The following is a 221,247-nucleotide window of genomic DNA, read 5'->3' as shown; positions in this document are numbered from 1 at the left end:
GTCTTGTCGGAATGCGCCTCGGGCTGGCCCTTGCACCACTGGAAGCAGAGCCGCCCGGCCACGGTGATCGAGTCGACGAAGATCGTGTCGTACTTCTCGAGCGCCGCCGGATCGCCGAACTTCCTGCAGACGGCATCGTAATGCGCCTGGCTGTAGGGCTGATCCTCGCGCAGGGCCGGGTTGGGCCCACCGATGAACACCGCGAAGTCCCGGCATTCGGTCCAGGTGCGCGGCCGGATCGTGTCGATGGCCAGCCCCTCGACGGCGAGATCACCCGCTTCGAGGTCGAGAAACAGCGTCGTGCTTGCCTTGAGGGTGCGCAACAGCGTGGTCTTGCCCGCGCCGCTGGCTCCGAAGATCGCGGCCTTGACGCCGCGCATCTCGGCCAGCCGCTGATCGGCGGTGATGATGGGGAGGGTCATTGATCCGCCCCTTCCGGCTTGATCTCGAGCTTCAGCGCACCCGGCCGCACGGTGCGGGCGGGCTCGAAGCCGGCGCGGATGGCCTCGGGCCAGGCAGCGTATTTGCGCTCGGACACCTTGTAGGTGACATCGACATATTGGGCGGGATCGTCGCCGGCAGCGCGGATGCGCTCCACCATGGCGGCGAGCTGCTCCTGGTCCCAATCCACCCGCTTGGGCAGGTCAGCCACCACGGTGAAGTCGCCATCGGCGATGCGCACGGTGCCGGTGTCCTTGCCGCAGGCGCGGCGGGCCTCGGCGGCACGCGAGCCGTAGCGGACATCCAGCGCGGCGTTGAACCGGGCGCTGACGGCGCGCATCTGGCGCGCGGCCTCGGCGATCTCGCGCTGCAGGACGGCGAGCAGCTCGACCGGCAACTCGGCGATCTCTCCGGTGGGCAGGTTGAGCAACTCGTCGATGCTCGGGCTGTTCTCGGGGTATGGCATGTTGATCTCCTGTTGGGGGAATGGGTGTCAGGCGGCTTCAAGCAGCCGCATGGAGAGCGACGCGCCGGGCGGGCCCGGCCTGGGGCGGGCGATGGCGATGTAGGCAAATTCGTCGGGGCCGAGCCGGGTCTGCACGAGATGGACGAGCCCCTGGTCTGCGGCGCGCATGGCCGCGGCCGCCACCCGTTGCAGGCTGCGCTGCTGCTCGGACGAGAGCCGCGAGACGACCGAGGTCGCATCTACCGCGAGGAAGCCTCGGTGATAGACCAGCGTCTCTCCGGGCTCGGCCTGCGCGATCCAGGCGCAAAGCCCGACCTCGTCGAGCCCGGGGCCATTCAGCCCGTGAATCGGCACCACCTCGGCCTCGGTGATGGGCGACAGGCGGCCCATCATGCCGCTCCCGGCGCGGTTTCGGCGGTCTGTTGCAACTGGCCCTGCTCGAAGGCGATGATGTCCTCGAGCCGGTAGACCACCCGGCCGCCGATCTTCATGTAGGCCGGGCCTTCACCCGCCCACCGCCAGCGTTCCAGCGTGCGGTGGGAAATGGTCCAGCGCCGGGCGAGTTCCTTCTGGTTGAGACAATGTGGTTTCCGCATCGTGCTTCCCCTCGTTGGTGGCTTCGAGGAAGTGATGCCAAATCCCGCTGGGGGATGTCGTCAGGATCAGCGGGGGATGCGGAGGGGGATCACTTGCGCCTTGCAGGCGTGGGGTTTCCGGTCAGGTGGGGGATGGGTGATCCCCCACCATCCCCCAGCCGATCCCCCTTTGGCGCGATCCGCGAGTCGGACCGTGAGGGGAAGCGGCGACTCAGTCGACGTTCAGCCGATAGCCGCCCTTGCGGTCCGAGCGGATCAGCTGACGCCAATTCTTCTTCGACTTGAACACGTCCGCCATGCGTAGGCTCTTCGAGCCGGCCATGCTGAGGATCGCCTTGCCGTTCTGCCAGGGCTCGCCGGCCTGCGCGGCCGCATGCAGTGCGCGCACCACCTCGGCCTGGATCGGGCCGAGCTTGAAGCGGTAACCGTTGCAGCGTACGTCCTGGTAGTCGGCGGAGGCGATGAAGGTGTTCTCCTCGCCTGCTCCCGAACGACCGGAGAATCCGGATTGAATCTCAAAGCGATCTCGCTCATCCCGCCGCAGCAGAAGATCCCCGATCAGCACCAGAACCGGCTCAGCGCCGTCCTGCACGACCGCGTAACCGGCTCGGTCGGTGCGGAACGCTCTCACATGGATCTGGCCACAGCGGAACAGCTGAAAGACGTCCTGCGCGTGCAGATCCAGCAGGCCGTTGTAGCGGGTTTGCTCCCACGGCACAGGGAAATACTCCCCCTCCGGCGTCTCCTCGAAATCGCCGAACTCGATCGGCACGCCGAACACCCGCACCGACAGCCGCAGCCTGTCGTTCTCGGCAAGATAGATAAGGTCATCCTCGCTGATCGACCAGCGCTCCAGGATCTCGGGCAGCGTGAAATACAGCTTCTCGATATGCATCCGCGCCCTCCGAATCCCGCCCCAATTGTTTACCCTTTGTTCCTATTCTCTTGACGCCTCGCGATCAGTCCTGTTTTATCCTATTTGATCCACAACCCGCTGGGGACAACATGACCTTGCATCACACACTGGCCGACCGCCTGAGGGCCCGCGCGCACCAGCTCGGGCTCAGCCCCGCGCATGTGGCCGAGATGGCCGGGGTAAACCGCTCCTTCGTCTACGACATCCTGCGGGGCCGTTCGACCCGTCCGAACGTCGAACGCCTCGGCGCGGTTGCAAAGGTGCTGAAGGTGGAGCGCGACTGGCTGATCCATGGCATCGGCGATGTCGAGGGCACGCCCCCCTTCATCGAGAACCCGGACGAGGCTTTCGTTTCCATCGCCCACGCGAGCCCGCGCCCGTCCATGGGCGGCGGCGCGGTGGTGCAGGATCACGAGGACAGCGCCGGACGCGCCTATCACTTCCGCCGCTCCTGGATAAAGGGCAGCCTCGGCGCCAGCCCCTCGCAGCTGCGCATCATGCATGTGGAGGGCGACAGCATGGCGCCGACGCTTCTCAGCGGCGACACGGTGCTGGTCGACATGGCCCGCCGCACCCCCAACCCGCCCGGCATCTTCGTGCTGGACGACGGCATGGGGCTCGTCGCCAAGCGGCTCGAGCACATCCCCAACAGCGACCCGCCCGCGGTGCGCGTGATCTCGGACAATCCCGTCTACAGCCCCTATGAACGAACGGCCGGCGAAATCCACATCGTCGGCCGCATTCGTTGGTTCGCGCGGGAGATTTGAGGTGATCGCGTTTCGGGAGATCGACGATGCCGACCCGGCGCTTACGTTCTCGCCGCTGGTGCGCGGGATCGAGAAGACCTTTGTCTGGATCGGAGAGCATGGCGGGATCCCCCTGACGTCGTCCAAGGCATTCGAGCGGGTGTTGGTGCACTGGGCGGCGGCCGAGTTCGACTGGCCCGGCCATACCGAGGCGGATCTCTTCGCCGTCAACAAGGTGCTGAACGAATGGGATTTCCCGCCGCTTGAAATCCTGCACGGCCTGATGATCGCGATGAAGCTCGGACGGCACTACAAGGGCGCGTTCCGGCTGACCAAGGCCGGTCAGGCGCTGGTCGGACATCCCGGGCGGATCTTCGGCACCGTCGTCCCGTTCTTCCTGTACCGCATCAACCACGCTAGCCTGTCGCGCTTCGACGAAACGCCGATCCTCGGCAACTGGGATGTGTTTCTGAACGTGCTGAATGTCGAGACCGAGGACGGCGCCACTGGCGGCCACCTCCGCCGCGTACTCTTCGGCGAGCCGGAGGCAGGGCCGCTTCCGCGCTATGACGACGTGATGGGCCAGCTCTACATCCAGGTTCTGCGGCCGCTCTGCTGGGCGGGACTACTGCAGCAGGAGCACGGCGCGGCCGGCTATCGGTTCGAGGAGGCGGTGTTCATGAAGACGCCTTTGTGGCGGGCGGCGCTGCGGCTGGAGACGGATGGCGTAGCACGTGGGGCGGCGCGGTTTTGAGCCCGCCCACGGCCAGTTGATACCAGCAAAATGAATTGTCCAACGGCGTGAATTGACCGCAGCAGGTCACCAATCAAAATCCTCAATGTCTATGGCTTCAGGAACTCGCCTAGCGAGAAAGACGCCACGAAATTCCACATCCGGAACATGCCTCGAAATTGCAGTAACCATTGCCCTAAAATGACAACCTGTAGTCAAGACGTCATCGCATATGACAATCCTGCTTCGACATCCATCCTGCAGCATTTCTTCGTTCACAGTATAGAGCTCTGCCAAATCATCAGGTGTAGGTCGCACGTCTGTGTCGTGTGCAGCCACCGTGTTCGTTGACTGCTCTACGAGAGGCCGGATATCAGGTCGGTAGTCGTGTTGATTGAGCACGAGACCAGCGAAAACGTCGAGCATTTGCTGCATCCGGTCGTCATACATTGGATCGTCCTTCCGTTTGGATGGAGGGACCGGGACAAAGGTGAAATCGCGAAGGTTCGATGAGCCGATGGCCTTGAACAGGGCTGTTGCGGCTGCGCGGATCATTTTTCCCTTGTACTTCCATTGGGGAGTTCCGCGTCTATCCATCGGTTTTTTGAAGTTTATGATTAAATTATTGGTGGCACTGTAGGAAAATCCCTTTCGTGCGGTATATTCACCAAGGAAAAAGCAAGCATCTTCTTCTTGCAAGTAGTAGTGATCGCCTCGCGTAAGCGCATCAATTTTAGTGAGTCGGTCCGGGAATGAGCTGTTGTCTGATGTCATCGTAATCCCGGACGCGGATAGCCCCGCGTTTCTCATAAGTGTGCGGCCAGGTCAGTTTTGGATTTCGAAAGCAGCTATCTAAGATGAATAGCTTACGACCCTGCTTGAGTGCAGCCCGAGCCTGAACAAGAGTTCCAGAAGTTTCGCCGGCCTCAACGATAACCGTGGCATCGGTCAATGCTGACATGGTCACATTCCGCGCTGGAAAAAAGTGACGATTAGCAGTTGGGTTCGGAGCTCGCTCGTAACGGGCCACCGGAACCTGACTTATCAAAAGATGGTCCCGCGCGATCTCCTCCTGAAGCTTCGCATTTTCCTTTGGGTAGGTTCGCGAAAGAGGTGTTCCCAATACTCCAATTGTACGCCCACCTTCACGAATTGCCGTTGTGTGGGCAATCGCATCAATACCAGCAGCGAGCCCAGATACTATGGTGAAGTTATCACTTAAGAGAGATCGTACGAGTCGCCGTGTGCGCTTCGCACCGTCTTCAGACGGATTACGGGTCCCCACAATTGCTATTGAACGGGGTGAGTTAACTAGTTCCCACCAGCCCTGATAATACAATAATTCTATCGGATACTCTGCATCCCTAAGCCGTTCAGGGTACTCACCAGCGCCATGGATGCGCACACCGTAATGTCGAATCCCCGCTGAGAGCAAACGGTTATGGACGGAATTTGCATATTCCGTTGCACGCGAGCGAGCGATGAAATCGGACGGCACTGACCCTGGCGATTTGGCAAAACGAGCGGCAAGGGTCTTGAAGCTTGCCCTGTCCTGGTCCCAGAGCGCCTCGTATGCACCTAACTCGACAAACGGCGATACTGCTCGTGAAGCAAAATCGAGTTCTCCGAATTCGAGTTGTGTCATGACTCCCGCCCTTGCTGGCGAACCCAGCATTATGGAACATTTTGGGAACTTTACCTATTCTCCCATCGACTGTCCATAGGAGGTTTCGACGTCTTGGGCAATCCAATGCGCGGAATGCACCGCTGCTCGAACACGCCAAAACTCCATCAGTCTGTACCGACAGTTTCGCACCGGATGCCTCGATGATAGAGGCCTGTCAAATCTGGCCGTCGGCATGTGGCCTACGCAGCACTCCGAGCCCGATCTGGTTCGCGTCGCCTCGCATCCCTACGACAACCCTCTGATTTCTCTTGAAATTCTTCCCCTCGCGCGGCGAACACGGAGCAAACTGCCTCAGGAGGTTCGCTCCCCATGCCCGACGACTTGCCCTTCGCGCCGCCCGCCGAGGCGCTCACGACCAGCCAGCGGCTCGCTGAGCTCGCCGATATCCTCGCCGGTGCCATTTCGCGCACCAACCCACTGACCACGCACGAGAATCCTTCGACCAATCCAGACAGTTCGCTGGACATTCTCGCCCTCAGACGCCGTCGTCGGAGGCAGTTGCGAAACCGAGTTGGAGGCGAGGAATGACGAACTCTCGATCGAATGGAAGCCCCAAAGGACGGCCCGACGTCCTGGCCGAGCTGACGGCCCTGCGGGCGATGAGCGTGGCGCAGTTGCGCGAGAAATGGGAGGCGCTGTTCGACGCGCCTGCGCCCAATGGCAGCCGCGGCAATCTCGAGCTTCGACTGGGCTACCGCATCCAGGAACTGGCCCTCGGCGGGCTGGGGCGCGAGACCCGGCGCACGCTCGATGTGCTGGCCGAGGAGGTCGCCGCCGGCAAGCTGGGCGGCATGGTCTCGGATCCGCGCAAACCCGCCCCCGGCACCAAGCTGGTGCGCGAATGGGAGGGTGAAGAGCATGTCGTCACCGTGCTGGCGGACGGGTTCGAATGGCAGGGGCGGCGCTTCAAGTCGCTCTCGGCCGCCGTGCGCGCCATCACCGGCGTGAACTGGAACGGCTGGCGCTTCTTCGGCCTCGACCGGACGGGAGGGGTGAAATGACCGCGCGACAAACGCCCGCGCGCCGCCTGCGCTGCGCCGTCTACACCCGCAAGTCCACCGAGGAAGGGCTCGACATGGAGTTCAACAGCCTCGATGCGCAGCGCGAGGCCTGCGAGGCCTACATCGCCAGCCAGCGCGCCGAGGGCTGGGCCTGCCTGCGGGACCGCTACGACGACGGCGGGTTTTCCGGCGGTACGCTCGACCGCCCGGCGCTGAAGCAGCTGATCGCCGACATCGAGGACGGGCTGGTGGACGTGGTGGTGGTCTACAAGATTGACCGCCTCAGCCGCGCGCTGATGGATTTCTCGAAGCTGGTGGAGATCTTCGACCGCCACGGCGTGACCTTCGTCTCGGTCACCCAGTCCTTCAACACCACCACCTCCATGGGGCGGTTGACGCTCAACATCCTGCTCAGCTTCGCCCAGTTCGAACGTGAGGTGATCGGCGAGCGCATCCGCGACAAGGTGGCCGCCTCGAAGAAGAAGGGCATGTGGATGGGCGGCTTCGTCCCGCTCGGCTATGACGCCGTTGACCGCAAGCTGGTCATCAACCCGGCCGAGGCCGAGAACGTTCGCACCATCTTCGAGCTTTTCGCGCGGTCCGAGACCACGGCCTCGGTCGTGCGCGAACTGGACGCGCGCGGCATCCGCTCCAAGCGCGGCCGGCCCATCGACCGCGGCGCGCTCTACAAGCTTTTGCACAACCGCATCTATCGTGGCGAGATCACCCACAAGGGCGCGACCTATCCCGGCGCGCATGAGGCGATCATCAGCCCCGAGTTGTGGGACGCCGCCCATGCCGTTCTCAAGGGCAACACGCATGCCCGCGCCGGGCGCACCCGGGCGGCCGCGCCAGCCCTTTTGCGCGGGCTGATCTTCACCCAGACCGGCGCCGCGATGACGCCGCATCACACCAAGCGCAAGGGCAAGCGCTATTGCTATTACACTTCGATGGACGTGATCCGGGGCCGGCCAAGGGCCGAGCTGCGCGGGCCGCAACGGCTGCCGGCGGCGATGGTCGAGGAAGCGGTGATCGCCGAAGTGCGGCGGATGCTGCGCACGCCCGAGGTGGTGGCGCGCACGGCACGGGCACTGAAGAAGGAACGCGCGGATCTCGACGAGAACACCGTCGTCGCCACGCTCGCGCAATTCGATGACATGTGGGCCGCGCTGATCCCAGCCGAACAGGCGCGCGTGGTGCAGCTCCTGGTCGCGCGCGTAACGGTCGGCGAGGACGGCATGGACATCGACCTGCGCCATGACGGGCTCGGCGCCTTGGCGAGCCTGCTGACGCCCGAAGCAGAGGACGCAGCCTGATGCCCACGCAAGACACGATCCGCGTCCACGTGCCGCTCACCTTGCGCAAGCGCGGCGGCCGCCCGCGCATCCTGCCGCCCAAGGACACGGAGGCCGCAACGCCCACCGGTCAGGATCCCCGCCTCCTGCGCGCCATCGGACGGGCTTGGCGCTGGCGGAAGATGCTTGAGGCCGGCGAGGTCGCCACGCTCACCGATCTCGCCGCCGACGAAGGTCTCTCCGACCGCTACCTCAGCCGCCTCACACGCCTCGCCTGGCTGGCGCCCGAGGTACTCGAACGCCTCGTCGTCCACCGCGAACCCTGCGCGATCACCATCTACGAGCTTTGCCTGATCGCCTCGCTACCATGGGAGGAGCAGGTGGAGCGGGTGTTTGCGTGACCGTCAATGAAAGCTCGCCTGAAATGTCGTCGGCGTCAGCGAGACATGGGCGTCGAGCGGCGGGCGTAATGCGAACGCTTTGGGCTCGCGGGAAAACCGGTAGAGCCGGAACAGGCACCATTCCTTGCGCCGTTCCTCGGCCACGGCCAGTTCGTTGCGGCTGATGTAGAACGGTGTGCGTTCCCAGCCATTCGTCGTCTTCACCTCGATCAGACGGGGGCGGCCGTCTCGTTCAAAGCTGGCGATGTCGTAGCCCGCGCCATCGCCATCCTCCTCCGAAACCCAGCGCACCTTACGCGCCAGATCATCCCGCCCGGCGGCCTTGAGCGTTGCCCGCTCATGCGCCAGCACGCGCTCCTCGCCGGCACGGCCCAAGGCGCGGTTTCGCTCGTCTCGGCCGGCGACATCGAACTTGGCGGCCACATGCAGCATCTGCTCCAGCTCTTGCGGCGGCGGCTGGTTTGAGAGCGTCGGCGCCGGGCCGACCCAGAGCGGCGCGGCCTCACGCAATCCGGCGGCGGTTTTCGGCATCCGTCCCAGCCAGGCAGGGTTGAGCGCCAGCCACCGCGCCACGGCATCGATCAGGGATGTCTGGAAATTGAAGGCGGGCTTGTAGCCCGGGATCCAGTCCTCGCCGAGGCCCTTCAGAACCGCGCTGATGTTCTGGTGCTTGAACTCGACCGATCCCTCGGACCGGCCATTCAGGAGCGGCAGGAGCGCGCGGCGATGCTCGGCCTTGTTGTAGGGCCGCCCGGCCAGGTCATCGGCCAGCATCGCGAAGTAATCCGCGACGATCAGGTAGTTTTCTTCATCGGTCCAGGGCGCTTTCGACATCGCGGCCAGGCTAGAGACGGATTACGCTTTTGTCATCAAGGCTTTCGCGGTCGGACGGGTGACATATGCCGTCACCCCTACGCACCAGCCTGCCACCGGCCCCAGCCACTACGCCTCCTGTTTGTTCGGGCCACGTTCCGCTTGTAGGCATTGGAAACAGGGGGCGAAGTTTTGGCGGGGGTGAAACTCAGGCCATTGAAAACGCTTGTGAAAATCACACCGAACCGAATTGCGCGAGGTTCGCTCGACCAGAGACCGCGGACGGTTCAGAGACTGAAACCGGGGGTGCAGCCCGTCTCAGAGGTTCGCACCCATCCCGCAAACCCCTTTGAAAACAGGGAAAATTCCGGCGCTGTCCGGGGGTGTTGCAAGTTTCGCAATGGTGATGATGGCGGAGAGAGCGGGATTCGAACCCGCGATACGGTTGCCCGTATACACGCTTTCCAGGCGTGCGCCTTCGACCACTCGGCCACCTCTCCGTAGCCGGCGGGATACAACGAGCGCAGGCCCGCTTGCAAGCTTCAATCGCCGCTCAGGTCACCTTCGCGCGCACGCGGTGGCGCGGATCGTCCCACAGCCGCGCCTCGAGCGTGCGGGCCAGGATCGCGGCGGCGGCGTCCACCTCCTCGGCCGACAGGTATAGCGGCGCGAAGCCGAAGCGGATCAGGTCGGGCGCGCGGAAATCCCCGATCACGCCCTGCGCGATCAGCGCCTGCATCACCGCGTAGCCCTCGGGGTGGCGGAACGAGACCTGCGCGCCGCGGGCGTTCGGATCGCGCGGGCTGGCCAGCTCCAGTTCGCCGGCGCAAGCCGCCTCGACGCGCGCGACGAAGCGCTCGCTCAGCTCAAGCGATCGTGCGCGCACGGCCGCCAGGTCGACGCCCTCCCATACGTCCAGCGCGGCGTCGAGCGCGACCATCGACAGGATCGGCGGCGTGCCCACCCGCAGCCTGTCGGCGCCGGGCGCGGGGCGGTAGGCGGGCTCGAAGGCGAAAGGCGCCGCATGCCCCATCCACCCCGCCACCGCCGGCGCGATGCGGTCGGCAAGGCGCGGAGCGGCGTAGATGAAGGCCGGCGCGCCGGGCCCCCCGTTCAGATACTTGTAGCCGCAGCCGACGGCGAAATCGACGTCCGCACCGGCAAGATCCACCGGCATCGCCCCGGCCGAATGCGCCAGATCCCAGATCGCCAGCGCGCCGGCCTGGTGCGCGCGGGCGGTCAGCGCGGCCATGTCGTGCCGGCGGCCGGTGCGGTAATCGACCTCGGTCAACATCAGCGCGGCGACGCCTTCGTCGATGGCGTCGGCGACCTCCTCGGGCGCGACGACCTTCAGGCGCAGCCCGCGGCCCAGCGCGCGGCACAGCTCCTGCGCGGCGTAAAGGTCGGTGGGGAAGTTGCCCGAATCCGACAGAACGGTGAGCTTGCCCGGCGCGTCGGCGCGTTGCAGCTCGAGCGCGGCCGACAGCGCCTTGACCACGTTCACCGTGGTGCTGTCGCCCGCCACCACCGCGGCTTCGGGCGCGCCGATCAGGCGGCCGATGCGCGCGCCAAGGCGGGCGGGCAGGTCGACCCAGCCCTGGCCGTCGCAGCCGAGGTTCCAGCCCCGGATCAGCAGCTTGCCCCACTCGTCGCAGACGACGCGGCGCAGGCGCTCGGGGACATGGCGCGGCAGCGGCCCCAGCGAGTTGCCGTTCAGGTAGATCAGCCCCTCGGGCAGATCGAACAGCTCCTTGCGCAGGACGGGATCGGCGGATGGCATGGCGGGCTCCGTTTCATCGCGGCCAGCGCAGATGACCCGCGCCGCGCGCCCGCGTCAAGCGGCGCGCCGCCGCTCAACCCGCGCGGGCGACCAGCTCGGGATCGGGCGAGAAGCGCCGCTGCAGCGGCAGCGACGCCGCGCCCAGAACCCGCGCCGTATGGCCCAGCGCGCCGACCGCGAAAACCGCCGGCGACAGCCCCGCGCGGTTGAGCGCGCCCATCTCGCGCGCCGTCGCCGCCGCCAGCCTGGCGCGCCATGGCGCGGGCAGCGCGCCGTCGACCACGATGGTCGGAAAGTCGATGACCGAAAGCGCCGCCGCCGCGGCCAGGGCCAGCTCGGGCGCGACCTGGCGAACCCAGCGGCGGAAGACCTGTTCGGCCTCGAGCGGCGCGCCCTGCATCGCCGCGCCCGCGTCGAGCCCCGCCTCCCGCAGCGCGCGCTCGAGCGAGATCAGTCCCGCCCGATGAGCCAGCTGCTGCGGGCGCCCGCGCGCGTCGGGCGCGCCGACGGGCATGGACCCGATCGCGCCGGCGTTGCCCTGCTCGCCCATGACGAGGCGTCCGTCGATCACCACGCCGCCGCCGGCGAACATGCCCAGATAGATGTAAAGCGCGCTGCGCGAGGCGATGCCGCTTCCAAGCAGCATCTCGGCCGCGCAGGCCGCGGTGGCGTCGTTGCACACGATGGGCGCCATCCCCAGCGCCTCCTGCAGCGCCGCGCCCGCATCGAAGCCGCGCCAGCCGTCCAGCGCGCCGGGCGGCAGGCCCATCTCGCGCGGCCAGGCGTGCATGTCGCCCGGCATGGCCAGCCCCATGCCGACGACGCGCGCGCGCCCCTCTTCGTCCAGCGCGTCGAGACAGGCGCGCCCCAGCGCGGCGGCGGCGGCGACGCAGGTTTCGGGCAAGGGCGCCGCGTGCGGGGCGTGGCGGTGCGCGACGACGGCGCCGGTCAGGTCGATCAGCGCCGCCTCGACGCTGCGGCGGCCGATCTTCACGCCCAGCGCATAGGCGCCCGACGGGTTCGGCGCGACGGGCGTCGAGGGCTGCCCGACCTGCCCGCGCACCTTCTCGAGCTTGCGCAGCAGCCCCTCGGCCAGCAGCGCGTTGACGATCACCGAGGCCGCCTGGCCGCTGAGCCCGGTCTCGCGCGCGATCTCGGCCTTGGACATGGGGCCGCGGCGCAGCAGCGCGTTGATGATGACGCGCTCGTTGTAGGCTCGAAGCCCGGCTGGGTCGCTTGCGCGCATGGTCTCTCCGCATTCCAGGTTCGGGCAGCCTATCTGGGAGCCGCAAATAAATCAACATGAGTTATTTATTGACGAATCGCGCCCCGCCATGACAGATCGACCCGACCCCGACGTTACGGAAGGACGCCCCATGCCCGACCGCCCCGCCCATGCCGCCCCGCCCCCCGCGGACCGGCCCATGTTCCTGTCCTGCGGCGAGGCGCTGTGGGATCTGTTCGCCGCCGAGCGCGACGGCGGCCTGAGCTTCGACGCCCGCATCGGCGGATCGCCCTTCAACGTCGCGGTGGGCCTTGTGCGGCTTGGCGTCGCGTCGGGCATGCTGGCGGGCGTCTCGACCGACCGGCTGGGCGCGCGGCTGATGCGCGCCCTGCGCGAAGAGGGCGTGGACGCGCGCTTCGTGCGCCGCAAGGACGCGCCCACGACCCTCAGCCTGGTGGATGTCGGCTCGGACGGCGCCCCCGCCTACGCCTTCTACGGCGCCGGCGGCGCCGACCGCGCCATCGAGCCGGACGATCTGCCGCCCGCCGACGCACCTATCTGGGGCGTGCATGCGGGATCGTATTCGCTGACGGCCGAGCCCATCGGCTCGAGCCTGCTGCGCCTGTTCGAGCGCGAGCGCGGACGGCGCCTGCTGTGCCTCGATCCCAATGTGCGCCTGGGCGTCATTCCCGACCCGGCGCTGTGGCGCGCGCGCATCGAGGCCTTCGCCGCCCTGGCGGATCTGGTCAAGATCAGCGCCGAGGACATCGGCCTGCTGTGGCCGGGCGTCGAGCCGGCCGAGCTGGCCGCGCGCTGGCGCGCGGCGGGCGCGGCGCTGGTGGTGGTCACCCATGGCGCCGAGGGGGCCGAGGCCTTCGGCCCCGCCGGCCGCACGCGCGCGCCCGCGCGCCGCGTTCGGGCGGTCGACGCGGTCGGCGCCGGCGACACCTTCCAGGCGGCGCTGATCGCCGGGCTCGACGCGGCGGGGGCGCGCAGCCGCGCCGCGCTTTCGGCGTTGGGCGGCGAAGACATCGCCCGCATCATGAACTTCGCCGCCGCGGCCGCGGCGCTGACCTGCGCGCGGCGCGGGGCCGACCTGCCCCGCCGCGCCGAAGTGGAAGCTTTCGCAAGGGAGGCCGTCTGATGGTCGCGCGCGTCGTTCCCGTCGCCCCGTTCGATCTTGTCGTCTTCGGCGCAACCGGCGACCTGGCCCGGCGCAAGCTGCTGCCGGCCCTGTATCACCGCCTGCATGACGGCCAGATGCCCATTGAGGCGCGCGTCATCGGCGCGGCCCGCGCGCAGATGGACGCCGAGGGCTTCCGCCGCCTGGCCGCCGAGGCGCTGGACGAATTCGTGGCTCCCGCCGATCTCGACCCCGACTCGCGCCGGCGCTTTCTGGCCACGCTCGACTACGTTCCCCTCGACGTCACGAAGGACGACGACTGGCAAGCCCTGGCCGACACGCTCGGCGCGCCCGACCCCGAGCGGCCGCGCGCCTTCTACCTGTCGGTGGCGCCGCGCTTCTTCGGCGTCATCGCCGAGCGCATCGCCGCCGCCGGCCTTGCCGGCGCGCATGGCCGCATCGTGGTCGAAAAGCCCTTCGGCCACGACCTGCCCTCGGCCCGGGCGCTGAACCAGAGCCTTGCGCGCCATTTCGACGAGGGGCGCATCTACCGCATCGACCATTACCTGGGCAAGGAAACCGTCCAGAACCTGATGGCGCTGCGCTTCGCCAACGCGCTGTTCGAGCCGCTCTGGAACGCCCACCACGTCGATCACGTGCAGATCACCGTGGCCGAAACCGTGGGCGTGGGCGGGCGCGGGCCCTATTACGACGGCGTCGGCGCCATGCGCGACATGGTCCAGAACCACCTGCTTCAGCTGCTGTGCCTGACGGCGATGGAGCCTCCTGCCCGCCTGCGCCCCGACGACGTGCGCGACGAGAAGCTCAAGGTCCTGCGCGCCCTCGCCCCCGTCGACGCCGCGCGCGACGTGGTGCGCGGGCAATACGGCGCGGGGCCGGGCGTCGCCTCCTACGCCGACGATGTGGGCGATGCGGACACGCGCACCGAAAGCTTCGTCGCCCTGCGCGCCCATGTCGAGAACTGGCGCTGGTCGGGCGTGCCCTTCTACCTGCGCACCGGCAAGCGGCTGCGCGCGCGCATGTCCGAGATCGCCGTCGCCTTCAAGGATCCGCCCCACTCGATCTTCGCCGGCGCGGGCGGGCGCGCGGGCGCCAACGTGCTGGCCATCCGCCTGCAGCCGGACGAGGGCATCACCCTGTCCATGACCGTCAAGGACCCCGGCCCCGGCGGCATGCGCCTGACCCCGGCCGAGCTGGACATGACCTTCGCCGAGCAGCTGGGCGGCGGCGGGCTGCGCATGCCCGACGCCTACGAGCGCCTGGTGATGGACGTGATCCGCGGCGACCAGACCCTGTTCATGCGCGGCGACGAGGTCGAGGCCGCCTGGCGCTGGGTCGATCCCATCATCGCCGCCTGGGAAGAGCGCGGCGAGCGCCCCGCCCTTTACGACCCCGGCTCGTCCGGCCCCGAGGACGCGCTGATGCTGATGCATCGCGACGGCCGCCGCTGGCGCGAGATTTCGGCATGAAGGCCCCGCGCGTCATCGCCCACCCCTCGCGCCCGCAGATGGCCCGCGCGCTGGCCGACGCGCTGGCCGAGGCGCTGCGCCGGGCCATCGCCGCGCGGGGCGTCGCGCGCATCGCCGTGCCCGGCGGCGAGACCCCGCGCGAGATGCTGACCCGGCTGGGCGAGGCCGAGCTGGACTGGCCGCGCGTCGTCGTCACCCTGACGGACGAGCGCCTGACCCCGCCCGGCCACCCCCGCGCGAACGAGACCATGCTCGCCGGCTCGCTCCTGGCCGGGCGCGCGCGCGCCGCGCGCTTCGTGCCGCTGCGCGGCGCGGGCGACGGGCCGGACGCGCTCGAGGCCGCGCGGCGGGCGCTGCGCGAGCGCGCGCTGCCGCTCGACGTGGCGGTTCTGGGCATGGGGGCCGACATGCACGCCGCCTCGCTCTTTCCCGGGGCGCGGGGGCTCGAGGCGGCGCTGGCGCCCGACGCGCCGCCGCTTTGCCGGATCGACCCCGAAGGCGCGCTCGAGCCGCGCGTCACGCTCAGCGCCCCGACGCTGGCCGCCGCGCCCGAGCGCCATCTGGTCATCGCCGGCGCGGACAAGCGCGCCGCGCTCGAACGCGCCCTGGCGCTGGACGATCCGCGCGCCGCGCCGGTGCTGGCCGTTCTGGGCGGCGCCGTCGTTCACTACGCCGATTAACCCACGGAGGTCGCCATGAACCCCACCATCGAAGCGGTCACGGCGCGCATCCGCGCCCGCTCGGCCCAAAGCCGCGCGGCCTATCTCGAGCGCTGCCGCCGCGCCGCCGAACAGGGCCCCGGACGCGCGCATCTGTCCTGCGGCAACCTGGCCCATGCGGCCGCCGCGGCGGGCGAGGACAAGCCCCGCGTCATCAAGCCCGACATCCCGGTGATCGGGATCGTGACGGCCTACAACGACATGCTTTCGGCCCATCAGCCCTTCGAGCGTTTCCCCGCCGTCATCAAGCGCGCCGCGCACGAGGCCGGCGCCGCCGCCCTGGTGGCCGGAGGCGTTCCGGCCATGTGCGACGGCGTCACCCAGGGCCGGCCCGGCATGGAGCTGAGCCTGTTCTCGCGCGACGTCATCGCCATGGCCTCGGCCGTGGCGCTGAGCCATGACTGCTTCGACGCCGCCATGTTCCTCGGCGTGTGCGACAAGATCGTGCCGGGCATGGTCATCGCCGCCGCCGCCTTCGGGCATCTGCCGGCCGTCTTCGCCCCGGCCGGCCCCATGCCCTCGGGCCTGCCGAACGAGGAAAAGGCCCGCATCCGCCGCCTCTTCGCCGCCGGCGAGATCGACCGCGACGCGCTGCTGCGCGCCGAGATGGCCTCGTATCACGGGCCGGGCACCTGCACCTTCTACGGCACCGCCAACACCAACCAGATGCTCATGGAGTTCATGGGCCTGCACCTGCCCGGCGCCAGCTTCGTCAACCCCGGCGATCCGCTGCGCGACGCCCTGACCGCCGAGGCCGCGCGCCGCGCCCTGGCCATCACGGCCCGCGGCGAAGAGTTCACCCCCGCCTGCGAGATCCTCGACGAGCGCGCCTTCGTCAACGCCATGGTCGGGCTGAACGCGACCGGCGGCTCGACCAATCTGGCGATCCACCTCGTCGCCATGGCGCGGGCGGCCGGCGTGCAGATCGACTGGGCCGACATGGCCGAGATCTCGGCCGTCACGCCGCTGCTGGCGCGGGTCTATCCCAACGGGCTGGCGGATGTGAACCATTTCCACGCCGCGGGCGGGCTGGCCTTCGTGATCGGCGAGCTGCTCGAGGCGGGCCTTCTGCACGAGGACGTCAAGACCATCGCCGGCCCCGGGCTGCGCCGCTACACCTTCGAGCCCAAGCTGCGCGACGGCGCGGTCGTGTGGCAGGAGGGGCCGGCGCAAAGCGGCGCCGAGGGCATCCTGCGCCCGGCATCCGCGCCGTTCCAGCCCAGCGGGGGGTTGCAGCTGCTCGAGGGGAACCTGGGGCGCTCGGTGATCAAGATCTCGGCCGTCAAGCCCGAGCACCGCGTCATCGAGGCGCCCGTGCGCGTCTTCCACGACCAGGAATCGGTCAAGGCCGCCTTCAAGGCCGGCGAGCTGAACCGCGACGTGGTGGTGGTCGTGCGCTTCCAGGGGCCGCGGGCCAACGGCATGCCCGAGCTGCACGCGCTGACGCCGGCGCTGTCGATCCTGCTCGAGCGCGGCCATCGCGTGGCGCTGGTGACCGACGGGCGCATGTCGGGCGCCTCGGGCAAGGTTCCGGCCGCGATCCATCTGAGCCCCGAGGCCGCCGCGGGCGGTCCCATCGCCCGCCTGCGCGACGGCGACGTGGTGCGCCTTGACGCCGAGGCCGGGGTGCTGAAGGTTCTGGGCGACGAGGCCCGGTTCCTGGCCCGCCCGCCCGCCGAGGCCGATCTGTCCGCAAACGCGGCCGGAACCGGACGCGAGCTGTTCGCGGCCTTCCGCGCGGCGGTCGGTCCGGCCGAAGCCGGCGCCGCGGTCGTGATCTGACGCAAGCCGAAGGAGACAAGCCTTGACCGCGCCCGACATCGCCAAGGCCTGGGACGAGGTCCGCGCCCACGCCCGACGCCTGCGCGCCACGACCCTGCGCCGCCTGTTCGAGACCGATCCCGACCGCTTCTCGCGCCTGTCCGCGCGGCTCGACGACCTGACGATCGACTTCTCGCGCGAGAAGCTGGACGCCCCCGCGCTCGAGGCGCTGATCGCCCTGGCGCGCGCCGCCGGGGTGGCGGCGCGCCGCGACGCCATGGCGGCCGGCGCGCCGGTCAACGTCACCGAGGGGCGCGCGGCGCTGCACATGGCGCTGCGCGGCTCGGTCCCCGCGCCCCGCGGCGACGACCCCGCGGCGACGCTGGCGCGGTTTCTGGACTTCGCCGAAGCGGTGCGCCAGGGCCGCGTCGTGGGCGCGGGCGGCCCGTTCACGCATGTCGTCAACATCGGCATCGGCGGCTCGGATCTGGGCCCGGCCATGGCGGCGCGCGCGCTGGCGCCCGACATCGACGGCCCGCGGCTGCGCTTCGTGTCGAACGTGGACGGGGCCGACTTCGCCGAGGCGGTCGCCGACCTCGACCCCGCGCGCACGCTGGTCATCGTCTCGTCCAAGACCTTCGGCACGCTCGAGACGCTGGCCAATGCGCGCCTTGCGCGCGACTGGCTGGGCCCCTCCGCGGCGGGACAGATGGCGGCGGCCTCGGCCAATGTGGAAGCCTGCGCGCGATTCGGCATCCCGGCCGAGCGGGTGTTCGGCTTCTGGGACTGGGTCGGCGGGCGCTATTCGGTATGGTCCGCCATCGGCCTGCCGCTGGCCATCGGCATCGGCGCGCAACGCTTTCGCGCCTTTCTCGACGGCGCGGCGGCCATGGACAGGCACTTCCTGACCGCGCCGGCCGAGCGCAACCTGCCCCTGTTGCTGGGGCTGATCGGGGTGTGGCGGCGCAACGCCATGGGCTGGCCGACGGTCGCGCTCATTCCCTACGATCACCGGCTGGCGCGCTTTCCGGCCTATGTCCAGCAGCTGGACATGGAATCGAACGGCAAGCGCGTGACGCTGCAAGGCGACCCCTGCCCCATGGCGACCTCGCCGGTGATCTGGGGCGAGCCGGGGACCAACGCCCAGCACTCGTTCTTCCAGCTGCTGCACCAGGGAACCGACGTGGTTCCGGTGGACTTCATCGCCGCCGCCCTGCCCCGCGCGGCCGATCCGGGCCATCACGACATGCTGCTGGCCAACTGCCTTGCGCAGGCGCGCGCGCTGGCCTTCGGCCGCACCGAGGCCGAGGCCGCCGCGCACATGGCCGCCGCCGGCGAGACGCCCGAGCGCATCGCGCGCCTTGCCCCGCACCGCACCTTTCCGGGCGACCGGCCCTCGACCACCATCCTGCACCGGCAGCTCGACCCCTTCGCGCTGGGCCGCCTGATCGCGCTGTTCGAGCACCGCGCCTTCGTGCAGGGGGTCATCTGGAACGTGAACTCGTTCGACCAGTGGGGGGTCGAGCTGGGCAAGGAGACCGCCGGCGGCCTGATCGAGGCCATCCGCACCGGCCAGGCGCCCGGCGCCGATCAGGCGACGCGCGAACTTCTCAACATCGTCAAGGAGCTGCGCCGATGAACGCAGAAGATGTCTGCCGCCTTGCGCCGGTCATTCCGGTGCTGACCGTCGCCGATGCGCGCACCGCCGGGCCGCTGGCGCGGGCGTTGACCGCGGGCGGCCTTTACGCGCTCGAGGTCACGCTGCGCACGCCCGCCGCGCTCGATGCCATCCGCGCCATGGCGCAAGAGGCCCCCGACGCGGTGGTCGGCGCGGGCACGCTGACCGAGCCGGCGCATGTCGAGGCGGCGCTGGCGGCCGGCGCGCGCTTCGGCGTCTCGCCCGGCGCGACGCCGGCGCTGCTCGAGGCGGCGCGCGCCGCCGGGCTGCCGCTGCTGCCGGGCGTGGCGACGCCCTCCGAGGCCATGGCGGCGATGGAGCGCGGCTACCGCACGCTCAAGTTCTTCCCCGCCGAGGTCAATGGCGGCGTCGCGGCGCTGCGCGCCTGGTCCGGGCCGCTGGCCGAGCTGCGCTTCTGTCCCACGGGCGGCATTTCGCGCGCGAACGCGCCGGATTACCTGGCGCTGGGGAACGTTCTGTGCGTGGGCGGCTCGTGGATCGCGCCGCCCGAGCTGATCGCGGCCGAGGACTGGGAACAGATCACGCGCCTCGCTGCCGAAGCCGCCGCGCTGCGCCCGCGCGCCCGCTGAGGGCGCCGCGGCGCAAGCCCCTTCAGGCCCTCGCAACGCCGACCTTGCGGCCCTTGCAAGGCCCGCCGCCGCGCGCCAGGACGGCGCGCGCCCGGCATCGCTGACGCTTGCCCGGCGCCGGCGGACGCTTGCCCGCGCCGGCGCGCCGGGCCGCGCCTCAGGCGGCGGGCGCGGCGCCTTGCTGGGCGTGGATGCGCAGCGCCTCGGCCGTTCCGCGCGCCCAGATCAGGTCGAGCCAGCGCGCGAAGGCCTCGGCGAAGCGCGGCGCCTCGGCCAGATCGCCATAGATGCGCCGCTGCTCGAGCCAGGCCGCCGGCCGCTCGCGCGCGGCCTGCGCGGCGGTCTGGAGCCGGTCCCAGATGGGATCGTTCGGCGCGATCGCCGAGCCGTCTTCGCGCACGCCCGCGCACATGCGCGCCCACAGCGCCTCGACCAGGCTCAGCCCCTCGACGGGAGCGCCCGCGGCCAACGCCTCGCGCAGGATCGGCAGCACGAAGGCGGGGTGGCGCGAGGCGCCGTCATGGGCCACCCGCCGCGTCGAGTCGCGGATCGCCGGGTTGGCGAAGCGCCGCTCGATCAGCCGCGCGTAATCCTGCGCCGAGGTTCCGGGCACGTCCGGGGCGTGGGGGCAGATCTCTTCCATCTCGACCCGGCGGAACATGGCCCCGATCAGCGGATGAGCCATGCAGTCGGCGATGGTGGCCAGCCCCAGCAGCTCGCCGGCATTGGCCAGAACCTGGTGGCCGGCGTTCAGAACGCGGATCTTGAGCAGCTCGTAATCATGCACCGCGTCGGAAAAGATGACGCCGACGCGCTCGAGCTCGGGGCGGCCGGCGCAGAAACGGTCCTCGATCACCCACTGGCGGTAGTTCTCGTGGGTGACGGGGGCCGCGTCCTCGACGCCCAGCCGCCGCGCCAGCGCCAGCTCGTCGGGGCCGGTGGCGGGCACGATGCAGTCGACCATCGAGTTCGGGAACGCCCCCTCGCCCTCGATCCAGTCGGCCAGCGCCGGGTCGCTCATCCGCGCCAGCCCCGTCACCGCCCGGCGCGCGGCGGCGCCGTTGCCCTGAAGGTTGTCGCAGCTCATCACCGTGAACGGCGCGACGCCCTGCGCGCGCCGGCGCGCCATGGCGGCGACGATGGCGCCGAAGACCGTGCGCGGACGCGCCGGGTCGGCCGCGTCGCGGCGGATGTCGGGATGGGCGGCGTCGAAGCCGCCCGCGGGATCGACGAAATACCCGCCCTCGGTGACCGTCAGCGAGACGATGCGGATGGCCGGGTCGGACATGGCCGCGATCAGCGGCGCCGAATCCTCGGCCGGGGGCGCGAAGCCGATCATCGGCCCGATGACCTCGGCCGCCGGCCCCTCGGGGCGCAGCTCGATCAGCGTGGTCAGCCAGTCCTGCGCCGACAGGCGCGCGCGCATGGCCTCGTCCTGCGGGCGCACGCCGGCGCCGATCACCGCCCAGTCCTGCGCAAGCCCCTGCTGCATGAGGCGGTGCAGATGCCAGCCCTGATGCGCGCGATGGAAATTGCCCACCCCCACATGCACGATCCCCGCGCGCAGCGCCGCGCGATCGTAGCGCGGACGCCCGACATGGGACGGCAGATGCGGCAGGGCGGCCTGCGACAGCTTGACGGGCGCGTTCATGCTCAGGGTCCTTTCGTCGGCGGGCCTTTCTTCGGCGGGCGCAAGCGGGGCGGTCATGCGATGCGCAGCCCTTGCGCGTCGAAGCGATGGATGGCGTCCTCGCGCGGGGTCAGCCAGACGCGGTCGCCATGGGCGCAGGGGGTCTCGCCGCTGACGCGCACGGTGATCGTCTCGGCCAGGCCCGTCTCGTGCACATGCACGAAGGTGTCCGAACCCAGATGCTCGGCCACGCCGACCACGCCCTCCCAGGCGCCCGGCGCCGGCTCGCGCGACAGGGCGATGTCCTCGGGACGCACGCCGATGGCGAAGGCGCCGCGGCGCCCGGCCTCTTCGCCCTCGATGAAGTTCATGCGCGGCGAGCCGATGAACCCCGCCACGAAGCGGTTGCGCGGGGCGCGGTACAGCTCGAGCGGGCTGCCCGCCTGCTCGATCCGGCCGGCCTGGAGCACGACGATCTTGTCGGCCATGGTCATGGCCTCGACCTGGTCATGGGTGACGTAGATCATCGTCGTGCGCAGGCGCTTGTGCAGCTCGGAGATCTCGAGCCGCATCCCCACGCGCAGCGCGGCGTCGAGGTTCGACAGCGGCTCGTCGAACAGGAAGGCGGCCGGCTCGCGCACGATGGCGCGGCCGATGGCCACGCGCTGGCGCTGGCCGCCCGACAGCTGGCCCGGGCGCCGGTCCAGATAGTCGGTCAGGTTCAGCGCCGCCGCCGCCGACTGCACGCGGCGCTCGATCTCGGCCTTGTCCAGCCCGGCCATGCGCAGCGGAAAGGCGATGTTCTTGCGCACCGTCATGTGCGGATAAAGGGCGTAGGACTGGAACACCATCGCCAGCCCGCGACGCGCGGGCGCCATCTGGGTGGCGTCGGCGCCGTCGATCAGGATGCGCCCGCCGCTGACGTCCTCGAGCCCGGCGATCAGCCGCAGCAGCGTGGACTTGCCGCAGCCCGAGGGCCCGACGAAGACCGCGAATTCGCCATCCTCGATCTCGAGATCGAGCGCAGGGATGACCTCGGCGTCGCCGAAGCGCTTGGCGACCTGTTCAAGAACGATGCGTCCCATGGGTTCCTCCCTTACTTGACGGCGCCGAAGGTCAGGCCGCGCACCAGCTGCTTCTGGCTGAACCAGCCAAGGATCAGGATCGGCGCGATGGCCATGGTCGAGGCGGCCGAGAGCTTGGCGTAGAACAGCCCTTCGGGGCTGGAATAGCTTGCGATGAAGGCGGTGAGCGGCGCGGCGTTCGCCGCGGTCAGGTTCAGCGTCCAGAACGCCTCGTTCCAGGCGAGGATGACGTTCAGCAGCACCGTCGAGGCGATGCCCGGCAGGGCCATGGGCGCGAGGACGTAGAGGATCTCGGCGCGCAGATCGGCGCCGTCCATGCGCGCGGCCTCGAGGATGTCGACCGGGATCTCGCGGAAATAGGTGTAGAGCATCCAGACGATGATCGGCAGGTTGATGAGCATGATCACCACCGTCAGCCCCGCCCGCGTGTCCAGAAGGCCAAGCTCGATGAAGATCAGGTAGATCGGGTAGAGCACCCCCACCGCCGGCAGCATCTTGGTCGAGAGCATCCACAGCAGGATGTCCTTGGTCCGCTTCGAGGGCACGAAGGCCATGGACCAGGCCGCCGGAACCGCGATCAGCACCCCCAGAAGGGTCGAGGCGCCCGAGATGACGATCGAGTTCCAAAGAAAGCGCATGTAGTCGGACCGCTCCTGCACCGCCGCGTAGTTCTCGAGCGTCCAGTCGAAGTTCAGGAACAAGGGCGGATCGGCGATGGCCTGCGCCTCGGTCTTGAAGCTGGTCAGGATGGTCCACAGGATGGGAAAGAAGATCAGCAGCCCGGCCGTCCAGGCGGCCACGGTGAGCAGAGCCTTGCGCCGGGGCGAATGTTCGCGCGCCATGTCCGTGTCCTCCCTCAGGCGTCCAGGTTCTTGCCGACGATCCGCATCAGGAAGATCGCGACGATGTTGGCCAGGATGATCGCATAGACGCCGCCCGCCGAGCCGAGCCCGACATTCTGGCTCTCCAGCACGCGCTGATAGATCAGGTAGGTCAGCGTCCGCGTGCCGAACGAGCCCTGGGTCGTGACGAAGATCTCGGCGAAGACCGACAGCAGGAAGATCGTCTGGATCAGGATCACCACCGTCACCGCCCGCGACAGATGCGGCAGGATGATGTGAACGAAGCGCGACAGAGGGCCGGCGCCGTCCATCTCGGCGGCCTCGAGCTGCTCGCGGTCCAGCGACTGGATGGCGGTCAGCAGGATCAGCGTCGCGAAGGGCAGCCACTGCCAGCTGACGATCAGCACGATCGAGGGCAGCGAGGCTTCGCTCATCCACGCCAGCGGCTCGGCCCCGAACAGGCGCCACAGATGGGCGAACAGGCCGTTCACCGGGTCCATGAACATGTTCTTCCACACCAGCGCCGAAACCGTGGGCATGACGAAGAAGGGCGCGATCACCAGCACCCGCACCACGCCCTGCCCCCAGATCGGCTGGTCCAGCAGCAGCGCCAGCAGCACGCCCAGCGCCACCGTCGCCGCCAGCACGCCGCCGACGATCACGAGCGTGGCCTGGATGCTGGGCCAGAAGGCGCTGGAACTGACGAAACGCACGTAGTTGTCGAAGCCGGCCCAGCCCAGGTCGCCCCCCCGCATCGGCAGGTAGCGCCGGAACGAGAACCAGAGCGTCATGGTCAGCGGAACCAGCATCCAGCCAAGCAGCAGCACAACGGCCGGAGCCATCATCATGCGGGCCGCAGCCCGCGAGCGTCGCGTCGCCATCGGGGTGTCCTCCTCGGGGCCCTGGGGGGCCGCCCGCGGATCCGTCGCATGCGGATCTCGCGCCTTGCGCGGACGGGGGCGGACGCGCCGCCCCCGCGCATGTCATGCGGTCAGCGGTAGCCCGCCGCCTCCATCGCGTCCTCGGTCAGGGCCTGCGCCTTGGCCAGCGCCTCTTCGGCGGTCTGCTGCCCGGCGAGGGCGGCCGAGAACTCCTGCCCGACCTCGGTCGCGATGCCCGCGAATTCCGGGATCGCCACGAACTGCACGCCGACATACGGAACCGGCTTGACGGTCGGGTGCAGCGGATCGGCCGAATTGATGCTCTTGAGCGTCATCTCGGCGAAGGGCGCCTTGGCGTATTCGGGATTGGCGTAGAGCGAGGCGCGGGTGCCCGGCGGCACGTTCGGCCAGCCCTCCTTCTGCGCGACCAGCTCGAGATACGCCTTCGAGGTGGCCCACTCGATGAACTGACGCGCCGCGGCCTCCTTCTTGGTGCCGGTCGGGATCGCCAGCGCCCAGGCCCAGAGCCAGTTGCTGCGCTTGCCCAGCCCCGCATCGGGCGCCAGCGCGAAGCCGACCTTGTCGGCCACGGTCGACTCCTTGGGGTTGGTCACGAACGAGGCCGCCACCGTGGCGTCGATCCACATGCCGCACTTGCCCTGCTGGAACAGCGACAGGTTCTCGTTGAAGCCGTTGGCCGAGGCGCCCGGAGGGCCGGCTTCGTTCATCAGGTCGAGATAGAAGGTCAGCGTCTGCTTCCACTCGGGCGTGTCGAACTGGGGGCGCCACTCCATGTCGAACCAGCGCGCGCCGAACGAGTTGGACATGGCGGTCAGGAAGGCCATGTTCTCGCCCCAGCCGGCCTTGCCGCGCAGGCAGATGCCGTAGATGCCGTTCTCGCGATCGGTCATCTTGCGCGCGGCCTCGGCGACGAAGTCCCAGCTCGGGGCCTCGGGCATGGTCAGGCCGGCGGCCTCCATCAGGTCCTTGCGATACATGATCATCGAGGACTCGCCGTAGAACGGCGCGGCATACAGCGTGCCGTCCACCGACAGGCCGTTGCGGATGGCGGGCAGGATGTCGTCCACGTCGTATTCGGCCGACAGGTTGTCCAGCGGCGCCAGCCAGCCGTTGCGGGCCCAGATCGGCGTCTCGTACATGCCGATGGTCATGATGTCGAACTGGCCGCCCTTGGTCGAGATGTCCGTGGTCACGCGCTGACGCAGCACGTTCTCCTCGAGCGTGACCCACTCGACCTTGTGGCCCGTCTTGGCCGTGAAGTCGTCGGTCAGACCCTGCATGCGGATCATGTCGCCGTTGTTGACGGTGGCGATGGTCAGCGTTTCGGCCATCGCGCCGCCGGCCGCGAACAGCGACAGGGCCGCCGCCGCGCAAGCTGCTTTCTGAAGGTGCATCCGTTCCTCCCTGGCTTGGATGTGCAGATCAGGGTTAGCGCAAACGGAGCCTCGCGCATAGCAAATTTTTACGCGCGTAAATTTTCAACGCGCATCAAGCCTCAAGCCGACGCGCGCTCGACCAGCCGGCCGCCGAACAGCGCGACCTCGCGCGAAGCGGCGCGCGAATCGTCGCGAATCAGGCTCAGAAGCGTCTCGGCGCTCTTGCGCGCGATGGCCTCGTAATCCTGCGCCACCGTGGTCAGCCGCGGGCAGGTGTAGCGGGCGAAGGGATGGTCGTCATGCCCGGCGACGCGCAGCGCGCAGCCCGGCCCGCGCCCCACGCGCAGCCCCTTTTCGTAAGCCGCCGCAAGAAAGCCGATGGCGAGGCGGTCGTTGCTGCACAGCACCGTGTCCGTCGGCAGGCGCCGCCGCGCGATCGCCTCGAGCCCGCCGCGAAAGCCGACTTCCTCGAAATCCCAGCCGGTTCCCTCGGCGCGCACATACATCGGCTCAAGCCCGCGCCGGGTCATGGCGCGGGCGTAAGCCTCGCGCCGCTTGAGCGCGTTGGGGTTCGAGGGATCGCGCATCTCGAAAAAGGCGGGCGGCTCGCCCGTGTCGCACAGCCGATCCACGATCAGCCCCACGCTCTGGTCGTTGTCCGACCCCACGAAGGCCTCGCCCGCCCCCTCGACCGAGCAGTCGAAAAGAACCGTGGTCACCTCTTCGCAAAAGGCGCGCACGCGCTCGGCGTCCGAGCGCCGCCCCAGCGGCGCCAGCAGCACGCCGGCGGGGCGGATGTCGCGCAGGCTGTCCAGGTTCTCGAGCTCCTGCGCCGGGTCGCCATGCGAGCTGAGCAGGATCGGCCGGTAGCCCGCGGCGATGACCACCGCCTCGACATGGCGCGCCATCTCGGCGAAGAACGGGTCGGCCAGGTAAGGCACGAGAATGCCTATGTTCCTGGTCTGCTTGCGGTTCTGGTTCAGCGCATAGATGTTCGGCCGATAGCCGAAGCGCTCGATCGCCGCCTCGATCCGCGCGCGGGTCGATTTGCGCACGCTGGCGGGGTCGTTGAAGTACTTCGACAGAGTCGGGCGCGAGATGCCGCTGACCGCGGCGAACTCCTCCATGGTGCGGATCTTCGCATCGCTCATCTGTCGTCGCCCATCGCGCGCATTCCTCGTCCCGCCGCCGCAGCGGCGAGCATCGCGGCGGCGCGCCAAATGCGCAAGACCGCCCGCCCGAAGCTTACTTGTCGCGCGTAAAGTTTTCCACCCGCCCGCGCGTCACGCCGCCGCGGCGTCGGGGCGCGGGCGCGTCAGGATGGGCCAGAAGATGATCGCGAACCCCGCGAAGGCCGCGATCCAGGCCCCCGCCGCAAGATGCAGCAGCCACGCCTGCTCGGGCGCCAGACCGCCCGCCAGCCGCGCCGCGACCGCGACGATGACGGCCCAGTAGAGGGCGGCGACGGGCCGCCCGGCATGCAGCGGGCGCCCGCCATGGCCAAGGCTGGCGCGCGTCATGACCGCCAGCGTCATCAGCCCCACCGCGCCGGCCATCCACAAATGCTGCGCGGCGGCCATGGCCTGCGGTGCCGCGATCCCGGCGGCCATCGCCGCGAAGCCCAGGGGCACGAAGGCATAGGCCGCGTGCAGCACCCACACCAGCGCCTCGGCCCGGCAGCGCGCCCCGCGCCAGCGCGACATGCGCCACAGATGCGCCGCGCCCGCCGCCGCCAACGCCGCCGCCGTCGCCCGCGCATCGGGCGCCGCCGTCCACGCGCCCAGCGCCAGCGCCGCCAGCGACAGCGCGACGGCGTCTCCCCGCCCCATGGGCGCGGGCAGCCGCGACTCGCCCCGGCGCACGAGCCAGTTGCGCGTGAAGCTGGGCACGATGCGCCCGCCGATCAGCGCAATCAGCATCACCGCCGCCACAAGCCCCAGGCGCAGGCCCGGCCCCTGCGCGGGAAAGCCTCCGCGCGCCGCCTCGAGGTGAAACAGCGCGTTGCCCGCCGCCCACAGCCCCAGCAGCGCCAGCACCGGCAGGTTGCGCCAGTTGCGCCCGGCCAGGATCTCGCGCGCCAGAAAGACCAGCAGCGCCGCGCCCAGCGACAGATCCGCCGCCGCCGCGAGCGCCGCGGGCGCGCCCAGCGCCATCGCCGCCCGCCCCGCCAGCCACAGCCCGGCCAGCGCCGCCAACGGCCAGCCCGTCACCGGCAGCCGCCCCGTCCAGTTCGGAACGGCCGTCAGCAGAAAGCCCGCCATCACCGCGCCCAGATAGCCGAACATCATCTCATGCGCGTGCCACGAGACCGGATCGAGGCCGATGGGCAGCGGCTCGCGCCCCGTCAGCATCGCCGCCCACAGCGCCATCGCCAGCGCCGCCCAGATCCCCGCGGACAGGAAAAAGGGCCGAAACCCGTAGCTGAGGACCGCGGGCCCCTTCCAGGCGCGCATGCGCGCCGCCGAACCGCTCATTCTCTCGCCTCCATCCAGACGCGCCCGGCCGCGGGCGCGCGCATCGCTCACAGCCGCGGCGCCGCGCCGGCCGGGCGCCCGGCGTCCTCGATCGCCATGTGCAGCGAGCGGGCGATCCGCTCGGCCCGCTCGACGACGAAGGCCGCGCCCTCGGGCGGGCAGGTCTCGGCCGCCGTCTCGCGGAACAGCTCGAGCCAGCGCGCGAAATGCGCCCAGCGCGCGCCCAGCCCCATGTGGCGCGGAACCGGCGCGCCATGATAGCGGCCGGTCATCAGCGCGACCGAGGACCAGAAATCCACCATCCGCGCCAGGTGCGGCTCCCAATCCGAGATGCGCGCCGCGAAGATCGGCCCCAGCTCGGGATCCGCGCGGACCTTGTCGTAGAAGCGGCGCACCAACGCCTCGATGCGGGCCTCGTCCAGCCCGGTGCGCGCCATCAGCGCGCGCGTCTGCGCCGGGCGGGCCGAGCGGATCGGCGGAAGGGGGGCGTCCTGCGCCATGGCGTGCTCCTTCGATTCCAAGGCTTGCGCCATGTCGTATTCCGGTGAATAAGCATCTTCAATACCTATTTTGCCGCAAGGAGCGTCATGCGCCTGACCGCCTTCACCGATTACGGATTGCGCATGCTCATGCGCATGGCCGCCGCGCCCGAACGCGCCTTCTCGACCGCCGAGCTGGCCGAGGAGCTGGGCCTTTCGCGCCATCACCTGACCAAGATCATGCAGCGCCTGGCGCGCGGCGGGGTGGTCGTCACACGGCGCGGCGCGGGGGGCGGGGCGACGCTGGCCCGCCCCGCGGCCGAGATATCCCTGGGCGCGGCGGTGCGGCTTCTGGAAGAGGGGCAGCCCCTGGTCGCGTGCCTCGCCCGAGGGGGCGAGGGCTGCGCGCTGGACGGGCGCTGCCGGCTCAAGAGCCGCCTGCGCGCCGCCGAGGCGGCCTTCCTGGCCGAGCTGGACCGCGCCACCCTGGCCGACGTGGCCTTGCCCTCGGCCCCCGCGCGTCCCGCGCTCAGCGCGCGCGATCGGGCCGGAACATCCGCGCCGCAACGCCCGAACGCAGCCACAGGCCGTGATGCAGCGCGCCCGCCACATGCAGAGCGACGGCGATGAGCAGAATGGGCTTGAGCGCCTCGCCATGGATCTCGCCCGCAAGGCGCAGCCCGCCGAACCAGGCCGCCGCGCCCGTGACCGGCAGCGCGATCATCAGCGCATGGAGCGCGACATGCGTCGCGCGCGCCAGCGCCCGCGCAAGCGACGGCTCGTCGGCGGGCGGCGGCGGCGCGCCGCGGCGCGCGCGCAGCGACAGGCGCCAGAGGGCGAGCGCCAGAACCGCCAGCCCCGCGATCACATGCGTCAGCACGCCCGCGTCGGGCCCTGAATAGGCGCCCTCGCGCAACGCGCGCAGGGCGGCGAGCATGGAGTCGTGACTGACGAAGGCGGCGACCAGCGCCGCGGCGCCGATCCAGTGCAGGGCGATCTGGGCGGGGCTGTAACCCTTGGGGGCTCGGGTCATGGATGCGCTCCTTCTTTACGGCTGCCGGCGCAGGCGCGCCGCTTGCCCGCCTTCAACGCGCATCGCCCCCGTCTCCGTCGCCGCGCCTGGCGAGAGGCCCATCGGCAAGCGGCTTCGGCGCGCGCAACGGGCGCCCGCCAGACCGCACCCGGCGCAATGCATGACCCGGCCCCGCCTGCGCCCGCGACCGCAGGGCGCAGGCCGGGGCCGAACAGACCGCACGGCGCCCGCCTGGCGCTCGGCCTCGCCGACGGCGCGCGGACATGGCGGACCGCGGGACGGCGGCGCCGGCGATCCCCTCTCAGCGCCCGGCGGCCGCGCCGCGCCGCCGGCGGGCGGCCGCGCCCAGCCCGCCCAGCGCCGTCAGGCCGGCCAGCAGCGCCGGCAGCGCCGACGGCAGCGGGACGGCGCTGGGCGGGTCGGGCAGCGTGATCGCATGGGAATGGGGCGCCAGGTTGGCCGCCGTCAGGGTCAGGCTCTCCTGCCCGGAAACCCGACCCAGAGGATTCTCCCCGCCCGGCCAGGGATCCGCGCCGATCGGCGTTCTTCCGCGCAGGTCGGGCAGCGCGAAAGTGGTGCGGCCATCGCCGCCGTAAATGGGCCCGATGATCGAAAACAGGTGCGGATACAAGCCGATCGACAGCAGCCGTCCATCCGCCGGCGCCCAGACGCCCGCGTCCGAGAACGACGGCGACGGCCCGCCGAAAAGGGCGATCTCGCCCAGATAGTGCTCGTAGCCCGAGGACGCGAAGTCCCCGGTGGGGAATGCCCCCCACAGCGCGATGCCGTAGAGCAGGTCGAGCGTCGGCTGCCCGAGCGACGCCTCGGCCCCCGCACCGGCCTCGCCGACGGCGCCCGCGCTCGAATCGTGCGCGTGGGCGGGCAGGATGTCGGCCGTGGCGGGGATGACCTCGTCGCCCGCCTTCGCGCCCACCTGGGACGGAGCCGCCGCGCCCCTGGCCGCGCGCCCGCGCAGATCGGGCAAGGCGAAGGTGGTGCGCCCGTCGCCCCCATGCGCCACGCCGTAGAGCGAGAACAGCGCCGGATTGTCCGACACCCTCAACTCGGCGCCGTCGGCATCGGCGAAGCCGGGCTGATCGCCCAAGGCGGCCGAGATGTTGACCATCCCGATGCTGGGGTTGGAATAGTCGGTCGGCCCTTGCCCATAGACCCCCTGAAGCGCGACATCCATGTTCAGCGCCAGGCTTGGCATCATGTTCGAGATGGCGCCCCCGCCGCCCGAGGCCGCGACCTCGCCGCCGTCGAAGGGATGCGCATGTCGCGGCATGGTCGCTTCGGTCATGGTCGCGGTCTCGGCCCCGACCGTCTCGCCCAGAAAGCGCGGCGTCAGACCGGGCCCCGCCCCGGCGCCGATGATCGTGCGCCCCCGCAGATCGGGCAGCGCGAAGGAGGCCTCTCCATCGCCGCCATAGGTCGTGCCAAGCCGTGAGAACAGCGCAGGGTTCTGCGCGATGGGCAGCAGCTGCCCGTTCGCGCGCGCGTAGCCCTGCGGCACGACCGAGCCTGCGAACCACTTGATCTGCCCGAGGTCCTCGAAAGCGCCTTCGGTGCGGATCAACGGCGTCAGCGCCAGCCGCGGCTGGGCGATGGCGAAGGGGGCGCCGGCGCCGGCGGTTTCCGTCTCGATGGCGAAAGCCTGCGCGCCCGGCGCCCAGAGAAAGGCGGCCGCCGCCAGACCCGTCGCCGCAATCTTCTTCCGCATCGTGTCATCTCCCCCAGCCTGGCCGCGCCGCAATATCGGGCCATTCCACCATCCGGGGAGATGAACGGTCAAAGGAATAATCCGGCAAGGCGGCGCGCGGGGCCCGAACGCGCCGCCGCGCCGCGGCGCTTTCGCCCCGGCCCCGCCAGGCGGGACGCGCCCGGACGACGCCCCCGCCGGGCGCACCCGTCGGGCATGATCGGCGCATTTGTGATCCGGCGCGCGCCCCGCCGCGTAACCAGGATACAATCACCCAACGGAGGTTCCCGATGACCCGCATTCCCCGCATGGCCGCCACCGCCTTCTCGATGACCCTTGCCGCCGCGGCCCTGACCGCGACGGGGGGCCTCGGCCTTGGTCCGCAACCCGCCCTCGCCGGCGCGCACATGAAGAAGGACATCGTCGACACCGCCGTAGCGGCCGGCAGCTTCAAGACCCTGGTCGCCGCCGTGCAGGCCGCGGGCCTGGTCGAGACGCTCAAGGGCGAGGGCCCCTTCACCGTCTTCGCGCCCACCGACGACGCCTTCGCCAAACTGCCCGCCGGCACGCTGGACGAGCTGCTCAAGCCCGAGAACAAGGACAAGCTGACCGCGATCCTCACGTACCATGTGGTGCCGGGCAAGGTGATGTCCTCGGATCTCAGGAACGGGATGAAGGCCAGGACCGTGCAGGGCCAGGAGGCGACCATCACCCTGTCCGAGCCGCCGATGGTCGACGGCGCGCGCATCGTCAAGCCCGACATCGAGACCTCGAACGGCGTCATCCACGTGATCGACGCGATCATCCTGCCGGCCGAGTGACGTTCGGCAAGGGAGCCGGTCGCATGGCTGGGCGAACCTCGCTTCAGGTCGTGTGGTTCAAGCGCGACCTGCGCGCAAGCGACAACACGGCGCTTGTGCGCGCCGCCCGACATGGATCGGTCCTGCCGCTCCATATCGTGGAGCCGGCGCTCTGGCGGCGCGAGGATGCCTCGGGCCGCCAGTTTGCATTCCTTGCCGAGTGCCTCGAAGACCTGTCGCGCGCGCTCGCGCTGCTCGGCCAGCGCCTCGTCATCCGTGTGGGCGAGCCGGTCGCCGTTCTCGAGGCCATCCGTTCGAGCCACGGCATCGCCGCGCTCTGGTCGCATCAGGAAACGGGCCATCTGGCAAGCTTCGCGCGCGACCGCGCCGTCGCATCCTGGGCGCGCGCGCATGCCATCCCCTGGCACGAATTCCCGCAGGACGGCGTCGTGCTTCGGCTGGCCTCGCGCGACGGCTGGGCAGAGCGCCGGGAGGCGGCGATGTCGGCCCCGATCGTGGCGACGCCGCGAGCCCTCGCGCCGCTCGGCCCCGTGCGCTCCGACCCGCTGCCCGCCGCCGCCGATCTGGGATTGTCCCCCGACGCGTGCCCCGCCCGCCAGCGCGGCGGGCGCGCATGGCCTTGCCGCGCTCGACGCCTTTCTCTCGGCCGCCTGCCGCCGCGCAAGACGGGAGATTGAAAAATGACTGAACGCGCTCTCGTCATCGGGGCTTCGGGCGGCATCGGCGCCGCCCTCGCCGAAGAGTTCGCCCGCCGGGGCTACGCCGTCGCCGCGCTGTCGCGACGCGCCGACGGGCTTGACCTTGCCGACCCGGCGTCGGTCGAGCGCGTGCTGGGCGCGACGCAAGGCCCCTTTGCGCGCGTCGTCGTGGCGACGGGCATTCTCGCCCCCGAAGGCGGGCGGCCCGAAAAGAGCCTGGCGCAGATCGACGCGGCCGCCATGGCACGGGTGTTCGCCGTCAACGCCATCGGCCCGGCGCTGATCCTGCGGCGCCTGCCGCGCCTTCTGCCCCGCGATGCGCCAGCCGTTGCGGCGGTGCTGACGGCGCGGGTGGGCTCGATCGGCGACAACCGGCTGGGCGGCTGGTATTCCTACCGCGCCTCGAAGGCGGCCGCCAACCAGATCGTGCATACCGCCGCCATCGAACTGGCGCGCAGCCACCGGCAAGCGGCGCTGGTGGCGCTGCATCCGGGCACCGTGGACACGCCCTTCACCGCCGCCTATCGCGGGCGCGACAAGCTGCCTCCCGCCGAAGCCGCGCGCCGCCTCGCCGAAGTCATGGACGGCCTCGCTCCGGCGCAGTCGGGCGGCTTTTTCGATTACGCAGGCCGGCCCATTCCATGGTAGCGCCGCGGCTCGTCCTCGTTCTCGGCGATCAGCTGACCGAGTCCGTCGCCGCGCTGCGCGCCGCCGACCGGGGCCGTGACCTCGTGGTGATGGCCGAAGCCATGGACGAAGCCACCTACGCGCCCCATCACCCCCAGAAGATCGCGCTGTTCTTCGCCGCCATGCGCAAATTCGCCGCGCGCCTTGCGGCCGCGGGCTGGCGCGTGGCCTACAGCCGTCTGGACGATCCCGACAACGCCGGCTCGATCCCCGGCGAGCTGCTGCGCGGCGCCGCCCAGGTCGGCGCGTCCGAGGTCATCGCCACCGCGCCCGGCGACTGGCGGCTGCGCGCGGCGCTCGAGGCGGCGCCGCTGAGGCTGCGCATGCTGGAGGACGACCGCTTCATCTGTTCGGCGCGCGACTTCGCGGCCTGGGCCAAGGGGCGCAAGACGCTGCGGATGGAGTGGTTCTACCGCGAGATGCGCCGCAGGACGGGGCTGTTGATGGAGGGCGACGCCCCCGCCGGCGGGCGGTGGAATTTCGACGCCGAGAACCGCAAGCCGCCGAAGGCGGGCCTCGGCTTTCCCGACCCGCCCGCCTTCGCCCCCGATCGGACCGTGCGCGAGGCGCTCGATCTGGTCGCGGACCGCTTCGGCGCGCATTTCGGCGATCCCGAACCCTTCGCCTGGCCCACCGACCGCGACGAGGCGCTGACGCTGCTGGCCCATTTCCTGCGCCACGCCCTGCCCCGCTTCGGCGACTTTCAGGATGCCATGGCGACCGGCGCGCCGGCGATGTTCCACTCGCTGCTCTCGGCCGCGCTGAACCTTGGCCTTCTCTTGCCGCTCGAGGTCTGCCGCGCGGCCGAGGCCGAATGGCGCGCGGGCCGGGCGCCGCTGAACGCGGTCGAGGGCTTCATCCGGCAGATCCTCGGCTGGCGCGAGTTCATCCGCGGGGTCTGGTCCCTGGAAGGCCCGGACTACATGCGCCGCAACGCGCTGGGCCATCGCCGCAAGCTGCCCGCCCTTTATTGGGGCGCGCCGACGCGGATGCGCTGCATGGCCGAGGTCGTCGGCCAGACCCGTCGGCTTGCCTACGCCCATCACATCCAGCGGCTGATGGTCGCCGGCAACTTCGCGCTGCTCTCCGGGGTCGATCCGGCCGAGGTGCATCGCTGGTATCTGTCGGTCTATGCCGATGCCGTGGAATGGGTCGAGGCGCCGAACACGCTGGGCATGAGCCAGTTCGCCGATGGCGGGGCGGTGGCGTCCAAGCCCTATGTCTCGTCGGGCGCCTACATCAACCGGATGTCGGACTATTGCCGCCGCTGCGCTTATGACGTCAAGGCCAGGACCGGCCCGAGTGCCTGCCCCTTCAACCTGCTCTACTGGCATTTTCTCGACCGCCACCGCGACCGCTTTGCCGCGAACCCGCGCATGAGGCCGATCTATCGCGGCTGGGAGGGGCGCGACAGTGCCGCCCGCGCGCGGGTGCTGGCCGAGGCCGAGGCGTTCCTCGCCCGGCTCGATGCGGGCGAGACGGTCTGAGCGCCGAGGCACCCCGAAGGGCGGCCGCGGGCGGAGCGAACGCCGCGCCGCCCGCCTCGCCCCCTTCGCTTTCCGCCGGACCGGGGACGGACCGCGCCCGGGACCGGGCGCCTGTCCGTGGCCGCAGCGCCCCCGGCCCCGCGCGGGGCGGCCGCCCTGCGCCGGCGCCTTCGCCGCCGCGCGCGGGGCGGGCCCGGCGCGCAGGCGTCAGGCCGCCGCCGCGACGGGCGCTTCGGCCCGCCAGCCGCCGCCGGGACGGTAGCGCGCGGCGACGCGCCCATCCTCGAGCTGCATCAGGTGCAGCCATCCGTTGTCGAACAGCGCCGCAACCTGCGGATGGCGCGCGAGGACGTCCGAAATCGCCTCGGGCGGCGCCTCGACCAGGACCGTCAGGCGCAGCGGCTCATGCGCCAGGCGCTCGCCGTCATGCACCGCCTGCCAGGGCAGCCCGGCGCGCAACCTGCCGCCATTGCCCTCGACCACGCCGATGCCGCCGACCACGTTGTGGATCAGCTTGTTCCCGGCGCCGAAGACCTCGGGCGCCACGGCCGAGGCGTAGTATTGCAGGCTGATCCAGCCGGCCACCACCACCGGCGCGGTCAGGATCAGCTCGAGCGTGGCGAAGCCCTTGTCGCCGCGCCAGTCATAGCTGTGCAGAAACGCCCGTCCGCCAAGATCCTTTCCGGCGGTCGCCGCGCGCGGGGCGGCGATGAAGGCGGCGCAGCCGGCAAGGCCCCATTCGGGCCGCACCTCGGCCCAGTCGCGGGCGCGCGCGGCGAGCGTGTCGGGCGTCGCGCCCGGCAGACGCAGCGCGCGCTCGGCGCGCACCTGCCGGCCGGCGGCGGCGAGCCAGCCGCGCGCGCGCCCGATCTCGGCGGCGTGCGCGGCGGCCCTTGCGGCGGGAAGATCGGCCTCGAACAGGATCGCCTCGTCGGTCGTCGTCTCGTGCAGGGCCGCCAGGAACAGCGTGTCGTCGGGCAGCTCGACCCCGTGGGCGGGCAGATGCGCGCGCGTCTCGGGATCGTTCAGCAGCCCCGCCAGCAGCCGCGCCGAGACCGCGCCGTCATGCCCCCCGCAGGCGCCGCAGCGATAGGCGCTTTCATGCGGGTTGTTGGTCATCCGGGCCCCATGGCCCACCAGCAGCACCAGCCGCGCGAAGCCCTTCGTCAACCCCATGGCCGCCAGCGCGGACGCCGCCGCCTTCGCCCGCGCCGCCGGATCGGGCGCGGGATCGAGGCGGGGGGCGGGTTCCAAACCGCCGTCCTTCGCCGCCCGGCCGAAGGCGCCCGCCAGCAGCTTGCCGCCATAGGCCGGCCCCGCCGCCTCGACGAAGGCGAAGGACGAGACCGCCGCCTGCCGGAACCGCCCCCAGGCGCGGATGGCGCGGGCCTTGATGCGGGCCGCGCGCTCGCGCGGCTCGGGCGCGCGGGCGACGCTTGAAAGCGTGGGCCGCAGCAGCGCGGGAAGGCGCGCCTCGTCCACGTCCGAGGCATGGGGCAGATGTGCTACGGGCAGGCCGAAGAACCCCGCGCAGCCGATCGTCTCGATGCCGGGCGCCTGCGCCTCGAGCGCGCGGCGGAACGGCTCGGAGCGCACGTCGATGCAAAACGCCGCCTGCAGCGTCGGCCGCGCCGGGCTGGCGGGCGCGGCGCCGCCGAGCCGCGCCGCCAGGCGGCGCTGGAAGGCGCGCTCGGCCGCGTCCTGAAGGATCCAGTCGATCACGTCCTCGATCGACGGCGCCGTCGGCGCGGCATGGGCGGCCGCCGCCGCGCGCCAGCGCTCGGCCAGGTCCGGATGACGCGCCAGCAGCGCCTCTTCCCAGATCAGCCGGATGGCCAGCAGCCCCGCCAGGGTGCGGTCGGTTCCGCCTTCCTGCTCGGCCCGCCACAACAGCCAACGCGCATGCTGCGCCCAGCCGCCAAGATCCATCAGCAGGCGATGGAACGCGGTCTCGGCCGCCGCCTCGTCAAGCTCGAGCGCGTCGGCGGCGCGGCAGATGGCGCGCTCGGGCGTGTCCGGCGCGGCCGAGACATGGGCGCAAAAGCCCGCAAGCCCGGCGATCTCGGGGGTCAGGTCGCGCGCCGCCCAGGCGCGCCACGAGGCCCAGGCGTCGGCGCCGGGCGCCGGCAGCCACAGCGCCTGCCCGCGGTCGAAATGCCCCGCCGCCCACAGGCCGACGCAACGCTCGATCACGGCGGGCCAGTCCACGCCGGTCCGTTGCGCGGCCAGATCGGCCACGGTGGGGGGCGCCTCCGGCTCGGGCCGCGGCGCGCCCAGCCGCGACTTGAGCAGCCCCAGATCCGCCGGCTTGAGCGAGGACGGGCACGCGATGAGCGCCTCGACAAGATCCTCGTCGGCGATGCGCCCGGCCGCGATCTCGGCCGCGATCCGGGCGCGGGGGCCGAACAGCCGGACCCCCGCCGTCCGCGCCAGCCGCGCCGAGGCGGCGGCCGGCGTCTCGCCCGCCTGGCCCATAAAGGGATTCACCGCCACCGTAGCGTCAAGGGGGAAGGCGGGCGGAATGGCCCGCGCGGCGGCCTCGGCCGCGCCCAGGAGCGCCGACATCCGCGCCGGCGCAAAATCGGTCTGCTTCATGAACATGGCCGTTTCCTCACTTCGCCTTCACGGTCCGAAAGCCGCCGATCGCCTTGTCGAGCAGCGCGTTCAGGTAAAAGCCGTTGGCGACATGCACCCGCAGGCCCGCGGCGGCCGGATGATGCGCCCAGAGCGGGAACAGCGCCTGCGCCAGCGCCACCAGCCCGAACGAGCCGACCGCCAGCACGATCAGCGCCCATTCCAGCGGCCCCGGATCGGGCGGCGCGGGCAGATGCGCCCCCCACAGCGCCTGCGCGCCCAGCTGGAAGCCGAAATACGCCGCCGCCGCGCCGGCCGAGGCCAGAGCCGTGCGCCAGGTCAGCGCCCGCGGCGCCGCATCGGCTAGACCCTGCGCCACCAGATAGGCCACGCCGAAGACCAGCATCGCGCCAAGCGCCAGCGCCTGCGGCGATTTGGGCCCGGCGATGGCCATGAACAGCCCCGCCATGGCCGCGTAAAGCGCCAGCGACAACGCAAAGGCGCGCGCCACCGCCCCCCAGCCCGGAGCCGCGACGGGACCGGGCTTGCGCGCGGCGCGCACTTCGGCCACGGCCATGCCGGCGGTCAGGAAGGCATGGCTCTTGTAAAGCCCGTGGGCGATGATGTGCAGCAGCGCCAGGGGCCACAGCCCCAGCCCGCATTGCAGCAGCATGAAGCCCATCTGCCCCACCGTCGACCAGGCCAGCGCCGTCTTGACCGCGCTTTGCGCAAGCATGACCACGGCGCCGAACAACGCCGTCAAGCCGCCCATGAAAGCCAGCGCCGCCATCGCCGCGGGGCTGGCCTGCACCAGATCGGCCAGCCGGATCAGCAGAACTCCGCCGGCGTTGACGACGCCCGCATGCAGCAGGGCCGAAACCGGCGTCGGCGCCTCCATCACCTCGGTCAGCCAGCCATGCGCGGGAAAGGCCGCCGTCTTGAGCAGCGCCGCCAGCACCACCAGCGCCGCCGCGACATGATCGGCCGCCCCCGGCCCGGCTTCGCCGATCAGCGCGCGCAACGCCGCCATGTCGCCCAGCCCATGCGCGGCCCACAGGATCGCGGCGGCCAGGATCAGCGCCGCGTCGCCCGCATGCCAGACCAGCGCGAACTTGGCCGCCGCGCGGCGCGCCGCCGGCCGCTCGGGATAGAAAAGCAGAAGCTGGCGCAGCAAGAGGCCCGTCGCCGCGAAGGCCGCCGCCAGCAGCGCAAGATGCGCCGCCTGCGCCAGAACCAGCACGGCCGCCAGGGTGGCCAGCATGAGCGCGTGAAACCGCCCCTCGCGCGGCTCGCCATCCATGTAGCGCGCCGCGTAGCGCGTCACGATCCATCCGATGAAGGCGACCAGCGTCGCCATGGTCGCGCCGATCGCGTCGGCGCGCATCGGCCCGCCCCCTTCATCCGCCCCCGCAAGCGCCGCCCCGCCAAGGGCCAGCGCCAACGCCGCAAGACTGGCCGCCTGAGGCAGCAAGCGCGCCGCCGGCGGCCTGCGGCCGGGGCGCATCATCATCGCCGCGGCGGCGATCGCAAGAACCAACGGGGCCAGCTGCGCGGGAGCGAGCGGGAAAGCCGTCATGACCGAACTCCGTATGCTGCCAAGAGAAGCGGAGTGGTGATAGCCGCTGGCTCTGTTCGACAAAATTACATATTTTTGCAGAAATCATTCTATCTGATGGAACGTTCGACATGCTGAACCTGCATCACCTGCGCCTGTTCCGCGCGGTCGCGCGCGAGGGCACGCTGACCGGCGCGGCGCGACGGCTGAACCTGTCGCAATCGGCGCTGTCGACGCAGATCCGCACGCTCGAGGCGGCGCTGGGCCAGGAGCTGTTCGAGCGGCGCGGCCGCGGCCTGGTCCTGACCGAGGCCGGGCGCATCGCCCTCGATCACGCCGAGGCGATCTTCCGCACAGCCGAGGACCTGGTGGCCACCTTGCGCGAACGCGGCGCCCCGCGGCAGGCGCTGCGCGTCGGCGCGCTCTCGACGCTGTCGCGCAACTTCCAGATCGCGTTCATCGCGCCCTTCCTGTCGCGCCCCGACGTCGAGGTGGTGCTGCGCTCGGGACCGCAGGCGCAGCTTCTGGCCGCGCTCGAGGCGCTGGCGCTTGACGTGGTGCTGACCAACCGCCCGCCCGCGCAAGACGCCGCCAGCCGCCATATCGTGCACCGCATCGCCGAGCAGCCCGTCAGCCTGATCGGACCGCCCGCCCTGGCGGGGCGCGAGCTGCGCGACCTTCTCGAGAATGAGCCGCTGATCCTGCCCACGGCCGAAGACGCCCTTCGCGCGGGCTTCGACGCGCTGCTCGACGCGCTGTCCATCGCGCCGCGCATCGCCGCCGAAGCCGACGACATGGCGATGCTGCGCCTTCTGGCGCGCTCGGGCGCGGGCCTGGCGGTGATTCCGCCGATCGTGGTGCGGGACGAGCTGGCCTCGGGCCGGCTGGCCGAACTTGCGCGCCTGGACGGGCTGAGCGAGACGTTCCACGCCGTCACCCTGCGGCGGCGCTTCCCAAATCCATTGGTGCGCCAGGCCATTGACGCGGCATTGGCGCGAACGCCCGAGGCAGGCTGATCCGCCCGCCTCACATCCTGGCGCGGTGGCGGATTTCGACGCCGCGCGCTTCGGCCGCCGCCGGACCGGGCGATCCGGGCCGTGGCGCGTGGCAGACGAAATCGCGCCACGGCCCATGGCGAGATGACGCCCTTCGCGCCCTGCAGGCATCCCCGCATCGCGGCCGCCTGCGGCCGGGGCGACGGCAAACCGCTCGAAACCGGCGCGGCGAAGGGGCATTGACGGTTGGCATGAAAGGATCCCGCGCCGACCCCGTCCGGCGAACCCGTCCGGGAATACGCTCGCCGTCGCCGGCGGCTCGAGCGCTTTCGGCCCGCGCCGACGACGCCCCCGGTCCCGACTGCACTGGCCCCCATCCTGGCGCGATGCACGCGCCCGCGGTCACGACGAAGGCTCTGCGGCGCCCGACGGAACGACAAGCGCCGACGGCGCACTCACGCGGCTTGCATGATACGGCTTGAGGAAAGTTGATGGTCGGAGTGAGTGGATTCGAACCACCGGCCCCTGCCTCCCGAAGACAGTGCTCTACCAGGCTGAGCTACACTCCGACCCGCTCGGGGCGGACCCCGACGATGGGCACGGCTATATATCGAGCAAGGGACGTTCGCAAGACCCCTGTTCGCGCGGAATTCACGAGGGCGCGCGCACGGCGGCGACCTCGGCCTCGCTCACGCTTCGACCGTTTTCAAGCACCAGAAGCGCCTCGCCGCCCGAAAGCCTCACCTCCTGCACCAGCGCGAACACGCGGCCAGGCTTGGTGCGCTCCAGACCATCCTCTCCGCTGCGCAGCTGTTCGAAACGATACAGGCCCTCGGGCGCCGGCTGACCGTCGATCGTTCCATCCCATATCACCGTCGAAGACGCGGGATCGACGGCCATGCGCGCCACCTCGCGGTCCGATTCGTCATAGACGACCATCTGCGCCGATTGGGCCGGCGCCCCCGCGTCGAAGGCGACCTCGATCGGGGCGCCGTCGAAGCGGGCGAAAGTCGGGGCCTGCACCTCCTTCCCGATCCATTGCACCGCGCCCGAGGCGCTTGCCGCAAGCATGCTCCTGATCGACTCGAGCTGCTCGTTGGTCTTCACCTGCTGCTCGACGCCCGAAAAATTGGCCAGCTGCGCGACGAACTCGGTCGAATCGGTCGGGTTGAGCGGATCCTGGTTGCGCATCTGCGTCGTCAGCAGCTGAAGAAAGGTGTCGAAGTCGGACGCGATCTGTCGTGCGGAGTCGCTGTTGCGGGCGCCCGCCGACGCCGCCGCCGCAGTCGTGGCTGAATTGACTTCCATGTCGCGCGATTCCTTTCGTTACACTCGCATGTCGAGGCCGGTCACGAAGACGCGGCGCAGGGCGGGCAGCTCGGCCGGCTCGGACGCGGCCTCGCTGAAAAACGCGTCATGCCCGCGCGGACGGCCAGGCTGCCCTCCGCCCGACGAGAAGGACAGATCCACCCGCGCATGCCCCAGGCGCGCAAGCTCGGCCGAGAGCTGCTCTGCATGCCTGCGCATAAGGTCAAGGGCCTCGGGCCTGTCTGCCGAAACATGCGCGTTCATGGTCCCGTCGACGGCGCTCATGGTGATCCGAACCCGGCCGAGCTCGGGCGGATCGAGCCGCACCTCGACCGCCCCATCGTCGGATCGCGACACCGCTTCGGTCAGCTGCCGGATGACGTGCCCGGCCGATGCCCGATCCGGACCATGTGCAGGCGGCGCGGCGGCGTGAAACCGCTCGACGCGCTCGGCCCGCGCGGCGGACTGGATGAGATCGGGACCGTCGGCCTCCGCCTTGCTCTCGGCTTCGGCCGCATCGCGGTCTGCGATCTCGTCGCCTTGGCGCAACGCCTCGGCGGAGCCGAGAGCCAAGGGCGGCTCCGCCCCCTGCCCGACGGTCGGACGCGCCGGAGGGGCGGCCTGATCGGTCTGTTCCACGGAGATGACCTCCGGCGGCGCGGCAGGCTCTGCCGGTCCGCCGGGCGGCGCGCCAAGGGTCTGCGCCGCATCGGTCGATGTCGGGAATGCATTCGCGAGCGGAGGCGTCGCAGCCTCACCCCCCTGCCCGGCGCCATTCGAAACCAACTTCTTCGCCTCACCCTTCTCGGGCGCTTCGGCGCCGATCTCGTCGACGCTGCCGGGACGCTCGGAAGCGGCGTCCACGGCCTCGCCAGGGTTCGCGACGCGAGGGAACGCCAAGTCGGCGGCCGCGAGCGCGGCGGTCTCGGCGCCGTTCTGGTCCAAGCCCGGGCGGTGGGGGGCCGACTGGGGGCTCTCGACAATCGACGTCCGAGGCCCGGACGTCACGACTTCAGGCGCGTGAGCGGGCGCGGGCGGCGCAGCGTCTCGCTCCGCCGTCCGTTCGCGAGAATCGCGCGACGCGCTCGCCGCGTCGTCCCGAACCGGCGCCGAAGATTGCGGAAGTTCCGCCACCCTCCCAAGCGCATCAGCGGGCAGGAACATGGCGAAATCGGGTCGGGGCGCGCCTTCCGGCTCCGCCTCGTCCCCCTCTTCGCCGCCGTCCGGCGGCATCGACGCGCCAGCGGCCATCGGCGGCGCCTTGACGGTCGCCGTCGCGATGCTCCTTTCGCCCAGACCGGCCCGGAACGCGGCGGCGAAGTCCGCTTCGGGCGCGGGCGATTCTCCCCGACGCGGCGAAGGCGCGGCCGCAGGCGAAAGCGACTCGGTCTGCGTGGCGGGGGCGACGATCATCCTGGGCCTCATGGCTGCGATGGGAACTGGCACGATCATCGGCGCGAAGCCTTACCAATCATTTACCGAGTCGCGCGAAGATCGGCGGCGAAAGGAGACGCCCATGCAGATCCAGCCCGGCCGCCTCGCGCCGCCCCCGATGCCGGCGACCGATTCGCGCGACGCCCGCCTGCGCGAGGTCGCCCAGGAGCTTGAAGCGACCTTTCTGGCGCAGATGCTGACCTATGCCGGCCTCGGAAAACCGCTCGAAACCATGGGGGGCGGCGCCGGCGAAGAGGCCTTCTCAAGCCTCCTGACGCAGGAACAAGCCCGCCTTCTGGCCAGACGGGGCGGCATAGGTCTGGCCGAGAGCCTGTTCGAATCGCTCAAGAGAAAGGAAGCCGCGCGATGAGCATGACCCCTTCCGGCGCCGCCCGCAGGCTGACCGAGCTGTTCCGCCAGGAGCGCGAGGCCCTGTTGGCGGGCGATCTGGCCGCTTTCGCCGCGTTGCAGGCGCAAAAGACGCCGCTCGCTCAGGCGCTCGACAACGGCGCGCCGCCCGATGCGGCAAGCCTTGGCGCGTTGCGCGACGCGGCCGCGCGCAGTCTCGCCACGTTGGAGGCGTATCGCGAAGGGATCCGCCAGGCGCGCGCCTGGCTGGACAAGGCGCGCGCCGCGCGCCGCGAGCTTGGCGCATACACCGCGGCGGGCGACAAGGTGGCGCTGAACGAACAAGGCAGCATCAGGGACTCGCGCGCGTAAGGTCGCGCCTCAGCCCCCGATCATCTCGAGCCATTCGTCCTCGGACAGTATCCGCACGCCCAGCTCCTGAGCCTTGCGCAGCTTCGAGCCGGCGTCCTCGCCGGCGACCACGAAATCGGTCCGCGACGAGACCGAGCCCGAGACCTTCGCGCCGAGCGCCTCGGCGCGCGCCTTCGCCTCTGCGCGGGTCATGCGGGCAAGCGTGCCGGTGAACACCACGGTCTTGCCCGCCACCGGACTCGCCGCCGCGGGCGCCTCGACATCCAGGATCTCGACCTCGGCCAAGAGGCGCTGCAAGGCCGCAAGGTTGTGCTCTTCGGCGAAGAATTCGGCCACGGATCGCGCGACGACGGGTCCGATGCCGTCGATGGCCAGCAGCTGCTCCCATGCCGGGCCCTCCATGGCGGCGGCGGCGCGCATCGCCTGCTCGAATGCGCGCCAGGACCCGTAAAAGCGCGCCAGGGTCCGCGCCGTCACCTCTCCGACATGCCGGATGCCCAGCGCGTAAATGAATCGGTCCAGCGGAATGCGGCGGCGCTCGTCGATCGCGTCGAAAAGCTTCCGGGCCGATCTTTCGCCCCAGCCGGGCCTGTTGGCGAGCTGCTGCGGCTGACCGGGCCCGTAGCGCCGCCGCAGCGCAAAGATGTCGGCGGGCTCGCGGATCCACCCCGCCTCGTGCAGCGCCTCGATCTGCTTGGCGCCGAGCCCCTCGATGTCGAACGCCTCGCGCGAGACGAAATGCTTCAGCCTTTCGACCCGCTGCGCCGGACAGACCAGCCCGCCCGTGCACCGGCGCACGGCCTCGCCCGGCTCGCGCACGGCGGCCGAGCCGCATTCGGGGCACACGGTCGGAAAGACGAAGGGGCGCGCATCGGGCGGCCTTTTGGACAAGTCCACATCGAGGATCTGGGGAATCACGTCGCCCGCCCGGTAGACGACCACCGTGTCGCCCACGCGCAGATCCTTGCCGCCGCGGATCGGGCGCCCGTCGGCCCCCACGCCGCGGATGTAATCCTCGTTGTGAAGCGTCGCGCTCGACACCACGACGCCGCCCACCGTCACCGGCCGAAGCCGCGCGACGGGCGCCAGGGCGCCGGTCCGTCCGACCTGGATCTCGATCGCCTCGAGGATCGTCGTCGCGGTCTGCGCGGGAAACTTGTGCGCAATGGCCCAGCGGGGGGCGTTGGCCCGCGCGCCGAGGCGGGCCTGCAGATCGAGACGGTCGACCTTGTGAACGACGCCGTCGATGTCATAGCCCAGCAATGCGCGCTGCGACTCGATCAGCCGGTAATGGGCGAGCATTTCCTCGACATCGTTCAGGCGGCGCATCAACGGATTGACGGGAAAACCCATGGCCGCCAGACGCTGCATCGAATCGAACTGGGTCTGCGCAAGCGGCTCGGACAGCTCGCCCCACCCGTAGGCGAAGAACCTGAGGGGACGCTGCGCGGTCACCCTCGCGTCGAGCTGGCGCAATGATCCGGCCGCCGCATTGCGCGGATTGGCGAAAGGCTTGAGCCCGGCCTGCTGCTGGCGGCGGTTGAGTTCGGCGAAGTCTTCGTGGCGCATGTAGACCTCGCCGCGCACTTCAAGCCTGGCGGGCGCGTCGGAAAGCCTTTTCGGAAGGTCGCCGATCGTGCGCGCGTTGGCGGTGACGTCCTCGCCGGTTTCGCCGTCGCCGCGCGTTGCGGCCCGGGTCATCACGCCATTCTCGTAGAGAATGGACAGCGAAAGGCCGTCGATCTTGGGTTCGGAGGTGAAATCGAGCGGCTCTTCCTCGGTCATGCCGAGAAAGCGGCGCACGCCGGCGACGAAGCGCCGCAGATCCTCGTCGTCGAACGCGTTCGCGAGCGAGAGCATGGGGATCGCATGCCGGACCTTGGCGAAGCCCTCGGCCGGCGGCGCGCCGACGCGCAGCGACGGGCTGTCGGGGCGCACGAGATCGGGAAAGCGCTCCTCGATCGCGCGGTTGCGCGCCTTGAGCGCGTCATATTCGGCGTCGGTGATCTCTGGCTCGGCGCGCTGGTAATAGGCGATGTCGTGGCGCGCGATCAGCTTCGCGAGCCTCTCGAGCTCGCGCGCGGCGGATTCGCGGTCGAGCGCCTCGACCGGCACGCCGGACAGGTCGTCGCCGGCGTTGGGCGCCGCGCGCGGATCGTCTTCGTGCATGAGCGTGCTCCCGTTCGAACGGGAGCTGTTTGCGCGCTTGCCGCAAGGCCGTCAAGCGCCGACCCGAGGAGCCGGAGCGGCCGGCGTTCTGCCAGGCCCTGCGCCGGTCCGGGTCAGGCGCGCATCGCCATCTTCGGCTCTTCGGCCGGAGCGGGATCGCGCAGCACGTAGCCCCTACCCCACACGGTGTCGATGTAGTTCTCGCCCCCGGTGGCGGCCGACAGCTTCTTGCGCAGCTTGCAGATGAACACGTCGATGATCTTGAGCTCGGGCTCGTCCATGCCGCCGTAAAGATGGTTGAGGAACATCTCCTTGGTCAGGGTGGTGCCCTTGCGCAGGCTCAGCAGCTCGAGCATCTGATACTCCTTGCCCGTCAGATGCACGGGCTGGCCGTCCACCTCGACCGTCTTGGCGTCCAGATTCACCCGCAGCTTGCCCGTCTCGATCACCGACTGCGCGTGCCCCTTCGAGCGGCGCACGATGGCGTGGATGCGCGCGATCAGCTCCTCGCGGTTGAAGGGCTTGGTCAGATAGTCGTCCGCGCCGAATCCAAAGCCCTTGATCTTGTTCTCGGTCTCATCAAGGCCCGAGAGGATCAGGATCGGCGTGTCCACCTTGGCCAGCCGCAGCTTGCGCAGGACCTCATATCCGCTCATGTCCGGCAGGTTGAGGTCCAGCAGGATCAGGTCGTAGTCGTAGAGTTTGGCGAGGTCGATCCCCTCCTCGCCCAGATCGGTCGAGTAGACGTTGAGGTTGGCGTTCCTCAGCATCAACTCGATGCTCTGGGCCATGGAGTGATCGTCCTCGATAAGCAGAACTCGCATGTCAGGCTCCTCGGCAAATTCTCGAATCTCCGGCGATCCCAGAATCTGCAAGAATGGTGAACGAACCGTTACCACCTTAACGCGAGTTAAGCCTTCAACTCAACCTCTAGGCGACCTGTATCTTTGCAACGCCGTCGTGCGCAGCGCATTGATGCCGTGACGGGCGACGGCGGTGCGCCAGCTGTCCAGCTCCTCCTCCGACAGATCATACATGCGGCAGGCATCCTCCTCGGACAGCAGCCCGCCATTGACCGCGGCCACCACCGCCGCCTTGCGCCGCGCCACCCAGCGCCGCGTGTCGGGGGGCGGCAGGTCGTCTTTGGTCAAAGGACGGCCGTCCGGCCCGATCACGCTGATCGGGCGTTCATTGCGTTCGGAATGCATGACGCTCCCTCACTCTGTTTCACTCACCCGAGAACGACGCTAGAAGCGGCTGCTTAAGAGGCGGTGAAACGCGCAAATGCGGGATTTTCGAATTTTAGCCGACTTGCCGCGCAGGGCGGCCCGGCTCTATATGCCCCCCAACCAGCGACAGGAGCGGCCATGACCGACGCGCGCATCAACAGCCTGGGAATCGCCAAGCCGCCCGCGCAGACGCGCGTGGTGGTCGCCATGTCCGGCGGGGTCGACAGCTCGGTCGTCGCCGCCATGCTGGCGCGCGAGGGCTATGACGTGGTCGGCGTGACGCTGCAGCTCTACGACCATGGCGCCGCGCTGGCGCGCAAGGGCGCCTGCTGCGCCGGGCGCGACATTCACGACGCGCGCCGCGTGGCCGAGACCATGGGCTTTCCGCACTACGTCCTGGACTATGAGAATCGCTTTCGCGAGGCGGTGATGGACGAGTTCGCCGACAGCTATCTCGCCGGCGCAACGCCCATCCCCTGCGTGCGCTGCAACGAGCGCGTCAAGTTCCGCGACCTGCTGGACACCGCCAGGGAGCTGGGCGCCGACTGCATGGCCACCGGCCACTACATCCGCCGCCAGGACGGCCCCAGCGGCCCCGAGCTGCACCGCGCGGCCGACCCGCGCCGCGATCAGAGCTATTTCCTGTTCGCCACCACGCGCGAGCAGCTGGCCTGGCTGCGCTTTCCCCTCGGCGGGCTCACCTCGAAGGCGCAGACGCGCGCGCTGGCGGCCGAGTTCGGGCTGACCGTGGCCGACAAGCCCGACAGCCAGGACATCTGCTTCGTTCCCAACGGCCGCTACGCCGAGGTGATCGAGAAGCTGCGCCCGGGCGCCGCCGAGCCGGGCGAGATCGTGCATCTGGACGGGCGCGTGCTGGGCCGGCACGAGGGGCTGATCCGCTACACCGTCGGCCAGCGCCGCGGCCTTGGCGTGGCGACGGGCGAGCCGCTGCATGTCATCCGTCTCGAGCCCGAGACGCGCCGCGTCGTCGTCGGCCCGCGCGAGGCGCTGGCCACGCGCATCGTGCCGGTGGCCGAGATCAACTGGCTGGGCGATGCGCCGCTCGAGGCCGCGCCCGAGGAAGGGTGGGAGATCCTGGCGCGCGTGCGCTCGACGCGCGAGCCCGCCCCCGCCCGCCTGCGCCCCCTCGGCCCGGACCGGGCCGAGGTCGAGCTGCTGTCGCCCGAAGAGGGCGTCGCGCCGGGGCAGGCCTGCGTCTTCTACGCGCCCGAAGGCTCTCGCGTGCTGGGCGGAGGCTGGATCCGGCGCGGCTGAGGGGCGTCAGTGCGTCCAGGGCATGCGGCGGTCATGGGCGAAGTTCGACCCGTAGCCGCGCGGGCGGATGTTGGGGCGGCGGGGCTTCGGGGTCTCGACCTGATACTCGAGCCCGTGCCGCTCGGCGTATTCCACCGCGGCCTCGCGGGTGTCGAAGGTCAGGCGCACCTGCCCCAGCGTGTCGCCCGATCCGGTCCAGCCCATCAGCGGGTCGGGCCGCTTGGGTTCGGACGGCGCGAACTCCAGCACCCACTTGCGGGTGTTGGCCACGCCGGACTGCATGGCGTTGCGTGCGGGACGGTAGATTCGCGCGATCATGGCGTTGCTCCGATCAGCTTGCGGACGCGCGCCTTATGCCACCGGGGGCCATGGCTGGGCAAGGCGCGAGGCCTGCCCCGAGGACGGGAGCCGGATGACGGGAAAAGGTTGATCGCCGACCGAACGCTTGGGAGCGAGGGGTGGGGTGGGTGATGCCGCGTCCGGCCGGCGATCCTTCCTGCGATCTAAGCCTAGGCTGAAACCCACTTTGTGGAGTTCGACCGCAGGAAATTCATGTACGGGTTCTTCATCCCCAGTTACGCCCCATTCGAGGGCTGCCAGCGCCGCCGAGGTTGATTAACCCTGCGACAAGGCCAACATCGGGGAAAATGGTTGATGGAGCGTAAACGCATGCCGGAAATTTCGCCCTTGAAGGCCAGTTCCGCTAAAAATCGCGAAAAGCTCGAGGGCGGCGTCCGGCTGGTCATGGAGACCGAGTTCTCGCCCGCCGGAGACCAGCCCGCGGCCATCGCCGAACTGGTCGAGGGCATCGAGCGCGGCGAGCGCGACCAGGTTCTTCTGGGCGCGACGGGCACGGGCAAGACCTTCACCATGGCCAAGGTCATCGAGGCCACGCAGCGCCCGGCCATCATCCTGGCGCCCAACAAGACCCTGGCCGCGCAACTTTACGGCGAATTCAGGAAGTTCTTTCCGAACAATGCCGTAGAGTATTTCGTATCCTATTACGACTACTATCAGCCCGAGGCCTACGTGCCCCGCACGGACACCTTCATCGAGAAGGAATCGCAGATCAACGAGCAGATCGACCGCATGCGCCACTCGGCCACGCGCGCCCTGCTCGAGCGCGACGACGTCATCATCGTCGCCTCGGTCAGCTGCATCTACGGCATCGGCGCGGTCGAGACCTACGGCGCCATGACCCAGGATCTCGAGGTCGGCGGCGCCTATGACATGCGCGCCGTCATGCGCGAGCTGACCGCCCAGCAATACAAGCGCAACGACGCCGCCTTCCAGCGCGGCGCCTTTCGCGTGCGCGGCGATTCGCTCGAGCTGTGGCCCGCGCATCTCGAGGACCGCGCGTGGCGCTTCTCGTTCTTCGGCGAAGAGCTCGAATCGATCCAGGAGTTCGACCCCCTGACGGGGCAGCGCACGGGCCAGCTGCAAAAGGTGCGAATCTACGCCAACTCGCACTACGTCACGCCGCGCCCGACCATGCAGCAGGCGATCAAGGGCATTCGCGAAGAGCTGCGCCGGCGCCTCGACCAGTTCGTCGCCGAGGGCAAGCTGCTCGAGGCGCAGCGGCTCGAGCAGCGCACGAATTTCGACCTCGAGATGCTCGAGGCCACGGGCGTGTGCCCCGGCATCGAGAACTACTCGCGCTACCTGACCGGCCGCGCCCCCGGCGAGCCGCCGCCGACCCTGTTCGAATACATCCCCGACAACGCCATCGTCTTCGCCGACGAAAGCCATGTCACGATCCCGCAGCTGGGCGCGATGTACAAGGGCGACTACCGGCGCAAGGCGACGCTGGCCGAGCACGGCTTCCGCCTGCCCTCGTGCATGGACAACCGCCCGCTCAAGTTCGAGGAGTGGGACGCCATGCGCCCGCAATCGGTGTTCGTGTCGGCCACGCCCGGCCCGTGGGAGCTGGCGCGCACGGGCGGCGTCTTCGTCGAGCAGGTCATCCGCCCTACGGGCCTGGTCGATCCGCGCATCGAGGTGCGCCCCGCCGAGACCCAGGTCGACGATCTGCTGGACGAAGCGCGCGCCGTGATCGCCAGGGGCGGGCGCGTGCTGTGCACCACGCTGACCAAGCGCATGGCCGAGGACCTGACCGAATACCTGCACGAGCAGGGCGTGCGCGTGCGCTACATGCACTCGGACATCGACACCATCGAGCGCATCGAGATCATCCGCGACCTGCGCCTGGGGGCGTTCGACGTGCTGGTCGGCATCAACCTTCTGCGCGAGGGGCTGGACATTCCCGAGGTGGCGCTGGTCGCCATTCTCGACGCCGACAAGGAGGGCTTCCTGCGCTCGGAGACCTCGCTGATCCAGACCATCGGCCGCGCCGCGCGCAACGTCGAGGGCCGGGTCATCATGTATGCCGACCGCGTCACCGGCTCGATGGAGCGCGCCATCGCCGAGACCGACCGCCGCCGCGCCAAGCAGATCGCCTACAACGAGGCGCATGGCATCACCCCGGCCACCATCCGCAAGAACGTCGACGACGTGCTCGAAGGCCTGTGGGAGGGCGATGCCGACATGGCCCGCGTGACCGCGACGGTGGACGCGCCGCGCCCGGGCGCGAATCTGGCCGCGCACATCGCCGAGCTGCGCAAGCAGATGATGCAGGCGGCCGAGAATCTGGAGTTCGAAGAGGCCGCCCGCCTGCGCGACGAGATCAAGCGCCTGGAGGCGGTCGAGCTGGCGGTCGGCGCCGACCCGATGATTCGCCCCGCAGAGCTGGCCGCCGCCGCGCCGGCGCGCGGACGCTCGACCGCGGGCCGCCCCGGAGAGCGGCCGCGCAAGGGGCGCAAGCCGCGCCGCTGAGCTCGCGGCCGCCCTTGCGCCGCGGCGGGGCTGGCGCGGCGCGCGTCCCTCTGGCATCATCGCGCCATGTCGCGCATCCTGATCGCCATCGGTGTTCTGCTGATCGTGCTGGGGCTGCTCTGGCCCCTGTTCGCGCGCATGGGGCTTGGCCGCCTGCCGGGCGACATCGTGATCGAGCGCGAGAATCTGCGCATCCATTTCCCCATCGTCACGGCGCTGGTGATCTCGGTCGCGGCGACGGTGGCGCTGAACCTGATTCTCTGGTTCCTGAACCGCTGACGCGCCCTGGCGCGCCGCCAGGACAGGAAACCCCCGTTCGGCGGGAGGAACCGAACGGGGGCTCTGCGAGGCCCGGCCCGCGAGGGAGGGCGGCCGGGCGTCTGGCCGGCATCCGGACCGGCGCCTGCGCGGGCCAGGGAGGAAACCCGCGCAATGGCCGGGGCTGCGCTTGCGGGGCCGGGAGGAGGAAGCCCCGCGCGCGGCCGTCAGGCGGTCCGGCGGCCGGCTTTGGCGTGCGTCAGGGCGGCGACGCCCCAGACGACGGCGTTGGCGACGCCGCGCCAGGCGGCGGCGAACATCTTGCGGATCGCGGCGGCGCGCTCGGCTTCGGCGCGGCGCAGGATCTCGTTCATCTCATCGTTGCTCATGCGCAAGGCGTTCATCTTTCGGCTCCTTTGCCCGAACGCGGGTGCAGCCCCGTTCGCTTGAGCCGGGATATAGGCGCGCCCCGCGCGTTGTGCACCGCACAAAAGGGAAAGGCCGGCTTGCGCGCCGCGCATGGCGCGCAAGCCGGCCCCAGCCCGCCATCGTCCCCGCCGCGCCCGGCCGCCGCGGCCGCTTTGCCCGCGAGCCGACGCGGCGCAGCCCCTGGCGCGGCGCTCAGAGCGCCCGCGGCAGCGAGTCCTCGCGCGCGGCGACGCACAGCGCATCGAAGGCGTATTGCGCCACCGAGCGGAAGCAGATCAGCCCGAAGGTTTCGGGCTCGCCGTCCTCCTGCCAGAAGGCCACCGCCAGCTGGCCCATGCGCGTGCGCCGCAGATCGCCCGGCCCGAAGGCCTGCCGCGACAGATCGACCGGCGCGCCCTTGGCCAGCGCCTCGCGCGCGCCGGCCCCGATGATGCGGAACATCGCCCGCGCGTCCGACACGTTGACCGCCAGGTGATGAACGCCGTCGAGCGCGCGCGCCGCCTCGGCCGCGGCGGCGTCGGCCTCGGCCCAGGGCAGCAGGACCAGAAGCTCGTCCGGCGACATCCACAGCAGCGCCCGCTCGCCCTTGCGCGAGATGCGCCGCCGCTCGGGGAAGGGCGCGCCGCCGGCCGCGGCCTCGGCGGCGGCGCGAAAGCGCGCGTCCTCGAAATCGCCGCGCAGGGTCAGCATGCCCTGCAGGCCGGCTTCCTCGATCCGCACGGCCCCGTCGCGCGCGGCCCCGTTCAGGGCGCTGCGCGCCTTCGTCATCGCATCAGACATCCTGCCGCGTCCCTTCCTTGTCGTAGAACACCGGATCGACGACGCGCGCCTTGATGACCGCGTCGCCCTCGGCGGCGAATTCCAGCACCTGGCCCATGCGCCCGGCCCCGCCCTCGATCAGCGCCATGGCGATCGAGCGCCCCAGCGTCGGCGAGAAATAGCTGGAGGTCACATGGCCGATCGTCTTGCGCACGCCGGGGCGGCGCATGCCCTCGACCGCGTGGGCGCCGTCGGGCAGCACCGTCTGGGGGTCCAGCGTCTCGAGCCCGACCAGCTGCTTGCGGTCGGGGCGGGTCAGGTCGGGGCGCTCCTGGGCGCGCTTGCCGATGAAGTCGGCCTTCTTCTTCGACACCGCCCAGCTCATGCCCAGATCCTGCGGCGTGACGGTGCCGTCGGTCTCGTCGCCGACCATGATGAAGCCCTTCTCGGCCCGCATCACATGCAGCGCCTCGGTGCCGTAGGGCGTGACGTCGAACTCGGCGCCCGCCTCGCGCAGCATGTCCCACATGGCCTGCCCCTGCGAGGCGGGGATCGCGATCTCGTAGCTCAGCTCGCCCGAGAAGCTGATGCGGAAGATCCGCGCCGGGATGCCGCCCAGCCTGCCCTCGGCCATGCCCATGAAGGGCAGCGCCTGCTTCGAGACGTCGACCCCGCCCAGCTTCTCGAGCGTCTTGCGCGCGTTGGGGCCGACGACGGCGATCTGGGCGAACTGCTCGGTCAGGTTGGCGACGTAGACCTTCAGATCCCACCACTCGGTCTGGAGCCACTCTTCCATCCAGGCATGCACCCGGTCCGAGCCGCCCGAGGTGGTGTGGCACAGGAACGCGTCCTCGGACAGGCGCACGACCACGCCGTCGTCGAAGATGAAGCCGTTCTCGTTGCACATCAGCCCGTAGCGGCAGCGCCCGACCTTCAGCGTGCTCATCATGTTGGTGTAGAGCAGATCCAGAAAGCGCCCGGCGTCGGGGCCCTTGACCAGGATCTTGCCCAGCGTCGAGGCGTCGAGCATGCCCAGCGAGCCGCGCGTGGCCAGGATTTCGCGGCGCACGGCGTCCTGCGTGGACTCGCCCGCGCGGCGATAGGCGTAGGGCCGGCGCCAGTCGCCCACGGGCTCCCACACCGCGCCGTTGGCGTCGTGCCAGGCGTCCATGGGGGTCTTGCGCGTGGGCTTGAACAGCGGACCGCGCGCCTCGCCGACGATGGCGCCGAACGAGATCGGCGTGTAGGGCGGGCGGAAGGTGGTGGTGCCAACCTGCGGAATCGGGCGGCCCAGCGCGTCGGCCAGGATGCCGATGCCGTTGATGTTGCTCAGCTTGCCCTGGTCGGTGGCCATGCCCAGCGTGGTGTAGCGCTTGGCATGTTCGACGCTTTCGTAGCCCTCGCGCGCCGCCAGGCGCAGGTCCGAGGCCTTGACGTCGTTCTGGTAGTCGAGGAACGCCTTGGACGCCAGCTTCGGCCCGGCCGCCGCGGGCATGATCCACATCGGCATGATGGGCGCCTCTTCGAGGCGCGCGGCGGCGGGGGCGTGGGCGCGCGCATCGGCGAAGCCGGCCTCGCGCGCGGCGCGCGCGCCGGCCTCGGCGGCGTCGGCCAGCGCCTCGTCGGGCGACAGGAAGCCCGAGGCCGAGCCCGCGCACAGCACGAAGCCCTGCCCGTCGGCGCCCAGCGGCGGGCGCTCGGGGTCGGGGCGGAACATGGCGCGCGCGTCGTCCCAGATCAGCTTGCCGCCGCAATGGGACCACAGATGCACCACCGGCGACCAGCCGCCCGACATGGCCACCGCGTCGCAGGGAATGCGGTCGATGGGCGCGCCCTCGCCGCCCGCGGCGCAGATCTCGACCCCGCGCACGCGCTTGCCGCCCAGCGCGCGGCGCACGGCGCGGCCGGTCTCGACGCGCAGGCCCATCCTGCGCGCCTCTTCGGCCAGGGGGCCGCGCGCGTCGGTGCGCGGGTCGATGATGGCGGGCACGTCCAGCCCCGCGCGGCGCAGCGCGATGGCGGTGCGATAGCCGTCGTCGTTGTTGGTCACGACCACCGTGCGATCGCCGGGGCTGACGGCGTAAAGCTCGAGATAATCGCGCACGGCCGAGGCCAGCATCACCCCCGGCAGATCGTTCTCGGCGAAGGCGAGCGGGCGCTCGAGCGCGCCGGTGGCGGCCACGATGCGCCGCGCGCGGATCTTCCACAGCCGGTGGCGCGGGCGCCCGTCGCCGGGGGTGTGATCGGCCACGCGCTCGTAGCCCAGCGCATAGCCGTGATCGTAGACCCCCGCGCACATGGTCCGCAGGCGCATGACCACGTTGGGCATGGCCGCAAGCGCGGCGACCTGCGCGGCGATCCACTCATGCGCCGGCATGCCGTCGATCTCGCCGCCGTCGGCCAGCGCGCGCCCGCCCCACAGATGCGACTGCTCGAGCAGCAGCACCCGGGCCCCCGCCTCGGCGGCGCGGCGCGCGGCGGTCAGGCCCGCCGCGCCGCCGCCGGCGACCAGCACGTCGGCGTGGAAATGAAAGTGCTCGTAGCGGTCGGGGTCGGGCAGCTTGGGGGCCTCGCCCAGGCCGGCGGCGCGGCGGATGAAGGGCTCGAACACATGCTTCCACGCCGCGCGCGGCCACATGAAGGTCTTGTAGTAGAACCCGGCCGGGAAGAACCGCCACAGCGCGGCGTTGATCGCGCCGATGTCGAATTCGAGGCTGGGCCAGTGGTTCTGCGAGCGCGCCGACAGCCCCTCGAACAGCTCGGTTCCGGTGGCGCGCTGGTTGGGCTCGAAGCGCGGCCCCTCGCCCAGCCCGACAAGGGCGTTGGGCTCTTCGGCGCCCGAGGCGACGATGCCGCGCGGGCGGTGATACTTGAACGAACGCCCCGTCAGCACCTGCCCGTTGGCCAGCAGCGCCGAGGCCAGCGTGTCGCCGTGAAAGCCCTGAAGGCGCTTGCCGTTCCAGGAAAAGAACACCGGGCGGCTGCGGTCGATGGCCCGCCCGCCATGGGAAATGCGCGTGCTCATGCGCCCTGCCCCCCGTCAACGTCTTCGCCGGGCGCCGATTCGCCCGTCCAGTCCTCGAGCCGCCAGCCGGGGCGGCGCTGCGCGATGCGGGCCAGGATCTCGGGCGGCGGCGCGGTCACGTCGGCGCGGTAGGACCCGAACACCTCGAGCGTCGCGGTGCAGCGCGCGACGTGGAACCACTTGCCGCAGCCATAGACGTGCCGCCAGCGCTCGAAATGCACGCCCTTGGGATTCTTGCGGGTGAACATGTAGCCGGCGAACGCCTCGTCGCTCGCCCCCGGGCCGACGCGGCGCAGATGCGCCTCGCCGCCGGGGTGGAACTCGGTTTCCTCGCCGGTCGCGCCGCAGCACGGGCAGGTCAGTTGCAGCATGGAGCGCCTCTTTGCTTGGCGATTGCGCGCGCCGGCCCGGATGCGATACCCTGTCGGCGCGTCGATGTCGTCTTGCGTAGCGTATGTGAGGTCTGAAGATGGAGCGTATTCCCCAGCCCGACCCCGAGCTGACCCTGTTCGGCCTGAGCCACGCGGCCAGCGTCCTTCTCATCACCGTCGCGGTCCTGGCGATCTACGTCGCCGTCGACCTGCTGCGCCCGCGCCCGCGCCCACGCGGCGGCGAGGGCGAGCGCGGCGACTGAGCCGCGCGCCCTCAATGGGCCACGGCCGCGGCGACGCTCTCGTCGATCATGCGGCCCTCCGTGAAACGCTCGAGCCCGAACGGCCCCGCCACCGGATCCTCGCCGCGCGCCAGAAGGCCCGCCGTCGCCCAGCCCGAGCCGGGAATGGCCTTGAAGCCGCCCGTGCCCCAGCCGCAGTTCAGGTAGATCCCCTCGACCGGGGCGCGCCCGATGATGGGCGAGCGGTCGCCGGTGACGTCCACGATCCCGCCCCACTGGCGCAGCATCTTGAGCCGCGAGATGACCGGGAACATCTCGACCAGCGCGCGGATCGTCTCCTCGATGTGATGGAAGCTGCCGCGCTGGGTGTAGTTGTTGAACCCGTCCGTGCCGCCGCCGATCACCAGCTCGCCCTTGTCGGACTGGCTCATGTAGCCGTGCACGGTGTTGGCCATGACGACGCAGTCGAGGCAGGGCTTGATCGGCTCGGAGACGAGCGCCTGAAGGGCGACCGATTCGAGCGGCAGGCGAAAGCCCGCCATCTGCGCCAGCACGCCCGCATGCCCCGCCACCACCAGGCACAGCTTGCGCGTGCGGATCTGCCCGCGCGTGGTGCGCACGCCGCTCACGCGCCCGCCGGTCACGTCGATGCCCGTGACCTCGCAGTTCTGGATGATGTCCACGCCCAGATCCGACGCCGCGCGCGCATAGCCCCAGGCCACCGCGTCATGGCGCGCGGTGCCGCCGCGCGGCTGCCACAGCCCGCCCAGCACCGGGTAGCGCGGGCTGTCGACGTTCAGGATCGGGGCGATCTGGCGGATGCGGTCGGGGCCGACCATCTCGCTCTCGATTCCGTTGATGCGGTTGGCGTGGAAGGTGCGCTTCCACGCGCGCAGCTCGTGCTCGGTCTGCGCCAGCATCAGCACGCCGCGGGGGCTGAACATGATGTTGAAGTTCAGCTTCTGGCTCAGATCCTCGTAAAGCGAGCGCGACAGCTCGTAGATGTCGGCCGAGGGGTCCTGCAGGTAGTTCGAGCGGATGATGGTCGTGTTGCGGCCCGTGTTGCCGCCGCCCAGCCAGCCCTTTTCCAGCACCGCGACGTTGCGGATGCCGTGATTGGCCGCAAGGTAGTAGGCCGTGGCCAGGCCATGCCCGCCGCCGCCCACGATCACGACCTCGTATTCGGCGCGCGGCTCGGGCGAGCGCCAGGCGCGCTCCCAGCCCTGATGATAGTTCAGCGCCTGACGGGCGATGGCGAAGGCGGAATAGCGGGCCATGGGGCCTTTCCCTCCTGTCTGGCGGCCCGCCGGCGGGCCGCGCGTCACGTTCTCGCGGGCGGCGGCGCGCCCTCTTGGGCTTTCTATGCGCGCCTGCGCGCCGGGCCGCAACGGAATCCGCCGCATGGGCCGCCAAACCCGACCCCGCGGCCCGGCGCCGCGCCGCATGGACGCGGCGCGCCGCCGGCGCTAGGTTCGCGGCGATGACGATTTCGGAGAACCGCTCATGATCTTCTGGCTGGCGGCGCTTGCGGGCGCCCTGCTCGTCGCCGCGCTGACGCTGCGCCCGCTCTTGCGGCGCGAGGCGCCTTCGCTGCCGCGCGCGGCCCATGACGTGCAGGTGTTCAAGGACCAGCTGGCCGCGCTGGCGCGCGACGTCGAGCGCGGCGTGATCCCGGCCGAAGAGGCCGAGGGCGCGCGCGCCGAGATCTCGCGCCGCCTGCTGGCCGCCGCCGCCGAGGCCGAGCGCCAGGCGCCGCCCGCCCCCGCGCCGCGCCGCGTCTCGCGCCTTGCAGCGGCGGCGCTGGCGCTGGCCGTGGCGGGCGGCGCGGCGGGAATCTACTGGCGCATCGGCGCGCCGGGGCTGCCCGATCAGCCCCTGGCCGAGCGCTTCGCGCAGATGGAGCGGGCCGCCCGCGAGCGCCCCTCGCAGGACGAGGTCGCCCGGCGCCTGGCCGAGGCGCGCGCGAACGCGCCCGCGCCCGACGCGCAAGACGACGCCGACCCCGAGGCCGCGCGCCTTGCGCCGCTGGTCGAGCGGCTGCGCGCGGTGCTCGAGGCGCGGCCCGACGATCTGCGCGGCCACCGCCTGCTGGTCGGCGCGCTGCGCCGCCTTGGCCGCCATGAAGAGGCCCTCGCCGCCCAGCGCCGCGTGATGGAGCTGCTGGGCGACAAGGCCGGCGCCGACGATCACGCCGAACTGGCCGAGCTGATGATCCTGGCGGTCGAGGGCTATGTCTCGCCCGAGGCCGAGGCCGAGATCCGCCGCGCGCTCGAGCTCGACCCCGCCCAGCCCATGGCGCGCTTCTACGCCGCGCTGACCCTTGCGCAAAGCGGGCGCGCGGACCTGGCGCTGCCCATCTGGGCCCAGCTGGTGCGCGAGAACCCCGACGCCCCCTACGCGCCCGCGATCCGCGCGCAGATCGCCGCCGCCGCCGAGGCCGCCGGCCTGCCCGAGCCGCCCCTGCCCCCCGCCGCCGGCGCCGCCCCCGGCCCCACGCGCGAGGACATGCAGGCCGCCGCCGCCATGTCGGACGAGGAGCGCCGCCAGATGATCGAGGGCATGGTCGCGCGCCTGAACGAGAGGCTGGCCGAGCAGGGCGGATCGGCGCAGGAATGGGCGCGGCTCATCGGCGCGCTGGCCGTTCTGGGGCGCAAGGACGAGGCGCGCGCCGCGCTCGAGCGCGCCCTTGCCGCGCATGGCGCCGACGCGCAGGCGCGCGCCGCGCTCGAGGCCGCCGCCGCCCGCGCCGGGATCGCGCGATGAGCGCGCCGATCCTCGACATCGCCGCGCTGGCGCCGCTTCTGGGCCCGCGCGCGCAGCTGGCGGGGCTGGACGTGGGCGATCGGACCATCGGCGTGGCGCTGTCCGACGCGACGCGCTCGATCGCCAGCCCCATCGGCACGGTCCGGCGCAAGAAGTTCATGCGCGACGCCGAGGCCGTTCTGGCCATGACCGCCGGGCGCGAGATCGGCGGCTGGATCATCGGCCTGCCCGTGAACATGACCGGCGAGGAAGGTCCGCGCGCGCAATCGGCCCGCGCCTTCGCGCGCAACTTCGCGCGTCTGACCGACGCGCCGGTGGCGATGTGGGACGAAAGGCTCTCGACCGTCGCGGCCGAGCGCGCGCTGCTCGAGGCCGACGCCTCGCGCAAGCGCCGCGCCGAGGTGATCGACCACGTCGCCGCCGCCTACATCCTGCAGGGCGCGCTCGACCGTCTTGCCGCCCTTTCGCGCGAGGATCCGCGATGAACGACGAAGTCTGGCGCCGCGACGAGCCGCAAAGCCCCTGCGTGAAGGTCTGCCTCATCCATCCGGGCGCGGGGCTGTGCGTGGGCTGCCTGCGCAGCGCCGACGAGATCGCCGCCTGGCCGCGCATGAGCGACGACGAGCGCCGCGCCCTCATGGCCGAGCTGCCCGCCCGCCGCCCCCGCCTGACCGAAGCCGGCGCGCGCCCAAGCGCCCGCCGCCGCGCCCGACGCGGCGACGGATGACAAGGCGCGCTTCCCTGCGCTCAACCTTCCGTTAAGCGTGAATGCCGTCTTTTTGCAGTCGAGTTTCACGCCGAACGGCGTTATTCTGAACCCGTCCGGGGCGGTTTCCCGGCCCGTTCGATCGCCAAGCGGAGCCCAGCGCGTGCCAGTGCTCTTGTCCAGAATCCTTGCCGCCGGCGCCATTCTCGGCGCGCTGCGTCTGGCCTTTCCGCACGAGTTTTCCGACGAGGACGGCGCCCGCCGGCTGGCCTTCGCGGGGGTGGCGCTGCTGGCCAGCCTCGGCATCGCGGCGCTGGCGCGGCTCTGGCGCGGGCGCCTGGCCGCCGCGGCGCTGATCTGGGCGGCGGTCTTCGCGGCCATCGTCGGCGGCTATTCCTGGCGCGCCGAGCTGTCGGCCGCCTATGACCGCGCCCTCGGCCGCCAGGCGCCGCTGGTCGCGCTGGCCCGCGCAGGCGGCGAGGTCGAGCTGACCCGGACCTGGGACGGGCATTTCCGCGCCCCGGTGGTGGTCAACGGGCGCGAGGACGCCCCCCTGCCCATGCTGATCGACACGGGCGCCTCGATCGTGCTTCTGCGCCACGAGGATGCCGAGGCCGTGGGCATCGACACCCGCCGCCTGCACTACTCGACCGCGATCACCACCGCCAATGGCGGCGCGCGCGTCGCGCCGGTGACGCTTGAGAGCCTGCGCGTGGGCGACGTCGAGCTGCACAACGTCCGCGCCGCGGTGGCCGAGCGCGGCGCGCTGCACAGCCCGCTGCTGGGCATGAGCTTCCTTGGCGGGCTCAGCGAGCTGACCTTCCGCGGCGACAAGGCCCTGCTCAAGCGCTGATCCGCGGGCTCGCGGCGTTCCGGCGCCCGGCCCGATCCCGTGCGCGCGCCGCTCGCTTCGGCGAGGCCCGCCGCGCGGCCATGCCTTGCAAGAGGCGCGCCGCGAATGAGCCCCGCCCATCGCCGCCCGCCGCGGCGCGGCCCGCCCGGCATGGGCGCCCCGCTCGCCCGAAATGCGGCGCCCCGCCCCCGGCGACGAGGCCCGCCGCCCCCTGCCCCCGGCGGCGCCGGGGGGACCGGCGAGGATCAAGACGGGGGATCGGGCGAGGATTCACGCGCGGTTTCGGACGCGCTCTCGGGGGAGCTCGGGGCGGGGTTCGGGCGAGGGTCCGGGCTCGGTTCAGACCGGCTTCAGGCAGGAGTTCGGGCCGGCGCGTCGGCGACCTCGGCCAGCGCCGCCTCGATCAGCTCGGGCCCCGCGCCGGGCCTGTGCGCCCCCTCGGACAGCACGCGCCGCCAGCGCCGCGCGCCGGGCCGGCCGGCGAAGGCGCCCAGCATGTGCCGCGTGATCTGCCCAAGGCGCGTTCGCCGCGCCAGCTCGCGCTCGACATAGGGCAGCATCGCGCGCACGGCCGCGACGGGGTCGGCGTCGGGCCCCGGCGCGCCGAAGATGCGCCGGTCGGCGGCCGCGAGGATGCGCGCGGGCTCATGATAGGCCGCGCGCCCGATCATCACGCCGTCGACGCCTTGCGCCAGCAGCGCCTCGGCCTGGTCGAGCGAGGTCACCCCGCCATTGACCGCGATCTCGAGGTCGGGGCGGCGGCGCTTCATCCGCACGACCAGCGGATGATCGAGCGGCGGGATCTCGCGGTTCTCCTTGGGGCTGAGCCCTTGCAGCCACGCCTTGCGCGCGTGGATGGCGAAGGCCCGCACCCCCGCCGCCGCCGCCCGGTCGATGAAGGCGGGCAGCACCTGCTCGGGGTCCTGATCGTCGACGCCGATGCGGCACTTGACGGTGATGCGCGGCCCGCCCGCGGCGCGCGAGGCCTCGATCATCGCCGCGACGCATTCGGCCACCAGGCCCGGCGTCTTCATCAGGCAGGCGCCGAAGGCGCCCGACTGCACGCGATCCGAGGGGCAGCCGACGTTCAGGTTGATCTCGTCATACGGCCATTGCGCGGCGATGCGCACCGCGCGCGCCAGCTCGTCCGGGTCCGAGCCGCCCAGCTGCAACGCCACCGGCCGCTCGAGCGGCGAGAATTCCAAGAGGCGCTCGGCGTCGCCGCGGACGATGGCGGCGGCGGTCACCATCTCGGTGTAAAGCAGCGCGCGCCGGGTCAGCTGCCGATGAAACATGCGGCAGTGGCGGTCGGTCCAGTCCATCATCGGCGCGACCGACAGCCGCGCCGCGCGCGCGGCATCGAACGGGTCGGTCCGGGGCATCGCGTCGATCCTCCTTCGCTGCGGCGCGGTGGCCGAGGGGGCCCTTGCGTTAGCATCGCGCGCCGGACGACTCCAGCCCCGCGCCGCCCTCAGCGCGCCCGGCCGCGCGCCAGCATCCCCAGCCGGCGCAACAACGCCCGCGCCAGAAGCCGCGCGCCCAGCCCCTGTTCGGGCGCGGCGCGCAGCCGCGCAAGCTCGGCGCGCAGGCGCAGCACCTCGTCGGCGACGCCGCCCGCCAGCGCGTCGAGCTGCGCGTCGTCGAACATGTGCCCCGCCGCGGCTTCGGGCGACGGGGCGGGCGGGCGCGCGCGCTCGGGCCGATAGCGATGCTCGGGCGCGACGAAGGCGTCGACCCGCGCCATCGCCGGGGCCAGACGCGCCAGCATCCGCCGCTCGGCCTCGGGCGAGGCGCGGAAGGGATCGGCGCTCTGGCCGGCGGGGATGTCGGGAACGCGCTGACAGAACGCGTCCGCGCCGATGCGCGCGGCCGCGTCGGGCGCGTCGGCCAGCGCGCGATTGAGCCGCAGCTGCAGCGCCAGCTCGGACCGCGTCAGCGCCCGGTTGGCCCGCGCCAGGGGCGGCGCGCGCAAGAGCTCGGGCGGCGCGCCCAGCCATGCGGCCAGCTCGGGCAGCAGCGCCCGCCGGCAGACCGAATAGTTGCGCACCGTCAACCTGGCCCGCACGCCGGCGGTCCCATCCAGCGCCGCGATGCGCGCGATCGCCTCGGCCGCGCGTGCGGGCTGGTCGAAGCGCGCGATCAGGGCGTCGGGGCCCTCGGTCGCGCCATGGCGCTTGACGCGCTGCTGGCCGAGCGACGCCGCATGCTCGACCGGATCGCGGATGAACAGCAGCGCCTCGATGCGCGCGAACCCCGCCCGCGCCGCCTCATGCGCGATGAAGGACGGGTCGGGCAGGTCGAGCAGCGCGTCCTGCAGCCTTTCGCTCGAGAACAGCGCCGCGCGCGCGTCCTTCGCCTCGGCCAGGCGGGCGGCCAGCGCCTGCGGGCCGTCGAGCAGCCCCTTGCCGTTGCCCGAGGTGATGGCGGCGGGGTCGTCGGGCTCGCCGCCCGGCGCGGGCGGATAGGCGACGCCCTGCGCGGCCAGCGCGTCGCGGCTCAGGCGCAGCGCCGCCTGAAGCCAGGTCGTGCCCGTCTTGGGCTGACCCATATGGATGAAGAGCGTGCGCCCGCCCTCCCCCTTCGCCGCCCCCGTCATCGCGCGCGGCGCAGCGCGAGCGCGACGCCCCCGAGAACCGACGAGGCCAGGATCAGCAGCAGCGACACCGCGTTGAGCACCGGCGTCGAGCCCTGCTTCATGCGGTCGAACATCTCGATCGTCAGCGGCGCGTCCGAGCCGACCAGCATCAGCGTGGTGTTGAAGTTCTCGAAGCTCATGAGCATCGACACCAGCGCCGCCCCCACGATGGCCGGCGCCAGATAGGGCAACGTCACCTGCCGCACCGCCCCCAGCGGCGTCGCGCCGAGATTGAGCGCCGCTTCCTCGAGGCTGCGGTCGAACTTCTCGAGCCGGGCCGAGATGACCAGCGTCGCGAAGGTGGCGATGAAGGCGAACTGCCCCAGCACCACCAGCGTCAGCCCCGGCCGCAGCCCGTCGAACCACAGGCCGGTGGCGTCCTCGAGCCAGTTGGCCAGATAGCTGGTCTCGACCAGGATCGAGATGCCGAGGATGATGCCGGGGATCACCAGCGGCAGCAGCATCAGGACGTAGAGCGTCTGCTTGAAGCGGAAGTCGTGGCGCACGAACAGGAAGGCCGTCGTCACCCCCACCGACACCGACGCCGCCGAGACCCAGAACGCCACGATGGCCGAGATCTTCAGCGCCTCGAGAATGCCGCGGTCGTTGAACACCCCCAGCCACGGGCGCTGGTCGCCGATGAACCAGTCCAGCGTGAAGCCGTTCCAGGGCAGCGCCGCGAATTGCGACTTGTTGAAGGCGAAGACGCACACCACGACCAGCGGCAGCGCCAGATAGACGAAGAACGCCGCCACATAGGCGCGCCACAGCCAGCGCAGCGCGCGGGGCTGGGGAATGCCGGGGATCATGGCCGCGCCATCGCCGAGCGCAGCGACTGCCCCGACAGCCGCAGCCCGGCCCACACGATCGCCGAGGACAGCCCCAGCAGCAGGAAGCCGAAGGCGGCGCCCTGCTCCCAGTTGAAGCGGGTGATGAACTGGTCGTAGATCAGCCCCGTGAACCAGAGCGAGCTCTTGCCCCCCAGCAGGATCGGCGTCAGGTAGTTGCCCAGCGACATCATGAACACCACGATGCAGCCCGACGCGATGCCCGGCCGCGCATGGGGAATGACGATCTCGCGCAGGATGGTCCAGCCCGAGGCGCCCAGGTCGTAGGCGGCCTCGATCAGGCTGTCGTCCAGGCTGTCGAGCGTCGTCACCAGCGGCACCACCATGAACAGCATCGAGGTGTAGACCAGTCCGACCATGATCGCGACGTCGTTGTAAAGCATCTCGACCGGACCCTCGGCCAGCCCCGCCCATTGCAGCACCGCCGAGAACACGCCGCTTTCGCGCAGCAGGATCATCCAGCCATAGGTGCGCACCAGCTCCGAGGCCCAGAACGGCGCAAGGCACGCCAGGAACAGCGCCTGGCGCGCGCGCCCGCGCGCGATCTTGGCGATGTGCCAGGCCACCGGAAAGCCGATGAGCAGCGTCAGCGCCGTCGCCAGCACCGACATCCAGGCGGTGCGCACGAAGGTGTTCCAGTAGAGCGGTTCGGCCAGGAAGGTCAGGTAGTTGCCCAGCCCGAAGGCGTATTCGCCCACGCCCACCCGCTCGCGCAGCGAGACGAACAGCATCGCCGCGTGGGGAATGACGATGAGCAGCGTCAGCCACAGCAGCAGCGGCGCCAGCAGAAGGATCAGCGTCAGGCGGCCCGCCGGGCGGCTCATGCGGCGCCCTCCTCGGCCTGCGCCTTGCCGGGCTCGGCGGGCTCGGCGGCGAAGGCGCGCGCGGCGGCGGCGTTCCAGCCGATGTGGATGCGCTCGCCCCGGCGCAGGTCGGCGAACTCGCCCGTCTGCGGGGCGGCGACGTCGAATTCGCGCGCCGAACCGGCCACGCGCGCGTTGATGCGGCTGTTGGCGCCGTTGAACAGGATGTCGCGCACCTCGCAGGCGAAGACGTTGTCCATGCCCGCCACGTCCTCGGCCTGGCGCGAGACGCGGATCGCCTCGGGGCGCACGAACAGCTCGGCCTCGTCGCCCGGCGCCAGCCCGGCCGAGGCCGCCGCCGCGCGCAGGGGCGGACCGGCGGGGTCGGCGACCTCGACCGCGTCGCCCTCGCGCCTCAGCACCTTGCCGCGCAGGCGGTTGGCGTCGCCCACGAAGCCGGCGACGAAGGCGGTGCGCGGGTTGTAGTAAAGCTCTTGCGGCGGGCCGATCTGCTCGAAGCGGCCGCGATTCATCACCGCCACCTGGTCCGACATCACCAGCGCCTCGGACTGGTCGTGCGTGATGTAGACGAAGGTGGCGCCGAAGGTCTCCTGCAGGCGCTTGAGCTCGACCTTCATGTGCTCGCGCAGCTTCAGGTCCAGCGCGCCCAGCGGCTCGTCCAGCAGCAGCAGCGCCGGCTCGATGACCATGGCGCGGGCGATGGCCACGCGCTGCTTCTGCCCGCCCGACAGCTGATCGACGCGCCGACGCTCGAAGCCGGGCAGACCGACGCGCTCGAGCGCGTCGGCCACGCGGCGCTCGATCTCGGCCGAGGGCACGCGGCGCTGGCGCAGGCCGAAGCCCACGTTGCGCCCGACATCCATCATCGGAAACAGCGCCAGGTGCTGGAACACCATCGCCACGGGGCGGCGGTTGGGCGGCACGCCGACCATGTCGCGGCCCTTGATGCGCAAGGCGCCCGAGCTGGGCTCGAGAAACCCGGCGATCATGCGCAGCAGGGTGGTCTTGCCGCAGCCCGAGGGGCCGAGGATCGAGAAGAAGCTGCCCGGCGGCGCGGCGAAGCTGACCTCGTCCACCGCGGTGAAGTCCTGGAAGCGGCGCGTCAGCCGGACGGCCTCGAGATCGGGGGTGTCGGTCATCCGCTCTCCTGACCTTCATGGCGGGGCCGGGCGGCGCGCGGCCGCCCGGCCCCGGATCGTCGCACAAGCGTTGCCGCGGCGTCTTACTGCGCCGCCTTCACGCGGTCCAGCACGGCGCCTTCCATGGCCTCGAGCCCGGCGGGCACCGGCGGATACCACTTGATGTTGTCGATCGCCTCGGGCGGGAAGCTGGCCTGGAAGCGGGCCTTGAGCGCGGGATCGGCGAAGGCGTCCGCCCCCTTCGAGGCGGTGAAGTTGCCCGCCGAGGCGGTGATCCGCGCCGCGATCTCGGGCCGCATGACGAAGTTGATCCACGCGTAGGCGGCGTCGTCGGCCCGCCCGCGCTTGGGCAGGGCGAAGGTGTCGATCCAGCCCAGCGCCCCCGAGGCGGGCGCGACGAAGGTGATGTCGGGGTTCTCGGCGTTCAGCTTCCAGCCGCCGGTGTCCCAGGCCATGGCGGCCCAGACCTCGCCCGAGCGCAGAAGGTTCAGGATCTCGTCCCCGCCGGACCAGTAGGTCTTCACGTTCGCCTTGCACTCGACCAGCTTCTTCTCGACCTTGTCGAGAATGGCCTTGTAGGCGTCGGGGTCGGCATAGGCGGCGAAGGGGTCCTCGCCCATGGCGAAGGCGAAGGCGATCAGCGTCGGGCGCTTGAGCCGGTAGCTGACGCGGCCCTTCAAGGCCGGGTCGCACAGGTCGAGGTAATCCTTCACCCCCGGCGCCTTGGCCTTGTTCACCACCAGCCCCGAGGTGCCCCACACATGCGGCACGCCATACACCTTGCCGTCCACGGTGGTGTTGCGCTTGGTCGCCTCGAGCATCGAGGGAATGAACTGCGCCGCGTCGATGCGCGACAGGTCCAGCGGCTTGTAGATGCCGAACTCGGCCTGGGCGCCGGCGATGCGGTCCTGGCTGGGCTGGGCCAGGTCGAAGCCGCCGCCGCCGGTGGCGCGCAGCTTGGCGATCATCTCTTCGTTGTTCGACAGCGTGACCTCGACCTTGTGGCCGGTCTCCTTCTCGAACATGGCGACGACGTCGTCGGGGGCGTAGCCGCCCCAGGTCAGCAGACGCAGCGTCTCGGCCGAGGCCGAGGCCGCGCCCAGCGCCAGCGCCGCGCCGGCCAGCGCCGCGACGGCGCGAAGGGTGGATCTGGCCATGCGTTCTTCTCCCTGTCTGATTGCGCGCGCCGCCCGGACGGGCGGCGACGCCTTGTCGCATGTTTCGGAGAAAGAAATGTGACGCATCGCCCCGCGCCGTTCAATTCCTTTCAGCGGCGCCGGGCCGGGCGTCAGCGCGCGGCACGGCGCGCCTCGATCGCCTCCCAGATCAGGCGCGCGGCGTTCACCCCGTCGAAGCGCTCCAGCTCCTGGATGCCGGTGGGCGAGGTGACGTTGATCTCGGTCAGCATGCCGCCGATGACGTCGATGCCCACGAAGATCAGCCCGCGCTCGCGCAGAAGGGGGCCGATGCGCGCGCAGATCTCGCGGTCGCGCGCATCCAGCGCCACCGGCTCGGGGCGTCCGCCGACATGCATGTTCGAACGCGTCTCGCCCGGCGCGGGCACGCGGTTGATGGCGCCGACCGGTTCGCCGTCGACCAGGATCACGCGCTTGTCGCCGCGCTCGACCTGGGGCAGGAACTTCTGCACGATCAGCGGCTCGCGGCTGATGCCGCAGAACAGCTCGTGCAGGGCGTTGAGGTTGGCGTCGGCATGGGCCAGCTTGAACACCCCCGCCCCGCCATTGCCGTAGAGCGGCTTGAGGATGACGTCGCCGTGGCGGTCCTTGAAGGCGCGCAGCGTCTCGAGCGAGCGGGCGATCGCCGTCGGCGGGGTCAGGTCGGGAAAGTCCAGCACCAGCAGCTTCTCGGGGCAGTTGCGCACCCAGAAGGGATCGTTCACCACCAGCGTGCGCGGGTGGATCTTCTCGAGCAGGTGGGTGGTGGTGATGTAGCCCATGTCGAAGGGCGGGTCCTGGCGCAGCAGCACCACGTCCTGCTCGGCCAGATCCACGGTGCGCCGCTCGCCCAGCGCGAAGTGGTCGCCCTTGCGTCGGCGCACCTCGAGCGGCCAGCCCGTCGCGGTCACGCGCCCCTCGTTCCAGGCGAGGTCGTCGGGGTGGTAGTAGAACAGGCGATGCCCCCGCGCCTGCGCCTCTTCGGCCAGGCGGAAGGTCGAATCGGCGTCGATGTCGATGCCGGCGATGGGGTCCATCTGGATGGCGACGGAAAGGCTCATGGGCAGGTTCCCTCGGAAAGGTCGTTGACGGGTGCCGGCGTCGCCGCGCGAAGGGCGCGGCGCGGCGCGCCGGCGCAGGGGCCGGCGGCGCTTGCCGGAACGGGGCTTGCGGGGGTGCGGCTTGCGAGGATGGGGCTTGCGGGGGCGGCCGACGTCGCGGCGCCGGTCCGCAAGCACGACCGGACGGCGATCGCGCCCCGGCAGCCACGGCGCTTTCGCGCGCGCGAGCGGGCCGCGCCCCCGGGCCGCGCGCCCGTGCGCACGCCGCCGCCAGGACCGGCCCGGACGCAGGCAAGGACGGCGGCGCGCAATCCGCTTCGCATTCCGCGCCGCGCGCAGGCTCGGGCGGCCGAACGAGCCCCGCTTCGCAATCGGCGCCACGCGCCGCTTCGGGCGCCCGATCGCGCCTCGGCAGGGCATCCGCCGGGCGCGTCGGGCGCAAGGCCGCCGCCTCTGCGCAAGCCCTCTCGCACGCAGGCTCGGGCGCCCGGCAGAAGATCGGCGCGCAGGCCGGCTCGCACGCCGCCGCCGGGGCCGGACCGAACGCCGCTTCGCAGGCCGCGCCGCGCGCGGGACCCGGCGGTCGCGCGGATCCCGGTTCGAGCTCCGCCCGGCGCGTCGGGCGCGGGGCCGCCGCCGGAGGCTTGCGAGGCGGGGGCCTTCATGGCCGCTCGTCCCTTGCGCCCCGGCCGCGCCGGCGCGCCGTTTCGTCGCGCGCCGGCTCGCCGCCGAGGCGCCCGCCCTCGGGCGCCCGCCCCTCGCCGCGGGCGCCGCGCGGGGCTGCGGGCGCGTCCAACGCATCCGGGTCCTCGGCTTCGTCCGGCGCGGGGGCGTCCGCCGCCGGCCGGTCGCCCCTGGCCAGATCCAGCGCGCGCGCGTAGACGGTCTTGCGCGGCAGGCCGAAGGCGGCGGCGACCTCGCGCGCCGCGTCCTTGACGGACATGGTTTTCAGCGCGCGCGCGAGCGCCGCGTCCAGCTCCGGCGCGTCCTCGTCCCGGCGCGGCGCCTCGGCGGCGGCGGGCGGGCCCACGACCACCACCGCCTCGCCGCGCGGCGCGGGCTCGGCGGCCAGCTCGGCGGCCAGCGCGCCCAGCGCGCCGCGGCGGACCTCCTCGAAGCGCTTGGTCAGCTCGCGGCAGATGGCGGCCTGGCGCGCCGGACCGAGGGCCGCCGCCATGTCGGCAAGGCTTTCGGCCAGGCGCCGCGGCGCCTCGTAGAAGACCAGCGTGGCCGGGATCGCCGCCAGCGGCGCGAGCGCGGCGCGGCGCGCGGCGCGGCGCGTCGGCAGGAAGCCCGCGAACATGAAGCGGTCGGTCGGCAGCCCCGCCACGCACAGCGCGGCCAGAAGCGCGCTGGCGCCGGGCAGGGCGGTCACGGCGTGGCCGGCCTCGGCCGCCTCGCGCGCCAGCTTGTAGCCCGGATCCGAGATCATGGGCGTGCCCGCCTCGGCCACCAGCGCCACGCTTGCGCCCTCGGCCAGCCGGCGCAGCAGCTCGGGGCGGCGGCGCTCGCCATTGTGGTCGTGATAGGCGATCAGCGCCCGCCCGCCCAGCGGCACGCCGTGCATCTCCATCAGCCGTCGCGCGGCGCGGGTGTCCTCGGCGGCGATGACGTCGGCCCGCCGCAGCGCGTCCAGCGCGCGCAGCGTGACGTCGCCCGCATTGCCGATCGGCGTCGCCACCACGTAAAGCCCCGGCGCGAGCGGCGCCTCGACGGGCGCTTCGACGGGCGCTTCGACGGGCGCTTCGGGGGCCGCGGCGCCGGCGTCCGGCGCGTCGGCGGGCGATGTCCGCTCCATCGGCTTTCTTGCCGCCACAATTCGCTCCATACTGCGCCCGGCATCGGACCCCGGGCGGGGTCATGGCGCATCGCCGCCGGTCGAACAAGAGGGGTAACATGCGCAACGCTCGACTCAAGTGCATTCGCCGCCGCGCGCTGGGCGCGCTGGCGCTCGGAGCCGCGGCCTTTCTGGCCGCCTGCGGACAGCCGCGCCCGCCGGCCTCGGGGCCCATCGCGCAGGGACCCGCGCAGCCGGGCGCGGCCGCGCCGGCGGCGGTCGATCCGCGCGGCCCCGTGCAGGTGGCGCTGCTGGTTCCGCTGACGGGCGGCGACCCGCGCGGGCGGCTCGAGGCGCAGGGCCTGGCGGACGCCGCGCAGCTGGCGGCGCGCGAATCGGGCGAGCGGGGGCTGCGGCTGAGCGTGCTCGACACGGGCGGCCGGCCCGACGGCGCCGCCGAGGCCGCGCGCAAGGCCGCCGACGAGGGCGCGGCGCTGATCCTCGGCCCGCTCTTCGCCCAGAACGCGCGCGCCGCGGCCCAGGCCGTAGCCGATCGCGGGCTCAACGTCGTCGCCTTCTCGACCACGGCCGAGGTGGCGGGGGGCAATCTGTGGCTGCTGGGCAGCCTGCCGCGCACCGAGGCCGAGCGCATCGTCGGCTACGCCGCCGCGCAGGGGCTGCCGGCGCTGGCCCTGTTCCACCCCGACACCGCCTATGGCCAGACCGCCCGCGCGGCGTTGCGCGCGGCGGCGGCGCGGCACGGCGCCTCGGTGGTGGCGGCGGCGGCGTATGAGCGCAGCTTCGAGGGCATCCAGGAGGCGGCCGAGCCCTTCGCCGCGCAGCTGCTGGCGGCGGGCGCGAACGCCGTGGCGCTGCCCGACCAGGGCCAGGGGCTGAGCGCCGCGGCGGCGTTCCTCAACTATCACGGCGTCTCGCCGCGCGAGGTGAAGTATCTGGGTCTGAGCGGCTGGCAGGACCCCGCCTCGCTGCGCGAGCCGGCGCTGCGCGGCGGCTGGTTCGCCGCTCCCGATCCGGCGCCGCTCGAAGCGTTTGCAGAGCGCTTCGCCGCCGCCTATGGTCGGCCGCCGACCGCGCTTGCGCCCCTGGGGCACGACGCGGTCGTCGCCGCCGCGACGATGCTGCGCCGCGCGCGCGCCGAGGGGCTGGACGCGCCCTTCGCGGCCGAGGCGCTGACCGACCCGCGCGGCTTCATCGGGGCCATGGGGGCCTTCCGCCTGACCCCGGACGGCCTGAACGAACGCGCGCTGGCGGTGCTGGAGGTTGACGAAGATGGGTTCACGGTCATCGACCCCGCCCCCGCCGCCGCGCCTGGCGCTCCCGGCGTCTGAGCCGCATCTGGACGAGGAGGGGCGCAGCCCCGTCGCCGCCCCCGGCGCCGAACCCGCCGAACGCCCGGCCGAATCGGGCGGCGAGCTGCTCTTGCCCGTCGAGCGGATCATCGACCGCGACGACGCGCTGGCGCGGCTGGCCGCCGCCGCCGAGGCCGCCGAGGGCCGCGCCGACGTGCTGCGCGCCGAGGCCACCGCGATCCTGCGCGAGAAGCTCGAGCGCGGGCACGAGGCGATCCGCGCCGCCTTCGAGGCGCGCCCCATGGCCGGCGCCCCCGCCTCGCGCGCCGTGGCGCGGCTGACGGACGAGATCGTGCGCCTGGCGGTCGAGGTCAGCCTGCGCTGGCTGCACCCCCTGCACAACCCCACCACCGGCGAGCGGCTGACCGTCGCCGCCGTCGGCGGCTATGGCCGCTTCGAGATGGCGCCCCATTCGGACGTGGACCTTCTGTTCCTGACCCCGTGGAAGAAGACCGCCTGGGTCGAGAACGTGGTCGAAAGCACGCTCTACATCCTGTGGGACCTGCGGCTGAAGGTCGGGCACGCGGTGCGCTCGATCGACGACTGCCTGCGCCTTGCGGCCGAGGACGTGACCATCCGCACCGCCCTTCTGGAAAAGCGCTTCATCTGCGGCGACATGGAGCTGCACGCCGAGCTCGACCAGCGCCTGTGGTCCGAGCTGTTCGAGCGCACGGGCCCGCAATTCGTCGAGGCCAAGCTCGAGGAGCGGGCGCGCCGGCACGAGCGGCACGGCGGCTCGCGCTATCTGCTCGAGCCGAACGTGAAGGAATCGAAGGGCGGGCTGCGCGATCTGCAGACGCTCTACTGGATCGCCAAATACCTCTATCACGCCGCCACGCCCCAGGCGCTGGTCGAAAAGGGCGTGTTCGACGAGGACGAGCGCCGCGTCTTCTCCGAGGCGGCCGACTTCCTGTGGACGGTGCGCTTTCACCTGCACTACGCCGCCGGGCGCGCGAACGATCAGCTGACCTTCGACCAGCAGGTCGAGGTCGCGCGCCGCATGGGCTTCGACGACGCCGAGGGCCAGCGCGGGGTCGAGCGATTCATGCAGGCCTATTTTCGCCATGCGCGCAATGTGGGCGAGCTGACGCGCATCTTCCTCGCCGCGCTCGAGGCCCGGCACGTCAAGCGCCGCCCCGGCCTCGGGGCGCTGGTGCGCGCCTTCCATTTCGGCCTGCGCCGCGGAGAGGGCCCCTTCCGCCTGCGCGACGGGCGCCTGGACCTGGCCGATCCCGACGCCTTCGAGAAGGACCCGCTCAACATGCTGCGGCTCTTGGACGAGGGCATGCGCACGGGCGCGCTCATCCACCCGGCGGCCCTGCGCAAGATGGCCGCCAGCGTGCATCTGGTCGACGACGCCATGCGCGCCGATCCGGTCGCGAACCAGATGTTCCTGAACCTGCTGCTCGGGCACGGCAATCCCGAGCGCGCGCTGCGGCGCATGAACGAGACGGGGCTTCTGGGCGCGTTCATCCCCGAATTCGCGCGCATCGTGGCGATGATGCAGTTCAACATGTATCACCACTACACGGTGGACGAGCACACGATCCTGGCCATCTCGATCCTCAGCCAGATCGAGCGCGGCGAGCGCAAGGACGCCCTGCCCATCGCCTCGCGCATCCTGGCCGAGGGGGTGAACCGCACCGTCCTTTACGTCGCGCTTCTGCTGCACGACATCGGCAAGGGCCAGCCGCGCGACCATTCCGAGGTCGGCGCCGAGATCGCCGCCCGCCTGTGCCCGCGCCTTGGCCTGAACGAGGCCGACAGCGCCACCGTCGAGTGGCTGGTGCGTCACCACCTGCTGATGTCCGACGTGGCGCAAAAGCGCGACATCTCGGACCCCGCCACCGTGCGCGCCTTCGCCGACGTGGTGCGCAGCCCCGAGCGGCTCAAGCTGCTGCTGGTGCTGACCGCATGCGACATCATGGCCGTGGGTCCGGGGGTGTGGAACAACTGGAAGGCCCAGCTTCTGCGCCAGCTCTACCGCGACACCCGCGAGGCGCTGACCGGCGGCCATGACCGCCAGACCAAGGCCGAGCGCGTGGACGAGGCCAAGGCCGCCCTGCGCGAGCTGCTGACCGACTGGACCGCCGAAGAGATCGAGGCCGAGATCAACCGCCACTACGCCGCCTACTGGCTGGGCCTGCGTCCCGAGATCCAGGCGGTGTTCGCGCGCCTTGCGCGCATCGCGCGCGACGACGCGGTGGCCTCGGACATCACCGCCGATCCCAGCCGCGACGCCACGCGCGCCTGCTTCTACATGGCCGACCATCCCGGCATCTTCAGCCGCATGGCCGGCGCCATCGCGCTGGCGGGGGCGAACGTGGTCGACGCGCGCACCTTCACCACCGCCGACGGATATGCGTGCTCGGTGTTCTGGATCCAGGACCCCGGCGGGCGGCCCTACGACGCCGCGCGGCTCGACCGGCTGCGGCGCGCGATCGACCGCACGCTGGCCGGCGAGGTGGTCGCGCGCGAGGCGCTCAAGCCCAAGCGCAAGCTCAAGAAGCGCGTGTCCGAGTTCCGCGTGCCCACCCGCGTGGTCTTCGACAACGAAAGCTCGGATCTCTACACCGTCATCGAGGTCGACACCCAGGACCGCATCGGCCTGCTGCACGATCTGACGCGGGCGCTGACGGCCAGCAACGTCTCGATCGTGTCGGCCATCATCGCCACCTACGGCGCGCAGGCGGTGGACGTGTTCTACGTCAAGGATCTGTTCGGGCTGAAGATCCGCAACCCCGCCAAGATGCGCGCCATCGAAGAGCGCCTGCGCGCCGCCATCGACGCCGCCGCCTCGCAGGACGAGCGGCCCGCCGGCGCCTCGGCCGCGCCCGGCGAAGGGGCCGGGGCCGGCGCGGCGCCGGCGAAGCCCGCCCGCCGCCCCGCGCGCCGCAAGGCCGCCAAGGGCGAGGCCAAGGACGAGGCGACGGGCGCGGCCGCTCGCTCGGCCCCGGGCGCGGCCCCGGCGGCGAAGGGCGCGCGCAAGACCGCGCGCCGGGCGTCGGCCCGCGCCGCTTCGCCCGTCGCCGAAGCCGGGACCGAAACGGGCGCGCCAGCCGCTCCGCCCCCGACGCCGGAAGAAGACGCCGCCCCCCGGACCCGCGCGCGCCGCGCCCCCCGCCGCGGCGCGGCCGCCGAGGGCGCAAGCGGCGAGACGGGCGCGGCCGCCCCGCCCCCGCGCGCGCCGACCGCGAGCGCCGACGCCCCTGCGGCCGAGACCGCGCCCAGGGGCGCCAAGGGCCGACGCCGCGCGCCGCGCGCCGCGCCGCCCGAAGACGGCGGCGCCGATGGCGGCCCGGGCGCGGGCGGCGGCAAGGATGGGGGCGCAAGGCGGGGCGGGCGGCGATGATCCGCGCGCCGCGCCTGGGCCGCGCCTTCGCCACCGTCGGGCTCTGGACCATGGCCAGCCGCGTGCTGGGCTTTGCGCGCGACGTGATGATCGCCGCGGCGCTGGGCTCGGGCCCGGCGGCGCAGGCCTTCGTGGTCGCTTTCTCGTTGCCCAACCTCTTCCGCCGCTTCTTCGCCGAGGGCGCGTTCAACATGGCCTTCGTGCCGATGTTCGCAAAGCGGCTCGAGGGCGAGGGCCCCGAGGCCGCCCGCGCCTTCGCCGAAGACGCGCTGTCGGCGCTGACCGCGATCCTGATCGGCTTCACGCTGGCGGCGCAGCTGGCCATGCCGTGGCTGGTGCTGGCGCTGGCCTCGGGCTTCGCCGACGACGCGCGGCTCGAGCTGACGACGGCGCTGGGGCGCATCGCCTTTCCCTACATCCTCTTCATCTCGCTCGCGGCGCTGTTCTCGGGGGTGCTGAACTCGCTCGGGCGCTTTGCGGCGGCGGCGGCGGCGCCGGTGCTGTTGAACGTGGTGCTGATCGCGGCGCTGGCGCTGGAATCGGCCGGGGCGCTGAGCGCCCTGCCCGCCGTCGGCCCGCCCGGCGCGGACGCGCCCGCGCGGCTGCATGCGGGAACCGTGCTGGCGTGGGCCTGCCTGGCGGCGGGGCTGGCGCAGCTGGCGCTGGTGCGCGCGGCCGCGCGGCGCGCGGGCATGGCGCTTGTCCTGCGCCGGCCGCGCCTGACGCCCGAGCTGCGGCGCCTGGCGATCGTCGCCCTGCCCGCGGCGCTGGCCGGAGGCGTGGTGCAGATCAACCTGGTGGTCGGGCGGCAGGTGGCCTCGTATTTCGACGGCGCGGTGGCCTGGCTCTACTACGCCGACCGGCTCTACCAGCTGCCGCTCGGGGTGGTGGGCGTGGCGATCGGCGTGGTCCTGTTGCCCGACCTTGCGCGCCGGCTGCGCGCGGGCGACGCGGCGGGCGGGCGCGAAAGCGCCAACCGCGCGGCCGAATTCGCCCTGGCGCTGACCCTTCCGGCGGCGGCGGCGCTGATCGCCATGCCCGGCCCGATGGTCGGCGTGCTGTTCGGCCGCGGCGCCTTCGCCCCCGAAGACGTCGCCGCCACCGCGCTGGCGGCCGCGATCTACGGCGCGGGCCTGCCGGCCTTCACGCTGCAAAAGGTCGTCCAGCCCATCTATTTCGCGCGCGAGGACACGCGCTCGCCCTTCCGCTTCGCGCTGTGGGGCATGGCGGCGAATGCGGCGATCGCCATCGGGCTGGCGCCGGCGATCGGCTACCTTTCGGCGGCTCTGGCGACGACCGCCGCGGGGTGGCTGAACCTTCTGCTGCTGTGGCGAGGCGCGCGCGCCTTCGGCGGCGCGGCCGAGCCCGACGCGCGGCTGCGCCGGCGCGCCCCGCGCCTTGCCGCGGCCAGCGCGCTGATGGGGCTGGGCGCGGCGGGCATGGCGACGGCGGCCGCCCCGTGGCTCGAGGCGCCCGGCTGGCGCTATGCGGCGCTGGCGGGTCTGGTGGCCGCGTCGGCGGCGCTTTACGGCGCGGCGGCGTGGGCGCTGGGCGCCATGCGCCCGGCCGAGCTGCGCGCCGCCCTGCGGCGGGGCTGAGACGCCCAGCCCGAGCGCCGCCTTCCCGAGCGGCGGCGGCCCGACCCGCGGCGCGAAGCCGGCGCCCGGACGACGCGCTCCGATCGCCGCCGGCAGCCGGCCCCGCGGCGGCGGAAAGCCGGCCGAAGCCGCATGCGCGGGCCGGCCGGGCATGGCGGCGCCGGGCGCCGGCGCCCTTGTCGGCCCAAGCGCCGCCCCGCCGCCGTCCCGCCGCCCGAAACCCCGCCCAAGCCCCGCCGCGCTCCGGCGGCCGCGCGCAGCCCGGCGGGCCTGCCTGCGACGCGCTGCAGCGGCCCTTGCCCGCCCCCTCAGGCCCCGCGAAGGCGGCGCACGGCCGCCGCGGCCCAGGCGGCGGCCCAACCGGCCAGGAAGCCGCCCAGATGGGCCTCCCAGGCCAGCATCCCGCCCGCCAGCACCATCAGCACCAGGTTGATTGCGACAAGCCCGCCGATCGAGCGCAGGAACGCCCCCCTAGATCCGCCGCCATGGCCGAAGACGTAGATATACTCGACATATTTCACCGCGCCGATCAGGCCGAACACCACGCCCGAAGCGCCGACCATGGGAACGTCCGTCGCGCTCAGCAGCCCGAAGCACAGCGCCCCGCCGACGGCCGTGACCGCGAACAGCGCCGGGAACATCAGCGCGCCGAAAATGCGAATCGTCACCAGCCCAAGCCCCAGCATCGCCGCGCAGTTCATCAGGAAATGCGTCGCGCCCCCGTGCAGGAAGGCGTAGGTCAGCAGCGTCCAGACCGTCTGCGGCGGCACCGGCCGTCCCGCCAGCCAGGCGTCGAACCACGGGTCGAAGAAGGCGAAGCGGCGAAAGGCCGCGATGCGCAGACCCGGCTCCAGCACGCCCGCATCCGACAGCTGGAACGCCAGCTCGAGCGCGGCCATGACCGCGGCGAACAGATACAGGACCGGACGCTGGCCGGGGCGAAGGGGCGGCAAGGTGGGCAGCTGGAACATGGCGCTCTTCGTCTGCGCGCCGATGGCCGGCGCAACCGCCGCGCCCGCACGGCTTGACCGGGGGGGCGCGCCGCCTCATAAGGCCGAGCGGACGCGCCAGGCACAAGAGGAAAACGGACATGACCGAAGCCCGGACCGACACCGCCCCAGCCCCCCGCCCGACGCGGGTCTTCTCGGGCGTCCAGCCGACGGGCAACCTGCACCTCGGCAACTATCTGGGCGCGGTCAAGCGCTTCGTCGAACTGCAGGAGCGCGGCTGGGAGACGATCTACTGCATGGTCGACCTGCACGCGCTGACCACCAACCCCGACCCGGCGGATCTGCGCCGCGCCACGCGCGAGCTGGCCGCCGCCTTCATCGCCTGCGGCCTGGACCCGGCGAAGTCGATCCTGTTCAACCAGAGCCAGGTCTCGGCCCATGCCGAACTGGCCTGGATCTTCAACTGCGTGGCACGGGTGGGCTGGCTCAACCGCATGACGCAGTTCAAGGACAAGGCCGGCAAGAACCGCGAGGCCGCCTCGGTGGGGCTCTACGACTATCCCGTGCTGATGGCGGCCGACATCCTGGCCTACCACGCCACCCATGTTCCCGTCGGCGAGGACCAGAAGCAGCATCTCGAGCTGACGCGCGACATCGCGGTCAAGTTCAACAACGACTATGGCTGCCCCGGCTTCTTCCCCGAACCCGAGCCGCTGATCGAGGGCGTGGCCACCCGCGTGATGAGCCTGCGCGACGGCACGAAGAAGATGTCCAAGTCCGACCCCTCGGACATGAGCCGCATCAACCTCTCGGACGACGCCGACGCCATCGCGCGCAAGATCCGCAAGGCCAAGACCGACCCCGAGCCCCTGCCCGACTCGGTCGAGGGCCTGGCCGAGCGCCCCGAGGCGCGCAACCTGGTGGGCATCTACGCCGCGCTGGCCGACCAGACGCCCGAGCAGGTGCTGGCCGAGTTCGGCGGGCGCAATTTCGGCGACTTCAAGCCGCGCCTGGCCGAGCTGGCGGTCGCGCGGCTGGCGCCGATCAACGCGCGCATGCGCGAGCTGGCCGCCGATCCGGCCGAGCTCGACCGCATCCTGGCCGACGGCGCCGCCCGCGCCGAAGAGATCGCCGCGCCGATCCTGGCCCGCACCAAGGAGCTGGTCGGCCTGCTGCGCACCCGCGGCTGAGGCCCGGCGCCGCGCAAGCTCGGCGCGCGGCGTTGCGCGGGCGGCGCGGATCGGTCATCCTTGGCGCCCGCGCAACGGCACGGAGCATGACGCAGTGCGCAAATTCCTCGTGGTGGTGGACGAAACGCCCGAATGCCTCAACGCGATCCGATTCGCGGCGCGCCGCGCGGCCAAGACCGGCGGCGGCGTGCAGATGCTGTTCGTCATCCGCCCGGAAGAGTTCCAGCACTGGATCGGCGTCGCCGAAGTCATGCGCCAGGAGGCTCGCGAGGCCGCCGAGGCCCGCTTTCAGGAGCTGGCCGAGACGCTGCGCGAAACGGCGGGCGTCATGCCCGAATTCGTGATCCGCGAGGGCGAGGCCGTCGAGCAGATCCTGGCCCAGATCCGCGAGGACCCGCAGATCGGCGTGCTCGTGCTGGGCGCGGGCGCCGAGGGCGACGGCCCCGGCCCGCTCGTCAGCCAGCTGGCCGGGCGCATGGCCGGACGCATGCCGGTGCCCATCACCGTGGTTCCGGGCTCGATGAGCGAAGAGCAGCTGGACATGGTCTGCTGACCCAACGCGCCGCGGCGCTTGAATTCGCCGCGCAACGGGTCCAAATCAGGTGCGAAACGGAGGCGCCAATGTTCATCCAGACCGAATCCACGCCCAACCCCGCCACGCTCAAGTTCCTGCCCGGCCAGCCGGTGATGCAGACGGGCGCGGCCGACTTCCCCTCGGCCGAGGCGGCCGCCGCGTCGCCCCTGGCGCGACGCATCTTCGCGGTCGAGGGCGTGACCGCCGTCTTTCTCGGCTCGGACTTCATCACCGTGACCAAGGCCGAGGATCAGGAATGGGCGCATCTCAAGCCCGGCATCCTCGGCGCGATCATGGAGCACTACCAGTCCGGCGAGCCCGCCATCCAGGGCGCCGGCGGCGCGGTGGATCACGCCGCGCATGACGGCCCCGACGCGCGCATCGTCGAGCAGATCAAGGAGCTGCTCGACACCCGCGTGCGCCCCGCCGTGGCGCAGGACGGGGGCGACATCACCTTCCACGGCTTCGACCGCGGGGTGGTCTATCTGCACATGCAGGGCGCGTGCGCGGGCTGCCCGTCCTCGACCATGACGCTCAAGATGGGCATCGAGAACCTGCTGCGTCACTACATTCCCGAGGTGACCGAGGTGCGCCCCGTCGGCGTGAATGTCTGACGCGCCGCTCATCCTGGCCTTCGACAGCTCGGCCGCGCATTGCGCGGCCGCGCTCGTTCGCGGCGAGGCCGTCCTGGCCGCGCGCGCCGAGGCCATGGAGCGCGGCCAGGCCGAACGCCTGCCGCTGCTGATCGAAGAGCTGCGCGCCGAGGCCGGCGCGGCGCTGGACGACGTTGCGCGCATCGGGGTGGGCATCGGGCCGGGCAACTTCACCGGCGTGCGCATCGCGGTGGCGCTGGCGCGCGGGCTGGCGCTGGCGCTCGGGCGCCCGGCGGTCGGGGTCTCGCGCCTTGCGGCGCTGCATGCGGCGCTGACGCCGGGGCGCGCGGCGCTGGCGGTCGCGGCGGGCCGGCGCGGGCAGATCCTGGCCCAGCCCTTCGCCGCGGACGGCGCGCCGCTGGCCCCGGCCGCCGCCCTGACGCCGGCCGAGGCCGCCGAGCGATGGCGCGCGCTGCAGCTCGCGGCCGTGGCCGGCGCGCGCGAGGGCGGCGCGCAGGCGGCCCGCGCGCTGGGCGCGGCCTTCGTCGCCGGCCCCGGCCCGGCGGGCGACGCCCCCGATCCCGTCGCCATCGCGCGCCTCGCCGCCGGCGCCGACCCGCGCGAGCGGCCCGCCCCGATCTATCTGCGCCCGGCCGACGCGGCGCCGCCCGCCGAGGCGCCGCCCCCGATGCTGGACTGACCATGCCCCCCGCCCCGCCCGCCGAACAGAGCGCCGCGCACGCCGCCGAACGCGCCGCGGCCATCCACGCCGCCGCCTTTCCGCACGAGCCCTGGAGCGCGCGCGCCATCGCCGATCTGGCCGCGGCGCCGGGCGGGTTTCTGCTTCTCGACGCAGCGCAGGACGGCTTCGCCCTTGGCCGCGTCGCGGCGGACGAGGCCGAGCTGCTGATGCTGGCCGTCGCCCCCGGGGCGCGCCGGCGCGGGGCCGGGCGCGGGCTGCTGGCCGCGTTCGAGGCGCGCGCGGCGGCGATGGGCGCGCGGACGGCGCATCTTGAAGTCGCCGCCGACAACGCGCCCGCGCTGGGACTTTATCGGTCGGCCGGCTATGCGCGCGCCGGACTTCGCCCGCGCTACTATTCGCGCCCCGACGGCGCGCGCATCGACGCGGTTCTGATGACGCGCAAGTTGCGCCAGGGCGAAAACGGTCGCGAAGACGCGACCTTTTCACCCTCTGCGAATTGACGAGTTCGCGCTTTTCAAATAATCAGAAGTAGAGATCGACGCCTTCCCCCGTCGATCCGCCCATGCAACGAATTGTCCGACGCCGCGCGCATCGCGGCAAGAGAGGCCGAATGTCTGAAGATCGCGCTGTAGACAAGTCTGAACTTCTGTCCCTGACTGCGGAAATCGTGGCGTCGCATGTCTCGAACAACCCCGTCTCGCCGAACGACCTGACGGCCGTCATCCAGTCGGTGTTCGACAAGCTGTCGGAACTGGCCGAAGACGCGCCCAAGAAGACCGAAGAGCTGGTCCCCGCCGTGCCGATCAAGAAATCGGTGCATGACGACTACATCGTGTGCCTCGAGGACGGCAAGAAGCTGAAAATGCTCAAGCGCCACCTCAAGACGGCCTACAACATGACCCCCGACGAATACCGGGCCAAATGGGGCCTTTCGGCCGACTATCCCATGGTCGCGCCCGCCTATGCGCGCAAGCGGCAGGAGCTGGCGCGCAAGATCGGCCTCGGGCGCAAGCCCGCCGGCGCCGCCAAGGGCCGGGGCAAGGCCGGGACCAAGGCGGCGGCCAAGACGGCCAAGGCCGAAGCCGCGGCCGAGTGACCCGCGGCGCGTTGCGCGCCGCGCCCGCCGGATGTATGCACGCAGCACCAGACGCGGCGCGGGCGCCTTGGGCTCCTGCGCCGCAAGGCCGTTGAACAAGGCGAGGAACGCATGGCCCGCACGCGCAAGGTTTTCGTCAAGACCTACGGCTGCCAGATGAACGTCTACGACTCCGAGCGCATGACGGGCGCCCTGGCCGCCGAGGGATACGAGCCGACCGACCGGCCCGAGGATGCGGACCTTATCCTTCTGAACACCTGCCACATCCGCGAGAAGGCCGCCGAGAAGGTCTATTCCGAGCTGGGCCGCCTGCGCCCGCTCAAGCAGGCGCGCCCGGATCTGAAGATCGGCGTCGCCGGCTGCGTCGCCCAGGCCGAGGGCGAAGAGATCATGCGCCGCCAGCCGCTGGTCGACTTCGCCGTGGGGCCGCAGGCCTATCACCGCCTGCCGCGCCTGGTGCGCGAGGGCGGCGTGGACACCGAATTCCCCGCCGAGGACAAGTTCGACCACCTGCCGCCCGCCCCGCGCGCCCGGCGCGCGCCCGCCGCCTTCCTGACGGTGCAGGAGGGCTGCGACAAGTTCTGCGCCTTCTGCGTGGTGCCCTACACCCGCGGGGCCGAGGTTTCGCGCCCCGTCGAGCGCATCCTACGCGAGGCGCGCGAGCTGGTCGAGCGCGGCGTGGTCGAGATCACCCTGCTGGGGCAGAACGTCAACGCCTATCACGGCCAGGGGCCCGACGGCGAATGGACGCTGGCGCGGCTCATCCGCGAGCTGGCGCGCATCGACGGGCTGGCGCGCATCCGCTACACCACCTCGCACCCCAACGACATGACCGACGACCTCATCGCGGCCCATGGCGAGGTGGACAAGCTCATGCCCTATCTGCACCTGCCGGTGCAGTCGGGATCGGACCGCGTGCTCAAGGCCATGAACCGCCGCCACACGGCCGAGCAGTATCTGCGCCTGATCGAGCGCATCCGCGCCGCGCGGCCCGACATCGCCATGTCGGGCGACTTCATCGTCGGCTTCCCCGGCGAGAGCGAAGAGGATTTCGCCGACACCCTCGCCCTGTGCGAGGCGGTGCGCTACGCCTCGGCCTATTCGTTCCGCTACTCGCCCCGCCCCGGCACCCCCGCCGCGGGGCGCGAGCTGGTCCCCGACGAAGTCGCCGCCGACCGCCTGCACCGGCTTCAGGCGCTGCTGGCCCGCCACCAGGCCGAGTTCCAGCGCGCCATGGTCGGGCGCACCGTGCCGGTGCTGATCGAAAAGCCCGGCCGGCTGCCCGGCCAGATGGTCGGCCGCTCGCCCTGGCTTCAGGCGGTGCATCTGGACATCGGCGCCGAGCAGGTCGGCCGCATCGTGCCGGTCGAGATCGTCGAGGCGATGCCCAACTCGCTGGCCGGACGCGCGGCGGCCTGAACGACGGAAAGCGGTTGCCGGGAATGTTCCCCTAACGTATCCATTCCGGGTTCATGAACGCGCCCTTGGCGCCGATAAGGAGACCCGGATTTGATCCTTCCCGCCGCTTCCCGCCGCCGCGCCGCCGTTTCGGCCGGCCTGTGCGCCGCGCTCGTCCTGTCCGCCTGCGCCAAGAAGGCCGAGGACGTCGCCGCCGCCTACCGCTCGCCCCAGCTTTACGCCGGCTTCGATTGCCCGACCCTGGCGGCCGAGCGGCTGAACATCTCGCGCAAGGTCGCCGAGCTGTCCGACGCGCAGAACGACGCCGCCACGCGCGACGCGGTGGCCGTGGGCGTGGGGCTGGTGCTGTTCTGGCCCGCCCTGTTCATGCTGGCCGCCGGCGACGAGAAGAGCGAGCTGGCGCATCTCAAGGGCGAATACGAGGCCATCGAGCGCGCCATGACCATGAAGCGCTGCCCCGAGGCCAAGCCGGCGACGACGGTCGCGCAGAATGTCGGCGCGGCGCCCGCCCCGGCGGCGCCGGCCGCCCAGCCGGCCGAGGAGTCCGTCGCGGCGGCTGAGGCGTCGGCCATGGCGCCTGATCCGCGCCTTTACGAGGGCAAGCCGCTGAGCGCCTTCTCGCAGGACGAGATCCGCGGCTTCTGCGCGCAGGATTGGCGCATGCGCGTGAACGCCGAAGGCAGGACCGAGTTCAACCCCTGCCACAGGAAGGACGCCTTCGAAGCCTGAGCGCCCTCAGCCCCCCGCCGGCGGGCCGTCCTGCGGGGGGCCGTCCTGCGGGGGGTCGTCCTGCGGGGGGCCGTCCGCCCGATCCGCGCCCGCGGCTTCAAGCGGCAGGCGCACCTCGAAGCAGGCCCCGCGCCCCGCGCCCGGCGCCAGCGACAGATCGCCGCCGAACATGCGCATGATCTCGCGGCTGATCGCAAGCCCCAGACCCGCGCCGCCCGAATCGGTCCGGTCCCAGCCGCGCGAGAACTTGCGGAAGATGCGCGCGCGATCCTCGGGGGCCACCCCCGGCCCGTCGTCGCGCACGCTGATCACCGCCTGCCCGCCCTCGCGACGGGCGGAAACGACGATGCGCGGCTCGTCGCGGTCGGAATATTTCATCGCGTTCGAGAACAGGTTGAGGAACACCTGCGCCAGGCGGTCGGGCTCGGCGCGCACGATCAGCGGCTCGGGCAGGCCCTCGGGAAGGGGCGCGAACTCGATGCGCGCGCGCGCCCCGCGCGCCACCCCCAGCGCCGTCTCCGCGGCCCGCCGCGCGGCGGCCATGACGTCGGTGGGGCCCAGGCGCAGGCGCATCTCGCCGCGTTCGAGCACGCTCAGCTCCAGGATCTGGTCCAGCAGGCGCGTCAGCCGCAGGCTCTCCTCGTGAATGATGCCAATGAAGCGCCGGACCTGCGCGGCGTCCAGGTCGGGCGAATCGAGCAGGATCTCGGCGAACGACCGCACCGCCGTCATGGGGGTGCGCAGCTCGTGGCTGACCTGGCTCAGGAAGTCGTCCTTCTGCGCGTCCAGACGGCGCAGCTGCTCGTTGGCCTCGCGCAGCTGCGCGGCGGCGCGCTCGAGCTCGGCGCTCTTGCGCTCGAGCGCGGCGGAATACTCCATGATCTGGGCGGTCTCGTCGGCGATCTTCATCAGCTCGCTGAGCGAGATGGTCTCGGCCCCCGTCGCCTGGCTGACCATGGCATGCGCCGAGGCCGCGCCGACCGAGCCGGCCAGCTCGCGCTCGAGCCGCGCGATGAAGGCGTCGTCCGCCTCGGGCAGCCCCGAGGCGCGGCCCTGCTGGCGCGCGGCCTCGTCGAACAGGCGCCGCGCGGGATCGGCGCCGAGGATGCGGCTGGCCAGCACGAACAGATCCTCGGACGCGGCCGAGCGGCGCACGAAGCGCTCGGCCGCATCGCCGCCGCCGGCGCGGAACACGTCCACGAACAGCGCCGATTGCAGCCATTCGAGCGGCTTGGGGTCGCGCGCCAGCGACACCGCGACCAGAAGGCCGGCGTTCAGCGACAGGCTCCAGAAGGTCGCGTGCACGATGGGGTCCATGCCCGACAGCCCGAACAGCGCCTGCGGGCGCAGCAGCGCGATCCCGAACGGGCCGTCGGCGATCACCTCGGCCGGCATCAGCGCCGAGCCCCCGAAGGACGGCAGCGCCAGCGCATAGGCCCAGACCGCCGCGCCCGCCGTCAGCCCGCAGATCGCCCCCAGCCCCGTCGCCTGGCGCCAGTAAAGCCCCCCGATCAGCGGCGGCAGGAACTGCGCCACGCCCACGAAGGCGATCAGCCCGATCGAGAACAGCGCCCCCGCGCCCTCGGTCAGCGTATGATACAGAAAGCCCAGCCCGATGATGCCCACGATCGAGAAGCGCCGGCTGGTCAGCAGCAGCCGCCGCACGTCGCCCGAGCTTTGCAGCCCGTCGGCCGAGGCGCGCAGCGCCAGCGGCGTGATGACGTGGTTCGAGACCATGGTCGAAAGCGCGATCGAAGCCACGATCACCATCGACGTCGCCGACGAGAAGCCGCCGAGGAAGGCAAGCATGGCCAGCGCCTCCTGCCCATGCGCCATGGGCAGCGTCAGCACGAACATGTCGGTGTCCGAGCCCGGCGGCGCATGCGCCAGCCCGGCCGCCGCGATGGGCAGCGCGAACAGGCAGATCAGCAGCAGATAGAGGGGGAACAGCCAGGCGGCGGTCGACAGGTGGCGCTCGTCGGTGTTCTCGACCACCGTCACCTGGAACTGGCGCGGCAGGCAGATCACCGCCGCGGCCGAAAGCAGGGTGATCGCCGTCCAGCGCGCGTCGAACACCTCGGGCGCGCGCAGCATCTCGGGCGTCAGCGCGGCGAAGACGGGCTGCGCGCCGCCCATCAGCCCCCAGGTCACCCACACCCCCACCGCCAGCAGCGCGAACAGCTTGACCAGCGCCTCGACCGCGATGGCGGCGACGACGCCGTGGTGGCGCTCGTTCGCATCGACGTTGCGCGTGCCGAACAGGATGGTGAACGCCGCCATGCCCGCCGCCGCCCAGAAGGCCGTGGCCAGCCCCCCCGTCCGGTCCGGCCCGCCGATGAGCTGGAACGAGGCGGTCACCGCCTTGAGCTGCAGCGCGATGTAGGGGGTGGCGGCCATGACCGCGATGACCGTGACCAGCACGGCCAGCGCCGGGCTCTTGCCATAGCGCGAGGACAGAAGGTCCGCGATCGAGGTGATGCGCTGCGTGCGCCCGATGCGCACCAGCTTGCGCAGCAGCGTGCGCCAGCCCACGAACACCAGCGCCGGGCCCAGATAGATGGTCAGGAACTCGAGCCCGTTGCGCGCCGCCGAACCGACCGCGCCGTAGAAGGTCCACGAGGTGCAGTAGACCGAAATGGACAGGGTGTAGATCAGGGGCGACTGCAGCCACCGCCCGCGCCCCGCCCGCGTGCGCCGGTCGCCCCAGAAGGCGACGGCGAAAAGCACGGCCACATAGCCCAGCGCCACGCCAAGGACGAGGTCGGCCGAGAGCGTCATCGCCGCTCGAGCGCCCGCGACAGCGCCCGCGCCGCCACGATCAGCGCCAGCCAGACCCCGCCGATGTAAAGAAGGATGAGCGGCGCGCCGAACGGCCCGCGCCCCTCGGCGAAGACGCGGATGAAGGGCGGCGTAAGCGCGAACAGCCCCAGCGCCGGCAGCAGGGCGGCCTGCGCCTCGATCCGGCGCCGGCGCAGGGCGCGCGGGGCGTCCTCGGCGCCGGGGCCCGAGGGCGGGTCGGGCTTGTCCGGTCCGCTCATGCCCGCGCCAGCCTGCGCACCTGCGCCACCACGTCGCTGTTCGAGAAGGGCTTGGTGATGAAGGCGTCGGCGCCGATCTCCTGCGCCGTGCGCCGGTCATGGCTCTGCCCCTTGGCGGTCAGCATCAGCACCGGCGTGCCGCGCAGCGCCGCGTCGGCGCGCAGGCGGCGCAACACCTCGAAGCCGTTCATGCGCGGCAGCATCACGTCCAGGATCAGCAGGCTGGGGCGCGTGGCCGCCGCCAGGCGCAGCGCCGCCTCTCCGTCGCCCGCCGCGCTGACGCGATAGCCCTCGCGCTCAAGCAGGAAACGCAGCGACTCGACGATATGCGGCTCGTCCTCTGCGATCAGGATGGTTTGAGCCGACATCAATTCCCTCCCCGCTCGGCGCGGCGGCGCGGCGCGCCCCCTCCCCGCGGGCGTCTTGCGCGCCCGTCGGGAGGATGAGGATATTCATCTTCGCGGCAAACCGAAAGGATCAGCTGCGCCGCCCCGCGCCCTGGGCGGCGCGCGCGCTTGCGCCCGGCGCGATCGAGCCGGGCGACGGCGCCGCCGCAGGGGCGACGGCCAGCGCGACGAACGGGGCCACGAACGGGGCGACGAATTGGGAGACGCATTGGAAGACCGGGGGGCGACCCCGGCGGCCGCGCCGCGGCGGCGTTCGCTCAAGCCCCCGCCGCGGCCCCCGAGGCGGCCCCCGCAACGCTCGCGGCGACGCCCCGGACGAGGGCGAGGGCGACCGGGCCGCCTCTCGCCCTTGCCGCCGCCCGCCCCCTCTGTCGCCGCAGGCGACCGCGGACGGGGGGCGGCCCCTCAGCCCTCGCGGCCGGCGGGCGCGGGCGCCGGCGCGGTCCCGATCCACCCGGCGCCCTGCGCGGCCAGGCAGCTGCGCCCTTCGGGGTCGGTCACGAGGATGCGCCAGGCGCCGCCTTCCTCGGCGAACAGCTCGACCACCGCGTCCCCGCCCTGAAGGCCAAGCCCCAGCCGACGCGCCGCGCCGCGCGGGCCGCGCGCCAGCGCCAGCATCCGCGCGCGCGGCCCGCAGGACGCGCCCGGCGCGCGCGCCGCGATCGCGCCCGAACGGATGAAGGGCGCGGCCTCGGCCGGCGCGGCGGGCGCGGGCGGCGCGGCGAAGCGCGCCGCGGCGGCGGGCGCGGAAACGCCCGCCGCATCGTCCGCCGTTGCGGTCGCCGCCACGCATGACGCGGCGGCCAGAACCGGAAGCAAGGGAATGAGAATGGGCCTGATCATCTGCTCGACGCCTCCTGAGGCGCCCGCGGCCGCGCGCGCGGGCCGGCCGCGCGACGGGGTCCTTGCGGAACGCCGGTTCCTCGCGCGGACCCCGCGCCCGCCGCGCGCCCCCTGCCGGAGGCCGCGCGCCGCGGGCGGCGGCTGCGATCAGGATGGCGCGGAAGGCTCAAGATAGGGTTAACGCGGGCGCGGGCCGCCCAGCGCGCGCAACGAAACCGCACGCGATGCACGCAACGCGACATTTTCTTGCGCACGATGCTGCGGCGCGATACAGCTTCGGCCGACCCGAAAGACGCCGCCTAGCGGCCCCATCACACGAACGGACCCGACCGCACGCCATGACCCATCCCGCCCGCATCGTCCGCCCGCGCCGCTCGGTTCTCTACATGCCCGGCTCGAAGGCCCGGGCGCTGGAAAAGGCCCGCAGCCTGCCCGCCGATTCGCTCATTCTCGACCTTGAGGACGCGGTCGGCCCCGCCGACAAGGCCGCCGCGCGCGAGATGGTCGCCCGCACCGTGCGCGAGGGCGGCTTCGGCCATCGCGAGGTGGCGGTGCGCATCAACGGCCTCGACACCGAATGGGGCGCGGCCGATCTGGAAGCCGCCGCCGCGGCCGGCCCCGACGCCATTCTCGTGCCCAAGGTCGGCGCCCCCGAGGATCTGCTCGAGGTCGAGCGGCGCATGACCGCCGCCGGCGCGCCCGAAAGCTGCGCCATCTGGGCGATGATGGAGACCCCCCAGGGCGTGCTGGCCGCCGAGCGCATCGCCGCCGCGACGCCGCGGCTGGCCTGCTTCGTGCTGGGCACGAACGATCTGGTCAAGGAGCTGGGCGCCGAGCACGTGCCCGGCCGCGAACCCCTCCTGACCGCGCTGGGCATGTGCCTTCTGGCGGCGCGCGCGCATGGCCTGGCCTGCGTGGACGGCGTCTACAACGCCTATCTGGACGAAGAGGGTCTGCGCGCCGAGTGCCTTCAGGGCCGGCGCATGGGCTTCGACGGCAAGACGCTGATCCACCCCGCCCAGCTGGCCGTGGCGAACGAGGTCTTCGCCCCCTCGGCCGAGGATCTGGCCCTGGCGCGCCGTCAGGTCGAGGCCTACGAGCAGGCGCTGGCCGAGGGCAAGGGCCTTGCGGTGGTGGACGGGCGCATCGTCGAGAACCTGCACGTCGAGACCGCCCGCGCCCTTCTGGCCAAGGCCGAGGCCATCGCCCGCATGCAGCAAGGCTGAGCGGGCGCGACAAGGCGGGGGCTTGCAATCGGCGCCGCGTTGCGCCCAGCTGTGCCTAAGGACGCCCCCGCGCCGACGGGCGGGAAGATCCGCGCAACAGGGAGACCGAGGGATGAAGAAGCGAATTCTGGGCGCCGCGCTGGCCGCCATCGTCGCCGCAGGCGGCGCCGCCGCCGATCCGACGCGCATCGGCATGATCACCACGCTGTCGGGCGGCGGCGCGCATCTGGGGGTGGACGTGCGCGACGGCTTCCAGCTCGCGCTCGAACAGGCCGGGCGCAAGGACGTCGAGCTGATCGTGCGCGACGACGCGCGCAAGCCCGACATGGCCAAGAGCCTGGCCGACGAGATGATCCAGAAGGACAAGGTCGCGATCCTGACCGGCATCATCTGGTCGAACCTGGCCATGGCGGTCGTGCCCTCGGCGGTGCGCCAGGGGGTGTTCTACATCTCGCCCAATGCGGGGCCCAGCGCGCTGGCCGGCCGCGGCTGCCATCGCAACTACTTCAACGTCGCCTGGCAGAACGACGACCTGCACGCGGCGATGGGCGCCTACATGAAGGCGCAGGGGTTCAAGCGGCCCTTCATCCTGGCGCCCAACTACCCGGCCGGAACCGATGCGCTGACGGGGTTCAAGTCCACCTTCGGCGCGGATGTGGGCGGCGAGCTCTACACGAAGCTCGGGCAGACCGACTATGCGGCCGAGATCGCGCGCATCCGCGCCTCGGACGCCGACTCGGTGTTCTTCTTCCTGCCCGGCGGCATGGGCATCGCCTTTCTCAAGCAATATGCCGGCGCGGGCATGACGCTGCCGGTGTTCGGCCCGGCCTTCTCGTTCGACGAGGTGATCCTGGGCGCGGTCGGCGACGCGGCGATCGGCGCGCGCAACACCTCGCAATGGGCCTATGACCTGGACAACGCGGCCAACCGCGCCTTCGTCGAGGCCTTCCGCAAGACCCATGGCCGCACGCCCACGCTCTACGCCAGCCAGGGCTACGACGCGGCGCGGCTGATCCTGTCGGCGCTGGACGCGGCCGACCCGGTCAAGGAGCCCGACGCCTTCCGCGAGGCGCTGCGCGCCGCCCGCTTCGAGAGCGTGCGCGGCAAGTTCCGCTTCGGCCCCAACCACCACCCGATCCAGGACATCTACGTGCGCGAGGTCGTGCCCGGCGACGGCAAGCCGACCAACCGCCTGATCGGCGTCGCCATGCGCGACCGGCAGGACGCCTACGCCGCGCAATGCCGCATGTGACCGCCCGCCGGCGCCCGCCGATGCCGGGCGCCGCCCGCCGACTTGGCCCGGGGCCGCGTCCATGAGCGCGGCGCTGGCGCTCGAGCAGGCGCTGAACGGCGTGCAGCTGGGGGTGATGCTGTTCCTGGCCGCGGCGGGGCTGACGCTGATCTTCGGGGTGATGGGGCTCATCAACCTGGCGCATGGCGCGCTGTTCATGACCGGCGCCTATGCCTGCGCCTTCCTGACGCGCGAGACGGGATCGTTCTGGCTGGGCCTCGCGGGCGGCGCGCTGGCGGCGGCGGCGGCGGGCGCGGCGGTCGAGCTCTTGGTCGTGCGCCGGCTTTACGGGCGCGATCATCTCGATCAGGTTCTGGCCACCTTCGCGCTGGCGCTGATCTTCTCGGATGCGGCGCGGTGGATCTTCGGCCCGCAGCCGCTGTGGCTCGACCCGCCGGCGGCGCTGTCGGGCGCCGTGCCGCTGCCGGGCGGCGGCGCCTATCCGGCCTACCGCCTGGCGATCATCGTCGCGGGGCTTGCGGCGGCGGCCGGGCTGCACGCGCTGATCGCGCGCACGCGGCTGGGCATGCGCATCCGCGCCGGCGAGTCCGACCGCGAGATGGTGGCCGCGCTGGGGGTGAACGTGGCGCTGCTCTACACCGCCGTCTTCGCCCTGGGCGCGGGCCTGGCGGGGTTCGCGGGGGCCATGGTGGGCGCGCTGCGCTCGGTGCAGGCGGACATGGGCGAGCCGGTGCTGATCCTGGCCTTCGTGGTGATCGTGATCGGGGGCGTGGGCTCGGTGAAGGGCGCGTTCGCTGGAGCGATGCTGGTGGGCGTGACCGACACGATGGGCCGCGCGCTGCTGCCGGCGCTGTTCGCGCGCATCTGGGACCCGGCCACGGCCGCGGGCGCGGGCGCGGCGGTCGCCTCGATGCTGATCTACATGCTCATGGCCGCGGTGCTGGTTCTGCGGCCCAAGGGACTGTTTCCGGCCGATGGCTGAGGACGCGCGCGACACCAGGGCGACGCTGGCGCTGCTGGCCGCGCTTGCGGCGGCGGCGGCGGGCGCGCATGCGCTGGGCGAGCCCTTCTACGTCAACATGGCCGCACGCGTGGCGATCCTGGCCATGGCGGCGGCGGGGCTGAACCTGGCGCTGGGCTTCGGCGGCATGGTCAGCTTCGGCCATGCGGCCTTCTTCGGGCTGGGCGGCTATGCGGCCGGGGTGGCGGCGTGGCACGCGGCGAACCAGATCCCGCTGGCGAGCTGGCCCGTCCTTGTGCCCGGCACGGACCGGATGATCGTCGTCTGGGCCGCGGCGGCGGCGACGGGCGGGCTGGCGGCGCTGCTGATCGGGGCGCTGTCGCTGCGCACCTCGGGGGTGCAGTTCATCATGATCACCCTCGCCTTCGCGCAGATGTTCTACTACTTCGCCATCTCCTGGCCGGCCTATGGCGGCGAGGACGGGCTGCCCATCTACCTGCGCAACGGCATCGAGGGGCTGGACGTCTACGATCCCTTCACCTTCTTCGCCATATGCTTCGTCTGGCTGGCGGCGACGCTGGCGGGCACGGCGCGCATCATGCGCGCGCGCTTCGGCGCGGCGCTGACCATGGCGCGGCTGAGCGAGGCGCGGCTGGCCAGCGCGGGGGTCGATCCCTTTCCCGTCCGGCTGACCGCCTTCGCCCTGTCGGGCGCCGTGACGGCGGTGGCGGGGGCGCTGAACGCGGATCTGAACGGGTTCGTCGGCCCCTCGGCGCTGTCGTGGAAGATGTCGGGCGAGCTGATGGCCTTCGTCATCCTGGGCGGCGTCGGGCGGCTGGGCGGCCCGGTGGCGGGGGCGGCGGCCTTCGTGCTGCTCGAACACTTCCTGGGCGCGGCGACCGAGCGCTGGGTCCTGGTCTTCGGCGCGCTGCTTCTGGGCGTGACGCTGTTCGCGCGGGGCGGGCTTCTGGGCCTTCTGGCCGGGAGGGCGCGCCATGGCTGAAGCGGCGCTGCGGGTCGAGGGGCTGAGCAAGGCCTTCGGGGGGCTGGTGGCCTCGGACAGGGTCTCGCTCGACCTGCGGGCGGGCGAAATCCACGCGCTGATCGGGCCGAACGGCGCCGGCAAGTCGACGCTGATCGGCCAGATCGCCGGCTGGATCCGGCCCGATGCGGGGCGCGTGCTGCTGGCCGGGCGCGACGTCACGCGCCTGTCGCCGGCGCGGCGCGCGCGGCTGGGGCTGGGGCGGACGTTCCAGGTCTCGACGCTGGCGCTGCCGCTGTCGGCGCGGCGCAACGCCATGATCGGGGCGCTGGCGCGCGCGGGCGGGGCGTGGGGCTTCGTGCGCCCGCTCATGCGCGAGCGCGCGCTGACCGAGGCCGCCGACGCCGCGCTGGCGCGCGTGGGGCTGGCCGCGCGGGCCGACACGCCCGCGGCCGAGCTTTCGCATGGCGAGCGCCGCCGCCTTGAGCTGGCCTGCGCGCTGGCCGGCGCGCCGCGCGCGCTGCTGCTGGACGAGCCGCTGGCCGGGATGGGCCCCGAGGGCGCGGCGCAGATGACCGAGCTGCTCGACGCCCTGCGCCGCGAGGTTCCGATCCTGCTGGTCGAGCACGACATGGACGCGGTGTTTCGCCTGGCCGACCGCATCACCGTTCTTGCGATGGGCCGCGTCATCGCTCACGGCCCGCCCGCCGCGATCCGCGCCGACGCGGCGGTGCGCGCGACCTATCTGGGACAGGACGACCAACCCGAGGCCGCCGATGTCTGACGCCCTTTTGCGCTTGCGCGACGTGACCGCCTTCTACGGCCCCGCCCAGGCCCTGTTCGGCGTGGACCTCGAGGTGCGCGCGGGGCAGGTCGTGGCGCTCATGGGCCGCAACGGCATGGGCAAGACGACGACCATCCGCGCCATCTGCCGCCTTCTGCCCCACCGCTCGGGCGATATCGCCTTCATGGGCCGCGACATCTCGCGCCTGCCGCCGCACCGGGCGGCGCGGCTGGGGCTTGGCCTGTGCCCCGAGGGCCGGCGCTGCTTCGGCAATCTGACGGTCGAGGAGAACCTTCTGGCCACCGCCCGCCCCGGCCCGTGGACGATCGAGCGCATCGCCGCGCTGTTTCCCCGCCTGGCCGAGCGGCGCGGCCAGCTTGCCCGCACCCTGTCGGGCGGCGAGCAGCAGATGCTGGCCGTGGGCCGCGCGCTGGCCACCAATCCGCGCCTTCTGATCCTGGACGAGGCGACCGAAGGCCTGGCCCCCGCCGTGCGGCGCGAGATCTGGTCGGCCCTTGCCGCGCTCAAGGCCGAGGGGCAGGCCATTCTGATCGTGGACAAGACCCTGCGCGAGATGCTGCGCCTGGCGGATGCCTGCGTGATCCTGGAAAAGGGCGTCACGGTCTGGAGCGGCCCGCCCTCGACGCTGACGCCCGAGCTGCGCGACCGCCATCTGGGGGTGTAGGCGCCATCTTCGCTCTGGCGCGCGGCGCGCGGCGCGCTATGATCCGCGCCGAACCGGGCCGCGACATGGCCCCTCAGATGGCCGCGGAAACGGCAAGGAGCCGCCCATGACCCTGCTCATCCTCGGACTTGCGCTGTGGTGGATCGGCCACCTTTTCCCGCTGGTCGCCCCCGGCGCGCGCGCCGCGCTGGCCGCGCGCCTGGGCGAGAACGCCTACAAGGGGCTGTTCTCGCTGGCGGCGCTGGCCGCGATCGCGCTGATGGTCGTCGGCTACCGGCAGGCCGACTTCATCCCGCTGTGGGAGCCGCCCGCCTGGACGCGCCATCTCAACAACCTGCTCATGCTGTTCGCCGTGGGGCTATTCGGCGCCAGCCACTCGACCGGCAACGTCAAGCGCTTCGTGCGCCATCCGATGCTGAGCGCGGTGGCGGTGTGGGCGGCGGCGCATCTGCTGGTGAACGGCGACGCGGCCTCGGCGGCGCTGTTCGGCGGCATGGGCCTGTGGGCGCTTGCGGCGATGCGCGCGGCCAACGCCCGCGACGGCGCATGGACGCGCCCCGCCCCCGCGCCGCTGCGCAAGGATCTGATCCTGGTCGCCATCACCCTGGTCGCCTACGCCGCCATCGCGGCCATCCATGGCTGGCTCGGCCGACCCGTCTTCCCGGGCTGAGCCCGCCCCCGCCGGAGAACGTCGATGAAGCTCTACCGCCTGCTCACCGCCGACGACGACGCCGCCTTCTGCCGCAAGGTCACCGAGGCGCTCAACGAAGGCTGGCGGCTGCATGGCTCGCCCGCCTACGCCTTCGACGCCGCGCGCGGGGTGATGCGCTGCGCCCAGGCGGTGGTCAAGGACAAGCCGGGCGTCTACGACCCCGCGCGCCCCCTGCGCGAGCAATGAGGCCGCGCCCCGTCGCCGCGGCTCTGGCGCTGGCCTGGCTGTGGGCCGGCGTCGCCGCGGCGCAGCAGGCGCCCGATCCGGCGCGCGGCACGCTGGGCTTCACTTTCGAGAACGACGTCTTCGCCGGCAGCGATCAGGACTACACCAACGGCGTGCGGCTCGACTATGTGCGCCCGCGCGGCAGGCTGAGCGCGCTGGGGCGGGCGGCGCGCGCGCGCCTGGCGCGGCTGAGCCCCGGCGCGGACTGGCGCGAATCCTTCGCCCTGGGGCAGAACATGTATACGCCCCCCGACATCACGCTGCGCAACCCGCCGCCCGACCAGCGGCCCTATGCGGGCTTTCTCTACGCCGGATACGGCCTGTCCGCCGACCGGGGCGACCGGCTCGATTCGTTCTCGATCGAGATCGGCGTGGTCGGGCCATCGGCGCTGGCCGAACCGGTGCAGACCTTCGTGCACAAGCTGATCAACAGCCCGATCCCCAACGGCTGGGACACGCAGATCCGCGACGAGCCGGGCATCCGCCTGATCTACGACCGCAAATACCGCTTCGGCGCCGCCCTGCCGCTGCCGGCGCTGGACCTGCAGGCGGACGCGGCGCCGCATTTCAACCTGACGCTGGGCAATGTCGACAGCTCGGCCGCCGCCGGGGCGACGCTGCGCATCGGCCGCGACCTGGCCGACGATTACGGCCCGCCGCGCGTGCGCCCGGCGGTGTCCTCGCCCGGTTTCTTCCGCGCGACGCGGGGGCTGAGCTGGCAGCTTTTCGTCGGGGCCGAGGGGCGGCTGGTGGGGCGCAACATCTTTCTCGAGGGCAACACCTTCGGCGGCCCCCGCGGCGTCACCATCCGCCGCACCACCGCCGACTTTCTGGCCGGGCTGGCGGTGCAGCTGGGCCGGGTCGAGCTGGCCTACACGCATGTGCTGCGCCTCGAGGAATATCAGGAGCAGGACGGCCCCTCGCAATTCGGCTCGCTGAACCTTCGGGTGCGCTACTGAGCGGGCTTGCGGCGCCGCGCAAGATGCTTATTGTGCAGCGCGTCGTCGTGACATGAAATTACCCGGAGCGCGTCCCATGACCGAGGCCAAGGCCCCGAAAACCAATCCCGGCAACTTCTTCGAGGATTTCCACGTCGGGCAGATCCTGCGCCACGCCACGCCGCGCACCCTGACCGAGGGCGACCGCGCGCTTTACGGGGCGCTGTATCCGACGCGCTTCGCGCTCTACTCCTCCGACGACTTCGCCCGCGCCTGCGGCCTGCCGCGCAGCCCGCTCGAGGAGCTGATCGGCTTTCACGTCGCCTTCGGCAAGACGGTGCCCGACGTGTCGCTCAACGCCGTGGCCAATCTGGGCTATGCCGAGTGCCGCTTCCTGCGGCCGGTCTATCCGGGCGACACCATCGCCACCACCTCCGAGGTGATCGGCCTCAAGCAGAACTCGAACGGGCGCACGGGCGTGGTGTGGGTGCGCTCGACCGCGACCGACCAGCGCGGCGAGCCTGTGATGAGCTGGGCGCGCTGGGTGATGGTGCGCAAGCGCGACCCCGAGGCGCCGGCTCCGCAGACCGTCGTGCCCGAGCTGGCGCCCGCGGTGGCGGCCTCGGCGCTGGTCGTGCCGGCGGGGCTCGACTTCACCGACTACGATTTCGGCCTGGCGGGCGAGCCGCACCGCTGGGGCGACTACGCGGTGGGCGAGCGCATCGACCATGTGGACGGCGTCACCATCGAAGAGGCCGAGCACATGATGGCCACGCGCCTGTGGCAGAACACGGCCAAGGTGCATTTCAACGTCAACGCGCGCGAGGACGGCCGGCGACTGATCTATGGCGGGCATGTGATCAGCCTGGCGCGGGCGCTCAGCTTCAACGGGCTGGCGAACGCGCAGATGATCGCCGCCATCAACGCCGGCGCGCATGTGGCGCCGTGCTTCGCCGGCGACACGGTGCACGCCTGGTCCGAGGTGCTGGACAAGGCCGAGACCCCCGCCCCCGGCGTCGGCGCGCTGCGCCTGCGCCTGGTGGCGGCGCGCCCCGAGGCGGCCTCGGGGCCGCTGCGCGACGAGAGCGGGCGCCATGCGCCGGGCGTGCTTCTGGATCTGGACTACTGGGCGCTGATCCCGATGTGAGTCGCGCCGCGGGCGGGGCGCGAGCTTTTGTGATCACACCAAATGCCGGCGTGATCACAAAGACGCCGGATGATGCGGATTTTCGTCATCCATGCGGCCCCGCGCCCGCGCGCGGCGTTTGGAATCCGCGAATTTCCTGCTATACCGCTTGCGCGTCCGCCCGTCCGCGCCGCCCGCGCGGGCCCGCCCGGAACGGAGCCGACGCGCGAGATCCCGGCGCCGCCACGACGCCCGAGGGACCCGCAGCCAAGCCGGGGCGACGCGCTCCGGACAAGTCAGGGGAGAGAGCATGGCCGACGTGAACCGGGGAAACCGCCCCCTGTCGCCGCATCTTCAGATCTACCGCCCGCAGCTGAACTCGGCGATGTCGATCTTCCACCGCATCACCGGCGTGGGCATGACGCTGGCCGCCGCGCTGATCGTGTGGTGGCTGTTCGCCGCCGCTTCGGGCCCCGAGGCCTTCGCCGCCGCCGACGCGGTCCTGACCAGCTGGATCGGCCTTCTGATCCTGTTCGGCTCGACCTGGGCGCTGGTCTATCACTTCGGAACCGGCCTGCGCCATCTGTGGATGGACATGGGCTACGGCTACGACATCAAGCTCAACGACCTGATCGGGCAGATCATTCTGGTCGCCTCGGGCGTGCTGACGCTGCTCATCTGGTTCCTGGCGCTCTGAGGGAGGACGAACGATGACCGACTTCAAGACCCCGATGGCGCGGGCGCTGGGCCTGGGCTCGGCGCATGACGGCGTTCACCACTGGTGGAGCCAGCGCATGACCTCGGCCGCGCTGGTCCCGCTGACCATCCTGGCGCTGTTCCCCATCGCCGGCGCCATCGGCGCGCCGCGCGAAGAGGTGCTGGCCACCTTCGCCGATCCCTGGAACGCCGTCGTCACGATCCTGTTCCTGGCGGTGATGTTCAAGCACCTGCACCAGGGCCTTCAGGTGGTGATCGAGGACTACGTGCACCACCCCGGCCGGCGCATCGCGGCGCTGACCGCCTCGACCTTCTTCTGCGGGCTGTTCGGCGTCGCCGGCGTCTTCGCCGTGGCGCGCATCGCCTTCGGCGCCGCCTGACGGCGCCGCGACCCGCTCACGCCCCCGGCGCGCCCCCTCGGGCGCGAGGGACGCGCCCCTTCAGGCACAATGGAAAAGATCATGGCGGCTTACGAGATTCACGACCACACCTATGACGTCGTCGTCGTCGGCGCCGGCGGCGCCGGCCTTCGGGCGACCCTCGGCATGGCCGAGCAGGGGCTCAGGACGGCCTGCGTGACCAAGGTGTTCCCCACCCGCTCGCACACCGTCGCCGCGCAGGGCGGCATCGCCGCGAGCCTGGGCAACATGGGCCCCGACAACTGGCAGTGGCACATGTACGACACCGTCAAGGGGTCGGACTGGCTGGGCGACATGGACGCGATGGAATACCTCGCGCGCGAGGCGCCCAAGGCGGTCTACGAGCTGGAGCACTACGGCGTGCCCTTCTCGCGCACCGAGGACGGCCGGATCTACCAGCGCCCCTTCGGCGGCCACACCACCGAGTTCGGCGAGGGGCCGCCCGTGCAGCGCACCTGCGCCGCGGCCGACCGGACCGGTCACGCGATCCTGCACACGCTCTACGGCCAGTCGCTCAAGCAGAAGGCCGAGTTCTACATCGAATACTTCGCCATCGACCTGATCATGACCGAGGACGGCGCGTGCCAGGGCGTGCTGGCCTGGAAGCTGGACGACGGCACACTGCACCGCTTCAACGCCAAGATGGTCGTGCTGGCCACCGGCGGCTACGGGCGCGCCTATTTCTCGGCCACCTCGGCGCACACCTGCACCGGCGACGGCGGCGGCATGGTCGCGCGCGCCGGCCTGCCGCTGCAGGACATGGAGTTCGTTCAGTTCCACCCCACCGGCATCTACGGCGCCGGCTGCCTCATCACCGAGGGCGCGCGCGGCGAGGGCGGCTATCTGACCAACTCGGAAGGCGAGCGCTTCATGGAGCGCTACGCCCCCACCTACAAGGACCTGGCCAGCCGCGACGTCGTCAGCCGCTGCATGACCATCGAGATCCGCGAGGGCCGCGGCGTCGGCCCGCTCAAGGACCACATCTACCTGCATCTCGACCACCTGCCGCCCGAGACGCTGGCCGAGCGCCTGCCCGGCATCTCGGAAAGCGCGCGCATCTTCGCCGGCGTGGACGTGACCAAGGAGCCGATCCCGGTCCTGCCCACCGTGCACTACAACATGGGCGGCATTCCCACGAACTACTGGGGCGAGGTGCTGAACCCCGTCGAGGGCGACCCCGACCGCACGGTGCCCGGCCTGATGGCCGTGGGCGAGGCGGGCTGCGCCTCGGTGCACGGCGCGAACCGGCTGGGGTCCAACTCGCTGATCGACCTTGTCGTGTTCGGCCGCGCCGCGGCGCTGCGCGCGCGCGAGGTGGTCGATCCCAAGGAGCCCAACCGCCCGCTCAACCAGGCCTCGGTCGAGAAGGCGCTCGATCGCTTCGACCGCCTGCGCCACGCGAACGGCGCGATCCCCACGGCCGAGCTGCGGCTGAAGATGCAGCGCTCGATGCAGAACAACGCGGCGGTCTTCCGCGACGAGCCGACCCTGCGTCAGGGCTGCGCCGAGATGACCCAGATCCGCAAGGAGTTCGCCGACGTGCGCGTCACCGACCGCTCGCTGATCTGGAACTCGGACCTGATGGAGACGCTCGAGCTGGACAACCTCATGCCCAACGCGCTGGCCACCGTGTTCAGCGCCGAGGCCCGGCACGAGAGTCGCGGCGCCCATGCGCGCGAGGACTATCCCGAGCGCGACGACGTCAACTGGCGCAAGCACACCATCGCGCGCGTCTCGTATGAGGGCAAGGTCGAGCTGGACTACCGCCCGGTGCATACCGAACCGCTCACCCCGCCCGAGCTGGGCGGCATCGACCCGGCCAAGATCGCGCCCAAGGCGCGCGTCTACTGAGGCGATGAGCGCGCTCGCCGCCAAGGCGCCCGGCACGCCCCTGCGGCGCGACCAGGCCGAGATCGCGCAGGTCCAGGACCTGCGCGCGCGGCGCGCGCTCGAGCATTTCGCGCGGCTGGCGCAGGACGGGCCGGTCCTGTCCTGCCCCATCTGCGGCTATCGGGGGCGCTTTTCGCCGGTGCGGCACAAGCCTTCGGTCTGGTGCCCCTCCTGCGACAGCCGCCCGCGCCACCGGCTCATGCGGCTGTGGCTCGAGACCGACCCGCCGCAGGCGCGCGGCCGGGTGCTGCACTTCGCGGCCGAACCCTGCCTTGCGCCGACCTTGCGCGCGCGCGCCGCGCTGCATGTCGGCGCCGACATCAACGGCCTCTACGAGCTGACGCTCGACATCGAGGCGATCGACCAGCCCGACCAAAGCTGGGACCTGGTCATCGCCAACCATGTGCTCGAGCATGTCGACGACCGCAAGGCGATGGCCGAGCTGTTCCGCATCCTGGCGCCCGGCGGCCTTGCGGCGCTGACCGTGCCGCTGGTCGCCGGATGGGAGCGCACGCTGGAGCTGCCCCCCGACGCCTCGGCCGAGGAGCGCGCCCTGCGCGCGGGCGATCCCACGCATCTGCGCCTTTACGGGCGCGACTTCGCGGCGCGGCTGCGCGCCGCGGGCTTCGAGGTCTCGACCTTCACCGCGACCGAACCGGCGGTCGGCGATCACGCCCTGCACAGGGGCGAGAGCGTTTTCCTGGCCCGCCGGCCCGGCCCCGACGACGTTTCCCCCGGCCAGGCGCCGGACCCGAAAGGAGCGAAACATGGTTGAATTCGCGCTGCCCAAGAACTCTCGCGTCATGGTGGGCAAGACCTGGCCCAAGCCCGAGGGCGCGAAGAACCTCCGCGCGTTCAAGATCTACCGCTACGATCCCGACAGCGGCCAGAACCCGCGCCTGGACACCTACTGGGTGGACATGGACAGCTGCGGGCCCATGGTTCTGGACGCGCTGATCAAGATCAAGAACGAGATCGACCCGACCCTGACCTTCCGCCGCTCGTGCCGCGAGGGCATTTGCGGCTCGTGCGCCATGAACATCGACGGCATCAACACGCTGGCCTGCATCTACGGGCTGGACGAGATCGAGGGCGAGGTGAAGATCTATCCCCTGCCCCACATGCCCGTCGTCAAGGACCTGGTGCCGGACCTGACGCATTTCTACGCGCAGCACGCGGCGATCATGCCCTGGCTCGAGACCTACACCACGCCGCCCGAGAAGGAGTGGCGCCAGTCGATCGAGGACCGCAAGAAGCTGGACGGGCTTTACGAGTGCGTCATGTGCGCCTCGTGCTCGACCTCGTGCCCCAGCTACTGGTGGAACGGCGACCGCTACATGGGCCCGGCGGCGCTGCTGCACGCCTATCGCTGGCTGGTCGACAGCCGCGACGAGGCCAAGCAGGAGCGGCTGGATTTCCTCGAGGACCCCTTCCGCCTGTATCGCTGCCACACCATCATGAACTGCACGCGGACCTGCCCCAAGGGGCTGAACCCGGCCAAGGCGATCGCCGAGATCAAGAAGATGATGGTCGAGCGCGTGGTCTGACCCGCGCGCCCCATCGGGATGACGGCGCGGCGCCCTCGCAAGGGGGCGCCGTTTTCATGTCCGCCGTTCCTCAGGCCCCCGGTTCAAGAAACAGTATGTCGCGCCGCCAAGCCGATCATGGATGTTGCGCGGCTCATCCCTTGGGTGTATGTCCACTGCCATACAAGCCTCAGGAATGAATTGCACCGAGTCGGGGTTCCATGTCTTTCGCCAAGCGTGTTTCGACGATCATCTATCTGCTCGCCGCCGCCGTCCTGTTCGGCGCCATGTTCTTCTCGGACAACCCAAGCGAAGCCAACGGCGTCAACATGGCCGCCGCGCGCGCCCAGCCGCACCCCGAGTGACGCCGCCTCGGAACTATCCCGCGCAGGGATCGGGCAGGCGCCGCGCCGCCTCGATCAGCGCGTCCAGCGCCGCCTCGGACGGTCCGCCCTGCACCACGACGGCGCCGATGACCAGCCCCGGCGTTCCCCGAAAGCCGAAAGCCCGCGCCGCCGCCGCCGCGCGCCGCAAGGCGGCGTCCACCTTCGGCGAGTCCAGCTCGGCCAGCAAGCGCGCGGCATCGAGGCCCATCTGCGGGGCGACGGCGCGCAGATAGGCCCGGTTCGGCGCGAAGGCGCTGGAATGCAGCCTTGCGCGCATGGGGGCGTAGGCGCCAAGCCCCCACGCCGCCAGCGCCGCCCGCGCCGCCATGCGCGAAGCCTCGCCCAGCACGGGGTATTCCTGATAGGTCAGCACGATGTCGCCGCGCGCCGCCCGCTTTTCCAGCGCCGCGCCCAGGGCGCGGCACCAGGGGCAGCGATAATCGGTGAAATAGGCGACGTGAACCGCGTCCTTGCCCGCCGGGCCGGCCGCGCGCGGCCCCGTGCGCAGCGCCGCGCACAGCGCCTCGCCCGATGGCGGGGGCGGCGCGCGGTCAAGGCGCGGCATCGCGACGCTCAGCGAGGCGCCGCCCAGTCCGCGCGGCGCGAAGAACCCCTCGGGCTGCGCCAGGGGCAGCAGCTCGGGCGGCTCGAGCCGTGCTTGCTGGCGCCAGCCCCAGACGGCCAGCAAGGCCAGCGCCAGCGCCGCCAGCCATGGCGCGCCGCGCGCACTCATGTCTCGGGCGGCCAGTCGTCGCTCTGCATCTCGTGCAGGCGCGAGACCGTGCGCTCGAACTCGAAGGCGCCGGCGCCCTCGACGTAAAGCTCTTCGGGCGGGGCCTCGGCCGACATGGCAAGACGCACCCGCCCCTCGTAAAGCGCGTCGATCAACGTCACGAAGCGGCGCGCGGCGTTGGCGTCGGCCGGACCCAAGCGCGGCACGTCGTCCAGAAACAGCATGTCGAGCGCCCGCGCCACCGCCAGATAGTCGGCCGGGCCAAGCGGGCGGGCGCACAGATCGGCGAAGGAGGCGCGCGCGATGCGGTCGCGGTGCTGCGGCAGCGTCACTTCGCGCCCGGCGACGGTCAGCGTCAGCGGCGGGGCGGGCCCCTCGCCGGCCATCTCGCGCCATTGCGCATCCATGGCCGCGCGGGCGGCCGGGCCAAGCGGCGCGTGATACAGCGTCTGCCCGCGCAGCCTGCCGCGCCGGTGGTCGATCGGGCTTTCGAGGTGATGCAGGTCCAGCCGCTCCTTGATCAGGGCGATGAAGGGCAGGAAGAGCTGACGGTTGAGCCCGTCCTTGTAAAGCTCGTCGGGGTGGCGGTTCGACGTCGCCACCACCACCACCCCGCGCGCGAAAAGCGCCTCGAACAGGCGGCCGACGATCATGGCGTCGGCGATGTCGGTGATCTGAAGCTCGTCGAAGCACAGCAGCGTCGCCTGCGCCGCGATCTTCTGGGCCACATGCGCGATCGGGTCGCGCAGGCCCTCGGCGCGGGCGGCGTTGATGCCGGCGTGCACCTCTTGCATGAAGGCGTGGAAATGCACCCGCCGCTTGGGCGAGACGGGCGCCGTCTCGAAGAACAGGTCCATGAGCATGGACTTGCCCCGCCCCACGCCGCCGTAAAGGTAAAGCCCGTTGAGCGCGGCGCGCTCATGCCGCGGCTCGCGCCCCCAGCCGAACCAGCCCCGAGCCACGCGGCGCGGGCGCGCGGGCTCGTAGCCGCGCAGGCGTTCGTGCAGCAGCTGCAGCTTCTCGACCGCCAGCTTCTGGGCCGGATCGTCGCGCAGGCGGCCTTCGCGCACAAGGGCGCGGTAGCGGGGCATGGGCGCGTTGGCGTCGGTCATGCAGTCCTCGTCCGAAGGGCGTCGCGCGGCACTGATACGGCGCCCGGGCGCGCAAGTCAGCCATCTTTGGTTTGACAGCGGCGCGCGCGGGCGCCTTTGATGCGGGCGGAGGATGTTATGCGAGACTTATCAAAAAACCCTGACCCGCAAGGCGTGATCACGCCCGTTCTGATCGCCGGATGCCTGATCATGCTCGTCGGCTTCGGGGTGCGCGCCTCGTTCGGCGTTTTCCAGCTGCCGGTGGCGCAGGAGTTCGGCTGGGCGCGGGCCGAGTTCTCGTTGGCCATCGCGATTCAGAACCTGGCTTGGGGCGTGGGGCAGCCGCTGTTCTCGATGATCGCCGAGCGCTGGGGCGACCGGCGGGCGCTGGCGCTGGGGGCGCTGTGCTATGCGGTCGGGCTGGCGCTTGCGGCGCAGGCGACCACGCCCGAGGGGCATCAGCTGCTCAACGTCGTGATCGGCTTCGGCGTGGCGGGGCTGGGCTTCGGCGTGATCCTGTCGATGGTCGGGCGCGCGACGCACGAGCGGCGGCGCTCGCTGGCGCTGGGAATCGCCACGGCGGCGGGATCGGCGGGCCAGGTGGTGGGGCCGCCGCTGGCCGAGGCGCTGCTGGGCGTCGCGGGCTGGGACGGAGCGTTCCTGATCTTCGCCGCCGCGGTGTTGGCGACGGTGCTGTTCCTGCCGCTGATCCCGGCCGGCGCGCCGCGCGCGCCCGCGCTCGAGGAGCGGTTCGCCGTCGTCCTGGGCCAGGCGCTGCGCGACCCCTCCTACACGCTGATCTTCCTCGGCTTCTTCTCGTGCGGCTATCAGCTGGCCTTCGTGACGGCGCATTTCCCCGCCTTCGTCGCCGAAAGCTGCGGGCCGATCGACCCGTCGGGCTTTCTGGCGAGCGTGGGCATCGGCGACGCCTCGGCGCTGGGGGCGTGGGCGCTGGCGCTGATCGGGGCGACCAACATCGCCGGCACGCTGCTGGCGGGGCAGCTGGGCGCGCGCTTCTCGCGCAAATACCTGCTTTCCGGGATCTATCTTGCGCGCACCGTGGTCGCCGCCGCCTTCATCATGGCGCCGATGACGCCGCTCAGCGTCATCGCCTTCTCGGTCGCCATGGGCGCGCTGTGGCTGGCGACGGTGCCGCTGACCGCCGGGCTGGTGGGGCATATCTACGGGCTGCGCTACATGGGCACGCTTTACGGGATCGTGTTCTTCAGCCACCAGCTGGGCAGCTTTCTGGGCGTGTGGCTGGGCGGCGCGCTCTATGACCGCTACGGCTCCTACGATCTGGTGTGGTGGATCGGGGTCGGAGTGGGCGCCTTTTCGGCGCTGGTGCATCTTCCGGTGCGCGAGCGCCCCTTGGCCGCCTTCGCCTGACATGCAAAGGGCCCCGCCGTCTCCGGCGGGGCCCTTCGTCTTGTTCGCCTCTGCGCCGCGCGCCGAAGGCGGCGCGGCCGCCTTGTTCAGGCGAAAGCGACGTTGCCGGCCGAGCTGCGCCCGTCGCGGCCGCGCTCGAGATCATATTCGATCTTCTGGCCGTCGGCCGGGGCCGACAGGCCCGCGCGCTCGAGCGCCGAGACATGCAGGAACACGTCGTTGCCGCCCTCGTCGGGCTGAATGAAGCCGAAGCCTTTGGTGGAGTTGAACCATTTCACGGTGCCGGTGGCCATGCCGCGTATCCTTCGTTTTGTCGCCGCGCGCAGAATGCCGCAGCTGTGGCTGGTCAGTCTCAAGACGCCAGCACCAGTCGAAGGACAGTCACCGTAGTCAGGTCGAGATAGATCGCACCACCCTTGTGCCCCGAATCGGCGATGCGCGCAAGCGTTTATTTCGCAAATGCGAAAATCGGCGCGTCAGTCGTCCATCTTCAGCGCGTTGATGAAGGCCTCCTGGGGAATGTCCACCTTGCCGAACTGGCGCATGCGCTTCTTGCCCGCCTTCTGCTTTTCCAGAAGCTTGCGCTTGCGCGTCACGTCGCCGCCATAGCACTTGGCGGTCACGTCCTTGCGCAGGGCCGAGATGGTCTCGCGCGCGATGATGCGCCCGCCGATCGCCGCCTGGATCGGGATCTTGAACATGTGCTGGGGGATCAGCTCCTTGAGCTTCTCGCACATGGCGCGGCCGCGCGCCTCGGCGCGGGCGCGATGCACCATGGTGGACAGCGCGTCGACGGGCTCGTCGTTCACGAGGATCTGCATCTTGACCAGATTGTCCTCGCGATAGCCGATCAGCTGGTAGTCGAAGCTGGCGTAGCCCTTGGTGACCGATTTGAGGCGGTCGTAGAAGTCGAACACCACCTCGTTCAGCGGCAGGTCATAGACCACCATGGCGCGGCTGCCCGCATAGGTCAGATCCAGCTGGATGCCGCGCCGATCCTGGCACAGCTTGAGCACGTCGCCCAGATATTCGTCCGGCACGAGGATGGTGGCCTTGATGCGCGGCTCCTCGATGCGGGCGACCTTGACCGGGTCGGGCATGTCGGCGGGGTTGTGCAGCTCGATCATCGTGCCGTCGGTCTTGTAGACGTGGTAGATGACCGAGGGCGCGGTGGTGATCAGGTCGATGTCGAACTCGCGCTCGAGCCGCTCGCGCACGACCTCGAGATGCAAAAGCCCGAGAAAGCCGCAGCGAAAGCCGAAGCCCAGCGCGGCCGAGGTTTCCATCTCGTAGGTGAAGGAGGCGTCGTTGAGCGCCAGCTTCTCGATCGCGCTGCGCAGATCCTCGAAATCGTTGCTGTCGACGGGGAACAGGCCGCAGAACACCACCGGCTGGGCGGGCTTGAAGCCTGGCAGCGGCTCGGCGCAGGGGCGCTTTTCATGGGTGATGGTGTCGCCCACGCGCGTGTCGCGCACCTGCTTGATCGAGGCGGTCAGAAAGCCGATCTCGCCCGGCCCCAGCTCTTCGACCGGCTGCATCGAGGGGGAGAACACGCCGATTCGGTCCACCGCGTAGCTGGCCTTGGTGGACATCATGCGGATGCGGTCGCCCTTCTTCAGCACGCCGTCGACGATGCGCACCAGCACGACCACGCCCAGATAGGCGTCATACCAGCTGTCCACCAGCATGGCCTTGAGCGGCGCGTCGCGATCGCCCTTGGGCGCGGGCAGGCGCGTCACGATGGCCTCGAGCACCTTGTCCACGCCAAGCCCCGTCTTGGCCGAGATCTCGACCGCGTCCGAGGCGTCGATGCCGATCACGTCCTCGATCTGCTCCTTCACGCGCTCGGGCTCGGCGGCGGGCAGGTCGATCTTGTTGAGGACGGGCACGATCTCGTGCCCCGCGTCGATGGCCTGGTAGACGTTGGCCAGGGTCTGCGCCTCGACGCCCTGGCTGGCGTCGACCACCAGCAGCGAGCCCTCGACCGCCCGCATCGAGCGCGAGACCTCGTAGGCGAAGTCCACATGGCCGGGCGTGTCGATCAGGTTGAGCACATAGGTCTCGCCATCCTGCGCCGTGTAGTTCAGGCGCACCGTGTTGGCCTTGATGGTGATTCCGCGCTCGCGCTCGAGCTCCATCGAGTCGAGCACCTGCTCCTTCATCTCGCGCTCGGACAAGGCGCCCGTCAGCTGGATCAGACGGTCGGCCAGCGTGGATTTGCCGTGGTCGATATGCGCCACGATCGAGAAGTTGCGGATCTTCGAGAGCTCGGTCATGGCGCGCTTATGCAACCGCCCCGAGGGGGCGTCAAGCGCCCGCCCGCCGCCGCCCTTGCGCGCCGCTCACGCGCCGGTCCGGGGCAGCCGCTGCGTCGCCGGCGCCGATCGCCGCCCGCCGCGCCCGCGCAGCGCCAAGCCCGCCAGCGCCGCCGCCAGCAGCCCCGCCGCCCCCGGCAGCGGCACGGCGCCGAGCGGAGCGGAAACCAGCGCCGCGCGCATCGCGCTCGGCCCGTTGACGCCGCTGCGCAGGACGCATTCGGGCGGAAGGCGCAGATCATCGCATTCCTCGTAAAGATAGCTCTCGCTCGCCTCGAACAGAAGCTCGGGCGCGCCGATCTGCGCGGGCGCGAAGATCAGGAACAGCGCATTGTCGAGATCTCTGCGCCCGTCGGAGGGATCGAGGTCCAGCCTGTCGTCCGTCAGAACCACGATGCGCAGCGCCGGATCGGACGGATGGGGCAGCACCAAATGAGAGTCGCGCAGCGTCACCTCTCCCAACACGGGGTGCGAAACCGTCCGGGTCTGTCCGCGCATGTAGTCGGCCTCGCGCCAGACCGCGCCTGCGGGCCCCGGCAGGAACGAGGTCAGCGCGTAATCGGCGACCATCGTCGCGTCGTCGCCCGAATCGTCCAGGGCCAGCGTCCCGCGCAAGGTTCCGCCGGGGCTGCCGGGGTCCATGCCCGCCTGCGGGTTCGAGAAGGCGTCGAAGACGTGGTCGAAGCCATAGACGAAGGTCGCCGCGGCGGCCCCCTGGGTCCACGCCAGCAGCGCCGCGGCGGCAAGACGGACGAACATCGCGAAACCTCCTTGAAAATGGGCGAAAGGGCGAAAACGGTTTAATTTTGCCTCAAGCCGGATGAACCGCGGCCGAACCCCTCTGGCCCCCGGCCCCGCGCCAAGGCATTCTGACGCCGCTCAGCGCTTCACGGAGCCGACGCATGACGCAGGACGAACCTTCGATCGTCATCCTGACCGGAGCCGGAATCTCGGCGGAATCGGGGCTTGGCACGTTCCGCGACGCCGGCGGGCTGTGGACGCAGGTCCGGCTCGAGGACGTGGCCACCCCCGAGGGCTTCGCCCGCGACCCCGAGCGCGTTCTGGCCTTCTACAACGCCCGCCGCGAGAATTGCCGCGCCGCGCAGCCCAACCCCGCGCACCGCGCGCTGGCGCGGCTGCAGCGGGCGCGGCCGGGCGCGGCGCTGATCGTCACGCAGAATGTCGACGATCTGCACGAGCGCGCCGGCTCGCCGCCCGACGAGGTGCTGCACATGCACGGGCGCCTCGACCGCACGCTGTGCAATTTCTGCCGCCACGCCTTCGACGACGACGCGCCGCTTTCGACCGCGCGCGGCTGCCCGGCCTGCGGCGTCCAGGCGCTGCGCCCCGACGTGGTCTGGTTCGGCGAGGTCCCCTACCACCTGGAGCGCATCTTCGCCGCGTTGGAGCGCTGCGATCTGTTCGTGTCCATCGGCACCTCGGGCGAGGTCCACCCCGCCGCGGGCTTCGTCGCCCATGCCCGCGCCGCGGGGGCGCGGACGCTCGAGCTCAATCTCGAGCCATCCGCCGGCGCGCGCCTGTTCGACAAGGCCGTTCACGGGCCGGCGTCCCGCATCGTGCCACAATGGGTGGCCGAAACGCTGGGCGAGGGCTGAAAGGGGGGCGCGCCGGCTTCGGCGCGCCCCGGCCGGTCATTGCGCGGCGGCGCCGTGCCCGTCCGTCTTGCCATGCATGTGGCCATGGCCCATCTGCGCGCCGCCATGACCGGCGGCCCGGCGCGCATTGTCCACGGGAACCTGCAGGGCCATCTCGCCCGCGCGCTCGAAGACCAGGGTCAGCGGAATTTCGCGCCCGTCCTCGAACGGCGTCGTCAGCCCCATGAACATCACATGCAGCCCGCCGCGCTCAAGCGCCACGCGGCCGCCTGCGGGAACGGGAATGCCGCCCTCGACCGGGCGCATCCGCGCCACCCCGTCCGCGATGACATGGGTGTGCAGCTCGACCTTGCGCGCGGCGGGCGAGCGCGCCGCCACAAGCCGATCGTCGGCCGCGCCATGGTTCTCTATCACCATGAACGCCGCGCCGTTCTTCTGGTTCGAGCTGCGCGCATAGGCGTCGCGCACCGCGATGTCGCCGGCCTGCGCGGCGCCGACCCCGGCGACAAGCGCCGCGGCGGCAAGAAGTCTTCCGAACATGCTTTTCATCCTTCGATCCGTTTCACCTTCGTCCTTCGCGCCGTCGCGCGTCAGATCGAGGCCGGCGGATCGCGCGCGCACGGGCTGCGCGCGGCGGATCGGGGCCGCCGCGGCCCTTCGGCGGGCGGCGCCGCATGCAGAAGGGTCAGCGTCGGTCGCGGCGGCGGCGCGGATGCGGCCGGAAGGGCGGGAATAAGGCAGCAGGACAGGCAGTGCGCGCAGCCCTGCTCGGGGGCCTGGCCCGGGATCAGCGGCGCGCTCGCGCCCGAGGCGCCGCAGATCTGACCGCGCAGGACCGCCGCAGGCGGCTGCGCAGCCGCCGCCAGCGCGGCGTGCAGCGACAGGCTTGCCAGCAGCAAGGCCCGAAGCAGCGTCATGGCCAGGAGCGATCTCATGCCGGCACCCTGCCGCGCCGCCCGCGGGCGGGGAATGAGGCGCATCCGCGCAGCGCAACGGGGCCGCCGCGTCCCCGCGACGGCCCCGTTCGCGATGCGAATCGGCGCATCAGGCCGAAGCCTGAGCCTTTTCGATCTCGCGCTTGACCTTGAGCGCCCGCGGCGACAGCTCCTCGTCGCGCGCCTTGATGAGGAAGGCGTCGAGCCCCCCGCGGTGATCGACCGTGCGCAGCGCCGAGGCGGCGATGCGGAACTTGAAGGCGCGCCCGAGCGCCTCGCTCATCAGCGTCACCTCGTTGAGGTTGGGCAGATAGCGGCGGCGGGTCTTGATGTTCGAGTGGCTGACGCGGTTGCCGGTCAGAACACCCTTGCCGGTCAGCTCGCAACGACGAGACATAGCTTCGACCTCGATTCCAGAACGTGACGGTGCGCGCCGCCCAGGCGAACGCGGCGAATTCGGAGCCGCGTCTATAAGCCCTTCGCGCCGGAAGGTCAACCGGACCCGGCCTCGAACGCATTTACGACGTATCAACCGTTTGCGCGCAACCTGCGCGCATGAAGCAGCTTGGCATGACATCAGGGCCGGGTCCCGGCCACGCCGCAGCCCTGTTCGCGACCGTCGGCGCGCTTGGCGCCGCCGCCGCGCTCGGGGGCGGCCTTCCCGCGGCGGTCGGCGCCGCTGCGCTCTCGGCCCTCGGGGCGGGAGCATCCCTGTGGAAAGGACTCCGGCGCCCGCCGGCCGAGGCCGAGTCCGAAGCGGCGCCGCCGACCGAGGCCGAGGCCGCGGCCGAGGCCGAGCGACAGGCGATCATCGACCAGCGCGAGCGCGACGCCGCGGCCCGGCGCGAGGCGTTCAAGCTTTGCTTCGATCGTTTCGGCGCCGGCGAGTTTTCGGCCCGCATGCCCGAACACCCAGGCGATTCGGTCGCGAAGACCGTGAACGCCGGGCTCGCCTCCGCCCAGGTCGCCATCGACGAAATCCTCGCCTTGTGCGAGCTGATGGCGATCGGCGATCTCTCAACCCCCGCCAATGGCGAGTATTCCGGCGACCTCAAGCGCCTCAAGGAAGGCGTCAACGCCATCCGGGAAGGGCTTCGCGACATCGTGCAGGGCGCGCTGCGCTCGGTCGACGCCATGCAGGTCCAAAGCGCCGCCATCCGCGAAACCGCGGCGGACATCCTTGCCAACGTCGATTCGCAAACCCGCGCACTCGAAGGAGCCGACGGCGCGGTCAACAGCGTCTCGCGCGAGGTCGACGGCGTGAACGCGGCGGTCGCCGCCGTGGTCGAGGAAACGCGCAAGGTCTCGGAAATCGCCGCGTCGGGCAAGGACGTCGCCGCCGAAGCCGAGGCTGCGATCACCCGCCTCGTGGGCAACTCGCGCGAGATCGCGCGGTTCCTCGACGACATCAACGCGATCGCCCAGCAGACGAACCTGCTCGCCATCAACGCCGCCGTCGAAGCGGCGCGCGCCGGCGACGCGGGCCGCGGCTTCGCCGTCGTCAGCGCCGAGGTGCAGGCCCTGGCAAGCCGCTCCGCCAAGGCGGCTGCGGACATCAAGGCCATCGTCGGCCGGTCGAACGAAGCGGTCGACGACTGCGCCCGCCAGGTCAACGAATGCTCCGCCGTTCTCGATCGCGTCATGGAAGGCGCCCGCGCCTCGGAAAACGCCACTCAGGGCATCCTTTCGGCCTGCGACAGGCAACGGCAGGCGATCGAGGCGGTGCAGACCGAGTTTTCGACCCTGCGCAAGACGGCGCGCGAAGGCGCAACGCTGTCGCGGCGCTCGGAGGAAGCCGCGCGCGATCTCGACGCCGTCACCGCCGCGCTGCAGGATCAGCTCGCGCGGTTCCGCCTCGACGACGAAGAGATGGCGCGCGAGGTCGAACAGCGCGCGGCGCTGGTCTCGAAGGCGTTCGAAGAGGGCGTGCGCGCCGGCAAGATCACCATGGAGGAGCTTTTCTCGGACAGCTACGAGCGCATCCCCGGCGTCGAGCCCGCGCAGTACATGGCACCCTTCACCCGCTTCACGGACGAGGTCCTGCCGCCCATCCTGGAGAGCGCGCTCGAGATCGAAGATGGCGTGGTGTTCTGCGCGGCCGTGAACCGCGACGGCTATCTTCCGACCCACAACCGGAAGTTCTCCAAGACCCCCGGAGACGATCCGGTCTGGAACGCGGCCAATGCGCGCAACCGTCGCTTCTTCAACGATCGCGTCGGCCTGGCCGCGGGACGCTCGACGGCGCCCCACCTTCTTCAGGCCTACCGCCGCGACATGGGTGGCGGAAACTACGTCGCGATGAAGGATGTGAGCGCGCCGATCTACGTCCATGGCCGCCATTGGGGCGGGCTGCGCATCGGCTACAAGCCGCGGATGCTTGCCGCCCACGCCCAAAAAGGGAGCGATGCGCGCAGAACCCGGGCGGCCTAGCCGCCCGGCGTCGCCGCGCCGAACAGGTCCAGCGCCGCCGTCGCCGCGACCTCGGGCGGAAGCCGGCCCTCGGCGACCTCCCGCTCGAGCCCGGGCATCCGCGCCGAAACCCGCGGCGACGACGCGAAGCGCTCGAACAGCCCGGCGCGGATCTCCTGCCACATCCAGCCCACGGCCTGCTCGCGCCTGCGCGCCTCGAGAACGCCCGCGCTGCGCCGCCACTCGAACAGGGCCGTCATCTCGGCCCAGACCTCGGCCAGACCGTCGGCCCTGAGCGCGGAAACCGCCATGGCCTTGGGAAACCCCTCGGGGTCCTGCGGACGGCGGCGCATCAGGCGAAGCGCGCCGGCATAGTCGGCGCGGGTGCGCTCGGCCGCGGCTCGAAGGTCTCCGTCGGCCTTGTTCACAAGGATCAGATCGCAGATCTCCATGATGCCGCGCTTGACCCCCTGAAGCTCATCGCCGCCGCCAGGCGCCAGAAGCAGCGCGAAGATGTCGGTCATGTCGGCGACCATCGTCTCGGACTGCCCCACGCCGACGGTCTCGACCAGCACCACGTCGAAGCCCGCCGCCTCGCAAAGCAGGATCGTCTCGCGCGTTCGGCGCGCCACCCCGCCCAGCTCGGCCCGGCTGGGCGAAGGCCGGATGAACGCCTCGGGCCGGCGCGAAAGCCTTTCCATCCGCGTCTTGTCGCCCAGAATCGACCCCCCGGTGCGGGCCGAGGACGGATCGACCGCGAGGACCGCCACTTTCAGCCCCCTCTCGACCAGCATCATGCCGAAGCTTTCGATGAAGGTCGACTTGCCGACCCCGGGCGTGCCCGACAGCCCTATCCGCATGGCGCTTCCCGCCTTGGGATAGAGGCGCGAGACCAGCGCCAGCGCCGCGCGCCGGTGGTCGGCGCGGGTCGACTCCACCAGCGTGATCGCCCGCGCCAGGGCGCGCCGGTCGCCGGCCTCCAGTCTGGACGCCAGCTCGTCGGCAAGGGCTTCGGAATCTGCGGTCGGGCGGGGCTCGGTCATCGGCTTCCTCTGCGACGGCGGTCTGGACACCGGCTCTGTAGCGCATAAGTAAACGCCGCAGAACCCCGCAGCCGAGGAGAAGCGCATGACGCGGCGTCCATCAAACCCCGTGCGGCGCCATGCGGCGGCCCTTGCGGCGGCCGCGCTGGCGATCGCGGCCCCTGCACCGCACGCCGCGCCCGCCGCAGCGGCGCCCGAGGCAAGCGTGGCGGCGCGCTTCGACGTGCATTTCGGCGGCATTCGCGCCGGCGAGGTCAGCGTCACGCTGAGCGAAGACGGACGGCGCTACAGCATCGTCTCGCGCGCCGTCACGGCCGGGATCGTCGGCGCATTCTACGACGCCGCCTATGACGCGCAGGCGCAAGGCGCGCTGGCGCCCGCGCCGAAACCCGAGGCCTTTCGCGCCGTCGGCGATTTCGGCGGCAAGCGCCAGCAGGTCGAGATCGCGTTCGGCCCCCTCGCCCCGCGCGAGGTCAAGGCCGATCCGCCCTTCAAGCCGAAGCCCTACGAGATCGACCCGGCGGTGCAGATCGGCGTGCTGGATCCGCTCTCGGCGGCGGCCACGGTGTTGCGCCCGGCCCCCATCGCCAACATCTGCCCGCGCTCGCTGGACATTTTCGACGGCCGCCGGCGCGCGCAGATCACGCTGGGGCCGCCGACGCGGCGCGATTCGGGCGAGCTGCGCTGCCACGGCCGCTTCAAGCGCGTCGCCGGCTATCGGCCCAAGGACATGAAATCTCCCGACATCGCCTTCAGCCTGGACTTCGAGGACCAGCCGACCGGCGCGGCCAGGCTGCGCCGCGTGACGGTCGATACGGGCTGGGGCCTTCTGGTGGCGCTGCGCCGCGACTGACGCGCCTTGGCGCCCGCGCGCGGCCGCGCTAGGCGTTGCGCCATGACGCCGCTTGCGCCCGACATCGCCCGCCTGCCCGACCTGCCCGCGCGCGCCGCGCTGCCCGCGCTGCTGGACGCCTTGCGCGAGGGCAGCCGCGCCGTTTTCGAGGCCCCGCCCGGCGCGGGCAAGACGACGCTGGTTCCCCCCGCCCTGCTTGGCCAGCCCTGGGCCCTGGGGCGCATCGTCATGCTGCAGCCCCGGCGCGTCGCGGCCCGCGCCGCGGCCGAGCGCATCGCCGCCCTGTTGGGCGAGGCGCCCGGCGCGCGCGTGGGTTGGCGCATTCGCGGCGAGACGCGCATCGGCCCCGACTGCCGCATCGAGGTCGTGACCGAGGGGATCCTGACGCGGATGCTGCAGGACGACCCGGAGATGAGCGGCGTTTCCGCGATCATCTTCGACGAGATTCATGAACGCTCGCTCAACGCCGATCTGGGCCTTGCCCTGGCGCTCGAGGCGCAGGAGGCGCTGCGCGAGGATCTGCGCATCATCGCCATGTCGGCCACGCTCGAGGGCGCGCGCCTGGCGCAGGCCATGGGCGGGGCCGCGCGCATCCGCGCCGAGGGGCGCATGTTTCCGGTCGAGACCCGCTGGCTCGAGCGTCCCTGGCGGCGCCCCGACCGCCGCGGCCCCCGCTTCGAGGAGGCCGCCGGCGAGCTGATCCTGCGCGCCCTGTCCGAAGAGCGCGGCAGCGCCCTGGTCTTTCTGCCCGGGGCGGCCGAGATCGCCCGCGTCGAGCGCCTGCTTGCGCCGCGCCTGCCCGCCGACGCGCTGGTCAGGCCGCTGCACGGCGCGATGCCCTTCGCGCGCCAGCGCGCCGCGCTCGAACCCGCGCCCGAGGGGCGGCGCAAGGTGGTTCTGGCGACGTCGGTGGCCGAAACCTCGCTGACGATCGAGGGCGTGCGCATCGTCGTCGACGCGGGCCGCGCCCGGCGCGCGCGCTTCGATCCGGCCTCGGGCATGTCGCGCCTCGTGACCGAGCCCGTCTCGCGCGCCGAGGCCGAGCAGCGGCGCGGCCGCGCCGGGCGGCTGGAGCCGGGGGTGTGCTATCGCATGTGGACCCGCGGCGAAGAGGGCGCGCTGCCCGCACAGCCGCCGGCCGAGATCCTCGAGGCGGACCTGACGGCGCTGGCGCTCGAGCTGGCGCTGTGGGGGGCCGAGCCCGAGCAGCTGCGCTTCATCGACCAGCCGCCGGCCCCGGCCATGGCCGAGGCGCGGGCGCTGCTGCGCGCGCTCGAGGCGCTGGACGCCGAGGGCAGACCGACCGAACACGGGCGCCGCCTGGCGCGGCTGCCGGCGCATCCGCGGCTGGGGCACATGATCCTGCGCGCCGCCGAGGCCGGAGAGGACGCCGAGGCCGCGGCCGAGCTCGCCGCCCTGCTCGAAGAGCGCGACCCCCTGCCCCCGGGCGCGCCTTGCGATCTGACGCTGCGCATCGAGGCGCTGCGCGGCGCGCGCGACCATGGCGCGGACCCGGCGCGGCTGAACGCGCCGCGGCAGGCGGCGCGGCGCCTGATGCGGGCTGCCGGACTGCGGGCGGGCGCGCGGCCTTCCGCGGGCCGGCGCCCCGCTCCCGAGCCCCACGCGGTGGGGCGTCTGGCCGCGCGCGCCTATCCCGATCGCGTCGCCATGCGCCGCCCGCCGCCGCCCGGCGGCGCGGCGCCCGGCGCGCCGGTGCGGCATCTGATGGTTTCGGGCAAGGGCGCCGCCCTGCCCGCGGATGATTCGCTGGCCGCGGCGCCCTTTCTGGCCGTGGCCGACGCCGACGGCGACCCGCGCGAGGCGCGCATTCGCCGCGCCGCCCCCCTGACCCGCGCCGACATCGAAGAGCTGTTCGCCGACCGGATCGAAGAGCGCCGCATCTGCGCCTGGTCCCCCCGCGAGCGCGCCGTGCGCGCGCGCATCCGGCGCATGCTGGGCGCCGTCGCGCTGGACGACCGCCGCTGGAGCGACGCGCCGCCCGAGGCGCTGGCCGCCGCCATGGCCGAGGGCGTGCGCCAGCTTGGCCTCCAGGCCCTGCCATGGAGCGCGGCGGCCCGGCGTCTGCGCGCGCGCGTGCGCTACGCGGCGGCGGCGGGCGCGGCGCTGCCCGACTGGTCGGACGAGGGGCTCCTGGCCACGCTCGACGACTGGCTGACGCCCCATCTGCAAGGGCTGCGCCGGGCCGAGGACCTGCAGCGGCTGGACCTTGCCCGCGTGCTGGAGCAGGCGCTGGACTGGAACGCGCGCGAGGCGCTCGAGCGCCTGGCCCCGGCCCATTTCGTCACCCCCGCCGGCACGCGCGCGCCCATCGACTACGACCGCGAGCCCCCGGCCATCGCCGTGCGTCTGCAAGAGCTGTTCGGGCTGGACGCGCACCCCTCGGTCGGCGGCGGGCGGGTGCGGCTGACGGTGGACCTTCTGTCGCCCGCCGGCCGCCCGGTGCAGACCACCGGCGACCTGCCGGGCTTCTGGCGCAGCTCCTACGCCGATGTGCGCAAGGACATGCGCGGCCGATACCCGCGCCACCCCTGGCCCGAGGATCCGCTGAGCGCGCCGCCGACGCGCCGCGCCAAGCCGCGCGGGTCTGGCTGAGCGCACCAAGCCGCGCAGGACAGGCCGAGTGCGCCAAGCGGCGCAGGAGCAAGCCGGGCGCGCCGGCGCCGCGCGGGCAGGCTGATCGCGCCGGCGGCGCGGGTCAGTGCAGGCCCTTGCGCCCCATCTCCAGATACTTGCGCCGGCGCGCCTGGCGCAGCGCGTCGGCCGGCTGGCCGGACAGCTCGTCCAGCATCTGGCCGATGGCCTCGCCGATGGCGGCGATGGCCGCCTCGCGGTCGCGATGCGCGCCGCCCAGGGGCTCGGGGATGATGCGATCGATCACGCCCAGCTTCTTGAGATCCTGCGCCGTCAGGCGCAGCGCCTCGGCGGCCTCGCGCATCTTCTCGGCGTCCTTCCACAGGATCGAGGCGCAGCCCTCGGGCGAGATCACCGAATAGACGGAATGTTCCAGCATCGCCACCCGATCGCCCGCCGCCAGCGCCACCGCGCCGCCCGAGCCGCCCTCGCCGATGATGACCGACACCAGCGGCACGCCGATCGACAGGCACTTTTCGGTCGAGCGGGCGATGGCCTCGGCCTGGCCGCGCTCTTCGGCGCCCTTGCCCGGATAGGCGCCGGCGGTGTCCACCAGCGTGATCACGGGCAGGCCGAAGCGGTCGGCCAGGTCCATCAGCCGCACCGCCTTGCGGTAGCCCTCGGGGCGCGCCATGCCGAAATTGCGCTCGAGGCGCGACTTGGTGTCGGCGCCCTTCTCGTGCCCCAGCACCACCACCGGCTGGTCGCGAAAGCGCGCCAGCCCGCCGACGATGGCCAGATCCTCGGCGAAGTTGCGGTCGCCCGCCAGGGGGGTGAACTCGGTGAACAGGGTCTGGATCACGTCCAGCGCGTGCGGCCGCTCGGGGTGGCGGGCCACCTGGCATTTGCGCCAGGCCGAGAGGTCGGAGTAGAGCTCCTCGAGCAGCTTGCGCGCGCGCGCGTCCAGCGCCTCGGCCTCGGCCTCGACATCCATCTGCGGGTCCGACCGCGCCAGCGCGCGCAGCTCGGCCGCCTTGCCCTCGATGTCGGCCAGGCCCTTCTCGAATTCAAGATAGTTCCGCATCGGCTTCGCCGCCTCGTCCGTTGTCTCGCCGAAGTCGCGCCGCCGGCGCCCGGCCGCGTGCGGAATATGACCATTTGCGCCGCGAATGCAATCGGCCAGACCCGCCGCCCGCCCCGCGCGGGGGCTGGCGCGGCGGGCCGCGGCGCGCTAGGCGTTTGCCCGGGCGGCGCGCGGGGCGCCGGGAAGGGAGAGCGCCATGGCGCTGCTGCTGGGCGTGGACACGGGCGGAACCTACACCGACGCGGCGGTGCTGGACGACGGCTTGCCGCCCGCGCGCGCGGTGCTGGGCAAGGCCAAGGCGCTGACGACCCGCCCGGACCTGTCGCGCGGGGTGGCCGAGGCCGCGCGCCGCGCGCTCGACGCCGCGGGAATCGCGCCCGATCGGATCGCCCTGGCGGCGCTGTCCACCACGCTGGCCACCAACGCGCTGGTCGAGGGCCAGGGCGAGCCGGCCCTGCTGGCGCTCATCGGCTTTCCGCCCGAGGCGGCGCGCCGCGACGGGCTGGACGCCGCGCTGGGCCCGGACCCGGTCATCTTCGCCGCCGGCGGACACGACGCTCACGGCGTCGAGGCGGCGCCCTTCGACGCCCTTGCCTTCGCCGACGCGCTCGAGCGCGCGCTGGACGCGGCGCGCGCGCGCGGCCGGCCGATTCGCGCCGCCGCGGTCGCGGCCCAGTTCTCGGTGCGCAACCCGGCGCATGAGCTGGCCGCGCGCGAGCTGATCCGCGCGCGCGCCGGGCTGGCGGCGACGTGCTCGCACGAGCTGAGCGCGCGCGTGGGCGGTCCGCGGCGGGCGCTGACCACCTTGCTGAACGCGCGGCTGGTGGGGCTGATCGACCGGCTCGTCGCGGCGGTCGAGGCCGAGCTTCGCGCGCTGGGCGTCGATGCGCCGCTGATGACGGTGCGCGGCGACGGGGCGCTGGTCTCGGCCGATTTCGCGCGCGCGCGCCCGATCGAGACGATCCTGTCGGGGCCGGCGGCCTCGCTGGTCGGGGCGGCCTTCCTGACCGGCGCGCGCGACGCGGTGGCGGCGGATATCGGCGGCACGACCACCGACATCGCCGTGCTGCGCGACGGGCGCCCGCGCCTTGCGCCCGAGGGCGCGCGGGTGGGCGGGCATGCGACGATGGTCGAGGCCGTGGCCATCGCGGCGCATGGGCTTGGCGGCGACAGCGAGGCGCGGCTCGACGATGGCGGCCTTGCGCCGACGCTGGTTCTGGGCCCGCGGCGCGCGCAGCCGCTGGCGCTGACGGCGCGGCTGCATCCCGGACTGCTCGCGGCGCTGCGCGCGCAGCTGGCCGCGCCGCGGCCTCACCCCGAGGACGGCCGCTTTCTGGCCGCGCTGGCGCCCGCGCCCGCCGGGCTCGACCCGCGCGAGGCCCGGATCGCCGCGCGCATCGCCCAGGCCCCCGCCCCAATGGCCGAGCTGACCGCAACGCGGCCCATGGCGGCGGCGGCCGAGCGGCTGATCGCGCGCGGGCTGGCGCGGCTGTGCGCCTTCACCCCTTCCGACGCGGCGCATGTCCTTGGGCTGCAGACCGACTGGGACGCCGAGGCCGCGCGCATCGGCGCGCAGATCATGGCGCGGCGGCGGGGCGGCGACGGGCGCCCCTGGGCCGACGGTCCCGAAGAGGCCGCCCGCCGCACGCTGGCGCGGCTGCGCCGCCTGTCGGCCGAAGCGGTGCTGGAGACCGCCCTGGCCGAGGACGGGCTGCCGCCCGAGGCGGCGCGCTCGGCGCTGGCGGCCGCCGCGCTCGAGGGCCGCGGCGCCCTTGTCCGCCCGTCGCTGACGCTTCGGCTGCCGCTGATCGGGCTGGGGGCGGCGGCGCGCGCGCATTACCCGCAAGTGGCGCAGATGCTGGGCGCGCGCGCCCTGATCCCCGAGCATGCCGACGTGGCCAACGCCGTGGGCGCCGTGGCGGGGCGGGTCGCGGTCACGCGGCGCGCCGTCGTCACCTGCCCCGAGGAAGGCCGCTTTCGCGCGCATCTGCCCTCCGAGCCGCGCGATTTCGCCGATTTCGAGGCCGCCTGCGTCCATGCCGAGCGCGAACTGCGCGCCGCCGCGCGCGCGGACGCCCAGGCGGCCGGCGCCGGCGCCGTCGAGCTGCGCGCCGCGCGCCGCGTGCGCCGCGCCGTCATCGAGGGGCGCGAGGTGATCGTCGAGGCGGTCATCGAGGTCGAGGCCTCGGGGCGCCCGCGCCTTGCCGCGCCGGACTGAGCGCGCGGGCGCAGGGCGGGGTCAGGGCGCCAGGGCGACGATTTCGGGCAGGTCGGCCAGCTCGGGCGCGGCGGCGGCGGGGTCGGGCTCGACGATCAGGAAATCCTGCTCGCGTGCCAGGGCGATGGGCGGATGGCGCCAGACGCCGCGGCCGAACTGCACCCCCTGATCGCCGCGGCAACGGAACAGGCGCATCCGGCCCATGCCGGGCAGCCCCTCGGCATCCTCGGCAACCAGAACAAGCCACTCGGCCCCGCCCAGAGGGATGCAGGCCTCGGCCCCCGCGGGGTGGCGCTGAAGCCATTGCGCGATCAGCGGACGGCGGCGGGCGCGGTGCAGCGTCACCGACGGCGCGGCGCCGGCCAGCGGCAGCGGCGGCGCGGTTCGGAAGCGCTCGGCATGGCCTTCGTCGGCGCGCTCGGCCGCCGAAGGGTCGGGTTCGATGACATGACCGAACGGCGCGAAGGCGCGCGCGGTCAGCGGTTCGGCGAACAGCGTTCGGGTTACGAGTCTCACACGCCTACTCTCTCGATCCGGCCGGAGCCCCCGGCCATTTCCACATACGCAACGCATCCGCGCGAACATGCGCGGATCTCTTGAATAACCCATGAACGGCGCGCGGCAAAGCGCGCGGCGCGCGCGCGGGCGCATCCGTCGGCGGGCGTCGCCTTCGCGCATCAGGCCAAAGGTCCCAAGCGCCGCGCGCCGCCCCCTTGCGCCGGGGACCGGCCGGCGACATGGTGCGCCCAGACCCCACAAGGAGGCCCGGCATGACCCGCACGCCCTACCCCGCGACCCTGCCCGCGATCCTGGTCGAGGACGCCGTCGCCGCCGCCCTGCGCGAGGATCTGGGCCGCGCGGGCGACGTGACCAGCTGCGCCGTCGTCGCGCCCGATGCGCAGGCGCGCGCCGCCATCGTCGCGCGCGAGGCGGGGCGGCTGTGCGGCGTCGATTTCGCCCGCGCCGCCTTCGAGATGCAGCGCGCCGGGCTGCGCGTCGAGCCGCTGGCGCGCGACGGCGACGCGCTGGCCCCCGGGCAGGCGGCGCTGCGCGTCGAGGGCTCGGCGCGCGCCATCCTGGCGGGCGAGCGGGTGGCGCTGAACTTCATGTGTCACCTCTCGGGCATCGCGACGCAGGCGGCGCGCTTCGTCGCCGCGGCGGCGGGAACGCGGGCGCGGGTGTGCGACACGCGCAAGACCACGCCGGGCCTGCGCGCCTTCGAGAAATACGCCGTGCGCTGCGGCGGCGCGGCGAATCACCGCTTCGGGCTGGACGACGCAATCCTCATCAAGGACAACCACATCGCCGTCGCGGGCGGGGTCGCGCAGGCGGTGGCGGCGGCGCGCGCCTATGCGGGGCATCTGATGGCGATCGAGGTCGAGGTCGACACCCTCGCCCAGCTGCGCGAGGCGCTCGAGGCCGAGGTCGAGGCGGTGCTGCTGGACAATTTCCCGCTCGAGGCCCTGCGCGAGGCCGTCGCCATCAACCGCGCGGCGCCGCGCCCGGCGCGGCTCGAGGCCTCGGGGGGCGTCACGCTCGAAACCGTGCCGGCCATCGCCGCCGCGGGGGTGGACTTCATCTCGAGCTCGCGGCTGACCATGGGGGCGGGCACGCTCGATCTGGGGCTGGACATCGAGATCGCCGGGGCTTGAGCGCGCGCCGCCCGGCGGGGCAGAGTGGAGCTTGCCCGCGGGCGCCGCGAACCCGCGCCAGAAGAAGGAACGCCGCTTGACCGTCGCCCTCGTCACCCATGAATCCAGCGCCGGGCACCTGACGCCGCCCGGCCACCCCGAACGGCCCGAGCGCCTGCAGGCCGTCGAGGCCGTGTTCTCGCAGCCCGAATTCGCGTCCCTGCCGCGCGTCGCCGCGCGCCGCGCGCAAGAGCACGAGCTGCTGCTGGCCCACAGCCCCGCCTATCTCGAACGCCTGCGCAAGGCGGCCCCGGCCGAGGGCCTGGCGCAGCTGGACGCCGACACCAGCATGTCGCCCGGCTCGCTCGAGGCGGCCGAGCACGCCGCCGGCGGCGTCGTTCAGGCGGTGGACATGGTGCTGGACGGCCAGGCGAAGGCGGCCTTCGTCGCCTGCCGCCCCCCCGGCCATCATGCCGAGCGCGAGGCGGCGATGGGCTTTTGCCTGTTCTCGAACGCGGCCATCGGCGCGCTGCACGCGCTCGACAACCGCCACCTGCACCGCGTCGCCGTGCTGGATTTCGACGTGCATCACGGCAACGGCACGCAGGACGTGCTCGAGCGCGACCCGCGGGCGGTGTTCTGCTCGTCGCATGAATCGCCGCTCTATCCCGGCACCGGGCGCGAGACCGAGCGCGGGGCGGGCAACGTGTTCAACGCCGAGCTGCGCGCGGGCGACGGCGGCGCGGCCTTCCGCGCCGCCTGGGAGAAGAAGCTGCTGCCGGCGGTCCTCTCGCACCACCCCGAGCTGATCATCGTCTCGGCCGGTTTCGATGCGCATGTGCGCGACCCGCTGTCCAACCTGCGGCTCGAGGCGGGCGACTTTGCCTGGATCACCCATCAGATCTGCGACGTGGCCGAGGCCTGCGGCGCGCGCATCGTCTCGACTCTGGAAGGCGGTTATGATCTTCAGGGCCTGGCTTCGGGCGTCGCCGCCCACCTGCAGGCGCTGGTCCAGCGCGCCCGATGAAGGAGACCCGAATGACGCAAAAGCCCGTTTCCGAGATGAGCTTCGAAGAGGCGATGCGCGAGCTCGAGCAGGTGGTGGCCCGGCTCGAGGGCGGGGACGCGCCGCTCGAGGAAAGCATCGCCCTTTACGAGCGCGGCGCCCAGCTGCGCAAACGCTGCGAGGACAAGCTGCGCGAGGCCGAGCTGAAGGTGGCGCAGATCACCGAGGGCCCCGAGGGGGTGTCGGCCCAGCCGGTCGATCTGGAATGAACGGCGCGCCCGCCTCCGCCGCGCCGCGGGCCGCCGACGCGGATTTCGCGCGGCGGCTGGGCGCCGCGGCGGCCGAGGTCGAGGCCGCGCTCGACGCGCTCCTGCCCGCCGCCGCCGAAGGCCCGGTGGCCGAGGCCATGCGCTGGGCCGCGCTGGGCGGAGGCAAGCGGCTGCGCGCCTTCCTGGCGCTGGAATCGGCGGCGCTGTGCGGCGCGCCGCGCCAGGACGCGCTGCGCGCGGCCGCGGCGGTCGAATGCGTGCACGCCTATTCGCTGGTGCATGACGACCTGCCCTGCATGGATGACGACGACATGCGCCGCGGCCGCCCCACCGTTCATGTGAAGTGGGACGAGGCCACCGCCGTTCTGGCGGGCGATGCGCTTCAGGCGCTGGCGTTCGAGATCCTCGCCGCCCCCGAGACCGGCCCCGCCGAGGCGCGCGCGGCGCTGTGCGCGGCGCTGGCGCAGGCCGCCGGGGCGCGCGGCATGGTGGGCGGGCAGGCGCTGGACATCGCCGCCCAGACCGCGCCCGCGCCGCTGGGGCTGGAAGAGATCACGCGGCTGCAGGCGCTCAAGACCGGGGCGCTGATCCGCTTCGCGGCCGTCTCGGGCGCGCTTCTGGCGGGCGATGCGGACGCGGCGCGCGCGCTGGCGGCCTATGCCGACGCGCTCGGGCTGGCCTTTCAGATCCGCGACGACATATTGGACGTGGAAGGCGACGCCGCGCAGATGGGCAAGCGCGTGGGCAAGGACGACGCCGCGGGCAAGGCCACCTTCGTCTCGCTTCTGGGGCTTGACGGGGCGCGCCGCGCGGCCGAAGAACGCGCCCGGGCGGCCGAGGCGGCGCTGGCGCCCTTCGGCGCGGCGGCCGCGCCCCTGGCCGGGGCCGCGCGCTTCGCGGTCGAGCGGCGCAGCTGACGCGGCCCAGGCCGGAAGCGCCCGCGCCCAGGCCCAGGCCCAGGAAGGAGCACCGACCCGTGTCCGACACGCACGACAGACCGCACACCCCGCTGCTGGACCGCGTGCGCACGCCCGCCGACCTCAAGTCGCTGACCGACGCCGAGCTCGAGCGCCTTGCCCACGAGCTGCGGCAGGAGACGATCTCGGCCGTCTCGGTCACCGGCGGGCATCTGGGGGCGGGGCTGGGCGTGGTCGAGCTGACCGTGGCGCTGCACGCGGTCTTCGACACCCCGCGCGACAAGCTGATCTGGGACGTCGGCCACCAGTGCTACCCGCACAAGATCCTGACCGGCCGGCGCGACCGCATCCGCACGCTGCGCATGGGCGGCGGGCTGTCGGGCTTCACCAAGCGCGCCGAAAGCGAATACGACCCCTTCGGCGCGGGACATTCCTCGACCTCGATCTCGGCCGCGCTGGGCTTTGCCATGGCGCGCGAGATGGGCGCCGACACGGGCGACGCCATCGCCGTGATCGGCGACGGCGCCATGTCGGCGGGCATGGCGTTCGAGGCGCTCAACAACGCCGGCCATCTGGGCAAGCGGCTGTTCGTCATCCTCAACGACAACGAGATGTCCATCGCCCCGCCCGTGGGCGCGCTGTCCTCGTATCTGTCGCGCCTTTACGCCGAGGCGCCCTTCCAGGACCTGCGCGCCGCGGCCAAGCAGGCGGTGGGCCTTCTGCCCGAGCCCTTCCGCGAGGGCGCGCGCCGCGCCAAGGAGATGCTCAAGGGCATGGCCGTGGGCGGCACGTTGTTCGAGGAGCTGGGCTTTTCCTACATCGGCCCGCTCGACGGCCACGACCTGCGCCAGCTCCTGCCCGTGCTGCGCACCGCGCGCGCGCGCGCGGACGGGCCGGTGCTGATCCATGTCGTCACCCAGAAGGGCAAGGGCTTCGCCCCGGCCGAGAACGCCCCCGACAAGGGCCATGCGCGCGGCAAGTTCGACGTCGTGACCGGCGAGCAGAAGAAGGCGCCCTCGAACGCGCCCTCCTACACCAAGGTCTTCGCCCGCGCCCTGATCGACGAGGCCGAGCGCGACCCGAAGATCGTCGCCGTCACCGCCGCCATGCCCGACGGCACGGGGCTGGACCTGTTCGCCGGGCGCTTTCCCGACCGCTGCTTCGACGTCGGCATCGCCGAGCAGCACGCCGTGACCTTCTGCGCCGGGCTGGCGGCGGCGGGCATGCGGCCCTTCTGCGCCATCTACTCGACCTTCCTGCAGCGCGGCTACGACCAGGTGGTGCACGACGTGGCCGTGCAGCGCCTGCCGGTGCGCTTCGCCATCGACCGCGCGGGGCTGGTCGGCGCCGACGGGCCGACCCATGCCGGCGCCTTCGACGTGGCCTTCCTGTCGAACCTGCCGGGCTTCGTCGTCATGGCCGCCGCCGACGAGGCCGAGCTGGTGCACATGGTCGCCACCGCCCGCGCGCTCGACGACCGGCCCTCGGCCTTCCGCTACCCGCGCGGCGAAGGGGTGGGGGTCGAGCTGCCGCTGCACGGCGCCCCGCTCGAGATCGGCCGCGGCCGCGTGGTCAAGGAGGGCGGGCGCGTGGCGCTGCTCAGCCTTGGCGCGCGGCTGGCCGAATGCCTGCGCGCGGCCGAGGAGCTGGACGCCATGGGCCTGCCCTGCACCGTGGCCGACGCCCGCTTCGCCAAGCCGCTGGACCGCGAGCTGATCCTGCGCCTTGCGCGCGAGCACGCGGCGCTGATCACCGTCGAGGAAGGCGCGACGGGCGGCTTCGGCGCGCATGTCCTGCACCTGCTGGCGGCCGAGGGCGCGCTGGATCGCGGGCTGCGCATCCGCACGCTGACCCTGCCCGACCGGTTCATCGACCAGGACAGCCCCGAGCGCATGTATGACGCCGCGGGGCTGACCGCGCCGCACATCGTGTCGGCGGCGCTGGGCGCGCTGGGCCGCGGCGACGAGGCGCGCGCCGCGGCGCGGGCCGCGGGCCGCTGACCCCGCGCGCCGAGGAGCCGCGCGCCATGCGCCTTGACCAGCGCCTCGTCGAGCTTGGCCTTGCGCAAAGCCGCGCGCGCGCGCAGGCGTTGATCGCGGCCGGCGCGGTGCTGGTCGACGGCCGCCCCGAACGCAAGCCCGCCCGCAAGGTCGGCCCCGGGGACGAGGTGCGCGTCGCCGCCGATCCCTGCCCCTGGGTCTCGCGCGCAGCGCTCAAGCTTGTGCATGCGCTCGACGTCTTCGGCCTGACCCCGCATGGCGAGGCGCTGGACGTCGGCGCCTCGACCGGCGGCTTCACCGAGGTGCTGCTGGCGCGCGGCGCGGCGCGCGTCCATGCGCTGGACGTCGGCCGCGGCCAGCTGCATCCGCGCCTGCGCGCCGACCCGCGGGTGCGCTGCCTCGAGGGCGTGAACGCGCGCGCCATCCCGCCGGGCCTCGTGCCGCCGGTGGACTGGGTGGTCAGCGACGTGTCGTTCATCTCGCTGGAAAAGGCCCTGCCCTGCGCGCTGGCGCTGGCGCGGCCGGGGGCGACGCTGGTCGCGCTGATCAAGCCGCAGTTCGAGGCCGGCCCCGAGGCGGTCGGCAAGGGCGGCATGGTGCGCGACCCGGCCGTGCATGCGCGCGTGCGCGCACGCATCCGCGAGTTCCTGCGCAGCTCGGGCTGGCGCGCGCTGGGCGAGGCGACCAGCCCCATCCGCGGCGGCGAGGGCGCGGTCGAGCACCTGATCGCCGCCGTCAAGGAGACGCCCCGACCATGACCGAAGAAGCCGAAGGGATGCTGGTCGCGCGGCTTGGCCATCGCGGCGACGGCGTGAACGCGGCGGGCGACGTGTTCGTGCCCGGCGCCCTGCCGGGCGAGCGCGTCGTCGGCGCGGTGATCGAGGGGCGCATGATCGCGCCGCGGATCGTCGCGCCCTCGCCCGACCGCGTCGCCCCGCCCTGCCCCCATGCGGGCGAATGCGGGGGCTGCGCGCTGCAGCACGCCGCGCCCGGCTTTCTGGCCGAGTGGAAGCGCGAGCGCGTGCGCGAGGCGCTGGCCGCGCGCGGCATCGGCGGCGTCGCGCTGCGCGAGACCATCGTCTCGCCGCCGCGCTCGCGCCGGCGCGCGACGCTGTCGGCGCGGCGCACGAAGAAGAGCGTCATGCTGGGCTTTCACGCCCGCGCCGAGGACCGCATCGTGCCCATCGAAACCTGCGAGCTGGCCGATCCGCGCATCGTCGCCGCGCTCGAGGGGCTGCGCGCGCTGGTCCCGCTGGTCGCCTCGCGCAAGGGCGAGGCGAAGCTGGCGGTCACGGTTTCGGAAGCGGGGCTGGACGTGGATCTGCGCCAGGTCAAGCCGCTGGACGGGCCGCTGCGCGCGCGGCTGGCCGAGATCGCCGCGCGCGAGGGCTGGGCGCGGCTGAGCCACGAGGGCGAGGCGCTGTTCATGGCCCGCCCGCCGGCGCAGGATTTCGACGGCCTGCCGGTCCTGCCCCCGCCGGGGAGCTTTCTGCAGGCGACGCCGCAGGGCGAGGCGGCGCTGCGCGCGGCGGTGGACGAGGCCCTGGGCGAGGCGCGCCGCGTGGTCGATCTGTTCGCGGGGTGCGGCACCTTCGCCCTGCCCCTGTCGCGCCGGGCCGAGGTTCTGGCCGTGGAAAGCGACGCCGCCGCGCTGGCGGCGCTGGACGCGGCCTGGCGCGCGGCTGGCGGGGCGCTGCGGCGGCTGACGACGCAGGCGCGCGACCTGTTCCGCCGCCCCCTGACCCCCGAAGAGCTGCGCCGCTTCGACGCCGCCGTCATCGACCCGCCGCGCGCGGGCGCAAGGGCGCAGGCCCAGGCGGTGGCCGCCTCGGGTCTGCGGCGCGTCGCCATGGTCAGCTGCGATCCGGGCAGCTTCGCGCGCGACGCGCGCATCCTGATCGATGGCGGCTTCTCGCTCGAATGGGTGCAGCCGGTCGACCAGTTCCTGTGGTCGGGCCATGTCGAGCTGGCCGCCGCCTTCGCCCGCCGCTGACGCGCGCGCGCCGGGCCCCCCAGGTCTGTCGCGAATCGGTCCCCGGCGCAGAGGTTTGGCGCGCCGCGAAACGCGCCGGCCTCGCGCGGGGCCGGCCGGCGAAGGCCGCGCCCGCTCGGGGCCATCGCGACGCCGGGCGGGCGCCGCCGCCCGCGCGCCGGCTCAGGGCCGCGGCGCACCCAGCTGGTCGGCCAGATCGTGCAGGTCCCAAGCGATCCAGTCCCATTCCTGCTCGGGCTCGGGGGCGGGCCGGCCCGGGCCGTGCTCGAGCGGGCGGGCGATCCAGGCGGCGCGCAGCCCCGCCGCGCGCGCGGCCGCCAGGTCATGGTCGTGGCACGCGACCATGGCCGTTTCCTCGGGACGCAGCCGCAGCGCGGCGCAGGCGGCCAGATAGACCCCGGCGCGCGGCTTGTAGTCGCGGGCCAGATCCGCGCCCAGGATGCAATCCCAGCGCAGCCCCGCATGACGCGCCAGCCGCGCCATCAGCCCCACCGATCCGTTCGAGCACGCCGCCGTCAGCGCGATGGCGCGCAGCCGCTCGAGCGCGCCGGGCGCGTCGGGCCAGGGGGGAAGACGCTCCCAGGCGCGGGCGAGGGCGTCGCGCTCGTCCTCGTCGAACAGCCCCTCGAAGCCCATGCGCGCCAGCGTCCGGTCCAGATTCTCGCGGTGCAGCTCGTCGAGCTGCGCATAGGGGCGCGCGCCCGAGCGCACCCGCTCCATGGCCGGCTGGTATTCGCCCCGCCAGGCGTCCGCGAAGGCATGCGCGTCCACCGCCGCGCCCCTGGCCGCGAAGGCCGCGGCCACGGCGCGCGCCACGCCGCCGCGCCAGTCCGTCAGCGTGCCGAACACGTCGAACAGCAGCGCCTTTGGGGCGGGCGCGCTCATGGCCCCACGCGTCCGCGCGTCTCGCCCACCGCGCCGCCGATCTGGCCGCGATGCAGCAGGATGTGGTCGAGCAGCACGCAGGCCATCATCGCCTCGCCCACCGGCACGGCGCGGATGCCCACGCACGGATCGTGCCGGCCCTTGGTGACGATGGTGGTCTCGGCGCCCGTCTTGTCGATGGTCGCGCGCGGGCGCAGGATGGACGAGGTCGGCTTGACCGCGAAGCGCACCACCACGTCCTGCCCGGTCGAGATGCCGCCCAGCACGCCCCCCGCATGGTTCGAGGAATAGCGCGGCCCGCCCTGGCCCATGAAGATCTCGTCGGCGTTCTCCTCGCCCGTCAGTTCGGCCGCGGCCATGCCGGCCCCGATCTCGACCCCCTTGACGGCGTTGATCGACATCATGGCCGCGGCCAGATCGGCGTCGAGCTTGCCGTAGATCGGCGCCCCGAGGCCCGCCGGCACGCCCGAGGCCGTGACCTCGACCACCGCGCCCACCGAGTTGCCCGACTTGCGCAGCGCGTCCAGATGCTCGGCCCAGGCGCGGGCGGCCTCGGCGTCGGGCGACCAGAACGGATTGCGCGCAACCTCGGCCCAGTCGAAACGGGCGCGGTCGATGCGCAGCTTGCCCATCTGCACCATGCAGCCGCGGATGACGATGCCCGGCGCCAGCTCGGCCAGCGCCGCGCGCGCCACGCCCCCCGCCGCCACGCGCGCCGCCGTCTCGCGCGCGGACGAGCGCCCGCCGCCGCGATGGTCGCGGATGCCGTATTTCTGCCAATAGGCCAGGTCGGCATGGCCGGGGCGGAACTTGTCGGCGATCTCGGAATAGTCCTTCGAGCGCTGATCGGCGTTCTCGATCATCAGCTGGATGGGCGTGCCGGTCGTGCGCCCCTCGAACACGCCCGACAGGATGCGCACGGCGTCGGGCTCGCGCCGCTGGGTGGTGAAGCGGTTCTGGCCCGGCTTGCGCTGATCGAGCCAGCGCTGGATGGCGGCCTCGTCCAGCGGAACGCCGGGAGGGCAGCCATCCACGACGGCGCCCAGCGCCGGGCCGTGGCTTTCGCCCCAGGTGGTGACGCGGAACATGCGTCCGAAGCTGTTGATCGACATGCGCGGTTCTCCTTCCCGCGTTCGTCTAGCGCGTCGGCGGCGGCGACGCCAAGCCCAAAGGCGCGCGACGCGCACTTGCATTCGGCGCGGCGCGCGCTACAGGATGGTGCGGCCTCGGGGCGCCTGCATCGCAGGCTGAGACGCGACATGCGGACCCGTTGAACCTGACCCGGATCATGCCGGCGTAGGAAAGGCGAAGGCGCTTGACCGGCGCACGCCTCCGCGCCCCTGGCAGCAAGGAGGACGAATGATGAAGCTTCCCCCCATCGCGGCCGCCGCCCTGGCCGCCGCGCTGAGCGCCGCGCCCCTGGCGGCGGAAGAGCGCCCGACGCTGACCGTCTACGCCTATGACAGCTTCGTGTCCGACTGGGGCCCCGGCCCGGCGGTCGAGAAGGCCTTCGAGGCCGAATGCGGCTGCGACCTGCGCTTCGTCGCGGCGGGCGACGGGGCGGCGCTGCTCGGGCGGCTCAAGCTCGAGGGCGCGCGCACCGAGGCGGATGTGGCGCTGGGGCTCGACACCAACCTGACGGCCGAGGCCGCCGAGAGCGGGCTGTTCGCCCCGCACGGCATCGCCGCCAAGGTCGATCTGCCCGGCGGCTGGGACGACCCGCTGTTCCTGCCCTACGACTACGGCTGGTTCGCCTTCGTCTACGACTCGACCCGCCTGCCCGAGCCGCCCGCCGATTTCGAGGCCCTGGCCAACGCCGAGAACCTGCGCATCGTGATCCAGGACCCGCGCAGCTCGACCCCCGGGCTGGGGCTGCTGATGTGGGTCAAGCACGTCTATGGCGAGCGCGCCGGCGACTACTGGCGCCGCCTTGCGCCGCGCATCGTCACGGTGACCAAGGGCTGGTCCGAGGCCTATGGCATGTTCCTCGAGGGCGAGGCCGACATGGCGCTGTCCTACACCACCTCGCCCGCCTATCACCTGATCGCCGAGGGCGACGCCTCGAAGAAGGCCGCCATCTTCCCCGAGGGCCACTACATGCAGGTCGAGGTCGCCGGCAAGCTGGCCGCCAGCGACCAACCCGAGCTGGCCGACCGCTTCCTGCGCTTCATGCTGTCGGACAAGTTCCAGAGCATCATTCCCACGACCAACTGGATGTATCCCGTGGCCGCTCCGGCGCAGGGGCTGCCCCAGGGTTTCGAGACGCTGCCGCGCCCGGCGCGCTCGCTGCTCTTCCCGCCCGAGCAGGCGCGCGCGCTGCGCGACGCGGCGGTGGACGAATGGCTTGACGCGCTTTCGCGCTGACACCGCGGCGGCGCTGGCGGGGGGGCTGGCGAGCTGGGCGGCGCTGGCGGCGGTGCTGGCGCTGTCCTTCGGCTCGGCCGGCATGGCGTTGCTGCATGGCTGGGGCGCGCTCGAGGGCGGCGCCCCGGCCTGGCGCGCCTCGGACACGCGGGCGCTGGAATTCACGCTGCGCCAGGCGGCGCTGTCGGCGCTGATCTCGACGGCGGCGGCGGTTCCGCTGGCGCGGGCGCTGGCGCGGCGGCGCTTCTGGGGGCGGGACGCGGCGATCGCGCTTCTGGGCGCGCCCTTCCTGCTGCCGACCATCGTCGCCATTCTGGGCGTGGTGGCGGTGTGGGGGCGCTCGGGCCTGGTCGCCGACGCGGCGGCGGCGCTGGGTCTGCCGAGGCCCGACATCTACGGCCTGCCGGGCGTGCTGCTGGCGCATGTGTTCTTCAACCTGCCGCTGGCGACGCGCATCTTCCTTCAGGGCTACGCCGCCATCCCGGCCGAGCGCTGGCGCCTGGCCGAACAGCTGGGGCTCGAGGGCCGCGCCCTGTTCGCGCGCATGGACTGGCCGATGCTGCGCGAGAGCGCGCCGGGCGCCTTCGCGCTGATCTTCCTGGTCTGCGTGACCAGCTTCGCCGTGGCGCTGGCGCTGGGGGGCGGGCCGCGCGCGACCACGCTCGAGCTGGCGATCTACCAGGCGCTGCGCTTCGACTTCGACCTGGCGCGCGCGGCGCTGCTGGCGCTGGCGCAGCTGGGGCTGTGCATGGCGCTGGCGGCCCTGACGCTGGCGCTGTCGCGCGCGCGCCCGCCCGAGCCGGGATTGCGCGCCCGGATCGTCCGCCGCGACGGGCGCGGGCGGGCGGCGCGGGCGACGGACGCGGCGGCGCTGATCGCGGCGGGGCTGTTTCTGGGGCTGCCGCTGGGCGCGGCGCTGGCGCGCGGCGCGGCGGGACTGGCGGCGCTGCCGGCGCAGGCCTGGCCGGCGGCGGGGCGCTCGCTGATGGTGGCGCTGGGCTCGGCGACGCTGTGCATGGCGCTGGCGCTGGGGCTGGCGACGCTGGCGCTGCGGCTCGAGCGGCGGCCATGGGCGGCGCGCGCGGTCGAGGCGGCGGGCCTGTCGGCCCTGGCCGCGCCGCCCTTCGTCATGGGCATGGGCCTGTTCCTGGCGCTGCGCCCGCTGACGGACCCCTTCGCGCTGGCGCTGCCGATCACGGCGGCCATCAACGCGGCGATGGCCCTGCCCTTCGCCCTCGGCCTGATCCTGCCGGCCCTGCGGCGCGCGCGCGCCGAATACGGCCCGCTGGCCGATCAGCTGGGCCTGCGCGGGCTGGCGCGGCTGCGGGCGGCGACATGGCCCGCCCTGCGCCGGCCGCTGGGGTTGGCGGCCGGTCTGGCGGCGGCGCTGGCGGCGGGGGATCTGGGGGTGATCGCGCTGTTCGCGCCGGCCGACGGGCCGACCCTGCCGCTGCTGGTTCAGCGGCTGATGGCCGGCTACCGCTGGGATGCGGCGGCCGGAGCCTCGCTGCTGCTTCTGGCGCTCAGCTTCGGGCTGTTCCTGGCCTTCGACCTGGCCGCGCGCAGCCTGTCGCCGCGCGCGGCCCGAAGGCGCGGGCGCGGACGGGGACTCGGATGGAGACCCGGATGGCGTCTTGGGCGGGGGCGACGGCCATGATCGCGCTCGAGGACATCCGCCTGCGCCAGGGGGATTTTCGGCTCGAAGGCGCGCTGCACGTGCCGGCCGGCGCGTTGTGCGCGCTGATCGGTCCCTCGGGAGGGGGCAAGTCGACCATCCTCAACGTCATCGCCGGCTTTGCGCCCGCCGAGGGGCGCGTGCGCGTGGCCGGGCGCGACGTCAGCCGCCTGCCGCCGGCCGAGCGCCCCGTCTCGATGCTGTTTCAGGAGCACAACCTGTTCCCCGAGCTGACCGCCCGCGCCAATGTCGCGCTCGGGGCGAGCCTGGCGCTGCGGCCGCCGCCCGAGGCGCTGGCGCGCGCGGACGCGGCGCTGGCGGCGGTCGGCCTCGAGGGGCTGGGCGAGCGGCTGCCCGCCGAGCTGTCGGGCGGCCAGCGCCAGCGCGTGGCGCTGGCCCGCGCGCTGCTGCGCGACCGGCCGGCCCTGCTGCTGGACGAGCCCTTCGCCGCGCTTGGCCCCGGCATGCGGCGCGAGATGCTGGGCCTGGTCGACGAGCTGCGCCGGCGCCGCGGGCTGACCGTGATCCTGGTCACGCACGACCCCGAGGAGGCGCGCCGCGCCGATCTGGCCGCCGTCGCCGCCGAGGGCCGCTTCGGCCCCGCCATGCCCGCCGAGGCGCTGTTCCGCGCGCCTCCGCCCGCCCTGCGCGCCTGGCTTGGCGAGGACTGAGCGCCCCTCCCCCAAGCCCGCCCCCAAGCCCGCTCGCCCCGCGCCCTTTCCGCTTGCCCCTTCGTCGCCCCCCTCCGCCGCCGTCGCGCCCCTGGCGGGGCCGCGCGCCGGCGCGCTTCGGCGACGAGGGCGCGGGCCTCGGGCCGTGCGCCGGGACGAACGAAAACCCCGCCGGGAGGGCCCGGCGGGGTTTGGCTTCGGCCTCGGGGCGCCGCGTCGTCAGGCGACGCCGCCGCCCTTCTTGACCTTGGACCAGAGCTTCTTGTTGGTCAGGTAAAGCAGCACCGCCAGCACCACCACGAAGGCGAAGTTGCGCGCGCCGGCCTGCTTGCGCTCGACCATCTTGGGCTCGGCCGCCCACATGAGGAAGGCGGCCACGTCCTTGGCCATCTGCTCCTTGGTGGCGGGGGTGCCGTCGGCATATTCGACCCGGCCGTCCTCGAGCGGCGGCGCCATCGAGATCCAGCCGCCCGGGAAGGCGTGGTTCTCGTAAAGGGTCGAGCCGGCGACGGTCTTTTCCTCGCCCGTGTAACCAATCAGCAGCGAGTAGATGTATTCCGGACCGCCCATGCCCTTGACGATCTGGTTGATGCCCAGCCCCGCCGGGCCGTGAAAGCCCGCGCGCGCCTTGGCCATCAGGCTCAGATCGGGCGCCCCGGCCGAGGTGTTGGCCGGGAAATGGTCGAAGGGCTTGCCCGGGCGGGTGTCGCCGGGCTCGCCTTCGGGGTCGGGCACCTCGTACATCGCGGCGAAGGCCTTGACCTGCTCTTCGTCATAGCCGGGGCCGGTCTCGTCGCCCAGAGTGCGGAAGGCGACGAACTTGAGCCCGTGACAGGCCGAGCAGACCTCGTTGTAGACCTGCAGGCCGCGCTGAAGCTGGGCCTTGTCGAAGACGCCGAACGGCCCCTCGAACGAGAACGACACGTCCTCGACATGGCCGCCGCCTCCGGCCGCCGCGGCCGGCGAGACCGGCGCCGCGACGGCGGCGAGCGCGAGCGCGAGCGAGGCGGGCAGGATGTTCCTGATGCGCATCTTTTCTTCTCCTTCTCGCCGGGTCACTCGGCCGGGGTGGCGGCCGCGCCGGTCTTCTTCGCGATGTGCGCGTTGAAGTCCTCTTCGACCGTGGCGGGCTGCGGCAGGGGCTTCTCGACCAGGCCCAGCACCGGCAGGATCACCAGGAAGTAGGCGAACCAGTAGATCGTGCCCAGCAGCGAAATGGTCGGCACCAGCCCCTCGGGCGCCTGCGCGCCGCACCACATCAGCACCAGGAAGTCCAGGACCAGCAGCCAGAACCACCACTTGAACTGCGGCCGGTAGCGCCCCGAGCGCACGCGCGAGGTGTCGAGCCACGGCGCCAGCGCCATGACCACGATCGCGCCGAACATGGCCAGCACGCCGCCCAGCTTCGAGTCGATGAACAGGATGTCGAAGGTGATGGCGCGCAGGATCGCGTAGAAGGGCAGGAAATACCATTCGGGCACGATGTGCGCGGGCGTGGCCAGCGGGTTGGCCTCGATGTAGTTGTCGGGGTGGCCCAGATAGTTGGGCATGAAGAAGACCAGCGCGACGAACAGCAGCAGCACCACCGCCAGCGCGAACAGGTCCTTGATGACGTAGTAGGGCCAGAAGGGCACGGTGTCGCGCTTGGCCTCTTCGAGCGAGCCGCGGCGCACTTCGACGCCCGCCGGGTTGTTGTTGCCCGTGTGGTGGAAGGCCCAGATGTGCACCACCACCAGCGCCGCGATGACGAAGGGCAGCAGATAGTGCAGCGAGAAGAAGCGGTTCAGCGTCGGGTTGTCGACCGAGAAGCCGCCCCACAGCCAGGTGACGATCGGATCGCCCACCAGCGGCAGCGCCGAGAACAGGTTGGTGATCACCGTCGCGCCCCAGAACGACATCTGCCCCCAGGGCAGCACGTAGCCCATGAAGGCCGTGGCCATCATCGCCAGGTAGATGAGCATGCCGATGATCCACGTCACCTCGCGCGGCGCCTTGTAGGAGCCGTAGTAGAGGCCGCGGAAGATGTGCGCATAGACCGCGATGAAGAACAGCGAGGCGCCGTTCGCATGCGCATAGCGCAGCAGCCAGCCGCCGTTGACGTCGCGCATGATGTGCTCGACCGAGGCGAAGGCCAGGTCCACATGCGGCGTGTAGTGCATGACCAGCGCGACGCCGGTGGCGATCTGCAGCACGAGGCAGAAGGCCAGCACGATGCCCCAGATCCACATCCAGTTGAGGTTCTTGGGCGTCGGGATCATCAGGGTGTCATAGGCCAGCGCCACGATGGGCAGGCGGGCGTGCAGCCACTTTTCGAAGCCGGTCTTCGGCTCGTAGGGCTCGTGAGGAATGCCGCTCATGACCTTACCCCTTGTATTCGTTGATGAGCTTGATCGTCGAGCCGTCGAAGGCCAGCTCGGGCACCGGCAGGTTCGTCGGCGCGGGGCCCTTGCGGATGCGCCCGGCCGTGTCGTAGTGCGAGCCGTGGCATGGGCAGAACCAGCCCCCGAAATCGCCGGCGCCGTCGCCCAGCGGCACGCAGCCCAGATGCGTGCACACGCCCATCATCGCCAGCCACTCGCCGCTCTCGTCCAGGGCGCGGTTCTCGTCCGTCGCCGGGGCGTCTGCGGGCGCGTTGGCGTTGCGGGCGATCGGGTCCTTGAGGTCCGAGAGCGGCGTGTTGCGCGCGGCTTCGATCTCGGCCTCGGTGCGGCGGCGCACGAAGACCGGCTTGCCGCGCCACTTGACGGTCAGCTGGGTGCCGGGCTCGACGCCGCTCACGTCAACCTCGAGCGTCGCCAGCGCGAGCACGTCCGCGCTGGGGTTCATCTGGTCGATCAGAGGCCACACGGCGGCGCCGGCGGCGACGGCGCCCATGGCGCCGGTCGCGATGTAGAGAAAATCGCGACGGGTCGGTTCTTCGTCCGTAGCTGAGTGGGACACGCCTCATTCCCCCTTGCGTCCGCCCCTCGGGGCGCTCGAAAACGTCACGGGCCCGCTGCGCCGCCATGGCCGCGGACCGGATGCACACGCGCGCTCTTAGCGCGCCGCGCCGCGCCGGTCCAGCGGTCAGTGCGACGCAGCGGCCCGAGGCCGGTCATTTCAAAGGGAAACCGCCCATGAACGCGGCGCGAATCACGCCCCCGCCCCTGCACCTTGCGGCCTTCCAGCCCGACATGGCGCACAACCTGGGCGCCATGATTCGCCTGGCGGCCTGCTTCGGCACGCCCCTCCACGTCATCGAGCCCTGCGGGTTTCCCTTCTCGGTCAAGGCGGTGCGCCAGCGCGCGCTGGACTATGCCGACATCGCCGACATCCGCCGCTGGGACGGCTGGCGCGCCTTCGCCGCCGATCGCCCCGGCGGGCGGCTGGTGCTGCTGACCACCCGGGGCGCGCAGCCGCTCTGGAGCCACCGTTTCGCGCCGGGCGACGTGCTGATCGTGGGGCGCGAAAGCGCCGGCGCCCCGCCCGAGCTGCACGAGGCGGCGGATGCGCGGCTCTTCATCCCGATGCCGGGCGGCGGGCGCTCGCTCAACGTGGCCATGGCCGCGGGCATCGCGCTGGCCGAGGGCGCGCGCCAGCTGTCCCGCGCGCCCTGAGCGCGGCGCCTCAGGCGGGCTTGAGCCCGGCGAAGCGCGGGTCCTGCGCGACGCGGGCGTTCATGGCCTCGCGCAGCGCGGCGACGGTCTTGAGCGGGCGCATGACCACTTCGAAGCGCGCGATGCGCCCCTCGTCGTCCAGCGTCAGCAGGTCCACGCCCACCGCGTCGAACTCGCCGACCTTGCACTGGAACTCCAGCGCCCAGTCGCGGCCCGCGCCCATCACGCGCCGGTAGCGGAAGTCCGAGAACACCTGCATCACATGGCTCAGCACCAGCGCGACCGCCTGCCTGCCGCGCCATTCGGCCCAGTAGGTGGGCGGCAGGAACACGACGTCCTCGGCCAGGATCTCGGGGATGCGGGCGGGATCCTTGGCGGCAAGGATCTCCAGCGCCGCGGCGATGGTGGGATGGTCTGCGGTCAGCTTGCTCATGCGCCGAGATTGGCGCGGACGCGCCGCGCGCGCAAGCGCGACGCGACGGCGCCCGGCGGGGGCGACCGGAGGGCCGACCGGGAGGGGGGGCGACCAGGGGGGTCTCCCGAGGTCAGGACATGGCCTCGAGCCGCAGCCGCGTGGCGTAGGCGTTCGAGACGTGGCGGCGCGCGGCGGCCTCGGCGGCGTCCTCGTCGCGGGCCTCGATGGCGCGCACGATGGCGTCGTGCTCGGCCACCGTCTCGGCGCCGCGGCCCGGATCGGACAGCGACACGCGCGTCAGCAGCGCCATCGAGCGCCGCATCCCCTCGAGCATGGCGTTCAGATAGCGGTTGTGCGAGGCGCGATGCATCTGGCGGTGAAAACGCCGGTTGTTGTCGCGCAGCGCCGCCGGGTCGCCGATCATGCCGCGGCTCTGCTCGACCAGGTCGCGCAGGATCGCCATCTCTTCGGGCGCGGCGTGGCGCGCGGCCAGGCGCGCGGCCAGGCCCTCGACGGTGGCGCGCACCTCGTAAAGTTCGCCCAGCTGGTCGTGGTCCAGCGACGCCACCACCATGCCCCGCCGCCCGTCATGCGCCACCAGGCCCTGCATCTCGAGCCGGCCCAGCGCCTCGCGGATGGGCGTGCGCGAGACGCCGAAGCGCTCGGCCAGCTCGGTCTCGACCAGCCGCGCGCCGGGCGCGTAGTCGCCGCGGTCGATCGCGTCGAGGATCAGGCTGTAGGCGTCGGCGCCCGGCTCGCGCGGGGCGGCCTTTCGCGGCTCGTCCATGGCGGGTCCTCCGTTTCGGGCCGTCGGGCTGCGCGCGCGGTCCGCGGCGCGTCGGATCAAGGGGGCGCAGAGGGCGCGAGCGGCAATCTCGCCCGCCCCCGCGCCCAAGGCAAGAGCGCCAGGGCCGAACGCCGCCGCCCCGGCGCGGGCGCGCGGCGCGAGGAGCGGGCGCGGGGCGGCGCATCGGATCGGCGCGTCGGATCGGCGCTTCGGGCCGCGCCCCGGACCGCACGGGCGGGCCGGCGCGCATCCGCGGCGGCCAGGGCAAGGCGCGGCCCGAACGTTGCGCCGCGTGCGGGCGCCGCCAAAACGGCCTGCCCCGCGACCGGGACGGTTGCGCCGCGCCCGGGCGACGCCGAAAGGGCCGCCGGCGCCGGCCAAGGCCAGGCGCGGGCCCGACCTTGCGCCCCATGCGGGACGACGCCGACGCGACCGGCCCCGCGGCGCGCGGGCTGGGCGGCGTCGGCCGAAGGGCGGCGGGGGCGCCGCCATCGGCGGCCCGCGCCCGGCTCCGATGGCACGGCGATCGCGCGCCGCGCCCGGGCGAGGCGGAACGGCGGCGGCCGCGCCCCCGCCGCGCGACCGCGCCCAGGGCCGCGGGCCGGCGTCGAACAGGCTGGCGTCGAAGCGATCAGGGCCGGGCGTTCAGCAGCGCCTCGATCTCGGCTTCGAGCGCGGCCAGCTCCTCGGCCGCCTTCGCGCGCGGCGCGGTCTCGAACGCCGCGCGCCCGCGCGCGAAGGCCGCGGCGAAGGCCACGCGGTTGCCCAGCCGCGCGGCCAGCGGGGGCGCGCCCATCTCGGCCAGGGCGGCGGCGGCCTCTTCGACCGCGCCGCCGCGCGGGGGCACGCGGTTGAGCACGGCGCGCACGCGCGCGCCCTCGTCCGCGCACATGCGCACCGTCCGCTCCAGCGCCCAGATGTCGGGCGCCGAGGGCTGCACCGGCGTCAGCACCAGGTCGGCCGCCCGCGCCGCGGCGCGCAGCAGCGGCTCGGCCGCGCCGGGGCAGTCGGCCAGCACCCGATCGGCGGCGCGCCGCGCGCGGTCGATGTCCACGCCCGCGCGCCAATCCTTCGACTCGATCGCGGTCAGCGCCGGATCGCCGCGCAGCTCGGCCCAGCGCGTGAGCGAACGCTGCGGGTCGAGGTCGATCAGCGCCACCCGCAGGCCGCGCCGCGTCCACAGCGCCGCCAGCTGCGCGGCGATCGTCGTCTTGCCGCTGCCGCCCTTCTGCTGGGCCAGCGTCACCACCCTGGCCGCGCCGCTCATGCCGCCGCCTCGCGTTCCAGAAGATCGGCCACGGCCTGCGGCGCCGTGACCATCGCGTCGTGCCCCGCCGCCAGGGTCTGAATCGGCCAGCCGGCCTCGCGCGCGCGCGCCGCCGCCCAGCGCAAGGGCGCGTAATCGGGCGCGACGCAATGCACATAGACCTTCGCGAACCCCGCCCCCGGCGGCCGCCCAAGCCGCGCCGCGGTCCGGTAGGTGGCCAGCGGATGGGGCGTGAGGCGCTCGGCCAGCCATGCGGCCTGGGCGGGATCGCCGACGCCGAAGCTTTCGGGCGCGGGCGGCGGGATCGACACGCCGCCGTCATGCGCATGGGCCAGCGCCTCGCGCGTGGCGCGGGTGGCGGGGGGGAAGACGTCGAACGGCGTCTCGTCGCCCTCGAGCAGCATGGCGTCCAGATAGACCAGCCGCGCGACGCGCTCGGGCGCAAGCTCGGCCGCCTTCGAGATCGGCGCCCCGGCGAAGGAGTGCCCGACCAGCACCGCCTCGCGCGCATCCTCGTAGCGCAGATGGTTGAGCACGTCGGCGCAGAAGGTCTGCATCTCGACCCTGGGGCTCAGCAGATGGCGCCGCTCGCCCAGGCCCGTCAGCGTCGGGGCCGAGACCTCGTGCCCGCGCGCGCGCAGGATCTCGGCCACGAAGCGCCAGCACCATGCGCCGTGAAAGGCGCCGTGAACGAGGACGAAGCGCGCCATCTCAGCCCCCCGCCGCGCGGCGCACGGCGTCGAGAACGGGCTTCGACTCGACGCCGTCGGGAACCATGCCGCTGCGCTTCTGGAACGCGCGGATCGCGGCGCGCGAGTTGGGGCCGATGATGCCGTCGGCGCCGCCCGTGTCGTGCCCCATGCGCGTGAGCAGGGTCTGAAGCTCGACCTTCTCGGCGCGCGAAAGGGGCGTCTGCCCGCGCGGCCAGTCGGCGCTGAGCGGCCCCGCCCCCATGATCCGGTCGCCCAGCAGCCCCGCCGCCAGCGCGTAGGAGGTGGCGTTGTTGTAGCGCTTGAACACGCGGAAGTTCGCATAGGTCAGGAAGGCCGGCCCCTGCGCCCCGGCGGGCAGGACGACCGCGCCCTCGTCCTCGTCCGGCAGCGGGCCGCCATCGGCGCGCGTCAGGCCCAGCGCGCGCCAGAAGGCGGCGGGGCGGCGCACGCGCTCGTCGGCCAGGGCGTAGTCGAACCCGGCGGGCAGGCGCACCTCGACCCCCCAGGGCGCGCCCTTGCGCCAGCCGAAGCGCGCCAGATAGGCGGCGGTCGAGGCGAGGGCGTCGGCGGCGTCGGCGCTCCAGACGTCGCGGCGCCCGTCGCCGTCGAAATCGACCGCGTAGTCGAGGAACGAGGTGGGGATGAACTGCGTGTGCCCCATCGCGCCGGCCCAGCTGCCCAGCATGCGCTCGGGCGCGACGTCGCCGTTCTGGATGATGCGCAGCGCCGCGATCAGCTGCGCTTCGGCGAAGCCGCGCCGGCGCCCGTGCCAGGCCAGCGTGGCCAGGCTCTCGATCACGGGGATGTCGCCGTAGTTGACGCCGAAGGCGCTCTCCAGCCCCCAGATCGCCAGAACGTATTGCCGATCGACGCCGAAGCGCGCCTCGATGCGGTCCAGCAGCGCGCGCTTGGCCGCCAGCTCGGCGCGGCCGCGCTCGACGCGCGAGGGCGAGACGGCGCGGTCCAGATACTCCCAGATCGGGCGGACGAATTCGGGCTGGTAGGCGTCCAGCTCGAGCACGCGGGCGTTGACCCCGACGCCGGCGAAGGCGCGGTCGAAGACCTCGGGGCGGATACCCGCCGCCAGCGCGCGCGCGCGAAAGCCGTCGCGCCAGGCCAGGAATTCGGGCGGGGTCCGCTCGGCCGGCGCCGGCGCGCGCGCCGCTTGGGCCGCGGCGGGGGCGGGGGCGCCGTCGGCGGCCGGCGCAGGACGGGGCGCGGGCGCAAGCGCGGCCACGGGCGCGGCGGCGCCTTGCGCGGCGGGCGCGCCTTCGGGGCGCGGCGCCGGGGCGGGCGCGGTCAGGACATCGGCCTGATGCGGCGCGGGGGCGGCCTGAGCCTTGACCGCGGCATCGTCCGCGGCCGTCTCGCCCGCGCGGGGACGGGTGGCGGGCGCCTCGGCTGCGGCCGGCGTCGGCGCGGCTTCGCTCCGGGCGGCGGCGCGCGCTTCGGACGCGGCCGGGTCCGGCGACGAGGGCTGCTGCGCGGCTGCGCCATGCGCCGAGGCGGCCAGCGCGCAGCCCAGCGCCCGGCCGAGCGCGCGGCGCCCCGGTCGGCGAATCGGGGTGGTCATGTCGTGCGGGGCTCCATCTTGCCTGTCGTTCCTGCTTCGGCCTTGCCAGCCTATCTTGCGCCGGGCCGCGAAGAAAGGCGAGGCTGCGGCGCCGCAGAGTCGAACCCCAACGGAGGCCCCGCATGAACGTCAGCGAAGCCGTCGCGCGCCGCATCTCGGTCCGCGCCTTCCTGCCCGACCCCGTCCCGCGCGCGCTGATCGCCGAGGTGCTCGAGAAGGCCGCCCGCGCGCCCTCGGGCGGCAACCTGCAGCCCTGGCTGGTCACGGTTCTGGAGGGTCCGTCCATGGCGCGCTTTCGCGAGACCATGCGCGCGCGCCTGGCGCAGGGCGGGCCGGACCCGCTCGAATACCCGATCTATCCCGAGAAGCTGCACGAGCCCTACCGCACCCGCCGCCACCGCGTGGGCGAGCAGATGTACGCCCTTCTGGGCATCCCGCGCGAGGATCGCGCCGCCCGGCTGCGCCGCCTTCAGGCCAATTACGACTTCTTCGGCGCCCCGGCGGGCCTGTTCGTGCATGTGGACCGGCGCATGGGCGCCGCCCAATGGGCCGATCTGGGGATGTTCCTGCAAACGGTCATGCTGCTGTTCGTCGAGGCCGGCTACGACACCTGCGCGCAAGAGGCCTGGGCCTGGCATCACCGCACCGTGGACGCCTTCGTCGGCGCCGATCCGGCGACGATGCTGTTCTGCGGCATGGCGATCGGCAAGCGCGACCCGGACTCGCCGGTCAACCGCCTGCGCGCCGAGCGCGCGCCGCTGGAGGAGTTCGCGCGGTTTCTCTGACGCTTCGCCGCCCGACGCTTCGCCGCGCCCGGCGGCCCGAGGGGGCGGCGAACGGCCGGCCCCGGCCACGGCGCGCCCCAAGCCTTGCATGCCACGGCCCCGGCGGCCGGAACGCGGCGATACCATGAATCGCCAAGAGCGCGGCGCGTCCCGCGGCCGGGCCCGCCCGCGCCACCGCCGCCGCGAAAACGGCGGCGCGCCCATGCCGCGTCCATCGGATGGCTGCCGGCGGCGGGCATCCCGCGCAACGCGGCGATCCTCGCCCCGCCCCGACCCGCCCCGCCCCGCCTGTCTTTCCAAGGCCGCCGGTCGGGCTGGCGACCCCGGCAGGACTTGAACCTGCAACCTATCCCTTAGGAGGGGATTGCTCTATCCAGTTGAGCTACGGGGTCCGCGCGAGGGGCGTTGTATCCCTCGCGGCGCGGCGGATCAATCGCGCATTCGCGCGGGCCGGCGGCCCTCAGTCCTCGGGCTCGATGCCGTCCATGCGCGCCTCGAGCGCGGCGACCCGCGCGGCCAGCGCCTCGTTCTCCTCGCGCGCCTTCGCGGCCATCTCGCGAACGGCCTCGAACTCTTCGCGCGTGACGAAGTTGTTGTCCGCCAGCCACCGCTCGAGCAGGCTTTTCATCGCCGTCTCGGCCTCCTGCCGGGCGCCCTGCGCCACGCCGGCGGCGCTGGTCATCAGCTTGGCCAGGTCGTCGAAGAAACGGTTCGTGCTGGTCATCGTGGCGCCTCCTTGGGTTTCGACGCCACATATGGCCCTCGCGCGGACGATTCGCCAGCCCCGCGCCCCCTTGCCTTGCGCTGGCGGCCCGCTACGCTGCGCGCGACCCGACGTTCAGGAGAAGCCCGATGAGCGAAGCCCTGCTTGCCGCCCCCCCCGAGAACGCCATCCCCATCCGCCTTGCCCCCGAGGGCGGCGTCGAGGCGGCGCTGGCCGGCCTGCCCGACAGCGCTGCGGCCTATGCGCGCGCCATGGGATTCTCGGGCAAGCTCGGCCGCTGGCTGATCCTGCCCGGACCCGACGGCGCGCCGGCCGCGGCGCTGGCGGGCTGGGGCGACGCGAAGGCCCGCGCGCGCACGCGCTTCGCCCTGGGCGCCTTCGCCGAAGCCGCCCCCGCCGGCGTCTGGCGGCTGGACGCGCCCGAGCTGACGCAGGACGAGCGCGAAGAGGCGGCGCTGGGCTGGCTGCTGTCCCGCTACCGCTTCACCCGCTATCGCGACGCCAGGCTGGCCGATGCGCGGCTGGTCGCGCCCGAGGGGGTGGACCCCGAACGGGTGGCGCGCATCGCCCGCGGCGTGTTCCTGGCGCGCGATCTGATCAACACCCCGGCCGAAGAGATGGGCCCCGCGCAGATCGAGGAGGCCGTGTTCGACCTGGCGGCGCGCCACGGGGCGGCGGCGGACTCGATCGTGGGCGATGCGCTGCTCGAGCGCGGCTTTCCGCTGATCCACGCGGTCGGCCGCGCCGCCGCCCGCCCCCCGCGCCTGGTGGGCATGGAATGGGGCGACGAGGACGCGCCGCGCGTGACGCTGGTGGGCAAGGGCGTGGCCTTCGACACGGGCGGGCTGAACCTCAAGCCCGGCGGCTCGATGGGCCTGATGAAGAAGGACATGGGCGGCGCGGCGAACGTTCTGGGCCTGGCCTCGATGATCCTCGAGGCGCGGCTGCCCGTGCGCCTGCGCGTGCTGATCCCGGCGGTCGAGAACGCCGTCTCCGGCGCCGCTATGCGCCCGGGCGACGTGCTGCGCAGCCGCAAGGGCCTGACGGTCGAGATCAACAACACCGACGCCGAAGGGCGCCTGGTGCTGGCCGACGCGCTGGCGCTGGCGGACGAGGAATCGCCCGATCTGCTGATCGACATGGCCACGCTGACCGGCGCGGCGCGCGTGGCGCTGGGCCCCGAGCTGGCCCCCTTCTACACCGACGACGACGCCTTGGCGCAGGCGCTGAGCGAAGCCGCCCAACGCGTTCGCGACCCGCTCTGGCGCATGCCGCTCTGGCCCGGCTACGAGCCGATGATCGAACCGGCCATCGCCGATCTCGACAACGCGCCGGCGGGCGGCTTCGCCGGCTCGATCACCGCCGCGCTGTTCCTGCGCCGCTTCGTCGAACGCGCCCGCGCCTGGGCGCATTTCGACATCTACGCCTGGAACCCGAAGGCCGCGCCCGGCCGGCCCAAGGGCGGCGAGGCGCAGGGCGTGCGGGCGCTGTTCGAGGTCATCGCGCGCCGCTACGGGGGCGACGCATGAGCGCCCCGCGCGATGGCGCCGGCCCCGTCCGCGGCGGCGCCGGGGCCGCCGGGCGGGCGGCGGCGACCGCGGCGGGAGCGGGCGCGCCTGCCGCCGCGGAGGCCGCCCGGCAGACCGGCCGACGCGCCGGCACGGGGGCCGACGCCCGGCCCCCCGACCCCCGCCGCCACGCCTGGCGCGAGGATCTGGCCGACGAGGCCCTGCGCGGGCGCGTGCGCGCGCGCCGCTTCGTGCGCCCCGGGCGCATGCGCGTCGTCCGCCCGGTGCTGGACCTGCGCGCGGCGCCCGGCGCGGCGGGGCTCAGCTCGCAGCTGGTCCTGGGCGCCGAGGCGGCGGTGTTCGAGATCGCCGACGGCGTCGCCTGGCTGCAATCCCTGGCCGACGGCTATGTGGGCTACGCCGACGCCGCGGGCCTGGCGCCGGCCGCGGAGCTGCCCGCGCCGCGCTGGCGCATCGCCGCGCCGCTGGCGCATGTCTATCCGCGCCCCGACATCAAGACGGCGCCCCTCATGACGGCGCCCATGAACGCCCAGCTCGACGGCGAGCCCGAAGGCGACTTCCTGCGCACGCCCCTTGGCTTCGTGCATCTGCGCCACGCCGCGCCCATCGACGCGCCCGCGCCCGATTTCGTCGCCGAGGCCGAGCGCCTGCTCGGCGCACCCTATCTGTGGGGCGGAACGACGGCGCTGGGCATCGACTGCTCGGGCCTCGTGCAGACCGCCATGGCCGCCGCCGGGCGCGCCGCGCCGCGCGACAGCGACATGCAGGCCGCCGAGCTGGGCGCGCCGCTGGCGCCGGACGCGCCGTTGCGGCGGGGCGATCTGGCGTTCTGGCGCGGACATGTCGGCATCATGCTCTGCGAGCGGACCCTGCTGCACGCCAACGCCCATCACATGGCCGTCGCCGCCGAGCCGCTGGCCGAGGCGCGCGCGCGCATCGCCCGCCAATACGGCGAGATCACCGTCTTCCGCCGCCCCTGACCCGCCCCTCAACCCAAGCCGAGGACGCCCCATGCTGGAGCAGCTGGCCGCCGCCGAGCCCGACCCGATCATCGCCCTCATCGCCGCCTTCCGCGACGACCCGCGCCCGGACAAGATCGACCTTGGCGTCGGCGTCTATCGCGACGCGGCCGGGCGCACCCCGGTCTTCGCCGCCGTCAAGGCGGCCGAAGAGCGGCTGTGGCGCGAGCAGGACACCAAGACCTATCTCGGCCTCGAGGGCGACCGCGCCTTCGTGGACGCGGCGGCCGAGCTGGCGCTGGGCGCCGACGGCGCGGCCCGCGCGACCGGGGCGCAGGCCGTAGGCGGCTCGGGCGCGCTGTTCGCGCTGGGGCGGCTGGCGAAGCGCGCGAACCCGGAGGCGACGGCGCATCTGCCCGACCCGACCTGGCCGAACCATCGCAACCTTCTGGGCGCGGCGGGGCTGAAGCTGGCCAGCTATCCCTACATGCGCGGCGGGGCGCTGGATTTCGACGCCATGCGCGCCGCGCTCGAGCGGCTGGGCCCCGGCGACGTCATCGTTCTGCACGCCTGCTGTCACAATCCCACCGGCATCGACCCGACCCCCGAGCAATGGGCCGAAATCGGCCGCATCGCCGCCGGGCGCGGCTGGACGCCCCTTTTCGACATGGCCTATCTGGGCTTCGGCCAGGGGCTGGAGCCCGACGCGCAAGGCATGCGCGCGGTGCTTGCGGCGGTTCCCGAGGCGCTGGTGGCGCTGTCCTTCTCGAAATCCATGGGGCTGTATCGCGATCGGGTCGGCGCCGCGCTGGTCGTGACGGCCGACGCGGATGCGCGCGCGCGCGCCCAGGCGGCGCTGGCCGCGATCAACCGCGAGACCTTCTCGATGCCGCCCGATCACGGCGCGGCGGCGGCGCGCCTGACGCTGACCGATCCGGCGCTGCGCGCGATGTGGATCGGCGAGCTCGACGCCATGCGCGCGCGCGTCGCGGCCAATCGCGCGGCTCTGGCCAGCGCCCTGGCGCGCGCGACGAACGACGCGCGCTGGGCGCGGCTGGCCGAGGGGCGGGGGATGTTCTCGACGCTGGAGCTGGACGCCGCGCAGGTGCGCGCCCTGCGCGAGCGGCGCGGGGTCTACATGGCGCCGGGGGGGCGGATCAACTTCGCCGGGCTCGACCCCGCGCGCGCCGATCAGGCGGCGGCGGCGATCGCCGAGGCGCTGTAAGCGGGCGCGCCGTCGCGGCGCGGCAAGCGGGCGCGCGGCGCTGCAAGCGGGGCGCGGCTGCGCCGAGGCTCGGCGCGGAGGGCACGCCTCGGCGCAGGCCTCAGCGCAGCTCGCCGCGGGTGCGGCGCGGGGCGCAGATGTCCAGCTCGACGCGCTTGGGCAGGAACTTCTCGATGCCGATCTCGACATTCGTGCGCACCTCGCTCAGCGCGACGGTGGTCGACTGCCCCTGCGCGTCGGTCACGACCCACTGGCGCAGCTCGAGCGGCTGCTCGGTGAAGATCAGCGTCAGCGCGCCCTGGTCGGGCGCGTCCGGGTCCACGGCGGTCACGCGCATCTGCCCGGCGCGGCGCTCGATGGCCTGCACCGCGCCCTCCTTGCGCAGGTCCACCCGGTCGCGCAGCAGGATGTCGAGCGGCGTCTGGCTCAGGGGCAAGGTCTGCTGCGAGCAGTCGCGCAGGTCGAACACCACCACCCAGGTGCCGTCCGCCACCACCAGCGTGGGGTTGGGCGGCGTGTATTCGAAGCGGATCTTGCCCGGGCGCGACAGGTAGAAGCGCCCGTCCGAGGTCTCGCCGTTCGGGGCGATCTGCACGAACGCGCCTTCGGCCGTGCGCATGGCGTTGAGATAGGCGCTGATCCGCGCCAGGTCGCGCGCATCCTGCGCGCGGGGCTGGGCGGGGGCGAGAAGCGCGCCGGCGACGGCCAGGGCCGCTGCAAGCGCGAAGCGTGGGATTCGTTTCATCATGTCCGTCATCTAGGCGCGCCGCGCGGCGATTGCATGGCGCCCGGTTGAAAAAAGCGCGGCGATCAGACCTCGCCGATCAGAATCTCGCGCTTGCCGACCTTGTTGGCCGGGCTGACGACGCCCTGCGCCTCCATCTGCTCGACCAGGCGCGCGGCCTTGTTGTAGCCGATCGCGAGCTTGCGCTGGATGTAGGAGGTCGAGCACTTGCGGTCGCGCGCCACGATGGCCACCGCCTGATCGTAAAGCTGGTCGTCGCCGGCGCTCTCGCCGCCCAGCCCCAGCACCAGGTCGATGTCGGCGGCGGCCTCCTCGTCGGGGCCCTCGGTGACGCCGCCGACATATTCGGGCTCGCCCTGGGCCTTGAGGTGGTTGACGATCTCTTCGACCTCCTCGTCCGAGACGAAGGGGCCGTGGACGCGGGTGATGCGCCCGCCCCCGGCCATGTAGAGCATGTCGCCCATGCCCAGCAGCTGCTCGGCGCCCTGCTCGCCCAGGATGGTGCGGCTGTCGATCTTGGAGGTGACCTGGAAGCTGATTCGCGTGGGGAAGTTGGCCTTGATGGTGCCCGTGATCACATCGACCGAGGGCCGCTGCGTGGCCATGATCAGATGGATGCCCGAGGCGCGCGCCATCTGCGCCAGGCGCTGGATGCAGGCCTCGATCTCCTTGCCCGCGACCATCATCAGATCGGCCATCTCGTCGACGATCACGACGATGAAGGGCAGCTCTTCGGGCTCGTATTCCTGCGTCTCGAAGATCGGCTCGCCGGTGTCCTCGTCGAAGCCGGTCTGGATGGTGCGGGTGAAGGGCTCGCCGCGGGCCAGCGCGTCGCGCACGCGGGCGTTGTAGCCCTCGATGTTGCGCACGCCCATGCGCGACATCTTGCGGTAGCGCTCCTCCATCTCGGCCACGACCCATTTCAGCGCCACCACCGCCTTCTTGGGGTCGGTCACCACCGGGCTGAGCAGGTGCGGGATGCCGTCATAGACCGACAGCTCGAGCATCTTGGGGTCGATCATGATCATGCGGCACTGCTTGGGCGACAGCCGGTAGAGCAGCGACAGGATCATGGTGTTGATGGCCACCGACTTGCCCGAGCCGGTGGTGCCCGCGATCAGCAGGTGCGGCATGCGCGCAAGGTTCGTGACCACCGCCTCGCCCGAGATGCTCTTGCCCAGCGCCAGCAGCAGCCCGTCCTTCGCGTCGCCGAAGGCGCGGGATTCGAAGATCTCGCGCAGCAGCACCTTCTCGCGCCGCTCGTTGGGCAGCTCGATGCCGATGATCGAGCGCCCCGGCACCGTCGAGACGCGCGCCGACAGCGCCGACATCGAGCGCGCGATGTCGTCGGCCAGCCCGATCACGCGGCTGGCCTTGAGGCCGGGCGCGGGCTCGAGTTCGTACATCGTCACCACCGGCCCCGGCGAGACGCGCACGATCTCGCCGCGGATGCCGTAATCGTCCAGCACCGTCTCGAGCATGCGGGCGTTTTCCTCGAGCGCCTCGTCCGAGACCTGGTTGCGCACGATCTCGCGCGGGTTCTGCAAGAGCGAGAGCGGCGGCGGCTGATAGCCTTCGGGCTCGGCGTCGGGGTCGAGCGGCAGCCTGGGCTCGGCCTCGGCGCGCGCCTTGCGGCTGACGGCGGCGCTCTTGCGCGCGCGCTCGACGCGCGGCGCGGGGGCCGTCTGCGCGGGGTCGGGCGCGGGGTCGGCGTCGGCCTCGTCGTCCTCGCGCGCATTGGCGCGCCGGAAGGCGGCGGCCGCCAGGCGCGCGGCCAGCGAGGCGCTCTGCTGCTCGTCCCCCTCGGCGGAGGCGTCGGGGGCGTCGGCGGCCTCGGGAGCCTCGGACGCGCCCGAAGCCGCGGCCGCGCCCGCGCGCAGCGTCGGCTCGGCCTGGCGCGCCGCGCCCACCGCCGCGGGCGGCTCGAGCCGCTGCGAGCGCGGCCGCGTCAGCGCGCGGCGCAGCCGCCGGCCCAGCGCCAGCCCCGCCCGCGCCAGCGCGCGCCCGGCCAGCCGCGCCGCGGCGCCAAGGCCCGCCCCCATCCAGCGGCCCAGGGCGCGCGTTTCGTCCCCGTCAAGCCCCAGCGCCACGCCGCCCAGCCCCAAGGTCGCCGCCCCGAGCGCCGGCGTCAGCGCCAGCAGCGCCGTCCCCGCGTCGAGGGGCGCAAGGCGCAGCAGCCCGCCCGCCAGCGCGTCGCCGATCCAGCCGCCGAGGCCGTAGGGATGCGGCCATCCCTCGGGCGGCGCGTGCAGCGAGGCGAAGGCCGCCCCCACCGCCACCGCCAGGGGCGCGAAGAGCCCCAGCCGCGACCAGATGCGCCACTCGCCCCGATGCAGCGCCAGCCGCACGCCCCAGACCAGCAGCGCCGCGGCAAGCCCCCAGGCTGCCCAGCCCAGAAAGCGGGCCAGCGGATCGGCCAGATACGCGCCGGGCGCGCCCAGAAGGTTGCGCGGCGCCTCGGCCCCGACGTTGAAAAAGCTGGGATCGGCCGGGTCGTAGCTGCCCAGCATGGCCGCCGTCGCAAGGCCTGCGGCGAACAGCCCCGCGCCCGCCAGCTCGATCAGGCGCCGGCGCAGGGCGCGGGCGGCGGCCGGGGGCAGGAAGCTGCTCTCGATCACGTCGTCGTCGCGGTCGGGGTCCATCAGCGCGGTCATCGTCCGTTCTCTCGCCCGGTCTTCTCGGCGGCGCGCGCCATCATCGGCCCAAGCCGGCGGCGGATGGCCTCGAGCCCGCGGCGCGTCTCGTCCTCGGGGGCGACCAGCGCCACCCGCAGCCAGGCCGCGCCCGGATCGCCGCCGCCCAGCCAGTCGGGCGCGGGGCGCGACAGATAGGCGCCGGGCAGCGCGCGCACGCCCTCGCCGCGCCACAGCTCGAGCGCCGCCGCCTCGCCGTCGCCCACATGCAGCCACAGGAAAAAGCCCGCGGCCGGAGAGGCGTAGCCGGGCAGATCGCCCAGGATGCGGTCGGCCTCGTCGAACTTGCGGCGGTAAAGGGCGCGGTTGCGCTCGACATGCGCCTCGTCGCGCCAGGCGGCCTCGGCGGCGTGCTGCGCCGGCAGCGGCAGCGGCGCGCCGCCATAGGCGCGCAGGCGCAGCATGGCGGCGATCGTCTTCGGCCCGCCCGCGCAAAAGCCCGAGCGCAGCCCCGGCAGGTTCGAGCGCTTGGACAACGAGTGAAAGGCCAGCACCCTTTCGGGATCGGCGCCGGCCGCCTGCGCGGCCTCGAGCGCGCCGGGGGGCGGGTCGCCGCGGTGGATCTCGGCGTAGCACTCGTCGGCGAAGATGCGGAAATCGTGCCGCTCGGCCAGGTCGATCAGGGCGCGCCACCATTCGGCCGAGGCCACCGCCCCTTGCGGATTGGCCGGCGAGCACACATAGACCGCCGCCGTGCGCGCCAGCAGATCGGCGGGCAGCGCGGCGTAGTCGGGCAGATGCCCGCTTTGGGGCGTCGCGGGGACGTAGACCGGCTCGGCCCCGGCGGCCAGCGCCGCGGCGCCGTAGCACTGGTAGAAGGGGTTGGGCATGAGCACCGCCGGACGCGCGCCGTTCTTGCGCTCGGGACACAGGGCGAGGCAGGCGGCGAACAACCCCTCGCGCGTGCCGTTGAGCGGCAGCACATGCCGGTCGGGGTCGGCGCGCTCTTCGCTCAGCCCGTAGCGGCGGCGCAGCCAGGCGGCGATGGCGTCGCGCAGGCCGGGCGTTCCCTCGTTGGGCGGGTAGCGGCCGTATTCGTCCGCGTGCCGCGCCAGCGTCTCGGCGACGAAGGGCGGCGGCGGGTGACGCGGCTCGCCGATCGACATGGCCAGCACGGGGCCGCCGGGCGCATGCGCGTCAAGCAGCGCCCGCAGCCGCGGGAAAGCGTAGTCCGGCAGGTCTTGGAACCGCTCGGGCATCTGCATGCGAAACCGCCTCGATCCTCGCGCCCCATCTGGCGCGGGGCGTCGGCGCTCACGATAGCCGAGCGGCGCGCGCAGGTCCAGAAGCCCGCCCCAAGGGCGAATGTAGATGCGCGCATTCAACCGACCGGAAAGGCAGGCGCCCGCCGGCGCGCATGCGCCTCATGTCACGAGCGCACCCTTGCGCAGGCTGTCCCCTCCCCCGCGCCGGGCCGCCCGGAACCCGCCGCGCCCGCAGCGCCCCGGGACGCGCCCTCGACGCCGGCGGCGGCGCCGGCAATGCACGGGCCGCGCCCGCAATTGCCCGGGGACCGCGCCCGCAATGCCCGGACCCCGGCCCGGCCTGAAGACGACCGGCGCGGCCACGCCGCCGCCGATCGCGATGCGGCCATGGCGCCGCCCCGCCCGCGCCGACCACGCGCCGCCGCCGCCCGGCCTGCGGGCCGCCTCGACGCCCGCGCATGGATCGGCCGGGCCGCCGCGCGCACGCTTGCGCGGCCGCCGTCGCAACGCCCGGGCCCGCGCTTGGGCAGCCGCCGTTGCGACGCCCGAGTCAGCGCGCCGGAGGGCGGAACAGGGGGCGCCTGCGCATGGCGCGTCAGGCGGCCAAGGGCCGGCGGGCGCCCGAGCCGGGCGACGGCCCGCGGGGCAGAGGGTGCGTGTCGCCCGCGGCGCCGGACGGCGCTGCGCCCCGGCGATTCATGCGCGGCCGGCGATCCCGGCCCATTGAGCGCGCCGCCCGCGCCGTGCGCGGACGGGCGCGCGCGGCGTCAGGCCAGCGCCCGCTCGACCGCGACGCCAAGGCGCGCCAGCTTGCCCTCGCGCCGCGGGGCGGCCATCAGCATCAGCCCGCAGGCGGGAACGCCCGTCGGCACGCTCAGCGCGCACAGCCCCAGAAGGTTGCCCGCGCGCGTGTTGCGCAGCGCCATCAGGTTGCGGTCGCGGTAGTAGTCGCCATCGGACAGCAGCCGCGAGACCGAGGGCGGCAGAATCGGCGCGGTCGGCGCCAGCAGCGCGTCGTGGCCCGCCAGGCGGGCGGCATGTTCGCGGCGCAGCGCCTCCATGCGGCGGCGGGCGCGCAGATAATCGGCGGCGTTGACCTCGCGCCCGGATTCGAAGCGCGCGCGGATCTGCTCGAACATCAGCGCGCCGTCGCGCGCGATGCGCTCGCCCCACAGCGCCCAGGTCTCGGCCCCGAACAGCGGCGTGCTCAGCTCGAGCGCCTGCGCGACGTGATCAAGGCGCAGGCGCGCGATGCGGGCGCCGGCGCGCTCGAGCCTGCGCAGCGCCTCTTCGAAGGCGGCGCGCGGGGCGTCCTCGACCCCTTCGAGCAGCGCGCCCTCGTCCACCGCGAACACGGCGCCGCGCAGCGAGGCGCCCTCCAGATCCGGCGCCTTGGCGCGCGCCATGATCGCCGTCAGCCGCGCCGCGTCCTCGACCGAGCGGCACAGCGGGCCGACGGTGTCGAACAGCTCGGACAACGGCACGACGCCGTCATTGGGGATCAGGCCCGCCGTCGTCTTGAGCCCGACGAGGTCGTTCCAGGCGGCGGGCACGCGCACCGAGCCGCCCGTATCAGATCCCACCGCCGCCGCCGCCAGCCCGAAGGCCACCGAGGCCGCCGCCCCCGAGGACGAGCCCCCCGGCGCCCAGTCGGGGTCATGCCGGTTGGGCGGCGTCGCGGTCACGGGGTTCACGCCCAGCCCCGAGAAGGCAAGCTCGCTCATATGCGTCTTGCCCAGGCACACCAGCCCCGCGCGCGCGGCGCGGGCCAGCGCCTCGGCGTCGCGCGCGGGCACGCGGCCGCGCAGCAGCGCCGAGCCCGCCTCGGTGGCGGTCCCGGCCGTGTCGAACAGGTCCTTCCAGCTGATCGGAACGCCGTCGAGCAGGTTGCGCCGCAGCCCCGCGCGGGCGCGGCCGGCGGCGGCGGCGGCCTCGGCGCGGGCGCGCTCGGGCGTCAGGCGGGCGTAGATGCGCGCGCCGTCGGGATGGGCCTGCGCCGCGTGCAGGAAACCCTCGGTCAGATCGCGCGGATCGAGCCGCCCCGCCTCGATCGCCCGGCCCAGATCGCTCGCCGTCATGCGCTGCCAATCGGCTTCGGTCATGCGCTTGTCCTCCCGCGTCCCCGACTCGTCGCCGCAGGCTAGCGGGGCCGAGCGGTGCGGGCAATCGGCCGGGCGGGGCGCAGGGAGGGGGGCACGGAGGGGCGCGGCGCATCCGCGCCGCCCGGGCCGCGCGACGCATCGCGCCATGGACAAGCGCCCCTCGCGCGCCATAGTGCAGGGCCATGAGCAAGGATGCGGACGTCATCATCGTCGGCGGCGGCCTGAACGGCCCCGCCCTGGCACTGGCCTTGGCGCAAGGGGGGCTGCGCACGATCCTGTGCGACGCCCTGCCCCCCGAGACCCGCGCCGATCCCGAGTTCGACGGGCGCGCCTATGCGCTTTCGCTCGGCTCGCGCCGCATGCTCGAGGCGCTGGGCGTATGGCCGCGCGTCGCCCCCCATGCCCAGATCGTGCGCGAAGTGACCGTCACCGACGCCCGCCCCGGCGCGGCGCCAAGCCCCTTTTTCGCGCATTTCGACCATGCCGAGATGGACGAGGGCCCCGTCAGCCAGATCGTCGAGGACCGCTTTCTGCGCGCCGCCCTTCTCGAGGCCATGGCCCGGGAGCCGCTGATCGACCATCGCGCGCCGGCGCGGGTGACGGGATTCGCGGCGGACGACGCCGGGATCGAGGCGCGGCTTGACGACGGAACCGCCCTGCGCGCCGACCTTCTGGCCGCCTGCGACGGACGCGACAGCCCCATCGCCCGCGCCGCGGGCGTCAACCGCGTGGGCTGGGATTACGGCCAGTCGGGCCTCGTCTGCGCCATCGAGCACGAGCGCCCCCATGGCGGCCGCGCCTGGCAGCAGTTCCTGCCCGCGGGGCCCTTCGCCGTGCTGCCCCTGCCCGGCGACCGCAGCTCGATCGTGTGGTCCGAGCGCCGCGACGAGGCCGCGCGCATCGCCGCCCTGCCCGACGCGGCCTATCTGGACGAGCTGCGCGCGCGCATGGGCGGCTTTCTGGGCCGGATTGCCCTGGCGGGCAAGCGCTACGCCTATCCGCTTCGCCTGTCGCTGGCCGAAGAGTATGTGCGCCCGCGCCTTGCGCTGGTGGGCGACGCGGCGCACGGCGTGCACCCCATCGCCGGACAAGGGCTGAACCTGGGCCTCAAGGATGCGGCGGCGCTGGCGCAGGTGGTGGTCGAGGCGCGCCGGCGCGGCGAGGATGCCGGCTCTTTCGCCGCGCTCGAACGCTACCAGCGATGGCGGCGCTTCGACGACACGCTGGCCGCCTTCGGCTTCGACCTGACCAACCGGCTGTTCTCGAACGACGATCCGCTTCTGCGCCCGGCGCGCGACGTCGGCATGGCGCTGGCCACGGCCTTCGCGCCGGCGCGGCGCTTCTTCATGCGCCAGGCGGCGGGCCTGTCGGGCGAGCTGCCGCGGCTGATGGAGGGCCGCCCGCTCTGACCCTCGCCCCCGCGCCCATGCGCCCCTTCCGCCCCCCGCGCGCGGGCCGGTTCAGCCGCCGGCGGCCTCTTTCCAGTAGGGCGCGCGCAGCTCGCGCTTGAGGACCTTGCCGATCTCGGAGCGGGGCAGCGACTCGCGCAGCTCGATCCTGCTGATGCGCTGGACCTTGCCAAGGCGCGCATTGACCCATTCGCGCAGCGCCTCGGGATCGGGGCGCGCCCCGGCGCGCGGCACGACCAGGGCCAGCGGAGTCTCGCCCCACTCGCGCGAGGGCACGCCGATCACCGCCGCCTCGGCCACGTCGGGATGGGCCAGCAGCTCGCGCTCGAGATCCGCGGCGAAGACGTTGAACCCGCCCGAGATGATCATGTCCTTGCGCCGGTCCAGCAGCTCGAGAAAACCATCCGGGTCAAGGCGGCCCATGTCGCCGGTGCGGATCCAGTCCTCGCCCTCGGGACTGCGCCAGATGGCCTCGCGCGTCTTGTCGGGGGCGTTGCGATACCAGGTCATCATCATGGGCGAGCGGCCCAGGATCTCGCCCACCTCGCCGGGGGGAAGGGGGCGCATCTCCTCGTCCACGATCAGGATGTCGGCGCCCTCGGCGGGGCGGCCGACGGTGTGCAGCTTGTCGGGATGGGCGCGGCAGTCGAGGATGGTGGACAGTCCGCCCTCGGTCATGCCGTAGATCTCGATCAGCTCGCCCGGCCAGCGGGCCAGGATCTCGCGCTTGAGGGCGACGGGCAGCGGCGCGCTGGTCGAGAGCTTGACCCGGAACGACGACAGGTCGGCCGCATCGAAGCCGGGCGCGTCGAGGATGCGGCGATACTGGACGGGCACCAGCATGGCGTGGGTGGCGCGATGCGCCTGCGCCAGGCGCAGGAAGCCCTCGGCGTCGAACTTGCGCATCAGCGCCAGCGTTCCGCCCTCGGCCAGCGTCGGCAGCGCCGCGACCAGCGTGGTGTTCGAGCACAGCGGCGTCGAGGCGATCGAGACCACGTCGGGCCCGTAGCCGAACAGCGCCATGCGGCGCAGCTGGCGCAGGCGGAACTTGTGGTCGTGCTCGATGCCCTTGGGCACGCCCGTGGTGCCGGACGAGAAGATCATGTCGAACGGATCGTCCAGCCCCGCCGGAGCCTCGGGCGCGTCCTGCGCGCGGGCGCCGGCCAGCCAGTCCTCGAGCGCGTCCAGGGCGACGGGCGCATCGGCGCAGCCCGGCGCCGCGCCGGCGGCCGCGCGGGCCTGCGCCATGGCCGCGTCGGTGGCGAAGAGCAGCCTCGCCTCGGCGTTCTCGAGCATCGCGGCCAGCACCTCGGGCCGCATCCCCGAGGGCAGCGGCGCCGCGCAGGCCCCCGCCGCGATCGCGCCCAGGTAAACGGCCAGATGCTCGGCCGAGCCCTCGCCCAGCGTGGCGACCACGTCGCCCCGTCCCAGCCCCAGCGCGGCCAGACGGGCGGCGACTCGGTCGATCAGATCGACCAGCTCGGCCCAGCTCAGACGGCGCGCGCCGTCGATGACCGCGACCGCGTCGGGGCGCGCGCGCGCATGGGCGCGCAGGCGGGGGATGAAGGGCTCGAGCGGGGCATCCATCGGCTTGGGGACGATGCGCCGCGGGGCCTGGGCGGCGGCCTGGGGTTCGGACATGGGGCGCTCCTGGCGGTTGCGCGCCGTCGAAACGGCGTTCCGCAACATTCATAATCCCCCGGCGGGCAGGCGCGCAACAACCCGCGCCGCCAGGGCGCGCAGCGGCCGGCGCGCTCAGCGCGGGGGGCGCGTGGTCTGCCACACGCCCAGAACGATCATCGCCCCGCCCGCCAGCATGGCGGGCGTCAGACTCTCGCCCAGCAGGACGACGCCGAACAGAACGCCGAAGAAGGGAACCAGATTGCCGAAAGCCGCGGCGCGGGTGGGCCCGAGCGCGCGCACGCCCTCGTAATACCACACGAAGGGAACCACCGTCGCGCCCACGGCCAGGAACAGCACGGTCAGCCAGGCGGCGGCGCCGGGCGCGCCGACCAGCGCCGGCGCCCCGCTCAGCGCCAGCGTGGCGGCCAGCAGCGCGAAGCCCCAGGCGGCGGCATAGGCCGTGGCGGTCAGCGGCGTCAGCCCCGTCAGCGCCGCGCGCCCCACCATCGTGTAGGCCGCCCAGGCCGCCACCGCGCCCAGCATGAACAGCTCGCCCGCCCCGAACGAGGCCGCCACGTCGGCCAGCATCGCCCCCGGCGCGCCGCGGCTGGCCAGGATCGCCGCCCCGACCAGCGCCGCGAGGATGCCCGCCCATTTGCGCGCGCCCAGCCGCTCGCGCGTCCACAGCGCGCCCACCAGCGCCACCGCCACCGGGCTGAGCGCGACGAACAGCGCCGTGCGCGAGGCCGGCATCCGCGCCAGCGCGGCGAAGAAGAACAGGTTGTAGGCGAACACCCCCGTCGCGCCCAGAACGAGGGTCTGCGCCGCCTGGCGCAGGCTCAGGCGCGGCAGGACCCCATGCGCGCGCCGCGCCAGCCACAGCAGGATCGCCGCGGCCAGCGCGTAGCGCGCGGCGGCGGCGCCCAGCGGCGTGAAGGACTCGGCGGCCACGCGCCCGGCCGAGAACCCGCCGCCCCACAGCATCGCGGCCAGGATCAGCTTGCGGCGCACCGCGCCTTCGGTCGGGGCGGATGGCGCGGGCGAGTGGGCGAGCGATGCGGCGGTCATGGGGGCTCCTGCCTTGGGGGCGCTGGTCGCGGCATGTGTTTTCAGTTATGCACGGTCATGGTCAAACAAGGATTTGCTCATGACGTTCGGACAGCTCGAAATCTTTGCCGCGCTGGCCGATGCGGGCGGCTTCACCGCCGCAGCCGCGCGGCTCGGCATCAGCCAGTCGGCGGTGTCGCACGCCATCAGGGCGCTCGAGGCCGATCTGGGCGTGCCGCTCGTCAACCGCGCCAAGGCCCGCCCCGAGCCGACCGAGATCGGGGCGCTGCTGCTGACGCGGGCGCGGGCGGTGCTGGGGCTGGCCGAGACCATGCGGCAAGAGGCCGCGGCCTATCGCGGCGTGCGGCTGGGCAGCCTGCGCATCGGCTCCTTCGGGCCGACGGCGACGCTGCACCTGCTGCCGAATCTGCTGGCCGCCTTCCGCGCCGACTGGCCCGGCGTCGAGGTGCTGGTCGAGGAAGGCGACGACGAGACCGTGCTGCGCTGGCTCGAGGAGCGGCGGGTGGACGTGGCCTTCGCCGTGCTGCCCGACGAGCGCTTCGACGCCCACCCGCTGATCGAGGACCAGTTCGTCGCGCTGCTGCCGCAGGACGATCCGCTGGCCGCGCAGCCGGCCGTGACGCTGCGCGAGCTGTGCGCGCGGCGCTTCATCATGACCGAGGCCGGCTCGCAAGGGGTGATCGGGCGGCTGTTCTCGGAGGCCGGGCTGCGCCCGAAGATCCACGCGCGCACGGCGCAGGTGCTCAGCACGCTGGCCATGGTCAGCCGCGGCGAGGGGGCGGCCGTGGTGGCCGAGCTGGCCATGCCGCCCGTCGCGGGCTTCGAGGGCTTCGCGGTCAAGCCGCTGGACCCGCCGCGGCGGCGCTCGGTGGGGCTTGCGCTGCTGCCGGGGGCGCCGGCCTCGCCGGCCGCGCAGGCCTTCGTGCGCACCGCCGCGCAGCTGCGGCGCGGGGGCGGGCTGCTGACCTGGCGCGGCGTGCTGGCCGGCGGGCGCGTGGCCTGAGGCGCTCAGTCCTCGAGCCGGCGCGCCTCGGACACGAGCATCACCGGAATGCCGTCGCGGATCGGAAAGGCCAGCCTTGCGGCGCGCGAGACCAGCTCCTGGCGCGCGCGGTCATAGACCAGCGGCCCCTGGGTGACCGGACAGACCAGCGCCTCGAGCATCCTGCGCTCGGCGCGCAGGCGTTGATCGGCGCGGGCGGCGAGGGCCGGATCGGGCGCGGCGCCCGATTCCATGCCCGGTTCGACACCCGTCTCCCCGCCCGGCGCGGCGCCCGGTTCCACGCCCGGCCCGGCGCCCGTCTCCCCGCCCGGCCCGGCGCCCGGTTCCACGCCCGGCCCGGGGCCCGCATCGGCGGCGCGATCGGAGCTTGCGCCGGGCGCGGCGGCGTCGGGGTTTGCGGCGTTCGGGTCCTTGGCGTTCGGATGGCTGGGGGCGGTCATTGCACCGATCCTTCGTCGCCGCCCGACACGATGGCGAAGCGCATCAGGGCGGTCAGGGTTTCGCGCCGCTCGGACAGGCTGGGCGCCTCGAGCAGGGCCTGCTTCTCTTCGACCGAGAAGGGACACAGCATGGCCAGCGAGTTGACCAGCATCTCGGGTTCGGCCTTGCGCAGGCTTTCCCAGTCCGAGCTGAGCTGCGCCACCTGGAAAAAGCGCATGAGCAGCTCGAGAAAGGCGTCGCGGTCAAGGCCGGGGTCGTCCTCCTCGCCTTCGAGATCGCCCAGGAACGAGCGCCAGTCCGCCTCGACCCGCCGATAGGGGGCGAAGCCCTCGAGCTCGCGCGCGACGCGAAAGCGGCACACCCCCGACAGCGTGATCAGATAGCGCCCGTCCTCGGTCTCGGAAAACGCCGTCAGGCGCCCGGCGCAGCCGATGCGCCGCAGCTCGGGCGGCTCGCCCGCGCGCGATTCCAGCGGCTGGACCATGCCGATCAGGCGGTGCTCGGTCTTCATCACATCCTCGAGCATGGTCAGATAGCGCGGCTCGAAGATATTGAGCGGCAACCGCCCGCGCGGCAGAAGCAACGCCCCCGGCAGCGGAAACACCGGGAGCGCGTCGGGCAGGTCGGCGGGGGCGAAGCGGCGCGCCATGCCTCAGGCGTAGATCATCGAGGTGAGCCGGCGCCGTCCGCGCGCGACGGCCGGGTTCTTGGGCCCGAGGCTGTCGAACAGCTTGAGAAGGCGGTTGCGCGCGGCCTGGTCGTTCCACTCGCGATCGCGGCGGAACAGCTCGAGCAGCTCGTCGATCGCGCCCTCGGCGTCGCCCTTGGCGATGAGCGCATCGGCCAGCGCCAGCCGCGCCTCGTGATCGTCGGGGTCGGCTGCGAGGCGCGCGCGCAGCTCGCCCTCTTCGCCCGCGCCGGCGCTCAGCTCGGCCAGCTCGATCTGCGCGCGGGCGGCGGCGATGGGCGCGGCGTCGCGCCTGGCGGGGGGCACGGCGTCGAGCGCGGCGCGGGCGCGGTCGATCTCGCCCGCCGCAAGATGGGCGCGGGCAAGCCCGCCGACGGCGTCCAGGTTCTCGGGGTCTTCCTCGAGAATCGCGCGGAACACCTGCGCGGCGTCGGCGAACTGGCCTTCCGCCAGCATCTCTTCGGCGGCGGCCAGCGCCTCTTCCATGCCGGCGTCCGGGCTCCCCAGCGCGGCCACGCGCTTGACGAAGGCCTCGACCTCGGCCGGGGGCAGCGCGCCCATGAAGCCGTCGACCGGCTGGCCGTCGACGAAGGCGTAGACCGCCGGGATGGACTGGATGCGCATCTGCGCGGCGATCATCTGGTTCTCGTCCACATTGACCTTGGCCATGCGGACCTTGCCCTTCTGCGCCTTCACCGCGGCCTCGAGCGCCGGACCCAGCGCGCGGCACGGGCCGCACCACGGCGCCCAGAAATCGACGATCACCGGCGTCGTGCGCGACGCCTCGACCACATCGGCCATGAAGGTCGCTTCAGAGACGTCCTTGACCAGATCGCCGGCGGGGGCGGCGGAGGACGAGCCGAGTTCAAGCATGGGTTTCCCTTTTCCGTTTCGCGCGGGGCGCGGCGCGCGGCCGGCGGGCGGGCGCGCAGGGCGCGGCCCCGGGCTTGTCGTCTTGCGTCAGGCACAGATGTAGTGCCGCGCCGCGCGATGGGCAACGGGAACGGCGGCCAGGGGGCCGCGCCCGGCGTCAGTCCGCCTCGCGGTCCCCGCCCTGGCCCGCCGCGGCCTCGCGCGCGGCGGCGCGGGCCTCGAGCGGCGCAAGGTCCAGCATCAGCGGCGCGCGCCCCAGATCGGACAGGAAGCGCATCAGCCCCTCGGGCGTCAGGGCCAGCGTCGCCTCGTTGTGCAGGGGGTGGAAGTTGACCAGCTCGGCCTCGGCAAGGCGCCGGTCGAGAGCGAAGCGCACCAGACCCTCGGCGTCGTTCATCAGCGCGAAGGGCGTGACCGCGCCGGGCCGCACGCCCAGAAGGCGCGCCATGTCCTCGGCCGCGCCGAAGGACACGCGCCCCGCGCCCAGCGCGCGCCCCAGATCGTTGACCGAAAAGCGGCTGTCCTCGCGCGTCGAGACCAGCCAGAAGCCGCCGTCGCGCGCCTTCAGGAACAGGTTCTTGGTGTGCGCGCCGGGCATGACGCCGCGCAGGGCGCGGCTCTGCTCGACCGTGTGCAGGGGCGGGTGCGCATGGCGCCGCCACGCCACCCCCAGCGCATCCAGCCGCGCCAGCAGCGCCCGTTCGGCGGGGTTTGCGGCGGCCTCGGCCGCGCCTTGCGTCTGCGTGCGCGGGGCGGCCGCGGGGGTCGGGTCGTCGGTCATGCCTGTCCTCTCGGTCCTGGGGGGTTGCGCGCGGCCCTTTCTGGCCGCCGCCCGCGGCCAAGGCAAGCCCGCCGCGCGCAAGCGATGTTGTGACGCGCCCGCCAATCCGCTACTGCGGAGCGGAGCTTGCAGACAAGGATCCAGCGCGTGAAATACATCAGCACCCGCGGCGCCGCCCCCGCCCTGTCCTTCGAAGAGACGATGCTGACCGGCCTCGCCCGCGACGGCGGCCTTTACGTGCCCGAAAGCTGGCCGCGGATGAGCCGGGACGAGATCGCGGCCCTTGCCGGCCTCGAATACGAAGAGGTCGCCCATCGCGTCATGCGCCCCTTCGTCGGCGACGCCTTCGCCGAGGACGAGCTGCGCGCCATCATCGCCGACGCCTATGCGTCGTTCGACCACCCGGCCCGCTGCCCGCTGGTGCAGATCGGCGCCAACGAGTGGATTCAGGAGCTGCACCACGGCCCCACCCTGGCCTTCAAGGACGTGGCCATGCAGCTGATCGGACGGCTGTTCCAAGCCTCGCTGGCCCGGCGCGGCGAGCGCGTGACGATCATCGGCGCCACCTCGGGCGACACGGGCTCGGCCGCCATCGAGGCCTTCCGCGGGCTGGACGCGGCCGAGGTCTTCATCCTTTTCCCCAAGGGCCGCGTGTCCGAGGTGCAGCGCCGCCAGATGACCACCCCGGCCGACGCGAACGTGCACGCCCTGGCCGTCGAGGGCGACTTCGACGATTGCCAGGCGCTGGTCAAGGCCGCCTTCAACGACCACGCCTTCCGCGACCGCGCGCGCCTTGCGGCGGTCAACTCGATCAACTGGGCGCGGGTGCTGGCGCAGACGGTGTATTACTTCACCGCCGCGACGGCGCTGGGCGCGCCCTGGCGGGCGGTCTCGTTCTCGGTGCCCACGGGCAATTTCGGCGACATCTTCGCCGGATACGTGGCGCGACGCATGGGGCTGCCGATCGGGCGGCTCGTCATCGCGACCAACCGCAACGACATCCTCCACCGCACCGTGCAGAGCGGCGAGCACCGCAGGCAGGGCGTGGCGCCCACCATCTCGCCCTCGATGGACATCCAGGTCAGCTCGAATTTCGAACGCCTGCTCTTCGACCTGCTCGACCGAGACGGCCCCGCCGTGGCGCGCCTGATGGACGAGCTGCGCGGACAGGGCGGCTTCTCGCTGCCCCAGGGCGCGCTCGAGCGCCTGCGCGCCGAATTCGACAGCGCCCGCTGCGACGAGGACCAGACGCTGGCCACCATCGCAGACATCCACGCCGCGACCGGCCTCGTCATCGACCCGCACACCGCCGTCGGCGTGCACGCCGCGCGCGCCGCGCGCGGCGACCGCGCCGCGCCGATGGTGGTTCTGGGCACGGCCCACGCCGCCAAGTTCCCCGACGCGGTCGAGCGCGCCTGCGGCGTGCGCCCCGCCCTGCCCGCGCGCATGGCCGATCTGTTCGAGCGCCCCGAGCGCGTGCGCGACCTGCCCAACGACCTGGACGCGCTGCGCCGCGCGGTGCTGTCCGCCCTCGAAGGAGACGGCGCATGACCGAGATCCGCCTCCACACCCTGCCCAACGGCATGCGCGTCATCACCGAGCGCATGCCCGGCCTGGCCTCGGCGGCGCTGGGGGTGTGGGTCGCGGCCGGCGCCCGCCACGAGGACGAGCCCGAGAACGGCCTGGCGCATTTCCTCGAGCACATGGCCTTCAAGGGCACCGGCACGCGCAGCGCCGCGCAGATCGCCGAGACGATCGAGAATGTCGGCGGCTACCTGAACGCCTACACCAGCCGCGAGACCACCGCCTATTACGCCCGCGTCCTGGCCGAGGACGTGCCGCTGGCCATGGAGCTGATCGCCGACATCCTGCTTGATTCGGTCTTCGCCGAAGAGGACATCGAGGTCGAGCGCGGCGTCATCCTGCAAGAGATCGGCCAGGCGCTGGACACGCCCGACGACATCATCTTCGACTGGCTGCAGGAGGCCGCCTTTCCCGGCCAGCCCATCGGCCGCCCGATCCTTGGCCCGGCCGAGCGCGTGCGCGCCTTCGGGCGCGAGGATCTGCGCCGCTTCGTCGCGCGCCATTACGCGCCCGACCGCATGATCCTGGCCGCCGCCGGCGCGGTCGATCACGACCGCCTGGCCGCGCAGGCCGAGGCGCTGTTCGGCGCCCTGCCCGCGCGCGCGGCGCCGCCCGTCGCGCCCGCGCGCTTCGTCGGCGGCGAGCACAGGGTGGAAAAGCCGCTCGAGCAGGCGCATTTCGCCCTGGCGCTGCCCGCCCCGGCCTATCGCGACCCGGATTTCCACGCCGGGCAGGTCCTGGCGACGCTTCTGGGCGGGGGCATGTCCTCGCGCCTGTTCCAGGAGGCGCGCGAGAAGCGCGGCCTGTGCTACACGATCTTCGCCCAGGCCTCGGCCTACGAGGACGCCGGCGCGATGACCATCTACGCCGGCGCCTCGGCCGAGCAGCTGGCCGAGCTGGCCGTGCTGGTGGCCGACGAGCTGCGCCGCGCCGCGCGCGACATCGACGAGGAGGAGACCGCCCGCGCGCGCGCCCAGCTCAAGGCCGGGCTGGTGATGGGGCTGGAAAGCGCCTTCGGCCGGTGCGAGCGCCTGGCCCGCACGCTTCAGATCCACGGCCGCGCGCCCGATCTGCAGGACACGATCGCGCGCATCGACGCGGTCGACGCCGCCGCCGCGCGCGCAGCCGCGCGCAAGCTGGCGCAGTCCGAGGCGCTGGCCGCGGCGCTTTACGGTCCCGTGGCCGACGCGCCCGACATCGAGGCGCTCAAGTCGCGCATGGCGGCCTGAGCGGCGGGCGGCATGCTGTTCCGGCTGCGCAAGGATCCGGCGATCGAGACCGAGCGCCTGATCCTGCGCCCGCCGCGCCTGGCCGATCACGCCTCATGGGCGCGGGCGCGGCGCGAAAGCGCCGAGCATCTGGCCCCCTGGGAGCCCGCCTGGGCGCCCGATCACTTGAGCGTACGCGCCTTTCGCAACCGCGTCGCCTGGGCGCGGCGGCTGATCGACGACGACCGCGGATTGCCGCTGCTGCTGTTCCTGCGCGAGGCCCCCGCGCGCGTCATCGGGGCGCTGACCATCGACAACCTGCGCCGCGGCCCGGCGCAGGCGGCGACGGTGGGCTACTGGATCGCGGCCGAGCAGGCCGGGCGCGGACTGATGACCGAGGCGCTGAGCGCGGCGCGCGACCATGCCTTCGGGCGGATGGATCTGAGCCGCCTCGAAGCGGCCTGCCTGCCCGAGAACGCGCGCTCGCGCCGCGTGCTCGAGCGATGCGGGTTCAAGTATGAGGGCGTGGCGCAGGCCTATCTGCAAATCGCCGGGCGTTGGCGCAATCACGTGCTTTACGCGGCGCTGCGGGCCGACCGGCGCGGGCGCGTCGGGGGCTGAGCGCCCCGCGCCGCGGCCGGCCGACGCGCTGCGGCCGACGCGACCGGATCGACGCGCCCCGGCCGCCGCGACGCGGCGAGGGGCCCCGGGCGGGCGGGCCCCCCAACGCGTCCACGCGGGCCGATCCGCGAGGCGGCGGCCGCCCGGCGGCGAATGCTCCGGTCCTGGCCTGGCCGGGCCGGGCGGATGCCGACTGCTCCGCCCCGCTCCGGGCGAAGCCGGCGCCCCGCCGACCGCCCGCCAAGGGCGCCCCGCGGCCGCGCTCCGCCCCCCGAAGCCCCCCGAAAGGCGCCGTCCGCCTGCCCCCGAGCGGTCAGTTCGTGGCCAGCGCGGCGGCCTGGGTGAACACCGTCGGCGTCAGCTGCGACAGCACGCGGTTCCAGGTGGTGATCGGCTGCTCGGCGACGAAGACGATGTCGTTCGGCCGCAGCTCGAAGCGCGCGGCGTTGACCAGGTTGGCGGCGTTGCGCGCGTTCAGGTGATAGGCCGTGACGGCGCCGAACTCTTCGGGCCGGGACGAGGCTCGCAACACGTAGATCTCGCCGTAATCGGCGGTCTGGATGCTCAGCCCGTCGCCGTTGAACAGCGCGTCCGCCAGATGGGCGCGCCCCTCGAAGGGCAGCGGCAGACGGGTCGGACGGCGCGCCTCGCCGGCCAGATAGGCGTAGCCGCGCGGCGCGGCGCCCAGCTCGAGACGGTCGCGGAAGGCGGCGCGCTGGGCGGCCTCGTCGGCGCGGCGGTCGGCGTTGCGCGCCGCCTCGTATTGCGCCGCTGCAAGACGCAGCTGCGCCAGCTGGTTGCGCAGCTGGACCTTCTGCGCCTCGAACTGGGCGATGGTCAGGGCGAAGCGCGCCTCGTCGATGTCGGCCTGACGCTGGCGGAACGCGAATTCGCGCTCGCGCAGCTCGGCCTCGCGCCGGCGCAGCTGCTCGGAGAAATAGGCGCGCGCCTGCTCGACGTCGTAGGACAGGTCGACGAACACGCTGTCGCCGTCGCGCAGCGTCACGTCGTTGAGCCCGTCGCGGTCGTAAAGCCGGTCGAAGGGAATCTGATAGACCTCGCCGTCGCGGAACAGGCGGATCACGACGTAGTCGCCGTCGGCGTTCACGCCCCCGGCCATCTGCAGCGCCTCGGACAGGCGCAGCGGCTTGAGGGTGATGGGGGCGATGCGCGGCTCGCGCACCGCGCCGCCGATGCTGACGCGCTGCGAGTTGAACTCGGCGATCTCGAGGCTGAACGAGGGATCGAAGCGCTTCTCGACCAGGGCCTGGAAGATGGCCGCCTCGGCTTCCTCCAGCGTCAGGCCCGCGATGCGCACGCGCCCGACATCGGGGATCGCCACCGCGCCGTCGTCCTGGACGATGTAGCCTTGGCGCTTGGTCTGCGCGGCGATCAGCCCGGGCACCTGGTCGAGCGTGGCGTTCGAGGTGTCGGCCGACAGCAGGATCACGTCGGCCACGCCGATGCGGTAGGGCTCGGGCGGCGCGGCGGGCGGCAGGCGCAGCGCCGGGCGCCCGGGCGGGGGCGCGGGCTGGGTGGCGACGGCGGGCAGATCGTCCCCGGCGGCTTCGGCGCCTGCGGCGCCCGCCGCTTGCGGCGCGGGCAGTTCCGGCATGCGCGCATCCACCGGCCCCAGCGCCGGCGCCTGAGCGCCCGGACGGGGCCGGAAGGCGTCGGGCAGGCGCGGGGGCGCGTAGGGGCTCATGTTCGCCTCGACCACGGCGGCATGGGTCAGCGGCACCACGCGCACATCCAGATCCGACGCGGCGCCCAGCGCCAGTCCGGCGCCCGTCTCGTGCACCGCGGGCGAGGTGTATACGGCCCCGCATCCCGCCGCCGCCAACGCCGCAAGCAACACGGCCTTCTTCATCTCGTCGCTCCCTGCCCTTGACGCGCCGCGCCCCGGCGCACGCCGACCATCGGCTTTCGGGCATAGCATCGCGGGCAAGTCCTGTTAAGCGCCGGCGGCGCTCCGGGCCAAGATTTCGCGCCCGCCGGCGTCGTCGCCGCCGCGGTTAACCGTCATTTGCGTTGAATTTTATGTGAATTTGGGCTGATATGCCCGTCCAAGGCGACGCCGCGCGCGCGTCCGGTCTTTTCGAGTCGAGATTTTTGCCGATGCCGTTTGCGAACGCCCCCCGAACCTCCGCCGCGCCGAACATGCGTCTGGCCATCATGCGCGGCGGGGCCCACGGCTTCTACGCCCGCCGGCTCAAGCGCCCGCTCGACATCGCGCTGGTTCTGCTGATGCTGCCCGCGGCGCTGCCCGTCATCGCGCTGCTGGCGCTGGCCACGGCGGCGGGCGGCGGCGCGCCCTTCTTCGGACATGCGCGCATCGGCCGGGGCGGGCGCCCGTTCCGATGCTGGAAGATCCGCACCATGCGCCCCGACGCGGACGCGGCGCTCGAACGCCTTCTGCGGACCGACCCCGAGGCGGCGCGGCGCTGGCGCGAGCGCGGCAAGCTCGACCCCGACCCGCGCGTGACGCCCCTCGGGCGCTTCTTGCGCAAGACCTCGCTCGACGAGCTGCCGCAGCTGTGGAACGTGCTGCGCGGCGACATGAGCCTGGTCGGCCCGCGCCCCGTCACCGCCGAGGAAATGGTCCACTACGCCGCCGCCCCCGAGGCCTACCTGCCCCTGCGCCCGGGTCTGACGGGGCTGTGGCAGACCGGGCCGCGCAACCAGACGGGCTATGCCGAGCGCGTCGCCATCGACCTCGACTACAGCCGCCGGGTCAGCCTGGCGCTCGACCTTCGGCTGTTGCTGCGCACCGTGCGGGTGGTGCTCCGGCCGACGGGGCTTTGAGCTGGCGAATGCGCGCAAGGAGGCGCCCGTGAAGGTCGCCGTCATTCACTACTGGCTGGTCGGAATGCGCGGCGGCGAGCGGGTGCTCGAGCGCATCTGCGAGCTGTTTCCCGAGGCCGACATCTTCACCCATGTCTGCATTGCGCAGAACATCAGCCAGCGCCTGCGCGCCCACCGCATCCGCGAAACCTTCATCGCGCGCCTTCCCGGCGCCCGGCGGGCCTATCAACGCTATCTGCCGCTCATGCCCCGCGCGCTCGAGGAGCTGGACCTGAGCGGCTACGACCTTGTGCTGTCCAGCGAATCGGGCCCGGCCAAGGGCGTGATCGCGCCGCCGGACGCGCTGCATCTGTGCTATTGCCACTCGCCCATGCGCTACATCTGGGACCAGCATCACGCATACCGCGCGGCGCTGGGGCCGCTGGGGCGGGCGGTCTTCGCCGCCGCCGCGCCGCGCCTGCGCCTGTGGGATGCGGCCAGCGCGGCGCGCGTGGACGCCATCGCGGCCAATTCCCGCTTCATCCAGCGCCGCATCCGCCGCTGCTGGGGGCGCGAGGCGCGCGTCATCCATCCGCCGGTGGACCTCGCGGCCTACGCCCCCGGCCCGCCCGAGGGCGAGGCGGGCTACCTGTTCCTGTCCGAGCTGGTCCCCTACAAGCGCGCCGACATCGCCGTGCAGGCGTTCCGCGCGCTGGACCTGCCGCTGACGGTGGCGGGCGACGGCCCCGAACGCGGCCGCCTCGAGGCCATGGCAGGCCCGCGCACGCGATTCCTTGGCCGCGTGCCCGCGTCGCGGATGGCGGCGCTCTACCGCTCGTGCAAGGCGCTGATCTTCCCGGGGGTCGAGGATTTCGGCATCGTCCCGCTCGAGGCCATGGCGTGCGGGCGCCCCGTCATCGCCTATCGCGGGGGCGGCGCCCTGGACACGGTGGTCGAGGGGCGCACGGGACTGTTCTTCGACGAGCAGACCCCCGAATCGCTGGCCGAAGCGGTTCTGCGCTTCGAGCGCGATCATGGCGCGCGCATGGACCCCGACCCGATCCGCGCCCACGCCATGGGCTTCGGCCCCGAGCGCTTCAAGTCCGAACTGGCCGCGATGATCGCCGACGAGGCCGCGCGGATCGGCGCCCGGCTCGACCCCGGCGACCTGCGGCGGCGCGCCGAGGCGGCCGAAGGTTTCTCAACGCGATAACCGAATCTTAAGCCTGCGGGGCCAAAGCTGCGCCTAGGCCAGAAAGGCCGATCCGTAACCACCCGGATACGCAAGGCGAGAGAACGGCGTGAACCTGATCCAGACACTGCGGGGCATGGACCCCGGCAAAAGGCTGGTCGCGGGACTGGCGGCCATCGCGGCGATCATCGCCGTGGCGGGGCTGCTGCGCATCGCCTCGCAGCCGGCCATGGCGCTGCTCTATGCCGGGCTCGAGCCCGGCGCCGCGGGCGAAGTGGTGACCGCGCTCGAATCGCGCGGCGTCGCCTACGAGGTGCGCGGCGACGCCATCTACGTGCCCGAATCCGAGCGCGACCGCCTGCGCATGTCGCTGGCCGCCGAAGGCCGGCCCTCGGGCGGCGCGGCGGGCTACGAGCTGCTCGACGATCTGTCCGGCTTCGGCACCACCTCCGAGATGTTCGACGCCGCCTATTGGCGCGCGAAGGAGGGCGAGCTGGCGCGCACCATCCTGGCCCTGCCCGGCGTGCGGCGTGCGCGCGTGCACATCGCCAACCCCGCCCGCAAGCCCTTCGAGCGCCGCGTCGAGCCCACGGCCTCGGTGACGGTGGCCATGCGCTCGGGCGTTCTGGGCAAGCCGCAGGCGCAGGCGATCCGGCATCTGGTGTCCTCGGCCGTGGCCGGCCTGCAGCCCGAAGCGGTCACCGTGGTCGACGCCGAGGGCGGCGTCATCCTGGCGCCGGGCAAGGACGCGCCCGCGCAGGGCGCCGGCTCGATCGCCGAGGAAAAGGCCGCCATCCTCAAGGCTAATGTCGAGCGCCTTCTGGCCGCGCGCGTGGGCGAAGGCGCGGCGGTGGTCGAGGTGTCGGTCGAGACCCGCACCGAATCCGAGAAGGTCACCGAGCGCGTGCTCGACCCCCAGAGCCGCGTCGCCATCCATTCCGACACCGAAGAGACGAACGAATCCGAGACCGGGACGACCGCCAACGTCACCGTCGCCTCGAACCTGCCCGACGGCGACGCGAATGGCGGCGGGCAGTCCAAGCGCAACGCCGCCACCACGCGCGAGCGCATGAACTACGACGTCTCGGAAGTCCTGCGCGAGCGCGTGACCGCGCCCGGCGCCGTCACCCGCATCTCGGTCGCGGTCCTGGTGGACGGCATCCGCACCGTCGGCCCCGACGGGCAGGAGGTGTGGACGCCGCGCCCGAAGGAAGAGCTCGACGCCCTGCGCGAGCTCGTGCAGACGGCGGTGGGCTTCGACCCCTCGCGCGGCGACGTGGTCTCGATCGAGAGCATGGAGTTCGCCCGCCCCGCCGAGCAGGGCGTGGCGGCCGAGGCCGACGCGGTCGACTTCCTGGCCGCCAACGCCATGACCCTGATCCAGCTGGGCGTGCTCAGCGCCGTGGCGCTGGCGCTCGGGCTGCTGGTGCTGCGCCCGATGATCACGGCCCCGGCCCAGCCGAGGCTGACCGAAATCAACCCGTCCGGGAACGAGCAGAACGCCCCCGCCCTGCCCGGACAGACGCCCGACGTCGCCGGCTCGCTCGAAGCGGCGGGCGAGGTGATCGACGCGCGCAACGTGGCCGTCGACCATGTCGAGGCCCTGCGCAAGACCGTCGAGGCGCGCAAGGAGGACGCCACGCTGGTTCTGCGCAGCTGGCTTGAAACCGCCGAAGCCGAAGGAGAACGCGCATGAGCGGACATGCCCTGAAGTGGGAAAGCTTCGACGCCGACCTCGAGGCCGCCCGAGAGGCCAGGGCCGCCTCGGGTCCGGCGCTGTCGGTCGTGCGCGAGGCGCCGCGCCCCGCCGCCCCGCCGCCCCAGCCCGCCGGCGCGCAGGAGATGGCCCCGCCCATGACGCGCGCCGAGCTCGACGCGATGATCGCCGCCGCCCGCGGCGAGGGGCGCGCCGCCGGCTTCGAGGAAGGCGTCGCCCGCGCCGAGGCCGACTTCTTCGCCGAGATGCGCCTGCTTCTGGCCGAGATCGCCGAGCGCGCCGGCGACGTCGAGCTGATCCGCGCCCGCGCCCAGGAAGAGGCGGCGGCCGGGCTCGAGCGCGTCGCCAACGCCCTTCTGACCGCGGTCGCGCCGGCCTTCGCGCGGCTTGGCCTGGCGGATGAGGTCGCCCGCGTCGCGGCCGACGCGCTGCGCCGCGTCCCGCAGTCGCCCCTGCGCATCCGCGTCGCCCCCGCCCAGGAGCAGAATGTGCGCGAAGCGCTGGATTACGCCGGCGTCAAGGCCGAACTGACCGCCGACCCCGAGCTGTCGCCCATTACGGCCCTCGTCGAGTGGGACGAGGGCGTGGACAAGATCGACCTCGACACCTGCATCGCCGAAGCGCACGCCGCGATCGATGCGCATTTCCAACCCCGCAAGGAGATGAAGGCCAATGGCTGAGGACGTCGCCGCCGCGCAAGAGGAATCCCCCCAGCCCGCCGCCAGGCCGTCCAAGGCCGCGGCGGTGCTCAGCGTCCCGATCGAGGTCGTGGTCTCGGTCGGCAAGGCGCGCCCGTTGATCTCCGAGCTGGTGAACCTGCGCCGCGATTCGGTGCTGCCGCTGGACAGCAGCATCGAGGACCCCGTCGAGATCTATATCGGCGAGAAGCTGATCGCGCGCGGCGAGCTGCAGGAGATGGACGACAACAGCGGCCGCCTCGCCGTGCGGCTGACCGAGGTGGCGGATCTGTCGAATGGCGTCTGAACGGGTCAGGCGAGCGGCCGCGCTGTGCGCGCTGGCGGCGGCGGTTCTGATCGCCGCGCCGGCCGCCGCGCAGCAGGTCTCGATCGACCTCGGCGGCGAAGGCTCGCTGACGCTGCGCGCGGTCCAGCTGTTCGGGCTGGTGACGCTGCTCAGCCTGGCCCCGGCCATCGCGGTGATGGCCACCTGCTTTCCCTTCATCGTCACGGTTCTGTCGATCCTGCGGCAGGCCATCGGCGTGCAGCAGGCGCCGCCCAGCATGATGATCGTCAGCCTGGCGCTGTTCCTGACCTATTTCGTGATGGAGCCGGTCTTCGTCGACGCATGGACCCAGGGGCTCGAACCCCTGTTCGCGCAGCAGATCGACGCGCAAACGGCCTTCGAGCGCACCCTTGCGCCCTTCCGCGTCTTCATGGAGGCGCGCGTGGACCCCCAGACGCTGGCCGAGATGGCCGCGGTCGCGCCGGGGCGCGAGGCCGCGCCGCCCGCCGATCCCGCGCCGCTGTCGATCCTGGCGCCGGCCTTTCTGCTGAGCGAGATGCAGCGCGCCTTCGAGATCGGCTTCCTCGTCTTCCTTCCCTTCCTGCTGATCGACCTGGCCGTCGCCTCGATCCTGATGGCGATGGGCATGATGATGGTTCCGCCGGCCGTGGTGTCGCTTCCGTTCAAGCTGGCCTTCTTCGTGGTCGGCGACGGATGGTCGCTGCTGGCCGGCGCGCTTGTCCGAGGTTATGGCCAATGAGCGAGGCTGCCGCCCAGACCGCCAACCTGCCCGCCGTCGCCCCCCGCGCCGAGGTGGCCGTCGCCGCGCGCCCCGCCCTGCCGGCGCGCCCCCTGACGCTGGCCGAGAAGGCGGCGGTGGTGCTGGTGGCGCTCGGCCCCGAGACGGCCAAGGAAATCCTGGGCGCCATGGGCGACGACGGCGTGCGCCTGTTCGCGCGCACCGTCTCGCGCATCGATCAGGTGCCCCACCACCAGGTCGTCGAGGTGCTGGAGGAATTCCTGGCCCTGGTCGGCGACGAGCTGACCTTGCGCGGCGGCGCCGAGGCGGCGCGCAATTTCCTGGTCAAGGTCGTGGGCCCCGACGGCGTGGCGCGCATCATGGAGGATCTGAGCGGCAAGGGCGGCCGCTCGCTGTGGACGCGGCTTGGCGACACGCCCGATCCGCAGCTGGCCAACTGGCTGCACACCGAGCATCCGCAGGTCATCGCCGTCATCCTGTCCAAGCTGCGCTCGGTTCAGGCCGCGCGCATCCTCGAGCGGCTCGAGGATGCGCTGGCGCGCGAGGTGGTTCTGCGCATGGGCCGCGCGCCGCGGATCGAACCCAGGGCGCTCGAGATCGTCTCGGCCATCATCGAGCGCGACGTGGTCGTGGCCGCCGAGCGCACGCAGGGCGTGCGCAAGCCGACCGAGGTGATCGCCAACCTCATGAACCATGTGGGCGGCGAGGTGCGCGAAGCGCTCCTCAAGCACATGGAGGAGACCGACGCCAAGCTGGCGCAGGAAGTGCAGAAGCTGATGTTCACCTTCGCCGACATCGCCGACCGCGTGGCGGCGCGCGACGTGGCGCAGATCGTCAAGGCGGTCGACGAGCCCGTCCTGCTGGCCGCGCTCAAGACCGCGCGCGCGGCGCAGGACCCCGCCGCCGACTTCATCCTCAACAACATCCCCAAGCGCCTGTCCGAGCGTCTGATCGAGGACATGGAGATGATGGACGACATCCGCCAGAAGGAAGGCGAGGCCGCGCAGGGCGAGGTCATCCAGGCGATCCTGACCCTGGCCAAGCAGGGCACGATCAAGCTGATCCGCCAGGACGAGGACGAGTGACCCCCGCCCCCGCGCGCCGCTCATGCGCCGCCGGAGCGGCTCGTCGCGCCCTCGGGCGCGCCGCGCGGCGGCGGCGTCGGGCGCAGCCGGGGCCGGCCCGGCGCGGGCGCAAGGCCGCGGGCGGCGTCCCCTCGGCCGCGGGGCGCGGCGTCTGACGGACGCGCACGCCGCCCGCCCGCGGCGACGCGCGCGGGTCACTCCGCCGCGGCGGGCTTCAGGCTGGACATGAGGCAGAAGAACTTCTCGCCCTGGATCGCCACATGGCCGCGCAGGGCTTCGGCGGCCATCGCCTCGTCGCCCGCCTCGAGCGCCGCCAGAATGGCCTCGTGCTCCTGCATCGACTGCGCCATGCGCCCGCGCAGCCGCAGCTGCCGGCGCCGAAAGGGCTTGAGGCGCCGGTGCAGCGCGCGGGTCTCGCCCTCGAGAAAGCCGTTGCCGGACTCGCGGTAGATGATGCCGTGAAAGCGCTCGTTCCCGGCGTAGTAGGCCTCGGGATCGCCAGCCTCGACCGCGGCGCGGCAGCGGGCGTTGGCCGCCCGAAGCTCGTCCAGCGCCGCCTCGGAGATGCGCTTGGCCGCAAGGCGCCCGCACACCACCTCGAGCTCGGCCATGACCTCGAACATCTCCATGAGCTCGACCGGGCCGAGCTTGCGCACGAAGGCGCCGCGCCGGGGCACCAGCTCGACCAGACCCGAGCGCGCCAGCCCCTGAAGGGCCTCGCGCAGCGGCGTGCGCGAGACGCCGAAATGCTCGGCCAGACGCACCTCGTCCAGCCGCGCGCCGGCCGGAAGGGTTCCGTCGAAGATCCGCTCCTCGAGCTCGCGGGCGATGATGTCGGCGCGTCTTTCCTGCATGCGGAAAAGGCTATCATCCCACCCTCTGGAACGCAATCCCGGCGTTCTTGTATACAAAAAAGTTGACCAGGAAAACACGCGGCCCCTATGCTGCCCCCCGAGCCGGCGCAGAACCGGCGGACCGGAACCGAAGCCACATGGGAGGAAAGCCATGAAATCGTTCGTTGCAACGGCGTTCGCGGCCGCGACGGCCGCCGCCGTCGCGCTCGGCGCCGCCGAGGCGCGCGAGCTGCGCCTGTCGCATCAATGGTCGAACCAGGACGTGCGCCACAAGGTGGCGCAGATGGTCGCCGACGAGGTCGCCAAGGCGAATGTCGGGCTCGAGATCAAGATCTACGGCTCGAAAAGCCTGTTCAAGCCGCGCGAGCAATACAAGCCGCTTTCGCGCGGCCAGCTCGACATGACCGTGCTGCCGCTGGCCTACGCCGCCGGCCAGCAGCCGGCCTACAACCTGACCCTGATGCCGGGGCTGGTGAAGAACCACGACCACGCCGCGCGCCTCGTCCGCTCGCCCTTCATGAAGGAGCTGGAGAAGAAGATGGCCGAGGACGACGTCATGGTCCTGGTCCACGGCTATCTGGCGGGCGGCTTCGCGGGCAAGGACAAGTGCATCACCGGCCCCGAGGACGTGAAGGGCCTGCAGATGCGCGCCGCGGGCAAGTCGTTCGAGCAGATGCTGGCGGGCGCGGGCGCCTCGATCGCGTCCATGGCCTCGTCCGAGATCTACAACGCCTTCCAGACCGGCGTTCTCGACGGCGCGAACACCTCGTCCTCGTCCTTCGTCAGCTATCGCATCTACGAGGTGGCCAGCTGCTACACCCCCGCGGGCGACGTGGCGCTGTGGTTCATGTATCAGCCGCTCCTGATGAACAAGTCCACCTTCGAAAGCCTGACGCCCGAGCAGCGGAAGGCCCTGCGCGACGCCGCCGCCAAGGCCGAGGCCTTCTACCTTGAAGAGGCCAAGAAGCAGGACGCCGAGTCGGTCGAGGTCTTCCGCAAGGCGGGCGTCGAGATCGCCGAGATGACGCCCGAGGATTTCGAGGCATGGCGCGAGATCGCCCGCCGGACCTCCTACAAGGCCTTCGTCGAGGAGGTTCCCGACGGCCAGCGGCTGCTGGATCTGGCCCTGTCGGTCGAGTGATCCGATGACGCGAGGCGGGGCGGCCGCGCCTGCGCGCCGCCCCGTCGTCGCCTTCGGCGCCCCGGCGCCTGCGCAAACCCATTCCACGCCCCGGAGCATCGCATGACCGCAACTCCGTCCACCCAGCCCCGCTCCCCCTCGCCCATGGCCTTCGTGCGCGTCGTGGCGGCGATCTCGCAAGCCGCCGGCTGGTGCGCCGCCGGCATGATCCTGGCCGCGGTGGCCATCACCTGTCAGATGATCTTCATCCGCTTCGTCCTGAACGGCTCGACCGTCTGGCAAACCGAGGCGGTGGTTTACCTGGTCGTCGCCGCGACGCTCGTCGGCCTGCCCTACGTCCAGCTGCTGCGCGGGCATGTCAACGTCGACCTCGTTCCGCTGGCCCTGCCCCGCCGGGCGCGCTTCGCGCTGGCGGTGGCGACCTCGATCGGCTCGATCGCCATCGTCGCCCTGATGCTGTTCCACGGCTTCGAATACTGGCACGTGGCGTGGGAGCGCGGCTGGCGCTCGGACACGGTCTGGGGCGTGCGGCTGTGGATTCCCTACCTGTCGCTGCCGGTGGGCTTCGGGCTGCTGCTGCTGCAGCTGACGGCGGATCTGGCGGCGCTGATCGCCGGCGACGACAAGCCCTTCGGACTGGAGGCCGCCTGATGGATCCGTTGCTTCTGGGCGCCCTCGTGGCCGCCGCGACCATCCTGGTGCTGTTCTCGGGGGTCTCGGTGGCGCTGGGGCTGCTGATCGTGTCGGCGGCGTTCCTCATGATCTTCGACGGCGCGCGCTCGCTCGAGCTGATGCCCGAGATCTTCTTCGGCAAGCTCGACAACTTTGCGCTGCTGTCGATCCCGATGTTCATCATCATGGGCGCGGCGATCTCGTCCACGCGGGCGGGCGCGGACCTTTACGAGGCGCTCGAGCGCTGGCTGACCAGGGTGCCGGGCGGGCTGGTGATGTCGAATCTGGGCGCCTGCGCGCTGTTCGCCGCCATGTCGGGCTCAAGCCCGGCCACCTGCGCGGCCATCGGCAAGATGGGCATTCCCGAGATGCGCAAGCGCGGCTATCCCGACGGCGTGGCCGCCGGCTCGATCGCGGCGGGGGGCACGCTGGGCATCCTGATCCCGCCTTCGGTGACGATGATCGTCTACGGCATCGCGACCGAGACCTCGATCGGCCGCCTGTTCCTTGCCGGCGTCGTTCCGGGGCTGCTGCTGGTGGCGCTGTTCATGGCCTGGTCGCTCTACTCGACCTGGGCCTCGGGCGACGCGGCGCGGCTGGCCCCGCGCAGCTATTCGTGGGCCGAGCGCTTCGAGATCCTGCCGCGCGTGCTGCCCTTCGTCGCCATCATCATGGGCGTCCTCTACGCCATGTATGGCGGCGTCGCGACGCCGTCCGAGACGGCGGCGGTGGGGGCGCTGCTGTGCCTTCTGATCGCCATCGTCATCTATCGCATGTGGGACCCGCGCGCGATCTGGGCGGTGCTGCGCGACAGCACGCGCGAAAGCGTGATGATCCTGTTCATCATCGCCGCCGCGGGCGTGTTCTCCTACATGCTCAGCGCCCTGTTCATCACCCAGTCCATCGCCCAGTGGATCGGCACGCTGGAGGTGAACCGCTGGGTGCTGATGGGCGCGGTCAACCTGTTCCTGCTGGTCGCGGGCTTCTTCCTGCCGCCCGTGGCGGTGATCCTGATGGCGGCGCCGATCCTGCTGCCGATCATCACCACCGCCGGCTTCGATCCGATCTGGTTCGCCGTGGTGCTGACGATCAACATGGAGATCGGGCTGATCTCGCCGCCCGTGGGGCTGAACCTGTATGTCATCAACGGCATCGCGCCCGACATCTCGCTGCGCACCATCCTGGTCGGCTCGCTGCCCTATGTGGGGTGCATGGTGCTGGCCATCATCCTGCTGTGCCTCTTTCCGGGCCTGGCCACCTGGCTGCCCGACGCGGTGATGGGGCCGGCGCAATGACCCGGCTGGCCGATCTTCTGGCCACCGTCTTCGAGCGCCGCCAGCGCGGCGAGCGCGTGCGGCCCCGCTTCGCGGACCGGCCCCTGCCCGAGCTGGCCCATGCGCTGCTGGGCTCGGCGGGCGAGGCGTCGGGGCTGGCGCTGGCCGAGGCCGTTCTGGCCCGCTACGAGGCGCTCGACGACGCGGGCCGGCGCGACTTCCTGTCCGAGGTCGCGCGCACGATGGACATCGACCCCCGGGCCGTGCGCGCCGCGCTCGAGGGCTACGAGGCGCGCCCCGCCCGCGACACCTACCAGGCCTTCGCCGCCGCCGCCGAGCCGCCGCGCCAGGAGCTGATCCGCCGGCTCAACCAGGCGCCGGGTGCGACGACGCGCCTTGTGCGCATGCGCGCCGACCTTCTGCGGCTGGGGCGCGGCGATCCGCCGCTCGAGGCGCTGGACCAGGACTTCCGCCACCTGTTCGCCTCGTGGTTCAACCGCGGCTTTCTGGTGCTGCGCAGGATCAGCTGGGAAAGCCCGGCGCACATCCTCGAGAAGATCATCGCCTACGAGGCGGTGCACGCCATCGACAGCTGGGACGATCTGCGCCGCCGCCTTCAGCCCGAGGACCGGCGCTGCTACGCCTTCTTTCACCCCGCCATGCCGGACGAGCCGCTGATCTTCGTCGAGGTGGCGCTGACGCGCGGCGTTCCCAGCTCGATCCAGGCGCTTCTGGCCGAGGACCGCCCGCCGCTGCCCGCCGAAGAGGCCGACGCGGCGGTCTTCTACTCGATCTCGAACTGCCAGAAGGGCCTGTCGGGGATTTCGTTCGGCAACTCGCTGATCAAGCAGGTGGCGGCCGACCTTGCCGCCGACCTGCCGCAGCTTTCGACCTTCGTGACGCTCTCGCCGATCCCGCGGCTGGTCGAGTGGCTCGAGCGCGAGGGCGTCGCGTGGGATCCCGCCGACCCCGAGCGCATGCGCAGGCTGGCCGCGTGGTATCTGCTCAACGCCAAGGGGCGCGACGGCATGCCCTTCGACCCCGTCGCGCGCTTTCACCTGGGCAACGGCGCGATCGTGCACGCCGTTCACGCCGATGCCGACGTCTCGCCCAAGGGACGCGCGCAATCGGGCGGCGCGATGGTCAACTACCTGTATGACCTTGGCAAGGTCGCGCAGAATCACGAGGCTTTCGTCGCCCGGCGCGAGGTTCGCGCAAGCGCCGAGGTCCGCGCGCTTGCCGAGCGCGCCCAGATCAGCCCCACCGAGGAACGATGACGCCATGGCCAACCCGCTTTACGACCGCCTCTTCGCCATCCACGAAGGCAAGACCAAGCCGTTCATCCGCCTGCCCGACGGGCGCGAGATCAGCTACGCCCGGTTCCTGAGCCGCAGCGCGCAGATCGGGGGCGCCATGGCCGAGATGGGGCTTGCGCCGGGCGACCGGGTCGCGGCGCAGGTCGAGAAGTCGCCCGAGGCGCTGATGCTCTACGCCGCCTGCGTGCGGGCGGGGCTGGTGTTCCTGCCGCTCAACACCGCCTACACCTCGGACGAGCTTAGCTACTTCATCGAGAACAGCGGCGCGGGGCTGATCGTCTGCGACCCGGCCCGCAAGGACGAGATCGGCGCGATGGCCCGGCGTCTGGGCGCGCGGCTCGAGACGCTGGCCGCCGACGGAAGCGGCTCGCTGACCGAGCGCGCCGCCGGCCAGAGCGACCGCTTCGCCACCGTCGACCGCGACGAGGACGACCTGGCCGCCCTGCTCTACACCTCGGGCACGACGGGCCGCTCGAAGGGGGCGATGCTGACCCAGGGCAACCTTCTGTCCAGCGCGCTGACCCTGACCGAGGTCTGGCGCTTCACCGAGCGCGACGTTCTGCTGCATGCGCTGCCGATCTTCCACACCCACGGGCTTTTCGTGGCGACGAACGTCGTGCTGGCCGCGGGCGCGAGCATGATCTTCCTGCCCCGGTTCGACATCGACCAGATCATCGAGAACCTGCCCCGCGCGACGGCCATGATGGGCGTGCCGACCTTCTACACGCGCCTTCTGGACGATCCGCGCCTGACGCGCGAGCTGGTGGCGCACATGCGCCTGTTCGTCTCGGGCTCGGCGCCGCTTCTGGCCGAGACGCACCGCGCCTTCGAAGAGCGCACGGGGCATCGGATTCTCGAGCGCTACGGCATGACCGAGACGAACATGAACACCTCGAACCCCTATGACGGCGAGCGCCGGGCCGGAACGGTCGGCTTTCCGCTGCCGGGGGTCGAGATCAGGATCACCGATCCCGAGACGGGCGCCGAGCTGCCCCCGGGCGAGATCGGCCAGATCGAGGTGCGCGGGCCGAACGTGTTCAAGGGCTACTGGCGCATGCCCGAGAAGACCGCGCAGGAGCTGCGCGAGGACGGGTTCTTCATCACGGGCGATCTGGGCATGGTCGATTCCGACGGCTACATCCACATCGTCGGGCGCAACAAGGACCTGATCATCTCGGGCGGCTACAACATCTATCCCAAGGAGATCGAGCTTGTGCTCGACGCCCAGCCGGGGGTGAAGGAAAGCGCCGTCATCGGCGTGCCGCACCCGGATTTCGGCGAAACCCCGCTGGCGGTGATCGTGCCCGAAAAGGGCGCCAGGCCCGAGCGCGCGGCGCTGGAGCAGGCCGTGCGCGCGGCGCTGGCGCGCTTCAAGCACCCGCGCGAATACGTCTTCGTGGACGAGCTGCCGCGCAACACCATGGGGAAGGTGCAGAAGAACCTGCTGCGCGAGCGCTACCGCGACGCCTTCGCCGCCGCGTGACCCGCCGCCGGGGCCGACCGCCGCGCCCCGGCCTGTCGCGGCGAAGCGCGGCGGTCCCGCACCGAAGCCCGCGCCGAAGGCGCCGGCAGCCTGCGCAGGCCCGAGCGCATGCTCGGCCCGCGCCCATGCGCGCGCCGAAGGCGCGGGCCGGCGCCGCGCATCGTCCAGCCGACCGGGGCCGCGCCCCAGCGCGGCGAACGCGCGCCGAGCGGGCGGCAGGTCCTTCGGCGGGCCGACGCTCCGCCCCGCCGACCGCCCCGCCGGCCTGCCCCGCCGCCCCGCCCCCGTCGCGGCGGATTGCAGGCCGGGGCCCTGCGCGCGGAGCGCCAGGACCGCGCCGCCGCCAACCCGCGCCGCGCCCTCGCCGCCAGGGGCGGGGGCGCGGCGCCCGCCGAGCCATCCGCCCGCGCCCGGGCGCCGGCGGCGGGCGCGGCGCGATTGCGACTGTCACACGAATCGGCTCAGTGATGCGGCGGCGCAAGTCCGCGCGGGCGGACCGCGCCCATGATCCGCATCTGCAAGGGAAACCGGACATGAGCCGCCGCCAGCGCCAGGCGCCGTCCCCGCCCCGCCGCGCGCGGCCCGGCCGGGCCCGACGGGCCGGCGGGCGCGATGCGCCGGGCAGGCTTCACTCGCAAGGAGCGGCCGCCGCGACCGGCCGCAAGGAGACGCACGCATGACCGTCTACGCTCTCAACGGCCTTGGCCGCATCGGCAAGCTGGCCCTGCGGGCGCTTCTTGAAAGGGGCGCCCGGATCGCCTGGATCAACGATGCGACGGGCGATCCGGCGATGCACGCGCATCTGCTCGAGTTCGACACCGTCCATGGCCGATGGAACGCCCGCTTCGCCCATGACCGCGAAAGCGTGACCATCGACGGCGTGCGGCTGCCCTTCGTCGGCGCGCGCGAGCTCGGGGCGCTGCCGCTCGCGGGCGTGGACGCCCTCATCGACTGCACCGGCGCCTTCAGGACGGCGGCCCGGCTGGCGCCCTGTTTCGACGCGGGGGTCAGGAAGGTGGTCGTCTCGGCGCCGGTGAAGGACGACGAGGCGGCGAACATCGTCTACGGCGTCAATCACCGCAGCTACGACCCCGCGCGCCACCGCATCGTGACGGCGGCCAGCTGCACCACCAACTGCCTTGCGCCGGTGGTCAAGGTTCTGCACGAGGCGATCGGCATCCGTCATGGCTCCATGACGACGATCCATGACGCGACCAACTCCCAGACCATCGCCGACCGGCCCGCCAAGGACCTGCGCCGCGCGCGCTCGGCGCTCAACTCGCTGATCCCGACCACCACGGGTTCGGCGACGGCGATCACGCTGATCTATCCCGAGCTCGAAGGCCGCCTGAACGGCCATGCGGTGCGCGTGCCGCTTCTGAACGCCTCGCTGGCGGATTGCGTGTTCGAGCTGCGCCGGCCGACGACGGCCGAAGAGGTCAACGCGCTGTTCAAGGCCGCCGCCGAGGGACCGCTGCGGGGCGTTCTGGGCTATGAGGAGCGCCCGCTCGTCTCGGCCGATTTCGTCAACGACACGCGCTCGGGCGTCGTGGATGGGCCCTCGACCATGGTCGTGGACGGCACGCAGGCGAAGGTCTTCGCCTGGTATGACAACGAGATGGGCTATGCCCACCGCCTCGTGGACGTGGCGCTGATGGTCGGAGCGTCGCTGTGAGCGCGCGCCCTCGGGGCCTGGGCGCCTATGTCGCCGTCACCGCCGCCTACTGGGCGTTCATGCTGACCGACGGCGCGCTGCGCATGCTGGTGCTGCTGCATTTTCACACGCTTGGCTTCACGCCGGTCCAGCTGGCCTATCTGTTCCTGCTTTACGAGATCGCGGGCATGGCGGCCAATCTGTCCGCCGGCTGGATCGCGGCGCGCTTCGGTCTGGCCTCGACGCTTTACGCGGGGCTGGCGCTTCAGGTCGCGGCGCTTGCGGCGCTGGCGCAGCTCGACCCGGCATGGGGCGTGGGGCCTTCGGTCGCCTTCGTCATGCTCGTGCAGGGGGTGAGCGGCGTGGCCAAGGATCTTGCCAAGATGTCCTCGAAATCGGCGGTCAAGATCCTTGCGCCGGACGCGCGGGGCGCCCTGTTCCGCTGGACGGCGATCCTCACGGGGTCGAAGAACGCGGTCAAGGGGCTGGGCTTTGCGCTGGGCGCGTCGCTGCTGGCCACGGTCGGCTTCGCGGGGGCCGTGCTGGGGATGGCGGCGGCGCTGGCGGCGATCCTTGCGGCCACGCTGGCGGCCATGCCGCCGAACCTGCCAAGGGGGCGCAAGGGGGCGAAATTCGCCGAGATCTTCTCCACCTCGGCGAACGTCAACCGGCTGTCGGCGGCGCGGGTGTTCCTGTTCGGCGCGCGGGACGTGTGGTTCGTGGTCGGCGTGCCGATCCATTTTCACGCCGCGCTTTCGGACGGCACGGCCGAGGGCGCGCGCGCGGCCTTCTTCACGGTCGGGGCCTTCATGGCGCTGTGGGTCGTTCTCTATGGCGCGATGCAGGCCCTGGCGCCCGGGCTGTTGCGCGCAGGCGAGCGCTCCGAGCGCGAACTGATCGCCGGAGCGTGCGGCTGGGCCTGGGCGCTGGCGGTCATCCCCGGCGCGCTGACCGCCGCGGCGCTGGCCGCGGACGGGCCGCAGCCCTGGTTCACCGCCGCGCTGGCGGTGGGGCTGCTGGCGTTCGGCGCGATCTTCGCGATCAACTCGGCGCTGCATTCCTACCTGATCCTGGCCTTTTCGAGGGCCGAACGGGTGACGATGGATGTGGGCTTCTACTACATGGCGAACGCGGCGGGACGGCTGCTTGGAACCGCCCTCTCCGGGCTCACCTACCAGGTCGGCGGGCTGGCGCTGATGCTGGGGACGGCGACGCTCATGATTGCGCTGTCGGCGCTCGCCGCCGGACGGCTCGACGCCGCGGGCCCCGCGACGAAGGCCGCCTGAGGGCCGCGCGCGGCGCATCGGCGCCGGGCGCCCGCGCCGCACACGCCCGACACGCGCAGGCTGGGCGCGCGACGCGGCGCGCCCGGGCCGGCCGGCCCCCGCCCCCGCTCCCCGCGCCGCTGCCCGCGCCTTCCGGCGGCGCGGATCGGCGCCTTTGCGGTCCGCGCGCGGCCGCTCTCGTGCTAGGATGACGCTCGTGCATCCGGCCCAGGCCGCGCGGAGTGGAAAGGATCGGCGACGTGACCCAGGGGCCTGGACGGCTGTCCGAGTTTCTTTCCCGCATCGGCCTCGAGCGGCTGCGCGACCGGCTGGCGGCCGAGGATGTGGACATGTCCGTGCTGCCGCTGCTCGACGAGGAGGACCTCAAGGGGCTTGGCCTCAACCTCGGAGAGCGCAAGCGCCTGCTCAGGGCCGTGGCCGAGCTTGGCGCGCGCGCCGAAGGCGGCGCGCCGCCCCGGGACGACGCGCTTGCGGGCGCCGTCCAGCTGCGCAGGTTGAGCGTATTGTTCTGCGACATGGTGGGCGCGACGCGTCTGGGCGAAGAGCTGGGCATCGACCGGATGCAGATCGTCCTTCAGCGCTATTGCCAGACCGCGCAACGGATCGCGGCGCGCCATGACGGCCACCTGGCCATGTCGCAAGGCGACGGGCTGGTGCTGCTGTTCGGCTATCCTCGCGTCGTCGAGGGGTTCGCCGAACGCTGCGTCGCGGCGGCGTCCGAGCTGCAAGGCGCGCTGGCGCGCGCGCCCGTGACCTTCGCCGGGCGCGCGCCCGTGCGCATCGCCACCCGGATCGGCATCGCCTCGGGTCAGGCCCTGGTCGGAGAACGGGGCGACGACGCCCCCGGCGGCGTCCACCTGGTCGGACCGGCGGTGAACCGGGCCGCCCGGCTTCAGGCCCTGGCGCGGCCCAACGCCATCATCGTCGACCGCGCCACGCGCGAGCTGACCGCGGCGGCGGTGGCATACGGCGCGCCGCGATCGGTCCGCCTGCGGGGCTTTTCCGAGCCGGCCGAGGTGTTTCGCGTCGTCGGCATGTCCGCCCCGGCGGCGGATCGGCCGGTCGCGCTGCTCGATCGCGCGGCGGAAACGGCGCTCTTGCGCAAGCTGTGGCGGCGCGCGCGGCGCGGGCATCCGGCGACGCTGACCATCCATGGCGGCCCGGGGATCGGAAAATCCGCCCTGGTCCAGCACTTCCTGACGCGCGAGGCCGGCCCCTCGGCTCGCGTCATCCGCCTTCGGGCCAGCGCGATGGCGACGCACTCGCCCCTGCGGCCGGTGGCCGAGGCCCTGGCCGAGCTGACCGGCCCCGACCCGCCGCCCGCCGCGCTCGCCGCCCTTCTGGGCGCCGCCCCCGAGAGCGCCGAACGCACGGCGCGCTTCGTGGGGCTTGCCGCCGCGCCCGAAGGCGACGCCGGACCGGGCGCGGACGAGCGCGCCGCCATCCTCGATCTGCTCGCCCGCTGGATCGTCGCGGGCGACGGCCGGCCGACGGCGGCGGTTCTGGAGAACGCGCAATGGGCCGACGACGCCACCCGCGCGCTGCTGAGCCGCGCCGCCCGGCAAGCGAAGCCGGAGGGGAATCGGTTCCTGATGATCGTCGTCACACGCGACGACGCCCCCCCGCCCGGCTTCGATCAGGGCCGCGACCGGGCGCTTGCCCTGCCGCCCCTGCCCGAGGACGCCGCCAATCTTCTGCTCGATCGCGCGCTGTCCGGCGCGCCGATTCCCCAGTCGGTCCGAGAGCACATCCTTCGCCGCTCGGACGGCAATCCGTTGATGCTCGAATCATTGGGCCACGCGCTGCGCCGGCGCCGGCTTGCCGAGCTGGCGGACGCGGTCGAGGTTCCGCACACGATCTACGAATCGGTCGCCATGCGGCTCGACGCCCTGAGCGCGGGCCGCGAGGCGATCGAGGCGCTGGCGGCGCTGGGAGCGCCGGCCGATCCCGCCTTGCTGGGGCGAATCCTGCGCGCCGACGCAGGCACGGTCGACGCCGCGCTTGCCGCGCTCGACCGGGCCGGGCTGATCGAACGCACCCTCGCCCACGGCCGCGAGACGATCGCGTTCCGCCATCAGGTGTGCCGGGACGTGGTCCTCGAGCGGCTCGCCGGACCGGCGCGCGAAAGGCTGCACCTGGCGGTCTATCGCGCGCTTGCGCGCGAGGGCGGCGCGCCCCATCGGCCCGACATTCTGGCCCGGCATGCGCTGGCCGGCCGCAACTGGGCCAACGCCGCGCGGCATGCGCTCGAAGCGGGGCTGGGATACCTTGTGCGCTCGGCCCTGCCCGAGGCGGGGCGCCATCTCGACATGGCGATGGACGCCCTGGCGCGGCTGCCCGCCGGGCCCGAGGTCGACCGCGACCGGCTGCGCGCGGTGGCGGGCCTGGCCGCGGTCGAGCGTTCGCGCTTCGGGATCGCGTCGGACCGCAGCGCCGAGCTGGGCCGGCAGGCGGTCGCGCTTGCGCGCGCGGTCGGCGACGCGAAGGCCGAGCTTCTGGCGCTCAACGGCCTTTACTCCCACGCGCTCGTGCGCGCCGACTATCGCCGCGCGGACAGCTTCGCGAAGGCCCTTAGCAAGGCGGCCGAGCGATGCGCAGACGACGACTTCCGCATGATCGGCGGGCGCGCGATCGGCGCGGTGGCCCTGCACCGGGGCGATCAGGCCACGGCCCGGCGCAGGCTTGAGCGGGCGCTGGCGCAGTATGAGCGCGACGCGCATCTGCCGCTGGCGCACGCGCACGGATACGATCACGCCGAGATCTGCGCCGCCCTGCTGGCGATGTCGCTGTGGATCGGCGGCGATCTGCGCGGCGCGCGCCGGATGGGCGCCTGGGCGATCGCGCATGCGCGCGCCATCGACCACGCCCATTCGCTGGCGCAGGCGATCTCGTTCAGGGTCATGTGGGGGGCGCTGGCGCGGCAAGGAGCCGAGATGGCCGAGCTCGCCGCCGAGGGCGTCGCGCTGTCCGAGAAGCACGGCATTCGCGTGATGCGCGCCGCCGCGCGGCTGTTTCCCTTCGCCGGCGGGCTGTGCCTGCAGCCCGACGCCCCCGCCGCCGCGCAGATGGCCGATCTGGCGTCGCGCGTGGCCGAGTTCCGCGCCGCGAACCCGTTCAACTACGTTCCGCTGCTGAACTCGGTGCTGGCCGAGGCGCATCTTCGCGCGGGCGACCTTCCCGCGGCGCAGATCGCGCTTGCCGAGGCGCAAAAGGCCGAGGCCCGCACCGAAGAGACCTGGACCTGCGCCGAGGTCCTGCGCATGCGCGCGCGCCTTGCGGCGGCGCAAGGCGACGGGAAGGCGGCCCGGCGCCTTCGTGGGCGGGCGCTTGGCGCGGCGCGGCGCACGCAGGCGGCGACCATCGCGCTGCGCATCGCCTGCGACATGGCCGAGGCCGACCCGCGCCCGGCAACCGCCGGCGCGGTGCGCGCCGCCCTCGCCAAGCTGACATCGCGCGACGGCGGCTGGGACGTTCGGCGCGCGGCCGCGATCCTGCGCGCCGGCGCGCATGGCTGACGCCCGCCGCGCAGCCGCCTCCGCGCCGCCATGGCGGCGCAGGCCCCCACGCCGCCTCCGCGACAGGCGCAGCAATGGTCGCATCCCGCCGCCGGGCCGTCGCCCCCGCCCCGCGCCGCCCCCGCGACAGGCCCCGCAACGGCCGCATCGCGCCGCCCACGACGCCCACGACGCCGCCCGCCCGGCGCGAAGGCGGCGGCCGCACCGCCGGGCCGTCGCCCCGCCCCCGCGTCGTCCTCCGCCCCGCCCCGCGCCGCGCCGCTCATCCCGGCGAAGGCCGCCGCGCCAAGGGTCTGCGCCGAAGCTTCGCGGGCCGCCCCTGCGCCCCGGCTGTTGCATCGCGCCGCGCGCTCGGGCAGGGTCCGGCGCGAACCGGGCCTCGCCCGGCGTCTCCCAACGAGAGTCCGCTCACGCCATGCGACGTCTGCACCACCAGCCCCTCTCTCCCTTCTGCCGCAAGATCCGCCTGGTTCTGGCCGAGAAGCGCATCGAGGCCGTGCTGGCCGAGGAGACCCCCTGGACCCGGGACCTGGACTTCCTGCGCCTCAACCCCGCCGGCCAGACCCCCGTCTTCGTCGATGACGACGGAACCGTCGTCGCCGACAGCGCGGCCATCTTCGAATACCTCGAAGAGACGCGCCCCGAGCGCCCGCTGCTGCCCCGCAGCCCGGCCGAACGCGCCGAGGCCCGCCGCCTGGTCGCCTGGTTCGACGACAAGATGCATCGCGAGGTGACCGCCAACCTGCTCGAAGAGCGCGTGATGAAGAAGCTGCGCGGCGGCGGGCATCCCGACAGCGCGCGCATTCGCGCCGGGCTGCGCAACCTGACCATCCACCTCGAATACATCGGCTGGCTGGCCGAGAAGCGCAAATGGCTGGCCGGCGACGAGCTGACCGTGGCCGACTTCGCCGCCGCCGCGCATCTGAGCTGCCTTGACTACATCGGCGACGTGAACTGGGACCACAGCCTGCCCGCGCGCGAGTGGTATGCCCGCGTCAAGTCGCGCCCCGCCTTCCGCCCGCTGCTGTCGGACCTGATGTCGGGCTTTCCGCCGCCGCCCCATTACGCCGACCTTGATTTCTGACCGCCCGCGCCCGCAAGCTGAAGCATGAGCACCCGCCGCGCCCCCATGCGGGCCGCCGCGCCATGACCGCGGCCCAGCCCGCGCCCGCCGCCGACGCCCGCGCGCTGGCCGAGGCGCTGCGCGCGCAGGCCCGCGCCGAGGGTTTCGCCGCCATGGGCGTGTGCCGCCCCGACGCGGTTCCCGAAGCGGCCGAGCGGCTGCGCGCCTTTCTGGCCGCGGGCCGCCATGGCGAGATGGCGTGGATGGCCGAGCGCGCGGCGTGGCGCGGCTCGGCGGCGGCGCTGTGGCCCGAGGCGCGCTCGGTCGTCATGCTGGCCGAGCCCTACCAGCCCGACCCCGCGCCCTGGGCGCCGCTGACGCGGCCCGAGCTTGGGGTGGTGTCGTGCTATGCGCGCGGCAAGGATTATCACGACCTGGTCAAGAAGCGGCTCAAGCGCCTGGGCCGCTGGCTGATCGAGCGCGCGGGCGGCCAGATCAAGGTTTTCGTCGACACGGCCCCCGTGATGGAAAAGCCGCTCGCCGCCGCCGCCGGGCTGGGCTGGCAGGGCAAGCACACCAACCTTGTCAGCCGCGAGCTGGGCAGCTGGTTCTTCCTCGGCGCGATCTTCACCACGCTCGAGCTGCCCGCCGACGCGCCCGCGCCCCAAAGCTGCGGCTCGTGCCGGCGATGCCTCGACGTGTGCCCGACCGCGGCCTTTCCGGCGCCGTTCCAGCTCGATGCGCGGCGCTGCATCTCTTATCTGACCATCGAGCTGAAGGGCCCCATCCCGCGCCCCATGCGCCCGCTTCTGGGCAACCGCATCTATGGCTGCGACGACTGCCTGGCGGTCTGCCCGTGGAACAAGTTCGCCGGCGCCGCGGCCGAGATCGGCTATCTGCACCGGCCCGAGCTGACGCGCCCGCGCCTGGCCGAGCTGGCGGCGCTGGACGACGGCACCTTCCGCGAGGTGTTCTCGGGCTCGCCGGTCAAGCGCATCGGACGCGGACGCTTCGTGCGCAACGTGCTCGTCGCCATCGGCAATTCCGGCGATCGGGCCCTGGCGGACAGCGCGCGCGCCCTGCTCGGCGACGCCGACCCCCTGGTGCGCGGCGCGGCGGTATGGGCGCTGGGCCGGCTTGTGGGAGCGCGGGCGCTGGCCGAACTCGGCCCCCCGCCGGACGAACGCGACCCGCAGGTGCTGGACGAATGGCGCGCCGCCTGCGCCCCCGCATGCGGCCTCGGGCAAGGCTGAGCGCCCGGGCGCCCCTTCAGCCCCCGGCCTCCATCAGCTGCAAGGCGCGGCGCGCCGCGGCGCCGGTCGGCCCCTGGCGGTCGCGGGCGATGGCGCCCAGGTATCGCTCGCGCGCCGCGTCGCGCCGGCCCAGCGCCTCGAGCGCACGACCGGCCTCGAGCCAGGCCTGCGCGTCCTCGGGCGCGGCGGCCAGCGCGGCCTCGGCGTCGGCCAGCGCGCCGGCCGCGTCGCCCAGCGCCGCCCGCGCCTGGGCGCGCGCGACGAGCAGCGCCGGCGCGCCGGGCGCGGCGCGCAGGGCGGCGTCCAGATCGGCGCGCGCGCCGGCCCAGTCCTGCGTCATCGCCCTAGCCTGCGCGCGCGCGGCCAGCAGGGCCGGATCGCCCGGCGCCAAGTCCAGCGCCGCCGCAAGCGAGGCCAGCGCCTGTTCGGGCCGCCGCGCGGCCAGCCACAGATCGGCCGCCAGCGCCCGCATGGCGCGCAGCCGCTCGGGCGGCGCGGCGCCGGCCTCTTCGGCGGCCAGCTGATCGAGCAGCCGGGCGGCCGTGGCCTGGGCGCCCAGCGCCGACAGGGCCAGCGCCTCGCAGATGCCCGCCTGAGCGCCGCCGCCGAAGCGCCGCCACTCGGCCGCGGCCTCGCGCGCGGCGGCCGGATCGGCGTCGAGCAGCGCCACGCACGCCGCGTAGTCGCGCACGCGCGCGGGGGCTCCCTGCCCCGCGGGGGCCTGCGCCGATGCGGGCGCCCGCCCCTCGGCCCACGCCGCCGGCGCGCCGGCCAGCCCGGCGGCCAGCGCCGCCGCCAGCGCGGCGGCCGGCGCCGCCGCCCGGCGCCTTCGGGTGATGTGTCGCATTCGCTTGCGCTCCGCTCTATGTTCCGGGCCGGACCGTAGCCGTTGGAGGAGACCCGCGCAAATGCCCGTGATGCTGACCCTTGGCCATGGCTATTGCGCCGCCCATCTGGCGCCGCGCCTGCTGGCGCGCGGCTGGCGCGTGATCGGCGCGACGCGCAGCCCCGACAAAGCCCGCGCCCTGGCCGCAAGCGGCGTCGAGCCCCTGCTCTGGCCCGGCGACGACCCCGCCCCGGCGCTCGAGGCGCTGTCGCAGGCGACGCATCTGTTGATCTCGGCCGCGCCGAATCCCGAAGAGGGCGACCCCGTGCTGGCGCGGCTGCGCGCGCCCATCGCCGCGCGCGCGGGGGACTTCTCCTGGGTCGGCTATCTGTCCACCACCGGCGTCTATGGCGACCGCGGCGGGGCATGGATCGACGAAGGCGCCGAGCGCCGCCCCTCGACCGCCCGCGGCGCGCTGCGCGTGGCGGCCGAGGACGCATGGAGCGCCCTTTGGCGCGAGCGCGGCCTGCCGCTGCACATCTTTCGCCTGGCGGGCATATACGGCCCCGGCCGCGGCCCCTTCGCCAAGGTGCGCGCGGGCAAGGCGCGGCGCATCGTCAAGCCGGGGCAGGTGTTCTCGCGCATCCATGTCGAGGATGTGGCGCGCACGCTCGAGGCCTCGATGGCCCGCCCCTCGCCCGGCGCCGCCTACAATGTGTGCGACGACCTGCCCGCCCCGCCCGAGGACGTCATCGCCGAGGCGGCGCGGCTGCTGGGCGCGCCCCTGCCCCCGGCCGAGGATTTCGAGACCGCCGAGATGACCCCGATGGCGCGCAGCTTCTACGCCGAAAGCAAGCGCACCTCGAACCGGCGCATCCGCGAGGAGCTGGGCGTCGAGCTGGCCTATCCCGACTACCGCGCCGGGCTGGCCGCGCTGCTGGCCGAGGAGCGCGCCGCCGGCGGCTGACCCCGCGCGCCACTCAGCGGCCGCCGGGCGCTGGTCGGGACTGGGGTTGGGGGTCGGCCAGAAGCTCTTCGAGAAACAGGCTGATGAGCTGCGCGCGCCCGTCCAACCCCGCCTTGGCGTAGATGGCCGCCGTCTGGGCGCGGACCGTGCCCTTGGCCGTGCCGCGGATCTCGGCCACGCTTTCGTTGTCGAACCCCTTGAGCGGCAGCATCGCCATCTCGCGCTCGGCGACGGTCAGGCCCCAGCGGTCGAAAAGCCCTCGACCAGCTGCGCCATCTCGCCGCGCGCGGCGCGCAGGCCGGTCTCCATGCTGTCCATGCGGGCCAGAAGGCGGCGCAGCTCGACCATCTGGAAGGCGACGCCGCCGCTCAGCGCCAGGGCGGCGAAGGCCTCGACGGCCATGTGCACCTCGTCCAGATGGCCGGTTTCGGCGTAATCCACGATCACGTCGCCGATGAAGAACATGGCGCACAGGGCCTGCGCGGCGATGATCGCGGCCAGCGTCGCCGCCCGCCGCTCTCGCCGATCCGCGCGTCGCCATGCGCCGATCATTCGGCCTCGAACCCCTCGGGAATGCGCTTGCGCCCGTCGATCATCGCCCGCACCAGCGGCACGCCCGTGCGCCGGGTTTCGAACATCACGCCCCCCACATGCAGCGCCACCGAGATCATGAGCCAGCTCCAGGCCGCTTCGTGCAGCTCCTCGACCCATTCGACGCCGAAGAACGTCATCATTCCCATCATGTAGCCGGTCGCCGCCAGGGCGGCCAGCGTCGCCCAGAGATTGCAGACCATCAGCGCGCCGAGCGGGTCATGAGACAGATGGACGCGCCGCGTCCCCGCCGCCAGCTCGGCCAGATGCGCGCGCGCCGCCGACAGGCTGGGCGGAAAGGACGAGAACCGCGCCGGCCGCGGCCCCACGACGCCCCACACCATGCGCAGCGCCACCAGCCCCGCCGCCGCATAGCCCAGCCAGTGGTGCAGCAGCGCCTCGCCGTCGAGGAACGAGTCGATCAGCGCCGCCAGCGCCACCGACCAGTGGATGATGCGCACCAGCGGTTCCGGACCCGGATCTCGCGGGCGCCGTGGCGCCCGCTTGCGGAAAGGTCGGACATGGCCATGGCCCGCCTCACTTCATCTTCAGCTTGGCCGGCTTGCCGGTCTGCGGGTTGACGTAGACCTCGCCCATCTTGCCCTGGCCGACGAAGTAGGCCTCGATCATGCCGTCCTCGCGCTCGATCTTGCGCACCTCGAAGCCCATCGAGGTCAGGGTCTGGCGGACCTCCTGCTCGGTCTTGCCCAGCATCGTGTCCGTGCTCGGGGCTTCGGCCAGAGCGGGCGCGGCCAGCGTCATGGTCTGAGCGGCGATCGCAATTTTGCGCATGGGGGCGCCTCCTTTGTTCCGGTCGCCTCGGCGCGGACCATCCGCGCCGGCCCGCCACACATGGCGCGGGCCGGACGCGCCGGGAATAGGCGCGCGGCTTGCGCCCGCCGCCGCAAGCCCGCGCTTATGCGCCAAAGCCCGCAAGAACGGGGCCAGGCCGCGCAGGAGCGCACCCCCGCGCCGCCCCGCGGGCGCCGCCGCGAACGGGGCGTAAGCGCGGGCTTATTCGCCCGGAACCAGCCGTTCGAGCAGCCGCGCCCGCGCCGCCCCCGCGCGCAGCGGACCCTCGGCCCGGTCGAAGCGCAGATGGGCCAGCGCAACGTTCCCCGCCACCGATCCCAGACGCCCGGCGGCGCGCCCGTCCTCGGTCGTGAGCTCGGCGCCGGGGGCGGCCGCGCCCTCGAGCGCGACGCGCGCCAGCCCCTTACGCAGCTGCGTCTTGTGCTTCATGCGCGCCACGATCTCCTGCCCCACATAGCAGCCCTTGCGGAAATCGACGCCGTTCAAGCGCTCGAAGCCGGCCTCGAGGATGAAGGTCTCTTCCGGGATCAGATCGACGCCCGACGCGGGCACGCCCAGCGCCACGCGCAGCGCCAGCCGCTCTTGCGCGTCGGCTTGCGCCGCGCCGGCCAGCGCGGCCTCGGGCTCGGCGGTCAGCACGCGGCCGCCGAGCCCCGGATGGCGCGGATCGGGCAGGACGCCAGGCGCGCGCTCCCACCCCTCGCCCCACAGCTGCACGACCTGCAGATCGGCCGGCGCGATGGTCAGCTTGCGCCGCAGGCGATACATGCCCAGCCGCGCCGCCAACGCCGGCGCGCGGTCGGCGGCCAGGTCCAGCAGCACGCCGTCGCCCTCGGGGGCGGGGGTGACGATGAAGTCGAACAGATACTTGCCCTGCGGGGTCAGCAGCGCCGCATAGACCGGCCCCCTTTCGAGCCTGCGCATGTCGTTGGTCGCCAGGCCCTGCAGGAAGCCGCGCGGATCGTCCCCATCGATCCGAAGCACCGCGCGCTCGGGCGCGACGCGGCCGCGCAGGCCGGCGGGCGTCGCGGGGGCGCGTTCCTCGACCGTTTCGTTCATCTTGCGACCTCTCTTCCGACGTTCCGGCGGCGGCCGCGTCGGGGCCGCGCCGCATGGCGGGCAATATAGCCGTCGCGCGGCGCGGCGCATCCTGTTATCGAGGCTTCCGCCGCCGCAAGCGCGGCGCGATCCAAGGCAGGAGCGCAACCATGCCCGCGCCCATCTCGGTCGTCATCCCGACGCTCAACGCCGCCGCAGGACTGGGTCCGACGCTGGCCTCCCTGACCGAGGGCCTGCGCGAGGGGCTGATCGCCGAGCTCATCATCGCCGACGGCGGCTCGGAGGACGACATCGCCTGGCTGGCCGAGGAGATCGGCGCGCGGCTGGTCGCGGCGCCCCGCGGGCGCGGGCGCCAGCTGGCCGCGGGGGCGCAGGCGGCGCGGGGCGCGTGGCTGCTGTTCCTGCACGCCGACACGGTGCTCGATCCCGGCTGGAGCGCGGCGGCGCGCCGCCACATGCGCGCGCATCCCGACGCGGCCGGCTGGTTCCGCCTGCGCTTCGACGCGCCCGGCGCCGCCGCGCGCTGGACCGCCGGATGGGCCAATCTGCGCGCGCGGCTGTTCGGCCTGCCCTATGGCGATCAGGGGCTCCTGGTGCGCGCGCAGGTCTATCGCGCGGCGGGCGGGCATCCGCCCGTGGCGCTGATGGAGGACGTGGCCCTTGCGCGGCGGCTGCGCATGCGCCCGCTCGACGCCGGGGCGACCACCAGCGCCGCGCGCTATCTGCGCGACGGCTGGCTGCGGCGCGGCTGGATCAATCTGAGCACGCTGGCGCTCTACCTTGCCGGCGCCGACCCCGAGCGCCTGGCCCGCCGCTACGAACGCGCTGGGCGCAGGCGCTTGTCGCGGCGCTGAGCGCGCCTTCTCGCCCGCGCGTCCGACCGCGCGACCGCCCGCCAAACCCGCCCCCCCGACCCGCGAGGCCCGCCCCCATGGCCGCGCGGCGCGTCGGGCGGCGCCGCATCCCCCCGCCCCCCGCGGACGGCGCCCCCATGGCTGGCCGATGCGTCGGCGCGGCCCCGGACCGGGCCGCCGCGCTCAGCCCGCGCCCCAGGTGTCGCTCAGCCGATAGCCCTGCGGCCAGGGGTCGTCGGGGTCGAGCATGTGCTGATGCGTTCCCGTGATCCACGCCCGGCCCGAGATCTCCGGGATGATGGCGGGCAGCGGGCCGACGGCGCCGGTCTCGACGATGCGGCCCGAGAAGGTCGAGCCGATCAGCGAAACCGCCGTCAGGCGGTCCTCGGGGCCCATCAGGCCGCGCGCATGCAGCGTCGCCATGCGCGCCGACACCCCCGTTCCGGTGGGCGAGCGGTCGACCTTGCCCGGGCGGATCGCCACCGCCGAACCGGCGCGTAGCTCGCGCCCGCGCCGTTCGATCGGACCGGCGAAAAGGCAGAACGAGACATGATCCCAATCGGGATTGAGCGGATGCGCGAAGCCCAGCTGCTCGTTGGCGGCGCGGGTGATGCGCATGCCCAGCGCGGCGATGTCGCGCGCCTCGTCCGCGCGCAGCGCGAAGCCCAGCGCGCGCGCGTCGACGATCACGAAGCTGTCGCCCCCATAGGCCGTGTCCACCGTCAGCGCGCCCAGCCCCTCGACCTCGAGCGCGGCGTCGAGCCGGGCGGAGAAGCTGGGCACGTTGCGCACGAAGATGCGCTCGGCCTTGCCGGCGCGGCACTGGGCGCGCACATGCACCAGCCCCCCCGGCGCCTCGAGCGTCAGGCGCGTTTCGGGCTCGGTCATGGGCAGGATGCCCGAATCCAGCAGCACCGTCGCCACGCAGATCGCGTTCGAGCCGGACATGGGCGGCGTGTCTTCGGGCTCCATGATGATGAAGGCGGCGTCCGCGCGCGGGTCCCTGGGCGGAACCAGCAGGTTCACATGGCGGAACACCCCGCCGCGCGGCTCGTTGAGCACGAAGTTGCGCAGCGCCTCGTCGCGCGCGATCCAGCGCGACTGCGCCCACAGCGTCTCGCCCGGCGGCGGGGCGACCCCGCCGACGATGACGTCGCCGACCTCGCCCTCGGCATGGGCGGAGATGACGTGGATGATCCTGTTCGACCGCATGGCGCCTCAGCTCAGCCAGGAGGGAAGATCGCGGGGCGCGCGCCCCGTGGCGGCGGCCTCGGCGCAGGCGGCCAGCGCGCCGAAGCGCACCGCCCGCCCCGACAGGCCGGGGCCGTAATGGGCGTATTTGCCCGAATTGGTCATGACGGCGCGCGCCTTGGGCGGAAAGACCGGCTCGACGATCGAGCACCAGCACAGATCGGGAATGACCCGCGCCCCCGCCGCCTCGAGCCGCGCCAGCACGCCCTCGGCGCGGATGGTCTCCAACACCCCGCGCCCGAGCGTGACGATGAGCGCCGCGCGCGCCTTGCGCCCCTGCATCAGATCGGCCAGGGCGCGGCATTCCTCGGCCGAGGCGTGCGGGCTGCCGACGGCCACCAGGTCGATCTGCTCGGGGCCGCGGTTCAGCGCCCGCCAGCCCTCGCGCAGCGCCGCGCGGTCGATGCGCGCGCGGTCGGCGTCGGGATCGAGCAGATGCGCCTCGGGGGTGACGCCCTCGACATGCAGCATGGGCGCGCCCGAGGTCGCGCCGAAGGCCGCGCACAGCGCCTTGAGCGCCTCGGGCCCCGGCCTGGCCGCCGCCAGCCCCCGCAAGAGCGGAATGCGGTCGGGCGAGAGCCTGCCCGCCAGCCAGCCCAGCAAGGGCCAGAAGGCGTCGTCGATCCCGTCCGGCAGCTCGACCTCGATGACCCGCCGCGCCAGGCGGTTGCGCTCGAGATACGGGCCCGACAGGGGCGCGCGCCCGGTCAGCGCGATGCACAGATCGAGGAAATCGGGATGCTTGGCCGTGCGCGCGCCCAGAACCGAGTTGGCGTAGATGACGGCGTTCGATTCCGACCAGCCGACGGCCTGGCCGGGCCGCGGCGCGTCCTCCAGCAGATAGGGCGCGCAGGTGAAGCTGGGCCGGCAGCCCATGCGCACATAGGCGTCGGCCAGCCGCTGGGCCGGGCCGCCGAAATCGGGCGCCACGCCCTGCGTGCGCCAGTTGGCGTGATCGACCGAGATGGCGTTCATGGTCGTGGGAATGCGCACGCGCGCGCCCAGCTCGAGCATGCGCTCGGCGAAGGTCAGATTGGCGGGGCTGGCGTAGATGCACCCGTCGATATGGGCCTGAGCCACGTCGATCAGCCGCTCGGCGCCCTGATTGGCGGCCATGGCGCGCAGAATGCGCATGGCCAGCGCCGCCGCCGGTCCGTGCGCGCCGTCGAGCATGGCGCGGTCCTCGGCGCTCAGCTCGAGCAGGTCGGCGGCGGGCGGGTCCAGCGGCACGGCGCCCAGATCGGTCTCGATCGCGTCGGGGCCGATGGCGGCGCGACGGGCGCGCGACAGGCGGGCGAAGGCCTCGGCGTCAAGGCGCAGCACCGGCAGCGGGCGGTCGAACAGCTGGGCCGCGACCAGCGCGCCCAGCGTCGCCACGTCCTCTTCGTCGCGAAAGACCAGCGCCGCCGGCGCCCGTCCGCCCAGCGCCATGTCCAGCAGCACGCCCGAGCCGGTGCACGAGCCGCGCGTGCCCGGCAGCGCCAGCACCCGCCCCGCCAGCTCGCGCCCCGCCAGCGGATGGCGCACGTCGATCACCCGGCCCGCGGCCGGATCGACCCCGCCCCAGAAGCTGAGCGGCTCGTCGCAGGCCAGCACCTCGCCCTCGGCCCGGCCGGGAAGAACGACCCGCCCCCTCATCGGACCACGAAGCCATGCGCGAAGGGGTCGCGATCGTCGATGAAGATGGTGTTGAGCCCGGTCATCCGCGCCCAGCCCGCGATCGAGGGGATGATGGCCGGGCGGCCCCCCGCCTCGGCCGGCGCCTCGACGCGGCCGTGAAAGACCGAGCCGATGATGCTTTCGTGGCGGAACTCGTCGCCCGGACGCAGGCGCCCGCGCGCGGCCAGCTGCGCCATGCGCGCCGAGGTGCCGGTGCCGCAGGGGCTGCGGTCGATGGCCTTGTCGCCGTAGAACACCGCGTTGCGCGCGTCGGCGTCGGGGCGCGTCGGGGCGCCGGTCCACAGGATGTGGGTCAGCCCGCAGATGCGCGGATCCTCGGGGTGGACGAACTCGTATTTCTCGTTCAGCGCCGCGCGCAGCCTCGGCGACAGCTCGACCAGCTGGCCGGCGGTGAAGTCGGCCATGTCGCGGTAGTTCCTCTGCGGCTCGACGATGGCGTAGAAGTTGCCGCCATAGGCCACGTCCACGACGATCTCGCCCAGACCCTCGACATGGGCGCTCAGCCCCTCGGCGTAGAGAAAGGCGGGCACGTTGGTCAGGCGCACCTCTTCGACGAAGCGGCCCTCCTGGCGGTATTCGACCTCGACCTTGCCCGCCGGCGTGTCGAGCGACAGCCGCCCCGGCCTGCGCGGGGCGATCAGGCCGTGCTCGACGCCCAGCGTCACCGTGCCGATCGTGCCGTGCCCGCACATGGGCAGGCAGCCCGAGGTCTCGATGAACAGCACCGCCACGTCGCAATCGGGGCGCGTGGGCGGGTAGAGGATCGCGCCCGACATCATGTCGTGCCCGCGCGGCTCGAACATCAGCCCCGTGCGGATCCAGTCGTAGTCGCGCAGGAAATGGGCGCGTCGCGCCAGCATGTCCGCGCCCTCGAGCCGCGGGCCGCCGCCGGCGACCAGCCGCACGGGATTGCCGCATGTATGGCCGTCGATGCAGAAGAAGGCGTGAGAGGCCATGGACGTCCTCAGAAACGTTGCGGGGAATAGGGGGCGATGTCGATGGGCGGCCGCGCGCCGGTCGCCAGGTCGGCGACGATGCGCGCCGTGCCCGCCGACTGCGTCAGCCCCAGATGCCCGTGGCCGAAGGCGTAGATGACGCGCGGCGTGGCGCGCGCGCGGCCGATGGCCGGCAGGCTGTCGGGCAGCGAGGGGCGCATGCCCATCCAGCGCGTCCCGCCCTCGGTCGCAAGGCCGGGCAGCAACTCGGCGGCCTTGCGCAGCATGGCGTCGGCCCTGCGCCAGTTGGGCGGCAGGCGCAGCCCGCCCAGCTCGACCGCGCCGCCCACGCGGATGCCGCAGGACAGGCGCGTGACCACGAAGCCATGGCCGCCGAAGGTGATCTGGGTGCGCAGATCGAACGCGCCCGGCGGCAGGGTGGTGTTGTAGCCGCGCTCGGTCTCGAGGGGGATGCGCTCGCCCAGGGTGCGGGCGATCAGGTGCGAATGCGCCCCCGCCGCCACCACCGCCATGCCCGCGCGCCGCGCGCCGCCGCCCCGCAGGCGCAGCTCGACCCCGTCCTCGCGCGGGACCAGCGCCGCGACCTCGGCCCGCGCCAGCTCGCCGCCCTGGGCGACGAAGCGCTCGGCCAGCGCCAGGGTGTAGCGCAGCGGGTCCTCGATCGAGCGCCAGCCCGGCGTGAAGGTGCCCTTCACGAGCCGCGGCGACAGGCCCGGCTGAAGGGCGGCCATCTCGTCGCGGTCCATGTGGCGGAACTCGATCCCGTGCTCGGCCCGCGCCTGCCAGCCGGGCAGGCTGGCGCGGAACTCGGCCTCGGATTCGTAGACCTGAAGATTGCCCTCGCGGCGCAGCATCCCGGCCGTGCCCGTGGCGGCCAGAAAGGGTTCGAGCTCGGCGCGCGACAGGTCCATCAGCGCCGTCTGCGCCGCGGTCGAGGCCGCCACGCGCGCCGGCGCGCAGGCGCGCCAGAAGCGCAGCAGCCAGGGCGCGATGCGCAGCGCGTAGGCCGGCGGAATGCTGAGCGGCCCGAGCGGGTCGAGCAGCCAGCGCGGCGCCTTGCGCAGGATGCCGGGCGAGGCCAGCGGCAAAATGTCGGTGAAGGCGAAGGCCCCCGCATTGCCCGCCGAGGCGCCGGCGGCCGGCCCCTCGCGGTCCAGCACCGCCACGCGCAGCCCGCGCGCCTGCATGGCCAGCGCCGCCGACAGGCCGACGACGCCTGCGCCCGCCACGATCACGTCGGGACGATCGGACATGGCCCGCTCAGACCGTCGCCGCCAGGAACTTCTGCAGCTCGGGCGTTCGGGGCGCGCCGAACAGCTCTTCGGGCGGGGCGATCTCGGCGATCACGCCCTGGTGGAAGAAGGCCACGCGGTCCGAGACCTCGCGCGCGAACTTCATCTCGTGCGTGACGCAGATCATCGTCATGCCCTCGGCCGCCAGCATGCGCAGCGTGTCCAGCACCTCGCCCACCAGCTGCGGATCGAGCGCCGAGGTCACCTCGTCGAACAGCATGTAGTCGGGCGACATGGCCAGCGCGCGGGCGATGGCCATGCGCTGCTGCTGGCCGCCCGACAGGCGCGAGGGATAGACCGACAGCTTGTCGCCCAGCCCCACATGCTTGAGCTGGCGCACGGCCTCGGCCTCGGCCTCGGCGCGCGAGCGGCCCAGCACCTTGCGCTGGGCGAGCATCACGTTCTCGAGCACCGTCAGATGCGGGAAGGCGTTCCACTGCTGGAAGACGATGCCGATCTTGCGCCGCAGCCGGTTCAGGTCCGTGCCCTTGGCGTGCACCTCGACCCCATCGACCAGGATGCGGCCCGAGTCGATGGGCTCGAGCCCGTTGATGCAGGTCAGCAGCGTGGACTTGCCCGACCCCGAACCGCCGATGACGGTCAGCACCTCGCCCTTGGGCACGGTCAGCGAGACGCCCTTGAGCACCTCGAGCGAGCCGAAGGATTTGCGGACGTTCTCGATCTCAATCATTGGCCAGCCATTTCTTTTCCAGGTACCCGCCGAACCGGGCGATCGGGAAGGAGATGAGGAAGTAGAACAGACCGCAGATCAGCAGCAGGAACAGCGGCTCCTGCAAGCGGGTGATCAGGATCTGCGTGGACTTGAGCAGCTCGACCACCTGGACGACGAAGACCAGCGAGGTGTCCTTCATCACGCCCAGCGCCAGGCCGATCCACGAGGGCAGCGCCACGCGCGTGGCCAGCGGCAGGACGATATGGGTCATGTCCTGCCCCCAGCTCATGCCCAGCGAGCGCGCGGCCCGGCGCACGGTCTGCGGCACGGCCTCGATGCCCCCGCGCACGATCTCGGCGCAATAGGCGGCGGTGTAGAGCGACAGCACCCCGCAGGCCACCGTGAAGCCCGAGACGCGAAAGCCGAGCACGGTGGTGACGAAGGCGTTGGCCAGCACCAGCTGGATCAGCAGCGGAATCGAGCGGAAGATGTCCAGAAAGAAGGTCAGCGGCGCGCCCCACCACGGGCCGACCTGGTATCGGACGACGCCGAAGACGATCCCCATCAAGGTGCCCAACCCCACGGCGATGGCGGTGACCAGCAGCGTCATGCCCGCGCCGCGGGCCAGGAACAGCAGGTCGTTGACGGTCAGTGCGGTGTCGAACATCCCGGCCCCCGTCAGTAGCGGAACAGGCGCGCGGCCAGCAGCCGGGCCGAGATGGTGATCGTCTTGGTGATCAGGTAGAAGATCACGGCCGCGATCGCGAAGATCTCGAAGGTGCGGAAGGTGCGCGCGTTCAGGTCGTTGGCCACGCCGTAAAGGTCCGAGTTCATGGCCACCACTGCGCCCAGCGAGGTCATCAGGATCGCCCACACCATCTGGTTCGTCATGGGCAGGAAGGCGATGCGCAGCATCTGCGGCATGACGACGTGGCGGAACGCCTGCAGCGAGGTCATCCCCAGCGAGCGCGCCGCGCGGGTCTGCGTCTCGGGGATCGCGGTCAGGGCGCCGCGGAAGTTCTCGGTCAGGTAGCCCGCGTTGTTGTAGGCGATGCCGATCAGCAGCGACAGATAGGGCGTCAGGTGGATGCCGAAGCTGCCCAGCCCGAAATGCACCATGTAGATCTGGAACAGCGCGGGCGTGTTGCGCGCGATCTCGACCCAGACCGCCGCCACGGCACGCAGGGGCCGCAGCGGCGACAGCCGGAACAGCGTCAGCACGATGGCGATGGCGATGCCGATGACCATCGAGAGGATGGCGATCTCCATCGTCACCAGCGCGCCCTCGAGCATCTGGGGCAGCGATTTCAGCGCCTGGTTCCAGCGGAATGTGTAGTTGAACATGTTCCCCTCCTGCCCCGCGGCGGCGCGCTTGGCGCGACCCCCCGCGTCCGTCCGCGGACTCCCGCCGGCGCCTTGCGCCCCGGGCCTGCGAAGGCGGCCCGCCAAGGAGCCGCCCCGGCCGCGCCGCCGCCCGGAACCGGAGGCCGGGCCGGCCCGCCGCCCGAACGTCGGGCCGCCGGGGCCGGCCCCCAAAAGGCGCGCGCCGCCCGGCCGTCGCCGGCGCCGTCGCGGGGCGGGCTTGCGCCGCGCCCCGCGCCCGGCCTCAGCGATAGACGCCCTTGACGGTCAGATCGGCCGGCTCGCCGTCGCCCACCCACTTGCGGTAAAGCTCCTGGTAGCGGCCGGTGCGCACCTGCTGGTTGATGAACAGGTTCATGTAGTTGATCAGGCCGTATTCCTCGCGCAGCGTGATCAGGCCGACATAGTCGGGCACCATGGGCGCCTTGTCCACGATCCTGATGCCGGGGAACTTGCCGGACTTGACGTTGGCCTCGGCCACCTCGACGGTCGAGACGGTGGCGTCGATCTGGCCCTGGCTCAGCGCCAGGAAGACGTCGGCCTGGTTCTGATAGGGACGGAACTCGCCCGCGCCCCACTCCTTCAGGCGGCCCTCGATCCAGATCGCCTCATAGGTGCCGGCGGTCGCGCCGATGGTCTTGCCCTTCATGTCCTCCCAGCTTTCGATGCCGGACTTCTCGTTGGCGACCACGGCGTTCTCGAAGGCGTAGTAGGGAATGGTGAAGCCCACGGTCTTGGCGCGCTCGAGCGTGTCCGAGGTCGAGGCCACGGCCACGTCCACCCGGCCCGACATCAGCGCGGGGATGCGCTCGGGGAAGGTGGTCTCGACGATCTCGGCCTCGACGCCCAGCGCCTTGGCCAGGTCGCGGCAATAGTCCACGTCGAAGCCCACGGGCTGGTTGTTCTCGTCGCGAAAGCCCATGGGCGGGAAGTCCAGCACCACCGCGCAGCGCAGCGTGCCCGAGGCGATGATGTCGTCCAGCTTGTCGGCCTTGGCCGGCATGGTCAGCGCCGCAAGGGCCAGCGCCCCGGCCATGACGAAGGTGCGTTTCATGTCTCTCTCCCTGTTTGGCGGCGTTCGCGTCCGCGCGATTCAGCGCCTTCGACTATCCCACCCGCCGGGCCGCCAAGCAATCTAAAAATACAAACAGTATACAGATTGCGGGCCCGGCGCGCGCTCACCCGCGCAGATCCTCGGGCAGAAGCTGCTCGGGCATGTTCTGCCAGCAGACCGGGCGCAGGAAGCGCCGGATCGACAGCGTGCCGACCGAGGTCGCGCCGAAATTGGTGCTGGCCGGCCAGGGGCCGCCATGGACCATTGCGTCGCACACCTCGACCCCCGTCGGATAGCCGTTGGCCAGAAGCCGACCCGCCTTGCGCTCGAGCACGGGCGCCAGACGCCGCGCAAGGGGCGCGTCCGCCTCGTCCATGTGCAGCGTGGCGGTCAGCTGGCCCTCGAGCGCATGGGCGATGCGCAGCATCTCGTCCGCGTCGCGCGCGGCGACGATCACGCCCAGCGGGCCGAACACCTCTTCGTGCAGAACGGCGTCGTCCAGCCAGTCGCGGCCGGCGACCATGAACAGCTGCGGGCGCGCCTCGCGCGGGCCGCAGCGCTGGGCCAGAAGGGCGCGCACCCCGCGCGCGGCGGCCACGCGCGCGCGCCCGCGCTCGAAGGCCTGGGCGATGCCCTCGGTCAACATGGTCTGCGGCTCGGCCTCGCGCAGGGCGGCCAGCGCGGCCTCGGCCAGCGCGTCGGCCTGATCGGCCATCACGATCGCCAGCCCCGGATTGGTGCAGAACTGCCCCGCGCCCAGCGTCAGGCTGCCCGCCCAGCCCTGCGCGATCTGCGCCCCGCGCGCGGCCATGGCCGCCGGCAGCAGGAACATCGGGTTGACCGAGCCCAGCTCGCCATAGAAGGGGATCGGCTCGGGCCGCGCGGCGCACAGATCGTAAAGCGCCCGCCCCGCGGCCAGCGAGCCCGTGAACGCCACCGCCTTGACCAGCGGATGCTGCGCCAGCGCGACGCCCAGCTTGTGGTCGGGGCTCTGGATCAGGCTGAACACGCCCGGATGCACGCCGCGCTCGCGGATGGCGGCGAGGATGGCGTCGGCGACGATCTCGGCCGTGCCGGGATGGGCGGGATGGCCCTTGACCACCACCGGACAGCCGGCCGCCAGCGCCGCCGCCGTGTCGCCGCCGGCGGTCGAGAAGGCCAGCGGGAAGTTCGAGGCGCCGAACACCGCGACCGGCCCGATGGGCCGCTGCATCAGGCGCAGATCGGGGCGCGGCGCCGGCTGGCGGTCGGGCAAGGCGGGATCGTGGCGGCGGTCGAGGTAGTCGCCCTTCTCGATATGGTCGGCGAACAGGCGCAGCTGCCCCGTGGTGCGCGCGCGCTCGCCCTCGAGCCGCGCCGCGGGCAGGCCGGTTTCCTGCGTCCCGATCGCGGTGATGTCGGCGCCGCGCGCCTCGATCTGGTCGGCGATGGCGCGCAGAAAGGCGGCGCGCTCGGCGCGCGCGCTCCAGCCATAGGTCCAGAAGGCCTCTTCGGCGGCGCGCATGGCCTGGTCGGCATGGGCCGCCTCGCCGACGGCGAAGGCGCGGCCTGGACCGTGCGCGGGCGCCGAGGCGAAGCTTTCGCGGGCGCCGACCCATTCTCCGGCGATCAGGTGCTTGCCATGGGGGGTGTAGCTCATCAGCCTGTCCTTCCTTGAAGCGCGGCTGGCGCGGCGATTATCCTTGCGCCCGCCTTGTATGCGTAGTGTATGCAAGACGTCAACCCAACCAGCCGACCCGATGAAAGGAGGGGCCGCATGACCAGCACGATGACGGTGGACGAGCTTGAGCGCGCCGTGACGCGCATCTTCCGCCGCGCGGGCATGAACGAGATCCAGGCCGGCGCCCTTGCGCGCGTGATCGCGGCGGGCGAGCGCGACGGCTGCAAGTCGCACGGCATCTACCGCATCGAGGGCGTGCTGCGCACGCTCAAGGCGGGCAAGGTGCGCGGCGACGCGGAACCGACGCTCGAACCCGGCGCCGCGGGCGCGATCGTGCGCGTGAACGCGCGCGGGGGCTTCTCGAACCCGGCCTTCGAGCTGGGCCTGCCCACGCTGGTCGAGCGGGCGCGCGAACACGGGCTGGCGGCGATGGCGATCAACGACTGCACCCATTTCGCCGCTCTCTGGCCCGAGATCGAGGCCCTGACCGCCCACGGCCTGGCGGCGCTGGCCATGTGCCCCAGCTATGCGGCCGTCGCCCCGGCGGGCGGCGCCAAGCCGCTGCTGGGCACCAACCCGCTGGCCTTCGGCTGGCCGCGCCCGGGCGCGGACCCCTATGTGTTCGACTTCGCCACCTCGGTGGCCGCGCGCGGCGAGATCGAGCTGCGCCGCCGCGCCGGCCAGAGGCTGCCCGAGGGCTGGGCCATCGACGCCGAGGGCAACCCCACCGACGACCCCGAAGCCGCGCTGGCCGGCGCCATGCTGACCTTCGGCGGGCACAAGGGCTCGGCCATCGCGACGATGATCGAGCTGCTGGCGGGGGTGATGATCGGCGATCTGACCAGCCCCGAGGCGCTCGAGGCGCTGGGCACGACGACGCTCGCCCCCGCGCATGGCGAGCTGATCCTGGCCCTGTCGCCCGAAGCCTTCGCCGCCGGCCGCCCGGGCGATCCGTTCGCGCGGGCCGAGGCGCTGTTCGCCGCCATCAAGGCCCAGGGCGCGCGCCTGCCCTCGGAACGGCGCTACGCGGCGCGCGCGCGGGCGCTGGCCGAGGGCGTCGCGCTGAGCGCGGACGAACGCGCCGCCCTCGGCCGCTTCGAAGAGCTGGGGCTGGACGCCGTCGCCTGAGGCGCGCCGCGACCGCCGGGACGGGGATCGGGGCCGGAGATGGGGGCCGGGGCGGGACGGCGAGCGCCGCCCCGGCCCTTTCCGATCCGCTCCCGCCCGACGGCCGATGCGCGCCTTGCGGCGAAGGCCGTTCGGGCCGGGCCGCGGGGCGGTGGAGGCGGCGACGCGCCGGCCCGGCGGCGCCGCGTCCGGGGCCGCAGGGCGGGCGCCGGGTCAGCCGGCGTCCTCGGCGCTCCACTCGGCATACCAGGCCTTGAACTGCGCGAACTGGCGCTCGGCCCAGGCGCGCTGACTGGGGGTCAGCTCGTCGTCAGGGTTGATGTTGAGGCGGTATTCCTCGTCGCCCTGAAGGGTCATCAGGTGCTTGTAGTAAAGCACGAGGTCGCAGCCCTCGTCCCACGAGGACAGCACCGCCAGCGCCTCGGACAGCTCCTGCGCGCGGCGGCGGGCGCGCGCGTCGCCCGCGGCGGCGGCCTTGCACAGCTCGACCAGGCGCAGCACCTCATGCGGCAGGGCGTTGCCGATGCCCGTGATCGTTCCCGCCGCGCCGCAGCGCACATAGCCGTGATAGACGCCGGTGTCGACCCCGGCCAGAAGCAGCGCGCCGTCATCCGCGCCGGTGATGTGCTCGGCCGCGTAGGTCATCGCCTCGGGGCCGCCGAACTCCTTGAAGCCGACCAGGTTCGGGTGCTCGGCGCGCAGGGCGAAGAACAGATCGGCGCGGGTCTGGAAGCCGTAATAGGGGCTGTTGTAGATCACCGCCGGCAGGTCGGGCGCGGCCGAGAGCACGGCCTTGAAATGGTTGCGCTGCGCCGCGGGCGAGGCGCCGCGCGAGAGCACGCGCGGGATGACCATCAACCCCGCCGCGCCGACCCTGGCCGCATGCGCCGCCAGCGCGACGGCCGAGGCGGTGTTGACCGCGCCCGTTCCCACCACCACCGGAACGCCCGCCGCAGTCAGCCGCGCGACCCCCTCCATGCGCTGCTCGTCGGTCAGGAGCGGCCAGTCGCCCATCGAGCCGCAATAGACGACGCCGGACATGCCCGCGTCCATCAGCGCGATCGCCTTGCGCACGAGGGCGTCGAAATCTGGGGTGCGGTCGGGCTTGCAGGGGGTCATCAGCGCGGGAATCACGCCCTTGAAGACTGCGGTATCCATCGAAAGCTCCTTGCGATGCGGATGCGCAAGCCGCGGCGCGCGCGGGCGGCGGCTCTGCGCGGCATCCTAATCATTGCATTATTTTTGTCGACAAGAATCTCACGCAGGATCCAGCGACACGTCATCGCGCCGGTCGCGGCTGAAGAAGCTCTGGATCTGGCGCACGATCTGATCCGCATGCGCGCGCGCCAGCCGGTCGCACAGCGCGACGTCCTGCGCGGCGATGGCGTCGATGATGGCCTCGTGCTCGTCGGCGTATTCGCGCGGCAGACGGTCGTTGAAGGACTGGTAATAGATGCGCAGGATGCGCCGCCCCTCGTCCAGCAGGCGCATCGTCAGCGCGGCGTAATAGGGGTTGCGCCCGGCCTCGGCGATGGCGGCGTGGAAATCGCGGTTGAGGGCGATCATGCCCAGGGGGTCCTCGGCCTCGACCGCGCGCACGTAGTCGGCCTGCAGGGCGCGGATGCGCGCCAGATCCTCGTCCTTGCGGTTGCGGGCGGCAAGGCGCGTGGTCACGCGATACATCAGCGTCACCGCGTCGAAATAGGCCGACAGGTTGAGCAGGTCGAGCGGCGCGACGATGGCCGAGCGATTGGGCAGCGTCTGCACCAGCCCCTCGCCCGCCAGGCGCAGCAGCGCCTCGCGGATCGGGGTGCGCGACATGCCGAAGCGCTCGGCCAGCTGGACCTCGTCGATGGGCTGGCCCGGCGGCAGGGCGAGGGTCAGGATCTCGTCGCGCAGCATCTCGTAGACCATGCGCGCGCCCGAGCCGCGCTTGCGTTCGTGCTGGGGGGCGTCTGCGGGCGCGGTCATGGCGAACCTCCGACATGCTGGAATGCAAGATGTGCGCAACTCATAGCCCCCCGCGCGCGCGCCGTTCAACGCCCGCGTCGCAAGACCCGCATCGCGTCTGCCGGGCGCGGGGCCTTTCGGGCGCAAGTTTCGGGCGCATGTTTCGGGCGCAAGTCCCGCGAAAGCCGCGCAGGCGCCGGGCGAAGGCGAAACGAACGCGGATCGTCGCCATGGGGTCACGAAAACCTGCTACTCAGATCGCGCCGAACAGACACGGAGGCTTCCATGAAGACATTCGCCGCCTTGCTTCTCGCAACATCCGCTCTGGCCACGGGCGCCCTGGCGCAGTCGATCGAAAGAGTCGAATGGATCGCCTCGAAGCATCCCGAGACGCTGGGCGAGATGGCCCGGATGGTCTCGACCGCGCGCGTACGCGCCGCCTATTCCGACGGTTCGGTCGTCGAGTCGCCGCTGTCCTACGAGATGGTCATGACCAACCGCAGCCGCATCGGCGCCAATGCCAGCCCGGCCGGCACGCTCTACGACGACGCCATGCGCCCGATCCCGGACCCGACGGACCCCTCGCAGCCGCTGGTTTCGGAACAGCCCGACGGCTCGGCGCTGCTCAATGTCGGCGGCAAGCTGTATCTGGCGAACCAGTTCGAATATGACTGGCTGCTGGCCGACGGCTCGACCGCGCGGCGGCACAAGGGCTGGGCCTTCAAGCATGCCGACGGGTCCAAGGGCAACTGGGGCGCGAACCTGCCCGCCGCCATGGTGCTGACCGAGATGCGCCAGGACCCCGAGACCGGCCGCCTGACCCCCGTCGCCCAGCGCCCGGTCGACTTTTCCGGCGTGGGCGGGCTGGTCTGGGCGTGCAACGCCAACACCACGCCCTGGGGCACGTTCCTGTCGTCCGAGGAGAATTACGGCGTCGACGCCCGCCGCATCGAGGCCGACCGCAAGGCCGACCCGAGCGGGCGCAGCGACGATCTGGGCGGGCTCACCCATCTTTACCATGGCGGGCGCAAGCTGGCCTCGCCCTACTGGCGCGGCGTGGCGCCCGAGATCCGCGTCAAGGCCGACGGCGGCGCCGAGGTGACCAAGCATTTCGCCATGGGCCGCGGCACCTTCGAGCTCGGCCAGGTCCTGGCCGATCAGCGCACCGTCATCACCGCGCATGACGGCGAGAACCGCCATCTGACGATGTTCGTCGCAGACCGCCCGGGCGATCTGTCCTCGGGCACGCTCTATGCGGCGCGCCTCGAGCAGAAGAGCGCCGAGAACGGCGGCAGCTTCGATCTGAAATGGGTGCGTCTGGGCCATGCGAGCGACGACGAGATCCGCGCCATGGTCGAGGGGGGCGTCAGCTTCTCGGACATCTTCGAGGTCTCGGACGAACCGCGCGAGGGCTTCGTCGAGGTCTTTGCCGGCAGCTCGAAGAAGCCCGAATATCTGAAGGCGAAGAACGAGAAGGCCGCCGCCTTCCTCGAGACCATGCGCTACGCCGCCCTCAAGGGCGCCACGACCGAGTTCAACAAGGCCGAGGGGCTGGCCTACGACCCCGAGGGCAAGCGCGTGTTCCTCGCCATCACCGACATCTCGAAGGGCATGGAAGAGGGCAAGGGAACGGGCGCCGCGGGCGACCACATCCGCCTGCCCAGGGTCAAGGCCGGCGCGGTCTATGCGCTGACGCTGGCCGACGGGCGGACCGACGCCGACGGCCGGCCGATCGACAGCGCGCTGGTCCCCGTGGCGATGAGCGTGCCGCGGGGTCTGATGGGCAAGGATCTGGACGCGCCCGACGCCTGGGGCAACGCCGCCGACGTCGACCGCATCGCCAATGCCGACAACCTCTACTGGTCCTCGGCCTACAAGACGCTGTTCATCGGCGAGGACAGCGCGCGCATGCACCTCAACAACGCGCTCTGGGCCTGGCAGGACGGCATGGACAAGCCCGTGCGGCTGCTGACCGCGCCGGCCGGGGCCGAGCTGACCGGCCTGCGCATCCATGAAAACATCGGCGGCCATGCCTACGCGCTGACCAACGCGCAGCATGTGGGCGACTTCCGGCTGGACGACAAGTTCCCCCGCCGCGCCGAGCTGATGGAGGTCGTCAAGGCCCTGTGGGCCGATCGCGCGCTGGCGCCGATCGGCTACGTCAAGGGCCTGCCAGCCGCGCCCGCCAAGGCCGAGTGAGGCCGCCGCACCGCCGCCTCGGACAAGGAAGGGGCGGCGGGGCGGATTTGCGCCGCACGGCCCGCCGCGCCGCTCGGGCGCGGCGGCGATCGCATGGACGGCCCGGCGCTCGGGCCCGGACGGCGCGGCGCTTGCGGCTCTTGCGCGACGGGGCCCGGCCCGGCCGCCGCGATCCGTTTTCCTTCCATCCTTCGCCCGCCATCCTGATCGACGGCGCATCGACGCCGCCCCGCGGGGGGCGTCCGGCATCGGTCCGCCGGCCGCCGGGCGCGAAGACCCGCGCGCCGCCCCCCGCCGCCGCTCCCCGCCGCCGGGCCGGGATGGCGGCGGGCGAAGATTGTGCGTGTTTTCAAGCCGTCAGGCCCGCTAACATCGGCCGCGCACATGATTCCATCCGGGGCCGCGGCGCCACGGCGGCGGAGGACCGATGCCCGAAACCGTATTCTTCGACGGCCACAACGACCTGATCCTGCGCCTTGTGCGCGGCGCGATCGACGCCGAGGACGTCGCCCGCGGCGCGCGCCGGGGCCGCGCCCCGGGCGCGGGCGCGGGCGCGCGCAACGGCGCGGACGGCGACGGGCGCATCGGCTCGGGCTGCGAAAAGGGCGGCGAAACGGGTCGGGAGCCGGGCTGCGGCGGGCCCATCGGCGGCCACATCGGCGGCCACATCGGCGGCCACATCGATCTGCCGCGCGCGCGTGCGGGCGGGTTCGGCGGGGGCTTGTTCGCCGTCTTCGTCCCCTCGCCCGACGGCGGCGGGCTGAATGACGACGCCATGCGCGCGCCGCCCTACGACGTTCCCCTGCCCGCCCCGATCCCGCGCGAGACGGCGCTGGAGGTCACGCGCGCGGGCTTCGACGCGCTCGAGCGGCTCGAGGCGGCGGGCGCCATCGTCATCTGCCGCAGCGCCGCCCAGATCGCCGCCGCGCTGGGCGGGCCGCGCATGGCCGCGGTCGCGCATCTCGAGGGGGCCGAGGCCATCGGCCCCGATCTGGAGGGGCTCGAGGAGCTGCACGCGCGCGGGCTGCGCTCGCTCGGGCCGGTATGGAGCCGGCCGAACGTCTTCGGCCACGGCGTCCCCTTCCGCTTTCCCGCAAGCCCCGACGTCGGGCCGGGCCTGACCGATGCGGGCAAGGCGCTGGTGCGCGCGTGCAACGCGCTGGGCGTCATGATCGATCTGAGCCACCTGAACGAGAAGGGCTTCGACGACGTCGCCGCGATCAGCGACGCGCCGCTGGTGGCCACCCATTCGAACGCCTGGGCCGTCTGCCCCCATGCGCGCAACCTGACCGACCGCCAGCTGCGCATGATCGCCGAAAGCGACGGCATGGTCGGGATCAACTTCGCCTCGGCCTTCCTGCGGCCCGACGGACGCATGGACGACGATTTCGGGCTTGACGTGATGCTTCGGCATTTTGACCATATGATAAAGATCCTGGGCGAGGACCGGGTGGGCATCGGGTCGGATTTCGACGGCGCCCTGGTCCCCAAGCCGATCGGCGATTGCGCGGGGCTGCCCGCCTTGGCCGAGGCCATGCGCGCGCATGGCTACGACGAGGCGCTCATGCGCAAGCTGGCGCACGAGAACTGGCTGCGCGTTCTGCGCAAGACCTGGGACGAATGAGCCGGCGGCGGGCCGCGACGCGGCCCGCGGCGACGAAAACGCCAACAGGGAGCATTCAAGATGAAGATTCGCGCAGGATTCATTGCAGCGGCCATCGCCGCGCTGACGGCGGCGGCGCCGCTCGCCCCGGCCTCGGCCGAGACGCCGCCCAACATGCTGGTGATCGCCAACCGCATCGACGACATCAAGACCTTCGACCCGGCCGAAAGCTTCGAGTTCGCCGGCGCCGACGTCAGCCGCAACGTCTATGAGAAGCTGGTCAACTTCGACCCGCTTAACCTTGACGCGGGCTTCGGCCCGCAGCTGGCCGAAAGCTGGGAGATCAGCGCCGACGGGCGCACCATCACCTTCAGGATCGCCGAGGGGCATCGCTTCTCGACCGGGCGCGAGGTCACGGCCAGGGACGCCGAGTTCAGCCTGCGCCGGGCGGTGATCCTGAACAAGACGCCCTCCTTCATCCTGACGCAGTTCGGCTTCACCCCCGAGAACGTCGAGCAGACCATCGTCGCCACCGACGACCGCACGCTCAGGCTGACGCTCGACAAGCCCTACGCGCTGTCCTTCGTGCTCAACTGCCTGACGGCCACGGTCGGCGGCATCGTCGATCGCGAAGAGGCCATGGCGCACGAGGTGGACGGCGACATGGGCAACGCCTGGCTGCGGACCAACACCGCCGGCTCGGGCCCCTACAAGGTGGTCGCCTGGAAGCCGAACGAGTCGGTGCTGATGGACCTCAACCCCCACTACCACGGCCCCAGGCCGGCCATGGAGCGGGTGATCGTCCAGCACATCCAGGAAAGCGCGACGCAGCGGCTTCTGCTCAGCCGCGGCGACATCGACGTGGCGCGCAACCTCAGCCCCGAGGACGTGGCCGGCCTGCGCGACGATCCCGACGTGAAGGTGGTGGACGAGCTGCGCGGCCGCCTCATGTATTGGTCGGCCAACCAGAAGAACCCGCTGCTGTCCGATCCGAAGGTGGTCGAGGCCCTGAAATGGGCCACGGATTACGACGGCATGGCCAACTCGTTCCTCAAGGGCCAGTATACGGTGCACCAGGCCTTCCTGCCGCTGACCTTCCTGGGCGCGCTGGACGAAAAGCCCTGGCGCTTCGACATGGACAAGGCGCGCGCCGCGCTGGCCGAATCCGCCCATCCCGATTGCGGGCCGATCAGGATCTCGGTGCGCGACGCGCAAGAGCGCATCGACATCGCCCAGTCGCTGCAGAACACCTGGAGCCAGCTGGGCTGCCAGGTCGAGCTGATCGTCGGAACGGGGGCGCAGACGCTCGACCGCTACCGCGCGCGCGAGCATGACGTGTATCTGGGCGCCTGGGGGCCGGACTATCCCGACCCGCACACCAATGCGGGCACCTTCGCCTTCAACCCCGACAATTCGGACGAGGCGCGGCTGACCGGCCTGCTGGCCTGGCGCAACGCCTGGGCCGTGCCGGCCGGGATGAACGAGAAGACCCTGGCCGCCGTGGTCGAGAACGACACCGACAAGCGGCGCGCCATGTATCTCGAGCTGCAGCGCGAGCATCAGCGCATCAGCCCCTTCGGCATCATGTTCCAGAAGATCGAGCAGAACGCGATGCGCGCGAACGTGAACAACTTCGTCGCCGGCGGCGCCACCACCGCCGTTTCCTACTGGGTCGTGACGAAGTGACCCCGCTGCGGGGCGCGGCGAGACCGTCGCCGCGCCCCTGGCGCGCCTTGCGCCGCCCGTCCCGGCGCGCCGCACGCGGCGCCCTCCCGCCCCAGCGCGCCGCGTGCGGCGCCGTCCCATCCCGCCGCCTTTCAAGGAGCCCGCGCCCCCGTGACGGATGAACCGGCCTGCCCCGCCCCATCGCGGCGACGACCGCGCCTGCCCCGCTGGACGCGCAAGCTGGCGGGCACGCTGGCGAGCGTGGCGGCCACGCTGCTGGGGCTGCTGTTCGTCACCTTCATGATCGGGCGGGTCATGCCCATCGACCCCGTCCTGGCCGTGATCGGCGAGCGCGCGACGCAGGAGCAATACGAGCAGACCTACCGCGAGCTGGGCCTCGACCGGCCGCTTCTGGCGCAGTTCGGCATCTATGTGAGCGACGTTCTGCGCGGCGATCTGGGCGTGTCGATCCGCACCGGCAAGCCGGTGTCCGAGGATCTGGCCCGCGTCTTTCCCGCCACTTTCGAGCTGGCGACGCTGGGCACGCTGATCGGGGTGCTTCTGGGCGTGCCGCTGGGCGTCGCGGCCGCGGTCTGGCGCGGCGGCTGGGTCGACCAGACCGCGCGGGTGGTCGGGCTGATCGGCTATTCCATGCCCATCTTCTGGCTGGGGCTGATGGGGCTGCTCGTGTTCTACGGAATGCTCGGCTGGGTCTCGGGGCCCGGGCGCATCGGCATATTCCACCAGGGGGTGGTCGAGCCGAGAACCGGGCTCTTGCTGCTCGACGCGCTGCTGCAGGGGCAGTGGGCCGCCTTCAAGAGCGCGCTGTCGCACATCATCCTGCCCGCGGGCCTGCTGGGCTATTACAGCATGGCCTATGTCAGCCGCATGACGCGCTCGTTCATGCTCGAGCAGCTGAGCGCCGAATACGTCACCACCGCCCGCGTCAAGGGGCTGAGCGAATGGCAGGTGGTGTGGGGGCACGCCTTCCGCAACATCCGCGTGCAGCTGCTGACGGTGATCGCGCTGGCCTATGCGAACCTGCTCGAGGGGTCGGTGCTGACCGAGATCATCTTCGCCTGGCCCGGCATCGGCAGCTACATCACCACCTCGCTGCTGGCGAACGACATGAACTCGGTGCTCGGCGGCACGGTGCTGGTGGGAACTATCTTCGTCTTGCTCAACATCCTGTCCGACATGCTTTACCGCTTTCTCGATCCGAGGGCCCGATGAGCGGCGCGACGCGACCCGGGCTGCGCGCGTGGCTGCTGGCCGAAGAGCCGACCTCGCGCGCGCAGGCGCGCGCGGCGGCCTGGTATCAGGGCTGGCTCAAGCTGCGCGCGAACACGCTGGCGATGATCGGCCTGGCGATCCTGATCCTGCTGACGGTCTGCGCGATCCTGGCGCCGTGGCTGGCCACGCATGACCCCTTCGCGCAGGACCTGGCGCAGCGGCTCAAGCCGCCGGGATGGGAGGGGCACATCTTCGGCACCGACAGCCTCGGGCGGGACATCTATTCGCGCCTGCTCCATGGCGCGCGCATCTCGCTCTACATCGTGCTGCTGGTGGCGCTGGTGGCGCCGGCGCTGGGGCTGCTGATCGGAACGGTGGCGGGCTATGCCGGCGGCTGGATCGACGTGCTGCTGATGCGGCTGACCGACATCTTCCTGGCCTTTCCGCGGCTGATCCTGGCGCTGGCCTTCGTCGCGGCGCTGGGGGCGGGGATCGAGAACGCGGTGCTGGCCATCTCGCTGACCGCATGGCCGCCCTATGCGCGCATCGCCCGGGCCGAGACGCTGACCATCCGCAACTCGGACTTCATCCACGCCATCCGCCTGCAGGGGGCGGGGCCGGCGCGCATCGTCACGCGCCATGTCTGGCCGCTGTGCGTCTCGTCGCTGGTGATCCGCGTGACGCTGGACATGGCGGGCATCATCCTGACGGCGGCGGGGCTGGGCTTTCTGGGACTGGGCGCGCAGCCGCCAAGCCCCGAATGGGGCGCGATGATCTCGGAGGGGCGCAAATACCTGCTCGACCACTGGTGGGTGGCCACGATCCCCGGCATCGCGATCTTCACCGTGTCGCTGGCCTTCAACCTGCTCGGCGACGGGCTGCGCGACGTGTTCGACCCGAAGGAGAGCGCCCGGTGAGCGAGCCGCACCTTCTCGACGTCGAAAACCTGTGGGTGCGCTTTCCCACCCGCACGGGCGTGTTCGAGGCCGTGCGCGGCATCTCGTTCAGCCTGGGGCGCGAGCGCCTGGGCATCGTGGGCGAGTCGGGCTCGGGCAAGTCGATGACCGGCCGCGCGGTTCTGCGGCTGATCCGGCGGCCGGGAACGATCTCGGCCGACCGCATGCTGATGAAGGGCGAGGACATCCTGCGCGTCTCCGAGCGGCGCATGCGCGCGCTGCGCGGCGGGCGGGCGGCGATGATCATGCAGGACCCCAAATTCTCGCTCAACCCGGTGATGACCGTGGGCGAGCAGATCGCCGAGGCCCTGCGCGCCCACGCCCCCATCGGCCGCAAGGCGGCGCGGATGCGCGCGCTCGAAATGCTGGACGAGGTGGCGATCCGCGATCCCGAGCGCGTCTATGACCTTTACCCGCACGAGATCTCGGGCGGGATGGGCCAGCGGGCGATGATCGCCATGATGCTGGCGCCGGGCCCCGAGATCCTGATCGCCGACGAGCCGACCTCGGCGCTGGACGTGTCGGTGCGCCTGCAGGTGCTGCAGATCATGGACAAGCTGGTGTCCGGGCGCGGCATGGGGCTGATCTTCATCAGCCACGACCTGAACCTTGTCGCCAGGTTCTGCGACCGCATCCTCATCATGTATGCCGGGCGCATCGTCGAGGTGTGCGAGGGCGGCAAGCTGCACGAGGCCCGGCACCCCTACACGATCGGGCTTCTGAACTCGGCGCCCGACCTTCTGCGCCCGCGCCCGCGCCTGGCGGTGCTTGAACGCGACCCGGCCTGGCGCGAGGCCCCATCGGTGAGCGCCCTTCTATGAACGCGATAGAGATCGAGAACCTGACCGTATGGTTCGGCGCCGGCCCCGACCGCGCCGAGGCCGTGCGCGGCGCCGCGCTGTCCATCCCCCGGGGCGCAAGCTTCGGCCTCGTGGGCGAGTCCGGCTCGGGCAAGTCCACCATCCTGCGCGCCATCGCCGGGCTGATCCCGACCTGGAGCGGGCGCATCGCCGTCGAGGGCGAGAGCCTGCAGGGCGCCAGGCGCGACCGCGCCTTCCACCGCGCCGTGCAGATGGTGTTCCAGGACCCCTACGCCTCGCTGCATCCGCGGCATACGGTCGACCGGATGCTGTCCGAGGTGCTGTGGCTGCATGGGTTTCGCGACATCGACGCGCGCATCGAGCGGCTGCTTTCGGATGTGGGGCTGGGCCGCGGGTTCCGCTTTCGCTACCCGCACCAGCTTTCGGGCGGACAGCGCCAGCGCGTCGCCATCGCGCGGGCGCTGGCGCCCGAGCCGCGCATCCTGCTGCTGGACGAGCCGACCTCGGCGCTGGACGTGTCGGTGCAGGCCGAGATCCTGAACCTTCTGTCCGATCTGCGCGCCGAACGCGGCCTGACCTATCTGATGGTCTCGCACGATCTGGGCGTGGTCGGGCATCTGTGCCAGACGACGGCGGTCATGCGCACGGGCGAGATCGTTGAGATCCTCGACGTCGAGACCATGCGCCGCCTTCAGCCGCGCCACCCCTACACGCGCCAGCTGCTCGAGGCGTCGATCGGGCTGAACCTTGGCGCGCGCGGCGCGCCCGCCCCCGCCGTCTGAAAGGCGCGCCGCGGGCCCGGACCCGGCGGCGCGCGGCCGTTTCCCGCCCCCGGTCCTTGCCCCGTTTCCTGCCCATGACGCGGCGCTGGTTCAAGCTGGCGCCTCGGAAAGGGATCGAGAGCATGGACAGACGGCGCTTTCTGGCGCAGACGGCGCTGGCCGCGATCGCCGCGCCCCTGGCGGCGCGTGCGGGCGAGCCGTTCCGGCTGGGCCTGACGCCGGTCTTTCTGGACAATGACGCGGCGGTGATCGACCGCCTGCGCTTCGCCCTGTCGGGGGCCCTGGGCGAGCCGGTCGAGCTGATCCAGCGGCGGACCTATCAGGAGATCACCGCCTCGATCCTGGACGGATCGGTCGATGCTGCGTGGATCTGCGGCTATCCGTATCTGCAGCACCGCGACGCGCTGGCGCTGCTGGGCGTCCCGGTGTGGCGCGGCCGGCCGCTCTATCAGTCCTATCTGATCGCGCGCGCCGACGACCCGGCCGCCGGCCTGGCCGATCTGCGCGGCGGGCTGCACGCCTTCTCGGACCCGGACAGCAACTCGGGCTACCTGGTCACCGCCTCGGATCTGGCGCGGATGAACGAGACGCCCGAAAGCTTTTTCGCCCGCACGATCTTCACCTACGGCCACCGCAATGTGGTGCGCGCCGTGGCCGGCGGGCTGACGCGCTCGGGCAGCGTGGACGGCTATGTGTGGGAGACGCTCGCCCAGGTCGAGCCGACGCTGACCGCGCGCACGCGGGTCGTCGCGCGCTCGGAATGGCTGGGCTTTCCGCCCTTCGCCGCGCGCGCCGACCGCATGGCCGAGCCCGGGATGCGGGCCTTCGCGCGGGCGCTGCGCGGCCTCGACGCCGACCCGGCGGGGCGCGAGGCGCTGGCGCTCTTGCATCTGGACCGCATCGCGCCCGCGGACCCGTCGCTGTTCGACGGCATCGCCGCGCGCATGGCCGCGCTGCAAGGGCGCTGAGCGATGCGCGCCGATCCGCGCTCATGGCCGATCACCGTGCGCGTCGGCGCCGCCGCGGCGGGGCTGATGATCCTGCTCGGGCTGGCGGCCTCGCAGCAGGTGCTGGCGACGCTCGGGCGGCTGCAGGACGCCCGTCTGCAGGAAATCGCGCGCCTGCATGTCGAAGGTCTGGCGGTGGCGCTGGGGCCGTTCGTTCTGCACAAGGATGTGTGGGAGGTCTATGACACGCTCGACCGCGCGCGCGGCGCGGGGCGCATACGCTTCACCGTCGTCGCCGACGACGAGGGCCGCGTGCTGGCCGCGACCGATCCGCTGCGCGCGCCGGTGGGCAGCGCCCTCGCCCGCTTCGCCGAGGGGGCCTCGCCCCTTGGGTCGGTGAGCGCCGACGGGGCCGAGGAGGTGGTGCGCATCGCCGCCCCGCTCGAATATCAGGGCCGCCGCGTCGGGCGGATCGTGACCGAGCTGGACGTCAGCGACCTTGCGGCCGAACGCAGGCGGGCGACGCTTGCGCTTCTGGCCGGGAACGGGGCGGCGACGGCGCTGCTGGTGCTGGCGGGGTATCTGGCGGTGGCGCGGCTGCTGCGGCCGGTCGAGCTGCTGGCCCGGCACATGGGCGAGGCGGGCGACGCGCCCCGCCCGATCCCCGAGCGCATGATCCCCCGCTCGGACAACGTGCTTGCGCGGCTGCTGCGCAACTTCAACGCCATGACCGGCGCCATCGAGGCGCGCGCGCAGGCCGAGCGGCGCCTGGCCGAGCGCGAGCGCTTCGTCAGCCTCGGGCGGCTGTCCTCGTCGCTGGCGCACGAGATCAACAACCCGCTGGGCGGGCTGCTCAACGCCGCCGACACGATCCGCGCCTACGCCGACCGTCCCGAGGTGGTGCGCCAGTCGGCCGAGCTGCTCGACCGCGGCCTTCGGCACCTTCGCGACGTGAGCCGCGCGATGCTGGACGAGCACCGCCTCGACCGCGCCGGCCGCCCCTTGTCGCGGGCCGATTTCGAGGATCTGCGGGTGCTGTTCTCGCCCGAGGCCCGGCGGCGCGCGCAGCGCCTCGAATGGCGGGTCGAGGGCGACGAGCGCGACCTGGCGGCGTTTCCCTCGGCGCCCGTCCGGCAGATCGCGCTGAACCTTCTGCTGAACGCCGCCGCCGCGGCGCCGCAAGGGGGCGTGGTGGAGCTGAGCGCCGAGGCGGACGGCGCGGCGCTGACGCTGCGCATCGGCGATGACGGCCCGGGCCTGTCCGATGCGGCGCGGGCGCGGCTGATGTCCGAGGCGCCGCTCGAGCCCGGGGGCGGCGTCGGGCTGCGCCTGGTGCGCGAGCTGACGCGCGGGCTGGGCGGCGCGATCGACTGCGCGCGCATGGACGGGCGCACCGTGATCGAGATCCGGCTGCCGGCGAGGGCCGAGGCATGACGCTGAGCGGGCGCTATCTTGTGCTAATCGAGGACGACGCCTTCATGGGCGGCTCGCTGACCCAGCGGCTGGAACTGGAGGGCGCCGAGGTGACCTGGGTGCGCCAGGCCGTGCGCGGCGTGGCGGCGGTGCGCACGCCGCGCAAGCCGGTCGATGCCGTGATCTGCGACATCCGCCTGCCCGACGGCAGCGGCGAGCAGATCTTCCATACCGTATCGCAACGCGCCGCGCCGCCGCCTTTCCTGTTCATCACCGGCCAGGGCGACATCGACCAGGCGGTGCGCCTGCTCAAGGCCGGGGCGGGCGACTATCTGACCAAACCGTTCGAGATGGCCGACTTCCTGGCGCGGCTGGCGCTGATCCTGCGCCCCGCAGAGGCCAAGGACCCCCAGCCCCGCATCGGCGTGTCGGCGCAGGCGCGCCAGATCGAGGCGGAGCTGTCGAAGCTGGCCTCGGGCGACGATCCGCTGCTGATCCGCGGCGCGCCGGGTCTGGGCAAGGGGCGGATCGCGCAGGCGATCCATGCCCGGTCCGAGCGCCGCGCCGCGCCCTTCGTCCCGCTCGACGCGATGCGCGCGCCGCCCGGCGTCGCCGAGCTTGACGACGCGATCGCCTGCGCCGGCGAGGGGACGCTGTTCGTCAACGGGGTCGGGCGCCTGGACGCCGACGCGCAGGCGCGCCTGCTCGACGCCTTGCGCACGGCGCCGCTGCGCCTGGTCGCCGCCTGCGGCGCGCGCATCGAAGAGAAGGTCGAGGCGGGCGCCTTTCGCGCCGATCTGTTCTATGCGCTGGCCGGGCGCGAAATCGTCGTGCCGCCCCTTGCCCGGCGGCCCGAAGACGCGGTCTGGCTGGCCGGGCGCATGTTCGAGGCCCTCAACCGCCGGCGCGAGACCCCGTTGCGCGGCCTGTCCGAGCTGGCGCTGGCCGCCATCCGCGATCACGACTGGCCCGGCAACGGGCGCGAGCTGCGCGCGCGGCTGCGCCGCGCGGTCGAGGCCGCCGCGGCCGAGTGGATCGGCCCCGCCGACCTGTTCCCCGAACTCTACGCCCAGCCCGACCAGGTCGAAACGCTGACCGAAGCGCGCGAGCGCGCCGAGCGGCGGCAGATCCTGCGCGCGCTGGCGCGCACCGACGGGTGCGTGGGCGAGGCCGCCGCCATTCTGGGCGTTTCCCGCACGACGCTGTGGGAAAAGATGCGCAAGCTGGGCCTGTAGCGGCCCGCGCCATGTCCGGAAATCCGAACATGGCAAATAATGGTTTCATTTCAAAATCTTGTCGCACGGAAACGGGCCCTTCCCGCGCCTTCTCGGCCGCCGCCTTTGCGATAGGCTTGCGGGACCGAAGCAATGGGAGGAACCCGCCATGAAGTGCAAACGTTTGGTCGATGTCGGCCGACGCCAGTTCCTGCGCGGCAGCATCGTCGGCGCGACCGGCGCCGCCGCCGCAACCGTTCTGCCCGCCAAGCAGGCTCAGGCGCGGTCTCTGGCGCGGATCGACTACCCGTCGAACCGGTTGGCCAACATCGCCGACCTGGCGGTCAACGAACCGATGGACATCGCCTATCCCGACCCCGACAGCCCGGGCGTGCTGCTCAAGCTCGGCCAGCCGGTCGAGGGCGGCGTGGGCCCCGACGGCGACATCGTCGCCTTCTCGGTGCTGTGCCCGCACAAGGGCTGGCCGATGACCTACAACGCCGAGGACAAGACCCTGAACTGCCCCGGCCATCACTCGCGCTTCGACTGCGAGGCGGGCGGCCAGCAGATCTGGGGCCACGCGACGCAGAACCTGCCGCAGTTCCTTCTGCGCGTGGACGACAAGGGCGACATCTACGCCGAGGGCGTCGACGAGCTGATCTACGGCCGCCTGTCCAACGTGCTCGAGTCGTAAGGGAGGTCAGAAGGATGGCTTACAAGAGACAAACCGACCGCCTGCCGATCATCCCCGCCGATGCGCAGGAATTCAACGTCGTCTGCCGCTACTGCATCGTCGGCTGCGGCTACAAGGCCTACACCTGGCCGATCAACAAGCAGGGCGGCCCGGCGCCGCACGAGAACAAGTTCGGCGTCGATCTTGGCCGACAGCAGGACATCGAGACCGAGGCGTGGTACGCGCCCTCGATGTACAACATCGTCAAGCAGAACGGCCGCGACGTGCATCTGGTGGTCAAGCCGGACTCCAACTGCGTGGTCAACTCGGGCCTCGGCTCGATCCGCGGCGCGCGCATGGCGGAAAACCGCCCCTCCAGGATCACCGGCTCGCAGCAGCAGCGCCTGACCGATCCGCTGGTGTGGCGCAACGGCACCTGGCAGCCCACCAGCTGGGACGATGCGCTCGATCTGGTGGCGCGCGTGACGGCGCGGGTGATCACCGAAGGTTCGGAGGACGACCTGGTGGTCTCCATGTTCGACCACGGCGGCTCGGCGGGCGGCTACGAGAACACATGGGGCACGGGCAAGCTCTATTTCGGGGCGATGAAGGTCAAGAACGCGCGCATCCACAACCTGACCTGCTCCCCTTAGAGTCCGCGTTTAAGCGTTAGCTCTGTTCAGGGTTTGGTCCTCTCTTGACCGTTTGTGATACTCCCGCGGGGTGAGCCCGTCGAGGCTCGAATGGGGGCGGTGATGGTTGTAGTCGTCGCGCCAAGCCGCAATCAAATGGCGGGCATGGCGCAGGTTGGCAAACAGGTGCTCGTTGAGGCATTCGTCCCGCAGACGACCATTGAAGCTTTCGACGAAGCCGTTCTGCATCGGTTTGCCGGGCGCAATGTAGTGCCATTCGACCTGCTGATCCTCCTGCCATTTCAGGATTGCGTTGCTGGTCAGCTCCGTGCCGTTGTCGCTGACCACCAT

209 protein-coding genes, 3 tRNA genes, 2 pseudogenes and 1 riboswitch (1 of these 215 only partly in view) are annotated in these 221,247 nt (G+C 72.5%); of the genes and pseudogenes, 113 read left to right on the top strand and 101 right to left on the bottom strand.

All coding sequences use genetic code 11. From position 1 onward, the window contains the following. From LY05_RS09415 to LY05_RS09395, 5 genes are all read right to left on the bottom strand, one after another. Window positions 1-422, bottom strand: partial view of an ATP-binding protein gene (locus LY05_RS09415; protein ID WP_148922967.1) — the beginning only. It extends 451 nt beyond the left edge of the window; the window shows 422 of its 873 coding nt (coding positions 1-422); the start codon lies at window positions 420-422; the stop codon falls past the left edge of the window. After that, on the bottom strand, window positions 419-907 hold the full coding sequence (locus LY05_RS09410; RefSeq protein WP_148922966.1) for a hypothetical protein: 489 nt from the start codon (window positions 905-907) through the stop codon (window positions 419-421). Before LY05_RS09410 ends, LY05_RS09415 begins: the two co-directional genes overlap by 4 nt. Window positions 908-934: 27 nt before the next feature. Next, a complete protein-coding gene (locus LY05_RS09405; protein ID WP_249041920.1) occupies window positions 935-1,300 on the bottom strand; it encodes a hypothetical protein in 366 nt (121 codons plus the stop codon). Beyond that, window positions 1,297-1,503: a helix-turn-helix transcriptional regulator gene (locus LY05_RS09400; RefSeq protein WP_148922965.1), complete on the bottom strand. Its 207-nt coding sequence runs from the start codon at window positions 1,501-1,503 to the stop codon at window positions 1,297-1,299. Before LY05_RS09400 ends, LY05_RS09405 begins: the two co-directional genes overlap by 4 nt. 211 nt (window positions 1,504-1,714) lie before the next feature. Further along, window positions 1,715-2,398 (bottom strand): hypothetical protein, encoded by a 684-nt coding sequence (locus tag LY05_RS09395; RefSeq protein ID WP_148922964.1) that lies wholly within the window; start codon window positions 2,396-2,398, stop codon window positions 1,715-1,717. A gap of 110 nt (window positions 2,399-2,508) precedes the next feature. On the opposite strand from LY05_RS09395, the gene LY05_RS09390 reads away from it, so the two are divergent. Both LY05_RS09390 and LY05_RS09385 read left to right on the top strand, forming a co-directional pair. Then, complete coding sequence (locus LY05_RS09390; protein WP_148922963.1) at window positions 2,509-3,186, top strand: XRE family transcriptional regulator; 678 nt, start codon at window positions 2,509-2,511, stop codon at window positions 3,184-3,186. A gap of 1 nt (window position 3,187) precedes the next feature. Further along, window positions 3,188-3,919, top strand: coding sequence for a hypothetical protein (locus tag LY05_RS09385; protein ID WP_148922962.1), 732 nt, complete (start codon window positions 3,188-3,190; stop codon window positions 3,917-3,919). A gap of 66 nt (window positions 3,920-3,985) precedes the next feature. Here the strand turns inward: LY05_RS09385 and LY05_RS09380 are convergent, their stop codons facing one another. Together LY05_RS09380 and LY05_RS09375 are read right to left on the bottom strand one after the other, a co-directional pair. Continuing rightward, entirely contained in the window at window positions 3,986-4,672 is a 687-nt protein-coding gene (locus tag LY05_RS09380; RefSeq protein ID WP_170258935.1) for a hypothetical protein, read from the bottom strand. Continuing rightward, window positions 4,632-5,543 carry a DNA-processing protein DprA gene (locus LY05_RS09375; protein WP_148922960.1) on the bottom strand — a complete coding sequence of 304 codons (912 nt, stop codon included), beginning with the start codon at window positions 5,541-5,543 and terminating at the stop codon, window positions 4,632-4,634. The genes LY05_RS09380 and LY05_RS09375 overlap by 41 nt, the downstream gene beginning before the upstream one ends. 351 nt (window positions 5,544-5,894) lie before the next feature. On the opposite strand from LY05_RS09375, the gene LY05_RS09370 reads away from it, so the two are divergent. Genes LY05_RS09370 through LY05_RS09355 form a run of 4 tightly spaced genes read left to right on the top strand, consistent with a single transcriptional unit; the run spans window position 5,895 to window position 8,282 of the window. Next, window positions 5,895-6,113, top strand: coding sequence for a hypothetical protein (locus LY05_RS09370; RefSeq protein WP_148922959.1), 219 nt, complete (start codon window positions 5,895-5,897; stop codon window positions 6,111-6,113). Beyond that, the gene (locus LY05_RS09365) at window positions 6,110-6,586 is read left to right on the top strand and encodes a DUF2924 domain-containing protein (protein ID WP_148922958.1); all 477 of its coding nucleotides are present in this window, start codon (window positions 6,110-6,112) and stop codon (window positions 6,584-6,586) included. Before LY05_RS09370 ends, LY05_RS09365 begins: the two co-directional genes overlap by 4 nt. Then, window positions 6,583-7,902: a recombinase family protein gene (locus LY05_RS09360; protein WP_104070238.1), complete on the top strand. Its 1,320-nt coding sequence runs from the start codon at window positions 6,583-6,585 to the stop codon at window positions 7,900-7,902. The genes LY05_RS09365 and LY05_RS09360 overlap by 4 nt, the downstream gene beginning before the upstream one ends. After that, a complete protein-coding gene (locus tag LY05_RS09355; protein ID WP_148922957.1) occupies window positions 7,902-8,282 on the top strand; it encodes a hypothetical protein in 381 nt (126 codons plus the stop codon). Before LY05_RS09360 ends, LY05_RS09355 begins: the two co-directional genes overlap by 1 nt. 3 nt (window positions 8,283-8,285) lie before the next feature. On the opposite strand, the gene LY05_RS09350 is transcribed toward LY05_RS09355, so the two are convergent. The 4 genes from LY05_RS09350 to LY05_RS09335 all read right to left on the bottom strand — a co-directional run bounded on the left by LY05_RS09350 (window position 8,286) and on the right by LY05_RS09335 (window position 12,121). Then, window positions 8,286-9,116: a protein NO VEIN domain-containing protein gene (locus tag LY05_RS09350; RefSeq protein WP_148922956.1), complete on the bottom strand. Its 831-nt coding sequence runs from the start codon at window positions 9,114-9,116 to the stop codon at window positions 8,286-8,288. A gap of 389 nt (window positions 9,117-9,505) precedes the next feature. Further along, a tRNA-Ser gene (locus tag LY05_RS09345) sits at window positions 9,506-9,595 on the bottom strand. Window positions 9,596-9,648: 53 nt separating this feature from the next. Beyond that, window positions 9,649-10,875, bottom strand: a complete 1,227-nt coding sequence (gene kynU, locus LY05_RS09340) for a kynureninase (protein WP_148922955.1) — start codon at window positions 10,873-10,875, stop codon at window positions 9,649-9,651. A 73-nt stretch (window positions 10,876-10,948) separates the two neighbouring features. Next, the gene (locus LY05_RS09335) at window positions 10,949-12,121 is read right to left on the bottom strand and encodes an ROK family transcriptional regulator (RefSeq protein WP_211356307.1); all 1,173 of its coding nucleotides are present in this window, start codon (window positions 12,119-12,121) and stop codon (window positions 10,949-10,951) included. 130 nt (window positions 12,122-12,251) lie between these two features. On the opposite strand from LY05_RS09335, the gene LY05_RS09330 reads away from it, so the two are divergent. The 6 genes from LY05_RS09330 to LY05_RS09305 are packed head-to-tail and all read left to right on the top strand — an operon-like array spanning window position 12,252 to window position 19,461. After that, on the top strand, window positions 12,252-13,244 hold the full coding sequence (locus LY05_RS09330; protein WP_211356306.1) for a carbohydrate kinase family protein: 993 nt from the start codon (window positions 12,252-12,254) through the stop codon (window positions 13,242-13,244). Further along, window positions 13,244-14,713: a glucose-6-phosphate dehydrogenase gene (zwf, locus tag LY05_RS09325; RefSeq protein WP_072747411.1), complete on the top strand. Its 1,470-nt coding sequence runs from the start codon at window positions 13,244-13,246 to the stop codon at window positions 14,711-14,713. Before LY05_RS09330 ends, zwf begins: the two co-directional genes overlap by 1 nt. After that, the gene (gene pgl / locus LY05_RS09320; protein WP_072747410.1) at window positions 14,710-15,393 is read left to right on the top strand and encodes a 6-phosphogluconolactonase; all 684 of its coding nucleotides are present in this window, start codon (window positions 14,710-14,712) and stop codon (window positions 15,391-15,393) included. Before zwf ends, pgl begins: the two co-directional genes overlap by 4 nt. Before the next feature lie 15 nt (window positions 15,394-15,408). After that, entirely contained in the window at window positions 15,409-17,214 is a 1,806-nt protein-coding gene (gene edd / locus LY05_RS09315) for a phosphogluconate dehydratase (RefSeq protein ID WP_148922954.1), read from the top strand. A 22-nt stretch (window positions 17,215-17,236) separates the two neighbouring features. Further along, the gene (gene pgi, locus LY05_RS09310) at window positions 17,237-18,832 is read left to right on the top strand and encodes a glucose-6-phosphate isomerase (RefSeq protein ID WP_249041919.1); all 1,596 of its coding nucleotides are present in this window, start codon (window positions 17,237-17,239) and stop codon (window positions 18,830-18,832) included. Continuing rightward, window positions 18,829-19,461 (top strand): bifunctional 4-hydroxy-2-oxoglutarate aldolase/2-dehydro-3-deoxy-phosphogluconate aldolase, encoded by a 633-nt coding sequence (locus LY05_RS09305; RefSeq protein WP_072747408.1) that lies wholly within the window; start codon window positions 18,829-18,831, stop codon window positions 19,459-19,461. Before pgi ends, LY05_RS09305 begins: the two co-directional genes overlap by 4 nt. Before the next feature lie 157 nt (window positions 19,462-19,618). Here LY05_RS09305 and LY05_RS09300 read toward each other — a convergent pair whose 3' ends face one another. The 8 genes from LY05_RS09300 to LY05_RS09265 form a co-directional block, all read right to left on the bottom strand. Beyond that, window positions 19,619-21,112: a mannitol dehydrogenase family protein gene (locus tag LY05_RS09300; RefSeq protein WP_148922953.1), complete on the bottom strand. Its 1,494-nt coding sequence runs from the start codon at window positions 21,110-21,112 to the stop codon at window positions 19,619-19,621. A 53-nt stretch (window positions 21,113-21,165) separates the two neighbouring features. Further along, window positions 21,166-22,176 carry an ABC transporter ATP-binding protein gene (locus LY05_RS09295; protein ID WP_148922952.1) on the bottom strand — a complete coding sequence of 337 codons (1,011 nt, stop codon included), beginning with the start codon at window positions 22,174-22,176 and terminating at the stop codon, window positions 21,166-21,168. An 11-nt stretch (window positions 22,177-22,187) separates the two neighbouring features. Beyond that, entirely contained in the window at window positions 22,188-23,018 is an 831-nt protein-coding gene (locus LY05_RS09290) for a carbohydrate ABC transporter permease (protein WP_072747406.1), read from the bottom strand. Between the two features lie 14 nt (window positions 23,019-23,032). Continuing rightward, window positions 23,033-23,899: a carbohydrate ABC transporter permease gene (locus tag LY05_RS09285; RefSeq protein ID WP_072747405.1), complete on the bottom strand. Its 867-nt coding sequence runs from the start codon at window positions 23,897-23,899 to the stop codon at window positions 23,033-23,035. 110 nt (window positions 23,900-24,009) lie between these two features. Beyond that, window positions 24,010-25,314 (bottom strand): ABC transporter substrate-binding protein, encoded by a 1,305-nt coding sequence (locus LY05_RS09280; RefSeq protein ID WP_148922951.1) that lies wholly within the window; start codon window positions 25,312-25,314, stop codon window positions 24,010-24,012. 101 nt (window positions 25,315-25,415) lie between these two features. Then, window positions 25,416-26,447: a LacI family DNA-binding transcriptional regulator gene (locus tag LY05_RS09275; protein ID WP_148922950.1), complete on the bottom strand. Its 1,032-nt coding sequence runs from the start codon at window positions 26,445-26,447 to the stop codon at window positions 25,416-25,418. Window positions 26,448-26,579: 132 nt separating this feature from the next. Next, window positions 26,580-27,770: an NnrS family protein gene (locus tag LY05_RS09270; protein ID WP_148922949.1), complete on the bottom strand. Its 1,191-nt coding sequence runs from the start codon at window positions 27,768-27,770 to the stop codon at window positions 26,580-26,582. A 47-nt stretch (window positions 27,771-27,817) separates the two neighbouring features. Next, on the bottom strand, window positions 27,818-28,303 hold the full coding sequence (locus LY05_RS09265; RefSeq protein WP_249041918.1) for a group III truncated hemoglobin: 486 nt from the start codon (window positions 28,301-28,303) through the stop codon (window positions 27,818-27,820). 54 nt (window positions 28,304-28,357) lie between these two features. On the opposite strand from LY05_RS09265, the gene LY05_RS09260 reads away from it, so the two are divergent. After that, window positions 28,358-28,879, top strand: a complete 522-nt coding sequence (locus LY05_RS09260) for an RrF2 family transcriptional regulator (protein ID WP_148922948.1) — start codon at window positions 28,358-28,360, stop codon at window positions 28,877-28,879. Here LY05_RS09260 and LY05_RS09255 read toward each other — a convergent pair. After that, the gene (locus LY05_RS09255) at window positions 28,779-29,282 is read right to left on the bottom strand and encodes a cytochrome b (RefSeq protein WP_148922947.1); all 504 of its coding nucleotides are present in this window, start codon (window positions 29,280-29,282) and stop codon (window positions 28,779-28,781) included. The two genes, LY05_RS09260 and LY05_RS09255, sit on opposite strands and share 101 nt — an antisense overlap. Window positions 29,283-29,583: 301 nt before the next feature. Then, the gene (locus tag LY05_RS15385; protein ID WP_249041917.1) at window positions 29,584-31,005 is read right to left on the bottom strand and encodes a tail fiber protein; all 1,422 of its coding nucleotides are present in this window, start codon (window positions 31,003-31,005) and stop codon (window positions 29,584-29,586) included. A 308-nt stretch (window positions 31,006-31,313) separates the two neighbouring features. On the opposite strand from LY05_RS15385, the gene LY05_RS09235 reads away from it, so the two are divergent. Genes LY05_RS09235 through LY05_RS09220 form a run of 4 tightly spaced genes read left to right on the top strand, consistent with a single transcriptional unit; the run spans window position 31,314 to window position 34,677 of the window. Then, window positions 31,314-31,805, top strand: coding sequence for a fasciclin domain-containing protein (locus tag LY05_RS09235; protein WP_249041926.1), 492 nt, complete (start codon window positions 31,314-31,316; stop codon window positions 31,803-31,805). Continuing rightward, complete coding sequence (locus LY05_RS09230; RefSeq protein ID WP_148922945.1) at window positions 31,802-32,482, top strand: deoxyribodipyrimidine photo-lyase; 681 nt, start codon at window positions 31,802-31,804, stop codon at window positions 32,480-32,482. The genes LY05_RS09235 and LY05_RS09230 overlap by 4 nt, the downstream gene beginning before the upstream one ends. 3 nt (window positions 32,483-32,485) lie before the next feature. Beyond that, complete coding sequence (locus LY05_RS09225; protein WP_148922944.1) at window positions 32,486-33,151, top strand: SDR family NAD(P)-dependent oxidoreductase; 666 nt, start codon at window positions 32,486-32,488, stop codon at window positions 33,149-33,151. Further along, window positions 33,145-34,677, top strand: coding sequence for a cryptochrome/photolyase family protein (locus tag LY05_RS09220; protein WP_148922943.1), 1,533 nt, complete (start codon window positions 33,145-33,147; stop codon window positions 34,675-34,677). The genes LY05_RS09225 and LY05_RS09220 overlap by 7 nt, the downstream gene beginning before the upstream one ends. 207 nt (window positions 34,678-34,884) lie before the next feature. Here LY05_RS09220 and LY05_RS09215 read toward each other — a convergent pair whose 3' ends face one another. Both LY05_RS09215 and LY05_RS09210 read right to left on the bottom strand, forming a co-directional pair. After that, the gene (locus tag LY05_RS09215) at window positions 34,885-37,278 is read right to left on the bottom strand and encodes a YbcC family protein (RefSeq protein ID WP_148922942.1); all 2,394 of its coding nucleotides are present in this window, start codon (window positions 37,276-37,278) and stop codon (window positions 34,885-34,887) included. 10 nt (window positions 37,279-37,288) lie between these two features. Continuing rightward, a complete protein-coding gene (locus LY05_RS09210; RefSeq protein WP_148922941.1) occupies window positions 37,289-38,827 on the bottom strand; it encodes a proton-conducting transporter transmembrane domain-containing protein in 1,539 nt (512 codons plus the stop codon). A gap of 110 nt (window positions 38,828-38,937) precedes the next feature. On the opposite strand from LY05_RS09210, the gene LY05_RS09205 reads away from it, so the two are divergent. Then, window positions 38,938-39,822, top strand: coding sequence for a LysR family transcriptional regulator (locus LY05_RS09205; protein ID WP_072747394.1), 885 nt, complete (start codon window positions 38,938-38,940; stop codon window positions 39,820-39,822). 471 nt (window positions 39,823-40,293) lie between these two features. Here the strand turns inward: LY05_RS09205 and LY05_RS09200 are convergent. The 3 genes from LY05_RS09200 to LY05_RS09190 all read right to left on the bottom strand — a co-directional run bounded on the left by LY05_RS09200 (window position 40,294) and on the right by LY05_RS09190 (window position 42,522). After that, window positions 40,294-40,370 (bottom strand) — tRNA-Pro (locus LY05_RS09200). Between the two features lie 82 nt (window positions 40,371-40,452). Continuing rightward, window positions 40,453-41,109, bottom strand: a complete 657-nt coding sequence (locus tag LY05_RS09195; protein ID WP_148922940.1) for a flagellar hook capping FlgD N-terminal domain-containing protein — start codon at window positions 41,107-41,109, stop codon at window positions 40,453-40,455. Between the two features lie 18 nt (window positions 41,110-41,127). Further along, window positions 41,128-42,522 carry a flagellar hook-length control protein FliK gene (locus LY05_RS09190; RefSeq protein WP_170258933.1) on the bottom strand — a complete coding sequence of 465 codons (1,395 nt, stop codon included), beginning with the start codon at window positions 42,520-42,522 and terminating at the stop codon, window positions 41,128-41,130. 103 nt (window positions 42,523-42,625) lie between these two features. On the opposite strand from LY05_RS09190, the gene LY05_RS09185 reads away from it, so the two are divergent. Both LY05_RS09185 and LY05_RS09180 read left to right on the top strand, forming a co-directional pair. Then, window positions 42,626-42,913 carry a rod-binding protein gene (locus tag LY05_RS09185; RefSeq protein ID WP_148922938.1) on the top strand — a complete coding sequence of 96 codons (288 nt, stop codon included), beginning with the start codon at window positions 42,626-42,628 and terminating at the stop codon, window positions 42,911-42,913. Further along, complete coding sequence (locus LY05_RS09180; protein WP_148922937.1) at window positions 42,910-43,263, top strand: hypothetical protein; 354 nt, start codon at window positions 42,910-42,912, stop codon at window positions 43,261-43,263. The genes LY05_RS09185 and LY05_RS09180 overlap by 4 nt, the downstream gene beginning before the upstream one ends. A 9-nt stretch (window positions 43,264-43,272) precedes the next feature. On the opposite strand, the gene ligA is transcribed toward LY05_RS09180, so the two are convergent. The 3 genes from ligA to sciP all read right to left on the bottom strand — a co-directional run bounded on the left by ligA (window position 43,273) and on the right by sciP (window position 46,640). Further along, complete coding sequence (gene ligA / locus LY05_RS09175) at window positions 43,273-45,432, bottom strand: NAD-dependent DNA ligase LigA (RefSeq protein WP_148922936.1); 2,160 nt, start codon at window positions 45,430-45,432, stop codon at window positions 43,273-43,275. Window positions 45,433-45,545: 113 nt separating this feature from the next. Further along, the gene (gene ctrA / locus LY05_RS09170) at window positions 45,546-46,256 is read right to left on the bottom strand and encodes a response regulator transcription factor CtrA (protein ID WP_072747388.1); all 711 of its coding nucleotides are present in this window, start codon (window positions 46,254-46,256) and stop codon (window positions 45,546-45,548) included. A gap of 99 nt (window positions 46,257-46,355) precedes the next feature. Beyond that, the gene (gene sciP / locus LY05_RS09165) at window positions 46,356-46,640 is read right to left on the bottom strand and encodes a CtrA inhibitor SciP (protein ID WP_072747387.1); all 285 of its coding nucleotides are present in this window, start codon (window positions 46,638-46,640) and stop codon (window positions 46,356-46,358) included. A 159-nt stretch (window positions 46,641-46,799) separates the two neighbouring features. On the opposite strand from sciP, the gene mnmA reads away from it, so the two are divergent. Further along, complete coding sequence (gene mnmA, locus LY05_RS09160; RefSeq protein ID WP_072747386.1) at window positions 46,800-47,936, top strand: tRNA 2-thiouridine(34) synthase MnmA; 1,137 nt, start codon at window positions 46,800-46,802, stop codon at window positions 47,934-47,936. 6 nt (window positions 47,937-47,942) lie between these two features. Here the strand turns inward: mnmA and LY05_RS09155 are convergent, their stop codons facing one another. Further along, complete coding sequence (locus tag LY05_RS09155; RefSeq protein WP_072747385.1) at window positions 47,943-48,254, bottom strand: ETC complex I subunit; 312 nt, start codon at window positions 48,252-48,254, stop codon at window positions 47,943-47,945. 336 nt (window positions 48,255-48,590) lie between these two features. Between LY05_RS09155 and uvrB the strand changes: the two genes are divergently transcribed. After that, a complete protein-coding gene (gene uvrB / locus LY05_RS09150) occupies window positions 48,591-50,768 on the top strand; it encodes an excinuclease ABC subunit UvrB (RefSeq protein WP_083581300.1) in 2,178 nt (725 codons plus the stop codon). Between the two features lie 66 nt (window positions 50,769-50,834). Then, window positions 50,835-51,047 (top strand): DUF2905 domain-containing protein, encoded by a 213-nt coding sequence (locus tag LY05_RS09145; RefSeq protein WP_148922935.1) that lies wholly within the window; start codon window positions 50,835-50,837, stop codon window positions 51,045-51,047. A 206-nt stretch (window positions 51,048-51,253) separates the two neighbouring features. Here LY05_RS09145 and LY05_RS15140 read toward each other — a convergent pair whose 3' ends face one another. The 4 genes from LY05_RS15140 to LY05_RS09130 form a co-directional block, all read right to left on the bottom strand. Then, on the bottom strand, window positions 51,254-51,430 hold the full coding sequence (locus LY05_RS15140; RefSeq protein WP_170258931.1) for an RSP_7527 family protein: 177 nt from the start codon (window positions 51,428-51,430) through the stop codon (window positions 51,254-51,256). A 217-nt stretch (window positions 51,431-51,647) separates the two neighbouring features. Beyond that, on the bottom strand, window positions 51,648-52,223 hold the full coding sequence (locus LY05_RS09140; RefSeq protein ID WP_148922934.1) for a sarcosine oxidase subunit gamma: 576 nt from the start codon (window positions 52,221-52,223) through the stop codon (window positions 51,648-51,650). Between the two features lie 4 nt (window positions 52,224-52,227). Continuing rightward, complete coding sequence (locus LY05_RS09135) at window positions 52,228-55,239, bottom strand: sarcosine oxidase subunit alpha family protein (protein ID WP_148922933.1); 3,012 nt, start codon at window positions 55,237-55,239, stop codon at window positions 52,228-52,230. Continuing rightward, the gene (locus LY05_RS09130; protein WP_148922932.1) at window positions 55,236-55,610 is read right to left on the bottom strand and encodes a sarcosine oxidase subunit delta; all 375 of its coding nucleotides are present in this window, start codon (window positions 55,608-55,610) and stop codon (window positions 55,236-55,238) included. Before LY05_RS09130 ends, LY05_RS09135 begins: the two co-directional genes overlap by 4 nt. Window positions 55,611-55,708: 98 nt before the next feature. Between LY05_RS09130 and LY05_RS15135 the strand changes: the two genes are divergently transcribed. Next, complete coding sequence (locus LY05_RS15135) at window positions 55,709-55,873, top strand: hypothetical protein (RefSeq protein WP_170258929.1); 165 nt, start codon at window positions 55,709-55,711, stop codon at window positions 55,871-55,873. A gap of 11 nt (window positions 55,874-55,884) precedes the next feature. Here LY05_RS15135 and LY05_RS09125 read toward each other — a convergent pair whose 3' ends face one another. Next, window positions 55,885-57,129 carry a sarcosine oxidase subunit beta family protein gene (locus LY05_RS09125; RefSeq protein WP_148922931.1) on the bottom strand — a complete coding sequence of 415 codons (1,245 nt, stop codon included), beginning with the start codon at window positions 57,127-57,129 and terminating at the stop codon, window positions 55,885-55,887. Window positions 57,130-57,355: 226 nt separating this feature from the next. On the opposite strand from LY05_RS09125, the gene ccmI reads away from it, so the two are divergent. The 4 genes from ccmI to LY05_RS09105 all read left to right on the top strand — a co-directional run bounded on the left by ccmI (window position 57,356) and on the right by LY05_RS09105 (window position 60,174). Continuing rightward, window positions 57,356-58,615 (top strand): c-type cytochrome biogenesis protein CcmI, encoded by a 1,260-nt coding sequence (gene ccmI / locus LY05_RS09120; RefSeq protein ID WP_148922930.1) that lies wholly within the window; start codon window positions 57,356-57,358, stop codon window positions 58,613-58,615. After that, window positions 58,612-59,100: a Holliday junction resolvase RuvX gene (gene ruvX, locus LY05_RS09115; RefSeq protein WP_148922929.1), complete on the top strand. Its 489-nt coding sequence runs from the start codon at window positions 58,612-58,614 to the stop codon at window positions 59,098-59,100. Before ccmI ends, ruvX begins: the two co-directional genes overlap by 4 nt. Continuing rightward, the gene (locus LY05_RS09110; protein ID WP_148922928.1) at window positions 59,097-59,342 is read left to right on the top strand and encodes a DUF1289 domain-containing protein; all 246 of its coding nucleotides are present in this window, start codon (window positions 59,097-59,099) and stop codon (window positions 59,340-59,342) included. The genes ruvX and LY05_RS09110 overlap by 4 nt, the downstream gene beginning before the upstream one ends. A 142-nt stretch (window positions 59,343-59,484) precedes the next feature. Continuing rightward, a complete protein-coding gene (locus LY05_RS09105; RefSeq protein WP_170258926.1) occupies window positions 59,485-60,174 on the top strand; it encodes a retropepsin-like aspartic protease family protein in 690 nt (229 codons plus the stop codon). A 350-nt stretch (window positions 60,175-60,524) separates the two neighbouring features. On the opposite strand, the gene dusA is transcribed toward LY05_RS09105, so the two are convergent. The 8 genes and pseudogenes from dusA to rsmI form a co-directional block, all read right to left on the bottom strand. Then, complete coding sequence (gene dusA, locus LY05_RS09100; protein ID WP_148922926.1) at window positions 60,525-61,556, bottom strand: tRNA dihydrouridine(20/20a) synthase DusA; 1,032 nt, start codon at window positions 61,554-61,556, stop codon at window positions 60,525-60,527. An 89-nt stretch (window positions 61,557-61,645) separates the two neighbouring features. Next, window positions 61,646-62,770: a hypothetical protein gene (locus LY05_RS09095; protein ID WP_170258924.1), complete on the bottom strand. Its 1,125-nt coding sequence runs from the start codon at window positions 62,768-62,770 to the stop codon at window positions 61,646-61,648. Then, window positions 62,767-63,618, bottom strand: a complete 852-nt coding sequence (locus LY05_RS09090; RefSeq protein WP_148922924.1) for an ABC transporter permease — start codon at window positions 63,616-63,618, stop codon at window positions 62,767-62,769. The genes LY05_RS09095 and LY05_RS09090 overlap by 4 nt, the downstream gene beginning before the upstream one ends. Next, window positions 63,615-64,481 (bottom strand): ABC transporter permease, encoded by an 867-nt coding sequence (locus LY05_RS09085; RefSeq protein WP_072747371.1) that lies wholly within the window; start codon window positions 64,479-64,481, stop codon window positions 63,615-63,617. The genes LY05_RS09090 and LY05_RS09085 overlap by 4 nt, the downstream gene beginning before the upstream one ends. Next, window positions 64,478-65,620 (bottom strand): ABC transporter ATP-binding protein, encoded by a 1,143-nt coding sequence (locus tag LY05_RS09080; RefSeq protein ID WP_148922923.1) that lies wholly within the window; start codon window positions 65,618-65,620, stop codon window positions 64,478-64,480. Before LY05_RS09080 ends, LY05_RS09085 begins: the two co-directional genes overlap by 4 nt. Before the next feature lie 83 nt (window positions 65,621-65,703). Further along, the gene (locus tag LY05_RS09075) at window positions 65,704-66,777 is read right to left on the bottom strand and encodes an extracellular solute-binding protein (RefSeq protein ID WP_148922922.1); all 1,074 of its coding nucleotides are present in this window, start codon (window positions 66,775-66,777) and stop codon (window positions 65,704-65,706) included. Window positions 66,778-66,908: 131 nt separating this feature from the next. Beyond that, window positions 66,909-67,856 (bottom strand): glutathione synthase, encoded by a 948-nt coding sequence (gene gshB / locus LY05_RS09070; protein ID WP_148922921.1) that lies wholly within the window; start codon window positions 67,854-67,856, stop codon window positions 66,909-66,911. Between the two features lie 856 nt (window positions 67,857-68,712). Next, a pseudogene (gene rsmI, locus LY05_RS09065) lies at window positions 68,713-69,654 on the bottom strand (16S rRNA (cytidine(1402)-2'-O)-methyltransferase); the annotation flags it as partial. Window positions 69,655-69,752: 98 nt separating this feature from the next. Between rsmI and LY05_RS09060 the strand changes: the two are divergent. From LY05_RS09060 to murJ, 3 genes and pseudogenes are all read left to right on the top strand, one after another. After that, window positions 69,753-70,982, top strand: a complete 1,230-nt coding sequence (locus LY05_RS09060) for a penicillin-binding protein activator (protein ID WP_170258922.1) — start codon at window positions 69,753-69,755, stop codon at window positions 70,980-70,982. Next, window positions 70,924-73,806 (top strand): annotated as a pseudogene (locus LY05_RS09055) ([protein-PII] uridylyltransferase); the annotation flags it as partial. The gene LY05_RS09060 and the pseudogene LY05_RS09055, both read left to right, overlap by 59 nt. Before the next feature lie 548 nt (window positions 73,807-74,354). Further along, entirely contained in the window at window positions 74,355-75,953 is a 1,599-nt protein-coding gene (murJ, locus tag LY05_RS09050) for a murein biosynthesis integral membrane protein MurJ (RefSeq protein ID WP_148922982.1), read from the top strand. Window positions 75,954-76,261: 308 nt separating this feature from the next. On the opposite strand, the gene LY05_RS09045 is transcribed toward murJ, so the two are convergent. After that, entirely contained in the window at window positions 76,262-76,924 is a 663-nt protein-coding gene (locus LY05_RS09045; RefSeq protein WP_148922917.1) for a rhomboid family intramembrane serine protease, read from the bottom strand. 119 nt (window positions 76,925-77,043) lie between these two features. Between LY05_RS09045 and trpS the strand changes: the two genes are divergently transcribed. From trpS to LY05_RS09005, 8 genes are all read left to right on the top strand, one after another. Then, window positions 77,044-78,093: a tryptophan--tRNA ligase gene (trpS, locus tag LY05_RS09040; protein ID WP_148922916.1), complete on the top strand. Its 1,050-nt coding sequence runs from the start codon at window positions 77,044-77,046 to the stop codon at window positions 78,091-78,093. 94 nt (window positions 78,094-78,187) lie between these two features. After that, complete coding sequence (locus LY05_RS09035; RefSeq protein ID WP_148922915.1) at window positions 78,188-78,646, top strand: universal stress protein; 459 nt, start codon at window positions 78,188-78,190, stop codon at window positions 78,644-78,646. A 68-nt stretch (window positions 78,647-78,714) separates the two neighbouring features. Further along, on the top strand, window positions 78,715-79,281 hold the full coding sequence (locus LY05_RS09030) for a NifU family protein (protein WP_148922914.1): 567 nt from the start codon (window positions 78,715-78,717) through the stop codon (window positions 79,279-79,281). Then, the gene (gene tsaB, locus LY05_RS09025) at window positions 79,274-79,960 is read left to right on the top strand and encodes a tRNA (adenosine(37)-N6)-threonylcarbamoyltransferase complex dimerization subunit type 1 TsaB (RefSeq protein WP_148922913.1); all 687 of its coding nucleotides are present in this window, start codon (window positions 79,274-79,276) and stop codon (window positions 79,958-79,960) included. Before LY05_RS09030 ends, tsaB begins: the two co-directional genes overlap by 8 nt. 2 nt (window positions 79,961-79,962) lie before the next feature. Then, a complete protein-coding gene (locus LY05_RS09020; RefSeq protein ID WP_148922912.1) occupies window positions 79,963-80,463 on the top strand; it encodes a GNAT family N-acetyltransferase in 501 nt (166 codons plus the stop codon). Window positions 80,464-80,573: 110 nt separating this feature from the next. Beyond that, complete coding sequence (locus tag LY05_RS09015; protein ID WP_148922911.1) at window positions 80,574-81,059, top strand: Ros/MucR family transcriptional regulator; 486 nt, start codon at window positions 80,574-80,576, stop codon at window positions 81,057-81,059. A 111-nt stretch (window positions 81,060-81,170) separates the two neighbouring features. Then, on the top strand, window positions 81,171-82,478 hold the full coding sequence (miaB, locus tag LY05_RS09010; protein ID WP_148922910.1) for a tRNA (N6-isopentenyl adenosine(37)-C2)-methylthiotransferase MiaB: 1,308 nt from the start codon (window positions 81,171-81,173) through the stop codon (window positions 82,476-82,478). Between the two features lie 90 nt (window positions 82,479-82,568). Further along, window positions 82,569-83,207, top strand: coding sequence for a hypothetical protein (locus LY05_RS09005; protein ID WP_148922909.1), 639 nt, complete (start codon window positions 82,569-82,571; stop codon window positions 83,205-83,207). A 6-nt stretch (window positions 83,208-83,213) separates the two neighbouring features. Here the strand turns inward: LY05_RS09005 and LY05_RS09000 are convergent, their stop codons facing one another. The 4 genes from LY05_RS09000 to LY05_RS15130 all read right to left on the bottom strand — a co-directional run bounded on the left by LY05_RS09000 (window position 83,214) and on the right by LY05_RS15130 (window position 87,495). Continuing rightward, a complete protein-coding gene (locus LY05_RS09000; protein ID WP_148922908.1) occupies window positions 83,214-85,985 on the bottom strand; it encodes a sensor histidine kinase in 2,772 nt (923 codons plus the stop codon). Continuing rightward, complete coding sequence (locus tag LY05_RS08995; RefSeq protein ID WP_072747354.1) at window positions 85,982-86,245, bottom strand: hypothetical protein; 264 nt, start codon at window positions 86,243-86,245, stop codon at window positions 85,982-85,984. Before LY05_RS08995 ends, LY05_RS09000 begins: the two co-directional genes overlap by 4 nt. Next, a complete protein-coding gene (locus tag LY05_RS08990) occupies window positions 86,242-86,613 on the bottom strand; it encodes a response regulator transcription factor (protein ID WP_072747353.1) in 372 nt (123 codons plus the stop codon). Before LY05_RS08990 ends, LY05_RS08995 begins: the two co-directional genes overlap by 4 nt. Window positions 86,614-87,057: 444 nt before the next feature. Beyond that, window positions 87,058-87,495 carry a hypothetical protein gene (locus LY05_RS15130; RefSeq protein WP_170258920.1) on the bottom strand — a complete coding sequence of 146 codons (438 nt, stop codon included), beginning with the start codon at window positions 87,493-87,495 and terminating at the stop codon, window positions 87,058-87,060. 338 nt (window positions 87,496-87,833) lie between these two features. On the opposite strand from LY05_RS15130, the gene LY05_RS08980 reads away from it, so the two are divergent. The 16 genes from LY05_RS08980 (at window position 87,834) to LY05_RS15125 (ending at window position 101,303) form a co-directional block, all read left to right on the top strand. Next, the gene (locus LY05_RS08980) at window positions 87,834-88,721 is read left to right on the top strand and encodes an HpcH/HpaI aldolase/citrate lyase family protein (RefSeq protein WP_148922906.1); all 888 of its coding nucleotides are present in this window, start codon (window positions 87,834-87,836) and stop codon (window positions 88,719-88,721) included. Between the two features lie 112 nt (window positions 88,722-88,833). Continuing rightward, window positions 88,834-89,973, top strand: a complete 1,140-nt coding sequence (locus LY05_RS08975; RefSeq protein ID WP_148922905.1) for an ABC transporter substrate-binding protein — start codon at window positions 88,834-88,836, stop codon at window positions 89,971-89,973. Between the two features lie 61 nt (window positions 89,974-90,034). Further along, window positions 90,035-90,955 (top strand): branched-chain amino acid ABC transporter permease, encoded by a 921-nt coding sequence (locus tag LY05_RS08970; protein WP_148922904.1) that lies wholly within the window; start codon window positions 90,035-90,037, stop codon window positions 90,953-90,955. Beyond that, the gene (locus LY05_RS08965) at window positions 90,948-91,937 is read left to right on the top strand and encodes a branched-chain amino acid ABC transporter permease (RefSeq protein WP_148922903.1); all 990 of its coding nucleotides are present in this window, start codon (window positions 90,948-90,950) and stop codon (window positions 91,935-91,937) included. Before LY05_RS08970 ends, LY05_RS08965 begins: the two co-directional genes overlap by 8 nt. Continuing rightward, window positions 91,930-92,700 (top strand): ABC transporter ATP-binding protein, encoded by a 771-nt coding sequence (locus LY05_RS08960; RefSeq protein ID WP_148922902.1) that lies wholly within the window; start codon window positions 91,930-91,932, stop codon window positions 92,698-92,700. Before LY05_RS08965 ends, LY05_RS08960 begins: the two co-directional genes overlap by 8 nt. Further along, the gene (locus LY05_RS08955; protein WP_148922901.1) at window positions 92,693-93,385 is read left to right on the top strand and encodes an ABC transporter ATP-binding protein; all 693 of its coding nucleotides are present in this window, start codon (window positions 92,693-92,695) and stop codon (window positions 93,383-93,385) included. Before LY05_RS08960 ends, LY05_RS08955 begins: the two co-directional genes overlap by 8 nt. Window positions 93,386-93,491: 106 nt before the next feature. Then, window positions 93,492-94,055 (top strand): NnrU family protein, encoded by a 564-nt coding sequence (locus tag LY05_RS08950; RefSeq protein ID WP_148922900.1) that lies wholly within the window; start codon window positions 93,492-93,494, stop codon window positions 94,053-94,055. 24 nt (window positions 94,056-94,079) lie between these two features. Continuing rightward, on the top strand, window positions 94,080-94,283 hold the full coding sequence (locus LY05_RS08945) for a DUF1737 domain-containing protein (protein WP_072747344.1): 204 nt from the start codon (window positions 94,080-94,082) through the stop codon (window positions 94,281-94,283). After that, a complete protein-coding gene (locus LY05_RS08940; protein WP_148922899.1) occupies window positions 94,280-95,281 on the top strand; it encodes a lipid A deacylase LpxR family protein in 1,002 nt (333 codons plus the stop codon). The genes LY05_RS08945 and LY05_RS08940 overlap by 4 nt, the downstream gene beginning before the upstream one ends. Before the next feature lie 76 nt (window positions 95,282-95,357). Further along, window positions 95,358-96,407, top strand: coding sequence for a MaoC family dehydratase (locus LY05_RS08935; RefSeq protein WP_148922898.1), 1,050 nt, complete (start codon window positions 95,358-95,360; stop codon window positions 96,405-96,407). Between the two features lie 289 nt (window positions 96,408-96,696). Next, window positions 96,697-97,083, top strand: a complete 387-nt coding sequence (sdhC, locus tag LY05_RS08930; protein ID WP_148922897.1) for a succinate dehydrogenase, cytochrome b556 subunit — start codon at window positions 96,697-96,699, stop codon at window positions 97,081-97,083. A gap of 13 nt (window positions 97,084-97,096) precedes the next feature. Continuing rightward, window positions 97,097-97,483 carry a succinate dehydrogenase, hydrophobic membrane anchor protein gene (sdhD, locus tag LY05_RS08925; protein ID WP_072747340.1) on the top strand — a complete coding sequence of 129 codons (387 nt, stop codon included), beginning with the start codon at window positions 97,097-97,099 and terminating at the stop codon, window positions 97,481-97,483. Between the two features lie 81 nt (window positions 97,484-97,564). Continuing rightward, the gene (gene sdhA, locus LY05_RS08920; protein ID WP_148922896.1) at window positions 97,565-99,373 is read left to right on the top strand and encodes a succinate dehydrogenase flavoprotein subunit; all 1,809 of its coding nucleotides are present in this window, start codon (window positions 97,565-97,567) and stop codon (window positions 99,371-99,373) included. A gap of 4 nt (window positions 99,374-99,377) precedes the next feature. Further along, window positions 99,378-100,187, top strand: coding sequence for a class I SAM-dependent methyltransferase (locus LY05_RS08915; RefSeq protein WP_170258918.1), 810 nt, complete (start codon window positions 99,378-99,380; stop codon window positions 100,185-100,187). Continuing rightward, the gene (locus tag LY05_RS08910) at window positions 100,180-100,959 is read left to right on the top strand and encodes a succinate dehydrogenase iron-sulfur subunit (protein WP_072747338.1); all 780 of its coding nucleotides are present in this window, start codon (window positions 100,180-100,182) and stop codon (window positions 100,957-100,959) included. The genes LY05_RS08915 and LY05_RS08910 overlap by 8 nt, the downstream gene beginning before the upstream one ends. A gap of 200 nt (window positions 100,960-101,159) precedes the next feature. After that, complete coding sequence (locus LY05_RS15125) at window positions 101,160-101,303, top strand: hypothetical protein (protein WP_170258916.1); 144 nt, start codon at window positions 101,160-101,162, stop codon at window positions 101,301-101,303. Window positions 101,304-101,316: 13 nt separating this feature from the next. On the opposite strand, the gene LY05_RS08905 is transcribed toward LY05_RS15125, so the two are convergent. Further along, entirely contained in the window at window positions 101,317-102,057 is a 741-nt protein-coding gene (locus LY05_RS08905) for a DsbA family protein (RefSeq protein ID WP_148922894.1), read from the bottom strand. After that, window positions 102,054-103,169 (bottom strand): cell division protein ZapE, encoded by a 1,116-nt coding sequence (gene zapE, locus LY05_RS08900; RefSeq protein ID WP_249041915.1) that lies wholly within the window; start codon window positions 103,167-103,169, stop codon window positions 102,054-102,056. The genes LY05_RS08905 and zapE overlap by 4 nt, the downstream gene beginning before the upstream one ends. Window positions 103,170-103,286: 117 nt before the next feature. Here zapE and LY05_RS08895 point away from each other — a divergent pair, with 117 nt between their 5' ends. Continuing rightward, a complete protein-coding gene (locus tag LY05_RS08895; protein WP_148922893.1) occupies window positions 103,287-104,537 on the top strand; it encodes an MFS transporter in 1,251 nt (416 codons plus the stop codon). Window positions 104,538-104,623: 86 nt separating this feature from the next. On the opposite strand, the gene LY05_RS08890 is transcribed toward LY05_RS08895, so the two are convergent. The 3 genes from LY05_RS08890 to LY05_RS08880 all read right to left on the bottom strand — a co-directional run bounded on the left by LY05_RS08890 (window position 104,624) and on the right by LY05_RS08880 (window position 107,611). Further along, window positions 104,624-104,830 (bottom strand): cold-shock protein, encoded by a 207-nt coding sequence (locus LY05_RS08890; protein WP_148922892.1) that lies wholly within the window; start codon window positions 104,828-104,830, stop codon window positions 104,624-104,626. A gap of 183 nt (window positions 104,831-105,013) precedes the next feature. Then, window positions 105,014-106,813 (bottom strand): translation elongation factor 4, encoded by a 1,800-nt coding sequence (gene lepA, locus LY05_RS08885; RefSeq protein ID WP_148922891.1) that lies wholly within the window; start codon window positions 106,811-106,813, stop codon window positions 105,014-105,016. Between the two features lie 66 nt (window positions 106,814-106,879). After that, the gene (locus LY05_RS08880; protein ID WP_148922890.1) at window positions 106,880-107,611 is read right to left on the bottom strand and encodes a hypothetical protein; all 732 of its coding nucleotides are present in this window, start codon (window positions 107,609-107,611) and stop codon (window positions 106,880-106,882) included. A gap of 143 nt (window positions 107,612-107,754) precedes the next feature. Here LY05_RS08880 and LY05_RS08875 point away from each other — a divergent pair, with 143 nt between their 5' ends. After that, window positions 107,755-108,468 (top strand): NAD-dependent deacylase, encoded by a 714-nt coding sequence (locus LY05_RS08875; protein ID WP_148922889.1) that lies wholly within the window; start codon window positions 107,755-107,757, stop codon window positions 108,466-108,468. Window positions 108,469-108,504: 36 nt separating this feature from the next. On the opposite strand, the gene LY05_RS08870 is transcribed toward LY05_RS08875, so the two are convergent. The 3 genes from LY05_RS08870 to rpmB form a co-directional block, all read right to left on the bottom strand. Beyond that, complete coding sequence (locus LY05_RS08870; protein WP_249041914.1) at window positions 108,505-109,008, bottom strand: copper chaperone PCu(A)C; 504 nt, start codon at window positions 109,006-109,008, stop codon at window positions 108,505-108,507. A gap of 50 nt (window positions 109,009-109,058) precedes the next feature. Further along, window positions 109,059-109,403, bottom strand: coding sequence for a hypothetical protein (locus LY05_RS08865; RefSeq protein WP_148922887.1), 345 nt, complete (start codon window positions 109,401-109,403; stop codon window positions 109,059-109,061). A 109-nt stretch (window positions 109,404-109,512) separates the two neighbouring features. Then, window positions 109,513-109,800 carry a 50S ribosomal protein L28 gene (gene rpmB / locus LY05_RS08860; RefSeq protein ID WP_072747329.1) on the bottom strand — a complete coding sequence of 96 codons (288 nt, stop codon included), beginning with the start codon at window positions 109,798-109,800 and terminating at the stop codon, window positions 109,513-109,515. Window positions 109,801-109,973: 173 nt separating this feature from the next. Here rpmB and LY05_RS08855 point away from each other — a divergent pair, with 173 nt between their 5' ends. Next, window positions 109,974-111,833, top strand: a complete 1,860-nt coding sequence (locus LY05_RS08855) for a methyl-accepting chemotaxis protein (protein ID WP_148922886.1) — start codon at window positions 109,974-109,976, stop codon at window positions 111,831-111,833. On the opposite strand, the gene meaB is transcribed toward LY05_RS08855, so the two are convergent. Next, a complete protein-coding gene (gene meaB / locus LY05_RS08850; RefSeq protein ID WP_072747327.1) occupies window positions 111,830-112,855 on the bottom strand; it encodes a methylmalonyl Co-A mutase-associated GTPase MeaB in 1,026 nt (341 codons plus the stop codon). The genes LY05_RS08855 and meaB overlap by 4 nt on opposite strands. An 85-nt stretch (window positions 112,856-112,940) precedes the next feature. Between meaB and LY05_RS08845 the strand changes: the two genes are divergently transcribed. Then, the gene (locus tag LY05_RS08845) at window positions 112,941-113,708 is read left to right on the top strand and encodes a DUF3108 domain-containing protein (RefSeq protein ID WP_148922885.1); all 768 of its coding nucleotides are present in this window, start codon (window positions 112,941-112,943) and stop codon (window positions 113,706-113,708) included. Window positions 113,709-113,750: 42 nt separating this feature from the next. Then, window positions 113,751-116,321: an ATP-dependent helicase HrpB gene (gene hrpB / locus LY05_RS08840; RefSeq protein WP_148922884.1), complete on the top strand. Its 2,571-nt coding sequence runs from the start codon at window positions 113,751-113,753 to the stop codon at window positions 116,319-116,321. Between the two features lie 103 nt (window positions 116,322-116,424). Here the strand turns inward: hrpB and LY05_RS08835 are convergent, their stop codons facing one another. Next, a complete protein-coding gene (locus tag LY05_RS08835; RefSeq protein ID WP_072747324.1) occupies window positions 116,425-117,384 on the bottom strand; it encodes an acetyl-CoA carboxylase carboxyltransferase subunit alpha in 960 nt (319 codons plus the stop codon). A 196-nt stretch (window positions 117,385-117,580) separates the two neighbouring features. Between LY05_RS08835 and LY05_RS08830 the strand changes: the two genes are divergently transcribed. Next, the gene (locus LY05_RS08830) at window positions 117,581-119,602 is read left to right on the top strand and encodes a hydantoinase/oxoprolinase N-terminal domain-containing protein (RefSeq protein WP_148922883.1); all 2,022 of its coding nucleotides are present in this window, start codon (window positions 117,581-117,583) and stop codon (window positions 119,600-119,602) included. Between the two features lie 21 nt (window positions 119,603-119,623). On the opposite strand, the gene LY05_RS08825 is transcribed toward LY05_RS08830, so the two are convergent. Then, window positions 119,624-120,118, bottom strand: a complete 495-nt coding sequence (locus LY05_RS08825; protein WP_170258913.1) for an ureidoglycolate lyase — start codon at window positions 120,116-120,118, stop codon at window positions 119,624-119,626. A 254-nt stretch (window positions 120,119-120,372) separates the two neighbouring features. On the opposite strand from LY05_RS08825, the gene nadC reads away from it, so the two are divergent. From nadC to LY05_RS08790, 7 genes are all read left to right on the top strand, one after another. Further along, entirely contained in the window at window positions 120,373-121,254 is an 882-nt protein-coding gene (nadC, locus tag LY05_RS08820; protein WP_072747322.1) for a carboxylating nicotinate-nucleotide diphosphorylase, read from the top strand. Between the two features lie 76 nt (window positions 121,255-121,330). Beyond that, complete coding sequence (locus LY05_RS08815) at window positions 121,331-122,260, top strand: histone deacetylase family protein (protein ID WP_148922882.1); 930 nt, start codon at window positions 121,331-121,333, stop codon at window positions 122,258-122,260. Window positions 122,261-122,271: 11 nt separating this feature from the next. Continuing rightward, window positions 122,272-122,508 carry an exodeoxyribonuclease VII small subunit gene (locus tag LY05_RS08810; protein WP_072747320.1) on the top strand — a complete coding sequence of 79 codons (237 nt, stop codon included), beginning with the start codon at window positions 122,272-122,274 and terminating at the stop codon, window positions 122,506-122,508. Continuing rightward, window positions 122,505-123,425: a polyprenyl synthetase family protein gene (locus LY05_RS08805; RefSeq protein ID WP_148922881.1), complete on the top strand. Its 921-nt coding sequence runs from the start codon at window positions 122,505-122,507 to the stop codon at window positions 123,423-123,425. Before LY05_RS08810 ends, LY05_RS08805 begins: the two co-directional genes overlap by 4 nt. A gap of 59 nt (window positions 123,426-123,484) precedes the next feature. Beyond that, window positions 123,485-125,425 carry a 1-deoxy-D-xylulose-5-phosphate synthase gene (gene dxs, locus LY05_RS08800; RefSeq protein WP_148922880.1) on the top strand — a complete coding sequence of 647 codons (1,941 nt, stop codon included), beginning with the start codon at window positions 123,485-123,487 and terminating at the stop codon, window positions 125,423-125,425. Window positions 125,426-125,451: 26 nt separating this feature from the next. Further along, window positions 125,452-126,183, top strand: coding sequence for a TlyA family RNA methyltransferase (locus LY05_RS08795; protein ID WP_072747317.1), 732 nt, complete (start codon window positions 125,452-125,454; stop codon window positions 126,181-126,183). Continuing rightward, a complete protein-coding gene (locus LY05_RS08790; RefSeq protein ID WP_428842397.1) occupies window positions 126,180-127,418 on the top strand; it encodes a class I SAM-dependent RNA methyltransferase in 1,239 nt (412 codons plus the stop codon). Before LY05_RS08795 ends, LY05_RS08790 begins: the two co-directional genes overlap by 4 nt. Before the next feature lie 162 nt (window positions 127,419-127,580). On the opposite strand, the gene LY05_RS08785 is transcribed toward LY05_RS08790, so the two are convergent. Both LY05_RS08785 and aroC read right to left on the bottom strand, forming a co-directional pair. Beyond that, window positions 127,581-128,303 carry a haloacid dehalogenase type II gene (locus LY05_RS08785; protein WP_148922879.1) on the bottom strand — a complete coding sequence of 241 codons (723 nt, stop codon included), beginning with the start codon at window positions 128,301-128,303 and terminating at the stop codon, window positions 127,581-127,583. Further along, complete coding sequence (gene aroC, locus LY05_RS08780; RefSeq protein WP_072747315.1) at window positions 128,300-129,415, bottom strand: chorismate synthase; 1,116 nt, start codon at window positions 129,413-129,415, stop codon at window positions 128,300-128,302. Before aroC ends, LY05_RS08785 begins: the two co-directional genes overlap by 4 nt. A 105-nt stretch (window positions 129,416-129,520) precedes the next feature. Next, window positions 129,521-129,623: riboswitch (TPP riboswitch) on the top strand. Between the two features lie 42 nt (window positions 129,624-129,665). Here aroC and thiB point away from each other — a divergent pair. Genes thiB through LY05_RS08765 form a run of 3 tightly spaced genes read left to right on the top strand, consistent with a single transcriptional unit; the run spans window position 129,666 to window position 133,013 of the window. Continuing rightward, window positions 129,666-130,667: a thiamine ABC transporter substrate binding subunit gene (thiB, locus tag LY05_RS08775; RefSeq protein WP_148922979.1), complete on the top strand. Its 1,002-nt coding sequence runs from the start codon at window positions 129,666-129,668 to the stop codon at window positions 130,665-130,667. Continuing rightward, window positions 130,648-132,324, top strand: coding sequence for an ABC transporter permease family protein (locus tag LY05_RS08770; RefSeq protein WP_249041913.1), 1,677 nt, complete (start codon window positions 130,648-130,650; stop codon window positions 132,322-132,324). The genes thiB and LY05_RS08770 overlap by 20 nt, the downstream gene beginning before the upstream one ends. Beyond that, complete coding sequence (locus LY05_RS08765) at window positions 132,321-133,013, top strand: thiamine ABC transporter ATP-binding protein (protein WP_148922978.1); 693 nt, start codon at window positions 132,321-132,323, stop codon at window positions 133,011-133,013. The genes LY05_RS08770 and LY05_RS08765 overlap by 4 nt, the downstream gene beginning before the upstream one ends. A 219-nt stretch (window positions 133,014-133,232) precedes the next feature. Here LY05_RS08765 and LY05_RS08760 read toward each other — a convergent pair whose 3' ends face one another. Genes LY05_RS08760 through petA form a run of 3 tightly spaced genes read right to left on the bottom strand, consistent with a single transcriptional unit; the run spans window position 133,233 to window position 135,953 of the window. Beyond that, on the bottom strand, window positions 133,233-134,045 hold the full coding sequence (locus tag LY05_RS08760) for a cytochrome c1 (RefSeq protein ID WP_148922878.1): 813 nt from the start codon (window positions 134,043-134,045) through the stop codon (window positions 133,233-133,235). A 23-nt stretch (window positions 134,046-134,068) separates the two neighbouring features. Then, on the bottom strand, window positions 134,069-135,370 hold the full coding sequence (locus LY05_RS08755) for a cytochrome b (RefSeq protein WP_148922877.1): 1,302 nt from the start codon (window positions 135,368-135,370) through the stop codon (window positions 134,069-134,071). Window positions 135,371-135,374: 4 nt separating this feature from the next. Next, window positions 135,375-135,953 (bottom strand): ubiquinol-cytochrome c reductase iron-sulfur subunit, encoded by a 579-nt coding sequence (petA, locus tag LY05_RS08750; RefSeq protein WP_072747311.1) that lies wholly within the window; start codon window positions 135,951-135,953, stop codon window positions 135,375-135,377. Between the two features lie 176 nt (window positions 135,954-136,129). Between petA and LY05_RS08745 the strand changes: the two genes are divergently transcribed. Continuing rightward, window positions 136,130-136,609: a tRNA (cytidine(34)-2'-O)-methyltransferase gene (locus LY05_RS08745; protein ID WP_245728503.1), complete on the top strand. Its 480-nt coding sequence runs from the start codon at window positions 136,130-136,132 to the stop codon at window positions 136,607-136,609. Window positions 136,610-136,619: 10 nt separating this feature from the next. Here the strand turns inward: LY05_RS08745 and LY05_RS08740 are convergent, their stop codons facing one another. The 5 genes from LY05_RS08740 to LY05_RS08720 form a co-directional block, all read right to left on the bottom strand. Further along, window positions 136,620-137,042 carry a nuclear transport factor 2 family protein gene (locus LY05_RS08740; protein ID WP_148922876.1) on the bottom strand — a complete coding sequence of 141 codons (423 nt, stop codon included), beginning with the start codon at window positions 137,040-137,042 and terminating at the stop codon, window positions 136,620-136,622. Window positions 137,043-137,154: 112 nt separating this feature from the next. Further along, window positions 137,155-137,811 (bottom strand): GntR family transcriptional regulator, encoded by a 657-nt coding sequence (locus tag LY05_RS08735; protein WP_072747309.1) that lies wholly within the window; start codon window positions 137,809-137,811, stop codon window positions 137,155-137,157. Between the two features lie 631 nt (window positions 137,812-138,442). Further along, window positions 138,443-139,078, bottom strand: a complete 636-nt coding sequence (gene parA, locus LY05_RS08730; protein ID WP_072747308.1) for a ParA family partition ATPase — start codon at window positions 139,076-139,078, stop codon at window positions 138,443-138,445. Then, window positions 139,075-139,788 (bottom strand): alpha/beta hydrolase family protein, encoded by a 714-nt coding sequence (locus LY05_RS08725; protein WP_148922875.1) that lies wholly within the window; start codon window positions 139,786-139,788, stop codon window positions 139,075-139,077. The genes parA and LY05_RS08725 overlap by 4 nt, the downstream gene beginning before the upstream one ends. 1 nt (window position 139,789) lies before the next feature. Continuing rightward, window positions 139,790-141,364, bottom strand: a complete 1,575-nt coding sequence (locus tag LY05_RS08720; protein WP_148922874.1) for a lytic murein transglycosylase — start codon at window positions 141,362-141,364, stop codon at window positions 139,790-139,792. Between the two features lie 122 nt (window positions 141,365-141,486). Between LY05_RS08720 and LY05_RS08715 the strand changes: the two genes are divergently transcribed. Next, a complete protein-coding gene (locus LY05_RS08715) occupies window positions 141,487-142,149 on the top strand; it encodes a nitroreductase (RefSeq protein WP_148922873.1) in 663 nt (220 codons plus the stop codon). Between the two features lie 315 nt (window positions 142,150-142,464). On the opposite strand, the gene LY05_RS08710 is transcribed toward LY05_RS08715, so the two are convergent. Beyond that, a tRNA-Arg gene (locus tag LY05_RS08710) sits at window positions 142,465-142,541 on the bottom strand. Window positions 142,542-142,609: 68 nt separating this feature from the next. After that, a complete protein-coding gene (locus tag LY05_RS08705; protein ID WP_148922872.1) occupies window positions 142,610-142,873 on the bottom strand; it encodes an accessory factor UbiK family protein in 264 nt (87 codons plus the stop codon). Between the two features lie 128 nt (window positions 142,874-143,001). Here LY05_RS08705 and LY05_RS08700 point away from each other — a divergent pair, with 128 nt between their 5' ends. From LY05_RS08700 to LY05_RS08690, 3 genes are read left to right on the top strand one after another with little or no spacing between them, the layout of a single operon-like run. Next, entirely contained in the window at window positions 143,002-144,402 is a 1,401-nt protein-coding gene (locus tag LY05_RS08700) for a leucyl aminopeptidase family protein (protein WP_148922871.1), read from the top strand. Next, complete coding sequence (locus tag LY05_RS08695; protein ID WP_148922870.1) at window positions 144,399-145,382, top strand: C40 family peptidase; 984 nt, start codon at window positions 144,399-144,401, stop codon at window positions 145,380-145,382. The genes LY05_RS08700 and LY05_RS08695 overlap by 4 nt, the downstream gene beginning before the upstream one ends. A 31-nt stretch (window positions 145,383-145,413) precedes the next feature. Next, complete coding sequence (locus LY05_RS08690) at window positions 145,414-146,586, top strand: amino acid aminotransferase (RefSeq protein WP_148922869.1); 1,173 nt, start codon at window positions 145,414-145,416, stop codon at window positions 146,584-146,586. A 100-nt stretch (window positions 146,587-146,686) separates the two neighbouring features. Here the strand turns inward: LY05_RS08690 and LY05_RS08685 are convergent, their stop codons facing one another. The 4 genes from LY05_RS08685 to LY05_RS08670 all read right to left on the bottom strand — a co-directional run bounded on the left by LY05_RS08685 (window position 146,687) and on the right by LY05_RS08670 (window position 153,331). Further along, the gene (locus tag LY05_RS08685) at window positions 146,687-147,331 is read right to left on the bottom strand and encodes a LolA family protein (RefSeq protein ID WP_170258910.1); all 645 of its coding nucleotides are present in this window, start codon (window positions 147,329-147,331) and stop codon (window positions 146,687-146,689) included. Between the two features lie 65 nt (window positions 147,332-147,396). Beyond that, window positions 147,397-149,985 carry a DNA translocase FtsK gene (locus LY05_RS08680; RefSeq protein ID WP_249041912.1) on the bottom strand — a complete coding sequence of 863 codons (2,589 nt, stop codon included), beginning with the start codon at window positions 149,983-149,985 and terminating at the stop codon, window positions 147,397-147,399. Beyond that, window positions 149,982-151,229 (bottom strand): aminotransferase class I/II-fold pyridoxal phosphate-dependent enzyme, encoded by a 1,248-nt coding sequence (locus LY05_RS08675; protein WP_148922867.1) that lies wholly within the window; start codon window positions 151,227-151,229, stop codon window positions 149,982-149,984. Before LY05_RS08675 ends, LY05_RS08680 begins: the two co-directional genes overlap by 4 nt. Before the next feature lie 767 nt (window positions 151,230-151,996). Continuing rightward, on the bottom strand, window positions 151,997-153,331 hold the full coding sequence (locus LY05_RS08670; RefSeq protein WP_249041911.1) for an amidase: 1,335 nt from the start codon (window positions 153,329-153,331) through the stop codon (window positions 151,997-151,999). Between the two features lie 182 nt (window positions 153,332-153,513). On the opposite strand from LY05_RS08670, the gene LY05_RS08665 reads away from it, so the two are divergent. After that, window positions 153,514-154,740 (top strand): FAD-dependent monooxygenase, encoded by a 1,227-nt coding sequence (locus tag LY05_RS08665; RefSeq protein ID WP_148922866.1) that lies wholly within the window; start codon window positions 153,514-153,516, stop codon window positions 154,738-154,740. Window positions 154,741-154,791: 51 nt separating this feature from the next. Here LY05_RS08665 and LY05_RS08660 read toward each other — a convergent pair whose 3' ends face one another. Both LY05_RS08660 and LY05_RS08655 read right to left on the bottom strand, forming a co-directional pair. Continuing rightward, window positions 154,792-156,381, bottom strand: coding sequence for a class I adenylate-forming enzyme family protein (locus tag LY05_RS08660; RefSeq protein WP_211356305.1), 1,590 nt, complete (start codon window positions 156,379-156,381; stop codon window positions 154,792-154,794). Window positions 156,382-156,495: 114 nt separating this feature from the next. Continuing rightward, window positions 156,496-157,431: a DMT family transporter gene (locus LY05_RS08655; protein ID WP_148922865.1), complete on the bottom strand. Its 936-nt coding sequence runs from the start codon at window positions 157,429-157,431 to the stop codon at window positions 156,496-156,498. 79 nt (window positions 157,432-157,510) lie between these two features. On the opposite strand from LY05_RS08655, the gene LY05_RS08650 reads away from it, so the two are divergent. Beyond that, window positions 157,511-158,434, top strand: coding sequence for a LysR family transcriptional regulator (locus LY05_RS08650; RefSeq protein ID WP_072747298.1), 924 nt, complete (start codon window positions 157,511-157,513; stop codon window positions 158,432-158,434). 5 nt (window positions 158,435-158,439) lie between these two features. Here LY05_RS08650 and LY05_RS08645 read toward each other — a convergent pair whose 3' ends face one another. From LY05_RS08645 to LY05_RS08625, 4 genes are all read right to left on the bottom strand, one after another. Further along, entirely contained in the window at window positions 158,440-158,595 is a 156-nt protein-coding gene (locus tag LY05_RS08645; protein WP_072747426.1) for a Trm112 family protein, read from the bottom strand. 275 nt (window positions 158,596-158,870) lie between these two features. Next, a complete protein-coding gene (locus LY05_RS08635) occupies window positions 158,871-159,524 on the bottom strand; it encodes an LON peptidase substrate-binding domain-containing protein (protein ID WP_072747297.1) in 654 nt (217 codons plus the stop codon). A gap of 3 nt (window positions 159,525-159,527) precedes the next feature. After that, a complete protein-coding gene (trxA, locus tag LY05_RS08630; protein WP_072747296.1) occupies window positions 159,528-160,436 on the bottom strand; it encodes a thioredoxin in 909 nt (302 codons plus the stop codon). A gap of 157 nt (window positions 160,437-160,593) precedes the next feature. Continuing rightward, on the bottom strand, window positions 160,594-161,217 hold the full coding sequence (locus LY05_RS08625; protein ID WP_148922864.1) for a prolyl-tRNA synthetase associated domain-containing protein: 624 nt from the start codon (window positions 161,215-161,217) through the stop codon (window positions 160,594-160,596). 147 nt (window positions 161,218-161,364) lie between these two features. Here LY05_RS08625 and thrC point away from each other — a divergent pair, with 147 nt between their 5' ends. From thrC to LY05_RS08610, 3 genes are read left to right on the top strand one after another with little or no spacing between them, the layout of a single operon-like run. Beyond that, entirely contained in the window at window positions 161,365-162,768 is a 1,404-nt protein-coding gene (gene thrC, locus LY05_RS08620) for a threonine synthase (protein WP_072747295.1), read from the top strand. Beyond that, window positions 162,765-164,030, top strand: a complete 1,266-nt coding sequence (locus LY05_RS08615) for a M16 family metallopeptidase (protein WP_072747294.1) — start codon at window positions 162,765-162,767, stop codon at window positions 164,028-164,030. Before thrC ends, LY05_RS08615 begins: the two co-directional genes overlap by 4 nt. Before the next feature lie 15 nt (window positions 164,031-164,045). Beyond that, a complete protein-coding gene (locus tag LY05_RS08610; protein WP_428842402.1) occupies window positions 164,046-164,630 on the top strand; it encodes a GNAT family N-acetyltransferase in 585 nt (194 codons plus the stop codon). A 313-nt stretch (window positions 164,631-164,943) separates the two neighbouring features. Here LY05_RS08610 and LY05_RS08605 read toward each other — a convergent pair whose 3' ends face one another. Beyond that, window positions 164,944-166,500, bottom strand: coding sequence for a polysaccharide biosynthesis/export family protein (locus LY05_RS08605; RefSeq protein ID WP_249041910.1), 1,557 nt, complete (start codon window positions 166,498-166,500; stop codon window positions 164,944-164,946). Window positions 166,501-166,790: 290 nt separating this feature from the next. Here LY05_RS08605 and LY05_RS08600 point away from each other — a divergent pair, with 290 nt between their 5' ends. From LY05_RS08600 to LY05_RS08570, 7 genes are all read left to right on the top strand, one after another. Further along, a complete protein-coding gene (locus tag LY05_RS08600; RefSeq protein ID WP_249041909.1) occupies window positions 166,791-167,435 on the top strand; it encodes a sugar transferase in 645 nt (214 codons plus the stop codon). A gap of 28 nt (window positions 167,436-167,463) precedes the next feature. After that, window positions 167,464-168,627 (top strand): glycosyltransferase, encoded by a 1,164-nt coding sequence (locus LY05_RS08595; protein WP_148922861.1) that lies wholly within the window; start codon window positions 167,464-167,466, stop codon window positions 168,625-168,627. Window positions 168,628-168,715: 88 nt separating this feature from the next. Next, on the top strand, window positions 168,716-170,302 hold the full coding sequence (gene fliF / locus LY05_RS08590; RefSeq protein ID WP_342707609.1) for a flagellar basal-body MS-ring/collar protein FliF: 1,587 nt from the start codon (window positions 168,716-168,718) through the stop codon (window positions 170,300-170,302). Then, complete coding sequence (locus LY05_RS08585) at window positions 170,299-171,003, top strand: FliH/SctL family protein (RefSeq protein WP_148922860.1); 705 nt, start codon at window positions 170,299-170,301, stop codon at window positions 171,001-171,003. The genes fliF and LY05_RS08585 overlap by 4 nt, the downstream gene beginning before the upstream one ends. Beyond that, window positions 170,996-171,307: a FliM/FliN family flagellar motor switch protein gene (locus LY05_RS08580; protein WP_083581281.1), complete on the top strand. Its 312-nt coding sequence runs from the start codon at window positions 170,996-170,998 to the stop codon at window positions 171,305-171,307. The genes LY05_RS08585 and LY05_RS08580 overlap by 8 nt, the downstream gene beginning before the upstream one ends. Continuing rightward, complete coding sequence (gene fliP / locus LY05_RS08575) at window positions 171,297-172,046, top strand: flagellar type III secretion system pore protein FliP (protein WP_148922859.1); 750 nt, start codon at window positions 171,297-171,299, stop codon at window positions 172,044-172,046. The genes LY05_RS08580 and fliP overlap by 11 nt, the downstream gene beginning before the upstream one ends. Continuing rightward, complete coding sequence (locus tag LY05_RS08570; RefSeq protein ID WP_072747288.1) at window positions 172,043-173,131, top strand: flagellar motor switch protein FliG; 1,089 nt, start codon at window positions 172,043-172,045, stop codon at window positions 173,129-173,131. Before fliP ends, LY05_RS08570 begins: the two co-directional genes overlap by 4 nt. A 194-nt stretch (window positions 173,132-173,325) precedes the next feature. Here LY05_RS08570 and LY05_RS08565 read toward each other — a convergent pair whose 3' ends face one another. Beyond that, window positions 173,326-173,985, bottom strand: coding sequence for a GntR family transcriptional regulator (locus tag LY05_RS08565; protein ID WP_072747287.1), 660 nt, complete (start codon window positions 173,983-173,985; stop codon window positions 173,326-173,328). 151 nt (window positions 173,986-174,136) lie between these two features. On the opposite strand from LY05_RS08565, the gene dctP reads away from it, so the two are divergent. The 10 genes from dctP (at window position 174,137) to queG (ending at window position 188,642) form a co-directional block, all read left to right on the top strand. Next, a complete protein-coding gene (gene dctP, locus LY05_RS08560; RefSeq protein ID WP_148922858.1) occupies window positions 174,137-175,126 on the top strand; it encodes a TRAP transporter substrate-binding protein DctP in 990 nt (329 codons plus the stop codon). 102 nt (window positions 175,127-175,228) lie between these two features. Beyond that, window positions 175,229-175,777 carry a TRAP transporter small permease gene (locus LY05_RS08555; RefSeq protein WP_148922857.1) on the top strand — a complete coding sequence of 183 codons (549 nt, stop codon included), beginning with the start codon at window positions 175,229-175,231 and terminating at the stop codon, window positions 175,775-175,777. Beyond that, window positions 175,777-177,093, top strand: coding sequence for a TRAP transporter large permease (locus LY05_RS08550; protein ID WP_072747284.1), 1,317 nt, complete (start codon window positions 175,777-175,779; stop codon window positions 177,091-177,093). Before LY05_RS08555 ends, LY05_RS08550 begins: the two co-directional genes overlap by 1 nt. Continuing rightward, window positions 177,090-178,349, top strand: coding sequence for a malonyl-CoA decarboxylase (locus LY05_RS08545; RefSeq protein ID WP_148922856.1), 1,260 nt, complete (start codon window positions 177,090-177,092; stop codon window positions 178,347-178,349). Before LY05_RS08550 ends, LY05_RS08545 begins: the two co-directional genes overlap by 4 nt. A gap of 4 nt (window positions 178,350-178,353) precedes the next feature. Continuing rightward, complete coding sequence (locus tag LY05_RS08540) at window positions 178,354-179,871, top strand: malonate--CoA ligase (RefSeq protein WP_148922855.1); 1,518 nt, start codon at window positions 178,354-178,356, stop codon at window positions 179,869-179,871. 676 nt (window positions 179,872-180,547) lie between these two features. After that, the gene (locus LY05_RS08535; protein ID WP_148922854.1) at window positions 180,548-181,546 is read left to right on the top strand and encodes an ArsJ-associated glyceraldehyde-3-phosphate dehydrogenase; all 999 of its coding nucleotides are present in this window, start codon (window positions 180,548-180,550) and stop codon (window positions 181,544-181,546) included. Further along, entirely contained in the window at window positions 181,543-182,811 is a 1,269-nt protein-coding gene (arsJ, locus tag LY05_RS08530; protein WP_148922853.1) for an organoarsenical effux MFS transporter ArsJ, read from the top strand. The genes LY05_RS08535 and arsJ overlap by 4 nt, the downstream gene beginning before the upstream one ends. A 239-nt stretch (window positions 182,812-183,050) precedes the next feature. After that, the gene (locus tag LY05_RS08525; RefSeq protein WP_148922852.1) at window positions 183,051-186,326 is read left to right on the top strand and encodes an ATP-binding protein; all 3,276 of its coding nucleotides are present in this window, start codon (window positions 183,051-183,053) and stop codon (window positions 186,324-186,326) included. Between the two features lie 415 nt (window positions 186,327-186,741). Further along, window positions 186,742-187,410 carry an FtsZ-binding protein FzlA gene (gene fzlA / locus LY05_RS08520; protein WP_072747278.1) on the top strand — a complete coding sequence of 223 codons (669 nt, stop codon included), beginning with the start codon at window positions 186,742-186,744 and terminating at the stop codon, window positions 187,408-187,410. Window positions 187,411-187,472: 62 nt separating this feature from the next. Further along, window positions 187,473-188,642, top strand: a complete 1,170-nt coding sequence (gene queG, locus LY05_RS08515; protein ID WP_148922851.1) for a tRNA epoxyqueuosine(34) reductase QueG — start codon at window positions 187,473-187,475, stop codon at window positions 188,640-188,642. 16 nt (window positions 188,643-188,658) lie between these two features. Here the strand turns inward: queG and LY05_RS08510 are convergent, their stop codons facing one another. Then, on the bottom strand, window positions 188,659-189,489 hold the full coding sequence (locus tag LY05_RS08510; protein WP_148922850.1) for a hypothetical protein: 831 nt from the start codon (window positions 189,487-189,489) through the stop codon (window positions 188,659-188,661). Between the two features lie 61 nt (window positions 189,490-189,550). Here LY05_RS08510 and LY05_RS08505 point away from each other — a divergent pair, with 61 nt between their 5' ends. Continuing rightward, window positions 189,551-190,435 carry an SDR family oxidoreductase gene (locus LY05_RS08505; protein ID WP_148922849.1) on the top strand — a complete coding sequence of 295 codons (885 nt, stop codon included), beginning with the start codon at window positions 189,551-189,553 and terminating at the stop codon, window positions 190,433-190,435. Window positions 190,436-190,448: 13 nt separating this feature from the next. On the opposite strand, the gene LY05_RS15380 is transcribed toward LY05_RS08505, so the two are convergent. The 5 genes from LY05_RS15380 to ygfZ all read right to left on the bottom strand — a co-directional run bounded on the left by LY05_RS15380 (window position 190,449) and on the right by ygfZ (window position 192,898). Continuing rightward, on the bottom strand, window positions 190,449-190,652 hold the full coding sequence (locus LY05_RS15380; RefSeq protein ID WP_249041908.1) for a helix-turn-helix transcriptional regulator: 204 nt from the start codon (window positions 190,650-190,652) through the stop codon (window positions 190,449-190,451). Between the two features lie 17 nt (window positions 190,653-190,669). Next, a complete protein-coding gene (locus tag LY05_RS15375) occupies window positions 190,670-190,987 on the bottom strand; it encodes a hypothetical protein (RefSeq protein WP_249041907.1) in 318 nt (105 codons plus the stop codon). Next, the gene (locus tag LY05_RS08495) at window positions 190,984-191,487 is read right to left on the bottom strand and encodes a cytochrome b/b6 domain-containing protein (RefSeq protein ID WP_249041906.1); all 504 of its coding nucleotides are present in this window, start codon (window positions 191,485-191,487) and stop codon (window positions 190,984-190,986) included. The genes LY05_RS15375 and LY05_RS08495 overlap by 4 nt, the downstream gene beginning before the upstream one ends. A gap of 76 nt (window positions 191,488-191,563) precedes the next feature. Continuing rightward, entirely contained in the window at window positions 191,564-191,818 is a 255-nt protein-coding gene (locus LY05_RS08490) for a PepSY domain-containing protein (protein ID WP_148922848.1), read from the bottom strand. A 222-nt stretch (window positions 191,819-192,040) separates the two neighbouring features. Then, window positions 192,041-192,898: a CAF17-like 4Fe-4S cluster assembly/insertion protein YgfZ gene (gene ygfZ / locus LY05_RS08485; protein WP_148922847.1), complete on the bottom strand. Its 858-nt coding sequence runs from the start codon at window positions 192,896-192,898 to the stop codon at window positions 192,041-192,043. Between the two features lie 149 nt (window positions 192,899-193,047). On the opposite strand from ygfZ, the gene LY05_RS08480 reads away from it, so the two are divergent. After that, the gene (locus tag LY05_RS08480; protein ID WP_148922846.1) at window positions 193,048-193,752 is read left to right on the top strand and encodes a TIGR04283 family arsenosugar biosynthesis glycosyltransferase; all 705 of its coding nucleotides are present in this window, start codon (window positions 193,048-193,050) and stop codon (window positions 193,750-193,752) included. Between the two features lie 183 nt (window positions 193,753-193,935). On the opposite strand, the gene LY05_RS08475 is transcribed toward LY05_RS08480, so the two are convergent. The 9 genes from LY05_RS08475 to LY05_RS08435 form a co-directional block, all read right to left on the bottom strand. After that, window positions 193,936-194,964 carry a trans-3-hydroxy-L-proline dehydratase gene (locus LY05_RS08475; protein ID WP_148922845.1) on the bottom strand — a complete coding sequence of 343 codons (1,029 nt, stop codon included), beginning with the start codon at window positions 194,962-194,964 and terminating at the stop codon, window positions 193,936-193,938. Window positions 194,965-194,970: 6 nt separating this feature from the next. Next, on the bottom strand, window positions 194,971-196,641 hold the full coding sequence (gene lhpI, locus LY05_RS08470) for a cis-3-hydroxy-L-proline dehydratase (protein ID WP_148922844.1): 1,671 nt from the start codon (window positions 196,639-196,641) through the stop codon (window positions 194,971-194,973). Continuing rightward, window positions 196,638-197,639: a 4-hydroxyproline epimerase gene (locus tag LY05_RS08465; RefSeq protein ID WP_148922843.1), complete on the bottom strand. Its 1,002-nt coding sequence runs from the start codon at window positions 197,637-197,639 to the stop codon at window positions 196,638-196,640. The genes lhpI and LY05_RS08465 overlap by 4 nt, the downstream gene beginning before the upstream one ends. A gap of 8 nt (window positions 197,640-197,647) precedes the next feature. After that, window positions 197,648-198,892, bottom strand: coding sequence for an NAD(P)/FAD-dependent oxidoreductase (locus LY05_RS08460; protein ID WP_148922842.1), 1,245 nt, complete (start codon window positions 198,890-198,892; stop codon window positions 197,648-197,650). A 7-nt stretch (window positions 198,893-198,899) separates the two neighbouring features. After that, on the bottom strand, window positions 198,900-199,622 hold the full coding sequence (locus LY05_RS08455) for an amino acid ABC transporter ATP-binding protein (protein ID WP_072747267.1): 723 nt from the start codon (window positions 199,620-199,622) through the stop codon (window positions 198,900-198,902). After that, complete coding sequence (locus LY05_RS08450) at window positions 199,615-200,271, bottom strand: amino acid ABC transporter permease (protein WP_148922841.1); 657 nt, start codon at window positions 200,269-200,271, stop codon at window positions 199,615-199,617. Before LY05_RS08450 ends, LY05_RS08455 begins: the two co-directional genes overlap by 8 nt. Window positions 200,272-200,282: 11 nt before the next feature. After that, complete coding sequence (locus LY05_RS08445; RefSeq protein ID WP_148922840.1) at window positions 200,283-200,948, bottom strand: amino acid ABC transporter permease; 666 nt, start codon at window positions 200,946-200,948, stop codon at window positions 200,283-200,285. Between the two features lie 262 nt (window positions 200,949-201,210). Beyond that, entirely contained in the window at window positions 201,211-202,020 is an 810-nt protein-coding gene (locus LY05_RS08440) for an ABC transporter substrate-binding protein (RefSeq protein ID WP_072747264.1), read from the bottom strand. Window positions 202,021-202,144: 124 nt separating this feature from the next. Next, window positions 202,145-203,659 carry an aldehyde dehydrogenase (NADP(+)) gene (locus tag LY05_RS08435; protein WP_148922839.1) on the bottom strand — a complete coding sequence of 505 codons (1,515 nt, stop codon included), beginning with the start codon at window positions 203,657-203,659 and terminating at the stop codon, window positions 202,145-202,147. Between the two features lie 117 nt (window positions 203,660-203,776). Here LY05_RS08435 and LY05_RS08430 point away from each other — a divergent pair, with 117 nt between their 5' ends. Then, window positions 203,777-204,808 (top strand): Ldh family oxidoreductase, encoded by a 1,032-nt coding sequence (locus LY05_RS08430; protein ID WP_072747262.1) that lies wholly within the window; start codon window positions 203,777-203,779, stop codon window positions 204,806-204,808. Window positions 204,809-205,021: 213 nt separating this feature from the next. Here the strand turns inward: LY05_RS08430 and LY05_RS08425 are convergent, their stop codons facing one another. Together LY05_RS08425 and LY05_RS08420 are read right to left on the bottom strand one after the other, a co-directional pair. Next, window positions 205,022-205,966, bottom strand: coding sequence for a dihydrodipicolinate synthase family protein (locus LY05_RS08425; RefSeq protein ID WP_148922838.1), 945 nt, complete (start codon window positions 205,964-205,966; stop codon window positions 205,022-205,024). Window positions 205,967-206,065: 99 nt separating this feature from the next. After that, window positions 206,066-206,779, bottom strand: coding sequence for a GntR family transcriptional regulator (locus LY05_RS08420; protein WP_072747260.1), 714 nt, complete (start codon window positions 206,777-206,779; stop codon window positions 206,066-206,068). A 264-nt stretch (window positions 206,780-207,043) separates the two neighbouring features. Between LY05_RS08420 and LY05_RS08415 the strand changes: the two genes are divergently transcribed. The 12 genes from LY05_RS08415 (at window position 207,044) to LY05_RS08360 (ending at window position 220,917) form a co-directional block, all read left to right on the top strand. Then, the gene (locus LY05_RS08415) at window positions 207,044-208,957 is read left to right on the top strand and encodes an alkaline phosphatase PhoX (protein WP_148922837.1); all 1,914 of its coding nucleotides are present in this window, start codon (window positions 207,044-207,046) and stop codon (window positions 208,955-208,957) included. A gap of 427 nt (window positions 208,958-209,384) precedes the next feature. Beyond that, complete coding sequence (locus LY05_RS08410; RefSeq protein WP_170258908.1) at window positions 209,385-210,581, top strand: dipeptidase; 1,197 nt, start codon at window positions 209,385-209,387, stop codon at window positions 210,579-210,581. 60 nt (window positions 210,582-210,641) lie between these two features. Further along, window positions 210,642-212,246 (top strand): ABC transporter substrate-binding protein, encoded by a 1,605-nt coding sequence (locus LY05_RS08405; protein ID WP_148922836.1) that lies wholly within the window; start codon window positions 210,642-210,644, stop codon window positions 212,244-212,246. A 198-nt stretch (window positions 212,247-212,444) separates the two neighbouring features. Further along, the gene (locus tag LY05_RS08400; protein ID WP_072747419.1) at window positions 212,445-213,458 is read left to right on the top strand and encodes an ABC transporter permease; all 1,014 of its coding nucleotides are present in this window, start codon (window positions 212,445-212,447) and stop codon (window positions 213,456-213,458) included. Next, a complete protein-coding gene (locus tag LY05_RS08395; RefSeq protein ID WP_148922835.1) occupies window positions 213,455-214,375 on the top strand; it encodes an ABC transporter permease in 921 nt (306 codons plus the stop codon). The genes LY05_RS08400 and LY05_RS08395 overlap by 4 nt, the downstream gene beginning before the upstream one ends. Further along, entirely contained in the window at window positions 214,372-215,235 is an 864-nt protein-coding gene (locus LY05_RS08390) for an ABC transporter ATP-binding protein (RefSeq protein WP_072747256.1), read from the top strand. Before LY05_RS08395 ends, LY05_RS08390 begins: the two co-directional genes overlap by 4 nt. Beyond that, window positions 215,232-216,017, top strand: coding sequence for an ABC transporter ATP-binding protein (locus LY05_RS08385; RefSeq protein WP_148922834.1), 786 nt, complete (start codon window positions 215,232-215,234; stop codon window positions 216,015-216,017). The genes LY05_RS08390 and LY05_RS08385 overlap by 4 nt, the downstream gene beginning before the upstream one ends. Window positions 216,018-216,139: 122 nt before the next feature. Next, window positions 216,140-216,985: a substrate-binding domain-containing protein gene (locus LY05_RS08380; protein WP_148922833.1), complete on the top strand. Its 846-nt coding sequence runs from the start codon at window positions 216,140-216,142 to the stop codon at window positions 216,983-216,985. Window positions 216,986-216,988: 3 nt separating this feature from the next. Beyond that, window positions 216,989-218,398 carry an ATP-binding protein gene (locus LY05_RS08375; RefSeq protein WP_148922832.1) on the top strand — a complete coding sequence of 470 codons (1,410 nt, stop codon included), beginning with the start codon at window positions 216,989-216,991 and terminating at the stop codon, window positions 218,396-218,398. Further along, window positions 218,395-219,612 carry a sigma-54-dependent transcriptional regulator gene (locus LY05_RS08370; RefSeq protein WP_148922831.1) on the top strand — a complete coding sequence of 406 codons (1,218 nt, stop codon included), beginning with the start codon at window positions 218,395-218,397 and terminating at the stop codon, window positions 219,610-219,612. Before LY05_RS08375 ends, LY05_RS08370 begins: the two co-directional genes overlap by 4 nt. Before the next feature lie 148 nt (window positions 219,613-219,760). Further along, window positions 219,761-220,285 carry an arsenate reductase (azurin) small subunit gene (locus LY05_RS08365; protein WP_072747251.1) on the top strand — a complete coding sequence of 175 codons (525 nt, stop codon included), beginning with the start codon at window positions 219,761-219,763 and terminating at the stop codon, window positions 220,283-220,285. Window positions 220,286-220,299: 14 nt separating this feature from the next. Further along, window positions 220,300-220,917, top strand: coding sequence for a molybdopterin-dependent oxidoreductase (locus tag LY05_RS08360; protein ID WP_249041905.1), 618 nt, complete (start codon window positions 220,300-220,302; stop codon window positions 220,915-220,917). Window positions 220,918-220,926: 9 nt separating this feature from the next. On the opposite strand, the gene LY05_RS08355 is transcribed toward LY05_RS08360, so the two are convergent. Then, window positions 220,927-221,247 (bottom strand): integrase core domain-containing protein (locus LY05_RS08355; RefSeq protein WP_148922830.1); only part of this gene is annotated, 321 nt, incomplete at its 5' end.

Origin of the sequence: Oceanicella actignis, from assembly GCF_008124525.1 — a bacterium.
Taxonomy (GTDB): domain Bacteria; phylum Pseudomonadota; class Alphaproteobacteria; order Rhodobacterales; family Rhodobacteraceae; genus Oceanicella; species Oceanicella actignis.
Note: the sequence above shows the minus strand (reverse complement) of the source record. Positions and strands in the feature narration are given on the sequence as shown.

Coding starts and splice junctions, on each gene's coding strand:
- LY05_RS08995 (WP_072747354.1), bottom strand. CDS start 86,245: ATGAGCGGACCGGACAAGCCCGACCCGCCCTCGGGCCCCGGCGCCGAG.
- LY05_RS09195 (WP_148922940.1), bottom strand. CDS start 41,109: ATGGAAGTCAATTCAGCCACGACTGCGGCGGCGGCGTCGGCGGGCGCC.
- LY05_RS08395 (WP_148922835.1), top strand. CDS start 213,455: ATGAGCGGCGCGACGCGACCCGGGCTGCGCGCGTGGCTGCTGGCCGAA.
- LY05_RS09270 (WP_148922949.1), bottom strand. CDS start 27,770: ATGAGCGGTTCGGCGGCGCGCATGCGCGCCTGGAAGGGGCCCGCGGTC.
- LY05_RS08870 (WP_249041914.1), bottom strand. CDS start 109,008: ATGTTCGGAAGACTTCTTGCCGCCGCGGCGCTTGTCGCCGGGGTCGGC.
- LY05_RS09275 (WP_148922950.1), bottom strand. CDS start 26,447: ATGAGCGATGCGAAGATCCGCACCATGGAGGAGTTCGCCGCGGTCAGC.
- LY05_RS08715 (WP_148922873.1), top strand. CDS start 141,487: ATGAACGTCAGCGAAGCCGTCGCGCGCCGCATCTCGGTCCGCGCCTTC.
- LY05_RS08970 (WP_148922904.1), top strand. CDS start 90,035: ATGAGCGCGGCGCTGGCGCTCGAGCAGGCGCTGAACGGCGTGCAGCTG.
- LY05_RS08410 (WP_170258908.1), top strand. CDS start 209,385: ATGCCCGAAACCGTATTCTTCGACGGCCACAACGACCTGATCCTGCGC.
- LY05_RS08425 (WP_148922838.1), bottom strand. CDS start 205,966: ATGGATACCGCAGTCTTCAAGGGCGTGATTCCCGCGCTGATGACCCCC.
- LY05_RS09285 (WP_072747405.1), bottom strand. CDS start 23,899: ATGGCGACGCGACGCTCGCGGGCTGCGGCCCGCATGATGATGGCTCCG.
- ygfZ (WP_148922847.1), bottom strand. CDS start 192,898: ATGAACGAAACGGTCGAGGAACGCGCCCCCGCGACGCCCGCCGGCCTG.
- LY05_RS08625 (WP_148922864.1), bottom strand. CDS start 161,217: ATGACCGACGACCCGACCCCCGCGGCCGCCCCGCGCACGCAGACGCAA.
- LY05_RS09210 (WP_148922941.1), bottom strand. CDS start 38,827: ATGACGGCTTTCCCGCTCGCTCCCGCGCAGCTGGCCCCGTTGGTTCTT.
- LY05_RS09265 (WP_249041918.1), bottom strand. CDS start 28,303: ATGGCGCAAGCCTTGGAATCGAAGGAGCACGCCATGGCGCAGGACGCC.
- LY05_RS08965 (WP_148922903.1), top strand. CDS start 90,948: ATGGCTGAGGACGCGCGCGACACCAGGGCGACGCTGGCGCTGCTGGCC.
- LY05_RS08600 (WP_249041909.1), top strand. CDS start 166,791: ATGCGTCTGGCCATCATGCGCGGCGGGGCCCACGGCTTCTACGCCCGC.
- LY05_RS08835 (WP_072747324.1), bottom strand. CDS start 117,384: ATGCGGAACTATCTTGAATTCGAGAAGGGCCTGGCCGACATCGAGGGC.
- LY05_RS08580 (WP_083581281.1), top strand. CDS start 170,996: ATGGCTGAGGACGTCGCCGCCGCGCAAGAGGAATCCCCCCAGCCCGCC.
- LY05_RS08720 (WP_148922874.1), bottom strand. CDS start 141,364: ATGACCACCCCGATTCGCCGACCGGGGCGCCGCGCGCTCGGCCGGGCG.
- trpS (WP_148922916.1), top strand. CDS start 77,044: ATGACCGAAGCCCGGACCGACACCGCCCCAGCCCCCCGCCCGACGCGG.
- LY05_RS08955 (WP_148922901.1), top strand. CDS start 92,693: ATGTCTGACGCCCTTTTGCGCTTGCGCGACGTGACCGCCTTCTACGGC.
- LY05_RS09360 (WP_104070238.1), top strand. CDS start 6,583: ATGACCGCGCGACAAACGCCCGCGCGCCGCCTGCGCTGCGCCGTCTAC.
- LY05_RS08695 (WP_148922870.1), top strand. CDS start 144,399: ATGAGCGCCCCGCGCGATGGCGCCGGCCCCGTCCGCGGCGGCGCCGGG.
- dctP (WP_148922858.1), top strand. CDS start 174,137: ATGAAATCGTTCGTTGCAACGGCGTTCGCGGCCGCGACGGCCGCCGCC.
- dusA (WP_148922926.1), bottom strand. CDS start 61,556: ATGCCCCGGACCGACCCGTTCGATGCCGCGCGCGCGGCGCGGCTGTCG.
- miaB (WP_148922910.1), top strand. CDS start 81,171: ATGGCCCGCACGCGCAAGGTTTTCGTCAAGACCTACGGCTGCCAGATG.
- LY05_RS08740 (WP_148922876.1), bottom strand. CDS start 137,042: ATGAGCAAGCTGACCGCAGACCATCCCACCATCGCCGCGGCGCTGGAG.
- LY05_RS09045 (WP_148922917.1), bottom strand. CDS start 76,924: ATGTTCCAGCTGCCCACCTTGCCGCCCCTTCGCCCCGGCCAGCGTCCG.
- LY05_RS09180 (WP_148922937.1), top strand. CDS start 42,910: ATGAGCATGACCCCTTCCGGCGCCGCCCGCAGGCTGACCGAGCTGTTC.
- queG (WP_148922851.1), top strand. CDS start 187,473: ATGACCGCGGCCCAGCCCGCGCCCGCCGCCGACGCCCGCGCGCTGGCC.
- pgl (WP_072747410.1), top strand. CDS start 14,710: ATGAAGGCCCCGCGCGTCATCGCCCACCCCTCGCGCCCGCAGATGGCC.
- fliP (WP_148922859.1), top strand. CDS start 171,297: ATGGCGTCTGAACGGGTCAGGCGAGCGGCCGCGCTGTGCGCGCTGGCG.
- LY05_RS08435 (WP_148922839.1), bottom strand. CDS start 203,659: ATGAGCTACACCCCCCATGGCAAGCACCTGATCGCCGGAGAATGGGTC.
- LY05_RS08670 (WP_249041911.1), bottom strand. CDS start 153,331: ATGACCGAAGCCGATTGGCAGCGCATGACGGCGAGCGATCTGGGCCGG.
- LY05_RS08370 (WP_148922831.1), top strand. CDS start 218,395: ATGACGCTGAGCGGGCGCTATCTTGTGCTAATCGAGGACGACGCCTTC.
- LY05_RS09375 (WP_148922960.1), bottom strand. CDS start 5,543: ATGACACAACTCGAATTCGGAGAACTCGATTTTGCTTCACGAGCAGTA.
- LY05_RS08895 (WP_148922893.1), top strand. CDS start 103,287: ATGCGAGACTTATCAAAAAACCCTGACCCGCAAGGCGTGATCACGCCC.
- LY05_RS09235 (WP_249041926.1), top strand. CDS start 31,314: ATGACCCTTGCCGCCGCGGCCCTGACCGCGACGGGGGGCCTCGGCCTT.
- LY05_RS09290 (WP_072747406.1), bottom strand. CDS start 23,018: ATGGCGCGCGAACATTCGCCCCGGCGCAAGGCTCTGCTCACCGTGGCC.
- LY05_RS08480 (WP_148922846.1), top strand. CDS start 193,048: ATGCCCGCGCCCATCTCGGTCGTCATCCCGACGCTCAACGCCGCCGCA.
- LY05_RS08430 (WP_072747262.1), top strand. CDS start 203,777: ATGACCAGCACGATGACGGTGGACGAGCTTGAGCGCGCCGTGACGCGC.
- LY05_RS08915 (WP_170258918.1), top strand. CDS start 99,378: ATGAGCGCGCTCGCCGCCAAGGCGCCCGGCACGCCCCTGCGGCGCGAC.
- LY05_RS08405 (WP_148922836.1), top strand. CDS start 210,642: ATGAAGATTCGCGCAGGATTCATTGCAGCGGCCATCGCCGCGCTGACG.
- LY05_RS08830 (WP_148922883.1), top strand. CDS start 117,581: ATGGCGCTGCTGCTGGGCGTGGACACGGGCGGAACCTACACCGACGCG.
- edd (WP_148922954.1), top strand. CDS start 15,409: ATGAACCCCACCATCGAAGCGGTCACGGCGCGCATCCGCGCCCGCTCG.
- LY05_RS08790 (WP_428842397.1), top strand. CDS start 126,180: ATGACCGAAGAAGCCGAAGGGATGCTGGTCGCGCGGCTTGGCCATCGC.
- LY05_RS08700 (WP_148922871.1), top strand. CDS start 143,002: ATGAGCGAAGCCCTGCTTGCCGCCCCCCCCGAGAACGCCATCCCCATC.
- LY05_RS09220 (WP_148922943.1), top strand. CDS start 33,145: ATGGTAGCGCCGCGGCTCGTCCTCGTTCTCGGCGATCAGCTGACCGAG.
- LY05_RS08555 (WP_148922857.1), top strand. CDS start 175,229: ATGACCGCAACTCCGTCCACCCAGCCCCGCTCCCCCTCGCCCATGGCC.
- LY05_RS08455 (WP_072747267.1), bottom strand. CDS start 199,622: ATGATTGAGATCGAGAACGTCCGCAAATCCTTCGGCTCGCTCGAGGTG.
- LY05_RS09365 (WP_148922958.1), top strand. CDS start 6,110: ATGACGAACTCTCGATCGAATGGAAGCCCCAAAGGACGGCCCGACGTC.
- LY05_RS08805 (WP_148922881.1), top strand. CDS start 122,505: ATGAACGGCGCGCCCGCCTCCGCCGCGCCGCGGGCCGCCGACGCGGAT.
- LY05_RS08890 (WP_148922892.1), bottom strand. CDS start 104,830: ATGGCCACCGGCACCGTGAAATGGTTCAACTCCACCAAAGGCTTCGGC.
- LY05_RS09355 (WP_148922957.1), top strand. CDS start 7,902: ATGCCCACGCAAGACACGATCCGCGTCCACGTGCCGCTCACCTTGCGC.
- trxA (WP_072747296.1), bottom strand. CDS start 160,436: ATGCTTGAACTCGGCTCGTCCTCCGCCGCCCCCGCCGGCGATCTGGTC.
- LY05_RS09295 (WP_148922952.1), bottom strand. CDS start 22,176: ATGGGACGCATCGTTCTTGAACAGGTCGCCAAGCGCTTCGGCGACGCC.
- LY05_RS08910 (WP_072747338.1), top strand. CDS start 100,180: ATGGTTGAATTCGCGCTGCCCAAGAACTCTCGCGTCATGGTGGGCAAG.
- LY05_RS08475 (WP_148922845.1), bottom strand. CDS start 194,964: ATGCGGTCGAACAGGATCATCCACGTCATCTCCGCCCATGCCGAGGGC.
- LY05_RS08855 (WP_148922886.1), top strand. CDS start 109,974: ATGACATCAGGGCCGGGTCCCGGCCACGCCGCAGCCCTGTTCGCGACC.
- LY05_RS09080 (WP_148922923.1), bottom strand. CDS start 65,620: ATGACCGACACCCCCGATCTCGAGGCCGTCCGGCTGACGCGCCGCTTC.
- lepA (WP_148922891.1), bottom strand. CDS start 106,813: ATGACCGAGCTCTCGAAGATCCGCAACTTCTCGATCGTGGCGCATATC.
- fzlA (WP_072747278.1), top strand. CDS start 186,742: ATGCGACGTCTGCACCACCAGCCCCTCTCTCCCTTCTGCCGCAAGATC.
- LY05_RS08445 (WP_148922840.1), bottom strand. CDS start 200,948: ATGTTCAACTACACATTCCGCTGGAACCAGGCGCTGAAATCGCTGCCC.
- mnmA (WP_072747386.1), top strand. CDS start 46,800: ATGACCGACGCGCGCATCAACAGCCTGGGAATCGCCAAGCCGCCCGCG.
- LY05_RS09390 (WP_148922963.1), top strand. CDS start 2,509: ATGACCTTGCATCACACACTGGCCGACCGCCTGAGGGCCCGCGCGCAC.
- sdhA (WP_148922896.1), top strand. CDS start 97,565: ATGGCGGCTTACGAGATTCACGACCACACCTATGACGTCGTCGTCGTC.
- LY05_RS09090 (WP_148922924.1), bottom strand. CDS start 63,618: ATGATCCCCGGCATTCCCCAGCCCCGCGCGCTGCGCTGGCTGTGGCGC.
- LY05_RS15380 (WP_249041908.1), bottom strand. CDS start 190,652: ATGGCGATGCTGCCGCTCAAGGGGTTCGACAACGAAAGCGTGGCCGAG.
- ligA (WP_148922936.1), bottom strand. CDS start 45,432: ATGCACGAAGACGATCCGCGCGCGGCGCCCAACGCCGGCGACGACCTG.
- hrpB (WP_148922884.1), top strand. CDS start 113,751: ATGACGCCGCTTGCGCCCGACATCGCCCGCCTGCCCGACCTGCCCGCG.
- LY05_RS08565 (WP_072747287.1), bottom strand. CDS start 173,985: ATGCAGGAAAGACGCGCCGACATCATCGCCCGCGAGCTCGAGGAGCGG.
- LY05_RS09030 (WP_148922914.1), top strand. CDS start 78,715: ATGTTCATCCAGACCGAATCCACGCCCAACCCCGCCACGCTCAAGTTC.
- ctrA (WP_072747388.1), bottom strand. CDS start 46,256: ATGCGAGTTCTGCTTATCGAGGACGATCACTCCATGGCCCAGAGCATC.
- LY05_RS08465 (WP_148922843.1), bottom strand. CDS start 197,639: ATGGCCTCTCACGCCTTCTTCTGCATCGACGGCCATACATGCGGCAAT.
- LY05_RS09370 (WP_148922959.1), top strand. CDS start 5,895: ATGCCCGACGACTTGCCCTTCGCGCCGCCCGCCGAGGCGCTCACGACC.
- LY05_RS08935 (WP_148922898.1), top strand. CDS start 95,358: ATGACCGAGGCCAAGGCCCCGAAAACCAATCCCGGCAACTTCTTCGAG.
- LY05_RS08945 (WP_072747344.1), top strand. CDS start 94,080: ATGAAGCTCTACCGCCTGCTCACCGCCGACGACGACGCCGCCTTCTGC.
- LY05_RS08975 (WP_148922905.1), top strand. CDS start 88,834: ATGAAGAAGCGAATTCTGGGCGCCGCGCTGGCCGCCATCGTCGCCGCA.
- LY05_RS08905 (WP_148922894.1), bottom strand. CDS start 102,057: ATGAGTGCGCGCGGCGCGCCATGGCTGGCGGCGCTGGCGCTGGCCTTG.
- LY05_RS09000 (WP_148922908.1), bottom strand. CDS start 85,985: ATGACGCTCTCGGCCGACCTCGTCCTTGGCGTGGCGCTGGGCTATGTG.
- LY05_RS08845 (WP_148922885.1), top strand. CDS start 112,941: ATGACGCGGCGTCCATCAAACCCCGTGCGGCGCCATGCGGCGGCCCTT.
- LY05_RS08690 (WP_148922869.1), top strand. CDS start 145,414: ATGCTGGAGCAGCTGGCCGCCGCCGAGCCCGACCCGATCATCGCCCTC.
- LY05_RS08570 (WP_072747288.1), top strand. CDS start 172,043: ATGAGCGAGGCTGCCGCCCAGACCGCCAACCTGCCCGCCGTCGCCCCC.
- LY05_RS09205 (WP_072747394.1), top strand. CDS start 38,938: ATGCTGAACCTGCATCACCTGCGCCTGTTCCGCGCGGTCGCGCGCGAG.
- LY05_RS08950 (WP_148922900.1), top strand. CDS start 93,492: ATGACCCTGCTCATCCTCGGACTTGCGCTGTGGTGGATCGGCCACCTT.
- LY05_RS09020 (WP_148922912.1), top strand. CDS start 79,963: ATGCCCCCCGCCCCGCCCGCCGAACAGAGCGCCGCGCACGCCGCCGAA.
- LY05_RS09400 (WP_148922965.1), bottom strand. CDS start 1,503: ATGCGGAAACCACATTGTCTCAACCAGAAGGAACTCGCCCGGCGCTGG.
- LY05_RS08385 (WP_148922834.1), top strand. CDS start 215,232: ATGAACGCGATAGAGATCGAGAACCTGACCGTATGGTTCGGCGCCGGC.
- thiB (WP_148922979.1), top strand. CDS start 129,666: ATGAAGCTTCCCCCCATCGCGGCCGCCGCCCTGGCCGCCGCGCTGAGC.
- LY05_RS08655 (WP_148922865.1), bottom strand. CDS start 157,431: ATGACCGCCGCATCGCTCGCCCACTCGCCCGCGCCATCCGCCCCGACC.
- LY05_RS08880 (WP_148922890.1), bottom strand. CDS start 107,611: ATGTTCGTCCGTCTTGCCGCCGCGGCGCTGCTGGCGTGGACCCAGGGG.
- LY05_RS09330 (WP_211356306.1), top strand. CDS start 12,252: ATGCCCGACCGCCCCGCCCATGCCGCCCCGCCCCCCGCGGACCGGCCC.
- LY05_RS09095 (WP_170258924.1), bottom strand. CDS start 62,770: ATGACGGGGGCGGCGAAGGGGGAGGGCGGGCGCACGCTCTTCATCCAT.
- LY05_RS08450 (WP_148922841.1), bottom strand. CDS start 200,271: ATGTTCGACACCGCACTGACCGTCAACGACCTGCTGTTCCTGGCCCGC.
- LY05_RS08645 (WP_072747426.1), bottom strand. CDS start 158,595: ATGCTCGAGGCGCTGGTCTGTCCGGTCACCCAGGGGCCGCTGGTCTAT.
- LY05_RS09130 (WP_148922932.1), bottom strand. CDS start 55,610: ATGCTGCAACTGACCTGCCCGTGCTGCGGCGCGACCGGCGAGGAAACC.
- meaB (WP_072747327.1), bottom strand. CDS start 112,855: ATGACCGAGCCCCGCCCGACCGCAGATTCCGAAGCCCTTGCCGACGAG.
- LY05_RS08545 (WP_148922856.1), top strand. CDS start 177,090: ATGACCCGGCTGGCCGATCTTCTGGCCACCGTCTTCGAGCGCCGCCAG.
- LY05_RS09185 (WP_148922938.1), top strand. CDS start 42,626: ATGCAGATCCAGCCCGGCCGCCTCGCGCCGCCCCCGATGCCGGCGACC.
- LY05_RS09225 (WP_148922944.1), top strand. CDS start 32,486: ATGACTGAACGCGCTCTCGTCATCGGGGCTTCGGGCGGCATCGGCGCC.
- LY05_RS08810 (WP_072747320.1), top strand. CDS start 122,272: ATGACGCAAAAGCCCGTTTCCGAGATGAGCTTCGAAGAGGCGATGCGC.
- LY05_RS09255 (WP_148922947.1), bottom strand. CDS start 29,282: ATGACCCGAGCCCCCAAGGGTTACAGCCCCGCCCAGATCGCCCTGCAC.
- LY05_RS08660 (WP_211356305.1), bottom strand. CDS start 156,381: ATGTCCGAACCCCAGGCCGCCGCCCAGGCCCCGCGGCGCATCGTCCCC.
- sdhD (WP_072747340.1), top strand. CDS start 97,097: ATGACCGACTTCAAGACCCCGATGGCGCGGGCGCTGGGCCTGGGCTCG.
- LY05_RS08585 (WP_148922860.1), top strand. CDS start 170,299: ATGAGCGGACATGCCCTGAAGTGGGAAAGCTTCGACGCCGACCTCGAG.
- LY05_RS08365 (WP_072747251.1), top strand. CDS start 219,761: ATGAAGTGCAAACGTTTGGTCGATGTCGGCCGACGCCAGTTCCTGCGC.
- LY05_RS08725 (WP_148922875.1), bottom strand. CDS start 139,788: ATGGCGCGCTTCGTCCTCGTTCACGGCGCCTTTCACGGCGCATGGTGC.
- LY05_RS15385 (WP_249041917.1), bottom strand. CDS start 31,005: ATGCGGAAGAAGATTGCGGCGACGGGTCTGGCGGCGGCCGCCTTTCTC.
- nadC (WP_072747322.1), top strand. CDS start 120,373: ATGACCCGCACGCCCTACCCCGCGACCCTGCCCGCGATCCTGGTCGAG.
- LY05_RS09140 (WP_148922934.1), bottom strand. CDS start 52,223: ATGACGAAGGCGCGCAGCGCCCTGAACGGGGCCGCGCGCGACGGGGCC.
- LY05_RS08360 (WP_249041905.1), top strand. CDS start 220,300: ATGGCTTACAAGAGACAAACCGACCGCCTGCCGATCATCCCCGCCGAT.
- sciP (WP_072747387.1), bottom strand. CDS start 46,640: ATGCATTCCGAACGCAATGAACGCCCGATCAGCGTGATCGGGCCGGAC.
- LY05_RS08510 (WP_148922850.1), bottom strand. CDS start 189,489: ATGCGACACATCACCCGAAGGCGCCGGGCGGCGGCGCCGGCCGCCGCG.
- LY05_RS08540 (WP_148922855.1), top strand. CDS start 178,354: ATGGCCAACCCGCTTTACGACCGCCTCTTCGCCATCCACGAAGGCAAG.
- LY05_RS08505 (WP_148922849.1), top strand. CDS start 189,551: ATGCCCGTGATGCTGACCCTTGGCCATGGCTATTGCGCCGCCCATCTG.
- uvrB (WP_083581300.1), top strand. CDS start 48,591: ATGGAGCGTAAACGCATGCCGGAAATTTCGCCCTTGAAGGCCAGTTCC.
- LY05_RS08960 (WP_148922902.1), top strand. CDS start 91,930: ATGGCTGAAGCGGCGCTGCGGGTCGAGGGGCTGAGCAAGGCCTTCGGG.
- parA (WP_072747308.1), bottom strand. CDS start 139,078: ATGAGCGGCGCGGCCAGGGTGGTGACGCTGGCCCAGCAGAAGGGCGGC.
- LY05_RS08785 (WP_148922879.1), bottom strand. CDS start 128,303: ATGAGCGCGCCCGCCCCAAAGGCGCTGCTGTTCGACGTGTTCGGCACG.
- LY05_RS09060 (WP_170258922.1), top strand. CDS start 69,753: ATGCGCAACGCTCGACTCAAGTGCATTCGCCGCCGCGCGCTGGGCGCG.
- LY05_RS09110 (WP_148922928.1), top strand. CDS start 59,097: ATGAACGACGAAGTCTGGCGCCGCGACGAGCCGCAAAGCCCCTGCGTG.
- LY05_RS09380 (WP_170258935.1), bottom strand. CDS start 4,672: ATGACATCAGACAACAGCTCATTCCCGGACCGACTCACTAAAATTGAT.
- LY05_RS08735 (WP_072747309.1), bottom strand. CDS start 137,811: ATGGACGAGCCGCGAAAGGCCGCCCCGCGCGAGCCGGGCGCCGACGCC.
- LY05_RS08605 (WP_249041910.1), bottom strand. CDS start 166,500: ATGAAGAAGGCCGTGTTGCTTGCGGCGTTGGCGGCGGCGGGATGCGGG.
- tsaB (WP_148922913.1), top strand. CDS start 79,274: ATGTCTGACGCGCCGCTCATCCTGGCCTTCGACAGCTCGGCCGCGCAT.
- LY05_RS09335 (WP_211356307.1), bottom strand. CDS start 12,121: ATGCGCGCAAGCGACCCAGCCGGGCTTCGAGCCTACAACGAGCGCGTC.
- ccmI (WP_148922930.1), top strand. CDS start 57,356: ATGATCTTCTGGCTGGCGGCGCTTGCGGGCGCCCTGCTCGTCGCCGCG.
- LY05_RS09395 (WP_148922964.1), bottom strand. CDS start 2,398: ATGCATATCGAGAAGCTGTATTTCACGCTGCCCGAGATCCTGGAGCGC.
- LY05_RS08420 (WP_072747260.1), bottom strand. CDS start 206,779: ATGACCGCGCCCGCAGACGCCCCCCAGCACGAACGCAAGCGCGGCTCG.
- LY05_RS09135 (WP_148922933.1), bottom strand. CDS start 55,239: ATGAGCACGCGCATTTCCCATGGCGGGCGGGCCATCGACCGCAGCCGC.
- LY05_RS09280 (WP_148922951.1), bottom strand. CDS start 25,314: ATGCACCTTCAGAAAGCAGCTTGCGCGGCGGCGGCCCTGTCGCTGTTC.
- LY05_RS08550 (WP_072747284.1), top strand. CDS start 175,777: ATGGATCCGTTGCTTCTGGGCGCCCTCGTGGCCGCCGCGACCATCCTG.
- LY05_RS09350 (WP_148922956.1), bottom strand. CDS start 9,116: ATGTCGAAAGCGCCCTGGACCGATGAAGAAAACTACCTGATCGTCGCG.
- LY05_RS15140 (WP_170258931.1), bottom strand. CDS start 51,430: ATGAACGCCTTGCGCATGAGCAACGATGAGATGAACGAGATCCTGCGC.
- LY05_RS08675 (WP_148922867.1), bottom strand. CDS start 151,229: ATGCAGATGCCCGAGCGGTTCCAAGACCTGCCGGACTACGCTTTCCCG.
- LY05_RS08685 (WP_170258910.1), bottom strand. CDS start 147,331: ATGAAACGAATCCCACGCTTCGCGCTTGCAGCGGCCCTGGCCGTCGCC.
- LY05_RS08635 (WP_072747297.1), bottom strand. CDS start 159,524: ATGGCGCGCCGCTTCGCCCCCGCCGACCTGCCCGACGCGCTCCCGGTG.
- LY05_RS09305 (WP_072747408.1), top strand. CDS start 18,829: ATGAACGCAGAAGATGTCTGCCGCCTTGCGCCGGTCATTCCGGTGCTG.
- gshB (WP_148922921.1), bottom strand. CDS start 67,856: ATGAGCCTTTCCGTCGCCATCCAGATGGACCCCATCGCCGGCATCGAC.
- LY05_RS08980 (WP_148922906.1), top strand. CDS start 87,834: ATGACCCATCCCGCCCGCATCGTCCGCCCGCGCCGCTCGGTTCTCTAC.
- LY05_RS09015 (WP_148922911.1), top strand. CDS start 80,574: ATGTCTGAAGATCGCGCTGTAGACAAGTCTGAACTTCTGTCCCTGACT.
- rpmB (WP_072747329.1), bottom strand. CDS start 109,800: ATGTCTCGTCGTTGCGAGCTGACCGGCAAGGGTGTTCTGACCGGCAAC.
- LY05_RS08460 (WP_148922842.1), bottom strand. CDS start 198,892: ATGTCCGATCGTCCCGACGTGATCGTGGCGGGCGCAGGCGTCGTCGGC.
- aroC (WP_072747315.1), bottom strand. CDS start 129,415: ATGTCGATCAACAGCTTCGGACGCATGTTCCGCGTCACCACCTGGGGC.
- LY05_RS08875 (WP_148922889.1), top strand. CDS start 107,755: ATGACGCAGGACGAACCTTCGATCGTCATCCTGACCGGAGCCGGAATC.
- LY05_RS08760 (WP_148922878.1), bottom strand. CDS start 134,045: ATGCGCATCAGGAACATCCTGCCCGCCTCGCTCGCGCTCGCGCTCGCC.
- LY05_RS09410 (WP_148922966.1), bottom strand. CDS start 907: ATGCCATACCCCGAGAACAGCCCGAGCATCGACGAGTTGCTCAACCTG.
- LY05_RS09215 (WP_148922942.1), bottom strand. CDS start 37,278: ATGTTCATGAAGCAGACCGATTTTGCGCCGGCGCGGATGTCGGCGCTC.
- LY05_RS15135 (WP_170258929.1), top strand. CDS start 55,709: ATGGAGCGTATTCCCCAGCCCGACCCCGAGCTGACCCTGTTCGGCCTG.
- LY05_RS08765 (WP_148922978.1), top strand. CDS start 132,321: ATGATCGCGCTCGAGGACATCCGCCTGCGCCAGGGGGATTTTCGGCTC.
- LY05_RS08380 (WP_148922833.1), top strand. CDS start 216,140: ATGGACAGACGGCGCTTTCTGGCGCAGACGGCGCTGGCCGCGATCGCC.
- LY05_RS08680 (WP_249041912.1), bottom strand. CDS start 149,985: ATGACCGCGCTGATGGACCCCGACCGCGACGACGACGTGATCGAGAGC.
- LY05_RS08650 (WP_072747298.1), top strand. CDS start 157,511: ATGACGTTCGGACAGCTCGAAATCTTTGCCGCGCTGGCCGATGCGGGC.
- LY05_RS15375 (WP_249041907.1), bottom strand. CDS start 190,987: ATGATCGGCGCATGGCGACGCGCGGATCGGCGAGAGCGGCGGGCGGCG.
- ruvX (WP_148922929.1), top strand. CDS start 58,612: ATGAGCGCGCCGATCCTCGACATCGCCGCGCTGGCGCCGCTTCTGGGC.
- LY05_RS08375 (WP_148922832.1), top strand. CDS start 216,989: ATGCGCGCCGATCCGCGCTCATGGCCGATCACCGTGCGCGTCGGCGCC.
- LY05_RS09300 (WP_148922953.1), bottom strand. CDS start 21,112: ATGAACGCGCCCGTCAAGCTGTCGCAGGCCGCCCTGCCGCATCTGCCG.
- LY05_RS08795 (WP_072747317.1), top strand. CDS start 125,452: ATGCGCCTTGACCAGCGCCTCGTCGAGCTTGGCCTTGCGCAAAGCCGC.
- LY05_RS08415 (WP_148922837.1), top strand. CDS start 207,044: ATGAAGACATTCGCCGCCTTGCTTCTCGCAACATCCGCTCTGGCCACG.
- LY05_RS15125 (WP_170258916.1), top strand. CDS start 101,160: ATGTCTTTCGCCAAGCGTGTTTCGACGATCATCTATCTGCTCGCCGCC.
- LY05_RS09155 (WP_072747385.1), bottom strand. CDS start 48,254: ATGATCGCGCGAATCTACCGTCCCGCACGCAACGCCATGCAGTCCGGC.
- LY05_RS08940 (WP_148922899.1), top strand. CDS start 94,280: ATGAGGCCGCGCCCCGTCGCCGCGGCTCTGGCGCTGGCCTGGCTGTGG.
- LY05_RS09085 (WP_072747371.1), bottom strand. CDS start 64,481: ATGAGCCGCCCGGCGGGCCGCCTGACGCTGATCCTTCTGCTGGCGCCG.
- LY05_RS08440 (WP_072747264.1), bottom strand. CDS start 202,020: ATGAAACGCACCTTCGTCATGGCCGGGGCGCTGGCCCTTGCGGCGCTG.
- LY05_RS08865 (WP_148922887.1), bottom strand. CDS start 109,403: ATGAGATCGCTCCTGGCCATGACGCTGCTTCGGGCCTTGCTGCTGGCA.
- LY05_RS09075 (WP_148922922.1), bottom strand. CDS start 66,777: ATGGCCAGATCCACCCTTCGCGCCGTCGCGGCGCTGGCCGGCGCGGCG.
- kynU (WP_148922955.1), bottom strand. CDS start 10,875: ATGCCATCCGCCGATCCCGTCCTGCGCAAGGAGCTGTTCGATCTGCCC.
- LY05_RS08665 (WP_148922866.1), top strand. CDS start 153,514: ATGAGCAAGGATGCGGACGTCATCATCGTCGGCGGCGGCCTGAACGGC.
- zapE (WP_249041915.1), bottom strand. CDS start 103,169: ATGACCGACGCCAACGCGCCCATGCCCCGCTACCGCGCCCTTGTGCGC.
- sdhC (WP_148922897.1), top strand. CDS start 96,697: ATGGCCGACGTGAACCGGGGAAACCGCCCCCTGTCGCCGCATCTTCAG.
- LY05_RS08990 (WP_072747353.1), bottom strand. CDS start 86,613: ATGTCGGCTCAAACCATCCTGATCGCAGAGGACGAGCCGCATATCGTC.
- LY05_RS15130 (WP_170258920.1), bottom strand. CDS start 87,495: ATGATCAGGCCCATTCTCATTCCCTTGCTTCCGGTTCTGGCCGCCGCG.
- zwf (WP_072747411.1), top strand. CDS start 13,244: ATGGTCGCGCGCGTCGTTCCCGTCGCCCCGTTCGATCTTGTCGTCTTC.
- lhpI (WP_148922844.1), bottom strand. CDS start 196,641: ATGAGGGGGCGGGTCGTTCTTCCCGGCCGGGCCGAGGGCGAGGTGCTG.
- LY05_RS08615 (WP_072747294.1), top strand. CDS start 162,765: ATGACCGAGATCCGCCTCCACACCCTGCCCAACGGCATGCGCGTCATC.
- LY05_RS09260 (WP_148922948.1), top strand. CDS start 28,358: ATGCGCCTGACCGCCTTCACCGATTACGGATTGCGCATGCTCATGCGC.
- LY05_RS09145 (WP_148922935.1), top strand. CDS start 50,835: ATGTCGCGCATCCTGATCGCCATCGGTGTTCTGCTGATCGTGCTGGGG.
- LY05_RS08745 (WP_245728503.1), top strand. CDS start 136,130: ATGAACGCGGCGCGAATCACGCCCCCGCCCCTGCACCTTGCGGCCTTC.
- LY05_RS09125 (WP_148922931.1), bottom strand. CDS start 57,129: ATGGCCCGCTATTCCGCCTTCGCCATCGCCCGTCAGGCGCTGAACTAT.
- LY05_RS08535 (WP_148922854.1), top strand. CDS start 180,548: ATGACCGTCTACGCTCTCAACGGCCTTGGCCGCATCGGCAAGCTGGCC.
- LY05_RS08490 (WP_148922848.1), bottom strand. CDS start 191,818: ATGCGCAAAATTGCGATCGCCGCTCAGACCATGACGCTGGCCGCGCCC.
- LY05_RS08705 (WP_148922872.1), bottom strand. CDS start 142,873: ATGACCAGCACGAACCGTTTCTTCGACGACCTGGCCAAGCTGATGACC.
- LY05_RS09405 (WP_249041920.1), bottom strand. CDS start 1,300: ATGATGGGCCGCCTGTCGCCCATCACCGAGGCCGAGGTGGTGCCGATT.
- LY05_RS08755 (WP_148922877.1), bottom strand. CDS start 135,370: ATGAGCGGCATTCCTCACGAGCCCTACGAGCCGAAGACCGGCTTCGAA.
- LY05_RS09190 (WP_170258933.1), bottom strand. CDS start 42,522: ATGATCGTCGCCCCCGCCACGCAGACCGAGTCGCTTTCGCCTGCGGCC.